This window comes from Microbacterium sp. 71-36 (genome assembly GCF_001898305.1).
In the GTDB taxonomy this organism is placed as follows: domain Bacteria; phylum Actinomycetota; class Actinomycetes; order Actinomycetales; family Microbacteriaceae; genus Microbacterium.
The window spans coordinates 170,328-396,863 of record NZ_MKTP01000001.1 but is presented as its reverse complement, the minus strand read 5'-3'; the positions used below and the strand labels follow the sequence as shown (position 1 = coordinate 396,863).

Genomic DNA, 226,536 nt, shown 5'->3' with positions numbered 1-226,536 from the left:
GGGAAGTCCCGGGAAGATCGCCCGCGACCTGCGGGCGCGCGTGGAGGAGCGGACGGGGCTGACCTGCAGCGTGGGGGTCGCCGCGACCAAGCACGTCGCGAAGATGGCGTCGACGATCTCCAAACCCGACGGTCTGCTGATCGTCGCCGAGGCGGACACCGACGCGTTCCTGCGGCCGCGCTCGGTCCGCGCGCTCTGGGGCGTCGGACCCAAAGCCGCCGAAGCGCTGGAGTCGCGCGGCATCCGTCTCATCTCCGACGTGCTCGACACGCCCCGGCCCGCGCTCGAACGGGTGCTCGGGCCGGCGATGGGTGAGCGGATCTGGCATCTCGCGCGCGGCATCGACGCCCGCGAGGTGCACACCGCCCGCACCGAGAAGAGCGTCGGCCACGAAGAGACGTTCCACACCGACATCTCCGACACCCAGACCCTGCACGTCGAGCTCCGACGGCTCGCCGACCGCGTCGGTGCCCGTCTGCGGAGCCAGGAGTTCGAGGCATCCACGATCTCCATCAAAGTCCGCTTCAGCGACTTCACGACGCTGAGTCGCTCGCGCACGCTCCCCGACCCCACGTCGGTCGGTCAGCGGATCGGGGATGCCGCGATCGAGCTGTTCGACGGGATCGACCGTCGTCAGGCGGTCCGGCTCGTCGGGGTGCGCGGCGAGAAGCTCCGCGCGACGTCCGCTGCCGCGACGCTGTGGGACGACGACGCCGAGTGGCGCCGCGTGGAGGGAGCACTCGACGGCGCGACCGCGCGGTTCGGACGCGGCGCGGTCACCCGAGGGTCGCTGCTCGGTCCCACGCGCGGCGGCGGCGCGCTGCCCACGAATCCGCGCCCGTCGTACGACCACTGACACGGCGACGCGCGGTGCGCAACGCCCCTGGGCGCGCCCACGGTCGGCGGGTACGGTGGGGTGCATGCCCAACATCGCATTGGAACTCGGCAAGCAGGCCACCAGCTTCGGCGTCACGTCCGCCTACGGGGAGCAGCAGGACGTCGACGGCGTGCGCATCGTCCCCGTGGCACTGACCTGGGCCGGATTCGGCGGCGGGTCGGACGAGCAGGGCAACGGCGGCGGCGGTGGCGGCGGGTACACCCTGCCGCTCGGTGCGTACATCCGCCGCGGCGACGATCTGCGGTTCGACCCGAACCTCGTGTCTCTGCTCGCCGTCGGCATCCCGTTCGTGTGGGTCGCCGGTCGCGCGCTCAGCCGTGTCATCCGCGCCCTCAAGAAGTAGCGCCGATCCCCTCGACGACGCTCTGACCACCGCGGTCGGGGCGGTTTCGTCGCGGGTGACGGCGGTCGGGGCGCCCAATCCGGTCGTGCTCATCGACGGACGCAGCGGCGCCGGCAAGAGTTCGCTCGCACGCCGGCTGGTCAGCGCCTGGCCGGGTCGAAGTCGTGTGCAGCTCGTCGCCCTGGACGACGTCTACCCGGGATGGGGCGGGCTGGCCGAGGGGGCCGAGTACGCCCGGGAGTCGATCCTTCTCCCGCACGCCAAGGGAACGATCGGTGTGTGGCAGCGATGGGACTGGGAGACGGGGGAGCGCGCGGAGGCGCACGCCGTCGATCCCTCGCTTCCCCTCGTCGTCGAAGGGGCGGGGATCCTCACCCCGGCGGCGGCGGCACTGGCCGACGTCCGGGTGTGGGTCGACGCCCCGGACGGCCCGCGCAAGGACCGGGCACTGAACCGCGACGGCGAGACCTACCGTCCGCACTGGGACCGCTGGGCCGCGCAGGAGGCCGCGCATCTGGCAGACCACGCGCCGCAGGCCCTGGCATCCGTCGTCGTGTTCCTCCCGTGACGCGCATGTGAACCGTCAGCGGCGCGGAGGATCCTCGAGGTTCCGGTCGAGCGCCGCGACCAGACCGTCCAGTCGGTAGCCGATCCAGTCGTAGATCCCGAAGCGCGCGTCGTCCGGGCGGTGGTCGTCGTCGTCCTGGATGCCGAGGCGTGTGGCCAGCACGAGTCGGACCGCGGACAGGGTCCTCATCCAGGCGCGCGCCTCGGTCTCTCCGAGGGCCACCGTGATCGTCGTGTCGGGGTCGCTCGCGGGATCGAGCTCGCCGCCGTCCATGCCCAGGGTGTCCAGGACCGTGCGGGCGTCCTGCGCACGCCGGTCGAGCATGTCGGCGCCGGTGAGCCGACGGAACTCGCGGCTCGCGGATTCGTCGTCGGGATACGCATCGGGGAGCAGCCGCAGCACCGCAGGGTCGTCCTCGCGTCCGGCGTCGACGATGAGGTCGCGGAACTGGCCGACGATCCCCGCCAGGTGGAGCGCCTCGAGGCCGCTGACCTCGAGGACGACGATGCGGTCGTTCATCGCGGCTCCTCTCTGACCGTGGCCCACAGGCCGTAGTCGTGCATGGCGTGCGCGTGCGCTTCCATGACCTCGCGAGGACCGCGGGCGACGACGGCGTGTCCGTCGTGGTGGACCGCCAGCATCAATCGGTGGGCGGTGGCGGCGTCGAACCCGAAGTACGTGCGGAACACGTGGACGACGTAGCTCATCAGGTTGACGGGGTCGTTCCAGACGACCGTCTGCCACGACGTCGGGGGAGCGACGTCGATCGCGGTGACCTCATCGAGGTCGGGGGCGGCGGTACCGGCCATCACGCCCACCCGAGTTCGTGGAGGCGCGCGTCATCGATTCCGTAGAAGTGGGCGATCTCGTGGACGAGCGTCGTGTGGATCTCGTCGCGGAGTTCGTCCTCGTCGGCGCACGCGGCGAGGTGCGGCTCGCGATAGACGATGATCCGGTCGGGCAGCTCGCCCACGCCGTAGCGCTCGCGCTCGGTCAGGGCCCAGCCGTCGTAGAGGCCGAGAAGGTCGAGCGATCCGTCCGCCGGGCGGTCCTCGACGACGAACACGACGTTGTCGAGCCCTTCGACCATGTCATCCGGGAGACGGTCCAGCTCGTCGACGACGAGAGCCTCGAACGCGTCACGGTCGAGGTCGAGCCGCGCGTGCTCCTCCACCTCGTCGTGCATGCTTCTCCCGTGTCTGCGGCCGCCTGAGGGGGATGCCACCCGCTCACCGGTTCGATTCTATGAGCCCTCGCGACACGCGGGCCGGAACGACGAAGGCCCGCCGGGGAGGCGGGCCTTCGTGTACTGGGGTGGCTAACGGGACTTGAACCCGCGACCCCCGCGACCACAACGCGGTGCTCTACCAACTGAGCTATAGCCACCATGTGCCCGCCGCAGCGGACAACTGAACGATTATGTCATACGTCCCGCGCGAACGACGAAACGACCGACGATGCGGCGCCCTTCGCCTCGTCGCTCGTGGGGCCCGGCTCCGGAACGAAGACCGCCTTGCGGTAGTACGCCAGCTCACGGATCGACTCGAGGATGTCGGCGAGCGCCCGGTGTCCGCCGTTCTTGGCGGGCGCGTTGAAGTAGGCGCGCGGGTACCAGCGCCGCGACAGCTCCTTGATGCTCGACACGTCCACGTTGCGGTAGTGCAGCCAGCGGTCGACCCGGGGCATGTACTTCGCGAGGAACATGCGGTCCGTGCCGATGGTGTTGCCCGCGAGGGGTGCCTTCCCCTCGAGCGGCGCGAAGCGCTGGATGTACTCGAGCGCCTGGAACTCGGCATCCGCGAGACTCACCCCGTTCGGGATCTCGTCCAGGAGACCCGAGGAGCGGTGCATCTCGGTGACGAACTCGCCCATGTTCTCCATCGCCGAAGCGTCGGGCTTGATCACGACCTGGAAGCCGGGGTCGAGGACGTTGAGCTCGAAATCGGTCACGACGATCGCGATCTCCACCAGCTCGTCGACCGCGAGGTCGAGTCCTGTCATCTCGCAGTCGATCCAGACGAGCCGGTCGTTCTCAGAGGCGCTTACCATCCCGTCATCCTACTGAGGGGGTGAGACGCGCAGTCGGTCCCCCAGACACGATTCGAACGTGTGACCGGCGGATTAGAAGGCCGCTGCTCTATCCACTGAGCTACTGGGGGTCGTCACCAGGATATCGGTGACCGCCCTCGGCGTGGTCGACCCCCTGGCGGGGGTGGGCGCGCGGGCGTACGCTCCGGCCAGACCGAACGAAAGGAGCACCATGTCCGATACGACGACACGACGTCTGTGGGTCGCTTACGGTCCGGGCGGTGTGGTCGGCACCATCCAGAAGGATGCCGAGGGCTACGCCGTGCACATGACCGGCCGGGACGAGCGACTGGGGATCTACCCGACCATGGAGATCGCCAAGAACGCGGTCCATTCGCACCTGAAGCCCGGGAGCGAGCGGCCCGAGTTCCGCGAGCACTGAGCTCGTCGCCGTGTCGCGGGGCGAGGATGCCGCCGCGACACGGCCGCGACTCACACCCGCGCGGGACGGCGCGGACGCGGCCGGGCCTCGGGAGCGGCCAACAGGGGCAGGGCGACGTGGACGAGGGGGCCGATCCCCAGCGCGAACACGACCGTCCCGATCCCGACCGTGCCGCCGAGCAGCCACCCCGCGACCAGAACCGTCCCCTCCACGCCGAGCCGAGCGGCCCAGATCGGCCAGCCGTACCTCGCGTGGATGCCCGTCATCAGGCCGTCGCGCGGCCCGGGGCCGAAATGCGCTCCGATGTACAGGCCGGATGCCGCGGCAACGGTGACGACCCCGGCCACGAGCATCAGTGCCTGCCAGATCAGCGCGTCGGGATGCGGCAGGAAGGTCAAGGACAGCTGGATGCTGGTCCCGACCAGGAGGATGTTGGCGACCGTTCCGATCCCGGGCCGCTGCCGGAGCGGAATCCACAGGAGCAGCACGCCGAGACCGACGATGTTGGTGATCCAACCGACTCCGAGCCCGGTCGCACGCGAGAGTCCCTCGGCGAACACCGTCCACGGATCGACGCCGAGGCCGGCGGCGATGGTGAGGGCGCAGCCGAAACCGTAGAGGGCGAGGCCGATCAGCAGGCGAAGGATTCGGGAAGTCACGAACAGATCCAATCACGCGATTGGGCCTTTCCAACCGATCCAATTCGTCTAATCTGGCTTCATGGACTCCCGCATCTCCGCGCGTGCCCTCGCCGAAGCGCTCGGTGGGTGGCGCGGCCGCGGCCCCGCGTACGAAGCGCTGGCCGACGGCATCCGCCTGCTCTGCCTCGACAACCGCATCGCCGCGCGCACAACGCTGCCGGCGGAGCGCGAGCTCGCCACGGCCCTGGGCTTGAGCCGCACCACCGTGGCCGCCACCTATCGGAGCCTGCGCGACAGCGGTCACATCGAGAGCCTGCGGGGGAGTGGAAGCGTCACCCTGCCGCTGCGACGCAACGACCCGGGCGCGGGCGAACGGCGCGACGGCGTCATCGACCTGCAGCAGGCCAGCCCCGCCGCCTGGCCCGGTCTGCCGGCGGTCATCACCGACGTGGCTCAGGATGCCACCGCACTCGTCGCCCGCACCGGCTACGACGTCGTCGGGGAGCCGGGGCTGCGCGAGGAGATCGCGCAGCACTACCGCGATCGTGGACTTGCGACCGACCCCGAGCAGATCCTCGTCACGACGGGGGCGCAGAGCGCGCTGCATCTCATCGCCTCGGTGCTGCTGTCGCGTGCCGACCGCGTCCTGATCGAGACGCCGACCTACCCGCACGGCGCGGACGCTTTCCGCGGCGCCGGCGCCCGCCTCGTCGGCGTTCCCGTCTCCCCGGACGACGGGTGGGATCTCGACCGGGCGGCGCAGACCTTCGCGCGGGTCCTGCCCGCGCTGGCGTACCTCATGCCCGAGTTCCAGAACCCGACCGGTCGGACCATGGGCGATGCGGAGGTGGCGGCGTTCGTCGACGGCGCGCAGCGCGCGGGGACCTACCTCGTACTCGACGAGACGACCGCGGGGCTGGACATCGACCGACCGACCGCACCCGTCGCGTTCCCCGATCTCGGTCGGATCCTGCGGGTCGGGTCGCTCGGCAAGACCGTGTGGGGCGGCTTGCGCGTCGGATGGGTCCGGGCGGAGTCGGACATCATCCGGCGCCTCGCGAGTGGACGCTCCGTACACGACCTGGGCACCCCCGAGTTCGAGCAGGCCGTGGCGGCGAAGGTGCTGCACCGCCTCGATGAGATCAGTGCGCAGCGCGCCGACCTGCTGCGCGACGGCCGCGACGCGCTCACCCGCGCCTTGACGGAGCACTTCCCCGAATGGGAGATCCCGACCGTGCACGGCGGTGTGTCGCTCTGGGTCGGTCTCGGAGAACCGGTCAGCACGCCGCTCGTGATGAGTGCGCGGGCGCGCGGGCTCCTCCTGTCGGCCGGCTCGCGATTCGCCGTCGAAGGGGGACACGACCGACGCTTGCGCATCCCCTTCACCGCCGCACCGCACACCCTCGAGCGGGCCGTCGGCATCTTGCGGACGGCGTGGGACGACGTCCGCGGGACGGCCGCGGGCGCGGCGCTCGACGATCTCGCGACCGTGGTCTGACACACGGCGCCTCATGCGCTGCGCCGCCGGGGTCGATGCGCCGCGGCGACGTCGCCTCAGCGCGCATAGCGCAGGCATTCGAGGGCGTCGGCAGACGACCAGAACTCGCCCAGTCGACGGAAGCGGCCCGTCGTCGTGTGAAAGCGCTCCGCCGCGTAGCGCCACCCCTCATCGGCGGCGATGGCACGTACGTGGCCCACGACGACGCCACGCGGGTCTGCGATGCGCCAGAGACCGGCGGCGACGTGAGTCGCCGCTCCCCATCCGGCCGGGCGCGGGGCCGGGGCCAGGTCGTTCCACAGTGCGGTGGTCATGACGCCACGGTAGGACGGGCCTCCGACATCGGCGGTGCGGTACTCCTCCCCATCAGACGGATCACCGGACTTGTCCACCGAACGGCTTTCGAGCCTCTCGGACGCCCCCTCCGCGCGGTCATCCTTTCCTTGGCTCCGGCGTCCGTCGGGCACGCGGATGCCGGAGCCCGAACCCAGAGAGGACACACCCATGAGCGACCACATCACCCTCGTCGGAAACATCGTCGGAGACCCTGAAGAGCGGGCCACCCGCGGCGGCGATCCGATCGCGGCCTTCCGCCTCGCCGTGAGCGAACGACGGTTCGACCGGGAACGCGGCCAGTGGGTCGACGGCCATACGAACTACTACGCGGTCTCCGTCTTCGGCGAGCTCGGGAGGAACGCACTGGCGTCGCTGCAGAAGGGAGAACGCGTCTTCGTGGCCGGTCGACTCCGCCTTCGCGAGTGGGAGACGGACGCGAAACGCGGGGTGAGCGCCGACGTCACGGCGGACGCCGTCGGACACGATCTGAGGTGGGGGGTGTCGGCGTTCCGACGATCCACGCGACGCGACGACACCGCCTCCGCCGGCGCGGGAGAACACGACGATGAACCGTCGTCGGGCGGTCAGGATGCGTGGGCCGTGCCGGGCGGGTCGCCGGCCGCTCTCGATTCGTCTCCCGCCGGCGAGCCGCCCCGCGTCGACTCGACGAGTCCGGCCCTGGTGGAGGTCGGTGACGCGACGCCGTTCTGATGGACAGGCGGGCCGCGGCGGGCCGGTACGTAGACTCGGGTGGGTGATCCGCCTGACCCCCCGACCGGCCGCCGTCGTCGCGGCGGCAGCCGTGCTCGTGCTCGCGGGGTGCACGCCGACGCCCCCCGCCGCCCCTTCCGGCCCGGCGACGACACCGACGGCGTCGTCGCCCGCCGTGGCTGCACCGGCGCCCGATGCGGCTCCGTCGCTGAGGCCCGAAGGCTCGGCGGCCGACAATCTGCCCCTGTTCGCCCAGATCGTGAGCACGGTATGGAACGGGCCGGAGCAGGTGTCGGGTCGCGCCTACGTCGATGCGCTCGTCACCGCCGGATTCGACAAGGCGGCGATGCAGCTGACGCCCGACAACACGACGATCGGCAACCCGGCCGAGAGCATCGAGTTCTCCGTCCGCTGGGGCGAGGAGTGCCTCGTCGGACAGGTGGGACCCTCGATCGGCGCCCCCGTCGCCACGGTGCTGCCGGGGCTGTCCACCGGTGGGTGCCTGATCGGCCAGACGCGCGCGATCGACTGGTAGCGGGTCCCGTCGCGGCGTCCGACGGCGGCGGCGCGGGCGGCGTTGATAGGCTGGAGGGGACTTCCGCGCACCCGGGTGCTCCGCCGAGATCGAGTCGGCGAACCGGGCGGGCGCGGCCCTCATCCCCGATCGAAGGTGGTACGTCCTCGATGGCTGAATACATCTACTCCATGGTCCGCGCGCGTAAGGCCGTGGGCGACAAGCTGATCCTCGACGACGTCACGATGTCGTTCCTGCCGGGTGCCAAGATCGGCATGGTCGGGCCGAACGGCGCGGGTAAGTCCACGATCCTGAAGATCATGGCCGGTCTCGACAATCCGTCCAACGGCGAAGCACGGCTCAGCCCCGGGTACACGGTCGGCATCCTGATGCAGGAGCCCGAGCTCGACGACACCAAGACCGTGCTGGAGAACATCCAGGACGGCGTCGCCATCAAGCCGAAGCTCGACCGCTTCAACGAGATCTCGGCGCTCATGGCCGACCCCGACGCCGACTTCGACGCGCTGCTGGCCGAGATGGGCACCCTCCAGGAAGAGATCGACGCCGCCGACGGCTGGGACCTCGACTCCCAGCTCGAGCAGGCCATGGACGCCCTGCGCACTCCGCCGGCCGACGCCAGTGTCGTCCCGCTCTCGGGTGGTGAGCGTCGCCGCGTCGCGCTCGCGAAGCTGCTGCTGCAGAAGCCCGACCTTCTGCTGCTCGACGAGCCCACCAACCACCTCGACGCCGAGAGCGTGCTGTGGCTCGAGCAGCACCTGAAGGCGTACAAGGGTGCCGTCATCGCCATCACCCACGACCGGTACTTCCTCGACAACGTCGCGGAGTGGATCGCCGAGGTGGACCGCGGGCACCTGTACCCGTACGAGGGCAACTACTCCACGTACCTCGACAAGAAGGCCCAGCGCCTCGACGTCCAGGGCAAGAAGGATGCCAAGCTCGCGAAGCGTCTGAAGGAAGAGCTCGAGTGGGTCCGCTCGAACGCCAAGGGACGTCAGGTCAAGTCCAAGGCACGCCTCGCCCGCTACGAAGAGATGGCCGCCGAGGCGGAGCGCACGCGGAAGCTCGACTTCGACGAGATCCAGATCCCCGCGGGCCCGCGTCTCGGCAGCATCGTGATCGACGCCAAGAAGCTCGAGAAGCGCTTCGGCGATCGCTCGCTCATCAGCAACCTGAGCTTCAACCTGCCGCCCAACGGCATCGTCGGTGTGATCGGACCCAACGGTGTCGGAAAGACGACGCTGTTCAAGACGATCGTCGGTCTGGAGCCGCTCGACGGCGGGACGCTGAAGATGGGTGAGACCGTCAAGATCAGCTACGTCGACCAGTCGCGCGCGAACATCGACCCCGAGAAGACGCTCTGGGAGGTCGTGTCGGACGGCCTCGACATCATCACGGTCGGGAAGACCGAGATCCCGTCGCGCGCGTACGTGTCGAAGTTCGGGTTCAAGGGACCCGACCAGCAGAAGAAGGCCGGGGTCCTCTCCGGCGGTGAGCGCAACCGTCTGAACCTCGCGCTGACGCTGAAGGAGGGGGGAAACCTCCTGCTCCTCGACGAGCCGACCAACGACCTCGACGTCGAGACGCTGAGCTCGCTCGAGAACGCTCTGCTCGAGTTCCCGGGTTGCGCCGTTGTCATCACCCACGACCGGTGGTTCCTGGACCGGATCGCGACGCACATCCTCGCCTACGAAGGCACGGAGGAGCACCCCGACCAGTGGCACTGGTTCGAGGGCAACTTCGAGGCGTACGAAGCGAACAAGATCGAACGTCTCGGGGCGGACGCCGCGAACCCGTCGCGCTCGACCTACCGCAAGCTCACGCGTGACTGACTCGACCACGCCCGCGGGTCCGGCTCCGGCCGGGCCCGCGCGGCTGCACGTCCCCATCCATCTCCGGTGGGGCGACCTCGACGCGCTCGGGCACGTCAACAACACCTCGATGCTCAAGCTCCTCGAGGAGGCACGTCTCCGTGCGTTCTGGCGTGGCGACGACGACGGCGAGGCGCTGCCCACCGCCGTCTTCGACATGTCCGTCCTCGAGAGCGGCGGCGAGCGGGCGACCCTCATCGCCCGCCAGGAGATCGAGTACCTCCGGCCCGTGCCGTACAGCCAGCGACCGCTGGACGTCCGTCTGTGGATCGGGGCGATGGGCGGCTCCAGCGCCGACATCTGCTTCGAGGTCTTCAGCCCGGCCGGTCAGCCCGAGCCCGTGCTGTACGCCCGCGCGACGGCCGTCGTCGTGCTCGTCGACACCGCGAGCGGCCGCCCCATCCGCTGGAGCGAGACGGAGCGCCACGCGTGGGCGCCGTACATCGGTGATCCGATCGAATACCGCCGTCGCGCCGCCGGACGCTGACGTGCCTCTGCTCGCCCGGCTCTGACACGCGCCCGGTCCTCGGGCGCCTTACTCGCTCGGGACCCGCACCATGACCTCCTGCGCCACACTGGCCAGGAGGCTCCCTTCGCGCGTGTAGATGCGGCCGGTCGACAGGCCGCGCCCCCCGCGGGCGTTGGGTGACTCCTGCACGTACAGGAGCCAGTCGTCGACCCGACCCGGGCGGTGCCACCACATCGCGTGGTCGAGACTCGCGACCCGCAACCCGCGTGTGCTCCACGGCACGCCGTGACCGCGCAGGATCGGCTCCTGGATGGTGAGGTCGCTCAGATACGCGAGCGCAGCGCGATGCACCGCCGGATCGTCGGGCAGCGCGCGCCGCGTGCGCATCCACACCGCCTGGCGGGGCACGTGGGGGCCCTCCACGGCGGTGTACACCGGCGACGGGACGTGCACGACCTCGACGGGGCTGTCCGCGATGGCGCGTCGGCTCAGGGGGTGGAGTGACTCGGCGTCGAGGGGCGGCAGATCCTCGGGTCGGGGGATGCCCTCCGGCATCGGCTCGGCGTGCTCGAGGCCCGGATCGTCGTCCTGGAACGACGCGATCATCGAGAAGATCGGAACGCCCGCCTGGAACGCCTGCGTCCGGCGGGTCGAGAAGGATCGACCGTCGTGGATGCGGTCCACCGAGAACGTGATGCCGTCGGCCGGGTCACCCGGCCGGAGGAAGTACCCGTGCATGGAATGGACGGTGCGCTCCGGGGGGAGGGTCCTCGACGCGGCCACGATCGACTGCGCGAGCACCTGGCCGCCGTAGACGCGCCCGAACGGCATGGGTTGCGAGACCCCGGTGAAGATGTCTTCCGTGGTCCGTGCGCCGGCGTCGCGGAGATCGAGCACCGCGAGCAGTGAGGCGACGGGGTCGATGGCGTCGGTCACGCTCACTCCCGTTCCGCCGCAGAAGTCTGCGTCGCTTGATAGTTTAGGGCGGGTGTCCGCGCGCCTGATGTTCCCCGACCCGCAGGCGGCAGCCGACCTGCTCACGTTCGCCTCCCGAGCCGTCCGGCTCGGTGACGGGACGGTTCGTCTCCGCGCCGACGGCGGAGTTTTGGTGACGACGGCCGCCCCCCTCGCCCCTCGCGGTCTCCTGGATGCCACGCCCACCGTTCTGGGCCTTCGCGTGTCGGCGATCGACCCGGAGCTCGAGTGCGACCTCGTCGTGGAGGCTGCCGCCCTTCTGCCGGCGCCCGACGATGCGCAGGCCGTCGTGCTCCCCGACACCGCGACCTCGCCCGCCTGGGCGGGGATCTCGCCACCGCGCGGCGGATGGGAGCAGAAGGATGCCATCGACGCCGCCGTTCTGGCATCCCGCGCGCAGTACGGTGTCGCCGCCGTGGCCGACGCACTTCCCGAGAACGCGGGCGAGGACGTCGTCCGCGTCGTCCGGGGCCAGGTGTGGGGGCAGCCCGACGAGGCGCTGGGAGGACTCCCGCTCGGCACGGCGTTCGCCGCCTTCGCGCTCGGATTCATCGCGGGCGGTGAGGAGGCGGTGGTCCGCACGAGCGGTTCCTGGACGCGGGTGACCCTCGCCCGCGGACACGTGCTCGTCCGCGGGCCGGTGCGCTCCGGCCTCACACCGGTGCGGTCCACCGGCGCTTAGTTCAGGCGGCTCATAGGCCCTTCGACTACCGTGAGGGTACGCAGGGGGAGTATTCCTCAGCGGCGCCCCCGTCATCACGGGCCCACGATTGGGCCCCGGGCGCGCCGGTTCTCCGGAACGGAAGAGACCTTGACGCCGCGGCTCCGTGCCGCCGTCGAAAGGTGCCTCCATGGCCAAGCTCTCCCGTCTTCTCGATCTCGCCACCCGCGCCGCCGGCAAGGCGGCTTCGTCCCGCTCGGCCTCGGGCTCATCGTCCGGGGGCCGCGACTGGCGCGATATGGTCCGCACGGCCGCAGACGCGGTGACCGGTGAGCGTCGCGACGCCCCCGCGCCGTCCTCGCCGCCTTCGCCCACCGCGGCGCCGGGCGCTCACTCCGCGCCGCCCGCCGCCGGCCCGACGGACCTGACCGCCGAGGATCGGGCTGCGATCGCCCGCTACGACTACCTCCTGCGCACGGCAGACCCCGATCAGGTGGAGCGTCTGCATCGCGAGTCGTTCGACCGGCTGACGCCGGCGCAGCGCGCCGAGGTGCGACGGCGGATGGATGCCGAGTTCGCACCGCACGACCGACCGCGCTCGGATGCGTCCGGCGATCTCGCCCGCGCGGCTGGGCGTGCGGAGGCCCGGCGTCCGGGACGGATGTCGGGCCTTCTCGCCCGTGCGGGCGCCGGAGGGCTGGTCGGGGCGGGCGTCGTGGGCGCCGGGGGGCTCCTCGCCGCGGTCGCGGGAGGGGCCGTCGTCAGCTCCGTGGCCGGCCCGCTGCTCGCCCAGGCCGCGCAGTCCGGCACCGACTTCACGGGGCTGGCTGCGGGCGTCGACCTGGAGGCGCTGGCATCCGGAGCGGACCTGACGTCGTTGGTCCCCGGCACAGAGGCGCTGAGCGACGCCGTCGGCGGCGTGCAGGACACGGTCGGCGAGCAGGTCAGCGGCTTCGGCGGCCGTCTCGGAGGGTTCGAGATCCCCGGGCTCGGAGACTTCTTCGGGCGCTGAGTCCGGCCCCGCGGGGCTCAGGCGATGTCGGACTCAGCGGGACCGGTCGCGCGGATCGGAAGGCCCGTGTGGGCGCGCCCATCGCCGCTCGGGCCGATCCCTCGCGGTTCGAAGGTGTTGACCATGGCGTGAGCCGCGCGCTCCAGGTAGTCCCACAGCGGCGCCTCCAGCGCCGGCGGCAGGGCGATCTCGTCGACGGCCGCGCGCATGTGCCGCAGCCAGCGGTCGCGGGCGTCCGGATCGACGTGGAACGGCATGTGCCGCATCCGCAGGCGCGGGTGTCCGCGCTTCTCGCCGTACGTCGTCGGTCCTCCCCAGTACTGGGCGAGGAACAGCGTCAACCGCTCCGCCGCGGGACCGAGATCTTCCTCAGGGTACATGGGCTTCAACACCTCGTCCTCGGCGACCCCGCGGTAGAACGCGTCGACGAGCCGACGGAACGTGTCCATCCCGCCGGCCTGATCGTAGAAGCTGATCGGTTCGCTCACGCGGGTGCTCCGTCGTCGTCGGCCCGCACGGCGGGGGGAGTCGGTCTGTCGGCGCCGGCGTCATCCGCGGAGGGCGACGTCTCTTCGGTCTTGGGCTTCTTCGGGCGTGCCTTCTCGGCCGCGATCTCGGCGGCCACGGCATCCGCGTCCAGCACGGTGTCGGACACGGCGAGCTTCTTCCGACGCGGTCGCCAGACCGGCCGCTCGGGGGCGGTCGCGACGGGAGTGGGCTTGGTCTTCGGGGGGTGCGCGCCGCGCACGCTCTGCGCCCCCTCGGCACCGGTGAGGACGATGGAGTTCAACTGCGGGAGGGTGACGCCGAGCGCATCGATCGCGCGCTTGAGACGCACGCGCAGCTCGCGGGCGACGTCGTCCTTCGCGCCCGAACGGGTCTTCATGACGAGTCGGATGACCAACGCGTCACCGCTGATCGACTCGAGGCCCCAGATCTCGGGCTGTTCGATGATGCGGGAACGCCATTTCGTCTCTTTCGCCAGCCCCTTGGCCGCGCCGAGCATCGCCTTCTCGACCTCGTCGATGTCGGCGTCGACGGGCACCGCGAGGTCGATGATGACCCGGGCCCACCCCTGCGACATGTTGCCGATGCGGGTGATCTCACCGTTGCGGACGTACCAGAGGGTGCCGTTCACATCGCGGACATGGGTGATGCGGACGCTGACGAACTCCACGATGCCCGTCGCAAGGCCGAGGTCGACGACGTCGCCGATCCCGATCTGGTCTTCCGCGACGATGAAGATCCCGTTCAGCACGTCCTTGACGATGTTCTGCGCGCCGAAGCCGAGTCCGGCTCCGACCGCCGCGGTGAGGAGAGTGAGGGATGCCAGGGCATTTGGAGCCACGATCCCGGCGATCCACACCAGGGCGACGATGACCAGCACGACGTTGACGATGTTCTGCAGGATCGTGCCGAGCGTCCGTGTGCGCTGGACGAGGCGGACGGCCGCGAGCGGCGAGCGGTCGAGCGCCTGCGTGTCGTCGACCCTTGCATTCTTCTTCGCGCCGTTGACGATCCGATCGACGACGCGGCGGATGATGACACGCAGTATCCACGCGGCGACGACGACACCCACGATGATCCCCAGGATCCGCAAGATGACGCCACCGAATCCGAGCAACTGCGCACCGATCCACGCCCACGTCGAGGGGTCGGCGAGCTGTTCGATGGTCGCGGGCGGCGAAGGTGTCGGGGACGGTTCAGGTGCAGAGGCGAGAACAGACATCGTGTTCATGCTAACGACGGATGCCTCGGTGCCGCCTGGGCATCGAGGCATCCGTCATATGTGCGCAGCTCAGGCGTCGCGCCGCTGGAGGAGGACGGTTCCCGCCCCCACGAGGACGACGACCCACCCGACGAGCGTGAGCGCGGGGACCAGGATGTCGCCGGTGGGAATGGCCGTCAGCTCGGTTCCGGCGGAGACCGGCAGATACTCCCGGAGGTCGGCGATCCACTGCAGCGACGGTCCGCCGAGCTGCAGCAGGCTGAAGGCGACCGGGGCGACGAACAGCACCCCGACGGTGGCGGCGATGGCGCCGGCTCCGTTGCGGATGAGGAGACCGAAGCCCATGCCGATGAGGGCGTACGCCACGATCGCGGCGACGCCGAGCAGGAGGGGGAAGGCCGCCTCGGTGGGGGTCTCCCACGCGATCGCGGTCGAGCTCAGCGGCGCCGTGACGGCGAGGGAGATCAACGAGGTGATCGCGGTCGCGGCTCCGACGACGAGCGTGATCGCGAGGCCCTTCGCGAGCGCGACCTGTGTGCGGCGCGGAGTGGCGGTGAGCGTCGAGCGGATCATCCCGGTCGCGTACTCGCCCGTGATGGCGATCGCCCCGAGGATCCCGGCGACGAGCATCGTGAACTGCGCCGAGATGAGGACGCCGAACACCGGTGATCCGCCGTCCGCGTTGGTCACGAAGAGGAAAGCGATGCCGATCGAGAGGACGGCGGCGATCGCGAGCGACCACCAGGTGGACCGCAGGGTCGTGAGCTTGAGCAGTTCGCTGTGCAGCGTCCGCAGGAAGGTGGGCGCCTGCGCGGCACCGGTGAACGTGGCGCGGCGAGGTGAAGCCAGCGAGGTCATGCGAGTTCCTTCGTCTTGTATTCGACGGCGTCGTCGGTGAGCGCCAGGTAGGCGTCTTCCAGCGAGCCACGGCGCGGGGTGAGTTCGTGCAGGGGGATGCCGTACCGGGCGGCGAGGTCGCCGATGTCGGTGGCGGAGGCGCCGGTGACGCTCACGGCGCCCGGCTCCACCGCGGTCGCCGACGCGCCCTCGGGACGCAGGACCTCGACGAGGCGCGAGAGCTCGGGCGAGCGCACGAGGACGGTCTCCGACGTCCAGGACCGCACGAGATCGGCGATCGGAGCGTCGGCGAGCACCTGTCCGCGGCCGAGGACGATCACGTGGTCGGCGGTCAGCGCCATCTCGCTCATGAGGTGGCTCGAGAGCAGAACGGTGCGTCCCTCGGCGGCGATGTGGCGGACGAACTCGCGCACCCACCGCACGCCCTCGGGGTCGAGCCCGTTCACCGGCTCGTCCAGGATCAGCGTGTGCGGGTCGCCGAGGAGCGCGGCGGCGATCCCGAGCCTCTGGCCCATGCCGAGCGAGAACCCGCCGGCCCGCTTGTCGGCGACGGATCCGATACCGGTGATCTCGATCACCTCGTCGACCCGGCGGCGCGGCAGACCATGCGTGGCGGCGAGGGCGCGGAGATGGTTCCGGGCCGAGCGGCCGGTGTGCACGGCTTTCGCGTCGAGGAGCACGCCGACCTCCGACAGCGGGGCGGACAGATGCGCGTAGGGAGCGCCGTTGACGGTGACGCTGCCCGACGTCGGGCGGTCGAGCCCGACGATCATGCGCATCGTGGTGGACTTGCCGGCCCCGTTGGGCCCGAGGAAGCCGGTCACGCGGCCCGGCGGGACGACGAACGAGACGTCCGACACGGCGGTGCGCGTGCCGTAACGCTTGGTGAGGTGGTCTGCGACGATCATGCTTCCACGCTAGGAAGCGGGTCCTCTCCCGCGCGTCCACCGGGGGAGTGATCCGCGTACATCGCAAGACGTACGCCCTCTCCCACCGGAGCGGGAGAGGGCGTACGTGGAGGGTCGGTGCGTTACTGCGCGTCGCGCTCCTGCACGGCCAGCGCGCGCTCGACGCCCGCGAGGTTCTCGCTCACGAGGCGACGGAGCGCGGGGGCCGCGTCCTTGTGCGCGGAGAGCCAGGCGCGGGTGGCATCCCGCAGCTGCGCGTTCGCGAGAGCGGCCGGGTAGAGCCCGACGATCAGGTACTGCGCGATCTGGTAACTCCGGCTCTCCCAGACGGGGAGCAGCATGTCGAAGTACGGCCCCACGAACTCCGCGAGCACGTCGACCGTCGCCGGGTGCGTGAACCCGAGCGCCGCGGAACGGACGATCGTGTTCGGCGCGTCGGCCCGGTCGATGAGCGAGCTCCACGCCTCCTGCTTCGCCTGGACGGTCGGCAGTGCGGCCTTGGCCTGGGCCGCGAACTCGCCGCCCTTCGCCGTGTTGTCGGCCTCGCGGGCCGCGTCGATGTCGGCCGAGGTCACCGCACCGCCGGCGGCGAGAGCGACCAGCAGCTGCCACGACAGGTCGGTGTCGATCTCGAGACCGTCGAGGACCGTTTCGCCGTCGCGCAGAGCCCGGACGGTCTCGACGTGCGCGGGGGTCGCCGCGGCCGAGGCGAACGCCGTGACGAACTGCAGCTGGCTGTCGCTGCCGGCCTCGGCGGCCTGGGCGAGCGTCCACAGCCCGTCCGCGACGCGCTCGCGCGCGGCCGCGCGGGTCGCCGGAGCGACGTAGCTGTTGGCCGCGAGCTGGAGCTGCGCCAGGGTCGTGCGGACCGTGGTCGACTCGGTCTCGGAACCGATGTTGCGGAGGACCAGGTCGATGTAGTTGGTCGCCGAGGCCTCGGCATCCCGGGTCTGGTCCCACGCAGCGCCCCAGACGAGCGAGCGCGCGAGCGGGTCGGAGATGTCCTTCAGGTGCGCGATCGCGGTCGCGAGCGAGCGCTCGTCGAGGCGGATCTTCGCGTAGGCGAGGTCGTCGTCGTTGAGGAGCACGAGGTCGGGACGACGGACGCCGCGCAGCTGCGGCACCTCGGTGCGGTCGCCGTCGACGTCGAGCTCGACGCGGTGGACGCGCTCCAGCGCTCCCTTGCCGTTGAGGGAGTAGAAGCCCACGGCGAGACGGTGCGGGCGGATCGTGGGGTAGTCCGACGGTGCGGTCTGCACGATCGCGAAGCGCGTCAGCGAGCCGTGGTCGTCCTGCTCGATGAGCGGCGACAGCGTGTTGACGCCGGCCGTCTCGAGCCACTTCTTCGCCCAGTCGCCCAGGTCGCGGCCGCTCGTGGTCTCGAGCTCGGCGAGCAGGTCGCCGACCTCGGTGTTCGACCACTGGTGCTTCTGGAAGTACGCCGCGACACCCGCGAAGAACTGCTCGATGCCGACCCAGGCGGCGAGCTGCTTGAGCACCGATCCGCCCTTGGCGTAGGTGATGCCGTCGAAGTTCACCTGCACGTCTTCGAGGTCGTTGATCTCGGCGACGACCGGGTGGGTCGAGGGGAGCTGGTCCTGGCGGTACGCCCAGGTCTTCTCCATCGCGTTGAACGTGGTCCAGGCGGCCGTCCACTCGGTGGCCTCGGCGGTGGCGATCGTCGAGGCCCATTCCGCGAACGACTCGTTGAGCCAGAGGTCGTTCCACCACTTCATGGTCACGAGGTCGCCGAACCACATGTGCGCGAGCTCGTGCAGGATCGTCACGACGCGACGCTCCTTCACGGCATCCGTGACCTTGCTGCGGAACACGTACGTCTCGGTGAACGTGACCGCGCCGGCGTTCTCCATGGCTCCCGCGTTGAACTCGGGGACGAAGAGCTGGTCGTACTTCGCGAACGGGTAGGGGAAGCCGAACTTCTCCTCGAAGTAGGCGAAGCCCTGGCGCGTCTTGTCGAAGACGTAGTCGGCATCCAGGTACTGCCACAGGCTCTTGCGGGCGTACACGCCGAGCGGGATGACGCGGCCGTCGGCGCTCGTGAGCTCGGAGAAGACCGACTCGTAGGGCCCGGCGATGAGAGCCGTGATGTACGACGAGATGCGGGGGGTCGCGGGGAAGCTCCACTCGGCCACTCCGTCGCCGACCTCGCGCGGCTCGGGGGTGGGGGAGTTGGAGACGACCTTCCACGCGGCGGGGGCGGTCACGGTGAAGGTGAACTCGGCCTTGAGGTCGGGCTGCTCGAACACCGTGAACACGCGGCGAGAATCCGGCACCTCGAACTGCGAGTAGAGGTACACCTCGCCGTCGACGGGGTCGACGAAGCGGTGGAGACCCTCACCGGTGTTGGTGTACTCGCAGTCGGCGTCGACGACGAGCTCGTTCGAGGCTTCGAGCTCGTCGAGTGCGATGCGCGAGTCGGCGAACACCGCGGCCGGGTCGAGGACGCGACCGTTGAGGGTCACGGAGTTCACCGTGCGCGCGATCAGGTCGATGAAGGTCGACGCGCCCTCGGTGGCGGCGAAGCGGACGGTCGTCACGGAACCGAAGACCTCGTCGCCGCGCGTGAGGTCGAGACGCACGTCGTACTGGTGCGTGTCGATGATCGCGCGGCGCTCCTGCGCTTCGATGCGGGTGAGGTTCTCTCCTGGCACTGGCGTTCTCCCGAGGATGTGGGTGGATCGTCGCGGATGGCACTGCTGGCGCCGACGACAACCGTATAAGCCTAGTGTCGAGATACCCCACGGCCGGGCTGATCCCGCAGGTGGGAGGATGTCCGGGTGAGCACGACCGACACGGACCCCACCCCCGAGACCGTCCTCTACGCGTCTCCCGCCGCGGCATCCGGACCCAAGTGGGTCGAGACGCCCGTGGCGTACGACGCGATCCTCCTCGCCGGCTTCGGCGGCCCCGAGGGGCAGGACGACGTCATCCCCTTCCTCCGCAACGTCACGCGCGGACGCGGCATCCCCGATGAGCGCCTCGAAGAGGTCGCACACCACTACCGCCACTTCGGCGGCGTGAGCCCCATCAATCAGCACAACCGTGAGCTGAAGGCGGCGCTGGAGGCCGAGATCGCCCGCCGCGGCCTGAACCTCCCGGTGTACTGGGGCAACCGCAACTGGGCGCCGTACCTCGAGGAGGCGGTCACCGAGGCTGCCGAGGCCGGCGACACGACGCTGCTGGCGATCGCGACGAGCGCGTACAGCTCGTTCTCGAGCTGCCGCCAGTACCGCGAGGACTACGCCCGCGTTCTCGAGGCCACCGGTCTCGGCGAGACGGTCACCATCGACAAGGTGCGTCAGTTCTTCGACCACCCCGGCTTCGTCTCGACCTTCGTCTCGGGCGTGAAGGATGCCGTGTCGGCGTACGTCGCGGACGGCATCGCGCCCGAGAAGATCCGGGTCCTGTTCTCCACCCACTCCATCCCCACCGCCGACGCGGAGCGCTCCGGCCCCCGCGACGTCGACTTCGGCGAGGGCGGCGCCTACGAGGCGCAGCACAAGGCCGTCGCCGCGTTCGTCATGGCCGAGGTCGCCGCGGCCGTCGCCGACGTCGAGTGGGAGCTGGTGTACCAGTCGCGCTCGGGCCCGCCCACGCAGCCGTGGCTCGAGCCCGACGTGAACGACGTCATCGCGGAGCTTCCGGGCCGCGGCGCGGAAGCCGTCGTCATCGTGCCGCTCGGGTTCGTCAGCGACCACATGGAGGTCCTGTGGGACCTCGACACCGAGGCGATGGAAGCGGCGGAGGAAGCCGGCATCCGGGCCGTCCGCACGCCCACCCCGGGCGTCGACCCCGCGTACGTCTCGGGACTCGTCGACCTCGTCGAGGAGCGCCTGAAGGGAACTCCGAAGGCTGATCGACCTCACCTCACCGACCTCGGTCCCTGGTACGACGTCTGCCGCCCCGGATGCTGTGAGAACGTCCGCGCGGGCTTCAAGCCCGTCGCCGCCGGCGTCCGTCCCTGACACCCTTCGACGCCGCTCGTCCCTCGCGGGGCGGGCGGCGTCGTCACGTCCGACCGCCGTGTCCGCGGCCCTCAATAGGATGAGCGCATGCGCATTCACATCGGCACCGATCACGCCGGTCTCGAGTTCTCCACCCAGTTGCAGCACCACCTCGCCTCCCAGGGGCACGAGGTCGTCGACCACGGTCCGATCGAGTACGACCCGCTCGACGACTACCCCGCCTTCTGCATCCGTGCCGCCCAGGCGGTCGTCCGCGACCAGGCCGACGGTGTCGAGACGCTCGGTGTGGTCTTCGGCGGCTCGGGCAACGGGGAGCAGATCGCCGCGAACAAGGTTCCGGGGATCCGAGCCGCACTCGTCTGGAGCATCGCCACGGCCGAACTCGCCCGAGAGCACAACGATGCCAACGTGATCGCGATCGGCGCGCGTCAGCACACGTTCGACGAAGCCGTGTCCTTCATCGACCGCTTCATCGCGACGCCGTTCTCGGGCGAGGAGCGTCACGCCCGGCGCATCGCGCAGCTCGCCGCGTACGAACAGGACGGCATCCTGCTGCCCGACCCGCGCGAAGCCGCACCACGCCCCGACGTGCTCGACGCGAGCGACTCGTTCGACCCCGAGGCAGGCTGATGCCCGAAGGGCATTCCGTCCATCGCATCGCCCGGCAGTTCGACCGCAACATCGTGGGGCGCACCGTCGCGGCATCCAGTCCCCAAGGCCGGTTCGCCGAGGGGGCGGCGGTCATCGACGGGCGCGAGGCCCTCGAGGTGCGCGCCGTCGGCAAGCAGATGTTCCTCCGGTTCGATCCCGACGTCTGGCTCCGGGTCCACCTCGGCATGTACGGCGCCTGGGACTTCGCCGGGGAGGTCGCGGTCGATGCGACCATCGCCTCCGCGAACGGTCGCATGGGGCACACGAATCAGCGGGGCACGGTCGTCGACGAGCAGATCATGGATGCCGCCGGCGAGAACTCCCTCACCTCGATCGGTGCTCCGCGGCGCGCTCGCGTCCGCATGTCGGAACAGACGACCGGGCTGGAGGAGCAGACCGAGTGGCCGCCGCCCGCGGTCGGTGCCGTGCGGCTCCGCCTTCTCACCGAGTCGACGTGCGCGGATCTCCGCGGACCCACGGCCTGTCAGCTGCAGACCCCCGACGAGGTCGCCGCGACCATCGCGAAGCTCGGTCCGGACCCCCTCGTGGACGACGTCGCCGAGGGCGAGGAGCGGTTCGTGTCCACGGTACGGCGAAAGCCCACCGCGATCGGACTGCTGCTGATGGATCAAGCGGTCGTCAGCGGCATCGGCAACGTCTACCGCGCCGAGATCCTGTTCCGCGCCCGGCAGAACCCCCACACACCCGGCCGTGACGTCCCCGAAGAGACGATCCGCGAGATGTGGCGCGACTGGGTGCGGCTGCTGGCGATCGGCGTCGAGACCGGGCAGATGATGACGATGGACGACCTCGATCCCGAGGCCTACCGTCGCGCGATGGCCCACCGCGACGACCGGCACTGGGTGTACCACCGCGCCGGTCTCCCGTGCCGCGTGTGCGGCACGACGGTGCTCGTCGAAGAAGCGGCGGGACGAAAGCTGTACTGGTGCCCGAGGTGCCAGGCGTGAGCGTTCTAGGCTGATCCGATGCGGCAGAACCCGAGCTTCGCGATGACCGACGTCGGAGAGATCCGGCGACTCATAGAGCACAATCCCTGGGTCACGCTCGTCTCCTCGACTCCCGGCGGTCTGGTCGCTTCGCACTACGCCGTGCTGCTCGACGACGACCGCGACGACCTCACGATCGTGGGGCACGTCGGCAAGCCCGACGACGCGATCCTCGGACTCGGCGACGGCGAGCTGCTCGTCGTCGTGCAGGGACCGCACGGGTACATCACGCCCCGGTGGTACGGCGACGGTCCCGCCGTCCCGACCTGGAACTTCGTCTCGGCGCACCTCAGTGGCATCCCGGAGATCCTCACGCCGGAGGAGAACCTGCGCGTGCTCGACCGGTTGGTGGAGCGGTTCGAGGGGGAGGACGGACGCGGGCTCCACCGCGCCCCCAACGACGCCGCGTTCGTCGATCGGCTCGCCGCGGGCACGGTCGGTTTCCGCCTGACCCCGACGCGCGTGGTCGGCAAGCGGAAGCTCAGCCAGAACCGTCCCGCCGAGGTCGTCGACACGATCATCGCGGGGCTGTCCGACGGCCCCTCCGCGAACCCGGCCCTGGCCGCCGAGATGCAGCGCGCCGCCGACGCGCGGCGCCGCGCATGATCGGCGAGAACGCCGACTTCGTCCGGGCCGTGCGCGTCGCAGGGCCCGGACGCGAGTTCCTGCCGACGCCCGACGAGCCCGTCGACCTCGTGCTCGCCGGTGGACGCATCCTCGACATCGCCCCCACGGGCAACCTGCGCCCGCGCGGGCACGTGGTGGACGGCGACGGCGGATGGCTGCTCCCGGGACTCTGGGATCATCACGTGCACGTCGTGCAGTGGGCGCTCACGGCCGACCGCGTCGCGCTCGGCGGCGTCGGATCGGCGCGCGAGGCAGCGACACTGATGTCGGGCATCGCGGCGAGCGACGACCGTCGCATCGGGGTCGGGTTCCGCGACGGCCTGTGGCCCGACGAGCCGACGCTCGCCCTGTTGGATGCCACGACCGGCGAAGTCCCGACCTACCTCGTGAACGCCGACGTGCACAGCGTGTGGATGAACTCCGCGGCGTTCCGGCGCGAGGGCTTCGAGCCGACGGCATCCGGCGTCCTCCGCGAAGAGGACGCGTTCGAGATCTCGCGTCGGCTGAACGCGGTCGACGCCGAGCGGGGCGATCGCGCCGTCGAACGGATGGCGCGCGCCGCCGCGGCGCGGGGACTCGTCGGACTCGTCGACCTCGACATGACGTGGAACGACGAACCGTGGCAGCGGCGCGTCGCCCGGGGCTTCGACGCGCTGCGGGTGTCGTACGGCACGTACCCGCAGGACCTGGACCGCGCGATCGCCGAGGGCCTCCGCACCGGCGACCCCGTGCGAGGAGCCACCACCGGCCTCGTGCGGGTGGGGCCGCTCAAGGCCATCACCGACGGCTCGCTGGGCACACGCACCGCCGCGTGCGCCCATCACTACCCGGGCGAGGTCGACAACCACGGGCTGCTGACCATCCCGCCCGACGAGCTCGTCGACCTCATGACGCGCGCGACCGCGGCGGGCCTGGAGTGCGCGATCCACGCGATCGGCGACGTCGCGAACGCGTACGCCCTCGACGCGTACGCGCGCACCGGTGCCGTCGGCACGATCGAGCACGCGCAGCTGGTCGCCCACGCCGACATCCCGCGCTTCGCGCGGCTGGGGGTGTCCGCGAGCGTGCAGCCCGAGCACGCACTCGACGATCGCGACATGACGGATGCCATCTGGGCCCAGCAGTCCGCCCAGCCCTACCCGCTGCGAGCCCTCGCCGACAGCGGCGCGAACCTCCTCTTCGGGTCCGACGCCCCGGTGGCGCCTCTCGACCCGTGGGCGGCGATCGCCTCCGCGGTGTTCCGCACGCGCGACGGTCGTGACGCGTGGCAGCCGCACCAGCGGGTCGACATCGACACCGCGATCGCGGCATCCACCGCCGGCGGCTCCACCTCTGCGTCGGAGATCGCCCCCGGCGCCCGCGCGGACCTGGTGATCGTCGAGGCGGATCCGCGCACCGCCGACGAGCGGGCCCTGCGCGCGATGTCCGTCCGCACGACGCTGCTCGCCGGCCGCGTCACGCACGCATCCTGACGCCTTCCACGGGAAAGGGGGCGACGCCGAAGCGCCGCCCCCTTTTCAGAATCCGAGACTCAGGCCGCGAGGTGCGCGAAGAGGAACCAGCGGTCCTTGTCCAGGCCGCGCTTGATCTCGATCGCGACGTCCTGGCTGGTGAGGTCGGTCTCGTCGAGACCGTCGATCGCGGTCTGGATGTCGACCAGGACGGCGTCGATGTCGGCGATCACGGCGTTGATGATGACGTCGGACTGCGCGAATCCCGCGGGGACCGCGGTCTGCGCGGCCTTGGCCGCGACGGTCGCGAGACGCGAGTCGACCGGCAGGCCGAGGGCGACGATGCGCTCCGCGGCGAGGTCGGCCCAGTCCTGCGCGTGCGCGACGACGGAGTCGAGCAGCTCGTGCACGCCGATGAAGTTGGCGCCGCGGACGTGCCAGTGGGCCTGCTTGCCGTTGACGACGAGGGCTTCGAGGCCGAGGACGATCGGCGAGAGGAACTGCGCGGTGCTGGAGGCCATGGTCGAGTCGACGGTGGTGGCGGCGGGCGTCTGAACGGTGCTCATGAGATCTCCTGGATGTTGTGCCGAAGTCGTTCTGACAGCAACGCTACTCACGCGGGAACATTCCGCAAGCAAGATGAGGCTCGGCTAAATCCCTGATAGATAGGCAATCCTCACCTCATCTCAGCCGGTATTCTCGCGACATGACGATCGCCTCCGACGCCTCCGTGCTCGCCCTTCCCGACGCCTCACCCGACGTGCACGAGACCGCATTCGTGGCATCCGGGGCCCGAGTGATCGGCGCGGTCACGCTGAGCGAGGGATCGAGCGTCTGGTACAACGCCGTCGTGCGCGGCGACAGTGCCGCGATCGCCCTGGGCCCGCGCAGCAACCTGCAGGACAACGTCTCGGTGCATGTCGACCGCGGCCGTCCCGTGACGATCGGCGCCGACGTGTCGGTGGGACACAACGCCGTCGTGCACGGCTGCACGATCGGCGACGGGTCCCTGATCGGCATGGGGAGCGTCGTCCTGTCGGGCGCCGAGATCGGCCCCGGATGCCTCGTGGCCGGGGGAGCGGTCGTGCTCGAGGGCACGGTGGTCCCGGAGGGATCGCTCGTCGCCGGGGTTCCCGCCAAGGTGCGACGCGCGTTGACGCCGGAGGAACGGGAAGGCATCCTGCGTAACGCGCAGACGTACCTCGCGCACGTCGAGCGGCACGTCTCCGCCACGCCCGCATCCTGACGCAGGCACCGGGCCGCCCGGCCGGCACCGGTCAGGATGCGGCGGGCACCTCGTCGAGATAGATCGGCTCGGTGCCGACCGAGATCCTCGACGTTCCCGGAGCGAGCGGTGCTCCCACCGCCTCACCGGTCAGCGATGAGACGGTCGTGCGATAGCCGGACCGCGCCGTGACCGAAACGGTGGCCGCACCGGTGGTGGTGTCCGCGTACGGTGCATCGCGCCAGAGGATGCGTCGTTGGGTTCCGGTGCCATCGACGAAGGTGTACATCCACACGTCGGAACCGAGCGATCGGCGGGAGCTGAACCGATAGCCCTCGAGCTGCCGCATCAGGTATCCCGCGGCGGCGGCACTCTGCTTCGGCTGGAAGGCCGCGACCGTGTCGGTCGGTTGGCGGTACAGCCCGAAGTTGTCTTCGGTCTCATCCGGCCGGCTGCCGTCGTCCACGCCGTCGTACCAGACCGTCTGCACCACGGCAGGGTTCGACCGCAGCCCGGCGAAGATCTTCACCAGCGCGGTCGCCGCCTGCTCTTCGGTCTGCACCCTCGCGATGTTGCCGCTGCGGGCCGTCGAGGTGGTGTTCGAAACACCGATCTCGCTCACGATGATCGGTTTGGACACGCCGCCGTTGCGTCTCTTCACCAGCGCGTCCAGGGCGGTGACGCCGGCGAGCGTGGTGTCGAGGTCCCGGGCGTACCCGTGGGTCGACAGCATGTCGCAGTACCGCAGTCCACCGGCGTCGATGAAATCGGTGAACCAGGGCAGGGGAGTGCCGGAGGTGTTCCCCGCGACGATCTTCACCTGCGGGTGGCGTGCCTTGACGCCCTTGTACACGGCTTTGACGAGCGTGGCATAGCAGTCACCGCTCTGACAGTCGCTCGTGTTGCGCTGCGGGCGATTGAACTCGTTCCACACCTCGACCTTGTCGATCTGCGGGTCCGCGTCGAGGACGGTGTTGATGTAGTCCACGTAGCCCTGACGCCCCTCGGGCGTGGTGGGGGGAGAAAGATTCTCCTTCATGTCGTCGGGGTACGCGACGGGGTTCCCGTACCCGGCGACGAACAGCATCTTCATCCCGTTGTCCTGGGTGACGGTGTGCAGATCCTCCGCGTGCGGCGGGATCGCCCGTTCGCCGCGCACGCGCTCGACGCTCATCCACGACGTCTCGTCACGAACCTCGCGGAACCCGAGACCTCGCAGCAACGAGGCGGTGGCGTCGACGGGCCACGTCCCGGCGGCGAAGGACGACTTGCCCCAATGGGTCGCGACGGAGAAGAACCGGTCGGTCGCGTCCGGGGCCGGGTTGACCAGGAAGTTCACGCTGAGGGTGTCGCGATCGTCGGCGAGATCGAGAGTGTAGAACCCGTCGGCGGGTACGGGGGGCTCGAGCGCGGCGTCAGGGCCGCCGGAGGCCTGGCCGGTTGCGATCTGCTCCCCGGAGCGGGAACGAAGCGTCCACGTGACGGCGCCGTGCGAGTTGCCGAGCACGATCCGGACATCGGATGCCGATGAGAACAGCAGAGACGGACTGGTCACCGACAGAGGCCCCGGGCCGGACCGCAGGACCAGCAGGACCGCGGTGGCCGAGATGGCCACCAGCGCGACCACGAGGATGATCACCACGGTTCGCCTCGCCCTCAATGATCGCGCCACGGAGCCCCTCTCGTCGGCGTCACGATAGCCCAGCGACATGACGGTCACATGTCCGTTCCCTACGGCGCAGGTCAGAACTGCGCGGAGGCGTCTCGACGCACGAGCCGCGGCACCACCTGCACGAGCACGACCATGCCGACCAACTCGACGAGCGTCTGCGTCACGATCGCGGCGGCGGCTAGAGAGAGCGGCTCCGGCAGGGCCAGCGCCAGCGGCAGCACGACGAGGGAGTTGCGCGTGGCCCCCGAGAACACCGTGGCGCGGGACGTCGCGGCGTCCTGGCGGAACACGCGGGCGACCAGGATGCCGAGCATGGGTGCGACGACGAGGAAGACGACGTAGAGGGGCACGACGGGGAGCAGCGCGCCCGCGTGCGCGCGGACCGTCTCGATCTGCGCGCCGACGATCACCGCGAGAGTGAGTGCGAGGAGCGGCACCATGGCGGCATCCATCGTCCGTTCGACGACCCGGGCCGCGCGGAACCGGCGAGCAGCCGTCTGCGTCACGGCCGCGAGACCCATCGGGAGGGCGATGAAGAGCAGGAACGCGACGACGAACGGTTCGATCTCGACCGTGTCGAGGATCGCCGGCCCCGCGAAGAGACCGAGATAGACGGGCAGCAGTGCGAGCTGCGCGAGCATGAGCACCGGGGACGCGGCCAGAAGGCGGGATGCCTCGCCGCCCGCCAGGCGGGTGAAGACCACCACGTAGTCGATGCAGGGCGTGAGAAGGACCAGCAGGACGCCCACGAGGAGGGCGCGATCGTGGGTGACGAAGCGCGACAGCCCGAACACCAGGACGGGCACCAGCAGGAAGTTCAGCACGAGAACCGCGCCGAGGAATCGAACGTCCTTCAGGGCGCGCCCGATCGTCGCGAACGGGACCGCCAGGAACGTCGCGAACAGCAGCACCATCAACGCGGGAGCGACCAGCGCCTCCAGGAACACCGAGCTCCGCGGCGCCAGGAGCCCGACCACGGCGCCCACCGTCATCGCCCCGATGCAGACCGGGATCTGCCGGCGGTTCACCCACGCGATCATCGGGACGAGCCTACGGTCACACGGAACACGGACATCGCTCGTCGGGGTGGGCGACCCCTGGCGTAGCGTGGAATGACACCCCGACGGCACGCGTCGTCGTGCGCGCCGGGGAGCACTCGCCCGTCGACCGAAGGATCATCCCCCCGTGATCATCGCCATCAGCACCGCCGTTCCCCTGCTCCTGGCGGGACTTCTCGTCCAATGGGCGGCCTACCGGGCCGCGCGAGGGACGTTGCCCCTGAACTTCCGGATCGGCATCCGGACGAGTGCCACCCTGCGCTCCGAGGACGCGTGGCGCACAGGTCACGCGGCGGCCGCCATACCGATCTCCGTCGGGGGCGTCGGGCTCATCGTCGCGGCCGCCGCGGCGCTGTTCCTCGGCGAACAGGCGATCGTCGCCGCGATGTTCGGCTGCGCGTGGATCGTCGTCTGGCTCATCGTCGCGTCGACCGTCGCGGGCAAGGCCGCCGCAACGGTCGGGGAAGATCCCGCGCGCAGCTGAACGAGAAGTGGAGGGGATGACGGGAATCGAACCCGCACCATCAGTTTGGAAGACTGAGGCTCTACCATTGAGCTACATCCCCGCGGCGGCGAACCGCAGCGTCGACCACTCTACTTCACGTCCGCCGGTGTCACCGACACCCGCGTCGCGGGAACAGGGGATTCGACCGCAACAGGACGATCGGTGAGCCGGCAGGCCTGTTCTCGGACGATCGCCTGTTCTCGCGTGTCGCCGCGCCCCCTCTCTCGCGTTCGTTCCCCGGGTCATGGCATCCGGACGACTCTCAGACCGGCCCCCGCACCTCGATCGACTAGACTTCCAGGGGTCGTTTCGTCGAACGCGTCCTGCGCGTCGCCCCGGGGCGTAGCTCAGCTTGGTAGAGCGCCCGCTTTGGGAGCGGGAGGCCGCAGGTTCAAATCCTGTCGCCCCGACGCAACGGCCCCACAGACCACAGGCCTAGCCGGCCCCCGCGTGCGCGCGGGCCACACGAGGAGAACACACCGCATGGTCAACAGCACCGTCGAGAAGCTCAGCCCGACCCGGGTCAAGCTCCACATCACGGTCTCGCCCGAAGAGCTCAAGCCGAGCATCGCGCACGCCTACGAGCACATCGCGCAGGACGTGCAGATCCCCGGCTTCCGCAAGGGCAAGGTGCCCGCGCCGATCATCGATCAGCGCATCGGCCGCGGCGCCGTCATCGAGCACGCCGTCAACGAGGGTCTCGACGGGTTCTACCGCCAGGCCGTCGAAGACCAGGAGCTCCGCGTCATCGGCCGTCCGAGCGCCGAGATCGTCGAGGTTCCCGACATCAAGGACTTCTCGGGCGATCTGATCGTCGACGTCGAGGTCGACGTCCGCCCCGAGTTCGACCTGCCCGCGTACGACAGCATCACGGTCACCGTCGACGCCGTCGAGACCGACGACGCGGCCGTGGACGCCGAGCTCGACCGCCTGCGCGCCCGCTTCGGCACGCTCGTGACGGTCGACCGTCCCGCCGCCAAGGGCGACTTCGTCGAGCTCGACCTCGTCGCCACGATCGACGGCAACGAGATCGACCGCGCCGAGGGCGTGTCCTACGAGGTCGGCTCCGGCGAGCTGCTCGAGGGCATCGACGAGGCGATCGACTCGCTCACCGCCGACGAGCAGACCACGTTCCGCTCGAAGCTGGTCGGTGGCGAGCACGCCGGCGAAGAGGCCGAGGTCTCCGTCACGATCACGGCCGTCAAGGAGCGCGAGCTGCCCGACGCCGACGACGACTTCGCCCAGATGGCATCCGAGTTCGACACGATCGCCGAGCTGCGCGAGTCGCTCGTGGAGCGCGTGTCGCAGCAGTCGGTGTTCACGCAGGGTGCCGCCGCGCGCGACAAGTTCGTCGAGGCTCTCATCGAGGCCGTCGAGATCCCCGTGCCGCCGCAGCTCATCGAGGACGAGGTGCACACGCACCTCGAGGGCGAGAACCGTCTCGAGGACGACGTGCACCGCGCTGAGGTCACCGAGGCGAGCGAGAAGCAGTTCCGCACCCAGATGATCCTCGACAAGATCGCCGAAGACGCCAACGTCCAGGTCTCGCAGGACGAGCTGACGCAGTACCTCATCCAGTCGGCCGCTCAGTACGGCATGGCTCCGCAGGACTTCGTCAACGCGCTGCAGCAGGGCAACCAGCTGCCCGCCATGGTCGGTGAGGTCGCCCGCAACAAGGCTCTCGCGATCGCGCTCGGCAAGGTCACCGTCGTCGACACCAACGGCAAGCCCGTCGATCTGACCGGCTTCGTCGCCGTCGAGGGCGAGGAGCCCACCGACGCCTCGGAAGAGGTCGTCGAAGAAGCGCAGGAGATCGCCGACGCCGCCGCAGACGCGGACGCCGTCGTCGAGGCCGAGGAGGCTGCCGCCGAGGAGGCGCCGAAGAAGGCGCCCGCCAAGAAGCGCGCTCCCGCGAAGAAGAAGGCCGCCGACAGCGAGTAAGACGCGTCCGGTTCGCGAACAGGGGGTGGATGCCATGGCATCCACCCCCTGTTCTCGTCACTGCCTCGGCGACTGAGTGTCCAAGACACGCCGATGCGATGAGCGCCGAACGGCGTGTCTTGGACACTGAACTGATCGCGGCCGACGCACACGCCGCACAGCACAAGACCGGGGAGGACACACATGGACGACTGGCAGGACCGCGTCGACGCGGTGTGGGACGACGAGACCCTGACCGACGAGCAGGTCGTCGAACGGATCGACGCGCTGGCCGGCGAGCGGCCCGAGGACGACGCCGTCGCCCTCTTCGAACGCGCCGGCGCCCGAGACTCCGCGGGGCTCGAAGCCGAGGCGGAGCTGCTCTACCGTCGCGCGCTCGACGGCGGTCTCGACGACGAGCGTCGCACCCGCGCGACGATCCAGCTGGCCAGCACGATCCGCAATCTCGGAAAGGTCGACGAAGCGCTGGCGATGCTCCGCGCGGAGTACGAGACCGAACCCCGAGGCCCGCTCCACGACGAAGCCGCAGCCTTCTACGCCCTCGCGCTGGTGTCGTCGGGAGAGGCCGCGCGGGCGGCATCCATCGCTCTCGAGACCCTCGCTCCGCACCTGTCGCGGTACACCCGGTCGGTGACCGGCTACGCCCGCGAGATCGCGGACGGACACGCCTGATCCGCCCGCGGCGAACACGGCGACCCGCCCCGAACCGCGCCGGTAGATTCGTTGCAGATCACCGGAAGAGGAGCACCAATGCCCGAACCCCTTATGGCAACGAGCGTCTTCGACAGGCTGCTGAAGGACCGCATCATCTGGCTCGGTTCGGAGGTGCGTGACGAGAACGCCAACGAGATCTGCGCCAAGATCCTGCTGCTCGCCGCAGAGGACTCGCAGAAGGACATCTACCTCTACATCAACTCGCCCGGCGGCTCGATCACGGCCGGCATGGCGATCTACGACACCATGCAGTTCGTGCCGAACGACATCGTCACCGTCGGCATCGGCATGGCCGCGTCGATGGGTCAGCTGCTGCTGACCAGCGGCACCAAGGGCAAGCGCTACATCACGCCCAACGCCCGCGTGCTGCTGCACCAGCCCCACGGCGGCTTCGGCGGTACCGCGAGCGACATCCAGACGCAGGCGCAGCTGATCCTGTCGATGAAGAAGCGCCTCGCCGAGATCACCGCCGCACAGACCGGCAAGAGCGTCGAGCAGATCAACGCCGACGGTGACCGCGACCGCTGGTTCACCGCCGACGAGGCCCTCGAGTACGGCTTCGTCGACCACATCCGCGAGCACGCGACCGACGTCGCCGGCGGCGGCGGGACCGCGGCCTGAGGCCGAGGGCGAGAGGAAAGGACACCGCAATGCACACTCCCACCTTCGGCGGCGGCGCCGCGCACATGCCGAGCAGCCGCTACATCCTGCCCCAGTTCGAGGAGCGGACGGCCTACGGCTACAAGCGCCAGGATCCGTACAACAAGCTCTTCGAGGACCGCGTCATCTTCCTGGGCGTCCAGGTCGACGACGCCTCGGCCGATGACGTGATGGCCCAGCTGCTCGTGCTCGAGTCCCAGGACCCCGACCGCGACATCATCATGTACATCAACTCGCCCGGCGGCTCGTTCACGGCCATGACCGCGATCTACGACACGATGCAGTACGTGTCGCCCCAGATCCAGACGGTCGTGCTCGGCCAGGCGGCCTCGGCGGCGTCGGTTCTCCTGGCGGCGGGTGCCCCCGGCAAGCGGCTCGCGCTCCCGAACGCCCGCATCCTGATCCACCAGCCCGCCGTGGGCGAGTCCGGTCACGGTCAGGCGTCGGACATCGAGATCCAGGCGGCTGAGATCCTGCGCATGCGCACGTGGCTCGAGGAGACCATGGCCCGTCACACCGGCCAGGACGTCGCGAAGGTCAACAAGGACATCGACCGCGACAAGATCCTGTCGGCACAGGAGGCGATGGACTACGGCATCGTCGACCAGGTGCTCACGACCCGTAAGCGCGTCCCGGCGGCACTGACCGCCTGATCGCTTCTCGACGATGCCCCGCCTGCCCTGCGCCGGCGGGGCATCGTCACGTCCGGGTGCCGCGGCCCGGGGGAGAGGCGCCGGTTCGGGGGAGACGGATGCCGGGGCCTCCGGGGAGGGGCGTGTGTCCGCCCGTGGCGATCACAGCGGCGGCACTCGCGCAAATGCCCTCGAATGTCGCGGGCAGCGGTTAGGCTCAAAGTCACTCGGGCGAGTGGCCGGGGATAGGGAGGCACGGGCATGGCACGCATCGGGGAGAGCGCCGATCTGTTCAAATGCTCCTTCTGCGGCAAGAGTCAGAAGCAGGTGCAGCAGCTGATCGCCGGTCCGGGCGTGTACATCTGCGACGAGTGCGTCGAGCTGTGCAACGAGATCATCGAAGAGCGCATGGCCGAGGCCTCCTCCGGCGAGGTCGCCGACTTCGACCTGCCGAAGCCCCGCGAGATCTTCGGGTTCCTCGAGGAGTACGTGGTCGGACAGGAGCCGGCGAAGCGCGCTCTCGCCGTCGCCGTCTACAACCACTACAAGCGAGTGCGTGCCCACGGCACCCTGCAGCCGGCCGAGGCGCGGGCCGAGGAGATCGACATCGCCAAGAGCAACATCCTGCTCCTGGGGCCGACCGGCTGCGGCAAGACCTACCTGGCCCAGACCCTCGCGAAGCGACTCAACGTCCCGTTCGCGGTCGCGGATGCCACGGCCCTCACCGAGGCCGGCTACGTCGGTGAAGACGTCGAGAACATCCTGCTGAAGCTTCTCCAGGCCGCCGACTTCGACGTCAAGCGTGCCGAGACCGGCATCATCTACATCGACGAGGTCGACAAGATCGCGCGCAAGGCCGAGAACCCGTCGATCACGCGCGACGTGTCGGGCGAGGGCGTGCAGCAGGCGCTGCTGAAGATCCTGGAGGGAACGGTCGCGTCCGTCCCACCCCAGGGCGGCCGGAAGCACCCGCACCAGGAGTTCATCCAGATCGACACGACGAACGTGCTGTTCATTGTGGCCGGCGCCTTTGCCGGGCTCGAAGAGATCATCTCCTCGCGCGTCGGCAAGCACGGCGTCGGCTTCGGCGCCCCGCTCCACCGCAAGGAGGACGCGCCCGACCTCTTCAGTGAGGTGCTGCCGGAAGACCTGCACAAGTTCGGCCTGATCCCCGAGTTCATCGGTCGCCTGCCCGTCGTGGCATCCGTGTCGCCGCTGGATCAGGACGCGCTGATGGAGATCCTCACGGCACCGCGCAACGCGCTGGTCAAGCAGTACCAGCGCATGTTCGAACTCGACGGTGTTCAGCTCGAGTTCGAGGAAGACGCGTTGCGTGCGATCGCCGATCTCGCCGTTGCGCGGAAGACCGGTGCGCGTGGTCTGCGGGCGATCCTCGAGGACGTGCTCGGCCCGGTGATGTTCGACATCCCCTCCGCCGAGGACGTGGCGAAGGTCGTGATCACTCGCGCCTCCGTCGAGGACGACTCCCCGGCGACCCTGGTGCTGGCGCAGAAGCGCAAGAGCGCCTGACACGCAAGGGCGACGGCGAACGGATGATGCGTCGCCGGCTCGCCGTCATCGTCGCTGTCGGGCTCGTGTCGTGCGGCATCGTCGCCGTCGCCGTCGTGTTCCTGCTCCGCAGCTCCACGGGTCTTATCGGCACGGTCGAACAGGCGATCGCCGACTCGGAGAACGGCGACGTCCTCGCCGCCCGTGCCGTGCGCGACACCGCGGACGATCTCACATCGTCGCTCGGTTACGTCCAGAGATCGGTGGATGCCGAGACCCGCGCCGCGACGATGTTCACGGCGTCGACGGGCGCCGTCACCGTGACACCCCTCGCGTGGGGTGGGGACGGTTCCGCCGACGAAGCGGCGATCGTCGATGTGCGGATCGACGCCGAGGTCGCCGCGGTGGAGAGCGCCCTGTGGGCGAAGGGCCACTCAGGGGGGTCTGCCGTCGGCTGCTACCGATTCACCATCCCGGTCGCCGCGTACGCGCGGTCGGAGCCCATCGACTGCCCCGCCGCGGCCGCTCCCGCCGAGCCTCCGGTCGCAACGACACCGGCCGCGCTGCCCGCCGACGCCGAGGAGCGCGTCCGTGCCGCCCTGGCGGCAGACGACGCCTCCGTCGACTCCGTCCGGGCGGCTTTCCCCGAGCCGTCCGTCACGGTCGAGGTGACCACGACGGACGCCGGTGAGACCGTGGCCGCGGTCGGAGTTCCGGCGTCGCGCGACTGCGTCGTGCTCGTGCGGCGCTCCGACGGAGTCATGGACCCGGTCGACTTCCGCCGCATCTCCCTGGAACCCGGCGAAGCCGGGTGCTCGACGACGCTCTACACGAACCCGCCGTTCTGACGCCGCCGCGGGTCAGCCGGTGAGAGCCCGCCGCTCCAGCAGGGGCTGGATCTCGGCATCCCGCCCACGGAAGTCGCGGTAGGCCGCGAGCGGGTCGCCCGCGCCGCCGACGCCGAGCAGACGCCGGCGGAACCGGTCGCCGTTCTCGCGCGTCAGACCGCCGTTCTCGCGGAACCACTCGACGGTGTCGGCGTCGAGCACCTCGCTCCAGATGTAGGAGTAGTACCCGGCGCTGTAGCCGCCCGAGAACACGTGCGCGAAGTACGTCGAGGCGTAGCGCGTCGGAACGGCGGGGTTGTCGAGGCCGATGTCGGCGAGGGCCGCCGCTTCGAACGGGGCGACGTCGATCTCCGACGACGCCTCTTCGACGCCGAGTCCGTGCCAGGCCTGATCGATCCAGGATGCCGCGAGGTACTCGCTCGTGGCGAAGCCCTGGTTGAAGGCCTCCGACGCGTGCAGCCGCTCGACGACGTCGGCGGGCAGCGGCTCGCCGGTCTCGTGGTGCCGCGCGTAGTTCGCGAGGATCTCGGGCCAGAAGATCCACATCTCGTTGACCTGGCTGGGGAACTCCACGAAGTCGCGGTACACCGCGGTGCCGGCGAAATGCGGATAGGTGACGGTGGCGAACAGACCGTGGAGCGCGTGGCCGAACTCGTGGAACAACGTGGTGACCTCGTCGAGAGTCAGCAGCGTCGGGGTGCCCGGCGCGGGCTTGTTGACGTTGAGGTTGTTGACCACGACGGGAGCGGTGCCGCGCACGCTCGACTGCGTGACGATCGAGTTCATCCACGCGCCGCCGCGCTTGGTGTCGCGCGTGTACAGGTCGAGCAGGAACAACCCGAGCTCACTGCCGTCGGCGTTGTGCACCTCGAACACGCGCACCTCGGGGTGGTAGCCCTGCAGGTCGTGGCGCTCGGAGATCCGGATGCCGTAGAGGTGTTCCGCGGCCGCGAAGACGCCGTCGCGCAGCACGCGCTCGGCTTCGAACCACGGGCGCAGCGCCGAACGATCGAGGTCGTACTTCTCCGCGCGCACCTTCTCGGTGTAGAACGCCCAGTCGTGCGCCTCGATCCGGATGCCGTCGTCGTCGGCGATCCGCTGCAGCGCCTCCTGCTCGGCCCGGGCGTTCCGTGCCGCGGGGGCGGCGAGCCGACGGAGCAGGTCGTGGACGGCGGCGGGGGTTCCGGCGGTCTGGTCGGCGAGGACGGCCGCGGCGTGCGAGGGATATCCGAGCAGCGCGCCGCGCTCCGCCCGCAGCCGGACGATCTCGCGGAGCGTCCCGCGGTTGTCGTGCGCGTTGCCGCGGGTGCCGCGGGCGCGCGAGGCCTCGAGCAGCCGGCGGCGGCTCTCGCGGTTCGTCAACGACGCCAGGTACGGGTGGCCCGTGTACAACGTCAGGGTCAGCACGTAGCGTCCGTCGAGCCCGCGCTCGGTCGCCGCCTGCGCGGCAGCCGACAGCTCTCCGTCGGAGAGTCCGTCGAGGTCGGCGGCATCGTCGAACACCACCGCGAGGTCGTTCGTGTCGGCGAGGAGGTTCTTCTCGAAGGTCGTCGTGAGCACCGAGAGCCGCAGGTTCAGGGCGGTCAGACGCTGCTTCTCGTCGGGTGCGAGTCCCGCTCCCGCGAGCGACATCTCACGGAACCGGCGCTCGACGAGGTAGCGGCTCTCGGCATCCAGATCGAGGTCGTCGAGGGCGTCGTGCACCGTGCTCACGCGCGCGAACAGCGCGGCGTCGAGCTGGATCGCGTCGCCGTGGGCCGACATGAGCGGCGCGAGCTCCTCTTCGATCGCCTGGATCTCGGGGGTGCCATCGGCCCCGGTGACCGTGTAGAACGTGCGGGCCACGCGGTCGAGCAGCTCGCCGCTGCGCTCCAGAGCGACGAGGGTGTTCTCGAACGTCGCGGGCTCGCTCTGCGCCGTGATCGCGTCGACCTCGGCGCGCTGCGCCGCGAAGGCCGCGTCGAACGCGGGTCGGTAGTGCTCCGGCCGGATGCTGCCGTAGGGCGGCAGGTCGTAGGGGAGCGAGGGCGGCGCGAGGAGGGGATTGGTCACGGCATCCGTCATCGTTCCAGCGTAGTCAGCACGGCGACGACCGGGTGCAAAGAATCATTTGCATAGCCGAGTTTGCAAAGGTATCTTTGCACTTATGGGTTCCGATTCTCGCCCCGAGGGGCGCATCCTCGACGCCGGCGCTCTGCGCGCCCTGGCGCACCCCCTCCGCGTCCGGCTCTACGACCTGCTGAGCCAATACGGACCGCAGACGGCGAGCGGGCTCGCGGGGTTGACCGGGGAGTCCACGGGCGCGACCAGCTACCACCTGCGAGCCCTCGCGCAGCACGACCTCATCCGCGAGGTGCAGGGACGCGGCACGGCGCGAGAACGCTGGTGGGAGCGACCCGCCGGGGCCGTCACCCTCGTCAACCCAGAGATGTCCACGACTCCGAGCGGACGGGCCGTGATGGAGGCCGTGCATTCGGAGACGTTGACCCTGCGACAGCAGCAACTCATGACGTTCGTGACGCACGGATGGGACGACGATCAGGAGTGGTTCGACAGGAGCCTGATCTCCACCGCGAGCGCGCGGCTGACCGTCGACCAGATGGCGGAACTCGCCGACCGGCTGCAGTCCGTCATCGCCGAGACCGTCGACCGCTACCGCGACCAGTCCGGCGACGACCTGCGCGTCGTGACGATGCGCGCCGATGTCTTCCCACTCCCCGCCGAAGGAGGCACCCGGTGACCGCCCTCGCCGCACCCCTCGCCACGCCGACCACGTCCGAACGGATCCTTCTCGCACTGTCGCGCGTGCTCGCCGACCATGCCCACGCGCGGATGCACGCACGAGCGACACGCGCCGACATCCGCTCTCAGAGGGATGCCGCCGTCGCCGCCGGGCAGCGGCTCGACTTTCAGGCCGAGGCCTACCTGCGCGCGCGCTGAAGGAAGCGAGAAGGGCCGGGGATGTGGCATCCCCGGCCCTTCTCCGCCGAATCAGGCGAACTCGTCCTCGTCGTCGTGGCGTACGACCACCTCACCCGAGGCGACCTGCTCGACGATGACACCGGTGTCGAGCTCGGCGATCGGACGACCCTCGAGGAACGTCAGCGTCCAGCGCGGGGCGGGAGCGCTGAGTCCATCGGGATTCAGTGCCGCCTCGACGGCCGCGATCTGCGTGTGCAGCACCGCGGGCACGGCAGCCGGCGGCTGCTCGCGGGCGGTCCAGCGGGTTCCGAGCTGCATCAGGCCTCCTGGGGTGCGAACACGATGTCGGTGACGGCGGTGGTGTCGGCCTCGACGAACGTGATCGTCTCGATGCGGCCGACCGCGCGCAGGTCGCCTTCGGCCAGACGCAGGGCCTCGACGTGCGGACCCGACACGGTGAGCGAGGTCACCGGCGTCTTCTGCGAAGCCTTGGCCTCGGTCTTGGCGCGACGGATGCCGATGAGCGCTTCGCCCACGGCCGTCAGCACCACCGGGTCGCCCTCGATGCCGAGCGGCTCGGGCCACGCGGCCGTGTGGACCGAGCCCTCCTCGAACCACGACCACACCTCCTCGGCGGCGAACGAGAGCACCGGGGCGAACAGGCGGGTCAGGGTCGACAGCGCGGTGCGCAGCGCGAGCGCAGCGGACGCCTGGCCGGCGTCGGAGCGGTCGTAGGCGCGTTCCTTCACCAGCTCGAGGTAGTCGTCGCAGAACGTCCAGAAGAACGACTCGGCGATCTCCAGCGCGCGGGCGTGGTCGTAGGCCTCGAGCGCCGCGGTCGCGTCGGCGACGACCTTGTCGAGGGTCGTCAGCATCGAGGCATCCAGTGCGTGCGTCACCTCGGCGCCCTCGGGCACCGGGAACGACAGGACGAACTTGGCCGCGTTCAGCAGCTTGATCGCGAGGCGTCGCCCGATCTTGATCTGCGTCGGGTTCTGCGGGTCGAAGGCCGCGTCGGTGCCCAGACGGCTGGATGCCGCCCAGTACCGCACCGCGTCGGATCCGTGCTGCTGCAGGATGTCCGCCGGCGTGACGACGTTGCCCTTCGACTTCGACATCTTCTTGCGGTCGGGGTCGACGATGAAGCCCGAGATCGCGGCATCCGTCCACGGCGCCCGGTCGTCTTCGAGGGCGCTGCGGAGCATCGTCGAGAACAGCCACGTGCGGATGATGTCCTGTCCCTGCGGGCGCAGGTCGAACGGGGCGACGAGGTTCCACAGCTCTTCGTCGCGCTTCCACCCGCCGGCGAGCTGCGGCGTCAGCGACGAGGTCGCCCACGTGTCGAGGATGTCCTGCTCGGCGTCAAATCCGCCGGGCACGCCGCGCTGCTCCTCGGTGTAGCCGACGGGGACGTCCGTGGTCGGATCGATCGGGAGCGCCGCGAGGTCGGGCGTCAGCACGCGCGAGTAGTCGCGCTCCCCGTTCTCATCGAGGCCGTACCAGACCGGGATCGGCACGCCGAAGAAGCGCTGGCGCGAGACCAGCCAGTCACCGGTGAGGCCGTTGGTCCAGTTCTCGTACCGCACGCGCATGAAGTCCGGATGCCACGACATCTCGCGCCCCAGGGCGACGAGACGCTCGCGCAGCTCCGCGTCGCGCGCGCCGTTGCGAATGTACCACTGACGCGTCGAGACGATCTCGAGCGGGCGGTCGCCCTTCTCGAAGAACTTCACCGGGTGCGTGAAGGGCTTCGGTGCGCCCTCCATCTCACCCGACTCCTGCAGCAGCTCGACGATGCGCTTCTTGGCGCTGAACACCGTCTTGCCCGCGAGCTCCGCGTACGCCGTCTTCGCGGCATCCGTCACGATGACGTCCGGTGCATCGGCGACGATGCGACCGTCCTTGCCGATGATCGTCCGGTTGGGGAGGTCGAGTTCGCGCCACCAGATGATGTCGGTCACGTCACCGAACGTGCAGATCATGGCGATGCCCGACCCCTTGTCCTGCTGCGCGAGCGGGTGGGGGAGCACCGGCACCTCGACGTCGAACAGGGGCGTGCGCACGGTCGTGCCGAAGAGCGCCTGGTAGCGCTCATCGTCGGGGTTGGCCACGAGCGCGACGCACGCGGCGAGCAGCTCGGGGCGCGTCGTCTCGATGAACACGTCACCGGAGCCGTCGGTCTTGTGGAACCCGAGGCGGTGGTAGGCGGCGGGCTGGTCGCGGTCCTCGAGCTCGGCCTGCGCGATGGCCGAGCGGAAGTCGACGTCCCACAGCGTCGGGGCCAGCGCCTGGTAGGCCTCGCCGCGTTCGATGTTGCGCAGGAACGCGAGCTGGCTCGTGCGCATCGCGGCATCCGAGATCGTGCGATACGTCTGACCCCAGTCGACGCTCAGGCCCAGCTCGCGCCACAGCGTCTCGAAGGCCTTCTCGTCCTCGACCGTGAGCGCCTCGCACAACTCGATGAAGTTGCGGCGGCTGATCGGCACTTGGTCGGCGGCCTTGCTGCTCTTGTTGTCGCCGCCCGAGAACGGGGGACTGAAGTCGGGGTCGTACGGCAGAGTCGGGTCGCAGCGCACGCCGTAGTAGTTCTGGACGCGACGCTCGGTGGGCAGGCCGTTGTCGTCCCAGCCGATCGGGTAGAAAACCGTCTTGCCGCGCATGCGCTCGAAGCGCACCTTCACGTCGGTGTGCGTGTAGCTGAAGACGTGCCCGATGTGGAGGCTTCCGGATGCCGTCGGCGGAGGAGTGTCGACCGAGAAGACACCGGCGCGGCCCACCTCGGCGGCGCGGACCCGGTCGAAGACGTACGTGCCGCGGTCGGTCCACGCGGCATCCCATTTCTGCTCGAGGCCCTCCAGGGCGGGCTTGTCCGGAATCAGCGACATGGGTACTCCTCGAGCGATATAGGCGGCACCGTGTGAGCGTGCCTGACTGTGGAATGTCGCTCGAGTCTACCGGGCCGCGCGCGCACGCCGGGGAGCGGCGCAGAGGCGTGGACGGGCGCGCGCTGCACAGACTCAGCGATCCGCAGCCGATAAGTCCGAGTAAGGCAGAACCGACGCAACCACCGCCGATCACTGACCTTGCGCAACGCGCCGGCCCCTCCTTCACAGCCGACCGTCTCTCCACAGGTCGCGGCAACGACGCCCACGGCGTGTGCGCGATCACCACGATCGTGGAATGGATGCCACCACAGCCCGAGCCGTCGCCGCGCACGTCACTGCGCTCGGCGGCGTCACACGTTCCACGCGCGTCATCGCGGACGGACACAGCCGGCATCAGATCGCGCAGGCGGTCGATATGGGGCTCGTGCGGCGCGGCTGGATCGCGGTGCCCGGCGCCGATCCCGACCTCGTCGCCGCGGCGCGGTACGGAGTGGTCGTGTCGTGCGTCACAGCAGCCGCGCGCCACGGCCTCTGGGTCGCGCACGCCTCGGAGACGCCGCACGCCGCATACCCGGGCCGCGGCCGGGTCGCCACGTCCGCCGCCGTGGTGCACTGGCAGCGCCCGATCGTCCCACGGCATCCCGATGCCCTGGATGACCCCATCGAGAACATCCTCATGACGGTGGCATCCTGTCTTCCCTTCGAGGAAGCACGCGCGGTCTGGGACTCTGCTCTCAACAAGCGCCTGGTCGACCTGTCCACCCTGAAACGGATGCCATGGACCGGCGCCGCGCGAACGCTGGTCGACCAGGCGACTCCCTGGGCCGATTCGGGACTCGAGACGATCTTCGTGGTGCGGCTCCGCTGGTTGAAGCTGACGATCCACGTGCAGGTGTGGATCGCGGAACACCGCGTGGATGTGCTGATCGGCGACAGGCTGGTCGTGCAGATCGACGGCGGCCACCACGTGGGCGCGCAGCGCACCACGGACATCCGGCACGACGCGGAGCTCTTACTCCTCGGCTACCACGTCATCCGTGTCGGCTACGAGCAGGTCATGCACCGGTGGCCCGAGGTGCAGGACCGCCTCCTGCACGCGGTCGCGCAGGGCCTGCACCGGGCGTGACAGTCAGCCCGGGTTCCCGCCCGCGCCCCCGCGATCGACGCAACCTCAGTGATCCGCGTGACCTCAGCCCGAAACCGGGGATGCCGACTGAGCCTGTGCAGATCCCTGAGCGAGCGCGACGCCCCGGCACCCCGCGCACAGCCTCAGTGATCCGCGCAATCTCATCGAACCGCGCCACCTCAGCCCGAAACCCGGGATGCCGACTGAGCCTGCGCAGATCCCTGAGCCGGCGCCGGCGTCCGAGCGCGCCAGGAACTCCTCAGTCCTGGACGTCGATGCCGAGGGCCCGCGCGAAGTCGGTCGCGGCCAGCTCCACCTGGCGGTGGGTCAGCGTGACGCCGCGGAGCGAGTCGGGTCGCCCGAATGAGACGGCGTCGAGGCCCCGCAGGTCGGTGTGCTCGGCGCGCAGTCCGTCCGCATCGACCTCGTCGGCACGGCATCCCTCGAACCGCACACGCGCGAGCTTCGCGAGCGGAAGGTCGAGCGTGCCGATCACGCAGTCGGCGACGAGGACGTCGCGCACCGTCGCGCCGCGCAGCGACAGGAAGTCGATCCGTACGCCGCGGAGCTCGACGCTGTCGAGGTCGGCGCCCGAGAGGTCCAGTGTGCCGACGCGTCCGCCGACGATCGCGACGTTGCGCCACCGCCCGTCACGAGCCAGCAGTTCCGTGGCCCGCAGCGTCGCGAACTCGACGTCGGTCAGGGTCGCGCCGGTCAGGACCAGGGAGTCGACGGATGCCTCCGCGATCGAGCACTCCGCGAGCGTCGAGTGCGCGGCATCCACCTGCCCCTCGAGCGAGACGATGCGGGCGGCGAACAGATCCGCCCGCGGTCCGAGCCCACCGACGTCATCGAACTCCCGAGGCAGGTCGGGCGCCGACACGCGGGGCGGCAACGGGCCGCGGGCGCGGATCACTCAGGCCTCGAGGGGTTCGGGGCGACGGCGCGACGCGGCCCACGCGGCCACCAGCGTCAGAACCGAGAGGATCGCGAGCACGACACCAGGATGCCACCATGCGAACGCCGTCTGCGTGCCGAGCGCCGTGGTCGCCAGCGGGACGAAGCCCGAGATGGTCGCGGCGATCGCGTATGTCAGCGACAGCGCGGAGTAGCGGAAGTGGTCGGGGAACAGGTCGCTCATGAGGCCACCGAGCGCCGCCCACGACATCGTCGGCAGGATCCCGCCGATGATCATGGTCGCGACGAGGATCGGGAACGTGGCGAACTGCAGCAGGAAGTACATCGGGAACGTGATGAGCAGCGTTCCCAGCGCACCCCAGGCGACCACCTTCGCGGAACCGATGCGGTTCGCCCAGGCCCCGAACAGGGGGATCGTGACCAACTGCAGGAGTGCGCCGATCGTCGTGGCCACGAGCAGGTCCTGGAAGCTGAAGCCGAGCTGCGCGACGCCGTAGTTGATCGTGTACGTGTTCATCAGCGAGTACGACCCGATGCCCAGCAGCGCGGCACCGATCGCGATCACGACGGCGACGGGGCGGGCGCGGAACATCGTCAGCACCGGCAGCCGGTCACGGCGACCGGAGGCGACCACGTCTTCGAACACGGGCGTCTCGTCGATCGACCATCGCAGGTACAGCGAGACCAGCAGCAGCGGCAGCGCGAGGAGGAACGGGATGCGCCAGCCCCACGCGGCGAGCTGGTCGGCCGGCAGCGCGACGGTCATGACGATGAACACCGCGGCGGAGAGGATCGAGCCGACGGGGGAGCCGAGCTGCGGGATCGCGGCGTAGAACGCGCGCTTCACGGGGCTCGAGTGCTCGGTCGCGAGCAGGATCGAGCCGCCCCACTCGCCGCCCAGCGACAGGCCCTGGGCGATGCGCAGCACCAGCAACAGCACGACGCCGAGCCATCCGGCCTGGGCGTACGTGGGAAGCGCGCCGATCAGGCCCGTGGCGACCCCCATGATCGCGACGGTCCACAGCAGCGTCGTGCGCCGGCCGAGCCGGTCGCCCATGTGGCCGAAGATGATCGCACCGATCGGCCGGACGACGAATGCCAGCGCGATCGTCGAGAACGACGCGAGGGTCCCGCCGACCTCACCGAGCGGAGCGAAGAACAGGGGTCCGACGAAGAAGGCGGCGAAGTACGCGTAGACGTAGAAGTCGAACGACTCGAGAGACGTGCCGATCATCGACGCCCAGGCGACGCGGCGCGTCGGGGCGGGAGAGGTCGGACGGACAGCGGGAGGGGCAGAGGTCACGGGAGTCGATCTTGGCACGAGTCCAGAAACTCCTAGGCATCCGCGGACATTCCCCGACCCGACCGCCGCGGTTCGGGGGACCGCGTAGAATGGCGGGATCAGCACCGATCCGGCCATCACCGGGGAGCTCTCGGAAGAACAGGGTCACCACCCCCAGTAGAACCGAGCGGGGCAGGCCCGTCACAGCCGCAGTGAGAGCGGCGCACACCCCGGTGGGCGCAATGCGGGGTGGTACCGCGGTCCGAACGGATCGTCCCCGCAGGTGGATCGCAACCTGCGGAGAGACATGACCTACCCACGCCCCTCATCCTTCGGCCCGGCCGCCGATGCCGCGGCATCCGTCGTGCCCAGCCCCCGGTTCCCGGACATCGAGCGCGACACGCTCGCGTTCTGGGACGCCGACGACACCTTCCGCGCGTCCATCGCGAACCGCGAGGGCGCCGAGGAGTGGGTCTTCTACGACGGCCCGCCGTTCGCCAACGGCCTGCCGCACTACGGGCACCTGCTGACCGGGTACGCGAAGGACCTGTTCCCGCGCTTCCAGACGATGCGCGGCAAGAAGGTCGACCGCGTCTTCGGATGGGACACGCACGGTCTCCCCGCGGAGCTCGAGGCGATGAAGCAGCTCGGCATCACCGAGAAGGACGAGATCGAGCGCATGGGCGTCGCCGTCTTCAACGGCAAGGCCCGCGAGTCGGTGCTCGAGTACACCCGCGACTGGCAGGACTACGTCACCCGCCAGGCGCGCTGGGTCGACTTCGAGCGCGGCTACAAGACCCTCGACACGTCGTACATGGAGAGCGTCCTGTGGGCGTTCAAAACCCTGCACGACAAGGGCCTCGCGTACGAGGGCTACCGCGTGCTGCCGTACTGCTGGCGCGACGAGACCCCGCTGTCGAGCCACGAGCTGCGCATGGACGACGACGTCTACAAGATGCGCCAGGACCCGTCGGTCACCGTGACCTTCCCGCTCGTGGGCGCGAAGGCCGAGGCGCTCGGGCTCACCGGCGTGCGGGCGCTCGCGTGGACGACCACGCCGTGGACCCTGCCGACGAACCTGGCCCTGGCGGTCGGTCCCGGCATCCGTTACGCCGTCGTCCCGGGCGGTCCGAACGGTGCCGCCGACGTGCACCGCGCGCCCGACGGCACTCCCGACGAGGCGAGCGAGGCGTGGGCGCACCGCTACCTGTTGGCCGAAGACCTGCTGCCGGGCTACGCGAAAGACCTCGGGTACGAGTCGGTGGATGCCGCCCGCGCGGCCGTCGTGCAGACGATCACGGGCGCCGAGCTCGGCGGGGTCTCGTACGACCGCCTGTTCGACTACTACGCCGATGCCGAGGTGTGGGGCACGCAGGACGCGTGGAAGATCCTCGTCGACGACTACGTCACCGTCAGCGACGGCACCGGCATCGTTCACCAGGCCCCGGCCTACGGTGAGGACGACATGCGCCTCGCGGATGCCGCGGGCCTGCCGACCATCATCTCGCTCGACGACGGCGGGCGGTTCCTGTCGGCCGTGACCGACGTCGCGGGGGAGCTGTGGATGGAGGCCAACCGCCCCCTGATCCGCTTGCTCACGCAGAGTGGGCGCCTGCTGCGCGAGGCGTCGTACGAGCACTCGTACCCGCACTGCTGGCGGTGCCGGAACCCCCTGATCTACAAGGCCGTGTCGAGCTGGTTCGTGCGGGTCACCGACTTCAAAGACCGCCTGCTGGAGAACAACCAGCAGATCACCTGGGTGCCCGAGAACGTCAAGGACGGCCAGTTCGGCAAGTGGCTCGAGGGCGCGCGCGACTGGTCGATCAGCCGCAACCGCTATTGGGGCTCACCGATCCCGGTGTGGAAGAGCGACGACCCGAACTTCCCGCGCGTCGACGTCTACGGCTCGCTCGCCGAGATGGAGGCCGACTTCGGCCGCCTGCCGCGCAACGCGGACGGCGAGGTGGACCTCCACCGTCCTTACATCGACGACCTGACGCGACCGAACCCCGACGACCCCACCGGCCGTTCCACGATGCGCCGCATCGAGGACGTGCTCGACGTGTGGTTCGACTCCGGCTCGATGCCGTTCGCGCAGGTGCACTATCCGTTCGAGAACCAGGAGTGGTTCGACGAGCACTCGCCGGCGGACTTCATCGTCGAGTACATCGGGCAGACCCGCGGGTGGTTCTACCTGATGCATGTGCTCTCGACCGCACTGTTCGACCGCCCGGCGTTCACCGGGGTCTCGTGCCACGGCATCGTGCTCGGCAACGACGGGCAGAAGATGTCGAAGTCGCTGCGCAACTACCCCGACGTCCGCGAGGTGTTCGACCGCGACGGCTCGGATGCCATGCGCTGGTTCCTGATGTCCAGCTCGGTGCTGCGCGGCGGCAACCTCGTCGTGACCGAGGAGGGCATCCGCTCGGGCGTCCGCGAGTTCCTGCTGCCGCTGTGGAATGCCTGGTACTTCTTCGCCACCTACGCGAACGCGTCGGGCGACGGGTACACCGCCGAGTGGCGCACCGACTCCACCGACGTGCTCGACCGCTACATCCTCGCCCTCACGGGTGACCTCGTGCGCGACGTCGCGGCCGACCTCGAGGGCCTCGACTCCACCACGGCGGCCGAGCGCCTGCGCGACTTCGCCGAGGTCCTGACCAACTGGTACATCCGCCGTTCCCGCGACCGGTTCTGGGTGGGCGTCACGGACGATCCGTCCAGCCGCGAGGCGTTCGACACGCTCTACACGGTGCTCGAGACGCTGACCCGTGTCGCCGCCCCGCTGCTGCCGCTCGTGACCGAGCGCGTCTGGCAGGGACTCACCGGCGGCCGCAGCGTCCACCTGGAGGACTGGCCGGATGCCACGGCGTTCCCGGCCGCGGCCGACATCCGCACCGCGATGGACACCGTCCGCGAAGTCTCCAGCGTCGCCAACGCCCTCCGCAAGAAGGAGGGCAAGCGCGTGCGCCTGCCGCTGCCGCGTCTGACGGTCGTGACCGCGGATGCCGCGGGGCTGGCGCAGTTCGACGACATCCTGCGCGACGAGCTGAACGTCAAGGCCGTCGAGCAGGTCGCCCTCCAGGACGACACCGCCGCGGAGTACGGCATCACGCACCGGCTGTCGGTGAACGCCCGCGCCGCGGGTCCGCGCCTGGGCAAGCAGGTGCAGCAGGCGATCAAGGCGGCCCGCGAGGGCGACTGGAGCGAGGTCGACGGCACGGTCGTGGCCGGGGGCATCCCGCTCGAACCCGCCGAGTACGACCTCGTCGTCGAGACCGCCGGACGGCCCGACGGCGAGGCGCTCGCGGTGCTGACGACGGGCGGCTTCGTGCTGCTCGACACCGTGACGACTCCCGAACTCGAGGCCGAGGGGCTGGCGCGCGACATGATCCGCGGCATCCAGGACACCCGCAAGGCCGCCGGCTTCGATGTGAGCGACCGCATCGCCCTGACGCTCACCTTCGACGATCCCGCGGACGCTGCGGCGGTGGCCCAGGCCTTCGACGTCGCCGGCGTGGCATCCGAGACCCTCGCAGAGAGCGTCGTGCTCGCGAGCCGGACCGAGCGGCTCATCGCGCGCGGCGATGCCCGCACGCCGGAGTTCGAGAACGTGATCGCGGCCAAGACGTACGCGAACGTCGGTGCCGTGACCGTCGCCGTCGCCCGGATCGGAGCACCCGCATGAGCGACCGTTCCCGCGCCGACGCCGTGTACAGCGCCCTGCTCGAACGGCAGGGCGAGCAGTGGGTGCAGCCGCGCGTCGAGCGCACGCGCCGCGTGCTCGAGCTGCTCGACGACCCGCAGCGCACCTACCGCGTGATCCACGTGACGGGGACGAACGGCAAGACGTCGACGAGCCGCATCATCGAGAGCCTGCTGCGGTCGCTCGGCCTGCGGACCGGGCTGTTCACGAGTCCGCACCTGGAGCGGTTCACCGAGCGCATCCTCATTGACGGCGAGCCCGTCGCGGATGCCGCGGTGGCCGACGCCTGGGACGAGATCCAGCCCTTCGTGCAGATCGTGGATGCCGAACTCGAAGCGTCCGGAGACGCGCCGCTGACGTTCTTCGAACTGCTCACCGTGCTCGCGTTCGTCGCGTGCGCGGACGCGCCCATCGACGTCCTCGTGCTCGAGGTCGGAATGGGCGGCGAGTGGGACTCGACGAACACCGCCGACGGCGACGTCGCGGTCTTCACCCCGATCGACATCGACCACACCGACCGCCTGGGGAACACGATCGCCGAGATCGCGACCGTCAAGGCCGGGATCATCAAGGAGGGTGCCGCGGTGGTCTCCGCCGCGCAGCCCGAGGAGGCGCGGCGCGCGATCCTCGCCCGCGCCGAGCGCATGCACGCGACCGTGGCGTTCGCGGGCGAGGGGTTCGCCCTCGAGGCGCAGACGCTCGCGGTCGGCGGGCAGCTGCTGACGGTGCGCGGCGTCGCCGGCACCTACTCCGAGCTCTACCTTCCGCTGTACGGAGCGCACCAGGGGGCGAACGCAGCCCTCGCCGTCGCCGCCGTCGAGTCGCTCATCGGGGGAGGAACGCAGCCGCTGAGCGCCGAGATCGTCGCGGACGGCCTCGGAGCCGTCACCTCGCCGGGACGCCTCCAGCTCCTCGGCACCGCACCGACGGTGCTCGTCGACGCCGCGCACAACCCGCACGGAGCGCGCGCGCTGGTCGCCGCGCTCGACGAGGCGTTCGACATCGACGAGTGGGGGGCGGTCGTCGGCATCCTCGCGGGGAAGGACACCGTCGGCATCGTTTCGACGCTCACCCCCGCCGTGGCGCGCGTCTTCGCGACCGCTCCCGACAGCGAACGCGCGGGGGATCCCGACGTCATCGCGGACGTGGCCGAGGCCGCGGACGTGCCCGTCACGGTGCACCCCACGCTCGAGGATGCGGCCGACGCCGCGCGGGCCTGGGCGTCCGAGTCCGATCGGCGCGCGGTCGTCATCGCCGGGTCGGTGGTGCTCGCGGGCGAGGCGATCCGCCTCGCCGAGCTCGAGGACTGGAAGGCCGGGTGGCAGGGGTGAGCCCGCGCGAGCGCCGCCCCCGCCGCGTCCGCGGGGCCCAGGAGTCCCTCGGGGCCGTCGTCCTCGGCTTCGAGTCGATCGTCGTCTTCCTGGGCGGGCTCGTGGTCTACGGTCTGAAGGCGCTCCCGTGGGGCATCGAGCCGTGGTGGGGCATCGTCGGCGGCGTCGTGATGGCCGCGGCGATGGTCGCGACCTCGGGGCTGCTCCGTCATCGGTGGGCGATCATCGTCGGCTGGGCTCTGCAGGTGATCCTGGCGCTCGGTGGCATCCTCGTTCCCGCCCTCGCCGTCGTCGCTCTCATTTTCGGCGGTATGTGGGCGTATGCGACGATCAAGGGAGCGGCCCTCGACCGCGCCAACGCGCGGAGGGCCGCCGACCCCGACCTCTCGAACGGAGAATGACCCATGGCCACCGAAGAGACCCTCGTCCTGGTCAAGCCCGATGGCGTCGCCCGCGGCCTGACCGGCGCGATCCTCGCCCGCATCGAGGCGAAGGGCTATGCCCTCGTCGACATCCGCCTCGTCGAACCCGACCGCGAGACCCTGGCGCGGCACTACGCCGAGCACGAGGGAAAGCCGTTCTACGAGCCGCTGCTGGAGTTCATGCTCTCCGGCCCGTCGGTGGCGATTCGCCTCGCCGGAAACCGCGTCATCGAGGGGTTCCGCTCCCTCGCCGGCACCACCGACCCGACGACCGCGGCCCCGGGCACGATCCGCGGCGATTTCGGCCGCGACTGGGGCCTCAAGGTCCAGCAGAACCTCGTCCACGGCAGCGACAGCCCCGAGTCCGCCGCACGCGAGCTCGCGATCTGGTTCGCCTGACCCGGATGCCACGACGGCCGCCGTCCCCGTGTGGGGCGGCGGCCGTTCTGGCGTCTCCGCCGGGGCCGCGCGGCGCCGACACCGCGATCCGCCCCGGCTCCGTGGCATCCGTCCGGAACGGACTGAGGATGTGAGGATCGCCGAGGTTGTGCGGGCGGCGTGTGGACGACGTCAGATCTGTCCGAGGACGTCGAGTCGCAGCTGTGCCAGCACGGCGACGACGACGTAGCCGCCGAACGCCATGAGCGGGACCCAGGCCATGAGCGACGCGGCGACGTTCCGCGTCTTCGCGCCGACGGGGAAGATGCCCTCGCGCAGCAGGTGCAACGTGACGGCGAAGAACGTGGGGATCACCACGGACCACGTCACCATGCACCAGGGGCACAGGGTGCCGAGCACGAAGATGCTCTGCGAGATCAGCCAGATGACGAAGGTCATCGCCCCGACGATGCCCAGCCAGAAGAGGATCCAGAACCAGCGGGCGAACCGTGCGCCGGCGAGGATGGCGAAGCCGACCACGATCGGAGCGATCCACGCGGCGAGACCGATGATCGGGTTCGGGAATCCGAAGACGCTGCCCTGCCAGGACTTCAGGTTCGCGGTGCACTGGACGAGCACGCTGAAGTCGCAGGATGCCGCTTGCCCGCCGTCCATGAGCTGACGGAACCGCTCCATCGTCAGCGAGAACGCCGCCCACCATCCGATCGCTCCCGCGATGATCAACCACACCGCGAGGACCGTGGGCCGGCGCGGGGCGACGCTTTCACTCATGCTCGCGATTCTTCCACCGTCCGGCGATGCAGCCGCTGTGGGATGCCTCGGCGTCGAGACGCCGTGTCGTCGGGAGGCGCCGTCGGCGGGAGGCCGTGTCGTCGGGAGGCGCCCCGTCCCTCCTCCTCGATAAACGCGATCGGCGGCGAGAAACGCGCCGCCGTCGCGTTTCTGAACGCGAATCGCGTTTATCGAGCACGAAGAGCCACGGTGCCTGTGAGCGAATCGGGCCGACCGTGCGATAATGGAGCTTCGATGAGCCGCGGCCGCGCCGCAGGCGAATCACCAGAAGACTTCGGGCGATGACCGCCCTTCGCAGCACGAGCCGCAGGCCTGCTGCAGACCGAGTGAGTTCGCGGCCCCGCCGGGTGCGGCGCCGCACGAGATTTCGCCGGGCGACGCGCGGTGTCGCCCGCCAGGGAGTACGCCCGACATGGCTGACGCAACCGAAGATCAGATCCCCACCGAGACCCCGGTGGACGACACCCCCGACACGACGCAGGTCGAGGACGCGGCAACGGACGCACCGTCGACCGACACCGATCCCGACGACGAGGCCGCGGTCGACAACGCCGAGTCCGCCGCGGAGAGCGACGCCGGTGAGCCCGCCGTCCTCTCGACGGATGCGGTGGATGCCGTCGACGCCGTCGCCGTGACCGCGACCGACGCCGTGGAACCCGAGGTCGACACGGCCCCCGCCGAGCCCGAAGCCCCCGCCGAGCCCGAAGCTCCCGCCGCGACCGAAGCCCCCGCCGCGGACGCTCCCGCCGAGCCCGAAGCCCCCGCCGAGCCCGAAGCCCCCGCCGAGCCCGAGCAGCCGGCCATCCCCACCGCGGTCTCGCTGGGTTTGCTCCCCGAGGTGTTCGTGTCGGCCGTCTCGACGCAGCTGCACTTCTACGCCCCCGAGCTCCCGCCTCTCCCCGTGCGCGACGAGGTCGATGACCGCGACGACGAGGCGCCCGCCGAGCGGACGTCCGCCAACGCGCGCCGCCGCAACCGGCGGCGCGGGGGAGCGGCAGCCGGCACCGACGACCAGGCCGAGGCTCCGGCCGCTCCCGTCCGCCAGCGCGCGGTCGAACTGATCACCGAGCCGCAGCGCATCAAGGGTTCGACGCGTCTCGAGGCCAAGAAGCAGCGTCGGCGCGACGGCCGTGAAGCCGGACGCCGCCGCCCGGTCGTGACCGAGGCCGAGTTCCTCGCCCGCCGCGAGGCCGTGGACCGTGTCATGGTCGTGCGTTCCAAGGGGGGTCGCATCCAGATCGGTGTCCTCGAGGACAACGTGCTCGTCGAGCACTACGTCGCCCGGAACCAGGATGCCTCGCTCATCGGCAACGTCTACCTCGGTCGCGTGCAGAACGTCCTGCCCAGCATGGAGGCGGCGTTCGTCGACATCGGTCGCGGCCGCAATGCCGTGCTGTATTCCGGCGAGGTCGACTGGGACGGCGTCGAGACCGGCAACCAGCCCCGCCGCATCGAGCTGGCGCTCAAGTCCGGCGACCGCGTGCTCGTGCAGGTCACGAAAGACCCGGTGGGCCACAAGGGCGCCCGCCTGACGAGCCAGATCTCGCTGCCCGGCCGCTACCTCGTGTACGTGCCGAACGGATCGATGAACGGCATCTCCCGGAAGCTCCCCGACACGGAGCGCGCGCGTCTGAAGAAGATCCTCAAGGAGGTGCTGCCCGAGTCGTCGGGCGTCATCGTCCGCACCGCTGCCGAGGGCGCCACCGAGGACCAGCTGACGCGCGACGTCCAGCGCCTCACCGCGCAGTGGGAGCACATCAGTACGCAGGTGAAGACGATCCAGGCCCCGGCGCTCCTGCACTCCGAGCCCGACCTGCTCGTCAAGATCGTTCGCGACGTCTTCAACGAGGACTTCACGCGCATGCTCATCCAGGGTGACGAGGCGCTGACGACGATCTCCAACTACCTGGCCGGAGTCGCCCCCGACCTGCTCGAGCGCGTCGAGAAGTACGAGGGCGATCAGGATCCGTTCGACGCATTCCGCATCACCGAGCAGATCGAGAAAGCGCTCGACCGCAAGGTCTGGCTGCCCTCGGGCGGCTCGCTCGTGATCGACCGCACCGAGGCGATGACCGTGGTCGACGTCAACACCGGCAAGTTCGTCGGGTCGGGCGGCAACCTCGAAGAGACGGTCACCAAGAACAACCTCGAGGCCGCGGAAGAGATCGTCCGCCAGCTGCGTCTGCGCGACATCGGCGGCATCATCGTCGTCGACTTCATCGACATGGTGCTCGAGTCCAACCGCGACCTCGTGCTGCGCCGCCTCATCGAGTGCCTGAGCCGCGACCGGACGAAGCACCAGGTCGCCGAGGTCACCTCCCTCGGTCTCGTGCAGATGACCCGTAAGAAGCTGGGCCTGGGTCTTCTCGAGACGTTCAGCGAGGCGTGCGAGGTCTGCGCCGGCCGCGGTGTCATCGTGCACCACGACCCCGTGGTGAAGCACCGCTCGACGCCCGCCGCGAACGGCAACGGCAACGGCAACGGCAACCGCCGCAGCGGAGGCCGCGGGGGCAACGGCTCCGCCGCGGCCGGCGGCGCGGGCGGCGGCAACGGCAACGGTGCGCAGGCGGCGCCGACCGGTGGCACGCACGTGATCACCGAAGGCGTGAAGTCGGCGCTCGCGCAGATTGCGGCATCCACGATCCACCCGACGGTCGATGACCCGGCGGTCGTCGAGGCCGCCGTGGTCGCGTCGGTCGAGGCGGTTCTGGATGCCAAGGCCGAGGCGCCCGCGCGCGAGAAGCGCCCGCGCAAGAAGCGTGAGCCGCGGGCCCCGCGCACCGAGAAGGACGCGCTGCTCGAGTCGGTGCTCGAGGCTCTGCCCGAGCCCAAGGCGCCCGGTCAGGGACGCTCTCGCCGCCGTGTGACCACCGCCGCGCTCACCGGCACTCCCGTGAACGCGCAGCCGACCACGGAGGCGTAGCCCCCGTCTGTCTCACGTGTGAGGGGTCGATATCCGTCGCTTCCGACCACGGTCGGGCGACCGATATCGACCCCTCACGCGGATCGGCTAGATACCGCGGCGCTCGCGGGCGGTGATGCGCAGGCCCGAGGCGCGCAGACGACGGACCAGCTCACGTCCGCCGACATGCTCGGCGCCGGCGGCGACGAGGGCGGCGTGCCGCTCGTCGGGCACGTCGTAGTGGTCGAGGTCGAAGGCTCGGCGGGGGATGCCGGCCGCCGCCGCGAAGGCGTGGAGCTCGTCGAGGTTCGCGTCGCTCACCAGGTGCGCCCAAAGCCTGCCGTGCGCCGGCCACTGCGCGTCGTCGATGAGAATGGCCACATCGCGATCCTACGGCCGACACGCGGTCCTGATGCTTTTGCCGGATGCCGCCAGGTGGGCTAAACTCGTCCTTTGGTGCGTCGTGTCCGCGCGATTGACGCGAGACCCCGTCGACTCCGGTCGGCCGGATCGCACCGAGACTCAGGGCTCGAAGCCCTCCCGACGTCATCAGACAACCGGAGCCGTGCGCTCCCGAACGAAACAGGTGTGAAGTGGTTTACGCAGTTGTGCGCGCCGGCGGCCGGCAGGAAAAGGTCGAGGTCGGCACGATCGTCGTGCTCGACCGCCAGGCGGCGAAGGTCGGCGAGAGCATCCAGCTGCCAGCCGTCCTGTTCGTCGACGGCGAGACGGTCACGACCGACGCCGACAAGCTCGCGAAGGTCTCGGTCACGGCCGAGGTCCTCGGTGAGGAGCGCGGTCCGAAGATCGTGATCCAGAAGTTCAAGAACAAGACCGGCTACAAGAAGCGCCAGGGCCACCGTCAGGACCTCACGCGCGTCAAGATCACCGGCATCAAGTAAGAGCCAGGAGACGCAGAGATGGCACACAAAAAGGGCGCAAGCTCCACCCGCAACGGTCGTGACTCCAACGCACAGCGCCTCGGCGTGAAGCGCTTCGGCGGCCAGGCCGTCCTCGCCGGCGAGATCCTCGTCCGCCAGCGCGGCACGCACTTCCACCCCGGCGCCAACGTCGGTCGCGGTGGCGACGACACGCTGTTCGCCCTCGCCGCCGGCTCCGTCGAGTTCGGTCAGAAGGGCGGCCGCAAGGTCGTCAACATCGTCGCAGCCGCCGCGGAGTAATTCCGCAGCGCACGGCGTTCCCGAGGGGGTGGGCACTGTGCCCGCCCCCTCGTCGTTTTTCCCGCCCCGGCTCCGCCGGCATCCCGGAAGGATCCCTCATGGTCACCTTCGTCGACCGCGTCACCCTGCACCTGCGTGCGGGCAAGGGCGGCAACGGCTGCGTGTCGGTGCGCCGCGAGAAGTTCAAGCCGCTGGCCGGTCCTGACGGCGGCAACGGGGGCAGCGGCGGTGACGTCGTGCTCGTCGCCGACCCGCAGGTCACGACCCTGCTGTCGTACCACCACTCGCCGCACCGGTCCGCCGGCAACGGCGGGTTCGGGATGGGCGACAACCGCTCCGGTGCCCTGGGCGAAGACCAGGAGCTGCCGGTTCCGCTCGGCACCGTCGTGAAGGACACCGACGGCAACGTGCTGGTGGACATGCTCACGCCCGGCATGCGCTTCGTCGCGGCCCCCGGCGGACTGGGCGGCCTCGGCAACGCGGCGCTGGCCTCGCCGAAGCGCAAGGCCCCCGGCTTCGCGCTGCTCGGCACTCCCGGTTGGGAGGGCGACGTCGTCCTCGAGCTGAAGACCGTCGCCGACGTGGCCCTGGTGGGCTTCCCGTCGGCCGGCAAGTCGAGCCTCATCGCCGCGGTGTCGGCCGCGCGTCCGAAGATCGCCGACTACCCCTTCACGACCCTTCACCCGAACCTCGGCGTCGTTCAGGCGGGGGACGCGCGCTACACGATCGCCGATGTCCCGGGACTGATCGAGGGCGCGAGCGAGGGCAGGGGCCTGGGGCTGGAGTTCCTCCGCCACGTCGAGCGCTGCACCGCGCTGGTCCACGTTCTGGACTGCGCCACCCTCGATCCCGGCCGCGACCCGCTGAGCGATCTCGACATCATCCTCGGCGAACTCGCCGCCTACCCGGTGCCCGAGGGCCAGCTTCCGTTGCTCGAGCGTCCGCAGATCGTCGTGCTGAACAAGATCGACGTGCCCGAGGCGCATGAGCTCGCCGACTTCGTCCGTCCCGACATCGAGGCCCGCGGGTTCCGCGTCTTCGAGATCTCGACGGTGAGCCGCGCAGGGCTGCGCGAGCTCACGTTCGCCCTCGGCGACATCGTCGAGCAGCACCGCCTCGCGACGATCGACGAAGCTCCCGCCGAACGTGTCGTCATCCGACCGAAGGGCGCCGAGAAGGACTTCACGATCAAGGTCGAGGGCGGAACGTACGGCCCCGTGTACCGGATCCTCGGCGACAAGCCCGTCAAGTGGGTGCAGCAGACCGACTTCCAGAACGAGGAGGCCGTGGGCTACCTGGCCGATCGCCTGGCGCGTCTGGGCGTCGAGGACGAGCTGTTCCGCGCCGGCGCGGTCGCGGGTGCGACGGTCGTCATCGGCCCCGGCGACGGCATCGTCTTCGACTGGGAGCCCACGCTGTCGTCGGCCGCCGAGCTGATGACGGCGCCGCGCGGCACCGACCCGCGTCTGCTGCAGAGCACGCGTCGCACGAACAACGAGCGTCGCGAGCGCTACCACGAGCGGATGGATGCCAAGGCCGAGGCCCGCGCCGAGCTCGAGGCCGAACGTCTCGCCGCGCGTGCCGCCGGGATCTCGCCCGACGGCGACTCGTCCGCGCTGACGTTCGACGACGAGGACGAGCGGTGACCGCGCGCACCCGCACCGACCTGCCGCGCGCGTCGCGCGTCGTCGTGAAGGTGGGGTCGTCGTCGATCAGCGGCGACGGCGCCTTCCGCATCGACCTGATCGTGGACGCGCTCGCGCGTGCCCGCGAGTCCGGCGTCGAGGTCGTGCTGGTGTCCTCGGGCGCGATCGCCACAGCGCTCCCGCTTCTGGACCTGCAGGGACGGCCGAACGACCTCGCGACCCAGCAGGCCGCCGCGGCCGTGGGCCAGAACGTGCTCATGTGGCGCTATCAGACCTCCCTCGACCGCTTCGGCCTGCTCGCGGGTCAGGTGCTGCTCACCGCGGGCGACCTCGAGAACGCCACGCACCGGTCGAACGCGCGCCGGGCGATGGAGAGGCTGCTGGGGCTCGGCATCCTGCCCATCGTCAACGAGAACGACACCGTCGCCACGCATGAGATCCGCTTCGGCGACAACGACCGTCTCGCGGCGCTCGTCGCCCAGCTCATCGGGGCCGACGCCCTCGTCCTGCTCAGCGACATCGAGTGCCTGTACACGGCCCCGCCCAGCGAGCCGGGGGCGCGTCCCATCACCGATGTGGAGTGGGGCGACGACCTGTCCGAGTACACGTTCGGCTCGGTCACGGTGAACGGCGTCGGCACCGGGGGAGCGGCGACCAAGGCGTCCGCCGCGAAGCTCGCCTCCGCCGCCGGCGTGGGCGTGCTGGTCACCAGCGCCGACCTCGTCGCCGAGGCCCTCTCCGGTGCTTCGGTCGGCACCTGGTTCGCCCCGCACCCCGACCCCGTCACCCTCGCCACCGGCCCCGTGGGCGCGGTGGCCGCGGCGATAGACTGACGCGATGACCCTCACCGCCGTTTCGGTCGACGAACGCCTGCGTTTCGCGAAAGACGCCGCGCGTCAGGTCGGGCTCCTCGATTCCGCGGCGAAGACCGCGATGCTGCGGGCGATCGCCGAGGCCATCGACACCCACTCCGAGGCCATCGTGGCGGCCAACGCGGACGACCTCGAGAACGGCCGCGCCGCCGACATCGGCGATGCCCTGCTCGACCGTCTCCGGCTCGACTCGGCGCGCGTGGCCGCCCTCGCCGCCGCCGTCCGCGACGTCGCCGAACTGCCCGATCCGGTCGGTCGCGTCCTCGACCGTCGCACTCTTCCCAACGGCCTCGCGCTCGAGAAGGTCGCGGTGCCGTTCGGGGTCGTCGGATCGATCTACGAAGCCCGCCCGAACGTGACGGTCGACATCGCGGCGCTGGCGCTGCGTTCCGGCAACGCCGTGGTGCTGCGCGGAGGCTCGGCCGCCCTGAATTCCAACGCCGCCCTCGTCGAGGTGATGCGCGGTGCGCTTTCGAGCCAGGGCGTCTCGCCCGAGGCGATCCAGACGGTCGACGACTTCGGCCGCGACGGCGCCCGCGCCCTGATGAATGCGCGGGGCCTGGTCGACGTCCTCGTGCCGCGTGGAAGCGCCGGACTCATCGAGACCGTCGTGACCGAGTCGACGGTGCCGGTGATCGAGACCGGCGCCGGTGTCGTGCACGTGTATCTGGATGCCACGGCCCGAGCCGACTGGGCGCGGGACATCGTCCTGAACGCGAAGACGCAGCGCCCCAGCGTCTGCAACGCCGTCGAGACCGTGCTCGTCCACCGGGATGCCGCCGATCGGCTGCTGCCCGACCTGCTGGGCTCCCTCGCCTCCGCCGGTGTCCGCGTGCACGGCGACGACGCGGTGGCGGGTTACGACCCCCGTGTCGTGGCGGCCACGGAAGACGATTGGGCCACCGAGTACCTGAGCCTCGACCTGGCCGTCCGCGTCGTGGACGATCTCGACACCGCGCTCAACCACATCCGCCGCTACTCGACGCACCACACCGAGTCGATCATCACCGACGACGACGCGTCGGCCGCACGGTTCCTGGCGGAGGTCGACTCCGCGGTGGTGCTCGTCAACGCGTCCACGCGGTTCACCGATGGCGGAGAGTTCGGCTTCGGTGCCGAGGTGGGGATCTCCACGCAGAAGCTGCACGCCCGCGGTCCGATGGGGCTGGCCGAACTCACCAGCACCAAGTGGCTCGGGCGCGGCGACGGCCAGGTCCGGGCCTGACCGCTAAAATGGATCTGCGCGCCGCGCAGAATTCTCGAACGGAGCACTGATGACTTTCGCCTCGCTGATCGCCCTCGCCGCCGAAGAGGGCGCCCACCACGGCGGCAACGCGCAGGCCGAGACGTGGTGGATCGGTGCGATCGCCCTCGCCGGTTTCCTCGCGCTGAGCCTGGTGACCCTGTCGTACCGCAACGTGTCGAACCGTCACGCGCACAAGGCCGAGGCGTACACCGCCAAGCACGGTACGCCCACCCCCGAGGCGCACGGCCACTGAGGCCCACCGTATGTCGGTGACGCGCGCCCCTCGCATCGGGGTCATGGGTGGGACGTTCGATCCCATCCATCACGGTCACCTGGTCGCGGCCAGCGAGGTCGCACAGTCGTTCGATCTCGACGAGGTCGTCTTCGTTCCCACGGGGCGCCCGTGGCAGAAAGCCGACGTCACCGAGAGCGAGCACCGCTACCTCATGACGGTCATCGCGACCGCCTCGAACCCCCAGTTCACGGTCAGCCGCGTGGACATCGATCGCGCGGGTCCCACTTACACGATCGACACCCTGCGCGACCTGAAGCGCGAGCGTCCGGGCGCCGATCTCTTCTTCATCACCGGTGCCGACGCGGTTGCGCAGATCCTGGGGTGGCGCAACCATCAAGAGCTGTGGGACCTCGCGCATTTCGTCGCGGTGTCACGTCCCGGCCACGTCCTGACGACCGAGGGCCTTCCCACCGAGGACGTCAGTCAGCTCGAGATCCCGGCACTGTCCATTTCGTCCACAGACTGCCGCGCCCGCGTGCGCCGAGGACACCCCGTGTGGTACCTCGTCCCCGACGGTGTCGTGCAGTACATCGCGAAGCATCACCTCTACCGGAGCCCTGCATGAGCACATCCGAGAACCCCGAGACCCCGCCGCTGACGCGGCGTCAGCTGCGCGAACTCCGCAACACCGGTGCCACGCCGATCATCACCCCGCAGCTCGACGCCGACGAAGCGGTCTCCGACGAGCCCGGCACGGCCCCGGATGCCACGGCATCGTCCGCAGCGACGCCCGCCGCGCCCGAGGTCCCCAGCGAAGCGCAGGAGAGCCCGACCGCTGAGCCGGAGTCTGCCGTCGCCGAACCCGACGAGTCCGGATCAGCCCACGAGCCGCCGGCCAAGAAGGGCGGCATGTTCGGCGGGCTGTTCGGCCGGAACAAGGCCGAGACGGCGACGGTCGACGAGGCTCCTGTGGTCGACGTGGAGCCCGCGCCGGCTCCGGTGCAGCCGATCGTTCCGGCATCGTTCCCGCCGGTCGACGGCCCCGATCTGGGCGTGACCGGCCTCACGCGTCGGCAGGCGCGCGCGCAGGAACGCATCCGCACCGCATCGGTGCCGATCATCGCGCCCGACCTGCAGCCCGGTGTCCCCGGCTCCCGTGACGAACCGTCCGAGATCCCCGCGCCGACCGAGGACGCGCCCGACGACAGCGCGGAACACGCGACCGTTCCCGCCGAACAGGCCGAGATCGAGAGCGCGCAGTCCACCGACGAGACAGACCAGGCCACGGACTCCGCGGATGAATCGTCTCCCGAGGACGTCCCGGCGATCTTCCGGCCCGCGGCGCCCGACGAGGAGCCTGCCGCCGATACGGCGATTCCGCTCTCGACGGTGAACCCCGCCCTCGGCTCCGACCTGCTCAGCGGGCAGACCCCCAAGATCTCGCTGCCGCCGTCATTCGATCAGCTCATCGCGCGCAGCGCCACCGCCACCGGTTCAGTGGCGACGCCGAACGCCCTGATCCTGTCGCAGACCCCCGCCGGTGTTCCGCTGGTCGGCCCGGTCACCTCGACGGGGGAAGTGCTGATCACCGGCACGTTCGAACTCCCCGAGGGCCTCGGCTCCGCCGGTCACGCCCCCGGAACCACCGATGGTCGCGATGTGGACGCGGTTCTCCTCGACGGAGAACTCCCGCCGGCGTCGTCGCCCACCCCCATTGCGGCCAGCGCCGCGATCAGCACCGTCAAGCAACCCGGTGAGATCATCCGCCCCCCGGCACCCGAGAAGGGCAGCAAGCTCGTCATCGGTCTCATCATCACCACCGGCGCTCTCGCCGTCGCGGTGGCCGTCGCGCTGGTCCTCGCCTTCACGACAGGAGTCTTCGGATGACAGCCAGCCCCAACGGGATCGAGATGGCGCGCATCGCCGCGATCGCCGCCGACTCGAAATCCGGTGAAGACCTCGTCGCTCTCGACGTCTCCGAGCCGCTGCCGCTCGTGGACATCTTCCTTCTGGTGACGGGTCGCAACGAGCGGAACGTCGCCGCCATCGCCGACGAGGTCGAGGAGAAGCTCCTCGAAGCGGGCCACAAGCGTCTGCGCCGGGAAGGTCGGCAGGAGTCGCGCTGGGTGCTGCTCGACTTCGGCGACCTGGTCGTGCACGTCTTCCACGAGCAGGAGCGCGTCTACTACGGGCTGGAGCGCCTGTGGAAGGACTGCCCCGTCGTTCCGTTGGAGATCCCCGCACCCGCCTCCGCGGACTGACACGAGACGCACCGCAGGGCCGCTCCGTTCGGAGCGGCCCTGCGGCGTTCCTGCAGCCTCAGACGAGCGCGCCGGTGAGTTCCTCGCGAAGGATCGCCGCCCCCGCACTCAGCGCGCTGAGCTTGGCCAGCGCGACATCACGCGGCAGCGGGGCCATGCCGCAGTTGGAGCTGGCGATGAGCTTGTCGGCATCCACGAAGTCCAGTGCGCGACGCAGCGTGTCGGCGACCTCTTCGGGGCGTTCGATCTCGTGCGAGGCCACGTCGATCGCGCCGAGCATGACCTTCTTGCCGCGGATCAATTCGATCACCTCGATCGGGATGCGGGAGTTGTGCGACTCGAGCGACACGATGTCGATGCTGGACTGCTGCAGCAGGGGGAAGGACTCCTCGTACTGTCGCCATTCGGGGCCGAGCGTGGCCTTCCAGTCGGTGTTCGCCTTGATGCCGTACCCGTAGCAGATGTGCACGGCGGTCTCGGCGCGCAGACCTTCGACGGCGCGCTCGAGCGTCGCCATGCCCCAGTCGCGCACATCGTCGAAGAACACGTTGAAGGCGGGTTCGTCGAACTGGATGACGTCGACCCCCGCCGCTTCGAGCTCCTTGGCCTCCTGGTTCAGGATGCCGGCGAACTCCCACGCGAGCTTCTCACGGCTCTTGTAGTACCGGTCGGAGAGCGTGTCGATCATCGTCATCGGGCCCGGCAGCGCCCATTTGATGCGCTGGTCGGTCTGTGCGCGGAGGAAGGCGGCGTCCCGCACGAAGACGGGCTCCGGACGTTCCACGGCACCCACGACGGTCGGGACACTGGCGTCGTACCGGTTGCGGATGCGCACGGTCTCGCGGTTCTCGAAGTCGACGCCGCTCAGATGCTCGATGAACGTGGTCACGAAGTGCTGGCGCGTCTGTTCGCCGTCGCTGACGATGTCAATGCCTCGCCGACGCTGCTCGTGCACGGCCACGCGCAGGGCATCCTGCCGGCCCTCGACGAGCGCATCGCCCTCGAGCGACCAGGGCGACCAGAGCTTCTCGGGCTCGGCGAGCCACGAAGGCTTGGGCAAGCTGCCGACGAGCGCGGTGGGAAGGAGTGCGTTCATGGGGGAGTGCTCCGGCGGGTCAGTGGACGAGGGCGGGGGAGAGGCCTGCCCAGCGGGCGAGAAGCTCGCCGTGGGGCTTCACGAAGTGCTCCTCCGTGTACTTCCCCTGGGTGACGGCGAGGCGCGAGCGCTCTTCGCGGTCGTAGTCGACCCGCGTGCGCGAGAAGTCCCCGCTCTCGAGGGTCGGACGGAACACGTGCGCGGCGGTGGCGTTGGCGTTGTAGATCTCGGGCCGGTAGATCTTCTGGAACGACTCCATCGTGCTGATCGTGCCGATGAGCTGCAGGTTCGAGTAGTCGTTGAGGAGGTCGCCGCGGAAGTAGAAGGCGAGCGGGGCAACGCTGCCGGCCGGCAGGAAGTACCGGACTTTCAGCCCCATCTTGCCGAAGTACTCGTCGGTGAGCGAGTAGTCGTCCTGCGCGTACTCGACGCCGAGGATCGGGTGGTGGTTGTCGGTGCGCTGGTAGGTCTTGCTGGTGGAGACGCTGATGCAGATCACCGGCGACACGGTGAACCGCTCCCGATACGCGGCGGATTCCAGGAAGTCCTGGAACAGCTTGCCGTGCAGCGCACCGAAGTCGTCGGGGACGGTGAACGACCCGGTGGCGGCGCTGGCCGCGGGCAGCAGCACGCTGAAGTCGAAGTCGCGCAGGTACGAGGAGAAGTTGTTGCCGACGATCCCGTGGTGCCGGGCACCGGTCGCGCGGTCCACGATCACGAGGTCAAGCACCTCGAGCAGCGGGAACACCTGGTCGTCGCCGGAGACCGCGAACTCGAGGTCGACCGAGACGATGTCGATCTCGAGCGTGTAGCGGTCGCCGTCCGGGTTGTCCCACCGCGCGAGGTCGTTGAACCGGCGGTCGATCATCGTGAGCGCACTGCGGAGGTTCTCGCGACGGTCGTCGCCGCGGGCCAGGTTGGCGAAGTTCGTCGTGGCTCGCGAGTTCTGCGACGGCGAGTAGTCCTCGTCGAATCGGGTGGTCGAGATCCGGTAGGTGAAGTCGGTGGACATCCCCGAAGCTCCTCTCGCTCGTGGGCTCTCGCCGCGCGGTCATCGGTGGCTCCATCGTGCTCGCTCCCGGTATCCATCGGGTAATCCGTGGCGACTATCCCCTCCTATAGTATTTACCTATGGCGCGTCGATCCAGCGGTGTCACGCTGCAACAGCTGCAGTCCTTCATCGAGGTCGCCGCGGAGGGTTCCATCTCCGCCGCGGCCGATCTGCTCTACGTGTCGCAGCCGACGATGTCGGCCGCGATGAAGGACCTCGAAGCGAGAGTGGGTCGGTCGCTGCTCGTCCGCTCCGCGCGCGGGATCACTCTGACCTCCGACGGCGTCGAGTTCCTCGGGTACGCGCGCCAGGTCGTGGAGCAGGTAGCGCTCCTCGAGCAGCGCTACCTCGACGGCCCGGCATCCCGGCGGCTGCTGGGAGTCTCTGCACAGCACTACTCCTTCGTCGTCGACGCGTTCGTGCGCATGGTCAAAGCCAGCGGGGCCGCGCGGTACGAGTTCTCGCTGCGGGAGACGCGCACGTGGGACATCATCGAGGACGTGCGGACGCTGCGCAGCGAACTCGGCATCCTGTACCGCAACGACTTCAACCGGGACGTCATCGACAAGCTGCTGCGCGATTCCGGGCTGTCGTTCCATCCGTTGTTCCTGGCCGACCCGCACATCTTCGTCTCGCGGAAGAACCCCCTAGCGGCGCGCGAGCGTGTGACGCTCGACGATCTCGCCGGCCTGCCACGACTCACGTTCGACCAGGGCAACAACAACTCGTTCTATTTCGCCGAGGAGATCCTCTCGACCCTGTCCAGCGAACAGGAGATCCGAGTGTCCGACCGCGCGACGATCTTCAACCTCATGATCGGTCTCGAGGGATACACGATCTCGACCGGCATCATCAGCGACGACCTCGACCCAGAGATCGTGGCCGTGCCGCTCGACGTGGACGAGCGCATCGAGATCGGGTGGATCGCGCACTCCGCGATCCCGCTCACCGAACAGGCGCAGCGCTACCTCGACGAAGTGCGGGCCGTGGTGCGGGAGTTCGACGTCGTGGTGTTGGGGTGACATCGCCGCGAACGACGAAAGCCCCCGCCGAAACGGAGGCTTTCTCTGGGTGGACCTGAGGGGACTCGAACCCCTGACCCCCTGCATGCCATGCAGGTGCGCTACCAGCTGCGCCACAGGCCCGTTTTCTGTTCTTGCCCCTCGCGAGGCAACTCCATGAGCTTACTACACGGATTCGGGGCGCAAGAAATCGGCTCCACCGGGCGTGTCGTCGCCGCCCGTGACCGCGGCGACGAGCGCCGTGCGCAGAGCCTGCGCACGCTCGCTCAGGATGCGTTGGCGGGCGACATAGCGCGCCTTGCCCTCAACCGTCTCGATCGCGACGGGGGAGTACCCCCAGTCGGTCAGGTCGTAGGGCGACGCCTCCATGTCGAGCGTGCGGATGTCGCGCGCGAGCTCGAACGCGTCGAGCAGGATCTCCCCGGGCACGAGCGGCCCGAGCTTCACCGCCCACTTGTAAACGTCCATGCCGGCGTGCAGGCACCCGGGCTGCTCGACGTCGATCTGACCCTCGCGCGCCAGCGGTGTGCGATTTCGCGGAACCGCGTCCGGCGTGAAGAACCGGAAGGCATCGAAGTGCGTGCACCTGAGGTCATGCGCCTCGACGACGGCGTCTGTCCCGTCGCGGCCGAGACGGAGCGGCACCGCGTGGCGCACCTCGTCGGCGCGATAGGCCATGGCCCACTCGTGCAGCCCGAAGCACCCGAACTGCGCCGGGCGGGCGGCGGTGGCGCGCAGCAGGTTCACCACGCCCCGGTACAGCGAGCCGCGGTCGCGGCGGAAGGTCTCGGCATCCACCTCGACGCCGTCGGCCGTCACCCGGTACCAGCGCCAGGACGCGCGTTCCTCGGCCTCGGCGAGCACGATGCCGGGACCGGGATGCCACCGACGCAGGATCGCCGGTTTGTACGAGTAGTACGTGAACAGGAAGTCCTCGACCGGATGCTTCTGACCGCGGGCCGCGCGGGCGCGGTGCGCCGCCGTGAGGGTTTCGGCGCGCCCGGCGTGCGCTTCCGCGCGCGCGGTCCACTCGGCGCGCGCGAGCACCGCCGTCTCGAGGAGCGTCGTCATTCGACCGGCTCGATGAGGTCGGGCCCGTCGTTGCGCACGTTCCCGACGGCCGATGACACGACGTGGTCGTCGAGCGTCTCGGCCACATCGGGGGCCGCGTCGATCGCGGCGTCGAGGATGTCGCCGACGTTCTCGGTCGTCGGGTCGAGCCACGCGTCGGCGAAGTCGGGATCCATGAACAGCGGCATCCGGTCGTGGATGGATCCGAGGCGTCCGATCGCGTCGCGGGTGAGGATCGTGCAGCTGAGCACCCAGCGCGAGGGGTCGTCATCGGCCTTGGCCGGGTCTTTCCACCACTCGTACAGCCCGGCGAAGAACAGAGGCGATCCGTCGGCGGGGTGGATGTAGTGGGGGGTCTTGCCCGCCTCCGTGGTCTTCCACTCGTAGTAGCCCGAGGCGGGGATGACCGCGCGGCGCTTGATCAGGGCGTTGCGGAACATCGGCTTGTCTTCGACCTCTTCGGACCGCGCGTTGAACGCCCGGGCGCCGATCTTCACGTCTTTCGCCCACCCCGGGACGAGACCCCAGCGGGCGACTTCGAGGCGTCGCACGGGCGGCTCGGTCTTCACCGAGTCGAGGACGATGGCCACGGACGCCGTCGGAGCGATGTTGTACGACGGCGGTGGCAGCTCATCGGTCTCGACGTCGACGCGCAGCACGCCCACGAGCTCGGATGCCACATTGGCCACGACGAATCGACCGCACATGCTTCGAGCGTACGCGGGGGTCCCGACATCCCGGGGGTCGAGGCCGGGGCGATCCGCGCGACCTCAGCGATCCGCACAACCTCCGCCCGGAACCCGTGGATGCCACTCACCCGGCGCGAATCACCGAGGATATGCCGCCGCGAGCCCCACGTCAGGCGTCGCGGGCGATCACGCCGACGTCTTCGAGACGTTCCAGCAGACCGGCGCCGTCGGACTCGCTGACCCACGGCACGTCCGCGGCGGAATGGTCGTCGACGACCGTGCGGCCACCGGCGAGCACCGCCTCGGCGGGCAGCAGGCGCCGGATCGCGACGGCGGCGACGCTCTCGGGGTGTTCGATCGCGAATCGCGTGTAGATCGAGTCGTCGTGCTGTCCGTCGTCGCCGACCAGGAGCCACTTCACGTTCGGGAACTCGGTGGCCAGTCGCCGGAGGTTGCCCTCCTTGTGATCGCGGCCGCTGCGGAACCACCGGTCGTGCGTCGGCCCCCAGTCGGTCAGCAGGAACGCGCCCGCGGGGAAGAGATGCCGGCGCATGAAGCGCGTGAGCGTCGGCGCGACGTTCCAGGCGCCGGTGGAGAGGTAGATGACGGGCGCGCCGGGGTGCTCGCGCGACAGCCGTTCGAGCATCACCGCCATGCCGGGGACGGGCTGGCGGGCGTGCTCGTCGACGACGAACGAGTTCCAGGCGGCGAGCAGCGGGCGGGGGAGCGCCGTGACCATGACGGTGTCGTCGACGTCGCTGACGACGCCGAAACGCACGTCCGAGCCGACGACGAACACTCGCGTCTCGGTCGGCTCGCTGCCCTCGACGGTCATCGTGACCGGCTGCCAGCCGGGCGGGAGCGAGGCGGGGAGCTTCGCGTCGATGACGCCGCCACGATCGGCGACGACCTCGTGCGCGACCCCCTCGATCGTCACCGTGACCTGGGCGTACCCGACCGGGACGGCCGCGAAGCTCCGCCACCCGCGCAGACTCGCGAAGTCGCCGGTGGAGGTCCGCTTCACCGGGGGAGTGATGAGGACGCGGCCGAGCACCCGAACCCATTCCTCGGTGCCGTAGCCGGGGAAGCCGGTCACCGACGGCCGCAGTCCGCGGGCGCGCGCGCGGCGTTCGCGCCAGGCGTGGAAGCGGTACTCCAGGCGGGCGAACCAGAGCACTTTGGCGCGAGGGGAGCGAGGCATCCTCCTCAGTCTTTCACGTCGTCGCCCGCCGGTTCGAGGGAGTCGTGCTCTTCGGCGAGGTGGCGGCGCTCGATGCGTTCGAGCACCTTCTTGCCGATGTAGACGAGCAGGAGGAAGACGACGATGATGCCGACGAACACGTATCCGGCGTAGTGGATCCGGTCCGAGAGTTCGTAGTAGGCGCCTGCGGCCGTCGCGGCGACGGTGATGTACAGGCTCGCCCAGACGATGCACGCCGGCGCCGTCCACGCCAGGAAGCGGCGGTAGCGGTAGCCGCTCATGCCGACGGTGAGCGGCACGAGCGAGTGGAGCACGGGGAGGAAGCGCGAGAGGAAGATGGCGGGACCCCCGCGGCGGCGCAGGTATCGGTCGGCCCGCTCCCAGTTGCGGTCGCCGAGCCTCTGTCCCAGGCGCGACGCGCGGATGCGCGGGCCGAAGTAGCGCCCCAGCCAGAAACCGAGGCTCTCGCCGGCGAGCGAGCCGATGACGACGGCCACCCCGAGCAGCACGCCCTCCCACGGCGACGCGATCGCGGTGCCGGCGACGATGACGATGGAGTCACCCGGGACGACGAGACCGACCAGCACGCTCGTCTCGAGCATCATCGCGATTCCGGCGACGAGCGTGCGCACCACGGGATCGACGTCCTGAACAACGCCGAGCAGCCACGTGAGGATCTCGTTCACCTCGCTCAGCCTAGGGCCGCCGGATCGCCCTAGCCTGGGAGCGTGCCGCGTTCTGTCTCCCCGGTCGTCCTCCCGCGCTGGCGCGACCCCGAGGACGTCTTCGCCGCGCTGTACGCGACCGCTCCGCACGCGTTCTGGCTCGACGCGGGTGCGGACTCGCCGTCGGGCTGGAGCTACCTCGGCACGGGCATCCCCGCCGACGCCGAAGCGCCTCTTTCGATGGATGCCGCGCACCCGGTCGCCCACGACGCCACCGGCCCCGCCTTCCGCGGCGGCTGGGTGGGCTGGGTCTCCTACGAGGGGGTTCCCACCTGGCTGCGCGTCGAGGAGATGCTCGCGTTCGACCACGCGGCACGCCGGGTCTGGGCGTTCTCCACCGCCGGTTCCGCCGAGGATCTCGCCCGGGCCGCCGACGCCGCCCCGACCGCTCCGACGGTCCCGGAGGCCGAGCCCCGGGGCGTGGCATCCGGGCGCCACACCCCCGAGGAGTACGCGGAGCTCATCGCCGCCTGCCGGGAACGCATCGCCGACGGCGACGCCTACCAGCTGTGTCTCACCACGCGCTTCCGGCTGGCCGGCGCGGTCGACGCCCTTCCGGCGTTCCGCCGCCTGCGGCGGCACGCGTCCTCCCACCACGCCGCTTTCCTGCGCCAGGGCGAGGTGACGCTGGTGAGCGCCTCACCCGAGCGGTTCCTCGACGTGCGCGGCGGGCGCGTCCACACCCACCCGATCAAGGGCACCCGCCCGCGGCATCCCGACCCGGAGCTCGACCGAGCGCTCGCGGAAGAACTTCGGACGGATGCCAAGGAGCGCGCCGAGAACGTCATGATCGTCGACCTCATGCGCAACGACCTGTCACGGGTGTGCGAGCCGTCGTCGGTCGGCGTCGACCGGTTGCTCGACGTCGAGACGTATCCGACCGTGCATCAGCTGGTCAGCGAGGTCTCGGGGACGCTCCGCCCCGGCACCGCGATCGGCGATCTCCTGACCGCGACGTTCCCGGCGGGGAGCATGACGGGTGCCCCCAAGGCGTCGGCGATGGGAATCCTCGCGGGGCTGGAGGGAGCGCCGCGCGGCGTCTACTCGGGCGCGTTCGGCTGGGTCGGCGATGACGGGTCGGCCGATCTCGCCATGGTCATCCGGAGCATCGTCGTCGAGCCGGATGCCACCTGGGTCGGCGCCGGAGGGGGCATCACGTGGCGGTCGGTCGCGGCATCCGAGGTCGCCGAGGTGGGCATCAAGGCCCGTGCTCCGCTCGCGGCCATCGGTGCGGTCGTCCCGGCCGGATGGTGAGCGCCCGCGCGCGCCGGAAGACGCTCCGCGGGGTCCGGTAGCCTGGACGTTGGCCCATGTGGTCTCCCGACTTTCACGATTGGTCTCACCCGTGTCACAGAACGTTCCTTCCGTGCCGTCCGTCGACGGAGGCTTCGACCCCCATGCGATCCAGGCGAAGTGGCAGCAGGCGTGGGCCGAGAAAGACCCGTTCCGCGCCGGCGGCGACACCGACACCCGCCCGCGCAAGTACGTCCTCGCGATGTTCCCGTACCCCTCGGGCGACCTGCACATGGGGCACGCCGAGAACTACCTCTACTCCGACATCGTCGCGCGATTCTGGCGCCACCGCGGCTACAACGTGCTCAACCCCATCGGGTGGGACTCGTTCGGGCTCCCCGCCGAGAACGCCGCGATCAAGCGCGGGGCCGACCCGGTGGAGTGGACCTACTCCAACATCGCCCAGCAGAAGGAGAGCCTGAAGGACTACGGCGTCTCGTTCGACTGGAGCCGCGTGCTGCACACCAGCGACCCCGAGTACTACCGCTGGAACCAGTGGCTGTTCCAGAAGCTGTACGAGAAGGGCCTCGCGTACCGCAAGGATGCCCTGGTCAACTGGGACCCGGTGGACCAGACGGTGCTCGCCAACGAGCAGGTGCTGCCCGACGGCACGAGCGAGCGCAGCGGCGCGGTCGTCGTCAAGAAGAAGCTGACCCAGTGGTTCCTGCGGATCACCGACTACGCCGACCGTCTGCTCGACGACCTGAACCAGCTCGAGGGCTTCTGGCCGCAGAAGGTCATCCAGATGCAGCGCAACTGGATCGGTCGCTCGGTCGGTGCCGACATCGAGTTCGAGATCGAAGGCCGCGCCGAGAAGATCACCGTCTTCTCCACGCGCCCCGACACCCTGCACGGCGCGACGTTCTTCGTCGTGGCGCCCGAGTCCGACCTCGCGGCCGAGCTCGCGGCATCCGCCGACATCGAGGTGCGACAGACCTTCCAGGCGTACCTCGAGCAGGTGCAGCGCGCGACCGACATCGAGCGGCAGGCCACCGACCGTCCGAAGACCGGCGTGTTCCTCGGCCACCACGCGATCAACCCGATCAACGGCGAGAAGCTGCCGATCTGGGCCGCCGACTACGTGCTGGCCGACTACGGCCACGGTGCGGTCATGGCCGTGCCCGCGCACGACCAGCGCGACCTCGACTTCGCCCGCGCGTTCGACCTGCCCGTGAAGGTCGTCGTCGACACGAACGCCCCGGTCACGGGTGCGATCCCCGTCATCGAGCTCGACGACGACGGGGTGCCGATCGACCCGCTCGGCGACGTCGACGACCTCGACCCCGTCAAGACCGGCGTCGCACTGACCGGTGACGGGCGCATGATCAACTCCGGCTCGCTCAACGGCCTGTCCAAGCGCAACGCGATCGCGCGCATGATCGAAGAGCTCGAGGCCAAGGGCGTCGGCCGCGCCGCGAAGACCTATCGCCTGCGCGACTGGCTCATCTCGCGCCAGCGGTACTGGGGCACCCCGATCCCGATGCTGCACGCTGAGGACGGCACCATCGTTCCCGTCCCCGAGGACGAGCTCCCCGTCGTGCTGCCGTCGGTCGAGGGCCTCGACCTCAAGCCCAAGGGCTCGTCGCCGCTCGGCGCCGCCACGGAGTGGGTCGAGGTCACCGACCCCGAGACCGGGCAGAAGATGCTGCGCGACCCCGACACGATGGACACGTTCGTCGACAGCTCGTGGTACTTCCTGCGCTTCCTCTCGCCGAACGACCCGAACGAGGCGTTCTCGCTGCCCGAGGCCCGCAAGTGGGGTCCGGTCGACTTCTACATCGGCGGCGTCGAGCACGCGATCCTGCACCTGCTCTACGCGCGCTTCATCACGAAGGCGCTGTTCGACATGGGCCTGGTGGAGTTCACCGAGCCGTTCTCGAGCCTGATCAACCAGGGCATGGTGATCCTCGACGGCGCCAAGATGTCCAAGAGCAAGGGCAACCTCGTGCTCTTCCAGGAGGAGCTCGACGCCCACGGCGCCGACGCTCTGCGCGTGGCGCTCGCCTTCGCCGGTCCGGTGGAGGACGACAAGGACTGGAACGACGTCTCCACCACGGGCGCGGCGAAGTTCCTCGCCCGTGCGCTCCGCATCGCGCACGACGTCGACAGCGAGACCGACGTCGTGTGGGCCGAGGGCGACGCGGCGCTCCGCCGCGTGACGCACCGCCTCCTGGCCGAGGCGCCGAACCTCATCGAGCAGACGAAGTTCAACGTCGTCGTCGCCCGCCTCATGGAGCTGGTGAACGCCACCCGCAAGGCCATCGACGGTGCCGCCGGCGCGAGCGACCCGGCCGTGCGCGAAGCCGCCGAGGTCATCGCCATGACCCTCGACCTCTTCGCCCCGCACACCGCGGAGGAGATGTGGCAGACGCTCGGCTACGACGGCTTCGTCGGGCTCCAGACCTGGCGTCAGGCCGATCCGACGCTGCTCGTGGAAGACACCGTGACCGCGGTCGTGCAGATCGACGGCAAGGTGCGCGGCACGCTCGAGGTCTCGGCCAAGATCGGCGCCGACGCGCTCGAGGCCGCCGCCCGCGCCGACGAGAAGGTGCGACGCGCCCTCGGCGACCGCGAGATCGTGCGCGCCGTCGTGCGCCCGCCCAAGGTGGTCAGCTTCTCGACGAAGTAAGCGGTTCCGGATGCCACGTCCCCGGTGCTCTGAAGAGCGCGGGGGCGTGGCATCCGTCGTTCACGGGCGGGCGAGGGCGTACTCGGTGCCGGAGCGCGTGCGCTCGATCAGCCCCTCGTCCACGAGGTAGCGACGGATCGCGGCGACGTCGTCGACGATGGCGGCAAGCCGTTCGTTGATCTCGCGTTCGGTCAGGCGTTCGTCGTCGACGAGGATCCGGGATGCCACGGCTGCCAGCACCTCGCGTCGATCACCGGCGCGGGACGGGTAGCCCGTCAGGCGGCCCTCGGTGAAGAACCGATCGACGCCGGTGGCACGCGCGGGCCGCGGGGCGGCGGCGAGGGCGTCGGCGAAGACGGTGGCCGACACGGCGTAGCCGTCGGGCGTCTCAGCGATCAGACCGGCCGAGGTGAGCGCGGTCGTGACCCGCCGGGCGCGCGCGGGCGCCAGGGCGGCGACGGCGGCGTCGAGCCGCTCGCCGAGCACGACGCGCGCGTAGACCTCGCGGGCCGCGTCGTCGGAGAGGGCGGCGAGGATCGCGCGCCAGGCGTTCTCGTTCATCCCTTCAGGCTAGGTGCGGGTCCTCCCCACCGCACCGATCGACCGAGTTGTTCACGGTTCGCGCCCGTGGGCCCCCGGACGGGACGGGCGACTTCGTAGCGTGCTGGTGTGACCACCGCCCCCGAACCCGAGGAGCCCGCGCCGCGGCTCGCTCCGCGTCGGCGTCTGGGTGTCGGCGCGGTGATCGTGCTCGTGCTGCTGGCGTTCGCCGTCACGGTGGGCATCGGGATCTTCCGCGGGGCCACGGGCGCAGAGACGGTCGCCTCCTCGTCCACGCCCGCTCCGACGGAGAGCGGCCCGCCCTCCGCAGGGGTGTACGTGCACGTGGCGGGGGCCGTTCGCGCGGCCGGCCTCTACCGACTCGAGGTGGGCGATCGGGTCGCGGATGCAGTCGCACGGGCGGGTGGATTCGCCGACGACGCCGCCCGCGACGGGGTGAACCTGGCACGCGCGGTCACCGACGGGGAGCAGATCGTGGTGCCCGTCGTGGGAGCGGAGCCGGCAGCTGCGGCAGCGACCGGAGCGGCGACATCGGGGCCGCTGGATCTCAACTCCGCGACGCGGGAGCAGCTCGATGCGCTGCCGCGGATCGGCCCGGCGCTCGCGGATCGCATCCTCGCCTGGCGTGACGAGAACGGCCGTTTCACGAGCGTGGACGACCTCGGATCGGTCCCGGGGATCGGCGACAAGATGCTCGCGACCCTGCGGGATCTGGTGCGGGTATGAGTGAGCGACGGGCCCTCCGGAAGCGGGCGTGGCGACCGCTCGCCGTGGCGACCGCCACATGGAGCGGTGCCGCCGTCACGACCGCGGCCCCGGCGGCGTGGATGGTGGCGGTCGGACTCGCGGTGACGTCCGCGGCCGTCGCCGTCGTCTTCGTCCGATTCCGGCGCCCGGCGCTGCTGGTCGTGACGATCGCACTGGCGTGCGCCGCGGCCTCGGGAGGAACAGTGGCCACGCTCGCGCCCACCCGACAGGCCGTCGCCGACCTCGAGATCGACGGGGGCCGCCATCTGCGCGTGACGGCGACTATCACGGGCCACGTGTCCGGCAGCGCCGACGGCGGGGCCTGGTTCGATGCGACGGTATCGACCGTGTCCGCGGGCGAGACGACCGTTCGTGGGGTGATCCCCGCCCGGATCGGGGTCGACGCCGAGGAACGGGAGCGCCTCTCCGTCGCGGGGCAGGGGAGTGAGATCGTGCTCTCGGGACGGGCGATCCCGGCGGATCCGGCCGAGCGGGCGGCCCTCGTGCTCCGCGCGAACGAGGTCGAGCGCGCCCCTCCGCCGCAGGGGGTGTGGGCGACGTTCGAGGGACTGCGCGACGGACTCGTCGCCTCCACCCGCGGACTGCCGCAGCCCGGCGCCGGACTCATCCCCGGACTGGCCGTCGGCGATACGTCGGGTCTCGACGCCGCCACCGAGACGGCCATGACCGAATCGTCGCTGTCGCACCTGACGGCGGTGTCGGGAGCGAACTGCGCCCTCGTGGTCGGGGCGGCCTTCGCGCTCCTGGCCGTGTGCGGGGCCCGGCGGTGGGTCCGGGTCACGGGCGCGCTCCTCGTCCTCGTCGGTTTCGTCGTGCTCGTCACTCCCGAACCGAGCGTCGTCCGCGCCGCCGCGATGAGTGCAATCGGCATCCTCGCCCTCGGGTTCGGTCGGCTCACGGTCGGGATCGCCGTGCTCGCCGCCGCGGTCACCGCACTCCTCATCGCCGACCCGTGGCTGTGCCGCTCTCTCGGTTTCGCGCTGTCGACGGCCGCCACCGCCGCCCTTCTCGTGCTCGCCCGCCCCCTGGCGGACGGCCTCGGACGATGGATGCCCCGTCCTCTCGCGCTCGCCCTCGCGGTGCCGACGTCCGCGCAGCTGGCGTGCGGTCCGCTCATCGTGCTGATCGACCCGCACGTGCCGCTGCTCGGCGTCGCGGCGAACCTGCTCGCCGACCCGGCGGCGGCACCCGCGACGATCGCCGGAGCGCTGGCCTGCGTCGCGCCGTTCCCGTGGCTGCGCGACGGGTTGACGGCGATCGCCTGGCTCCCGGCGGCATGGATCGCGGGCGTCGCGCACACGACCGCCTCCTCGACGGCGCAGAACCTCCCCTGGCCGGACGGTCTCCCGGGGGCGGCACTGCTCGCGGTCATCGGCGCCGCCTTCGCGGTGGCGCTCACCCGACCCCGGCGTGTGCCGCGGCTGACCGCCCTGGCCACGCTGGTCGTCGCGATCCTGGTCGGCGCGATCGCCGGGACGAGCACGATCCGCACCGTCGGTGGCGCGCTCACCGTGCCGACCGGATGGCAGGTGGCCATGTGCGACGTCGGACAGGGCGACGCCACGCTGTGGCGGTCCGGCGACGCCGTGGCCCTCGTCGACACCGGGCCCGAGCCCGAACCGCTCGCCGAGTGCCTCCGGACGTTCGGGATCGATCGTCTCGACCTGGTCGTGCTCACCCACTTCGACAAGGATCACGTCGGCGGATCGTCGGCGATCGTCGGGAAGGCGGACGTCGTCGTGCACGGCCCGGCCGGCGAAACCGCCGACCAGAGGCTGCTCGATCGATACTCGGCCGGTGGCGCCCGCCTGGTCGCCGCGGCGATCGGGATGACCGGACAGGTCGGGAGCACGCGCTGGCAGGCCCTCGGCCCCCTGCCGGGGATGGAGCCGGGCAATGACGCCAGCGTCGTGATCGAGGTCACGGGCGCGGGGTTCCCGCGCACGATGATGCTCGGCGACCTCGGGGAGGAGCCGCAGGCCGCCTTCCTCCGCCGAGTCGACGTTCCCCGCGTCGAGATCGTGAAGGTCTCTCATCACGGCAGCGCCGACCAGGATCCCGAGCTCTACGAACGTCTGCACGCCGACCTGGGTCTCATCGGCGTCGGCGCCGGCAACAGCTACGGGCACCCGACCGAACGACTGCTCGAGATGCTGCGACGGAACGGCACGGTCACGGCACGCACCGACACCGACGGCATCCTCGCGGCCTGGCACGACGAGGCCGGCAGGCTCACGCTGTGGCGGGAACGCCCGTCATGAACGCGAGGTCACCGGACCCGGGCATCCGTCACTCCGAGGGGAGCAACCCGCACGCGTCCATGGTCCACAGGAGAAAGGCCTGGTAGTCCGGATCGGTGGAAACGGCGGTGACGGCCTGCGACTGCAGGATCCGAGGGTCCGTCCCGATATCGGCGACGAGCGCGTCCGCGGGGAAGTCGGCGAGGATCGAGACCGTCTCCTCCGCCGCGGCGACGAACGTCTCGGCACCCGCAGCGACCTCCGGCGACGCCCCCTCGATCGGCAGAAGCGCCCGCGCGGCGTCCGCCTGCGCCTGGCGGGCGACGATGTCCTCGGCCACGGTTCCCTGCACCGCCGCGCTCGCCGCGGCGTTCGCCGCGCAGAACGTCTCGACGCGATCCGTCCCGGCGGGGGCGCTCGGGACCGGAGTCGGCTGCGGTGATGAGGGTGCGGCGGCAGAGGCCACGGGCGCACCCTCGTCCGAGCGGGGCGCGGCACACGCGGAGACGCTCAGACCGAGCGACAGAAGAAGTACGCACACACCGCCCACGGCGGAACGGCGGGCGAGGAGTCCCCTCGACCTTTGCGATGCGTGCATGAGAACTCGCCCTCCCCGTCGGCATCGAGACCCGAACAGCCTGGCACGGACGATCGCCCTGCCTCAAACCGGCGCCCACGTGCGGCGGCGGTCGCCGGCATCCGTGTCCGACCCGGTCGGTAGGCTGGGGGAGTGACCCCGGCACCCCGACGCTCCGCCCCCGCGAAGGCGAAGTCGGCCATCCCGCAGATCGGCTGGCGGACGCCACAACCCGCGCCGATCGTGCTGGTGTCGGGCCCCGAAGAGGTCTGTGCGGAGCGCGCGATCGCGGGGGTCCGCGAGTTCCTCAAGAGCGAAGACCCGAGCCTCGAGGTCACCGACGTCCGCGCCGACGACTACACCGCAGGAACCCTGCTCGCCGTCACCTCGCCCTCCCTGTTCGGCGAACCGCGCCTGGTGCGCGTCGGCGGCGTCGAGAAGTGCTCCGACACGTTCCTCACCGAGGCGCTCGCGTACCTCGAGCACCCGCAAGACGGTGCGACGGTCGTCCTGCGGCATACCGGCGCGAGCGTGCGCGGCAAGAAACTTCTGGATGCCATCCGCGCGGGCCAGGGGAGCGGCATCGAGATCGCGTGCCCCGCGATCAAGCGCGACTCCGACCGCTTCGACTTCGCGGTCGGCGAGTTCAAGGCGGCGCAGAAGAGAATCGCCCCCGTGGCCCTGCGGTCCCTGGTCTCGGCGTTCGCCGACGACCTCACCGAGCTCGCGGCCGCGTGCCAGCAGCTCATCGCCGACGTCCCCGGCGACATCGACGAGCGCACCGTCGAGCGCTACTACGGCGGCCGCGTCGAGACCTCCGCGTTCACGGTGGCCGACACGGCGATCGCCGGGCACTACGGCCAGGCCCTCCTCGCGCTGCGGCACGCCCTGGCATCCGGAGCCGACCCCGTGCCCCTCGTCGCCGCCGTCGCCATGAAGCTCCGCACCATGGCGCGAGTGGCCGGCAACCGCGAGTCGTCGTCCGCGCTGGCGCAGCGCCTCGGCATGAAGGACTGGCAAGTCGATCGCGCGCGCCGCGACCTCGTCGGCTGGAGCGCCTCGACGCTGGGCATGGCGATCCACGCCACCGCGCGCGCCGATGCCGAGGTCAAGGGCGCCTCCCGCGACGCGGTGTTCGCCCTTGAGCGCATGATCACGATCATCGCCACCCGCCAGCCCTACGGCCGCTGACCCGCTGCAGACCGTTCGCCGCGATCCTGCGCGGTGCTGCCGCGCGCGGAGAGCCCGGTCGCGGACATGACGCTCGGAGCGGGACTGCCGCGACGGGAGGAGATTCGGCCGGGGGAGGACGCGATCGAGCTCCCGCGTCCTCCGCTCGCCGAATCTCCTCCCCTCACCGCCCGCTCACCGCCCGCTCACCGCCCGCTCACCGCCCCGGCCGGCCGCCGACCCGGCCCGCGGCCTCGCCATCCCCCCGCAAACGACGAAGCCCGCCCCGCGCTGCGGGACGGGCTGTCGAAGAGAGGCGGCTCAGAGAGCGGCGACCTGCTTCGCGATGGCCGACTTGCGGTTCGCGGCCTGGTTCTGGTGGATGACACCCTTGCTCACGGCCTTGTCGAGCTTCTTGCCGGCGAGGACGAGCGCCTTCTCGGCGGCTTCCTTGTCACCGGCGAGGACGGCCTCGCGCGTGCGACGCACGTGCGTCTTCAGCTCGCTCTTGACGGCCTTGTTGCGCTCGCGCGCCTTCTCGTTGGTCTTGTTGCGCTTGATCTGCGACTTGATGTTCGCCACGTCGACGGTCTTTCGTTTGAGTGAGTGTTGGAAGTGCCGGGCGAGCGGTAGAGGGGCGCTGCACCGGCGGTCGTGGAGGTCGGGAAAAACCCCACACGCAAGCCAAGGACCGAGTCTATCAGGTCGTGGCTTCCACCGTGGTGAGCGCCACGTCGAGCAGCGCGTTGAACACGCGGGGCCGCATGGCCGTCACGAGATGCGTCGTGCGCGGCACCACGATCAGCTCCGCGTCGCGCGCGATCGAGGTGAACAGCTTCTCGTTCACCCGCAGCTGATCCCACTGGCCGTTGACGAACCACATCGGCACGTCGATCCGCCGCAGCGCCGCCAACAGGTCGAGCACCGACAACGACGCGAGCGCGGTGTCCTGCGCGTCGAAGGCGTAACCGCCCGCGCCGAAGTCCTCCCGCGTCTCGGGCGGGAGGGTGCGGTCGAGCACGATGTTGGTCAACCCCAGCCCCCGGTCCGGCAGACCGTCGAACCGCCGTGCGAGGAAGCGGTACGCGGCGAGGCCGACGCCGCGGGGAACGGAGGTGCAGGATGCGGCGATGAACGCCGCGACCGGCGGCGGATCCTCGCGACCGACGTACTCGATCGACAGCAGTCCGCCCATCGAGTGCCCCACGAGCAGCACGGGACCGCGGGTCGCGGCATCCCGAACCGCCCGATCGATCGTCGCGAACGCCTCATCCAGCGTGAAGTCCTCGCCGCGGCGGGTGCCGTGCCCGGGCAGATCCACCGCGGTGACCGGATTCCCCCGCTCCCGCAGGTGCGCGACCTGCGCCCGCCACATGGTCGCGGACGTGCGGATGCCGTGCACGAGAACGACCTGGACCGTCATGGCATCCACCCTACGAACGGCGCCTGTGCACCGGCTCGGGGACGGGGATGTCCGCTCCCGCCCGTAGAATCGACGGAACATGTCACCGCGCGCCCTGAAGCCCCTCGAGCCGTCCGCCACCCCGCCGGCGCAGATCCGCAACTTCTGCATCATCGCCCACATCGACCACGGCAAGTCGACGTTGGCCGACCGCATGCTGCAGATCACCGGCGTCGTCGCCGACCGCGACATGCGCGCGCAGTACCTCGACCGCATGGACATCGAGCGCGAGCGCGGCATCACCATCAAGTCGCAGGCCGTGCGCATGCCGTGGGCCGTCGACGGCGAGACGTTCGCCCTGAACATGATCGACACGCCCGGTCACGTCGACTTCACGTACGAGGTCAGTCGCTCGCTCGCCGCGTGCGAGGGCGCGATCCTCCTCGTCGACGCCGCGCAAGGCATCGAGGCCCAGACGCTCGCGAACCTCTACCTCGCGCTCGAGAACGATCTGACGATCATCCCGGTGCTGAACAAGATCGACCTTCCGGCCGCCGACCCCGAGAAGTACGCGGCCGAACTCGCCGGACTCATCGGCGGCAAGCCCGAAGACGTGCTCCGGGTGAGCGGCAAGACCGGCATGGGCGTCGAAGACCTGCTCGACCTCATCGTCGAGAAGATCCCGGCTCCGGTGGGGAAGGCCGACGCCCCCGCCCGCGCCATGATCTTCGACTCCGTGTACGACGCCTACCGCGGTGTCGTGACCTACGTCCGCATGGTCGACGGCGCGCTGTCGCCGCGCGAGCGCATCCAGATGATGTCGACCACCGCGACGCATGAGCTGCTCGAGATCGGCGTCTCCAGCCCCGAGCCCGTACCCACGAGGGGTCTCGGCGTCGGTGAGGTCGGCTACCTCATCACCGGCGTGAAGGACGTGCGGCAGTCGAAGGTCGGCGACACGATCACCAATCACCGCAAGCCCGCCACCGAGGCCCTCGCCGGGTACACCGACCCGAAGCCCATGGTCTTCTCGGGCATCTACCCGATCGACGGCAGCGACTACGCGGAGCTGCGCGAGGCCCTCGACAAGCTGAAGCTCTCGGATGCCTCGCTGCAGTACGAGCCCGAGACCTCGGTCGCGCTGGGCTTCGGCTTCCGCTGCGGGTTCCTGGGGCTCCTGCACCTCGAGATCATCACCGAGCGCCTCTCGCGCGAGTTCGGTCTCGACCTCATCACCACCGCCCCGTCGGTGACGTACGAGGTCACGACCGACACCGGCGAGGTCGTCTCGGTCACCAACCCGAGCGAATACCCCGACGGGCGCGTCGCCGAAGTGTCCGAGCCCATCGTGAAGGTCGGCATCCTGCTTCCGAAGGACTACGTAGGCACGGTCATGGAGCTCTGCCAGTCGCGCCGCGGCACCCTGCTCGGCATGGACTACCTCAGCGAAGACCGCGTCGAGCTCCGCTACAACATGCCGCTCGGCGAGATCGTCTTCGATTTCTTCGACCACCTGAAGTCCCGCACGCAGGGGTACGCGAGCCTCGACTACGAACCGGCCGGTCAGCAGACCGCCGACCTCGTGAAGGTCGACATCCTGCTGCAGGGCGAGAAGGTGGATGCCTTCAGCTCGATCGTCCACCGCGAGAAGGCGTACGGCTACGGCACGATGATGACCGAGCGCCTGCGCAAACTCATCCCGCGGCAGCAGTTCGAAGTGCCCATCCAGGCCGCCATCGGCGCCCGCATCATCGCGCGCGAGAACATCCGCGCGATCCGGAAAGACGTTCTGGCCAAGTGCTACGGCGGTGACATCACCCGCAAGCGCAAGCTGCTCGAGAAGCAGAAGGAAGGCAAGAAGCGCATGAAGATGGTGGGTCGCGTCGAGGTTCCCCAGGAGGCGTTCATCGCCGCCCTGTCCGGCGACGTCGAGACCAAGAAGTAGCGCTCACAACCGAGAGGGGTGGATATGCGCAGGCAGAACTTCACCGACGACACGGTCGACTATGCGGCGGTCGGCGCCACCCAGGCGCACGACCTCATGCAGTATCCGCCCGAGCACTCGGTGCCCGCGGAAGAGGCGTGGCGCATCGGCAGCGGCGAGGAGCGGTTCACCGCCGCCGGCGACCTGTTGCTGTCCTGGGCGCCGCTGCGGTCCGAGGAGCTGAGCATCAGCGACGTGCGCCCGGCCACCGACGGCGGCTACTCGGGTGTGGCTTTCGATGCCGACGGCGCTCCGGTCGCCCCCAGTCGCCTCGAATCCGAGCAGCGGTTCGCGGCCGACGGCACGCCCTTCGTCCGCCCCGGCACGAGCGTCCGCGTCCACGGCAAGGTCGACGGGCACCGGGCCGACGCCCATCTGCGCGTGATCTCGGTGTTCGAGGAGCCGCGACGGGTGGGATACATCCTCGGCACCGTCGGACACTCGATCGTCAGCGGCGAAGAGCTGTTCTCGGTCGAGTGGCGCGACAACGACGAGGTGTGGTTCGTGGTGCGGGCTTTCGACCGTCCCACGGCGCCGTCCTACCGCGTGTTCCTCGGTCTCGTCCGCCGTCGCCGTCGCGCACTGTTCCAGCGGTACCTGCGAGCGATCTCGCCGCTGTACACGTCCTGATGGGCGGACCGCTCCCGCTCGGCGATCCGGCCCCCGTCGACGGACACCTGCCCGACGACCTGTCCATCGATCCCGCCGCGGATTTCGGCGTCTACCTGCACGTGCCGTTCTGCCGTGTCCGGTGCGGCTACTGCGACTTCAACACCTACACCTCGAGCGAGCTGCGGGGGGCGCGGCAGGAGGACTTCGCCGACACGCTCACCGCCGAAGTGCGTCTGGCGGGCGCGGTGATGGATGCCACGGGCGCGCGGCGCGCGGCATCCACCGTGTTCTTCGGAGGCGGGACCCCCACCCTGCTGCCGCCGGGCGACCTCGCACGCATGCTCGGATCGGTCCGGGACGAGTTCGGTATCGCCGACGAAGCCGAGGTCACGGTCGAGGCGAATCCCGACACGGTCGACGACCGCGTCGCCGAGACGCTGGCGGCCGCCGGCGTGACGCGACTGTCGATCGGCATGCAGTCCGCGCAGCCGCACGTCCTGGCGGTGCTCGACCGCACGCACGACCCGCGCAACGTCGCGACCGCGGTGGCATCCGCCCGCCGCGCCGGGCTCGACGTCTCGCTCGATCTCATCTACGGTGCGCCGGGGGAGTCGCTCGACGACTGGCGCGCGTCTCTCGAGACGGCCGCGGGGCTGCGGCCCGATCACGTCTCCGCGTACGCGCTGATCGTCGAGGACGGCACGAAGCTCGCCCGGCAGATCCGTTCGGGCGCGGTGCAGATGCCGGACGACGACCTCCAGGCCGACATGTACGAGCTCGCCGACGACCTGCTCGCCGGCGCCGGCTACGACTGGTACGAGGTGTCGAACTGGGCGACCGACCCCGCCCATCGCTCGCGTCACAACCTCGCCTACTGGCGGGGAACGGACTGGTGGGGCTTCGGCCCCGGGGCGCACAGCCACGTCGCCGGGCTCCGCTGGTGGAACGTCAAGCATCCCGCGGCCTACGCCCAGCGGCTGGCGGCGGGGGAGTCCCCGGCGGCGGCACGCGAGCGGCCCGACGAGACCGCCCGGCGCCTGGAGTCCGTGCTGCTGCGCAGCCGCATCCGCGAGGGCCTGCCGGTGTCCGAGCTGCTCGGCGAGGGCCGGAAGGCCGTGGCATCCCTCATCGCCGACGGTCTCATCGAGGGCGCCGACGCCGTGCGCGGACGCATCGTCCTGACACGTCGTGGACGGCTGCTCGCCGACGCCGTCGTGCGGGCTCTCACCGCCTGAGCGCGCTTCCGACTCGGCGGCGGACAGGTGCTCTAGAATTGGCACTCAGGTGTCCGGAGTGCCAGAAGGAGGGAGCCGGCCATGGTGTCAGAACGCGGCCTGCAGGTGCTCCGCGCGATCGTCCAGGACTACGTCGACACGCGCGAGCCCGTCGGAAGCAAGGCGATCGTCGAACGGCACGCCTTCGGCGTGTCGGCGGCGACGATCCGCAACGACATGGCGCTGCTCGAGGACGAGGACCTCATCGTGGCGCCGCACACGTCGTCCGGCCGCGTGCCCACCGACAAGGGCTACCGCGTCTTCGTCGACCACCTCGCCGAGCTGCGACCGCTGTCGACGGCGCAGCGCAGCGCCATCACCTCTTTCCTCGATGAGGCGGGCGACCTCGACGATCTGCTCTCGCGCACCGTCCGGGCGCTGACGCAGCTGACCGGCCAGGTCGCGATCGTCCAGTACCCCTCGTTCGCCCGCGCCAACCTCTCGCACGTCGAGCTCGTCGCCCTCGGCGGCCCTCGGGTGCTCGTCATCCTCGTCACCGACACCGGACGTGTCTCACAGCGCATCGCGCTCGTGCCGATCGAGCCGACCGAGAGCGACATCGTGCAGTTGCGCGCTCGCGTGGGTGCGCTGCTGGTCGGCCGGAGTGTCGCCGACTGCGCGCAGGCGGTCGCCACGGCCGACGGTCCGCGCACTGGAAACGCTCTCGACGCGATCGCGGATGCGGTGCTGCGCGTCGTCGGGGAGGAACTCGAGGAGTTCCGCCAGGACCGTCTGGTCATGGCCGGCGCGGCGACCCTCGCGAAACGCGAATCCGACTTCCGGGGGAGCATCTACCCGCTCCTCGAAGCCATCGAGGAGCAGGTCACCCTGTTGCGGCTGATGACCGAGATGGTCGCCGACGAGCAGGGCCTCTCGGCGAGCATCGGACGGGAGAACGAACCGTTCGGCCTGGTGGAGGCATCCGTCCTCGCCAGTCGGTACGACGGATCCGCCGGCGGCGCGCGCGTGGGGCTCCTCGGTCCCACGCGGATGGACTACTCCTCCAACCTCGCGGCGGTCCGTGCCGTCGCGCACTACCTGACCCGGATGCTCGAAGACGACGAGACCGCTCGTTGACGGGCACCGCACCGAAACGGATCGACCCCGCATGAGCGGGCAGGAAGGCGACTGTGGCTGACCACTACGAGGTCCTCGGCGTCGAACGCGACGCGAGCCCCGAAGACATCAAGAAGGCGTACCGGCGCCTGGCCCGTCAACTGCACCCCGACGTCAACCCGGGCGCCGACGCGTCCGAGCGGTTCAAGCTCGTCACCCACGCCTACGACGTGCTGAGCGACCCCGAGCAGCGCCGCCGCTACGACATGGGCGGCGACCAGAACGCCTTCGGCGGCGGCGGAGCGGCCGGCTTCGGCGGCTTCAGCGACATCTTCGAGACGTTCTTCGGCGGAGCCCAGGGCGGCGGCGGCCGTGGTCCGCGCCCCCGGTCGCGCCGGGAGCGCGGCCAGGACGCCCTCGTCCGCGTCACTCTGCAGCTGGGCGACGTGGTCTTCGGCGTCCACCGCGACCTCGAGGTCGACACCGCCGTGCTCTGCGAGACCTGTCAGGGCGCGTGCACGCAACCGGGGACCAGCGAGGTGACCTGCGACATCTGCCACGGCTCGGGCCACGTGCAGCGCACGGTCCGCAGCCTCCTCGGCAACGTCGTGACCAGCCAGCCCTGCAGCGTCTGCCAGGGACACGGCACGACCATCCCGTACCCCTGCGGGACGTGCCAGGGCCAGGGCCGTGTGCGGGCGCGCCGCACGGTGTCGGTGGACATCCCCGCCGGTGTCGAGACGGGCCTGCGCCTGCAGCTCCCCGGCTCGGGCGAGGTCGGCCCCGCGGGCGGGCCCAACGGCGACCTGTACCTGGAGATCACGGTCGAGGCGCACGACGCGTTCAGCCGCGAGGGCGACGACCTGCTCGCCACCCTCGAGGTGTCGATGCCGGATGCCATCCTCGGCACCACCACGACGATCGAGTCGCTCGACGGCAGCGTCGACCTCGAGGTGCGGGCGGGCGTGCAGTCCGGCGATGTGCTCACGATCAAGGGCCGCGGCATCACGCCGCTGCGCGGCAGCCAGCGCGGCGACCTGAAAGTCGGCGTGCACGTCGTGACCCCGACCCGTCTGGACCACAAGGAGCGCGCCCTCATCGAGGAGTTCGCCAAGCGGACGAAGGCGCCGGCGCCTCGCCTGGCCGAGCACCAGCAGGGCCTGTTCTCGAAGTTCCGCGACCGCTTCCGGCACTGATCGTGGCGCTGCATTTCGTCACCGACGACGCGTCGGGCGCCGGTGTCGGCGACGTGGTCGTGCTGACCGGACCCGAGGCGCACCACGCCGCCGCGGTGCGCCGCGTCCGCGTCGACGAGCCGGTGACGCTGGGCGACGGCCGCGGGGTGTGGCTCGACGGTGTGGTCACGGCCGCGGCGCCGAAGCAGGTGGACGTTCGGGTCACCGGTCGCGCCGAGATCCCCGCACCGTCCCCCCGCATCGTGCTCGTCCAGGCGCTCGCGAAGGGCGACCGCGATGAGCTCGCGGTGCAGGCGGCGACCGAGCTGGGGGTCGACGTGATCGTGCCCTGGCAGGCCGCGCGGAGCGTGTCGCGATGGGATGCCAAGGCGGAGAAGGGTCTCGCCCGCTGGCGCACGATCGTCCGTGAGGCCGCGAAGCAGGCGCACCGCGCGTGGGTCCCCGAGGTCGAGGGTGTCGCGCGCCTGGCGGATCTGGTCGCGCGGGCGCGCACGGCGAACGTCTTCGTGCTGGAGCCGTCCGCGGTCGAGCGGCTGACCGCCGTGGCATCCGATCCGCTCGACGATCGCGACGTCGTGCTCGTGGTGGGACCCGAAGGAGGGATCGCGCCCGAGGAGCTCGACGCCCTGCGCACGGCCGGCGCGCGCCTGGTGCGCCTCGGCGACACGGTCCTGCGCACGTCGACCGCGGGCGCGGCGGCGATCTCCGTGCTCTCGGCGTCGACCGGCCGCTGGTAGCGGACGACCGCGCCCGGCCCTCTGTCGGACCCCGTCGATAGACTGGATGCCATGACCGAGCCGTCGATCTTCACGCGCATCCTCCAGGGCGAGATCCCCGCCGAGATCGTCGCCGAGACCGAGAACGTCTTCGCGATCCGCGACATCGCGCCGCAGGCGCCGGTTCACCTGCTCGTGATCCCCAAGACCGAGCAGTACCGCAACGTCGTCGAGCTGGCCGCCGGCGACCCCGACCTGCTGACCGAGATCGTGGGATTGGCGAACTCCGTCGCCGCAGAACACGCCGACGGCGACTTCCGGCTCGTCTTCAATACCGGCGCCGCTGCCGGCCAGACGGTCTTCCATGTACACGCCCACGTTCTCGCGGGCGGACTGAACGAAAAGAGCACGGGTGGCTGATTCCCCCGAAGAACCCGTCGTCGAGCGTCTGTACGCCGACGGCGTCGCCATGGTCCAACTCCTCGGCCCGCAGGACCGCCTGCTGCGCGTCGTCGAGAAGGAGCACCCCGAGGTCGACGTGCACGTGCGCGGCAACGAGATCACCCTTTCCGGGGGAGCCGCGGCGGTGACGGCCGCCAAGGGCCTGGTCGAAGAACTGCTCACCATGACCCGCCGCGGCCAGGGGCTCGACCCGTCCGACGTCTCGAGCTCGAGCCGTATGCTGCGCTCCGACGGCGGCCCGCGCCCGTCCGAGGTCCTCGGCGAGGCGATCCTGTCGTCCCGCGGCAAGGTCATCCGTCCCAAGACCCTGGGCCAGAAGGCCTACGTCGACGCGATCGAAGAGAACACCATCGTGTTCGGCATCGGACCCGCCGGTACCGGCAAGACCTATCTCGCGATGGCGAAGGCCGTCCAGGCCCTGCAGCGCAAAGAAGTCAGCCGCATCATCCTGACGCGCCCGGCCGTCGAAGCGGGGGAGCGTCTCGGGTTCCTCCCCGGGAGCCTGACCGACAAGATCGATCCCTATCTGCGGCCGCTCTACGACGCGCTCAACGAGATGATGGACCCCGACATCGTGCCGAAGCTCATGGCCACGGGCACCATCGAGGTCGCGCCGCTGGCCTACATGCGCGGGCGCACCCTGAACGATTCGTTCGTCGTCCTCGACGAGGCGCAGAACACCACGCCCGAGCAGATGAAGATGTTCCTCACCCGCCTCGGGTTCGGCACGCGCATGGTCGTCACCGGCGACATCACGCAGATCGACCTGCCGCAGGGGGCGTCGGGTCTCCGACTGGTCACGCGCGTGCTCGGCGACATCGACGACATCCACTTCTCCTACCTCACCAGCGCCGACGTCGTGCGCCACACGCTCGTGGGCCGTATCGTCGATGCGTACAGCGAATACGACGAGAAGCGTCTCGTGGCCCGTCGCGAACGTGACGAGGCATCCGAATTCGCCAACCGTGCCGAACGCCGCGGCGCGGCCCGTCCCGCGGGTCCGCGCGATCACCTCCCGAGACGAAACCGCTCTTCATGACGATCGAGATCAACAACGAATCCGGCCACGACGTCGACGAGCAGGTGCTGCTGCGTCTGATGGAGTACAACCTCGCCGAGCTCCACGTGAGCCCCGACGCCGATGTCGCCATCGTGCTCGTCGACGAGGGCGCGATGGAGTCGCTCCACGTGCAGTGGATGGACGAGCCCGGTCCGACCGACGTGCTGAGCTTCCCGATGGACGAGCTGCGCCCCGGAACCGAGGACGCCCCGACGCCGGCCGGTCTGCTGGGCGACATCGTGCTCTGCCCGGCGGTGGCCGAGACGCAGGCCGTCGCGGCGAAGCACTCCACGCAGGACGAGCTCATCCTCCTCACCACCCACGGCCTCCTGCACCTCCTCGGCTTCGACCACGCCGAACCCGACGAGGAGCGCGAGATGTTCGGCTTGCAGCGAGAGCTCATCACCGGTTTCCAGGCCGTCGAGCGCCGCCGCCGCGCATGACCGCAACCCTCCTCCTCGTCGCCGCCCTCCTCCTCGTCGCCTTCGGCGGCTTCATGGCGGCGTCCGAGGCGGCGCTGGGGGTGACCTCTCGCGCCGATCTGACCGAGCTCGGCGCCGGCGGTCGCAACGCGCGCTCTCTCCAGCGCATCGCCGACGACCCGAGCGCCCACGTCACGGCGGTGGTGTTCATCCGCGTGCTCGCCGAGACCACCGCGGCCGTCCTCGTCGCGGCCGCCTTCATGCTCCTGTTCGACAACATCTGGCTCGCGTTGATCGCGGCGGCCGTGCTGATGACCGGGATCTCCTTCGTCGCGGTGGGCGCGAGCCCCCGGGCGGTGGGGCGTCAGCATGCGACCGGTCTGCTGCGCGGCGGGGCCCCGATCATCCGCGGCATGCGCATCCTGCTGGGACCGCTGGCGCACGGGCTGGTCGCGGTCGGCGACCGGATCACCCCGGGTGTCGCGCGCTCGACCTCGTTCGCGTCCGAGGAGCAGCTCCTCAGCATCATCGACGAGGCCGCCGAGAACGAGCTCATCGAAGAGGACGACCGCGAGCTGATCCACTCGGTGTTCGACTTCACCGACCGATATGTGCGCGAGGTCATGGTGCCGCGCACCGACATGGTCACGGTGGATGCCGCGGCCACGACCCGTGAGGCCCTCGCGCTGTTCCTCGACAAGGGCGTGTCGCGGGTGCCCCTCGCCGACGACGAGGCCGACGACATCGTGGGCATGCTGTACCTCAAAGATCTGGTGCAGTTCGGGTTCCGTGACGAGGCGGGCTGGCGCGATGCGCCGATCCGCCGCATCGCGCGCCCGGCCGTGTTCGTCCCCGAGACCATGAAGGCCGAGACCCTTCTGCAGCAGATGAAGAAGGATGCCGTGCACGTGTGCCTCGCCGTCGACGAGTACGGCGGTGTCTCCGGGCTCGTGACGCTGGAAGACCTCATCGAGGAACTCGTGGGCGAGATCTCCGACGAGTACGACGCCCCGTCGACGGAGGTCGTGCCGTTGGACGACGGCCGCTATCGGGTGAGCGCGCGTCTGGGGCTCGACGAGGTCGGCGACCTGTTCGGTCTCGAGCTCGACGACGAGGACGTGGATTCCATCGGCGGACTGCTGGGCAAGGCGCTCGGGCGGATTCCGCAGCCCGGTGCCACCGCCGAGCACTCCGGCCTGGTGATGACCGGCGGCGCGTCCCGGGGACGCAATCGCGGCATCGCGACGGTGATCGTCGAGCGCGCCGAGGACGACGACGATGATGACGACGAGACGGCGCCCGCGGGCTCCGCTCGCGAGAGGAACGACAGATGAGCGACTCCCGATCCGGCTTCGTGACCTTCGTGGGTCGCCCCAACGTGGGCAAGTCGACCCTCACGAACGCGCTGGTGGGCGAGAAGGTCGCGATCACGAGCGACAAGCCGCAGACCACGCGTCGCGCGATCCGCGGCATCGTCAACCGCCCCGGCGGCCAGCTCGTGGTCGTGGACACTCCCGGCATCCATCGCCCGCGCACCCTCCTCGGGCAGCGCCTCAACGACCTCGTCGAGCAGGTGCTGGGCGACGTCGACGTCATCGCCTTCTGCGCGCCCGCCACCGAGAAGGTGGGCCCCGGCGACCGTCGCATCGCGGAATCGCTGTCCGGCTATCCGCGGGCGAAGAAGGTCGCCCTGGTGACGAAGACGGATGCCGCGACCCGCGAGCAGATCACCGAGCGCCTCATCGAGGTCGATGCGCTCCGCGAGGACTGGGCAGCGGTCATCCCGCTGTCCGCCGTGACGCGGGACCAGCTCGACGTGCTGAGCGACGAGCTGCTGGCGCTGATGCCCGTGGGGCCCGCGCTGTACCCGGACGACGTGGTCACCGACGAGTCGCTCGAGGACAGGATCGCCGAGATCATCCGCGAGGCGGCCCTCGACGGCGTGCGCGACGAGCTCCCGCACTCCATCGCGGTCACCATCGAGGATGTGGCGCCGCGCGAGGGCAGCGATCTCACCGACGTCTTCGCGAACATCGTTGTCGAGCGAGACAGCCAGAAGGCGATCATCATCGGTCACAAGGGATCCCGTCTGGCCGGTGTGGGCGCCCGCGCGCGCAAGGGCATCGAGCCTCTCGTGGGCACCCGGGTATACCTGTCCCTGCACGTGCGCGTGGCCAAGGAGTGGCAGCGCGACCCCAAGCAGCTCGGCCGCCTCGGGTTCTGACCCGGACGCCCGCGACGAGAGGACGACAATCATGGCGAAGCAGTGGCGGGCGCACGAGGCCGGTCCGGTCGAGAACTGGACGTTCGACGACGTCGACGTCCCGGCACCCGGACCGGGCGAGGTCACGATCCGCGTCCGCGCGGCCGGGATCAACCCCGCGGATGCCAAGCACGTCGCGTCCGAGCGACCCGGTGCCGAGTTCCCCGTCGCCATCGGGTACGAGCTGTCCGGTGAGATCGCGGCGATCGGCCCCGATGCGATCGGGGGATCGGGCCCGCTGCGGATCGGCGACGAGGTCGTGGCCTTCCGCGTCCAGGGCGCGTACGCGACGGAACTCACCGTCCCCGCGCGCGACGTGTTCGCCAAGCCCGCGACGCTCTCGCACGCCGAGGCCGCGAACCTGCTCCTCGCCGGCACGACCGCGGCCGAGATGATCCAGGTCACCCGCGCGACCGCGGGCGAGACCGTGCTGCTGCACGCCGCCTCGGGGGCCGTGGGCGTGAGCCTTCTGCAGCAGGCGCGGGTGCTCGGCATCCGGGTCATCGGCACGGTCGGTCCCGACGCCGAGGAGTCCGCGGAGCGCGTGCGCCGGTTCGGTGGCATCCCCGTCGCATACGGCGAGGGACTCCAGGCGCGGGTGGTCGAGGCTGCCGCGGGCGAACCCATCGCCGCCGCGTGGGACGCCGTCGGCACCGACGAGGCCATCGACGTGTCGCTCGCGCTCGTGGCCGAACGCGACCGCATCGTCACGATCGTCGCGCCGCAGCGCGCCGAGTCCGACGGCATCCTGTGGGTCGCCGGCGCCCGACCCGAGAACGCCCGGTTCCGTGACATCGCGCGCGCGCACGTCCTCGAGCTCGCGGCGTCCGGGGATCTCGAGGTTCCCGTCGCCCGCACCTTCGCGCTGGCCGACGCTCGGGAGGCCGTGCGGTTCGTGATGCAGGGACATCCGGGCGGCAGGGTCGCGCTGCTGCCGTGACCGGGTCGCCGTTCGTGCTACCGCCGGCGCCCGCGCGTCTCGAGGTCGTCCGCGAGCGTGTGCGGCTGAGACCGATCGTCGACACCGACGTGGATGCCATGGTCGCCTATCGCGGCGACCCCGACGTCTGTCGATTCCTCCCGTTCGATCCCCAGAGCGGCGAGGACATCCGTCAGCGCATCGGCCACCTGTTCGGCGGAACGACCCTGGCGGGCGAGAACGGGGGAGTGGTCCTCGCGATCGAGCGGCGCGATGATGCGGCCGTGATCGGCGACCTCGTGCTGTTCCATCTCGACGCGGGCTCCGGGACGGCGGAGGTCGGCTGGGTCGTGAGCCCCGCGGCCGCCGGCCGGGGGCTCGCCACCGAGGCCGTGCGCGCGCTGGTGGACACGGCCTTCACGGTCTACGGGCTGCGGCGGCTCGTCGCGCGCATCGACGCCGAGAACACCCGCTCGATCGCCCTTGCGGAACGCCTCGGCATGCGGCGCGAGGCGCACCTCGTCGAGAACGAATGGTTCAAGGGCTGCTGGAGCGACGAACTGGATTACGCGCTGCTGTCGCGCGAGTGGACGGTACGCGCGTGAGGAGCGCCGCGCGCGAGTGCTACGATCGCAGAATGCGCTTCGGTGGCCTGCTTCTTCTTAGCTGCCGCGACGAGTCCTCGTTCTAAGGGCCTTCCTCGTCGCGGAGCTCGTCGTCGGCCCCTTCAGACAGACAAGAGAAGCGACCCCCTCATGAAGAACACGCAGAAGCCCACGTCCGCTCCGGTCCACAAGTACCGCCCGTTCCACGAGCAGATCCGCGTCGACCTGCCCGACCGCACGTGGCCGAGCAAGCGCATCGAGACCGCACCCCGCTGGTGCGCCGTCGACCTGCGCGACGGAAACCAGGCCCTCATCGACCCGATGAGCCCCGAACGCAAGCGGGTCATGTTCGACCTGCTCGTGAAGATGGGCTACAAGGAGATCGAGGTCGGGTTCCCGAGCGCCAGCCAGACCGACTTCGACTTCGTCCGTCAGCTGATCGAGGAAGACCTCATCCCCGACGACGTCACGATCCAGGTGCTGACCCAGGCCCGTGAGCACCTGATCGCCCGCACGTACGAGTCCATCGCCGGAGCGAAGCAGGCCATCGTCCACCTGTACAACTCCACGTCGGTGCTGCAGCGCGAGGTCGTGTTCCGCACCGACCAGCAGGGCGTCGTCGACATCGCCCTTGAGGGTGCCCGTCTGTGCAAGAAGTACGAGGCGACGATCCCCGAGACGCAGGTCTTCTACGAGTACTCGCCCGAGAGCTACACGGGCACCGAGCTGGAATTCGCGCTGCGGATCTGCAACGAGGTGCTGGAGGTCTTCCAGCCGACGCCCGAGCGCAAGGTCATCCTGAACCTGCCCGCCACGGTCGAGATGGCCACGCCGAACGTCTACGCCGACTCCATCGAGTGGATGTCGCGGAACCTGAACCACCGCGAGAACGTCATCCTGTCGCTGCACCCGCACAATGACCGCGGCACCGCGGTCGCCGCGGCCGAACTCGGGTACATGGCCGGGGCCGACCGGATCGAGGGATGCCTCTTCGGCAACGGTGAGCGCACCGGCAACGTCGACCTCGTCGCTCTGGGCGTCAACCTGCTGACGCAGGGCATCGACCCGCAGATCGACTTCAGCGACATCGACCAGGTCAAGCGCACCGTCGAGTACTGCAACCAGCTGCCCGTCCCCGAGCGCAGCCCGTGGGCCGGCGACCTGGTCTTCACCGCGTTCAGCGGTTCGCATCAGGATGCCATCAAGAAGGGCTTCGAGGCGATGGAGGCCCGCGCGGCCGCCGAAGGCAAGAGCATCGACGACATCGAATGGGCTGTTCCGTACCTGCCCATCGATCCGAAGGATCTGGGGCGGTCCTACGAGGCCGTGATCCGCGTGAACTCGCAGTCCGGCAAGGGAGGCGTCGCCTACCTGCTGAAGGCCGACCACGCGCTCGACCTGCCGCGGAAGCTGCAGATCGAGTTCTCCGGTGTCGTCCAGGCCCGCACCGATGCCGAGGGCGGCGAGGTCTCCAGCGGCCAGATCTGGGACATCTTCACCGACGAGTACCTGCCCACGACCGAGGACGACCAGCGTTGGGGCCGCTTCGAGCTGCTGTCGACGCGCTCGTCGAGCGACATGTCGGGCGACGTCTCCCTCGAGGTGACGCTGCGCGACGGCGAGTCGACGCACCCGGCTTCGGCGGTCGGCAACGGCCCGGTCGCGGCGTTCCTCGAGATCGTGCGTGCGCAGGGCTTCGACGTCACGCTGTACGACTACGTGGAGCACGCGCTCAGCTCCGGCGGCGATGCGCAGGCGGCGGCGTACATCGAGCTGCAGGTCGACGACCAGCGCCTGTGGGGCGTCGGCATCGACAACGACATCTCGACGGCGTCGCTCAAGGCGATCGTCTCGGGCGTGAACCGCGCGATCCGCACGCGTCAGCGCTCCGGCGCCCTCGCCGGCGTCTGAGACCACGGCCGTGGCCTACGCCCACGGACACCACGAGAGCGTGCTGCGTTCCCACGCGGCACGGACCGTCGCCGATTCGGCGGCCTACCTGGTGTCCTCGCTGTTCGCCGGTGCCCGCGTCCTGGACGTGGGCGCCGGCCCCGGCACCATCACCGTCGACCTCGCCGACCGGGTCTTCCCGGGGCAGGTCGTCGGGATGGATGCCGCCCCCGATGTCGTCGAGGTCGCCCGCGCCGCGATCGGCGAGCGGACCAACGTCGAGTTCCGCGTCGGCGACGCGTACGCCCTCGACGCCCCTGACGCCTCGTTCGACATCGTCCACGCGCATCAGACCCTGCAGCACCTCGCTCGCCCGGTCGATGCGCTCCGGGAGTTCCGGCGAGTCGCCGGCCCGGACGGCCTGGTCGCGGCGCGCGACGTGGACTACGGCGGGGTGATCTGGCATCCACGGGTGCCCGCTCTGGACGAGTGGCTCGAGATCTACCACGGCGTGCATCGCGGATCGTCGGGGGAGCCCGACGCGGGCCGCGCGCTCAAGGCGTGGGCGCGCGAGGCGGGTTTCACCCGTATCGAGGCGAGTGCGAGCGTCTGGGTGTTCGACACGCCCGAGAAGCGGGAATGGTGGGGCGGCATGTGGGCCGATCGCGTGCTCGCGTCCGCGTTCGCCGGCCACGCCCGCCGTCTCGGTCTCGCCGACGATGCGACGCTCGAGCGCATCTCCGCCGCGTGGCGCGAGTGGGCCGCCCACCCCGACGGCTGGATCCTCCTCCCGCACGGCGAGATCCTCGCGCGCGCCTGACTCCCGCGTGAGGGGTCGATATCCGTCGCCGGGAATCCCCGGAAGCGACGGATCTCGACCCCTTACGCGTCCGCGTCGTCGACGCGGATGATCGGGATGCCGGTGGTCTCTACCGCCACCTTGCGGCGGTAGAGCTTGCGCTGCTCGGGGAGCGACAGGTCGAAGAGCACGGCGAGCACGCGGATGACGGTCGTCACGACGACGCCGATGACGGCCGCGACGGGGAGCGGCACGCCGAACGCCGCCGCCGTGGCGAGCACGGCGCACCCTCCTCCGGCCGCAACGGCGTACAGGGACCCGACGTGCATGATCGCGACGGGAAGTCCCATCAGCACGTCGCGCAGCACGCTGCCGCCCGCCGCCGCCACGACGCCGACGAACACCGCCGGGACCGCGGGGAGTCCGAGGGCGAGCGCCTTCGACGTGCCGAACGCGCCGAACAGACCGATGACCACCGCGTCGAGCAGGACGATCGCGCGGTTGAGGCGTTGGAAGATCCCCGACAGCAGCATCCCGACGAGCGAGGCGACCGTGGCGGTGAGGAGGTACCAGTTGTTCTGCAGCGTCGCCGGGGTGAGTCCCAGGAGCAGGTCGCGGATGAGACCACCGCCCATGCCGAGCAGGATGCCGATGATCGCGACGCCCAGGAGATCGAGGCGGCGCTGGCCCTGGAACCCGGAGGCGAAGAGCGCGCCCTGCACACCTCCGAGGGCGACGGCGGTGAGGTCGGCCCACAGCGGGATGATGAAGACGGGCGGGTTCACGGCATCCATTGTCCCGTCCCGCACGCGCGGGGACGCGCGCGGCGCACCGCCGACTCCCGGCGTGCCGGGCGGATAATGGACTGTGCCCACCTACCGCGACGAAGTCGTGGTCCTGCGTACCCACAAGCTGGGGGAGGCGGACCGCATCGTCACCCTCCTCAGTCGTCGTCACGGCAAGATCCGTGCCGTGGCGAAGGGCGTGCGCCGCACCTCTTCCCGTTTCGGTTCGCGGCTGGAACCGTTCATGGTGGCGGACGTGCAGCTGTACCAGGGCCGCAACCTCGACATCGTGCAGCAGGCCGAGTCGCTCGGCGCCTACGGGGCCGACATCGCGCAGCACTACGACCGGTACACCACGGCCAGCGCGATGGTCGAGACAGCGGATCGGCTGAACGAGGCCGAGGCCACGCCCCAGCAGTACCTCCTGCTGGTCGGGGGGCTCCGCTCCCTCGCTCGGGGCGACCACGCGGCCCGGAGCGTGCTGGACTCCTACCTCCTGCGCGCCATGGCGCTGTCGGGCTGGGCCCCGGGACTCGGGGAGTGCGCGCGCTGCGGCACGGTCGGGGAGCACGACTACTTCCTCGCCCAGCTCGGGGGCGTCGTGTGCTCGGCGTGCGCCCCCGCGGGCTCGCCACGGGTCGCGCGCGACACCGTCGACCTGCTGCGTGCGCTCATCGCGGGGGAGTGGGACGTCGTGGACGCGGCCCCGGATCGCACCACCGCCGCCGCCTCCGGACTCGTCGCCACCTACGCCCAGTTCCACCTGGAGCGCGGCATCCGTTCCCTCTCGCACCTGGAATCGAGTCGATGACCCCGAAGCCGTTCACGCACCGCAACGCCGAGCCCTACCGGCCGCTCGATTGGACCGGGGAGTATCCGCCGACCTTCCCGAAGGGATCGGTTCCGGCGCACATCGCGATCGTCATGGACGGCAACGGCCGCTGGGCGAACCGCCGGGGCCTTCCGCGGATCGAAGGGCATCGGGCGGGCGAGGCGACCATCCTCGACATCGTCGCGGGAGCGATCCAGGCCGGGGTGAAGCACCTGTCGCTGTACGCGTTCTCCACCGAGAACTGGACGCGGTCGCCCGACGAGGTCCGCTTCCTCATGGGATTCAACCGCGAGGTGCTGCAGCGCCGCCGCGACCAGCTGAACGAATGGAACGTGCGCGTGCGCTGGGCGGGGCGACGGCCGCGCCTGTGGGGTTCGGTCATCAACGAGCTGCAGGCCGCGGAGCGCCTCACCGCGGGCAACGACGGACTGACCCTGACGATGTGCGTCAACTACGGCGGTCGTCTGGAGATCGTGGATGCCATGCGGCGCATCGGCGAGGATGTCGCCGCCGGCAAGGTGAAGCCCTCGGCCATCACCGAGAAGATGATCGCGAAGAACCTGTACCTGCCCGATATGCCCGACGTCGATCTGTTCGTCCGCTCGAGCGGGGAGCAGCGGACGTCGAACTTCCTCCTGTGGGAATCCGCCTACGCCGAGATGGTGTTCCTCGACACGCTCTGGCCGGACTTCCGTCGCGCCCACCTGTGGGACGCGATCAGCCGCTACGTCTCCCGGGATCGGCGCTTCGGCGGGGCCGTGGACGCCCCGAGCGCGACGTGAATGCCGTTTTCGGAATAAGCCCCTCACCCGAAAGGTTGCACACGACATGACGGATGCCATCAAGATCGACGTGTGGAGCGACATCGCCTGCCCCTGGTGCTACATCGGGAAGCGCAATCTCGAGAACGGCCTCGCGGCCACCGCCGGTGACGACGACGCACCGGTCGTCGAGATCGAGTACCACTCGTTCGAGCTCTCACCCGACACCCCCGTCGACTTCGTCGGCGGCGAGGTGGACTACCTGTCCCAGCACAAGGGCATCTCGCCGGCTCAGGCACGGGAGATGCTCGACCGCGTCACCGGCGTGGCCGCGGAGGCGGGCCTCGAGTACCGCTTCGACATCCTGCAGCACACGAACACGGTGAAGGCGCACGAGCTGCTCCACTTCGCCAAGGAGCAGGGGCGACAGCTCGAGCTCTCCGAGCGCCTCATGGCGGCGTACTTCCTCGAGGGCAAGCACGTCGGCCGCGACGACGACCTCGTGGAGCTGGCGGTGGAGATCGGCCTGGATGCCGAGCGGGCACGGGAGGCGCTGGCTTCGGGCCGCTTCCGCGACGCGGTGCGGGCCGACCAGGCGCAGGCCCAGGCGTACGGCATCAGCGGCGTCCCGTTCTTCGTCATCGACGGCAAGTACGGCGTCAGCGGGGCCCAGCCGGTCGAGGCCTTCACGCAGATCGCCCGCCAGGTGTGGGGCGAGCGTCGTGCGGCCGCGAACCAGCCGGAGACCGCGCAAGCGTGACCCCTCCTCCCCAGGCCATCCCGCGCCCTCCGCGGCACCGCGGGGGTGCGGGGTCTGGGAGAATGGAACGATGACCACGGCATTGGCCCCGGCGCGGACGCTCCGCATCGGCCCCCTCGAACTCGACGCCCCGGTCGTGCTCGCGCCCATGGCCGGAATCACCAACACGGCGTTCCGGCGACTGTGCCGCGAGTACGGCGCCGGGCTGTACGTCAGCGAGATGATCACGACGCGCGCGCTCGTCGAGCGCAACGACACCACGATGCGTCTCATCCGGCACCACGAGTCCGAGACGCCGCGCTCGATCCAGCTGTACGGCGTCGATCCCGCGACCGTCGAAGCGGCGGTGCGCCTGATCGTCGAGGAAGACCACGCCGATCACATCGATTTGAACTTCGGGTGCCCCGTGCCGAAGGTCACGCGACGCGGCGGCGGCGCGGCTCTTCCCTGGAAGACCACCCTCTTCCGCGAGATCGTCGAGCGGGCCGTGCGAGCGGCCGGCGACCTTCCCCTCACGATCAAGATGCGCAAAGGCATCGACACCGACCACCTCACGTATCTCGAGGCGGGCCGCATCGCCGAGGGCGCGGGCGTCGCGTCCATCGCGCTGCACGCGCGCACGGCATCCGAGTTCTACTCAGGGCACGCCGACTGGAGCGCGATCACGAAGCTCAAAGAGACGGTGACGAGCGTCCCGGTGCTCGGCAACGGCGACATCTGGTCGGCCGCCGACGCCGTCCGGATGATGGACGAGACCGGCTGCGACGGCGTCGTCGTCGGTCGCGGCTGCCTCGGGCGCCCCTGGCTGTTCGGCGATCTCGCCCGCGCGCTCGGCCGCCCGGGCGCCGCCGCCGGCGAGCCCGTCGACGCGACCCTCGGGTTCGTGGCGCAGGCGTTCCGGCGTCACGCGGAGCTGCTGGTCGAGTTCTTCGAAGACGAGGGGCGCGGATGCCGTGACATCCGCAAGCACGTCGCCTGGTACTTCAAGGGCTACCCGGTCGGCGGTGAGCTGCGTGCCAGCCTCGCGACCGCGTCGACCCTGGAAGAGATCGACGAACTGCTGGCGACGATGGATCTCGAGGCCCCGTATCCCGGCGAGGCGGCCGAGGGCCAGCGCGGTCGCGCCGGTACTCCCAAGCGTCCCGCTCTGCCCGACGGCTGGCTCGACTCGCGCGAGATCGGCGATGACGCCGGGCGCGCCCTCGCCGACGCGGAACTGCACCACAGTGGCGGGTGAGGCGGCGGTGAGCGTCGCACGCCCGTCGGGGTACGGCGACGTCGACGCCGCCCGGTTCCACGAAGAGCAGCACCGCTCGCAGCGCGACGATTTCGCCCGCGACCGCGCCCGCGTGCTGCACTCGGCGGCACTCCGCCGTCTCGCGGCGAAGACCCAGGTGCTGAGTCCCGCGAGCCCCGCGGACTTCGCGCGCAATCGCCTGACGCACTCGCTCGAGGTCGCGCAGGTGGGCCGCGAACTGGCGACCGCACTCGAGCTCTCACCCGACGTCGTCGACACCGCGTGTCTGAGCCACGACCTCGGTCACCCTCCGTTCGGCCACAACGGTGAGCGTGCGCTGAACGAGTGGGCGGAGGACATCGGGGGCTTCGAAGGCAACGCGCAGACGCTGCGCATCCTGACGCGTCTCGAGCCGAAGGTGATCGGCCCCGAGGGTCACTCGTTCGGTCTGAACCTCACCCGGGCGAGCCTGGATGCCACGTGCAAATACCCGTGGACGGCCGATGCCCCCCTTCCTGACCCGGGAGGGCGGCTGAAGTTCGGGGTCTACCCCGACGACGAGCCGGTGTTCCACTGGATGCGCGACGGCGCCCCCGGCCGGGTGCGCTGCATCGAGGCCGAGGTCATGGACCTCTCCGACGACATCGCCTACTCGGTGCACGACTTCGAGGACGCCGTCGTCAACCGCTACATCGACCCCGCCGCCCTGGCGTCCCCGGCCGGCCACGAGTCCCTTCTCACGGCGATCCAGACCTGGGTGGGGTACGACTTCTCGCGCGACGAACTGGCCGACGCGCTGTACCGCCTGATGCGCCTGCCCGAGTGGATCGGATCCTTCGACGGCTCGCGCCCGGCCCTCGCGCGGTTGAAGAACCTCACCTCCGATCTGATCGGTCGCTTCGCGCGGGCGGCCACCACGGCCACCCGTGACGCCTACCCGGCGAGCGATCTCACGCGCTACCGCGCGCACGTCGTCGTCCCGCGCGTCGTCGAGGCCGAGATGGCGGTCCTCAAGGGCATCATCGGCGCCACGGTCGTCTCGATCGACGGCCGCAAGGCGCTGTACCGCGAGCAGCGACGCGTGCTCAAGCGTCTGGCATCCGCCCTGTGGGAGAACCCGGGGTCGCTCGACACACTGCACCTGCCCGACTTCGAGAGCGCTCCGGACGACACCGCGCGGCGCCGCGTCGTCGTCGACCAGGTGGCGAGCCTCACCGATCAGCTCGCGATCGCCTGGCACGGCCGGCTCGTGGGCGAGGTGGATGCCGCCGAGCTCGGTGTCTGGGCACCGGGCGCCCGACCGCCGCGGGGAGCGGATGCCTGATGGCGGGGCGTATCCGGCAGGCCGATATCGACGAGGTCAAGGCGCGGGTCAACATCGCCGACGTCGTCGGTGAGCGCGTCGCGCTGAAGCCCGCCGGCGTCGGGTCGATGAAGGGCCTGTGCCCCTTCCATGACGAGCGCAGCCCCAGCTTCCACGTGCGCCCGCAGGTCGGGTACTACCACTGCTTCGGGTGCGGCGAGTCGGGCGACGTGTACTCGTTCCTGCGCGCGATGGACCATGTCTCGTTCACCGAGGCCGTCGAGCGCATGGCCGCTCGGGTCGGCTACACGCTCCACTACGAAGACGGCGGAGCCGCCCCCGAGACGACGGGGCGTTCGCGTCTGTACGCGGCCAACGCCGCGGCCGCGGAGTATTTCCGGGCACAGCTGATGTCGCCCGAGGCCGACACCGCCCGCCGGTTCCTCGGCGATCGCGGGTTCGACGCGGGGGCGGCCGCGCACTTCGGCGTCGGCTACGCGCCGAAGGGGTGGTCCTCGCTCATGGACCACCTGCTCGGGCAGAAGTTCTCGCGCGACGAGCTCGTGCAGGCGGGCCTGGTCTCCCAGGGGCAGCGCGGGGTCTACGACCGGTTCCGCGGTCGGGTCGTCTGGCCGATCCGCGACGTCACCGGGCAGGTCATCGGGTTCGGCGCCCGCAAGCTGTACGACGACGACCAGGGACCCAAGTACCTCAACACGCCCGAGACGCCGATCTACAAGAAGGCGCAGGTGCTGTACGGGCTCGACCTGGCCAAGCGCGACATCTCGCGCGAGCACCGGGTCGTCGTGGTCGAGGGGTACACCGACGTCATGGCCTGCCACCTCGCGGGGATCACCACCGCGATCGCGTCGTGCGGCACCGCCTTCGGCAGCGACCACATCACGGTCCTCCGGCGCGTGATGGGCGACGACAACGCCTCCGGCGAGGTCGTGTTCACCTTCGACCCGGATGCCGCCGGCCAGAAGGCGGCGCTGCGCGCCTTCGCCGACGAGAAGCGGTTCGCCGCGCAGACCTACGTCGCCGTCGCACCCGAGGGCCTCGATCCGTGCGACCTGCGCCTGCAGCGCGGCGACGGCGCGGTACGCGCGCTCATGGACACCAAGGCACCGATGTTCGAGTTCGTCATCGACCAGCGTCTCAAGGACTACGACCTCTCCAGCGTCGAAGGGCGCGCGGGTGCGCTGCGGGCCGCGGCACCGATCGTGGCGGACATCCGCGACCCCGCGCTGCGGCCCGGCTACGTGCGTGTCCTCGCCCGACGCCTCGGACTCGACATCCCCGAGGTGCAGAGCGCCGTCGAGCGTGCCGCACGCGGCGCCGACCGGGCCGAGAGACGAGAGACGACGCGCGGGGGAGCGACGGAGGCTCCGGCGCCGGTCGCGGTGTCGGTGACGATGGCGCAGCTTCCGAACACCCGCGACGTCGCTCTCGAGCGCGGTGCGATGATGGCGTTCCTGCAGTACGGGCACCGGATCGAACCCGACCTGTTCCTCCGCGCCCTCCAGACGCCGTTCGGCCACCCCGCCCTCGAGGCGGTGCGAAGCACACTGGCATCCACGGATCTGTCCCAGCCCGGCTGGGCCGTGGCCGCCGTCGAAGCGGTGCGCGAACCCTTCCGCACCCTCGCGGCCGAACTGCTCACGGCGGAGTTCCCGGCGCGGAACGAAGAAGGTGCCGTGGCCTCGGCGAACGACCTCGCGCGCGGCCTCCTCGTCCGTGAGCTGCAACGGGAGAAAGACGAACTGCTGCGCGGTATCCAGCGCGTCCCCGCCGACTCCGAGGAGGGCCGGCGGCTGCGGCTGCGGCTGCGCGAACTGGATGCCGATCGTCAGCGGTTGACGGCTTCCTGACGCGTCGCGGTGGCGTCGGCACGATCCGTCAGGGAGGATGTCCACATGCCCCGGACCCTGGACACCGCCGTCGCCATCCGAGCCGACGACCTCTCGCTCGCCCGCCACGGCGTGCGCGTCATCGACGGGGTCGCGTTCACACTGCCGGCGGCGCGGAGTCTGGTGGTGATGGGGCCCACCGGATCCGGAAAGACGTCTCTCGTGTCGCTGCTGGCCGGGCGCCCGGGCGAGGGTCTCAGCGTCGTCGGGGGAGACGCGCGCATCCACGGCATCTCGGCGCGGCATCCGGGACGCGCTGTGCGCGAATGGACGTTCCACACCGGGTATCTGCCCCAGGGCGCGGGGGCGAACCTGCCCGCGCGGCTGACGGTGCACGAGGTCATCTCGGAACCGATCACGGCGCGCGACCGCCGGGTGAACACGCGTGCCCTGGCGGTGCGCGTGGCGACGCTGCTCGACGAGATGGAGCTGCCGCTGGGGACGGCGCCGAAGTATCCGTACGAGCTGAGCGCCGGAATGCGCCAGCGGGTCGCGCTCGCGCGTGCCCTCGTTCTGGAGCCGCGGCTGTTCGTCGCCGACGACCTGTACGCGAACCTCGACGTCGAGGTCCGTCGCGCCGCACGCACGGCGATCACACGTCGACGTGACGAGCGCGGGATGGCCTCGCTCGTGGTGACGAACGACGCCGATGCCCCTCGTGACCTGGATGCCGACGTGCTCGTGCTGCGCGGCGGCCACGTCGTGGCCTACGGGCACGGTGCCGAGGGGCTCCAGTGGACCCCGGACGGCGCGCCCGACCGACGGATTTCGGCCGGCTGATTTTTCCGCTGCGCCGGGGTGCTGTTAGTATCGTCTGGTTGCCCACCGCCAGGCGGGCATGATCCTCGGTAGCTCAATTGGCAGAGCAATCGGCTGTTAACCGATAGGTTCTTGGTTCGAGTCCAAGCCGGGGAGCGAGAGATCCGCGTCCATCTAAACGCGCCTCTCACCTAGGCCCGGGCTTCCACCCCGGGCCTTACCTTTTGCCCGGGTCTTCCTCGACGACGAGCGGCCCCGACGACATCTCCGCCTGACAGGCTGGGGCCATGGCATCCCACTCCGATCCGCGTTCCTACGACCTCGACGCGCTTCGCACCCGCGGCCTCCCCGAGCGGGGCGGGAAGATCGACGACAGCATTCCGCAGCTCGCGGACGCCGATCCTGAACTGCACGCGATCGCGATCGCCCTGCCCGACGGCGAGCTGCGGTCGAGCGCGCAGGGGCGCGTGTCCTTCACCCTCCAGTCCGCGGTGAAGCCCTTCCTGTTCGCGCTGGCGCTGCTCGACACCGACGGGGGAGCGCTCGATCGTGTGGGGATCGAGCCCACCGGAGAGGCCTTCGACGCGGTCAAGCTCGAGAGCGGCACGGGGCGCCCGCCGAACCCCATGGTCAACGCCGGTGCGCTGCTGACGGCCTCGCTCGTCTCGGGCGACGACCCCGCTTCACGTGCCGGTCGCATCGCGCGGGGCCTCGCCGCCTTCGCGGCCCGCGAACTCGAGGTCGACGAGGACGTCGCCCACAACGAGCACCTGCTCGGCGACCGCAACCACGCCCTCGCACACCTGATGCGCGCCGAGGGCACCCTGACGGTGAGCGCGGACGACGCGGTCCAGGTGTATGCGCGGGCGTGCGCGACACTCGTGGATGCCGAGACCCTGGCTCTCATGGGCGCGACGCTCGCGCTCGGCGGCGTCAACCCGCGGACCGGGCAGCGCGTCGTGCCCGCGACCGTGGCCCGCGACGTCGTTTCGGTCATGGCGACCTGCGGGGTGTACGACGGCTCCGGGCGCTGGATGCGAGCGGTGGGTGTTCCGGCGAAGTCGAGCGTCTCCGGCGCCATCGTGCTGTCCGCGCCGGGCCGCCTGGGAGCCGCCGTCGTGAGCCCGCCGCTCGACGAGCAGGGTACGAGCGTGCGGGGTCGGGTCGCCGCGCAAGCCCTCTCCGACGACCTGGACCTGCACAGCTTCACCCTGCGCTGAGCGCGGTGCCGACCATCGAGGGGTCTGGCGGCTCCGCTCCCACGACGCGACGAACCGCGCCGTGGGAGCGGTTCCAGTAAGCTCGCTCCGGCCGCATCCGGCGGCCCGAGAGGATGCCGCCGCCCGATGCCCACCGCCCCGACCCGCACGCGTCTCGACCTCCAGGGGCTGCGCGCGGTGGCCGTCCTCGGCGTCGTGGCGAGCCACCTCACCGGCTGGCCGTCGGGCGGATTCGCCGGCGTCGACGTGTTCTTCGTGATCTCGGGATTCCTCGTCACGGCCATCCTGCTCCGCGATCTCGCAGCCTCGGGCACGATCGACCTCCGGGCGTTCTTCGCGCGCCGCATCCGGCGTCTGCTCCCCTCCGCGCTCCTGGTGCTCGGCACGGTTGTGGGGCTCGGCTTCGTCGTCTTCCATCGCGCCCGCGCCGAGCAGACCCTGGGCGACGCGCTCTCCGCCCTCGGCCTGGTGTCGAACTGGCGCTTCGGGCTGGAGGGGCGCGACTACTTCTCCTCCACAGACGTCTCGCCGCTGCAGCACTTCTGGTCGCTGTCGATCGAAGAGCAGTTCTCGCTGGCCTGGCCGCTGCTTCTCCTCGCGGTCGTAGCGTTCCTCCCCGCGGCCGTCCGGCGGGGCCCCGCGGCGCACCGGGCGGCCGGCCTGACCGCCGCCGTCCTCGTCGCGGCCTCCGCGGTCGCCGCGGTGCAGCTCACCGCGAGCGATCCGACAGGAGCGTACTTCTCGACGTTCGCCCGAGCGGGGGAGCTCGGCGTCGGTGCCGTGCTCGCGGCCCTCGCGCCCGTCCTCCGCCGGATGCCCGCACCGCTCCGAGGCGTCCTCGCCTGGGCCGGCCTGGCGATCGTCGCCGCATCCTTCGTCGTCATCGAGCCGGCGTCCCCGTTCCCCGCCCCCGGGGCGGCCGCGCCCGTGGCCGGGGCGGCACTCGTCATCGCCGGCGGCATCGGGGGCGACCCGCGCCACCGTCACCTCTTCCCCCTGACGAACCCGGTGAGCGTCGCCGTCGGCGACGTCTCGTACTCGCTGTACCTCTGGCACCTTCCGGTGATCGTGTTCGCCGAGGTCCTCCTGCCGGCGGGGCCCTCCTGGATGCCGATCGTTCTCCTGATCACCGCGGTGCTCACGGTCGCGACGTACCTCGGTGTCGAGCAGCCGCTCCACCGCTCTCCGTGGCTCGTCCGGCGCCCCGCGACGGCGGAGGTACCGCCGGGCGCGCCCGAGCCGGCCGCGGTCGTGCCGACGCCTGTCGTGCGACCTGCGGCGTCGGCCTCCCGCCCCGCGGGATGGGTGCCGGGGCAGCGCTACTACCCCGGTTCGCGGCCTCGGGTCGCGGAACCGGAGGCGCTGCGCGCAGCGGACGCGCGGCTCGCGGAGCAACCGCCGATCGCGGAGGTACCGCCGACGGCTCCGGTACCACCCGCCGCGCCCGGACCGGTACCGCGATCCGACCCCGCCGCCGCCGCGCAACCGCCGCTCACCTGGGCCGCGTGGCGTGAGCGCTTCTCCGCTCGTATGGGCCTCGCCGCAGCCGTGCTGACGATCGGCGCGGGGGCGACGGTCCTCGCGGTCTTCGTCAGCTACGGCGCCCCGGTCGTCCAGCTTCCCGGACTCGTGGCCGCCCCCGCCGCCGACCCCGCGGAGGTCGCCGAGGCCCTGCCGACCCTGCAGGCCCAGCTCGCCGCGGCCGTCAGCGCGGATGCGTGGCCCGACCTTCATCCGGGGCTCGACGAGGTCATCCGCGCGTCGTCGTCCGACAACCGCGCGCACGACTGCTTCACCCCCGACGCGGTTCCCGACCCCGCCCGCTGCACGTTCGGCGACGCCTCGGCATCCCGTCATCTGTATCTCGTCGGCGACTCCAGCGCGATGGCGTACGCACCGGCGATCGCGAAGCTCGCGGAGCAGAGCGGGGGAGCGTGGCGCGCGACGACCGTCGGAATGTACGGATGCCGCTTCACCGACGTCATGATCGAGAGCCGCGACCCCGCGGTCAACGCCGGGTGCGAGACGCGAAAGGCGCAGGTGCGGGCGATGATCGCCGCGCAGCCGGCCGACCTCCTGATCGTCTCGAATGCCTTCACGCTCGGCACGGCGGTCGGCGGCGCGTCGCTCGACCCCGCCCAGCTGGCGACCTCGACGTTCGCGGAGGTCGGTACGTGGGCACCGTCCGGACGCACGATCTTCCTCTCCCCGCCGCCGCACGGTGCCGATCTCGACCGCTGCTACTCACCGGTGACCGGACCGTCGGCGTGCCTCGCCGCCGTGGACGACGTGTGGACGCAGATGGAGTCCGCAACCGAGGCGGAGGCCGCGGCCACGGGCAACACCGCGATCAGCGCCCTGCCCTTCACCTGCTGGCAGAACGTGTGCCCCGCCTTCGCGGGAGAGACCCCCGTGCGGTACGACCAGACCCACCTGACCCCGGCGTACGCCGAGCGGCTGGCGCCGATCCTGCAGCAGGAACTCCAGTCGCGCGGACTGTACTGATTCGCCTCAGGCGTCGATGTCGTCGACGCCCGGCATCCAGGACGCGCCCGGCTTTCCCCACTTGCGCTTCTTGGCGATCTTCGCGACGATCCGGCTGTCCTCCTCGTCGAGGCGATCGACGTAGAGCACGCCGTCGAGGTGGTCGAACTCGTGCTGCAGGATGCGAGCACGCCAGCCGGACACCTCGATGCGCACGGGCTCGCCCTCGAGATCGACGCCCGTCAGCAGCGCCGCCTCGGAACGACGGAGCGGGAACCGCTCGCCGGGGAACGAGAGGCATCCCTCGGACTCTTCGTCCGGATCGGGGTAGCCCGGCTCGAGCGGGCGGATCCACAGCTCGGGGTTGATGACCACCCCGCGCCACGGTCGACCCTCGTCGTCTTCGTACGTGTACGTGAAGATCCGCAGGCCCACGCCGACCTGGGGGGCGGCGAGACCGACGCCGGGGGCGGCATCCATCGTCTCGAACATGTCGGCGACCAGCGTGCGGATCTCGTCGGTGATCTCGTCGACGCGGGCAGCGGGGGCGTGCAGGACGGGATCGCCCATGATGCGGATAGGGAGAACGGCCACGTCACCAGCCTATGCGGCGATGCGGCGGCTATCGTCGGAGGGTGATTCCGCTCGATGTCTCCCTCACCGACGGTATCGATCAGCTCGTCGGCGTCTTCCGCGATCCCCGCATTCTGCTCGGTATCCCGCTGGCGCTGCTGGGCGCGGTGTTCATGTCGTTCGGCGCGCAGTACCAGCATCGCGGCGTGCAGAAGGTCGAGCGCCTGTCGGGCAAGACGACCGGCGGACTCTCCCGATCGCAGGTCACGTCGCTCCTGACCCGCCCGTCGTGGGTCGCCGGCACCGTGATGCTCGGGCTCGCGATCGTCTGTCAGCTCGCCGCCCTGTCGGTCGCTCCGCTGATCCTCGTGCAGCCGCTCGGGGCGATCGCCCTGGTCATCACCACGGTCCTGAACGCGCGGGTCACGCATCACAAGCCGACGCGGCAGTCCCTCATCGCGATCGCCGCATGCGTGGGCGGCATCTTCATCTTCGTCACTATCGCGGCGTTCTTCGCGACCGAGCACGTCGTCACCTCGCGCGAGTTGCTGATCATCCTCGGCATCCTGGCCGTCGTGGTCGTCGTGTTCGGGGTGTTCTGGTTCCTCGTGCGACGCCGCGCGCAGGCGCTGTTCTACATCATGGCCGCGGGCGTCATCTACGGTTTCGTCGCGACGCTCGCGAAGGTCATCATCAGCCGCATCCAGGCCGGGAACTTCGAGTGGCTGACGCTGCTGTGCGTCGTGGCGCTGCTCGCGGCGGTCGGCGTGGGGGCGTACTTCGTGCAGACCGCCTACTCGGTGGGCCCGCCCGACCTCGTGATCGCGGGCCTCACGGTGATCGACCCGATCGTCGCCGTGCTGATCGGGCTCTCCGTGCTCGGCGAGGCCTCGACGGCTCCCGCCTGGGCACTGATCGGCTTCGTCATCGCCGGCGCGATCGCCACGTGGGGCGTCATCCAGCTCACCCGCCACCACCCGCAGGTGACGGCCGACGGCAAGCCGAAGAAGCCCCGCGTGCACTGACGGCGACGGTGCGCCGCCCGAGCCCCTCCCGTCCGCGAGGTACAACGCGTCCACTTCACGTGATGTGGTCGAGACCACGCGTGGTTGCGCGCTACGACGCGTGCAGTCGACCAGATCGCGTGAAGTGGGGGCTTCGAGGAAGCACGGCGGATGCCGGTAGGCTCGAGAACCGCGAGGGGCGGTGGCCAAGCTGGTCAAGGCAGCGGGCTCATAACCCGACGATCGTGGGTTCAAGTCCCACCCGCCCTACCAAACTCGTGTCGAGGAGTTCCTCGTGCGCATCGGTGGTGACACCGGCTTTACGGCCGGAATCGATCGCGTCGCGGTTCATCCAGGTGCGTGGACACGACTCGCTGATCCCGAGATCATGAGCGGTCCTCCCGACATGAGGCGTCCTGTTCGATCACGACCGCATCTGTCCCCACGGCTTTCTTCGCATCGCGGGATTCGGGGTGCGTGGCGGCGTCGAGCCCGTCGTCAGTGCTGACCTACCTCCATCATTTCTCACCCGTCCTTTCGCGTGTAGTAGGCGGTGAGCCAATAATGGCTTCCCTCCGGGACGTCGATCTGCAGGGTCGTCGGCAGCGAGGGGTCATCGAGCGGTACCGCGGCGATCGATGTGCCCGCCGTGCCGCAGGCGGCGCCGACGGTGTTCGGGTGCGCTTGTTCTACCAACACCGAGTAGGTCTCTGTGCCCGTACAGGTCAGAAGAACCACGACTTCGACGGGGGCGCTGAGATCGGTGGCCGGGAGCGTGACGGTCTCGTCCTCGTCCCCGAAGAAGTTGCCAGCCGGCACCGCACGGGGATACTGCGTCACGACCTTCTCGCCTTGGCCGGCGAAGCGTTCTTCGTCCGTTGTGCCGGCGGCGGGGGTCGTCGAGGTCACGGTGGGGGATGTCGGAGCGGGGCGCGGCGCTTGTGGTGAGCACGCCGCCACTGCCATCACCAGCGGCACGGCTCCGACAATGGTCAGCCTTCGGTATGTGTTCATCTCGCCCTCCCGCTTCATCCTCGTCTCGGTCGTCGGCCATGATCGTGCACGTGCTGCGAAATGGGAAGTACGGCATTTTGCGGTGTTTCTCAGGGAGGAAGGAATCAACGCGTGACCTGCGATTGATTCGCCCGACTGGATGGCGGTTGCAACGGCACCGCCTTGAAATATCGGGCCTGCACGGCTATCGCGCTCGGCTCCGGGGCGATCGGGGGAAGCCGATCGCCGGCACACGATGATGATGGTGTGGCGAGTACTCACCCCTCGACGGGCGGGATACACCCCTCGGGCCGTGGCGCGCGAGCAGCGAGGCTGCTCATGACCACTGGACTGTGAGGTGGCTTCCCGCGCATCGCCTACCGGCCGAGGAGAAGACGCGGCACGATGACCGAGGATCGGCACCGGTTCGAGGCGACGGCGGAGCGATCTGCCCGCCTGCTCTCACGGAATGGCTGAGGCAACGGGCCGACGGCGGCGTCCGCCGGCTGGCAGGATCGTGGACATGGCCCCACCCCGGACGCGACGCATCGCCCTGCCGGCCGTCGCCACGATGGCGGCGCTCGTCCTGGCCGGCTGCGCCGACGATCAGTTCGAGAGCACGCCGTCCGACACGGTGTACTGCGTCGACGAACAGAACACGATCGTCGACGAGTCGCTCTGCGACGACACGAGCACGGGGCACGGCGGCGGCGGCTCGGCCCTGGCGTGGTTCCTGATCGGCCGGTACTCGGGCGGTCTCCCGGTCGGTTCGCGTCTCGATCCGGCGATGTCGACGTCCCGATTCGCCGCGAGCGACGGGGCGGCCCGCGCGGCAGCGGGGCTCGCATCGAGCGGGCGCGTGTCGAACGGGATCTCGGCATCCACGGGCAAACCGGCCGGATTCGGCAGCGGGACCGGGGGATCGGGCGGCAAGCCCGGCGGCTTCGGCGGCGACGGCGACGGCGCCCACGGCACGGGCGGCTGAGCATGCAGCGTCGTCTGATCCCGGCCCGACCCGACTACCTCACGCGAGTGCACGAGGCGGGTCTCGTCTACACGCACGAGGACCCGCAGTCCGATCATCCCGAGCTCTACCGCTACTGGCGGGATGACGCGTACTACGAGATGACCGCCGACGACGTCGGCGCCTTGGAAGAGGCATCCATGAGCATCTTCCGGATGCTGCAGGATGCCGGGGACTGGCTGTTGTCGCCACAGGGGGCGTGGCATCTCCAGAGGTTCCAGATCCCGACGGTCGCGATGCGCGCCGTCGTCGACAGTTGGAACGAGGAGCCGGCGTGCGGATCCATCTTCGGACGTTACGACTTCCGCTTCGGAGGTGTCACCCACCCCGATCCGAGCCTGCGCACCCCGAAGCTGTACGAGTTCAACGCCGACACGCCCACCTCGCTGGTGGAGTCGCTCGTGCAGTGGGACTGGTTCGAAGACAACCGGCCGCGGTTCGCGCTCGAGCCGGGCGGCCGGACGGTCTCGCAGTGGACCGACATGTACGAGGACCTCATCGCCGCATGGAGGCGGAACCTGGCGTTGATCTCGGCGAAGATCGGCCACGAACCCGCGGTGTACTTCGCGTGCAGCGAGGTCGACTCCTCGCACGAGGACGAGATGAACACGCTCGTTCTCCGCGACACCTGCCGGCTCGCCGGCTACCGCGTGGAGACGATCTACATCGAGAACCTCTGGCTCGGGGACGACGGCCGCTTCTACGCCGGGCAGGGGGGAGAGCACATCGACGTGATCTTCAAGCTCTACCCGTGGGAGCACCTCGCGCGCGAGCAGAACGCCGACGCGATCTTCGCCGACCTGCTCCACTCCGGTCTCGACCGGAACCCGTACGCCGGCGGGACGATCTGGATCGAGCCGCCCTACAAGATGCTGTGGAGCAACAAGGCGATCCTCCCCGTCCTCTGGCACCTGTTCGGGAAGTCCGAGGAGGGTCGGAAGTACCTTCTCCCCGCCTGGTTCGACGGCGACGAGCCGTTCTCGGTGAACCGCACCGGATACGCGCGAAAGCCGATCCTGGCTCGCGAGGGCGCCGACATCACCCTGAGCCACCCGACCGGCGTGCAGATCCGCGGTGAGGAACAGGGATACGGCGCCGAAGGTTTCATCGTGCAGGAACTCGCGGAACCGCCGCGGTTCCGGCGACGAGAGGAGGGCGTCGACGTGAGCACCGTTGTCGGCGTATGGATGATCGACGGCGAACCGTCCGGCATGGCCGTGCGCGAGAGCCGGGGGCCGATCACCGACAATTTCGCGAACTTCCTCCCGCACACCGTCGTCGGCGGCCCGCGATGACCTTCCTCTTCCCGTACGACGACGACAACGACAGCGCACAGCCGATCTGCCCCTCGTGCGGCATCACGATGCACCCGCTGCTGGACGAGGGTCTGGATGCCGACGAGTGCCGGGAATGCGGCTTCCGGCTGGCGTGGTCGCGATCCAGCGGACAGGACGACGACCGCTGGGACGGGTGAAACGGACGGACGACGGGGCCGCGCTCCCTCGGGAGAGCGCGACCCCGTCGCTCCGGGATGCGGTTCAGGCCGTCGCGATGGCGGCACGCAGCTCGGCCGCCGCCGAGGCCACATCGTCGGCGCTGTAGATCGCGCTGCCGGCGACGGCGACGCGAGCGCCGGAATCCTGCACGGCGCCGATGGTGCGGACGTCGATGCCGCCGGCGACCGAGAAGGCGACGCCGGAGGCCTCGCCGTCGCGCAGCAGGGTCTCGAACGTGAAGCCGTCCTCCGCCTGCTCGTCGAGGCCCGCGTGCATCTCGACGAACTCGGCGCCGAGGGCGGTGACCTCCTGGGCACGGGCGGCCTTGTCGGGGACGCCGATGAGGTCGACCACGATGCCCTTGCCGTGCGCCTTGGCCGCCTTGACGGCCCCGGCGATCGTGCTGTCGCCGGCGACGCCCAGAACCGTCACCAGGTCGGCACCGGCCCGGAACGCCATGTCGGCCTCGAGCTCACCGGCATCCATCGTCTTGAGGTCGGCGAAGACGATCTTGTCCGGGTGGGCTTCTTTGATCGCGGTGATGGCCGAGAGCCCGGCGCTCTTGATGAGCGGGGTGCCGAGTTCGAGGACGTCGACGTAGGGCGCGGCCTTGCCGGCGAGGTCGAGCGCGTGCTCGGTGGTGAGGGTGTCGATCGCGAACTGGAGTTGCATGAGGTGTCCTTTCGGGTGGATGCCGGGAATCCGGCGGGGATCATTCGAGATTGGCGTGGCGGGGCCACAGGTCGTCGGCCGACTGACCGCTGCGCTGCCACATGGTGTGGAATAGCGCGTCGCCGACGAGGCCGACGGACTGCTCGAACAGGCTGCCCGCGTACTGCGCGGACGCCGTGCCCGATCGATCGGTCTTCGTCGCCGCCGGGATCACCAGGGTGGTGTCGGCGATCTCGGACAGGGGAGAGTCGTCGGTGGTCGAGAGCGCCAGCACGCGCGCGCCGACGTCCGCGGCGGCGCGGGACGCCTGCACGATCCCGCCGGTGGTGCCCGAGCCGCTCGCGACGAGCAGGACGTCGCCGCGGGCGATCGCCGGGGTCGTGACCTCGCCGACGACGTGGACGGTCAGCCCGAGGTGCATGAGTCGCATGGCGGTCGAGCGCAGCGCGAGCCCCGACCGCCCGGCGCCGTGGACGAAGACGCGGTCCGCCTCCGTCAGCAGTGCGACGGCCCGCTCCCACGGGGCACCGTCCGTCCGGCGCAACGCGTCGAGGACGTTGTCGAGCTCGCGGGCGATCGTGTCGAGGGCGTCCGCGACGGAGAGGTGAGGCATGCGTCGATCGTGCGTGGCACCGAGCGTCCGCGCCGCTGCCCGGCCAGGCAGCACTCCCACCCGATCGGGTGGGGCCATCCGATCGGGTGGGACGGGTAGGTTCGAGGGATGGCGACCGAGGCGCAGACTCCCGCGAGCCGCTCGGCGGCATCCGAGCACGCGCGCACCGTGGCGGAGCAGGCCGACCGTCACGCGCTGACGCTCGAATCGATCCTCGCCGCGCTCCGATCCACCCGACTCTCGGATGCCGCAGCCCGCGCGGAAGCGGTCGAGATCGCGTCCGCGGCACTCATCGAGCTGCGCACCGCGACGGACCGTCAGCGCAGCACGCTCCTCGAACCGGTGACGGGTGCGTTCTCCCGGCTGCGGGCGGATCTGCGGCCCCTCGTGCGTTTCGGCGATCTCGACGTGCAGTTCGTCGAGCCTCCCACGACCGGCCGCGCGCTCCCCGGGGACGTCGCGCACAGCGCGCGGGCCATCGTCCGCACCGCCGTCCTCGCCCTCGTCGACGACGGCGGGGCCCGGCGGGTGCGCATCCAGTGGGACTGCGACGGACGCAACCTCCTCATGCAGCTCCGGGATGACGGCGCAGGCACGCTCGACGCGCACGACGACGCCCTGCGGCCCATCGCGGAGCGCGTGGTGGCGCTCGAGGGCGTGCTCGCGGTCAACTCCACCGCGGGGTGGGGAACGACCCTGGACATCTCGCTGCCCCTCGACCCGTCGCCGCGGGCGCTCGAGGCCCCGACGGACTCGGAACTGACCGAGCGCGAGCAGGACGTGCTCCGGCTCGTGGTGACCGGGATCGGCAACCGCGAGATCGCGGAAGGCCTGGGAATCAGCGCGAACACCGTGAAGTATCACGTCGCGAATCTGCTGCGGAAACTCGGCGCCCGCACGCGCGCGGAGCTCGCTGCAGCGGGCGCGCGCGGGTGAGGCGGACGCGTCCGACCGAAGACGGCGGTGCCATGTCGGAGGTCGTCGCTAGCGTCGTCGCGTGGCGGAGCGAGTCGAAGCGTGGTGGTCCCGGCGGCAGTGGTCGAAGGGCGCCGACGTGCCCTACGCGGTCGGGGCCTACCGTGAGGCGTGGGCGGCGTTCCCCGCGCTGATCCGGCAGTACCACCCCGACCTCAACGCAGGCATCGCCCTGAGCCAGGTCCCGCCCGCCGCGGACGTGCTGCTGCTGTGGCAGTGCGACTCCGGCCACCGATTCGCCGCGACTCCGACGGAGCAGCGACTGCGCCCCGGGCGCGAACGGCGACGCAGCTCCTGGTGTCCGGAGTGCAGTGAGCTCGCCGCCCCGGCCCGCGTCGTGGCGCTGCCGATGCGCGAGTCCGTCGATGCGCCGTCGCCACCCCGGCCCGGCGTGCTGCGCGCGCGCAAGCCCCAGAAGACCCCGCCGCTGTGCGAGAAGACGCCCGACCTCACGCCCGGCGAGGGGTTCGTGTCGGTGTGCGCGCCGCGACCGGCGTCCGCGGTGGAGGACCGCCTGCGCGCCGACCTGTTCGCGAGGCTGGCGCTCACCGAAGGACTGAACGCCGTCCGCGTCGCCCGACCGTTCTTCCAGCACCTCGAAGTGTGGCCCGACCTCGTGCTCCCCGAGCTGCGCATCGCGATCGAGTACGACTCGATCGGCCGCCACGGGCTCGAGCACGTCGGTCGCCGCGAGCACGCCGACCGGCGGAAGGATCGCGCACTCCGCAGCGTGGGGTGGGAGGTCGTCCGCCTGCGGACCGGAAAGCTCGAGCCCCTCGGGCCGCACGATCTGCAGCTTCCGTCCTGGAACCGTGCGGCGCTCGACCGCCTGGTCGAGACGCTCCGCGGCATCCGGGGTCCGCTGCTGGTCGACGCGTACGTGCGATGACCGGGGCGCTTCCGTGCACCGGGGCGCGGGATGTCCGCCCCGGTGCACGAAACGCTCCCCGCACCCACCACGACCCGTCGCGCGGTCCGAACCGCCGCGGTGACGCGCGGTTCAGGCCGCTCCCACCCCCGGCAGGATCTGCTTCAGCAGGTCGTCGAGCGTCACGACGCCGAGGAGCCGCTCCCCGTCCACGACCGTGGCCAGCTGCACGCGGCCCCGGCGCATGCGCGCGAGCGCGTCGTAGGCCGAGGCATCCGGCGCGAGCACGAGGGGCTCGCGTGCGATGTCGACCGCCGGCGTCGAGGGCGCGACCTCGAGGGTGTCCCGCACGTGCGCGACCCGCGCGGACGCTCCGGCTCCGACGAGGATCCGGAGATGCGTGGATGCCGCGGCCGCGGCCTGCACGTCGGCCGCGGTCGCATCGGCCGGCACCGCGGTGGGCGTCCGGTCGGTGCGGACGATGTCGCCGACGGTCAGGGTACCCAGCTCGATCGCCTGCGCGATCGGGCCGGAATACTGCTCGTCCAGGGTGCCCGCGCGCCGCGAGTGCGCGACGAGTTCGCGGATCGTGTCCGCATCCTGACCGCCCGCCGCGGCCTTGTCCACCGGCTCGACGCCGGACGCGCGGACGAGGCGGTTCGCGATGCGGTTGATCCACAGCAGGAATGGGCGCAGCGGCCAGGTCAGCGCGCGGGCGAGGATGCCGGTCGCCTTCGCCGCGGTCTCCGGGTGCGCGATCGCCCACGACTTCGGCGCCATCTCGCCGATGACGAGGTGGAGGAAGGTGACGACGATGAGCGCCAGCATGAATGCGATGACGTCGGCGAGCACGTAGGGGAGGCCCCACTGCTCGAACACCGGCGCCAGGGCGTAGTCGATTGCGGGCTTCGTGATGGCGCCGAGGAGGAAGGTGCAGGCGGTGATGCCGAGCTGCGCGAACGCGAGCATGACGGTGAGCTCGTTGACGCCGCGGAGGGCTGCGCGCGCAGACGCGCTCGTGGCCGCCTCCTCTTCCAGGCGGTGGCGGCGCGCGGCGAGGAGCGCGAACTCCACGATGACGAAGAACGCGCTGGCGACGATGAGCGCCGCGGTGATCAGGGTGACGACCCACCAGCTCATCGGGCCACCTCCTCGTCGGCGGATTCCGCCGGCACGGCGGACTCGGCGTCCCGGTCGACCTCGTGGAGCCGCACGACGAGCTGCGAGGGCACGTGCCGGTCGACCTCGGTGACCTCGATGTCGAGCCAGCGGTCCAGATGCAGCCCCTGCACCACTTCACCCGCGCGTTCGGGCAGGTCGACGCGGACGATCGTTCCGATGGCCGGCAGATCGCCGTGCGCCTCGATCACGAGCCCCGCGGCCGTCTCGACGTCGCCGTCGGCGAGATCGTGGCCGATGAGGCGTTCCAGTTCGTCCAGGTGCAGGTCGCCCGGGACCGTCCACGCGTCGTCGCCGACCGCGGCGACCTCGTCGATCTCGAGGTCGTGCTCGTCGGAGAGTTCGCCGATGACCTCCTCGGTGAGATCTTCGATCGTGAGGATGCCGTCGAAGTTGCCGTACTCGTCGACGACGCACGCGAGCTCGTTGCGGCTGCGCCGCATCCGGTCGAGGGCGACGGGGAGCAGCATCGACGTCGGGATGACGACCGCCGGTCGCATGACCGACGACACCGGGTCGGCGGCATCCGGCTTGACCCGGAGGAGATCGATGAGCTCGACCACCCCCACCGGGGAGTCCTCGTCGCCGATCACCGGGTAGCGGGTGTGGCCGGTGGCCATCAGCGACCGCACCTCTCCGACGGTCGCCTGCGGGCGGACCGAGTCGACCTGCGAACGCGGGATCATGGCGTGCTCGACGTCGCGCTGGGGGAAGTCGAGGATGCGGTCGATGATCATCGAGAGGTCGTCGGGCAGGTCGCCGCTCGCGCGCGACTCCTCGACGATCGCCTCGAGGTCGCGCGCGGTCGCGCTCTCGTCGACGTCCTCGAGCGGCTCGATCCGCACCAGGCGCAGGAGCGCGTTCGCGGCGACGTCGAACACGGTGATCAGCCAGCCGAACGCCAGCAGGTAGATGCGCGTGGGCACGGCGAGGGCGCGGGCCAGCGGCTCGGGGTTCGCGATGGCGAGGTTCTTCGGGTAGAGCTCGCCGAAGATCATGGTGACGACCGTGGCGAGCAGCAGCGCGCCGACCGTGCCGATCGCGACCGAGACGCCGGGGTCGATGCCCACACCGCCCAGCAGTGTTCCGATCGAGGCGCCGATGAGCGGCTCCGCCACGTAGCCGATCAGCAGTCCGGTGACGGTGATGCCGAGTTGCGCGCCCGACAGCATGAACGACGTCCGCTGCGTGATGGCGAGCACCCGCTTCGCCTGCACGTCGCCCTTCTCGGCGCGCGCGGCCAGTCGGGATCGGTCGACGGACATGTACGCGAACTCCTGCGCCACGAAGAACCCGCAGGCCGCGATGATCGCGAGCGTCACGATCACACCCAGAAGCAGTGTCAGAACCGCCGTCAGCATCGAATCTCACCCCCTCTCGAATCGAGAGGGCTCGAATATCGGCCCTCCTGGTCGGGGGAGGTGCGGGGATGGCTCACGGGGGATTCGCTCTCGTGGGTCGTCGATTCGGTGACGAGAACGATATCGGCGTTCGCTTTGAAATCGCTGTGGCGTCCGAGACGGCCGCGGGGGTGGCACAATGGTTATCCCCGCATTGCCTCGCTTCCCGGCGTGGTCCCGCCCTTGCTCTACCGGTACGCTTCGGCGCGCCAGAAAAGGACCAGCCGTGGGACGCCTCATCTACCGCGACCGTGCGACGTTCGATATCGACGACCGTCTGCTCGCGCATCTGCGCATCGTCATCATGAACAAGCTCCGCCGCAACGAGGGCTTCATGCTCCAGGTGCCGGTGAACGAGGGGGTGCGGCAGGCGAGCCTCTGGATCCACGCCTCGAACGCGCTTGTCCTGCAGTTCTACGGCGGCCGGGAGCCGGCCATCGACCGTGAACTCGTCGACCAGATGATGCACGACGCCAGCGGTGCCGACGGCCTCACGCTCACGGGCGCGGGGATCGCGGCGCCTCAGGCCGCGCCCGCACGTCCCGCGCGCTGAACCGGACGGGTCGTCGACCACGGGAGCCGGAGCACGAACACCGCGCCGGCGTCCGTGGGGAGGCATTCCACGTCACCGCCGTGCACGCGGGCGGTCCCGCGGGCGATGGGAAGCCCCAGCCCGACGCCCCCGGTCGCCGTGCGGGCGTCCTCGAGGCGAACGAGCCGGTCGAAGATCCGCTCGCGGTCCTCCGCGGGCACACCCGGCCCGTCGTCCCGCACCCGCACCTCGACCTCGTCATCCGAGAGTCGGATGCCGAGCTCCACGCGGCCGCGGCCGTCGGTGACGCGCGCCGCGTTCTCCACGAGGTTCGACAGCACCTGGGCGATCCTGTCGCGGTCGATCGCGACGCGCACGGCGGCGTCCGGGATCCGCGTCCGCACGGCCATCGCGGGATGCACGAGGCGGGCCCGCTCGGCCTCGGCCGTGACGACGTCGCGGAGGTCGGTCTCGGTGAGCGCGAGCTCGAGGCCGCGGTCCACCCGCGCCATGAGGAGCAGATCATCCACGAGCCGGGAGGCGCGGGTCGCTTCCCGGACCACGTGCGCGGCGAGTGTCTCCCGCTCGGGTCCCTCGAGATCGGCGCGCACGAGCGTGTCGGCGGCGGCCCGGATGCCGGCGACCGGCGTCCGCAGTTCGTGAGCGGCATCCGAGAGGAAGGCGCGAAGCCGCTCCTCCGCGGCGCGTGCCGCGACTTCGGCGCCCACGACGTCATCCAGCATGTCGTCGAGGGCGCGCGCGACGCGCCCGATCTCGGTCTCGGGATGCGTCGGGCGCAACCGGCGGTCGCGTTCGCCACCGCCGATCGCGCGGGCGACATCGGACACGTCGTCGAGGGGCCGGAGCGTCGCACGGACGACGAGGATCACCGCCCCCGCGGCGAGCACCAGAACACCCACCGATGCGATGGCCATGATCCAGCGGACCTGGGCGAGGGTCTCGCCCACGCCGGCGGCCGAGGCGGTCAACGTCAGGATGGATCCGTCGCTGAGCGTCGATCGCAGCGTGACGAGATCCGCGTCGCCCGTGAGTTCCGAGGCCGTGACGGTCACCGCTCCCGGCGACGACGTCGGCGGAGCCTCGCCGCCGCGCGGACCGCCCCCGGGGGGTCCCGGCGGAGCCGTCCGCAGCTGATCCGGGCTGGGACCGGCCACGACGGAGTCGCCGCCGGCACCGTCGATGCGCACCGCGAGCCCCTGCGCCGACAGCCGGTCGGCGAGGTCGGTGTCGTCCACGATCCCGACGAGCGATGCGGTCGCGCCGGCCCGGTCCCGCAACCGATCCTCGATCTGTCCGCGCAGGCGCGCCCCGAGCGCGATGTCGACGATCACCGCGAGCACCACGAGGAGGAGTGCGACGAGCGCCAGGACCGAGACGATCGTGCGGCGGCGGAGGGATCCCGAACGCAACGGACGCGGCGTGCTCACGACCGCTCACTCAGGCGGTAGCCGAGTCCGCGCACGGTGTGGACCAGGCGCGGGCCGTGGGTCTCCATCTTCCGTCGCAGCGCGCTCACGTGCACCTCGACCAGGTTCACGTCGTAGTCCTCGTAGCCCCACACCTGGGTGAGGATCTGAGCCTTCGACAGGGTGCGGCCGCGGCTGTCGACGAGCAGCCGCAGCAGACGGAACTCCGTCGCGGTGAGGTCGAGCAGCGTTCCCGCCCGGTGTGCGGTGGCCGCATCGGCATCCACGACCAGGTCGGCCACCGACACCGTCTGGGGGAGCCGCCCGCGCCGCCGCAGGACCGCGCCCGTGCGGGCCACCAGCTCGGCCATCGTGAACGGTTTGACGACGTAATCGTCCGCGCCCTCGGCGAAGCCGCGCAGGCGATCGTCGACCTCGTCGCGCGCCGTGAGCATGATCACCGCGGTGTCTCCCGCCGCGCGCACGACGGGGAGCAGCCGGATGCCGCTGGGCCCGGGCATCATCCAGTCCAGCACCACGAGGTCGGGGCGGAAGCGGTCCAGGCGCTCGGTCAGGTCCGTGCCGTCCGACGCTCCCTCCGCGATGAATCCGTCGGCGCGCAGAGCGAGGACGACGGCCAGACGAATGGTCTCGTCGTCGTCGAGGACGAGCACGCGCGCGGGAGCGGACATCCGGCCGAGCGTACGGGCGGACACTGGGCGCCGCTTATGCGAGCGCTAGGTGTTCGCCGGCGCGTCGGCGACTTCAGGTCGGCTTCAGTTCCGGTTCGAAGGCTGGTCATCGACGCCGACGAGATGCGCCGGCCCGAGAGGAAGATCATGTCCGAGGACGACAACCCCACCCAGCCGCTCCCGCGCCACGACGAGCCGGCCTCCGCGCCGCAGCGTCGCGGATGGGTCCGGCCCGCCGTGATCGCCGCCGCGGTGGTCGCAGCCGTCGGGCTGACCGGGGGAACGGCGGCCCTCGCCGCCCAGTCGGGAACACCGACGGCGACGACGGCGGCGGCCACGCACGACGCGCCGAGCGCCGACGGAGGGGCGGCCGCACCGACCGGTGCCCCCACGGGTGCGCCCACCAGCGCGCCCACCCCGCCCGCCGACGGCACCGCGCCCACCCCGCCCGCCGACGGCACGGCACCGGCCGCCCCGGAGGGCGGACCGCAGCCGGGGGAGTGCGGTCCGGGAGGGGCTCCGGGGCGTCCCGGAGGCCCCGGAGCAGAGGGACGCACCCCGCCCGCTCCGCCCGCCGACGGCACAGCACCGGCGGCACCGACCCCACCGAGCGACGGCACCGCGCCCACCCCGCCCACGCCCGACGGAGGGGCGACGCCCGAGGCCACGCCGCCCGCGGTCAAGGGCAGCTGATCGCCCGATTCCGCCGCGCCGCGCGGGCCGCGTCCAGCACGCGGTCAGCGCGGTGCGGCACGATCGAGGCATGGCGAAGCAGCGGACGGGAGCGCGCCGACGCCCGACCCCGTCCCGGCCGAAGCGCCCCGCGCCCCGGCGCCCGCGCCGCACCGCGGCCCGTGCGCGCGAGCTTCGGAGACGGCGCCTGGTCTTCGGCATCCTCGCCGCCGTCGTCATCGGCCTCATCGTGGCGGCCGTGGTGCCGCTCGTGCACCTCGTCGCGGCGTGGAACGCCGAGACCCGCAAGGCATCCATCGATCTCGCCGGGTTCGATCCCGGATTCCTGGTCGACGACGCCGACTTCTACGACGGGAACGCCATGGATGCCGACGAGATCCAGCGGTTCCTCGACGACCAGATCGGTGACTGCGCGAGCGACTCCTGCCTCACCGTCCTGCGCGCCGAGCTCCCCGCCCGCGACGCGATCGTGTCGCAGGACACCGATGAGACGGTCTGCGCGGCCTACGACGGCGGCGACCTCACGGCCGCGCAGATCATCGATCGCATCCAGCGCGCGTGCGGCATCTCGGCGAAGGTGCTGCTGGTCACACTTCAGAAGGAGCAGAGTCTGATCTCCGGCCGGATCGCCCGTGCCCCTTCGGCCGAGGCGCTCGGCGCAGCGATGGGGGCCCGCTGCCCCGACGATGCCGCGTGCGACCCGGGGCAGACCGGCTTCGCCGCCCAGGTGGCGCAGGGCGCGACCGACCTCAAGGCCTACCGGGCTTCGGACTTCATGCGGCAGCCCGGCACGCACTACATCGCGTACTCGCCCGACCCCGCGTGCGGCGGGACCGACATCGAGATCCGCAATCACGCCACCGCGGCCCTGTACAACTACACGCCGTACCAGCCGAACCCGGCCGCGATCGCCGCCCGCTGGGACACGGGCGACGCCTGCTCGACCTACGGCAACCGCAACTTCGCTCTGTACTGGAAGCTCTGGTTCGGGTGAGGAATCACAGTGTTGTGATTTCGTTATGAAGCGGCGATAATGACCGAGACAACCGAACAGCCGCCACCGCTCTCGCGCAGGTCGTAGGGGAAGACGTACCTGACGAAGGAGAGACCATGGCGACCACGTCTTCGCGCGGAGTGATCCTCATCCACTCGGCGCCACGCGCGTTGTGCCCCCACCTGGAGTGGGCGGCAGGGCGCGCCCTCGGCCGTGCGGTCAACTTCGATTGGTCCGACCAGCCGGTGCTCACCGGCAGCCGCCGCGCCGAGTTCTACTGGGAGGGTCCGGTCGGTACCGGCGCCGCCCTCGCGAGCGCCATCCGCGGCTGGGAGCACCTGCGCTTCGAGGTGAGCGAGGATCCCACCCCCCGCAGCGACGGCGGGCGCTGGATGCACACGCCGGGGCTCGGCATCCACTACGCCCAGACGGATTCCGCCGGGAACGTCGTCATCGGCGAGGACCGCGTGCGCTACGCGATGGACGTCGCCGCCGGAGACCCGTTCGAACTGCAGCGCGAGCTCGACGTCGCCCTGGGCTCCGCCTGGGACGAGGAGCTCGAGCCCTTCCGCCACGCCGGCGACGACCAGCACATCGTCTGGTTGCACAAGGTCGGCTGAGAGATGTCGGGTGGGGGAGGCGCCACTACCGGAGGCCGGTGACCGTCTCCCGGTACCGGGACCGCGTATCCCCGACCCGATGAACACCGAACGCCCCCGTCATCCCCGCAGCAGTCGGGGGATGACGGGGGCGTTCGGCCGTGATCAGACGGAGGCGATCGCGACGACGGCGTTGTGACCGCCGAAGCCGAACGAGTTGCTGATGGCCAGCTGGTCGCCGGAACCGAGCTCGACCGGCGAGCCCGAGATCGCGAAGGGCACCTCGGGGTCCTGCTCGGTGAGGTTGATGGTCGGAGGCGCGACGCGGTTCTGCAGCGCCAACACCGTGAAGATCGCCTCGAGCGCACCGGTGCCGCCGAGGAGGTGACCCGTGGATGCCTTGGTGGCCGAGACCGGGATCTCGTCGACGCGGGCGCCGAACACCGCGCGCAGCGCCTGGTACTCGTTCGGGTCGCCGACGGGGGTCGACGTGGCGTGGGCGTTGATGTGGGTGACGTCGTCGGGCGACGCCCCCGCCATCTCCAGCGCCATGCGCACGGCGCGCGCAGCGCCGCGACCCTCGGGGTCGTTGGCGGTGATGTGGTACGAGTCGGCGGTGACGCCGCCGCCCACGATCGAGGCGTAGATTTTGGCGCCGCGGGCCTTCGCGTGCTCCTCGGTCTCGAGGATCAGGACGCCGGCGCCTTCGCCCATGACGAAACCGTCGCGGTCGATGCTGCCGGGACGCGACGCGGTCTCGGGGGAGTCGTTGCGCTTGGACAGCGCCTGCATCGACGCGAACGACGCGATGGTGATCGGGTGGATCGCCGACTCGGTGCCGCCGGCGATCACGACGTCGGCCAGGCCGTCGCGGATGTGCTGCACCGCGTTGACGATCGACTCGGTGCTCGAGGCGCACGCCGACGCCACGGTGCGCGCGAAGGCCCTGGCGTTGAAGTGCAGCGACAGGTTGCCGGCCGCGGCGTTGGGCATGAGCATCGGCACCGTCATCGGCATGACGCGACGGGGACCCTTCTCGCGCAGGGTGTCCCAGGCGTCCAGGAGCGTCCACACGCCGCCGATGCCGGTGGCGAAGTCGACGCCGAGGCGGTCGGGGTCGACGTCGGGGCTGCCGGCGTCTTCCCACGCCTCCTTCGCCGCGACCATCGCGAGCTGCGACGAGGGATCGAGGCGCTTGGCGACAGGACGTTCGAGGACGGTCTCGGGCCGCACGAGCGCCTCAGCGGCGAACGTGACGGGCAGGTTGTACTGCTCGACCCATTCGTGCTCGAGGGTGCGCGCGCCGGATGCACCGGACAGCAGCGCGTTCCAGCTCTCGGGCGCCGTCCCGCCGATGGGCGAGGTGGCACCGATACCGGTGACGACGATGCGGGATGTGCTCATGGTGTGATCCTTGGTGCGGCCGGAAAGGTCGTGACCGGTGGGGGCCGGAGCCCCCACCGGGAGGGTCAGGACTGGTTCGACGTGATGAACGTGACGGCGTCACCGACGGTCTTGAGGTTCTTGACCTCGTCGTCGGGGATCGTGACGCCGAACTTCTCCTCGGCGTTGACGACGATCGTCATCATCGAGATCGAGTCGATGTCGAGGTCGTCCGTGAAGGACTTCTCCAGCGCCACCTCGTCGGCCGAGATGCCGGTCTCGTCGGTGATGAGCTCGGCCAGGCCGGCGAGAACCTCGTCGTTGGTGAATGCCATGATTTCTCCTGTTGTTGAGGGCGGACCCGGGGAGTCGTCCCGAGCCCCGAACAGTCTAGAGTTCGACGACGCTGCGTCAGGGAAGGACGACGACCTGCGCGCCGAAGACCAGACCGGCACCGAAGCCGATCTGCAGAGCGAGGCCGCCGCTGAGCTCGGGGTGCTCCTCGAGCAGACGGTGGGTGGCCAGCGGGATCGAGGCGGCCGAGGTGTTCCCGGTGGTCTCGATGTCGCGGCCGATCACGACGGTCTCGGGCAGCCCCAGCTGCTTCGCGAACTCGTCGATGATGCGCATGTTCGCCTGGTGGGGCACGAACGCCGCCAGGTCGGACGGCTGGATGCCGGCGGCCTCGATGGCCTGTCGTGCGACCTTGACCATCTCCCAGACGGCCCAGCGGAAGACGGTGGGGCCCTCCTGGCGCAGGGTGGGCCAGGGCGCGGTGCCGTCACGGAACTCGGTCAGCGTCGCGTTCATGCCCACGGCGTCGGCCTTCGAACCGTCGGAACCCCAGATCGTGGGGCCGATGCCGGGGGTGTCGCTCGGCCCGACCACGACGGCGCCGGCGCCGTCGCCGAGCAGGAACGAGATGCTGCGGTCGGTGGGGTCGACGATGTCGCTCAGCTTCTCGGCGCCGACGACGACGACGTGCTTCGCGAGGCCACCGCGGATGAGGGCGTCGGCCTGACCCACGCCGTACGCGAAGCCCGCGCACGCGGCGTTGACGTCGTACGCGGCAGCGGGGTTCGCGCCGATGCGGTCGGCGACGATCGCCGAGGCGGAGGGCGTCTGCTTGGGGTTGCTGATCGTGGCGACGATCACGGCGTCGATCTCGGCCGGATCGACGCCCGAGCGCTCCACGGCCTCGCGGGCGGCCTCGGAGGCCAGGTCGATGGCATCCGTCTCCTTGTTGGCGCGCACGCGCGTCACGATGCCGGTGCGCTGGCGGATCCACTCGTCGCTCGAGTCGATCGGACCGACGAGGTCGTCGTTGGGGACGAAGTTCTCACCGCGGGCGGCGCCATACGCGTAGATGCGCGTGTGGGCCGGGCCCTGGAGCTGGCGGAGGGTGGGGGTGCTCATGCCTGCTCTCCCTTCAGGAGTGCGACGGCCGCGTCGAGGTCGTCCGGGGTCTTGACTGCGACGGTGGGGGTGCCGCGCAGCGCGCGCTTGGCCAGGCCCGTGAGGGCACCGGCGGGCGCGAGTTCGATGATGCCGGTCACGCCGTGGTCGGCGAAGGACGCCATGCTGCGGTCCCACCGCACGGGGGAGGCGACCTGCGAGACGACCAGGTCGACGGCCCGGCGGCCGTCCTCGACGACCGAGCCGTCCGAGTTGGTCCAGAGGGTCGTCGTGGGAGCGGATGCCGCGACGTCGGCGGCGGCGGCGCGGAGCGTGTCCACGGCGGGCTCCATGAAGCGCGTGTGGAAGGCTCCGGCGACCTGAAGCGGGATGACGCGCGCGCCGCGAGGAGCCTCGGCCGCCAGCGCGGCGAGGGCCGACCGCTCTCCGGCGGCGACGATCTGTCCGGCGCCGTTGTAGTTGGCGGGGGTCAGGTCGAGCTCGGCGAGGCGATCCAGCACGGTCTGCTCGTCACCGCCCACGACGGCGCTCATGCCCGTCTCGACGGTGGTCGCGGCCTCCGCCATCGCGCGACCGCGGATGCCGACGAGGCGCAGGGCGTCCGCCTCGGACAGAACACCGGATGCCGCCAGCGCGGCGAACTCGCCGACCGAGTGGCCCGCCACACCGGCGGCACCCTGCCCGGCGCGGTCGCGGAGCACGCTCCACGACAGCAGGCTCGCGGCGACGATGAGCGGCTGGGCGACACTGGTGTCACGGATCCGGTCGGCATCCCATTCGGTGCCGGCGGCGAGGAGGTCGACGCCGGCGTGCTCGGAGGCCTCGGCGAGACGCTCACGCGTCCCCTCGATCTCGAGCCACGGCGACAGGAACCCGGGGGTCTGAGACCCCTGTCCGGGGAAGACGGCGATGATCACCGTCCCATCCTGCCAAGGATCCGGCGGTGGCTTCTGGAGATATCGGCACAAGAAATCGGCGTGTCTTTGTGCGCGCCGTGCATCAACGGGCCGCGGAGGGGCGCCGAGCCGCAGATCCGCGTCGTCGTGTGGCCTCTGTTCCCATCGACCCGAGGATGAGCGCGGTCTGCAGGATCAGTGCCTCGCGCGGACCCGTGGCATCCCACCCGATCACCTCGGACACGCGCTTCAAGCGGTAGCGGACCGTGTTGGGGTGCACGTACAACTCCCGGGCCGTGGCCTCGAGCGACCGGCCGTTGTCGAGATAGCTCCACAGCGTCGCGACGAGATCGGCGCTGTGCGCGTGCAGCGGGCGGTACACCCGGTCGACGAGGGTCTGCTTGGCGACGGCGTCTCCGGCCAGCGCGCGCTCGGGCAGCAGGTCATCGGCCTCGACGGGGCGCGGGGCATGCCGCCAGGCGCGCGCCACCGCGAACCCCGCGAGGGCCGCGCGCGCACTCTGCCCCGCGTCGACCAGGGCCGCGACGGCCGGCCCGAGGACGAGATGCCCCGAACCGAAACTCGGCTCGAGCCGCTTCGCGATCTCGGTGAACGGCAGCTCGGTGGTGTCCTCGCGTCCGCGGACCGGAAGATCGGCGCGGCCCACGACGAGCACGAGCCGCGACCCCTGCACCCCGATGAGCACGTCGACGCCGAGCTTGCGGGAGGTGCGCCGGACGTGGTCGACGTCGAGCTGCGGGGGAGTCGTTCCCACCAGCACCGCGACCTCGCCGTGACCGTGCCAGCCGAGCGCGGCGATGCGGCTGGGGAGCTCGTCGTCGGCTTCGCCGGTGAGGATAGAGTCGACGACCAGCGCTTCGAGCCGCGCATCCCACAGGCCGCGGGCCTCGGCGGCGCGCGCGTACACGTCGGCCGCCGCGAAGGCGACCTCGCGCGAGTACGACAGCATCGCCTCGCGGACGCGTTCACTGCGGCCGGCGACCCGCTCCTCCATCACCTCGACGGTGACGCGGACGAGCTGCAGCGTCTGAGTCAGGCTGACGCTGCGGAGCAGCTCCCGCGGGGCCGCGGCGAAGATGTCGGCGGCGATCGCCGGAGTGGATGCCGGTTCCTCGAACCACTGCAGGAACGAGGTGATGCCCGCCTGTGCCACTAGCCCCACCGCTGAGCGGCGGGCCGGTGGCATCTCGGCGTACCAGGGCAGCGTCTCTTCGAGGCGCTGGATCGTCGCGGTCGCGAGATCACCCGAGATCCGACGCAACCACGCCAGCGTCTCGGCTTTCTCCTCGGCGGCCCGGGAGAGGGCGGCCTGCCCGCTCCCTCCCGAACCGTCGACGGCCGCGCGATCGGTCACGCGATCAGGCCTCGCCGCCGGCGTTCCCGCTCGTGCCGGCGTTCACGTCGTGGAGACGGTACTTCTCGATCGCCTGGGCGATGACCGAACGGTCGACCTTGCCCTCGTCCGCGAGTCCCTGCAGGGCGCGGACGGCGAGCGACGGACCGTCGATCTTGAAGAAGCGACGCGCTGCGGCACGGGTGTCGGAGAACCCGAACCCGTCGGCGCCGAGCGTGAGGTAGCGCTGCGGCACCCACTGACGGATCTGGTCCTGGACGGCGTGCATCCAGTCGCTGACCGCGACCACGGGGCCCTCGGCATCCCGGAGCTTCTCGGTCAGGTAGGCCGTGCGGGGCTCCGCCTCGGGGTGGAGGAAGTTGTGCTCGTCCGCCGCGAGACCGTCACGACGCAGTTCGCTCCACGACGTCACCGACCACACGTCCGCGACGACGCCCCAGTCGTCCTTCAACAGACGCTGGGCCTCGAACGCCCACGGCACACCGACGCCCGAAGCGAGCAGCTGCGTGCGGGGACCGTCGCCCTCGCCCACCGAGACCCGGTGGATGCCGCGGACGATGCCGTCCACGTCGACGTCCTCGGGCTCGGCCGGCTGCACGAGCGGCTCGTTGTACACGGTCATGTAGTACATGACGTTCGGGTCGGGGTGCTGGCCGCCGTACATGCGCTCGATGCCCGACCGGACGATGTGCGCGATCTCGTAGCCGTAGGCGGGGTCGTACGACACCGTCGCGGGGTTCGTGGATGCCAGCAGCTGCGAGTGGCCGTCGGCGTGCTGCAGACCCTCACCCGTCAGGGTCGTGCGACCCGCGGTCGCGCCGATGATGAAACCGCGCGCCATCTGGTCGCCCGCCGCCCACTGGGCGTCGCCCGTGCGCTGGAAGCCGAACATCGAGTAGAAGACGTAGACCGGGATCAGCGGTTCGCCGTGCGTGGCGTACGACGTCCCCGCCGCGGTGAACGCCGCGAGGGCGCCCGCCTCGTTGATGCCGACGTGGATGATCTGCCCCTGCGGGCTCTCCTTGTACGCCAGCAGCAGCTCACGGTCGACCGACGTGTAGTGCTGGCCCTTGGGGTTGTAGATCTTCGCCGTCGGGAAGTAGGCATCCATACCGAAGGTGCGGGCCTCGTCGGGGATGATCGGCACGATGCGGTGACCGAAGTCCTTGACCCGCAACAGGTCCTTCAGCAGACGCACGAACGCCATCGTCGTGGCGATCTCCTGCGTGCCCGACCCCTTCTTGGGCAGCGCGTACGCCTGGTCGCCGGGCAGCTCGAGACCGACGTGGGTCGTGCGGCGCTCGGGCAGGAACCCGCCGAGCGAACGGCGACGCTCGAGCATGTACTCGATCGTCTCGTCCTTCTCTCCGGGGTTGTAGTACGGCGGCTGGTAGGGGTTCTCCTCCAGCTGCGCGTCGGTCACCGGGATGTCCATCGCGTCGCGGAAGGCCTTGAGGTCGTCCAGCGTCAGCTTCTTCATCTGGTGCGTGGCGTTACGGCCCTCGAAGTGGGGGCCGAGGCCGTAGCCCTTGATGGTCTTGGCGAGGATGACCGTCGGCTGGCCCTTGTGCTCCTTGGCCGCCTTGAACGCCGCGAACACCTTGCGGTAGTCGTGGCCACCGCGCTTGAGGCCCCAGACCTGCTCGTCGGTGTAGTCCTTGACCAGCTCGAGCGCGCGGGGGTCGCGGCCGAAGAAGTGCTCGCGGACGTACGCGCCGTTCTCGGCCTTGTACGTCTGGTAGTCGCCGTCGGGCGTGGAGTTCATGAGGTTCAGCAGCGCACCCTCGGTGTCGCGGGCGAGCAGGTCATCCCACTCGCGGCCCCAGACGACCTTGATGACGTTCCAGCCGGCGCCGCGGAAGAAGCTCTCGAGCTCCTGGATGATCTTGCCGTTACCGCGCACGGGGCCGTCGAGACGCTGCAGGTTGCAGTTGACGATGAACGTCAGGTTGTCGAGACCTTCGTTCGCGGCGACCTGGAGCTGACCGCGGCTCTCGACCTCGTCCATCTCGCCGTCACCGAGGTACGCCCAGACGTGGGAGTCGGACACGTCCTTGATGCCGCGGTTGCTGAGGTACTTGTTCGACATCGCCTGGTAGATCGCGTTGATCGGACCGAGACCCATCGAGACCGTCGGGAACTGCCAGAAATCCGGCATGAGACGGGGGTGGGGGTACGACGGGATGCCGTTGGGCGCGGCCGACTTCTCCTGGCGGAAGCCGTCGAGCTGCGCCTCCGTGAGGCGGCCCTCGAGGAAGGCGCGGGCGTACGCACCGGGCGAGGCGTGACCCTGGATGAAGATCTGGTCGCCGCCGGAGGGGTCGTCGAGGCCGCGGAAGAAGTGGTTGAAGCCGACCTCGTACAGCGCGGCCGAGGACGCGTAGGTCGAGATGTGGCCGCCGACACCGATGCCGGGGCGCTGCGCACGGTGGACGGTGACCGCCGCGTTCCAGCGGATCCACTTGCGGTAGCGACGCTCGAGCTCTTCGTCACCGGGGAATTCCGGCTCGTTCTTCTGCGCGATCGTGTTGATGTAGTCAGTGGTCGGAACCATGGGCACGTTGAGGTGCAGTTCCTTCGAGCCCTTGAGGAGGCTCAGCATGATCTCGCGCGCACGACCGGGGCCCTTGGCCTGGACGAGCTGGCGCAGGGATTCCTGCCACTCGCCGGTCTCTTCCGGGTCGCTGTCCTGCGGCCCCTGCGAATACGGATCCTGATCGTGAACAGTCACGGAAGACCTTTCGTCGTCTGGCAGGTCATGCCAGAGAATCGCCATACGTGTGCGGCAACCCTTGTCTGCTCCGCACAATTCACCGTCGTCCAGCCTAGTCAGTTCGCGCCCTGCCGGATGTCCACGGACGCCGTGGTCGGAGGGATGCCTCGGCGTCGAGACATCGGACGGTCCAGAGGTCGGGTGAAGGCGCGGGCCAAATCCGCGGGAGGATGACTCGCCGCCGCGGCGGGTGAGAATGCACACATGCTCTTGTTCCCGCGGGTCAGCGCGATTCACCTGGCGTCGCGCACGGGCAGGGGAGGGGCGGACGCCTCACCGCGCGACTCCTAGCGTGACGCCCGTGAGCCGTCCCTCCCTCTCCCTCGATCGCCGCCGATTCCTCGCCACCGCCGGATCCGGAGCAGCCCTCGCCGCCGCCGGCGTCGTCGCCGCCCCTCGGGAGGAGGCTGCGCTCGCGACGACTCCCACGGGTCCCATCGACGTCGTGACCGTCGAGGGCGCCATCCCCGGCATCCCGTACCGCACGCGCACCGCGATCCTGGACGTGGCCGAGTACGCGCGGCGAGCGCAGATCAACAGCGACGCGTTCACGAACGCCTGGAAGCGCGCGCTGCAGCAGCTGGCGGAAGTGCCGGCGCCGGCCGACTCGCCGGCATCGGGGAACAGCGTGAACTGGCGGCCGAACGCCGGCGTCGTGCTCCGCGTGCCCCCGGGGTTCTACGCCATCGACCAGTGGTCGATGGCGACCCGGACCGCCGACCTCGGGCTGCCGGGCTCCGAGCCGGACGGACAGCAGTACGGCGAATGGTCGGTGCGCATCACCGTCGAGGCGGACGGGGTCGTGCTGGTGGCGAAGGATCACCCGGGCACGGTCGCCGGGAGCCCCGTGGTCTACCTCGGCAACCCCGATTCGCCCGGTGGAAGCAAGGACCTCCTCAAACGGGTCGTGATCCGCGGACTCACCGTCCAGAGCGACGGACACTCGCTCCAGGCCGACTACGTCCCGGATCGTGTCGGGATCGTGGTGCACCAGAGCCAGGAGATCCGGCTCGAACGGGTATCGGTCTTCGGGTTCGCTCGCGAGGGGATCCGCTTCGAAGGAGTCATGGACTCCACGATCGACGCCGCCGTCATCGGATGGTGCGGACGACCGTCGCGCCTGGCGTCCCCGCCCGACCCGCTTCCGTACGGCCTGTCCATCGTGAGCAACCGCAACGCGAACGGCGACATCGTCGAGAACTCCAACGCCCTGCGCGTGATCGACAGTCACGTGGAGTTCTGCGAGCAGGAGCTGTTCCTGGACCGCGGCACCCGGCACGTCGACTTCCTCGGATGCAAGTTCGAGCACGGATGGGGGACGACATCCGACCAGCCGCCGGTGTCGATCGGCTTCCCTCCCCATCCCGACTCCACCCTCGAACGCGTGCTCGAGATCGGTTTCACCTCGTGCATGTTCGTCCAGAACACCTACGCCCACGCGGGGAACCACCCCAGCCACATCGTCGTCGGCGAGGTCTCCTACGTGGGCGGCCGGGCGTCGGCGGCCAAGACGGCGGTCACCTTCCTCGGATGCCACTTCTCGGTGCCGGACGGGATCGGCGAGCGCTGGTTCACCGGCGGTGACACCACGTTCATCGGGTGCGATTTCGGCGGATGCGGGAACGCGGACGGCGAACCCGCCTGCTTCGACCTGGGCAACGATGTGACGTTCGACGACTGCCGGTTCTCCGCGGTGGCCGAACTCCACGACGGCGTCACCGGCTCGCTGCAGCACGGCAACGCGGGTAGCGCGGTGCCGGGATCCCGGAACGACCTCTTCCGGTTCCGTGGCGGGGCCTCACGGGTCGTGAACCCGGTCATCTACTTCCCCCCGCCGCTGGACGGCGTGCGCACGTCTCCGGGATCGGTGGCGACGCTCGCGCGCGACGTGGGCGACGCGAACCGCGTGGCGGGGTGGCATCCGGCCTGGTACGGCCTGCCGGGCGACGGGAGTGGCCGACCCGGCCCGGTCGCCGCGGTGCGCTACGAAGATCCCGACCGCATGCAGCTGGGGACGTCGCTCACCTGGGAGGCGCTGAGCGGGACGTCGACGCCGATCCTCGAACCCGACGACGACGGCCGGGTGTCGGTGTGCGGCCGGGAGCAGGTGCGCGTGCAGGGCGGCCGCACATACACGGGATTCACCGATGCGCATGCCGGGCAGGTGATCCGCGTCGTCGCGGATGGCGAGCCGATCACGTTCGTCGGTGGTTCGCTCGTCCTGAAGGGCACCCAGACGCTCCGCGCGGGAACCTCCGACATGACGTCGTTCGTCTTCTACACGTTCGGTTCGGGATCCGCGTGGTTCCAGATCTGATCGTGCGCGACCGATCGCGCCGCGCGACGGCGACCGTCGGCGGCCGGCTCGATCCCCGGTCGAACAGTCTGAACGCCCTCCGCCTCGCACTCGCCCTGCTCGTCCTCGTGGCCCATGCCGGGGAGTTGGGCGGCTACGGGCTGCAGACGAAGCCCCTCGGGCCCTGGGCCGTCGCCGGTTTCTTCTGCATCTCTGGCTACCTCATCGCCGCGAGCAGAGCGCGAGCTCGCAGCGTCGGCGACTTCTTCGCGCGAAGGGTCGTGCGGATCTACCCCGCCTTCCTCGTGGTGCTGGTGGTCGTCGGGTTCGGGTTCGCCCCGCTCGCGTCCTCGTTTCTGAACGCCGGCCCGTGGTCACCGGGGGGCGGCGCGCAGTACGTCCTGCGCAACGCCGGGCTGTGGATGGCGCAGCCCGCGATCCCGGGCATGCTCGAGGACGTTCCGTACCCGGGGGTCTGGAACGGCTCGTTGTGGACCCTCGCGTTCGAGTTCGCGTGCTACGTCGTCACCGGACTCGTCGGATGCCTCGCCGCTCGCTGGGAAACCCGGGTGACGATCGTCCTCTGGGTGGGCGCGATGACCGTGTCCCTCCTCGCGGGCGTCGGTCTCATCGCCGTCGCGGGGACGCTCGCCACCCTCGCGACACTGCTCGGCTTCTACCTCGCGGGGACGGTGCTGTTCCTCGGACGCGATCACGTGCCGCTGCATCCGATACTGCTCGTCGCCGCGGGAGCGATCGTGGCCGCGGTCGCCGCGACCGGGGTGCCGACGGTGCTCGCAGGTCCCGCGATGGCGTATGCCATGCTCGCGCTCGGCATCCTGCTGCCGCTGCCCCGAGTCGGCGCGCGCAACGACATCTCCTACGGGATCTACATCTACGCGTTCCCCGTCCAGCAGGGGCTCGCCCTCGCCCTGGCCGATCGGGGGGTTCCGATCGTGGTGCCGCTCGTCCTCGCCATTGCCCTGACCGTCCCGCTCGCGTGGGCGAGCTGGCTGGTCGTCGAGCGACCCGCGATGCGGGCGCACCGTCGATGGTCGTCGCGTCGCGGAACGGCAGGTTTAGCCTGAGCGCGTGACGTCGAGCGAGTACGCGGGGTTCCGCACGCGGCCGGAGCACCGCTGGCCGGTGCTGATCTGCCTGGCCCTGGGCACGGTGTTGTACGCCGTGCTCCCCAGCGACGTGTCCGGCGAACTCCGCTATGTCGTCGTGGGCGCGAGCCTGCTGTGCACGATCGCAATGCTCATCGCCCACCCCACCCGCTTCGACCGGGATTCGCGCATCGGTCGCGCCTTCGCGCTCGGCTTCGTGACGATCCTGCTGGCGGCGAACCAGGTCGCGTTCGTCCTCCTCGTCCACCAGCTCCTCGCGGGGCAGGGCAGCGGCGCGGTCACCCTGCTCGGGGCCGCCCAGGTGTGGGCCATCAACGTCATCGGCTACGGCGCTGTGTACTGGGAGATGGATCGCGGCGGTCCGGTCGCCCGCCGTCGCGACCCGCGGGACCAGCTGCAGCCGGCGGACTTCCAGTTCCCCCAGGACTCCGACGGGGATGCCGTGAGCGAAGTGAAGCGTCGGTCGTCGAACACCGCCGACTGGGCTCCCGGGTATATCGACTATCTCTACTTCTCGGCATCCAACGCGATGGCGTTCAGCCCCACCGACGTGATGCCCCTCAGCGTCCGGGCGAAGCTGTTCATGATGGTGCAGGCGATCTCGGGATTCGTGCTGCTGGCGCTCGTGATCGCGCGCAGCGTGAACATCTTGGGCTGAGGCTCAGCTCGGGTGACGTGATCTCCCGGACGGAATCACCCCGCCTCCGCGGCTCGCGCCCCGCACGCCGGGGACATGCTCACATGCGATGGTTCCGCCGTGTCGATCTCCTCGTTCCCCCGCACCGACCACTCGTCCTTCGTTCCACACATCCAGGGTCTTCGGGCCATCGCGGTGCTGGGCGTCGTGGCGTTCCACCTCTGGCCGTCCGCGCTGCCCGGCGGCTTCGTCGGGGTCGACGTGTTCTTCGTCATCTCCGGCTTCCTCATCACCGGGCATCTCCGACGCGAGATCCTCGCCACGGGCACGGTGCGTTTGGCGGCATTCTGGGCTCGACGCGTCCGCCGTCTGCTCCCGGCAGCGCTGGTGGTGCTGGGCTTCTGCGCCGTGGTGATCTCCGTCCCGTCGCTGGCGCTGCTGTCGGCGCTCCCCGCACGGGTGAAGGAGATCGTGGCCGCGACGTCGTACGTGGCGAACTGGCAACTGGTCGCCACCTCCGCCAATTACTTCGGCGACTCCAACAGTCCGACGTTCGCCCGACACTATTGGTCGCTGTCCGCCGAGGAGCAGTTCTACCTGGTGTGGCCGCTGGCGCTCCTGGCGGGCGTGGCGATCGCTCGTCGTCTGCACAGACGGCGCACCGCGGGAACCATCGGTGTGGTTCTGCTGATCTCGCTCGTGAGCTTCGGCGCGAGCGTGTGGTTCACCGAGGTCAGTCCCGCGGCGGCCTACTTCGCCACGTTCACGCGGGTCTGGGAGTTCGGGGCGGGGGCGCTGCTCGCGCTCCTTCCTCTGCTGCGCGCGCGGAGCGCGTCGGCCCGAATGGTCTGCGGCTGGCTCGGGCTCGCCGGTCTGACCATGTCCTTCGCGTCGATGAGCGACGCCGTGCACTTCCCGGGTTACGCCGCGCTCCTGCCCGTCGCAGCGACCGTGCTGATCCTCGCCGTCGTCCCCGGCGGTGCGTGGTGGCTCCCGACTCGGCTGATCTCGCTCCCGCCCTTCGGCTTCGTCGGGAAGATCTCCTACAGCCTCTACCTCTGGCACTGGCCTCTGATCCTCGTGGTCCCGGCGCTGCCGTGGTGGACCGGGGGCATCACGCAGACCGCGGCACTTCTCGTCGTCACCGTCTTCCTGTCGTGGCTGACGCAGCGGTTCGTCGAAGATCCGCTGCGTTCCTGGCCCTGGCTCGTCGGCGCCCGCCCCCGCCGAACGTTCGCCGTCGGTGGCGCGGCGATGGCCGCCGTTGTGGTGCTGACCGTCGGGCTCGGTGCGGTGAATCTCCCGCACTTCCTCAGCGCCAGGTCGGCACTCGCTGACCTCCAAGCGAACCCGACGATGTGCTCCACGCCACGGAACGAACCCGCCGAGGCCTGCGACGTGCTCTCCGCCGGCGGCTTCGCCCCGGCACCGAGCATCGCGGGCATGGACTCGCCGGAGTCGTCGGAGTGTCTCGCGCAATTCGACGAGTCAGAACCGCTCACGTGCTCTTTCGGGACGGACGACCCCGCGGCCCCGGTCGTGCTCTTGATCGGAGACAGCCACGCGTTCCAGTACATCGACGTCCTCGCCGACATCGCCGTCCGCGAAGGCTGGCACCTGACGACGATGCTCAAGGGTGGATGTCCCTGGAGCACGACGGAACTGGCTTCGAAGGTTCCCTTCGCACGCGTGTGCGACCAGTGGCGCGAGAACGTCTCCGGGTGGTTGCTTACCCAGACGCCCACGGTGATCGTCACCTCGGCGTATTCCGGCACGCAGTACGCCGTCGACGGATACGGATCACGAACGGACGCGGCCGTGGCGGGATTCGCGGGTGCGTGGAGCAGTCCTTCGGTTGCCGCGGTTCCGATTCTCGCGGTGACGGACAACCCCGCCTTTCCGACCGATCCGAATCTCTGCTTGCTGAACCGCACCGCCAACGACTGCGATGTGCCACGCGGCCAAGCGGTCCCCGCGCCCGATCCCCTGAGCCGGGCAGCGGAGGCACAGCCGAACGTCCACGTCCTCGACAGCACCGACCTCTTCTGCGATGACACGGTGTGCAGCCCGGTGGTCGGCGATCGGAATGCCTACCGCGATCCCAACCACCTGACCGCGAGCTTCGCGGCGTCGCTGGGCTCGCGCCTGACCGTCGCGATCCAGCAGGCGCTCACCGCTCCTGCCACAGACCGATGATGATCGCCGCCGGCCATCGGCGGCCCCACGCGAAGGGCCGCGCGAACACCCGAAACCGGGGTTCAGCTTGCTCGCGGCGGGTCGGTCGCGCCTCGCGTCGCGAGCGCGACAACGTGCTGGCGGAGGCTGAGACCCGAAAGCTTCGCGCTACGGTGAGACGCCGTCACGAGTCGGCGCCCGACGTCTGGTCGCCGGCACCGATCCCGTGCTCCGCCTCGAACTCGCGGAGTGCGCGGCGATATCGTCGCACCTCGGTGATGCCCCCAACGATCGCGCAGGCCCAGATCAGCAGGGAGACCACCGAGAAGGGGGTCATCGTGCCGCTCAGGACGAGTGCACCGCCCAGGATGAACATGCCCGCACTGACGTAGACGATCCACAGTGCCCGCACGCGGATGCGGTCGATCGCCAGCCGCTGTTGGATCAGGGATGCCATGACAGCACCCTGTCAGCTGTGGACCCGAGCACAAGCCCTGGCGAGGACGGGCGAAAGTCCGTCGCGATCAGCGGTCGCCCTCGCCACGTGGTCGGCAGAACAGCACCAGACCGACCACCGAGGCCACGATCGCGCCGACCGCGTGCCCCGGGAAGGTGGAGCGAGGCTCCCGGCGGTGAAGTGGAGTGGGCCCTGCCGGGATCGAACCGACGACATCCACGGTGTAAACGTGGCGCTCTACCAGCTGAGCTAAAGGCCCTGGAGGTCTCGAGTCTAGCCCGAGACGATCGGCGTGCTCAGGCGCGGGCGCGCGAGACCGACGCCGCGAGAGCGTCGAACACGGCGGCCGTCGGCTCGGCGCGCAGCGGATGGATGCCGTCGACCGGCGCCCCGAGGTGCAACCAGCCGCGCGACGGCGAGATCGCGTCGTAGAGCTCCACGCCCTCGCTGCGGACGAGCACCTCGGTCCACGGTTCGACGGTGGGGTCGTCGGACGCCACGTGCGCGGCGAGGTCGGCGGCCGTGATCTCCTCACCCTCCTCGCTCACGGGCCAGCCGGGAGTGAGACCCAGCCACGCCGAGACGAAGGTCGGCACGTGGTCCGGGTCGAGGACGACCGCGTGGCGCGCCGCGCCGTCCGTCGCCGGCACCTCGGTGTGAGAAGGATCGTGCAGGACGAGCACGCCGCGCGGACCTGCGTAGGCGACCAGCAGCGCGGCCCGATCGCCCCGCCGCGTCTGCGCGGTCATCACGTGCCGGTTCGCGGCGAGCGCCGTGCCCGCAGCACCGCCTTCGCGGGTCAGCCGCCCGTCGGCCTCGACCCACCCGGCATCCTGAAGCTCCTGAGCCTCCGCGGTGCCGCGATCGGCGCGTGCGAGGATGCCGTAGGCCGCGCCCACACGCGTCTTCGTCGCCCCGGAGAGCAGCGCCTGCAGTGCCGCGGTGGACGCACGCGGGGCCGCGGAGAGGAACGTGGGGGCGGGGATGCCGTCGAGCGACTCGATGGCGTGGCCCTCCCGGGCGGTGAGCGCCGCGTCGAGGGGCGCGTCACCGGGTGCGGAAGCCGCCGCAGCCACCGCCTCCGGGTCGGCGGTCAGCGCGAGGTGCGCGGCGACGCCGTCGAACACGGGCGCGTACGCCGTCCACTGGGAGGGGGAGCAGCTGGCCGACAGGTGGACGTGGTGCGTGCCGGTCGCCCACACCCACTTCGAGACGACGACGTCCTGCCCGTTCTCCGCGCGGTACACGAAGACGATGCGCCGTCCCCGCGCCGCGGAGCCGTCCGCGGTCGGGTGCCACAGATCGACGGCGATCACGTAGGCCCCGGGGTGCTGGGCCCGGGCAGCGTGGAACGCCGCGGTCGAGGCATCCGTCAGCGGGGCCGTGCTGGCGACGGACGTGAGCACGAGATTGGGGACGAAACCCTCGGGGCGATCGACCGGCGTGAGGACCACGTCGGCGCCGTCGAAGTCGGACGTCTCGACCCAGTTGGGGTACGTGACGTTCGCGTGGAGCGTCTCCGCGATCAGGATCGCGGGTTCGGCGGGCGCCCGACCGGTGAAGAACTTCATGCGCGTCCGTTCGATCGGATGTCGTCGCCCCGCAGGACGCGGAACCACGCGGGAAGAAGGAACCTCGGCAGCCAGAAGAGCCCGACGGCTCCGACGACCAGCAGAACGGCCGCCACTCCGATCAGGACGAAGAAGGCCGGACGCGACGCGGACTCGACCAGCAGAGCCACGGCCCCGACGAGGAGGGCCAGGCCGATCCACAGCCACGCGAACCCGATGGTCGCGCCGAACCCGCGGCGGACGCGGATCCAGCCCTTCCAGGCTCCGGTGTAGGCGACGACCCCTCCGGCGAGGAAGAGGATCCCGACGAGCAGCCCGGCGGTCACAGGACGTTCCCTGCCGGCTGCTCGGCCGTGCCCAGTGGCCCCGGCGCCATGATGGTCGTGTTCTCGCCGCGCACGTCGTCCATGATGTCCTGCGACACCTTCTGTCCGCCCCACCCTCCGGCGACACCGCCGATCACACCGCCCACGATGCCCCCGATGACCGTTCCCGGGCCGGGGAAGATCGACCCGATGGCGGCACCCGCCGCCGCGCCACCCCACGCACCACCGGCACCGGCGACCACCGACGAGGTGCCGACGACGGCGGTGTCCGTCCAGGCCTCCTGCTGACGCTGATCTTCGCTCCAGTCGGGATGCCGGGTGAGGGTGTCGTTGTAGCTCTCGCCGTAGACGCTCCAGTACGTCAGGCCCGCACCGACCACCGACAGCGCCTTGCCTGCGTGTCCGGCCCAGGCCGGGGGCGTCCCCACCTCGTTCGGCGCGAACTGCGGCACGCCCGACCATCCGGGGAGGCGGGTCGAGGGGAGAGGAGTGTCGGGGAGCAGGTTGCTCTCCAGCATCCAGGCCCCCGAAGGCCGCTGCACCCAGATCTGTCCGTCGATCTTCGAGCGCGGCCAGGTGGGGTTGATGTCACCGGCCGTCAAGCGGATCTCGTCCGGGAGGACCGCACCGGGCCCCGGGACCATCAGCGTTCCGCGATAGCGCTGGAGGAGCTCGGACGCGAGACCCTGGACGGCCGAACCGCTGTTCCCGGTGACGATGTCGAGACCGCCGTTCAGCGCCCAGCTGAGGGACGTGCGCAGGCCACGGAGCGCGCTCGCGCATTCCGCGTCGGCGGCGGCCGCGTCGGCGTCGAACCGGAAGCGGTCGCCGGCGACGCTTCCCGCGCTCGGGGCGTCGGGGTCGCGGTCTTCGGCATCCAGGGTCGCCTGCTGCTTCACCGTCGCGAGGTCGGCCACGATCGCAGCCCGTCGGGTCTCGAGACCCACCAGCGCCTGGGCGTACGTGCGCAGCGCCGACACGGCCGTGGAGAGCGCCGTGGTCAGTTCCTCCGCGGCGGGGGAGAGCGGGGCCAGCGCGCCGTACGCGGTCTGCGCCTCGGGCGCCTCGTACACGGCGCTGAGCCCACCCCAGGTGGCCGTGATGTCGGAGACCGCATCGTCCAGGCCGTCGAGGGCCGCCGCGAGGGTGTCCGCCGCACCGGAGACGGCGGCGGAGCTCGGAATGGTGGCCGGTGTCCCGCCCAGTCCGCTCACGGCTCCAGTCCGCTCATCGTCGACTGCGTCTGCGCGGCCATCTCGTAGTCGGTCTGCTCGTACAGCGAGATGACGCTTTCGGTCGTCTCGGTGACCGTGCTGACCATTCGGCGCATGCCGGCGAGTCTGATCAGGAAGGGGTCCGCGGCGACCTCGCCGAGAGCTGTGGCGGTCTCGCCGTCACCGACCGCGGCCTGCGCGGACTCGAACGCTCCGGCGGTCGTGGCGACGATCGAGTCGATCGCGGCGGCCCGCTCGTCGGCGGTGCGGCAGATACCGCGCGCCTGAGGGGGATCGATGCTCCAGGTCATCGGATCGCATCCATTCATCGGTGGGGGGGGTTCCGTGGCCTCCAGGCTAACGGAGGTCCCGGCGTGTCGGACGGCCGGGGTAGCGTGGAGTCCGTGAACGCCGACCCCGCCGACCAGCGCAAACTGCTCGATCTCGCCGACCTCGATGCGCGGATCCTGCGCGACGAGCACGTCAAGGGCAACCCGCCGCAGGCTGCGAAGGTGCGTGAGCTCATCGCGCAGCGCTCGACGCTCTCGCAAGAGCTCGGCGATCGCGCGAACGCCCGCGACGACCTGAAGGCCGAATTGGCGCGGGTCGAATCCGACTTGGCCGTCGTCGACGCGCGCGTCAAGCGCGACGCCGAGCGTCTGGCCGCCGCCACCAACGCCAAGCAGGCGCAGGGCTTCGAGGCGGAGCTGGCCTCACTGGCGCGCCGCAAGAGCGATCTCGAAGACGCCGAGATCGCCCTCATGGAACAGCTCGAGGCCGCCGACGCCGCGGTCGCCGAACAAGAGGCCCTCATCGCCGAGACCAACGCGCAGGGTGCCGAGCTGAGCGCCGAGGCCAAGCGTGTGGTGTCCGAGGCCACCGACCGCCTCGAGGCCGCACGTCGCGATCGCGACGCCGTCGCCGGAGCCGTCCCCGCCGATCTCCTCGCCCTGTACGAGCATCTCGCCGCCCGCGGCACGGGGGCCGGACTCCTGCGCGCGGGCGCGTGCGAAGCCTGCCGCATGGTCCTGCCGCCGAGCGATCTCGCCGAGGTGCGCCGCGCGCAGACCGACGAGGTCGTGTTCTGCCCCGAGTGCGGCGCGATCCTCGTCCGCACCGAAGAATCGCGGTGACCGGTCCTGGCGTCCTCCTCGACTGAGGTCGTCGTCGGGCGCACGGCATCCGGAGCCGTCGGGCTGAGCGAGCTGGATGCCGCCGGCTCCGTCGTCCGCACCGTCACGGTCGCACGCGACGGTCTGCCCGCCGCGATCCGGGACCGCGAGGCGGTCGGCGACGTGCGATGGGTGTGGAGCGACACCGCCACCTGGTACGGCCCGGTACTGGCATCCGGGGTCCGCGTGGCCCGCGCCTGGGACCTCCGGCTGGTGCACGCCGTCCTCCGCGACGCCGAGGCCGTCGTCGACGATGGCGGCCTTCGCGCGCATCGGGAGTGGGATGCCGCCGCCCCGACCTCCGACGACACCGACACGCTCTTCTCGCTCGGCGCCGCCCGCAGCGGCCCGCCCGACGACATCGAGTCGGCCGCCGCCGAGTACCGCCGTCAGCGCGCTGCGATCGCCGCCGCGACCACACCGGGGGCGCTGCGCCTGCTCGCCGCCGCGGAATCGGCGGGGGCGCTGATCGCCGCGGAGCTGCAGGCCGCCGGGCTCCCGTGGAGCGTCGAGGCGCACGAGCGCCTGCTCGCGGAACAACTCGGCACGCGAGTGGGCGGCGGGCTGCCGACGAACATCGAGCGGGCCGCGGCCGCCGTCCGTGACGCGCTCGGGGATCCGTCCGTCTCCCTCGACTCGCAGCCGCGACTCCTGCGGGCACTGCACCGCGCCGGGCTCCTCGTGCAATCGACGAATCGGTGGGAGCTCGCCGAGCACGACCACCCCGTCGTCGCCCCGCTGATCGCGTACAAGAAGCTCATGCGCCTCTACACCGCGAACGGCTGGGCGTGGATGGCCGAGTGGGTGCGCGACGCCCGCTTCCGGCCCGTCTACGTGCCCGCGGGCGTGGTGACGGGGCGCTGGGCGTCGTCGGGCGGGGGAGCGCTGCAGATCCCACGGCAGCTGCGCACCGCCGTCCGCGCAGACCCGGGCTGGACCCTCGTCACCGCCGACGTCGCGCAGCTCGAACCGCGGGTGCTCGCCGCGATGGCCCGCGACACGGCGTTGGCCGAGGCGGCATCCGGTCGTGACCTGTACGCCGGGATCGTGGATGCCGGAGCAGTCGGTAGCCGCGCCGACGCCAAGATCGCGATGCTCGGCGCCATGTACGGGGCGACGAGCGGCGAGAGCGGACGCCTCGTGCCGCGGCTGCGGCGCACGTTCCCGCGCGCGATGGCGCTCGTCGACGACGCCGCGCGCGTCGGCGAGGAGGGTGGCCGCGTCCACACCTGGCTCGGCCGCACGTCACCGCCCGCCGGCGACCTGTGGCGGGCCGTGCAGTCGCAGGCGAGCGACGCCGAGGCATCCGGGGTCGACGAGACCCGCGCGCGCCGCGCCGCCCGCGACCGCGGCCGCTTCACGCGCAACTTCGTCGTGCAGGGGACCGCCGCCGAGTGGGCCCTCGCGTGGCTCGCCGACCTGCGCACCCGCCTGTCCGCCCTCGAACCCGTGGATGCCATCCGCGCGGCCCCCGCGTCCGGCCCGGCGTTCGCGCGGGTGCCGCACCTGGCGTTTTACCTGCACGACGAGATCGTCGTGCACACCCCGGTCGAGCACGCGGACGCCGTGGCCGACGCGGTGCGGGAGTCCGCGGCATCCGCGGGCCGGCTGCTGTTCGGGACGTTCCCGATCGACTTCCCCCTCGACCTGCGCATCGGCGAGACGGCCGAGAAGGGCTGACGCGCCCGCGTAGACTCGACGATGCGAATGGGTCGGCTGGACGGTCGCGTCACGGGTTCACCCGTGCCGAGGAACGTCCGGGCTCCACAGGGCAGGACGGTGGGTAACGCCCACCCGGAGCAATCCGCGAGACAGTGCCACAGAGAGCAGACCGCCCGCGCTCCACGGCGCGGGTAAGGGTGAAAGGGTGGTGTAAGAGACCACCGGGGTCGTGGTGACACGACCCGCGAGGTAAACCTCGTCCGGAGCAAGGCCAGACAGGGGATGACGACGCGGCTCGCCGAGTCCCCGGGTAGGCCGCTGGAGCGGCACGGCAACGTGTCGCCGAGAGAGATGACCGTCCACGGGGCTCACGCCCCCGGACAGAACCCGGCGTACAGGCCGGCCCATTCGCGCTCCGTCGGACGCCGTCGCCCCTCACGGTGCGGGTCTGTTCACGTGTTCGTCATGTGAACCCTGGTAGCTTTCCGAGAAGCGGCTATGCGAATGCCGAGTTCTGCCATGGGGGGCACGCACCGAATGAGCACTTTCCGTCGACGTCTGATCTCGGCCGCGATCACGCTGGGCCTCGTGGCCGGGTCGGTACTGGTTCCCGCCGCCGCGAATGCAGCATCGTCCTCTCCTGTGGCGGACGGGCCGATCTACATCCGATTCGAATGCGGCGCCTCGGCGACGATGGTCCTGTCGTTCTCGCTCAAGGACGGCTCGGGCGGCTCGGGCTCGGGCGACGCCCAGCTCTACGCCCACCACTTCCAGGAGCGTCAGCAGGAAGCCTCGAGCGTCAAGACATTCCACTACCCGGGGGAATACACGTGGGAGGTCCCGCTGACCTACTTCGACGACGTGATCTGGCAGCTGGGAGTCACCGGCGGTGCCGCGTTCACCGATGCGTACTTCGCTCTGCTGCCGGAGGACTGCTGGAGCCCCTTCCAGGACGTCCCCTACAACGCGAGCTTCTACAAGGAGATCCGGTGGATGGCCGAGACCGGCATCTCCACCGGCTACCCGCTGCCGCCCAGCACGGGGGAGAACGACCCGTACAGCCCCTATCTTCCGCGCCAGGAGTACCGCCCCTTCGGCTCGGTGACCCGCGACGCCATGGCGGCGTTCCTCTACCGGTTCGCGGGGTCGCCGGAGGTTTCCGTCGACGGCCCCTCGCCGTTCGTGGACGTTCCCAAGAGCCACCCGTTCTACAAGCAGATCCTGTGGCTCAAGAATTCGGGGGTGAGTACCGGATGGCCGTCGGGAAACGGGCGCGAGTACCGGCCCGCCAGCCCGATCACCCGGGCCGCGATGGCGGCGTTCCTCGAGCGCATGCTCGGTGACGCGCTCCCGCCGGAGAGCACGCCTGCCACTTCGCCCTTCACCGACGTCGCCACGGATGGGCCGTTCTACGATGCGATCAGCTGGCTCTCGCAGAAGGGCATCTCCACGGGCTGGCCCGCGGCCGGCGGCAAGAAGGAATTCCGCCCCTACGAGAACATCACCCGCGACGCCATGGCCGCGTTCCTCTACCGCACCGCCGGCCTGTTCCAGAACCAGTCCCGCCGATCGGTCTCCGGCGGCGCAGAATTCACGGCGCCCATCGCATCGCTCCCCCTGGGAGCCGACATCGCCGGGCTCTCGGAAGCCGCTGAGGTACGGCCCGGCCGCTGAGATCCGGCACGGGCGAGCTCGATCGCTGCCCGCGGGGGAGTCCTACTTCACCGCGGGCAGCGCCTCGGGCACCGGCACCGCCAGCGACGCCGCGCCGATGATGCCCGCGTTGTTGCGGTGCTTCGCCGGGACGATCGGCGCGTGCAGCTTCAGCAGCGGCAGGAACTCCTCGGAGTGCTTCGACACCCCGCCGCCGACCACGATGAGGTCGGGGCTGAAGAGGAACTCGACGTAGTCGTAGTACCACTGCAGACGCTTCGCCCACTTCTCCCACGACAGCTCGTCGCGCTCCATCGCGGAGTAGGCGGCGTAGCCCTCCGCATCCTTCTTGTGCTCGGCGCGCTGAAGGTGACCCAGCTCGCTGTTCGGGATGAGGACGCCGTCGTAGATCATGGCGGACCCGATGCCGGTGCCGAGGGTGGTGAGGATCACGAGGCCGTTCACGCCCTTCGCGGCGCCGTAGCGCACCTCGGCGATGCCCGCCACGTCGGCGTCGTTGGCGAAGTGGATGTCACGGGACAGGCCGTGCTCGAAGAACTTCTCGGCCTCGAAGCCGATCCACGACGAGGCCACGTTCGCGGCGGACAGCGTCCGACCGTTCTTCACGATCGCGGGGAACGCCACGCCGAGCGGCAGGTCGTCCGGCGCCTCCAGCGTCTGGAGCACCTCCTTGACCGCTGCCAGCACGTCCGCGGGCTCGGCGCCCTTCGGAGTGGAGACCTTCACCCGGTCGCTGATGAGCTCACCGGCATCCAGGTCGACGATTCCCGCCTTGATCCCGGTTCCGCCGATGTCCACTCCGACCGCACGCGACGCATTCGTTGCCATACCCTCCAGCCTATCCAGGCTGACGGCCCGGATCAGTAGGATCGGGAGAGCGCCCGCCAGACGTCCGCTGCGGAGCGAGACCCACGCAAGGAGCGATCGTGAGCGACGAGAATCAGAAGTACTGGTACAACCTCGAGACCGGTCAGGTCGAGCAGGGCTACGAGTCGCCGGCGATCGACCGCGCGGGTCCCTTCGACACCGCCGAGGAAGCCGCGCGCGCCCCCCAGCTGATGAAGGAACGCTCGAAGCAGTGGGCCGAAGACGACGCCCGCGACTCCGACTGGGGCTCCGGCTCCGGCCGCTGATCCCTCCCACCGAGAACGAGGAGAACGATGGACAAGCAGCGCGATTTCGTCCTGCGGACGATCGAGGAACGCGGCGTGAAGTTCGTGCGCCTGTGGTTCACCGACGTCGTCGGAACCCTGAAGTCGGTGGCGATCGCGCCGGCCGAGGTCGAGGGCGCCTTCAGCGAGGGCCTGGGCTTCGACGGCTCGGCCATCGAGGGGCTCACCCGCTCGTACGAGTCCGACCTGCTCGCCCACCCCGACCCGACGACGTTCCAGATCCTGCCGTGGCGCGGCGAGATCGACCCGACGGCACGCATGTTCTGCGACATCACCACGCCCGACGGTCAGCCCGCGGTGGCCGACCCGCGGCACGTCCTCAAGCGCACGCTCGCGAAAGCGGCCGATGCCGGGTTCACGTTCTACACGCACCCCGAGATCGAGTTCTACCTGCTGAAGTCGTCGCAGCTCGGTCCCGACGGGCGACCCGAGCCCGTCGACTCGGCCGGCTACTTCGACAACGTGCCCGGCGGCACTGCGCACGACTTCCGTCGCCGATCGGTGCGCATGCTGGAGGACCTCGGGATCTCCGTCGAGTTCAGCCACCACGAGGGCGGTCCCGGTCAGAACGAGATCGATCTGCGCTACGCCGACGCCCTCACCACGGCCGACAACATCATGACGTTCCGCACGGTCGTCAAGGAGGTCGCGATCGAGCAGGGCGTGTACGCCACGTTCATGCCGAAGCCCCTCAGCGGCCAGCCCGGTAGCGGCATGCACACGCACATGTCGCTGTTCGAGGGCGACATGAACGCCTTCTACGAAGAGGGCGGCCAGTACCAGCTGTCGAAGGTCGGACGCCAGTTCATCGCGGGGCTCCTGCGTCACGCCAACGAGATCTCGGCCGTCACGAACCAGTTCGTCAACTCGTACAAGCGGCTGTGGGGTGGCGACGAGGCGCCCAGCTTCATCTGCTGGGGCCACAACAACCGCTCCGCCCTGGTGCGCGTGCCCCTGTACAAGCCGAACAAGGGCCAGTCCACGCGGGTCGAGTACCGCGCCCTCGACTCGGCGGCGAACCCGTACCTGTCGTACGCGCTGATGCTCGCGGCGGGTCTGAAGGGCATCGAAGAGGGCTACGAGCTGCCGCCCGAGGCCGAAGACAACGTCTGGTCACTCACCGACGCCGAGCGCCGCGCCCTGGGCTACGCGCCGCTGCCGGCGAGCCTCGACCACGCCCTCGAGTACCTCGAAGAATCCGAGCTGGTCGCCGAGACGCTGGGGGAGCAGGTCTTCAAGTACGTGCTGCTGAACAAGCGTCGCGAATGGCAGCAGTACCGCGCACAGGTCACGCCCTTCGAGCTGCAGAGCAACCTCGAGGCGCTCTGACCGGGCTGTGATGATCTCGGGCGATCGATCGACGGCGCTCACCGCCCTGGCCCGCACCGGCTTCTCGCGTCTCGCGGAAGCCGATGCGGGTCTGGGCGAGCTCGGGCAGCTGACCGGTGCCGGACGGGCGGATGCCATGGCGCTCGCGCAGCGCGTGGCCGACCCCGACCGTGCCCTCTCGGCGCTCCTGCAGATCGCGCGACGCGATCCGGGCGCGATCCGCTCCGCCGCGGCGGATGCGGGCACCTGGCGCGCCCTGTGGGACATCGTGGGCGCCTCGGACGGGTTCGCGGAGTTCTACCTGCGACACCCCGACGAGATCGCTCATCTCGCCGGTGCGGGACTGACGGTCCCGGACGAGCACCTGATGCGCACCGAGCTGCTGGCATCCGTCGGTGACGTCGAGGGTTTCGCCGCCGACGCGACGGATGCCGCGTGGGTCGCGCTGCGCGTCCGCTATCGGCGTCTGCTCGCACGGATCGCCGCCTACGATCTCGGCCAGGATGACTCGGCGGCGGCGATCGACGTCGTCTCCGCATCGCTCGCGGATCTCGCGGGCGCCGCCCTGGAGGCGTCTCTCAGCGTCGCCCGGTCGCGCGTCGCGGGCACCGGCCCGGCCGCGTTCCCGCGCGCCCAGGTCGCGGCGACCCGATTCGCGATCATCGCGATGGGGAAGACCGGCGCGCGCGAGCTGAACTATGTCAGCGACGTCGACGTGATCTTCGTCGGCGGCACGTCCGACGAAGACGTCGTCTCCGAGGCTCGCGCGATCGACATCGGGACCCGGCTCGCGGTGCAGACGATGCGCGGCATCTCCGGCCCGGAGATCGAGCCCCCGCTGTGGGAGGTCGACCCGAACCTCCGCCCCGAGGGCAAGCAGGGGGCGCTCGTCCGCAGCCTCGGCGCCCACGAGCAGTACTACGCGCGATGGGCGAAGAGCTGGGAGTTCCAGGCGCTACTCAAGGCGCGGGCGATCGCCGGCGACGCCGCTCTCGGCGCGGAGTACATCGCCGCCGTGCAGCCCCTGGTGTGGCAGAGCGCCGCCCGCGAGAACTTCGTCGAGGGCGTGCAGCGCATGCGCGAGCGGGTCACCGATCACATCCCGGCGAGCGAAGTGAACCGTCAGGTGAAGCTCGGTCCGGGTGGCATCCGGGATGTCGAGTTCACCGTGCAGCTGCTGCAGCTCGTCCACGGGCTCACCGACGAACGCATCCGTCAGCGCGGGACGTTGGAGGCTCTCGACGCGCTCGTCGCCGAGGGGTACATCGGTCGCAGCGAAGCGGAGGCCTTCGGCCGCGACTACCGTCTGCTGCGTCTCATCGAGCATCGGCTGCAGCTCCGCGGCCTGCGTCGCACAGCCCTGCTCCCCGAGAAGGACGACGATCTCCGCGTCCTCGCGCGCGCCACCCGACTCGCGGACTCCGCCGCGGGCGTGCAGACCGCGTGGGAGAGCATCAAGCGCGAGGTGCGCGACATCCACGTCCGGCTGTTCTACCGGCCGCTGCTGTCGGCCGTGGCGGCGCTGCCCGAGGGCGAGCGGACCCTCTCCACAGAGCAGGCACGCGACCGTCTCGCCGCCATCGGCTTCCGCGACCCGGCGGGTGCGCTGCGCCACATCGCTGCGCTCACCAGCGGCCTGAGTCGCAAGGCGACGATCCAGCGGCACCTGATGCCGATCATGATCCGATGGTTCGCCGACGGCGTCGACCCCGACTACGGCCTTCTGGTCTTCCGCCGCATCAGCGAGCGCCTGGGCAACACCCCGTGGTTCCTGCGGATGCTGCGCGACTCGGCCGGCGCCGCAGAGAGCCTCACCCGCGTGCTGTCGGGGTCGCGCTACATCGGCGAGCTGATGGAGTGGATCCCCGAGTCGGTCGCGTGGCTCGATGACGACGCGCTCCTGCGTCCCCGCTCGGGAGCGGCCCTCCAGGAGGAGGCGCGGGCCATTCAGACCCGTTGGGACGACATCGACGGCGCCATGCGCTCGGTGCGCGCGCTCCGACGACGCGAGATGCTGCGCGTGGCGATGGCGGCGGTCCTCGAGGTCGTCTCGCTCGAGGAGCTCTCGGACGCCCTGACGACGATCACCGAGGTGACGATCCAGGCGACGCTGCGCGCGGTCCGGCGCGAGGTCGTCCCGCCCGAGGACGACGCCCTCGACTTCTCCGTCATCGCGATGGGACGCTTCGGCGGTCGCGAGATCGGCTTCGGCTCGGATGCCGACGTGATGTACGTCTATCGGGCGAACGGCATCGACCCGCAGCGCGCGAGCACACTCGCGTTGAAGCTCGTCGCGGGCCTCCGCGAACACTCGGAGGACCACCGCCTCCCGCTCGACCTCGACGCGGAGCTGCGACCCGAGGGGCGCAGCGGTCCGCTGGCGCGCTCGCTCGACGCCTACGCCGAGTACTACCGGCGGTGGTCGTTGTCGTGGGAGGCGCAGGCCCTGCTGCGCGCCCGCGGGGTCGCCGGCAGCGTCAAGCTCATCGCCGACTTCCTGGCCCTCGCCGACGACGTGCGCTACCCGGCGAACGCCGACCCGAACGGATTGCGGGAGATCCGCCGCATCAAGGCGCGGGTCGAGAACGAGCGCCTGCCGCAGGGAGCCGATCCCGCCCGGCACCTCAAGCTCGGTCCCGGCTCGATCAGCGACGTCGAGTGGCTCGTGCAGATCCTCCAGCTCCAGCACGCGCGGGCGGTTCCGGCGATGCGGACGACGTCGACCCTGGGCGCGCTGCAGGCGGCCGTGGAGGCGGGGCTCATCGCTTCGGACGCCGCGGAGAAGCTCGCGGCATCCTGGCACCTCGCCAGCCGCCTGCGCTCGGCCAACACCCTGTTGTCGGGGCAGACGAGCGACGTGCTGCCCGCCGACCGTGCGCGTCTGGACGGCATCGGGCGGATCCTCGAGTACCCGCCCCACTCGGCCACCCAGGTCGAAGAGGACTATCTCGGTGCCACGCGGCGGGCCCGCCGCGTGTTCGAGAAGCTCTTCTACGGGTGATCGACCTCAGGATGCCAGGAGTCGCTCGCGCACCTCGCGGCGCAGCACCTTCCCGATGAGCGAACGGGGCAGGTCGTCGACGACGACCACCCGCCGCGGGACCTTGTACGACGCCAGTCGCGACTTGCAGTAGTCGCGGATCGCCTCCGGTTCGATCTCGACGCCATCGCGCACGACGATCGCGGCCGCCACGTCTTCGCCTCCGCGGGGCTTCGGGAGAGCGACAACGGCCGCACCCTCGATGTCGGGGTGCGACACCAGCACGTCCTCGACCTCGCTGGGCGAGACGTTGAAGCCGCCGGTGATGATGATCTCCTTCAACCGGTCGACGATCGTGACGAAGCCGTCGGCGGACACCGAGGCGATGTCGCCCGTGCGCAGCCACCCGCCGTCGAGAAGCGTCGCCGCCGTGTCGGTCGGCCGGTTCCAGTAGCCCTCGAACACCTGCGGGCCGCGTAGCAGCAGCTCACCGGACTCACCGAGAGGAAGGTCCTTCTCGGGGTCGTCGGGATCGACCACCCGGATGTCGGTACTCGGGAACGGCACTCCCACGGTGCCGGGGCGCCGCGACGGTCCGATCGGGTTGCCGAGCGCGACGGGCGACGACTCGGTCATGCCGTAGCCCTCCACCAGCAACCCGCCGGTCGCCGTCTCCCAACGGTCGACGGTCGCCACCGGCAGGCTCATCGCCCCCGAGATCGCGAAGCGGACCGTCGAGAGGTCGAGCGTGCCGCGGGAGGCGGCGCGCGCGAGCTGGTCGTAGATGGGCGGAACCGCCGGGAGGAACGTCGGCGGGCTCTTCTTGACCGCGGATGCCACGAGGTCGAGGTCGTACTTGGGGAACAGCACGAGCTTCGCACCAATGCTCATCGCGAACGTCAGGCAGAGGGTGAGCCCGTACGCGTGGAAGAGCGGGAGGACGCCGTAGAACGTCTCCTCGCCGTCGTGGAGGCCCGGTACCCACGCGCGGCCCTGCATCGCGTTCGCGCGAAGGTTCCGGTGCGTCAGGATCGCGCCCTTCGGCGTCCCCGTCGTTCCGCTGGTGTACTGCAGCAGCGCGATGTCGTCGAGGAGCGGCCCCTCGTGCTTGCGGGAGAGCTTTCCGTGGGTGAGGAGCTTCTCCCACGCGATCGGTCGCTTCGACGAGGGCTCGGCCGTCAGCTGCGCGCGGGACTCACGGGCCTTCTTCACCGGCAGCCGCAGCGCCATGCGCGTGCCGAAGGGCATCGCCCGGGTGATGTCCACCGCGACGATGTGCTGGAGCGCGAGATCCGAGGGGAAGTCGGCGACGAGGTCGGCCACCTTGTCCCAGACGATCGCGAAGGTCGCGCCGTGATCCTCGAACTGGTGCCGCAGCTCGCGCGCGGTGTACAGCGGGTTGTGCTCGATCACGATCGCCCCGAGTCGCAGCGCCGCGTAGAACGCGACCACGTGCTGCGGGCAGTTCGGCAGCACGAGCGCGACACGGTCGCCCGCTTTGAGACCCAGGCGGCGTAGGCCCTCGGCCGCGCGGGCGATCTGGTCGCCCAGCTCGCGGTAGGTCGTCTGCGCACCGAAGAACTCCAGCGCGACGCCCTTGCCGTATCGGTGGACGGAGTCCGCGATCATCTCGGGCAGCGTCTGCGAGGGCTCGTCGATGTCGTGCGGCACGCCCTCGGCGTACGAGCTCAGCCACGGACGCGACGCGTAAGGGGAGGTCATGGCATCCATCCTTCCCGACGCCACCGACACGCGAGCAGCGCGACGCCTGTGCGGATGCCGAGAAGCCGGGACCTTCCGTGCGCCGAGGGAGCGGCCTAGCCTGTCGGCATGTGTCGCAACATCGTGCCCCTCCACAACTTCGAGCCGCCGGCGTCCGACGACGAGTGCCACGACGCGGCTCTGCAGTTCGTGCGGAAGACCACGGGGACGACGAAGCCCTCCCGCGCGAACCAGGAGGTGTTCGACCGCGCGGTCGACGAGATTGCCAGGGCCACGCGCCGGCTGCTCGACGACCTCGTCACCGCCGCGCCGCCGAAGACGCGCGAGGTCGAGGCGGCGAAGCGGCAGGCGCGGTCGGCCGATCGTTACGAGGCGATCCGCGTGTTCCAGGAGCAGAAGCGCGCCGCGCGCTCGGCATCCTGATCCGGATCATCCCTCCGCGAAGCGCTCGAACAGGGGAGTGGCATCCGGGCTCTCCAGATCCGGGATGCCATCGTCTTGCGGCACCGCGGTGAGCGGACCCCGCAACTCATCCAGCAGCGCGCCGGCATCACCCGGCTCGCACGTCGAGGTCGCACGGAGCTCCAGCACGTCGATCGTGCCCTCGGCGGGATTCGCCGGAATCATGTCGACATCCAGACGCGACCGTGGCCAGAGGCGGTCCTCCGCCGTCCGGACCGGCCATGTTCCGGACGAAACGACGAAGCCCGCCCCCGCGAAACGGCGGGGACGGGCTTCGTCGTGCATGATCGGGCGATCAGACCCCGAAGTACAGCTCGTACTCGAAGGGGTGCGGGCGCTGAGCGATCGGCTGGATCTCGTTCTCGATCTTGTACTCGATCCAGGTCTCGATGAGCTCCTCCGTGAAGACGCCACCGGCGAGCAGGAACTCGTGGTCGGCGCGGAGGGCCTCGAGCGAGTCGAGCAGCGAGTTCGGAACCTGCGGGATGTTCTTGGCCTCTTCGGCGGGGAGCTCGTAGAGGTCCTTGTCGACGGGCTCGTGCGGCTCGATGCGGTTCTTGATGCCGTCGATGCCGGCCATCAGCTGCGCGGCGAACGCGAGGTACGGGTTGCCCGACGCGTCGGGCGCACGGAACTCGATGCGCTTGGCCTTGGGGTTCGTGCCCGTGATCGGGATACGGATGGCCGCGGAGCGGTTACCGGCCGAGTACACCAGGTTGACCGGAGCCTCGAAGCCCTTCACCAGGCGGTGGTAGCTGTTGAGGGTCGGGTTGGTGAAGGCGAGCACGGCGGGGGCGTGAGCCAGGATGCCGCCGATGTACCAGCGCGCCAGGTCGGAGAGCCCGCCGTAGCCGGTCTCGTCGTAGAACAGCGGCTTGCCGTCGTTCCACAGCGACTGGTGGGTGTGCATACCCGAACCGTTGTCGCCGAAGAGGGGCTTGGGCATGAAGGTCGCGACCTTGCCCCACTCGAGAGCCGTGTTCTTGACGATGTACTTGAACTTCAGGATGTCGTCGGCCGCGTGCACCATGGTGTCGAAGCGGTAGTTGATCTCGGCCTGACCACCGGTGCCCACCTCGTGGTGAGCGCGCTCGAGGATGAGGCCGGCGTCGATCAGCTTGAGGCTGATGTCGTCGCGGAGGTCGGCCTGCTTGTCGACGGGGGAGACGGGGAAGTAGCCGCCCTTGTAGGGCGTCTTGTTGGCGAGGTTGCCGCCCTCTTCCACGCGACCGGTGTTCCAGGCGCCTTCCTCGGAATCGACCGAGTAGAAGCTCGCGTTCTGCTTCACTTCGTAACGGACGTCGTCGAAGATGTAGAACTCGGCCTCGGGCGCGAAGAATGCGGTGTCGGCGATGCCGGTGGAGGCGAGGTACTTCTCGGCCTTCTTGGCGACCTGACGCGGGTCCTTCGAGTAGATCTCGCCGTTGCGCGGGTTGTAGATGTCGAAGACCATGATGAGCGTCTTCGCCTCGCGGAACGGGTCGAGGTACGCCGTCGTCACGTCGGGGATGAGCTGCATGTCCGACTCGTGGATGTTCGCGAACCCGCGGATCGACGAGCCATCGAACAGCTGTCCGACGGTGAAGAACTCCTCGTCGACGGTCGACGCGGGAATGTTGAAGTGCTGCTGCACGCCAGGAAGATCCGTGAAACGGATGTCGAGGAACTTGACGTCCTCGTCCTGGATGAACTTCAGCACCTCGGACGAATCTTTGAACATGAAGACTCCAGAGGTAGAACATTCGGGATCGGCCGGCCTCGGCCAGCCTCCTTGACCCTATCCAGAACCGGTGTCTCGGTCATATCTCACATGTTTCGGGCGTGTTACGGAGCCCCGATTACGCTGGATGCCGTGACCGTCCCCGTCGAGAACGAATATCCGGGCCAGCGACTCGGCCTCCCCCGCGAGGGACGCGGGTCCATCGGCCGACCGGGGCGGCGCATCGCCGCACTTCTGGTCGACGTCGCCTGCGCCGGCCTGATCGGCTACGCGTTCTTCTCGACGCCGGATCCCGCCACCGGCGTGCCGTTCGCGAATCCGCTCGCGACGAACCTCATCTTCTTCCTCGTCCAGATCGTGTTCATCCCGCTGATCGGCGGGAGCCCAGGGCACCGACTGCTGGGGATGCGTCTCGAACTGGCATCCGGGGGATGGGTGGGCGTCTGGCGCCCCATCGTCCGCACGCTGCTGCTCGGCGTGATCATCCCCGCGGTGGTGTGGGACGCCGATCAGCGCGGCCTCCACGACAAGGCGGTCGGAACGGTCCTCGTCCGCAGCTGACGGACGAAGAACGGCCCCGCCGGAGCGGGGCCGTTCTCACGTGATCAGCGGGGACGCGGGGCGCGCATCTTCGTCGGGTCGACACCCTTCGGGATCGGCAGCGACGACAGCCCTTGCGACACCGACGACACGCGCTTGATGACCGCCGCCTGCGTCGTACGGTCGACCTTCTTCGGCAGCGCCTTGATCGCGGAGGCGAGGTTCTTGATCTCAACCTCGCCCTCGCCGTGTCCGACGTACAGGACCGTCACGGGGACACCGGCGGCGACTCGCTGGACGCGCGCGCGTTCCTCGTTGACGAGGCGGGACAGGCGCGTCTGGGAGCCCTCACCGACCAGGACCACGCCGCCGCGACCGATCGCGCGGTAGACGGCCTCCTGCGTACGGGGGTTCACCCCGATGGGCGTCTCGGAGGCCTGCCAGTTGCGTCCGAGCGACGACGAGAGCACGTGACCGGTGGCACCGGGCATGCCGTCCATGCGGCGGTACATCGCCCGCGTCGACAGGCGGGTCATCGTGATCATCCCGACCAGTACGCCGGCCAGCAGACCCGTGACGCCCCACAGGATGACGCTCCACACCGCCACCGGCGGAATGAGGAAACCGATGAGCACGCCGAGGCCGATGCCCGCGAGGACGATGCCGGCCAGCGCGAACGGCAGCCAGCGGTACTCCTTCTGCGTGAAGGTGTACAGGGTGCGAAGCTGGGAGAAGAATCCCGGACGCTTCTCGGGGGTGGAGGTGCGAGCGGCCATGCCGACGATTCTATCTTCGACGTCGGCACCCCTCCTCCCCTTCGCTCGGGATCACGGCTCCATCCCCGGAACGCGTAGGGCGACCCATCGGCCGGGACCGATCCACGACAGCCTCGAGGCATGCACCCGATGCCTCTCCCGCAGACGATCGACACCGTCTCCGGCTACCTCCGCCGCAGAGGCCGTAGCTCCCATGTCCTGACCGCCGGCGAAGCAGCCACACTCGCGATCGCGGTCGTGCGCGGGTGCGCCGCCGCTCCGTCCCGGGCGGCGCCGGGGGAGTGGCGCCTCACCGCCGAGGGGCAGCCCATGCTCGTCGCCCACCCGGGCGGAGAGGACGTGCTGTCCGTCACCGTCGCCATCCTGGACGAGGTGGCGTCCCTCGTGAGCGTCGATGTCAGGCCCGGCTTCGCACGCCTGCGCGACGGAGTTCTGACGGAACCGCCGCCGACGTGGACCCTCCTCGAGAAGCGCCTGCTCGCCGTCGTGGAGCCGCAGCCACTCGTGCTGGGCCCGCTGGCCCCGGTCGCATCGACCGTGCTGCAGGCGGTGCACGACGTCGAGGATGCCGCATCCTCGACTGTCCTCACACGCCTCCGTGACGTCGTACGGCGCATCCGACCGCCCGTGCTGTGGACGGGGGCCGGCCTCGCCGGCGTACTCGCGATCGTGGCGGTGTCACTGCTCACGGGAGCCGAGGCGACCGAGGCGAGCGGGCAGCACACGGCCGTCGTCGTCGACGCGACGACCCCGTCCGCGAGCCCCTGGCGCGGCGCGACCGTGGCCCCGCCCACCGACGAGACGACGACCGAGACGGATCGGTCGCCCACGGGAAAACCCCGGACAGCGTCGGGAAACGGGGGCGATGCGGCGTCATCGGGTGACGCCGGTCCGCTCACGGAAACCACGTCGCCCGATACCGATGACGTGCGGTCGGCGGCGGCCGACGTCCTCCGTTCCCTCGCGGCCTGCGCTGACGAGGACTGCGTACGTCGGCTGTGGGAATCCACGGACGCGACACGCGATCCGGTGCCCCTGGATCCTGCGATCGCCGAGCTCGAGCTGGTTGACGACTACGGCGGGCTGGCCGTGATCCGCCTGACGGCCGGCGATCGCACCCAGTACATCGCACTCGTCCGGCAGGAAGACCGATGGCTGGTCCGCTCCGTCAGAGACGTCGCGGACCAGCCATCGTGAGCCGGTCAGGCCGGGGATCAGATTCCGAGGTCGCCTTCGAACTGTGCGGCCTCGAGACGGGCCTTGACGGCACCGAGGAAGCGGGCGGCGTCCGCACCGTCGATGATGCGGTGGTCGTACGAGAGCGCCAGGTAGACGTACGAACGCACCGAGATCGCGTCCTTGCCGTCGACCGAGACGACACCGGGCTTCTTCACGACCGCGCCGAGGCCGAGGATGGCCGACTGCGGGAGGAAGACGATCGGAGTGTCGAACAGTGCGCCGCGCGAACCCGTGTTGGTCAGCGTGAACGTGCCCCCGGCGAGCTCGTCGGGCTTCAGCTTGTTGTCGCGCGTGCGCGCGGCCAGGTCGGCGATCTCACGGGCCAGCTGCGCGATGTTCTTCTCACCGGCATCCTTGACGACCGGAGTGAGGAGCCCGCGCTCGGTGTCGACCGCGATCGAGACGTTCTCGTGGGCCGGGTAGACGATCTCGTCGCCCTCGACCGTGGAGTTGATGATCGGGTAGGTCTTCAGCGCCTCGACGGCGGAGAGCGCGAAGAAGGGCAGGAACGACAGCTTGTCACCCGTCTTCTGCTGGAACTCGCCCTTCACGCGGTCGCGGAGGGCCGCGACCTTGGTGACGTCGACCTCGACGACGGTCGTCAGCTGAGCCGTCGCCTGCATCGATGCGACAGCACGCTCCGCGATGACCTTGCGCAGACGCGTCATCTTCTGCGTGGTACCCCGCAGCGGCGAAACCTCGACCGGCGCGGCAGGTGCGGCAGCCACCGGCGCGGCGCTCGCCGCGGGAGCGGACTTCGCAGCCTCAGCGGCCTTGAGGACGTCTTCCTTGCGGATACGCCCACCGACGCCGCTCCCCGAAACGGTGGCGAGGTCGACGCCCTGCTGCTGGGCCAGACGGCGCACCAGCGGGGTGACGTAGGTGATCTCGTCGCCGCCGGCCGCGGGAGCCGTAGGCGCCGCGGACTGGGCTGCGGACGGAGCGGGCGCGGCGGGCTGCGCCGCGGGGGCGGGCTGCTCGACCGGCTTCTCGGCCGCGGGGGCGGCGGGTGCGGGCTGCTCGGGCGCCTTTTCCTCAGCGGGGGCTTCCGGAGCGGCGGCGGGCGCCTCGGGGGCTGCGGCCGGGGCCGCGCCGCTGCCGATGCGGGCGAGAGCGGAACCGACGGCGACCGTCTCGTCCTCCTGGACGAGGATCTCCTGCAGGGTGCCGGCGACCGGCGACGGGATCTCGGTGTCGACCTTGTCGGTCGAGATCTCGAGGAGGGGTTCGTCGACCGCGACGTCGTCGCCGACGGCCTTGAGCCAGCGCGTGATCGTGCCTTCGGTCACGCTCTCGCCGAGTTCGGGGAGCTTGACCTCGGTCGCGTCGGACGAGGCGGCGGGCTGCGCGGCGGGGGCCGGCTCCTCAGCGGGCGCGGATTCGGCCGGAGCCGGCTCCTCGGCGGCCGGGGCCGGAGTCTCCTCGGCGGGGGCGGCCTCGGGAGCGTCGTCCGAGGACGACGCACCGGAGCCGTCACCGATCTTCGCCAGGACGGCGCCGACCTCGACGGTCTCGTCCTCCTGCACGAGGATCTCCTCGATGACGCCGGAGACGGGCGAGGGGATCTCGGTGTCGACCTTGTCGGTCGAGATCTCCAACAGGCCTTCGTCCTCCTGGACGGTGTCACCGACCTGCTTGAGCCAGCGGGTGACCGTTCCCTCGGTCACGCTCTCGCCGAGAGCGGGGAGGACGACGGAAGTGCTCATGGATATGTCTCCTTCGTACCGGATGCGGTATCTAGCTTAGTGACGGCTGAGGGTCAGAGTGCGTGCAGCGGCTTGCCTGCCAGGGCGAGGAACGCCTCGCCCAACGCTTCGCTCTGTGTGGGGTGGGCGTGGACGAACGGCGCGATGTCCTCCGGGTGGGCTTCCCACCCGACGGCGAGCTGCGCCTCGGTGATGAGCTCGCCGACCCGGTCGCCGACGAGGTGGGCTCCGACGACGGGACCGTCGACGCGGCGGACGATCTTCACGATCCCCGAGGTCCCGATGATCTCGCTGCGACCGTTGCCGGCCAGGTTGTACTCGTACGCGCGGACGCCGTCGGCGCCGAAGCGCTCCTGGGCCTGCGCTTCGGTCAATCCGACGGAGGCGACCTCGGGATGCGAGTACGCGACGCGCGGCACATCGACGTCCGGCACCAGCACCGGAGAAAGACCCGCGATCTCCTCGGCCACGAAGATGCCCTGCTGGAACCCGCGATGAGCGAGCTGAAGACCGGGCACGATGTCGCCGACGGCCCAGACGTGCGCGGCCGTGGTGCGCAGACGCTCGTCGGTCTGCACGAAGCCGCGATCGAGGCGGACGCCGGCCTCCTCGAAGCCCAGGCCCGCCGTGGACGGGCCCCGACCGACGGCCACGAGCACATAGTCGGCTTCGAGTTCGGTGCCGTCATCGAGGCTCACCGTCACCGACGATTCGGTCTGCGTGAGGGACGAGAAGCGGCGGCCGAGCTGGAATCCGATCCCGCGCTTGCGGAACGCGCGTTCGAGCGCCTTGCTCGACGAGACGTCCTCGGCCGGCAGCAGATGGGGCAGAGCCTCGACGATCGTGACCTCGACGCCGAACGAACGCCACACGCTGGCGAACTCCACGCCGATGACGCCACCGCCGAGGACGACCACGCGCTCGGGGACGACATCCAGATCGAGCGCCTGCTCGCTGGTGAGGACGCGTCCCCCGATGTCGAGCCCGGGGAGCGTTCGACTGTACGACCCCGTCGCGAGGATCACGTCGGACCCGCGGTAGACGTCGTCTCCGACCCGCACAGCCGCGCCGCTCTCGAGCGAACCCTCGCCACGGACCACCCGGATGCCGCGGGCCGAGATCAGGCCCTCGAGGCCCTTGAACTTCTTCGCGACGATCCCCTCGCGGTAGGCCCGGACGCCGGCGGGGTCGATGCCGTCGAACGACGCCACGACGCCGATGTCGGCCGCGCCGCGAGCCGCATCGGCGACCTCGGCCGCATGCAGCAACGCCTTCGTGGGGATGCAGCCTCGATGCAGACAGGTCCCGCCGAGCTTGTCCTTCTCGACGAGCACGACGTCCTTGCCCAACTCGGCGAGACGCAGCGCGGCGGCGTATCCACCGCTGCCACCGCCGAGGACGACGACGTCGGCCACGAACTCGGTCACCGGACGCTCCCCGCCGAGATCAGCTCGATGAGCGAGCGCACGGTCGCACCGGTCACGCCCTTGTCGGTGAACCCGAAGGGCGCGGACTTGTTCATGCCGACGCCGGCGATGTCCAGGTGCACCCAGGGGATGCGCGGGGCGTCCGCTTCCTCGGACACGCGTCCGACGAAGTGCCGCAGGAAGAGCCCGGCGAAGAGCGAACCGCCCGCGGGGTCGCCGATCTTGGCGTTCTGCAGATCGGCGATGGGGGAGTCAAGCTCGTCCACCATGTGTGCGGGGAGCGGCAGCTGCCAGGCGAGTTCGGACACCCGCTCCGCGGCGGCGAGATACTCGGCCACCGCCTCGTCGTCGCCCATCACGCCGGTGTGGCGGTTGCCGAGGGCGACCGTGATGGCACCGGTGAGGGTCGCCACGTCGACGATGAGATCGGGGTTCTCCCGGCTTGCGGCGACGAGACCGTCCGCCAGCACCAGGCGTCCCTCGGCATCCGTGTTGAGCACCTCGACAGTGGTTCCGTCGAGCATGCGCAGCACATCGCCCGGGCGCGTCGCGCGCCCCGAAGGCATGTTGTCGGCGATGCACAGCCAGGCGCTCACACGCACCGGCAGCGCCATCTCGGCGGCGGCCCGCAGCACGGCGAGCACGGTGGCGGCACCGCACATGTCGTACTTCATCCCGACCATGGATGCCGCGGGCTTCAGCGACAGCCCACCGGTGTCGAATGTGATGCCCTTGCCCACGAGGGCGACGAAGCGGTCGGCGTCGGCCGGGGAGTACTCGAGGTGGACGAGACGCGGCGGGCGATCGGAGCCCTGGCCGACACCCAGGATGCCGCCGTAGCCGCCCTCCGTGAGCGCGTGCTCGTCCAGCACGGTCACCGTGACGGGCAGACCGTCCACGGCGGCGACCGCGGCATCCGCGAAGTCGGCCGGGCCGAGCCACTCCGCGGGCGTCGTGACGAGGTCCTTCACCAGGGCGACAGCCCCCGCGACCGCGGCGACCGCGGACTGCTCGGCGTCCGTGGGCCGCGTGGTCGTGTGGACGGTCACGCGCGACGCGCGGGCCCTCGGCGCCTCGCTTTTGTACCCGGCGAAGCGGTATCCGCCCAGCGCCGCGCCTTCGGCGAGCGGAGCCCACGACGCCTCCACCAGCGACTGCACCGCCACGTGCTCGAAACCGGTCAGCTGACGCAGGCCCGTCCCCACGGCGTCGCGGAGAGCGGCGACGTCGGGCGCGGCCCCGGCGCCGACGACGGCCACCGGCAGGGACACGCCGGGCACGTGCACGCGCTGGAAGGAGCCGGCCCCACCGGTGAACCCCACCGCGGTCAGCGAACTCGTGAGACCGTCCCATCCATCCGGGTCCGGAGCCGAGCTGTCGGACTTCGCGACCACCAGGAGGATCGCATCGGCGCCGGAGTCGAGGACGGGGACATCGGAGTACGTCACGGAGGGGAATGGCATAGCTTCCATCCTAGGTTCGCGGGTGTTCGCTAGCAGCGGGACGCACCGCCGCCGCCGTGTCGGACGCGGCTCGTAGAGTGGAGACATGCCGCATCACGCACCGCTGTACGACCGCGCCCCCGCCGCGCCGCCGGTGCCGTCCGGGCTTCCGCTGGTCATCGCGCTCACCGGCTTCACCGACGCGGGAGGTGCGGTGACCCGTCTGGTCGAGTACTTCCGCGACGACCTCGAACCCCACCCCGTCGTCGTCTTCGACAACGACACGTTGCTCGACTACCGGGCCCGTCGTCCGCTCATCACGTTCGTCGAAGACCATCTCACCGACTACCGCCCGCCGCGGCTCGAGCTCTCGCTCGCACACGACTCTCTCGGGCATCCGTTTCTCCTGCTCGCCGGCTACGAGCCGGACTTCCTCTGGGAGGCGTTCGCCGAGAGCGTGCTCGAGCTCAGCGCCGGTCTGCAGGTGTCGTCGATCACGTGGGTGCACGCCATCCCGATGCCGGTTCCGCACACGCGCCCGATCGGCACCACCGTCAGCGGTACCCGCAGCGATCTCGCCGAGGCGCACTCGGTATGGCGTCCGCACACGCACATCCCCTCGACCGTCGGCCACCTGCTCGAGTACCGGTTCGCCGAGGCCGGTGCGAAGGTCGCCGGCTTCGCCCTGCTCGTCCCGCACTATCTCGGCGACACCGAATACCCGGCCGCGGCCCTGGCCGGTCTCGACAGCCTGACGGTCGCGACGGGACTCGTCTTCTCCGGCGAGGTGCTGCGCGAGGAGAACCGCGAGTTCCTCGGCAAGGTCGCCGAGCAGGTCGAGGGCAGCGACGAGCTCACGCGCATGCTGCAGGGCCTCGAAGAGCGGTACGACTCCTACATGGCCGGCTCGACGCAGGCGACCCCCATCATCCACACCGGCGACCTGCCGAGCGCCGACGAACTCGCGGCCGAACTCGAGCGGTTCCTCGCCAACCGTCCCGGCGACGACGATCGCCGCGGCCGCCTGGGCTGACTCGCGCGGAACCCGGGGGAGTGCGCGCCCGGTTCTCCCGAGGCAGATCCGCTTCCCCCGCGTGGGATCGCTCCCGCGGCACAGGGAATACCGAGGCGCCGTGCGCGGTTCCCTACGCATAGATCCCCGGTGCACGTCAAGTCCCGCGCCGGGAATGTGAGACAATGAAGAACCTGACCCGTTGTCGGCCGAACCTGGAGCCCGCTCCACAGGATCGGACTTGACAAGGGTCTTACTAGTGTCCGAGAACGACCGGCGGCCGTGCAACATGCGTTCCCGGTGAAAGGCGAAACGTGGCAGGCACGAACACCAAGACCCGCTCCGGCAGTGAGAAGGACACCGACCTCGACGCTGCCGAGGAGACCGTGACCGCGTCGAAGAAGACCGCGGCCAAGAAGGCCCCCGCCAAGGCGAAGGCGACGCCCGCCAAGGCGAAGTCGAAGGCCAAGTCCGACGACGACCTCGACGAGGACGACATCGAGGAAGAGATCGACGACGAGATCGAAGTCGCCGACGACTCCGACGATGACGACACCGACGGCGACGAGACGGCCAAGCCCGCCGCGAAGAAGTCGGACGACGACGGCGACGACGACGACGAGACCCCGGCGGCGCCCGCCGAGGCCCTGCCGACCGGCGCGATCGTCATCTCGTCGAGCGACGAGGACGACGTCCCTGTCTACTCGGCGCAGATCACCGGTGCGACGGCCGACCCCGTCAAGGACTACCTGAAGCAGATCGGTAAGGTCCCGCTGCTGAACGCGGCCGAAGAGGTCGAGCTCGCGATGCGCATCGAGGCGGGCCTGTTCGCCGAAGAGAAGCTGTCGAACATGTCGGCGGCGGAGAAGACCAGCCAGCTGGGTCTCGACCTCCAGTGGGTCGCTCGCGACGGTCAGCGCGCCAAGAGCCACCTGCTCGGCGCCAACCTCCGCCTGGTCGTGTCCCTCGCCAAGCGCTACACCGGTCGCGGCATGCAGTTCCTCGACCTCATCCAGGAGGGCAACCTGGGTCTGATCCGTGCGGTCGAGAAGTTCGACTACACGAAGGGCTTCAAGTTCTCGACCTACGCCACCTGGTGGATCCGTCAGGCGATCACGCGCGCCATGGCCGACCAGGCCCGCACCATCCGCATCCCGGTGCACATGGTCGAGGTCATCAACAAGCTCGCGCGCGTCCAGCGCCAGATGCTGCAGGATCTCGGACGCGAACCCACGCCCGAAGAGCTGAGCCGCGAGCTCGACATGACCCCCGAGAAGGTCATCGAGGTGCAGAAGTACGGCCGTGAGCCGATCTCGCTGCACACGCCGCTCGGTGAAGACGGCGACAGCGAGTTCGGCGACCTCATCGAGGACACCGAGGCGGTCGTCCCGGCCGACGCGGTGGGCTTCACGATGCTGCAGCGCCAGCTCGAGTCGCTTCTGGACTCCCTGAGCGAGCGTGAAGCGGGTGTCATCCGCATGCGCTTCGGTCTCGGCGACGGTCAGCCCAAGACGCTCGACCAGATCGGCGACACGTTCGGCGTCACGCGTGAGCGCATCCGCCAGATCGAGTCGAAGACCATGGCCAAGCTCCGGCACCCCAGCCGGTCGCAGTCGCTGCGGGACTACCTCGAATGAGCGGCGAGGCCAACGCCGGCAAGGCGCTCACCCGCACCGTCGAGGGCACCTCGTACGCCCGCATCCCGATCCGCACGCGGGTCGTCATGCCGGGCGACGACCTCGACGCATTCATCCTCGAGTACGCGAAGGATGCCGTGCAGCCGGGCGACCTGCTGTTCGTCACCGAGAAGATCGTGGCGATCACGCAGGGCCGCTCCTTCAAGCTCGACAGCATCGAGCCGCGCAAGCTCGCGCTCTTCCTGTCGAAGTACGTCACCCGCACGCCCTATGGCATCGGGCTCGGCATGCCCGAGACGATGGAGATGGCTCTGCGCGAGTGCGGCACACCCCGCATCCTGTTCGCGGCGGCCGTCTCGGCCGTGACCAAGGCGTTCGGGCGCAAGGGCGACTTCTACCGCATCGCCGGCGACAAGGCCCGAGCGATCGACGGCCCCACCAAGGGCACGATCCCGCCGTACAACCAGGCGGTCGTGCTGGGGCCGGAGCGTCCGCGCGAGGTCGCGACGCGGCTGAAGGCTCTGCTGGGCATCGAACTCGACGTCGCCGTCGTGGACATCAACGACCTGGGGGGCAACATCCTCGGTTCGACGATGGACAAGGCCGGCGAGAAGCGTCTCGTGGCGATCCTCAAGGACAACCCGCTCGGCCAGGGACACGAGTCCACGCCGCTGGGTATCGTCCGCGCCGCGGCCTGACGCGTCCTCGATGAACCTCGCACGGGCGAGCAGCCTGATCGCCGCGGGCACCCTGGTGTCGCGCATGACGGGGCTGGTGCGCACCATCGTCCTGGTCGCCGCGATCAGTTCGGTGGGCGCGTCGGCCGATGCGTTCTACGTCGCCAACCAGCTGCCGAACACGGTGCTGACGCTGATCTCGACCGGACTGTTGACGGGTGTGATCGTGCCACGCGTGGTGGCGGTGAGCGCACAGGCCGACGGCGGCCGGATCTTCCTCCCCAAGCTGATCACAGCCGGAGCCGCGATCCTGCTGCTGACCACCGCGGTCGCGATCGCGATCGCCCCGGCGCTGGTCGCCGTGATGGCGAGCGGCTACGACGGCGCGACGCGCGAGCTGACGATCGCGTTCGCCTACTGGTGCCTGCCGCAGATCTTCTTCTACGGCATGTTCGCCCTGATCGGTGAGAGTCTGAACGCCCGCCGCATGTTCACGCCGTACGCGTGGGCCCCGGTGGTCAACAACATCGTCTCCATCGCGGGCTTCGGGCTGTTCATCCTGCTCTTCGGCTTCCATCGCACCGATGTGGGGTGGTGGACGCCGTCGTCGATCGCGCTGGTCGGCGGCACGGCGACGCTCGGCATCGTCGCGCAGACGGTCGTCCTCGCCGTCGCCTGGCGTCGGTCCGGCATCCCCCTCCGTCCCGACTTCCGCTGGCGCGGAGTGGGCTTCGGCAGCATGGGGAGCCTCGCCACGTGGACCTTCGGCATGGTCGTCGTGACGCTCCTCGCCGGCCTCGTCCAGGTGAACGTCATGAGCGCGGCGTCGGGGGAGAACGCCTCCGTCGCCGTGTGGGGCAACGCCTGGCTGATCTACATGGTCCCGTACTCGCTGATCGTGCTGTCCATCGGGACGCCGTACTTCACGCGGATCGCCGAACACGCCGCGGCCGGTCGCGGGGAGGACGTCCGCGCGGACATCAGCGCGGCGATCCGCATCCTCGGGCTGTTCGTCGTGATCTCCGCCGGTGCCCTGATCGCCGCGGCCGCGCCGGCCTCACGGATCTTCACCAGCAGCGCCGCCGACGCCCTCCTGGCCGCGCCCGTACTCATCGCGTTCCTCGTCGGTCTCGTGCCGATGGCCGTGCTGTTCATCATCCAGCGGACGTTCTACGCCTACGGCGACACGCGCACGCCGTTCTTCTTCACCCTCGCGCAGGGCGCCCTGGTCGTCGTCCTGACCCTGGTGGCGGTCACGGTCCCGAAGGAGTTCCTCACCGCGACGGTCGCCTCCGTGCAGACGCTCTGCGGCATCCTGGAACTCCTGCTCGCGATCTGGCTCCTGCGCCGGAAGATCGGCCCCCTCGGCATCCGGAAAGCCGTCTCCTCGCTCGCGGTGTTCGTCGGCGCCGCGATCCCGGCCGCCCTCGCCGGATGGGGGATCTACCTCTGGTCCGGCGCCGAGCAGGGGTGGATGCTCGCCAACCTGCTCTTCGGTGCCGCCGGGACGGCGCTCATCTGCTCCGTGGCGGGCGCGATCTACCTCGGGATCCTCGCCGCGTTGCGGACGCCGGAACTCACGTCCGCGATCTCACTCGTGCGCGCGCGCTTCGGTCGTCGCTGACGCGCGAAGAGCGCGTTCGCGGGGAGTCCGCGCAGTCTCAGCGGCGACGTTCGAGGATGCCGGGCCCGATGGCGTCGCGGTAGCGGTGCAGGAGCCCGGTGCGGATGCCGGACACGCTCGGCTTCATCTGGAACACGCTGGAGTTGTGGTTCGCCTCGATGAGTGCGGGCCCCTCCGGCGTGATCGCGACGTCCCAGCCCACGTAGGGCACGGTGGGCAGGCGGCGGGAGGCCTCCTCGACCATCGCGACCGCCTCGGCGAACAGCGGTACCTGGAATCCGGCGATCTCGACATCGGTGACGGGATGCCGGGTGAAGACGTTGGAGTTCTTGTCGACCCCCGCCCACTGGGCGGTGCCGTGGTCGTCGACCATCGTGAACATCCCGCCGCCGGCGAAGTTGTCGATGACGCCGCCGTTTCCGATGCGCAGCACGGAGGCGATGAGGTGGAAGCTGCCGTCCTGCCGCCGGTAGGTGATCAGGCGGAGCGTGTTGACGCTGCCCGGGTACAGGCGGGCGAGATCCTCGTGCTGGGCGAGGATCTCCTCGACCAACGTACGGTTCTCGGCCACGAGCGTCGCTCGCCAGGTGGCGACGTCGGTGATCTCGTCGGCGGTGAACGTCGTGATGCCGCGTCCGCCCTCGCCGAGCGCGGGCTTGACCAGCACACGCGGATGCCGCGCGAGGAAGTCCACCAGCTCCTGGTCGGTCGCCGTGGCGGCGTCGACCCATTCGCGGCCGATCATGTCGGCGAAGTCGCGGTAGAAGCGCGGCTTGTCGCCCAGCAGCTCGGCCGAGTCGGGACCGTTGAGCGTGTTGTTGAGTCGGATGGCCTTGGGGTGCGTCATCCACGTCCGTCGCTCGCGACCGTTGAGGAGCCGGATGTCCCAGACCGCGTAGTCGCGGAATCCCATCTCGTAGCGCACCGATGACCAGAGCATGTCGGCGATGATGACGGGCAGGGGCGCGCGGGAGACCTTCTTGACCTGACCGGCGAACTCCGTGACATTCCCCAGACTCAGGCGTCGAGCTCGCTGCAGCAGGTACCGGACGCGCAGAGACCTCTGTGACACCTCGACACGCTAACACAGCGCCACCGAGCGTCCGCGGCGCGGGCGCGCGGAGGTCGGCCTCGTATGATGGGTACTTCGGAAGCGCTGCGACGGACGTTCGTCCGGGCGGCGACTGACCTCCGGACGAGAAAGCGATCAGCCTGCCGATGGACATCTCCCCGAAGGCGCGCGCCGCCTACTTCTTCAAGCGCGTCGCCGCATTCCGCCCCTCCCGCGTCTGGACGTTCGCGCGTCAGATCGGTCAGGAGCAGGGCAAGTTCGCTCCGTTCGTGCTCGTCGACATGCTGTGGTGGGCGGCGTTCCACGACACCGCCTACATCGATTACTACGAGGCCGACTTCGCGCTGCTGAACCGTCGCGAGCGCAAGACGTTCATGACCTCCCTCATCCAGCACCACCTCGCCACCGCGGTGAACGACCGCGAGGTCGCGAAGACGCTCGAGAACAAGCTCAACTTCAACCGCGCGTTCGAGGACTTCCTCGGGCGCGAATGGATGCAGCTCGACACCACCGACACCGCCGCGCTGAAGGACTTCGCCGGGCGCCACCCGGTGATCATCGCGAAGGTTCCGGTGAGCCGCGAGGGCAAGGGCGTGTTCCGCTACGACACCGCCGAGGTGACGGACTGGGATGCGTTCCGCGCCGAGCTGCTGGGGAAGGGTCAGATCCTGATCGAGCAGCCGATCGTGCAGCACCCCTATCTCGCGTCCTACTGCGCGGGGACCGTCAACACGACACGCATCACGACCTACTTCGACGGCGAGACCGTCCACCCGATGGTGATGGTGCAGAAGTTCGGGCGCGGCGCGGTGAGCGACCAGTTCACCTGGGGCGGCTTCTTCACGATGCTCGACGACGACGGCCACTCGGTCGGCCCCGGCCACACGGGCAAGCACAAGAGCCGCTACGACGTGCACCCCGAATCGCAGCAGTCGATCGTGGACTTCCAGGTTCCGCTCTGGGACCAGGCGCTGGCGCTGGTCGGCGAGGCCGCGCGCCGGATCCCCGAAGTGCCGTACGTCGGCTGGGATGTCGCCGTCGGGCCGGAGGGGCCGGTCCTGATCGAGGGCAACTGGATCCCCGGGCTCTACGAGACGCGGGTGAGCACGACCGGTATCCGCGAGGGCTCGCGGCCGCGCCACGAGCGGCTGATGGGCGACGCGCTCCGCCGTCGATGACCTCCGACGCCGCGATCTTCACCGCACCCGACGCCGCCGGGGGAGTCTCCCCGGTCGCGCGGGTGTCGGAGCGGAACCTCCGCGCGAATGCGCGGCTCGCCTCGACCGGCCGTGCCGACGATGTGCTCGCCGCCGACGCCTGGGGACACGGCGCCGACTGGGTGGCATCCGTCCTGGCCTCCCTCGGGACCGACCCCGCAGGACTCGACGCGGCCACCCTGTTCGGCCTCCCGGGGGGCGACCCCCGCTCCCGACCCGTGCTGTCCCTGCACGGGCGCGTGCTGGGCACGAAGGCGTTGCTCACGGGAGAGGGCGTCTCCTACGGCTACACGCACCGCGCCGCGCGCGACACGACGGTGGCGCTCGTGACCGGCGGGTACGCGCAGGGTGTCGTGCGCTCACTGGGGAACGCGGCCGACGTCGCCATCGACGGCCGCCGTCACCGCATCATCGGCCGCGTCGCCATGGACGTCTGCGTCGTCGACGTCGACGACGCACGCCCCGTCCGCGGCAGCGGCGTCGTGTTCTTCGGCGATCCCGCCGCCGGTCACCCGGCCCTGGGGGAATGGACGGATGCCACCGGCTGGAACGCCGGAGAGATCGTCGCCGCCGTCGGCGCCCGGGCCGTGCGGACGGTGGTCGCGTGAGCGCCGAATACCGGGTCGATCTCGACGCCTTCGCCCGCAACCTCGCGCGCGTGCGCGAGGCGGTCGCCCCCGCCCGGCACATGCTCGTGGTCAAGGACGACGCCTATGCCCACGGCCTCGAGGCGATCGTGCGGCGCGCGATGACCGAGGGGGTGGAGTGGATCGGGGCGTTCGACGTCGAGACCGGGCGGGCGGTGCGCGCCGTCGCGGGGCCGAACGTGCGCATCTTCGTCTGGCTGCTCGGCGGCGCCGAGGACCTCGCCGCCGGAATCGAGGCGGACCTCGACCTCGGAATCGGCGATCACGCGCTGCTCGACGACCTCGCAGAACTGGCGGCCGCCCCGTCCCCGGCCCGCGTACACCTCAAGATCGACACGGGCCTCCATCGCAACGGCATCCGTCCCGAAGACTGGGAGCGGGCGCTCGCGGCCCTGTCGAGGCTCGTCGACGCGGGGAAGGCCTCGTTCGAAGGTCTGTGGTCGCACATCGCGGAGGCGTCGGATGCCGACGACGACGACGCCCGCGAGATCTTCCTCGCCGCGCGGGCGACCGCCGTCGGCGCGGGCCTCACGCCGCAGTTCTCCCACCTCGCCGCCAGCGCGGCCGGCTTCGCACGGGAGGCGTTCCGCGAAGACCTCGTGCGGGTCGGAGCGTTCTCGTACGGCATCCGCCCCGCCGGTGGCCCGACCGAACGGGATCTCGGGATCGAGCCGATCTCGACGCTGGTCGCTTCGGTGACCTCGGTCGACGGCGACGCGGTGCGTCTCGACCTCGGCAGTCTTCACGGACTCCCCTCGGTGCTGGAGGGACGTTTCTCGGTCGAGACGCCCGCCGGTCCGCGGGGCGTCCGTGCGATCGAACCGGCGTCCACGCTCGTCGACGCGTGGGCCGATGCGACCCCCGGCGACACCGTGATCGTGTGGGGGCGCGGGGGAGCGGTGTCGGCGACGGACCTCGCCGAACTCATCGACACGATCGGCGAGGAGATCGCACTCCGGGTCTCACCGCTCGTTCCCCGCCGGTATACGTCGAACGGGCCCCGCGCCGCTCGGTGAAAAGCGGTCGGGGCCCGTTCGGATGTCGGGGGTCAGTCGGCGGCGTGCAGACGAGCGGTCTCGTCGTGCCACGACGTGGCGATGCTGCGGAGCTTCTCTTCGTACTTGCGTCCGTGATGGGCGCAGAAGAGCAGCTCGCTGCCGTTGACCTCGGCGGCGATGTAGGCCTGCGCTCCGCAGGAGTCGCAGCGATCAGCCGCCGTCAGACGGTGGTCGAGGACGACGGACGCGTCGGGTGCGGTCGTAGTGGTCATCTCGGGTGCCCTCCTCGGTGGTCGTTGGGCGAGTCTGTCAATAGAACCACGAGGATGTTTCCCCTATGCCGCACGCGCGTGACATTTCGCTGTGCGCGTACGCCGACCCCACCCGGCCGTGTGTCTGCAAGTCGATGTCCGAGGCCCCGATTACGCTGGGAGATCGTGACGTCCGAGTATTCCGCCCATCATCTCCAGGTCCTCGAAGGACTCGAAGCGGTGCGCAAGCGCCCGGGCATGTACATCGGGTCCACCGACTCCCGCGGGCTCATGCACTGCCTGTGGGAGATCATCGACAACTCCGTCGACGAGGCCCTCGCCGGTCACGGTTCGCGCATCGACATCGTGCTCCACCGCGACGGCAGTGTCGAGGTGCGGGACCGAGCCCGCGGCATCCCGGTCGACGTCGAGCCGCGCACCGGCCTCACCGGCGTCGAGGTCGTCTTCACGAAGCTCCACGCGGGCGGCAAGTTCGGCGGGGGGTCGTACGCCGCGTCCGGTGGCCTGCACGGCGTGGGCGCCTCGGTGGTCAACGCCCTGTCCGAGCGTCTCGACGTCGAGGTCGACCGCGGCGGCAAGACGTACGCGATGTCGTTCCATCGCGGTGAGCCCGGAGTCTTCGCGGGCGAAGGACCCGATTCGCCCTTCGCGCCCTACGACGCCAGCAGCGAGCTGCGGATCGTGGGGAAGGCCGCGCGCGGCGTCACCGGTACGCGCATCCGGTATTGGGCCGACCGCCAGATCTTCACGAAGGATGCCGCGTTCGGGTTCGACGAGCTCGTGCAGCGCGCGCGGCAGACGGCGTTCCTCGTGCCGGGTCTCGAGATCGTCATCACCGACGAACGTGGCGACGAGCCGGTCGAGACGAGCTACCGCTTCGACGGCGGCATCTCCGAGTTCGCCGACTTCCTGGCCCCCGACTCCGCCATCACCGACACGTGGCGGCTGACCGGCACCGGTTCGTTCACCGAGACGGTGCCCGTCCTCCAGCCCGGCGGTTCGATGGTGCCGACCGAGGTGCAGCGCGAGTGCGAGGTCGACATCGCGGTGCGCTGGGGGACCGGGTACGACACCACCACCCGATCGTTCGTGAATATCATCGCGACACCCAAGGGCGGCACGCACCAGCAGGGCTTCGAGCAGGGTCTCATGAAGATCCTCCGCAGTCAGGTCGAGCAGAACGCGCGCAAGCTCAAGGTGGGCAACGACAAGATCGAGAAGGACGACATCCTCGCCGGTCTCACGGCGGTGCTGACCGTCCGTCTTCCCGAACCGCAGTTCGAGGGTCAGACGAAGGAAGTCCTCGGAACACCGGCCGTGCGCCAGATCGTGACGCAGGTCGTCGCGAAAGAACTGACGGAGCGGTTCACGTCGCCCAAGCGCGACGACAAGGCGCAGACCGCACTCCTGCTCGAGAAGGTCGTCTCCGAGATGAAGGCGCGCATCTCCGCGCGCACGCACAAAGAGACCCAGCGCCGCAAGAACGCACTCGAGTCCTCGTCGCTGCCGTCGAAGCTCGTCGATTGCCGCTCCAACGACGTCGCCGATTCCGAACTGTTCATCGTCGAGGGCAACTCGGCGCTGGGCACGGCCCGCGACGCCCGCAACAGCGCGTACCAGGCGCTGCTCCCGATCCGCGGCAAGATCCTGAACACGCAGAAGGCGTCGATCAGCGACATGCTGTCCAATGCCGAGTGCGCCTCCATCATCCAGGTCATCGGCGCCGGTTCCGGGCGCTCGTTCGACCTCGACGCGGCCCGCTACGGCAAGATCATCCTGATGAGCGACGCCGACGTCGACGGTGCGCACATCCGCACGCTGCTCCTGACGCTGTTCTTCCGCTACATGCGCCCCCTCGTCGAAGCCGGACGCGTGTTCGCCGCGGTCCCGCCGCTGCACCGCGTGATCGTGATGAACCCCGGCTCGAAGCCGAACGAGACGATCTACACCTACAGCGAGCAGGAGCTGCACGCTCTGCTCGCCAAGCTCAAGAAGTCGAACAAGCGCTGGCAGGAACCCATCCAGCGCTACAAGGGCCTGGGCGAGATGGATGCCGACCAGCTCGCGACGACCACCATGGACCGCGCGGGGCGCACCCTGCGACGCGTGCAGGTGCGCGACATCGAAGAGGCCGCCAAGATCTTCGACCTCCTCATGGGCAGCGACGTCGCGCCGCGCCGCGAGTTCATCGTGGATTCGAGCGACCGTCTGGCTCGCGAGCGCATCGACGTCTGACCGGCACCGCGGAGCCTCTGCCGGCATCCGACCAGACATCGCCCCGTTGCGGCCGAACCGTCGTGCGGACTTCACCGCCGACACGCCGCCCACGATGGCCGCCGTCCGGCGCGTCGCCGCCGGACTCCGCACGAAGGTACGGCGGCGCCGCACCCCGCGGCACGACGGCACCCCGGCCGCGCCGCGGAAGCCTCAGCGGATCGCGGTGCCGACCGCGCCGATGACCGCGTCGAGCGGCTGACCCGAGGCGTCGCGCTTGGCGCCGGGCTCGGGAAGCGAGCGGACGGCCCCATCCCCGCCCACGGCGCGCGGGTCGGATCCGACCCAGGCGAGCGTCAGGGCATCCTCGCCGCGCAGCAGGCGCTGCGCGCGCACACCGCCCGTGGCACGACCCTTGGCCGGGAACTCCGAGAACGCCGAGACCTTCGCGGAGCCGGCATCCGTTCCCGGAAGAGCGGACGTGGAGCCCGCGACCGTGACGACGACGGCGTCGAACGCCGACCCGCCGACGACGGCGAACGCGATCACGTGCGCGCCGTCGGACAGCCGGATGCCGGCCATGCCGCCGGCCGAACGACCCTGCGGTCGCACCGACGAGGCGTCGAAGCGCAGCAGTTGCGCGTCGTCGGCGACGAACACCAGCTCGGCGGCATCCGAGGCGGGTGCCGCCCCGACCACGCGGTCGCCGTCGCGGAGGGCGATGATCTCGATCTCGGGCTTGGTGCCGAGTTCGCTCGCGGCCACGCGCTTCACGATGCCCTGGGCCGTGCCGAGCGCGATGGGCGCGCCGTCGGTCAACGGCACGAGCGCCACCACCTGCTCGCCCTTGGCCAGGGTGAGGTACTGCTCGACCTTCGTCCCCGCCGCGAGCTGCACCGCGTTGCCCGGCACGGAGGGGAGGTCGACGGGGGAGAAGCGGACGAGACGTCCGGCGGAGGTCACCGCGCCGATGTCACCGCGGGTCGTGGTGTCCACCGAGGAGCGGATCGCGTCGTGCTTCGCGCGCCGCGTCGGCGGCACGACGCCGCCGCCCGGGGCGTCGACGGTGAGCTCGGCGCGGACCATGCGCCCGGTCGCCGAGAGGAACACGCGGCAGGGGGCGTCGGCGATCTGGAGGTCGGCGGCCGCGGCGGCCTTGGCCGAGCGCGGCTGCACCGGCCCTCCGTTCAGCAGCATCGTGCGGCGCGGGGTGCCGTACGCCTCGGCTGCGGCCTCGAGCTCGCTCGCGACCTGGGCGCGCAGAAGGATGTCGCTGCCGAGGAGCTCGACCAGCTGGTCGATCTCCGCCTGCAGCTGATCGCGCTCGGCCTCGAGCTCGATGCGGGAGAACTTCGTGAGGCGCCGCAGACGCAGCTCGAGGATGTACTCGGCCTGCGGGTGCGACAGGTCGAAGACCTCCTGCAGGCGGGTGCGGGCCTGCTCACCGTCGTCGGACGTGCGGATGACCTGGATGACCTCGTCGATGTCGAGGATCGCGATCAGCAGGCCCTCGACGAGGTGGAGGCGCTCGCGCTTGCGCGCCAGACGGTACTCGCTGCGGCGGGTGACGACGCGGATGCGGTGGTCGAGGTAGACCCGCAGCATGTCGCGCAGGCCCAGCGTCTGGGGCTGCCCGTCGACGAGTGCGACGTTGTTGATGCCGAAGGAGTCCTCGAGCGGGGTCAATCGGTACAGGTGCTCGAGCACGGCCTGCGCGTCGAAGCCGGTCTTGATGCCGATGACGAGACGGAGCCCGTTCTGACGGTCGCTGAGGTCGGTGACGTCGGCGATGCCCGCGAGCTTCTTCGCCTGCACGGCATCCTTGATCTTCTCGATCACCCGCTCGGGGCCGACGAGATACGGGAGCTCGGTGATCACGATGCCCGTGCGTCGCGGCCCCAGGGACTCGATCGAGGCCTTCGCGCGCGTACGGAACAGTCCGCGGCCGTTCGTGTAGGCGTCCTTGATGCCGTCGAGCCCGACGATGATGCCCCCCGAGGGCAGGTCGGGGCCGGGGACGAACTCCATCAGCTCATCGACCGTGGCCTCGGGGTTGTTCAGCAGGTGGGTCGCGGCACCGACCACCTCGATGAGGTTGTGCGGCGCCATGTTCGTCGCCATGCCGACGGCGATACCCGTGGCGCCGTTCACGAGCAGGTTCGGGAACGCGGCGGGCAGCACGTCCGGCTGCTGGAACTGTCCGTCGTAGTTCGGGACGAAGTCGACCACGTCTTCGTCGAGGTTCTCGGTGAGCGCGAGAGCCGGCGGCGCGAGACGCGCCTCGGTGTAGCGGGACGCGGCCGGACCGTCGTCGAGCGATCCGAAGTTGCCGTGCCCGTCGACGAGTGGGACACGCAGCGAGAAGTGCTGCGCCAACCGCACGAGCGCGTCGTAGATCGCGGTGTCCCCGTGCGGGTGGAGCTTTCCCATCACCTCGCCGACCACGCGGGCGCTCTTCACGTGTCCACGGTCGGGGCGCAGGCCCATCTCGGCCATCTGGTACAGGATGCGACGCTGGACGGGCTTGAGCCCGTCGCGGGCGTCGGGGAGGGCACGCGAGTAGATGACCGAGTAGGCGTACTCGAGGAACGACCCCTGCATCTCGGCCGAGACATCGACGTCTTCGATGCGCTCGGGGGCGGGGGAAGCGGCGGTGGAACGGGAATCGGGCATAGGTGCGGCCTCGGGTCGGGCGGGCGTCGATCTCGACGGGGGCGGAATGTCGTGTGGAAGACTGGCCCCGATGTCCCTCAGCCTACCGGCGGCCCCGCCGCGCGCCCGGAGCCTCACCGGAGTGGTGAACGAGGCGATCGCCGCGCTCGACGGGCGATCCGAGTGGTTCGCACCGGCCCGCAGCGCCGTGGTGTTCGTCATCGACGGGCTCGGCTCGCACAATCTCGCCGAGCGTCGCGGTCACGCACGATTCCTGGGTTCGGCCGGCTCGCGGCGCGATGTCGCACGGACGGTGTTCCCGTCCACGACGGCGGCCGCGCTCACGAGCCTCCTGACCGGAACCGAGCCGGGAGAGCACGGGATCGTCGGCTACAGCACCCGGGTCCCGGGCGCGCCCTCCGCCACGAACCAGCTCCACGGCTGGGAGACCGAGGGGCTCGACCCGCGGACATGGCAGCGCAGCCGTCCGCTGTTCGAGGTCGAGGCCGAACGCGGGCGGCCCGTGTTCGTCGTCTCCCGCCCCGACTACACCGGCACCGGGTTCACGGCGGCGACGCTCCGGGGCGCCGAGTTCGTGTCATCCGCCGACGTGCGCGAACGCGCCGCCATCGCCGCCGATCTCACCTCCCGGCATCCGGGAGCCCTCGTGTACCTCTACACGCCCGACCTGGACAGCGCCGGCCACCGGGACGGCTGGGAGTCGGACCGCTGGACCGACGCCCTCGAACGCGTCGACGCCGCCGCCCGTGACCTCGCCGGGGCCGTTCACCCCGACACCGGCGTGCTGGTGACCGCGGATCACGGGATGGTCGACGTCCCCGCGCGCAAGCACGTGCTGCTCGGTCACGGCGACCCGCTCGTGGAGGGCGTCGACGTCGTCGGCGGCGAGCCCCGCATGCTGCACCTGTACGCCGCGCCGGGCGAAGCGGATGCCGTGGCCTCGCGCTGGCGCGTACGCGAGCAGGCGCGGGCGTGGGTGATGACACGCGACGAGGCGATCGCGGCCGGGCTGTTCGGTCCGGTCGCCCCGGAGGTGCGCGAGCGCATCGGCGACGTGCTCGTCGCGGCTCGCGGACGGTTCGCGTACTACGACGATCGCGAGCGCGACAAGCGCCCGCAGCGCATGGTCGGCCAGCACGGGTCGCTCACCGACGAGGAGCGCACCGTGCCGCTCCTGCGGCTCGGCGCTTTCGCCTGACCACGTCAGCTCTCGTCGGAGCGGGCCCCGAACACGATCTCGTCCCACGACGGCATCGACGGGCGGCCCTTCGCGCGTCGTCCTGAGTCGGTGGATGCCGAGGGAGCGGCGGTGCGCTCGGGTTCGGCGTCCTCCTCGGCCTCGTCGGCGCGGTAGCCGGGCTCCAGTGCGTCGAAGAGCGCGACGGGCGCGCTGGGCGTCCGCGGTTCGGGCTCGCGCGCCTCTGCGGCACCGGGCAGCGGCTCACGCTGACCGCGGCGGCGGCGGAGCGCCTCGAGGAGGTCGGCCGTCTCCGACGACGTGACGGGGGCATCGGGCGCGCGCTTGATCGCCGCCGCCTGGACGGCCGCGGCGACGGGGCCGGTGGCTTCGACGCCCGGCTCGTCCTCGATGTCGAGGCGTCGAGGACCGAACGCCCCGCTGTCGAAGCGCGAGTCGTCCTTCGCGAGCGGGGTGTCGAGGGCGCGCAGCCGGGGGATCAGCCCCTCCGGGAGCGAGCCCTGGCGCGACAGCTGGATGGCATCCGAGTTCTGCGGGGAGAGGGTGCTGCGTCGCGGGTCGAACCCCCAACGGGCATCGTGGTCGATCCCGTTCGCGGTGAACTCGAGCTTGACCATCCAGCCGGAGGAGTCCTTCCAACTCGTCCAGCGCTCCGACGACGCTCCCGCCTCGGCGAGCTTCGCCCGCACGGCGGTCCCGAAGGTCACCGGACCGTCGTGTTCGAGTGCGCCGCCGAGCAGGACGGGCACCGCGAGGGCCTGTGCCACGACGTGCTCGCGCTCGGCGAGGACGGGGCCTTCGAAGCGCTCCACGTCTTCGACGCGGGCGCCGAGCAGGGTCGCGACCTCGCGCGCGGAGAGTCCCGCACGGATGTGCGCCTGGATGTCGCGCGGGCTCGGGCGGGGCGCGCGCTCGTCGTCGTGCTCGCGCCCACGGCGCGCGCGGCGCGCCTCAGCGCGCAGCACCTCGTCGAGCGGCAGGGCGAAACGTTCACCCGTTTCGGTCGCGACGACGAGGACGTCATCCTCGGTTCCGATGACTTTGAGCTGTTCCATGCGAAACACCCCTCCGATCTGCGGTCGAGCCCCATGCTGACACGCTCCCGGGGCCGTAGCCGGGAATATCGCGGGCGCGCCGCGAGTTTGACGCGTCGCACGGCCCTTCACCCCCGAGATCCGCATTTGCTTATCGGGTTCGGGTCATGCAAACTATGGCCGCCCGTTCGGGCGATGCACCACGAAAAACCGGAAGTAGAGACCTTCACGCATGGCCACCGATTACGACGCACCGCGCAAGACCGAGGACGACAGCGAGTCGATCGAGGCCCTCAAGGAGCGCGTGCCCGACAAGACGTCGGGGTCGATCGACAACGAGGATGCCGACAACCCCTCGGGCTTCGAGCTGCCCGGGGCCGACCTGTCGGACATCGACCTCGACGTCGTCGTTCTTCCCCCCCAGGAGGACGAGTTCACCTGTATGAACTGCTTCCTGGTGAAGCACCGTTCCCAGATCGCCGAGGAGAGCGGCTCCGGCTTCATCTGCCTGGAGTGCGCAGCCTGACCTGAGCGCGCTGGATCGCCGCGATGAGGCGGTCCGGCGTCCGGGTGGAGATCACCCACATCGGAGTCGGATCATCGGGATCGGTCACGGGTACCGTGACGATCCCGTCGATCCCTCCCCGGATGACATGCCAGGCCCGCCGGTCGAGACCACTCCCGCGGGCCGTTCGCGCCTCCTCCGCCATCACGCCGGCCGGCGCCCCGAGGCACTCGACCGGGATATGGGCCCGGCCCGCCCGCAGTTCCCCGTCGCGCACCTCGACCACGGGGGAGAGCGCGACGAGCGCCGCCACGATCCCGACCGACACGGCCAGGCCCACGACGAGGGCCACGGTGGTGTCGATCGGCGAGAAGACCAGGGCCGCCATCGGGCCGCAGACCGCCGCGGCGACCAGGGCCCACAGCGACGGACTCAGGCGTTCGCGGTACTCGATTCCGGTGCGGATGCCGCACCCCCTCTTCTGCATTACCCTCGTGGGGTGACCGAAACGGTGGACGTCCTCATTGTCGCATCCGAGCCTCCGGTCTTCGCCCATCCCGGCGACGCCGGGGCCGACCTCGTCGCCGCCGAGGCCGTCCGACTCGAACCCGGCCGACGTGCCCTCGTCGCGACCGGAGTGCGGATCGCGTTGCCGGAGGGCTACGCCGCCTTCGTCGTCCCGCGCAGCGGTCTCGCCGCGAAGCACGGGATCACGATCGTCAATTCGCCCGGCACGATCGACGCGGGCTACCGCGGCGAGATCAAAGTGGCGCTGCTGAACACCGACCTCGACGAGGCGTACGAGATCTCGGTCGGAGACCGGATCGCGCAGCTGATCGTCATGCCCGTCCCACCCGTGCGCTTCATTCCCGTCGACGACCTCCCGGCCAGCGTGCGCGGAGAGGGCGGCTTCGGATCCAGCGGCTACCAGACACCCTCAGGGAGCACCCGATGACCGACGACTCCGACCCGCAGATCGAAGCCGCCCCGCCCGCCAAGAGCGGACCGGTGGACCGCGAGACCGTCGGGCCCTTCGACGAGTCGGAGGCCAACGCGGTCCGCCCGTACATCGACCTCGGCGGCATCAAGATCCTCCCGCGCGAGGGCCTGAACCTTCGGCTCGAGGTCGAGGAGCAGACCAAGCGCATCGTCGCGGTGGGTCTGGACTACGTCGAGTCGACGCTGCAGGTGCAGCCCTTCGCGGCACCCCGCTCGAGCGGCCTGTGGGAAGAGACCCGCGAGCAGATCCGTCAGCAGGTCAAGCAGCAGGGTGGTCGCGTGGAGGAGCGCGAGGGACCGCTCGGTCCCGAACTGCTCGCCGAGGTGCCGGTCGTCGCCGGACCCGACGGTGCCACCAAGCGCCTCGCTCGCTTCGTCGGCGTCGACGGCCCGCGCTGGTTCCTGCGCGGCGTCATCGGCGGCGCGGCGACGTCAGACGTCGAGGCGGCCGCGGCCGTGGAAGACCTGTTCCGCTCGATCGTCGTCGTGCGCGGCACCTCACCCATGCCGCCGCGCGATCTGATCCCGCTGCGGATGCCGACCACCCCCGGCACGGCATGACCGAGCCCGCGCGCCCCGACGACGGCGACCGCGTCCCGCTGGAGCCGCCCTCGGCGGCGGACAGTGTGTCGGCCGCGCTCGGGAGCGCCGCGCGTCGGGCCGGACTCGACCCCGCGAAGCACGCGTCGACCGGCGCCGCCGTCTGGGCGGCCATGGGTGGATGGCGCGGCATCCTGGAGTCGGTGCTGCCGTCGCTGGCGTTCGTGGTCCTGTTCACCGTCACGATCGATCCCGAGACGCGCCAGGGGAACCTGCCGTTGAGTCTGGGCGTCTCCGTCGGCTTGGCGCTGGTGTTCACGATCGCCCGGCTGATGGCCAAGTCGCCGCCGAGCGCGGCGATCGGGGGGTTGGTCGCGACCGCCGCCGCCGCTCTGTTGACGCTGTTCACCGGCCGCGGGCAGGACAACTTCGTCTTCGGCTTCTTCACCAACGGCGCGTACGGCGCCGCCTTCCTCGTCTCGGTGCTCGTCGGGTGGCCGCTCATCGGCCTGATCGCCGGCTATCTGCTCGGCGAGGGCACGTCGTGGCGGACCGACAAGCGCCGTCGACGCGTCTACACCTGGCTCTCGCTGGGCTGGGCGGCACTGTTCGTCGCGCGCCTGATCGTGCAGCTCCCGCTGTACTTCGCGGGAGACGTGACGGCCCTCGGCACGCTGAAGATCGTCATGGGCCTGCCGCTGTTCGCTCCCATGGTGGCCGTGACGTGGCTCGCCGTGCGCGCGCTCTCGCCTCGCCGCGAGTCCTGATACATTTATCTTGATATCAAGATAAATCTCCCTCCCTCGCGGTTAGGTCGGCCTTCCTGGCATCCTCTCCACCGCGAAGGGAAGATGGGAGAGGGCGGGCCGACGCCTGCGCATACGCCGACGAAGGAGACGATCGTGTCCACGGTTGACAGCTTCGGTGCCAAGAGCACCCTGACGGTCGGCAGCACCGACTACGAGATCTTCCGCATCGACACCGTCGCCGGATTCGAGAAGCTCCCGTTCAGCCTCAAGGTGCTGCTCGAGAACCTGCTCCGCACCGAAGACGGGGCGAACGTCACGGCGGACCAGATCCGCGCCCTCGGATCCTGGAACCCGGATGCCGAGCCCGACACCGAGATCCAGTTCACGCCCGCACGCGTCGTGATGCAGGACTTCACCGGCGTCCCCTGCATCGTCGACCTCGCCACCATGCGCGAGGCCGTGACGGCCCTCGGCGGCGACCCCAGCCGCATCAACCCGCTCTCGCCGGCCGAGATGGTCATCGACCACTCCGTCATCGCCGACCTCTTCGGCAGCGAGAACGCCCTCGAGCGCAACGTCGAGATCGAGTACGAGCGCAACGGCGAGCGTTACCAGTTCCTCCGCTGGGGCCAGACCGCGTTCGACGACTTCAAGGTCGTGCCCCCGGGCACCGGCATCGTCCACCAGGTGAACATCGAGCACCTGGCCAAGGTCGTCTACGACCGCACGGTCGACGGCGTGCTGCGCGCCTACCCCGACACCTGCGTCGGCACCGACTCGCACACCACGATGGTCAACGGCCTGGGCGTGCTCGGCTGGGGCGTCGGCGGAATCGAGGCCGAGGCCGCGATGCTCGGCCAGCCCGTCTCGATGCTCATCCCGCGCGTGGTGGGCTTCAAGCTCAGCGGCGAGATCCCCGCCGGCGTCACCGCGACCGACGTCGTCCTCACGATCACCGACATGCTGCGCAAGCACGGCGTCGTGGGCAAGTTCGTCGAGTTCTACGGCGAGGGCGTGGCCTCCGTGCCGCTCGCCAACCGCGCCACGATCGGCAACATGAGCCCCGAGTTCGGCTCGACCGCGGCGATGTTCCCCATCGACGACGTCACGCTCGACTACCTGCGCCTGACCGGCCGCGACGAGCAGACCGTCGCGCTCGTCGAGGCGTACGCCAAGGAGCAGAAGCTCTGGCACGACCCGGCCCGCGAGCTCGTCTTCAGCGAGTACATGGAGCTCGACCTGTCGACCGTGGTCCCCTCGATCGCCGGACCGAAGCGTCCGCAGGACCGCATTCTGCTGTCCGAGGCGAAGAACCAGTTCGAGAAGGACATCCTCAACTACGCCACGGCCACGACGTCGGACTCGATCGTCGACCTCGAGAGCGACCAGTCGTTCCCGGCGTCCGACCCCGGTCCCGTCCCCGGCGACGAGCACACCCACACCGGTGAGGTGCTCATCTCCTCGGGCCACCCGGCCAACGCCTCCAAGCCCGTCAAGGTCACGACCCCCGACGGCCAGTCGTACCTCCTCGACAACGGCGCGGTGACCCTCGCGGCGATCACCTCGTGCACGAACACGTCGAACCCCTCGGTCATGATCGCGGCGGGCCTGCTCGCCAAGAACGCCGTCGACAAGGGCCTCAAGCGCAAGCCGTGGGTCAAGACGACGCTCGGCCCCGGCTCGAAGGTCGTCACCGACTACTACGAGAAGTCGGGCCTCGACAAGGCGCTCGAGGGCCTCGACTTCTACACCGTCGGCTACGGCTGCACGATCTGCATCGGCAACTCCGGCCCCCTCATCGAGGAGGTCTCCGCGGCGATCAACGAGAACGACCTCGCCGTGACGGCCGTCCTCTCGGGTAACCGCAACTTCGAGGGCCGCATCAGCCCCGACGTGAAGATGAACTACCTGGCATCCCCGCCGCTGGTGGTCGCCTACGCGCTGGCCGGGTCGATGAACTTCGACTTCGAGACCGACGCCCTCGGCAAGGACCAGAACGGCGACGACGTCTTCCTGAAGGACATCTGGCCCGCGCCCGACCAGGTGCAGACGATCATCGACGCGTCGATCTCGCGCGAGCAGTTCATCCAGCAGTACGCCACCGTCTTCGAGGGCGACGAGCGCTGGAAGAACCTGCCCACCCCGACCGGCCCGATCTTCGAGTGGGATGCCGATTCGACCTACGTCCGCAAGGCGCCCTACTTCGACGGCATGTCGATGGAGCCCTCGCCGGTCACCGACATCAGCGGTGCGCGCGTCATGGCCGCCCTCGGCGACTCGGTCACGACCGACCACATCAGCCCGGCCGGCAACATCAAGGCGGGCACCCCCGCCGCGCAGTACCTGACCGAGCACGGCGTCGCGCAGAAGGACTTCAACTCCTACGGCTCGCGTCGCGGCAACCACGAGGTGATGATCCGCGGCACGTTCGCGAACATCCGTCTGAAGAACGAGCTCACCGCGGCCGTCAACGACGGCAAGGTCGTCGAGGGCGGGTACACCCGCGACTTCACGCAGCCCGGCGGCCCGCAGTCGTACATCTTCGACGCGAGCCAGAACTACCAGGCGCAGGGCACCCCGCTCGTGATCTTCGGCGGCAAGGAGTACGGCTCCGGCTCGTCGCGCGACTGGGCGGCCAAGGGCACGAACCTGCTCGGCGTGAAGGCCGTGATCACCGAGAGCTTCGAGCGCATCCACCGCTCGAACCTCATCGGCATGGGCGTCGTCCCGCTGCAGTTCCCGGCCGGCGAGAGCTGGAAGTCGCTGGGTCTGGACGGCACCGAGATCGTCTCGATCGAGGGTCTCGAACAGCTCAACGAGGGCGTGACGCCGAAGACGGTGAAGGTCACGGCCGAGCCGAGCGAGTTCTCGCCCGAGGGCAAGCAGACCGTGACGTTCGACGCCGTGGTCCGCATCGACACCCCCGGTGAGGCCGACTACTACCGCAACGGCGGCATCCTGCAGTACGTGCTGCGTTCGCTCGTCTGATCCCGCCTCGACCGCGCCCCGGGGAGCTTCGGCCCCCGGGGCGCTGTCGCGTTTTCCGACACCATGGATCGCTCGCTGGCAAGCCATTGTCGGGCCCGCTCGAGGTGCCGAGACTAGAATCGACAGACGCGCAGGCCACTGCGCGCACCGCACGAGAGGAGTCGTATGGCTCTCCTACCCGGCATCCACGGTCCCCGTGATCTCGACGCACTGACACCCGACGAACTGCGGCAGCTCGCGGCCGAGATCCGCTCGTTCCTCGTCGAGAACGTCGCCCGCACCGGCGGCCACCTCGGTCCGAACCTCGGCGTCGTCGAGCTGACGATCGCCCTGCACAAGGTCTTCGACTCACCCGAAGACCCGATCATCTTCGACACCGGGCACCAGTCGTACGTCCACAAGATCCTCACCGGGCGCCAGGATTTCGCGCAGCTGCGCTCACGCGGGGGCCTCGCCGGATACCCGCAGCGCTCCGAGAGCGAGCACGACATCGTCGAGTCCTCTCACGCGTCGAGCTCGCTGAGCTGGGCCGACGGCGTCTCTCGGGCGTTCTCGCGCACCGGCCGCAAGGACCGGCACGTCATCGCCGTCGTGGGCGACGGCGCCCTCACCGGCGGCATGACGTGGGAGGCGCTGAACAACATCAGCGACGACAACGACCGGAACCTCGTCATCGTCGTGAACGACAACGGTCGCTCCTACGCGCCCACGATCGGCGGCATGGCGCGCTACCTGAACCGCGTGCGCACGAACGAGGCCTACCGGCATCTCCACCGCAGTTCCGACACGCTGTTCCGGCGGCTCGGTCCCGCGGCGCGCGCCGTCTACCGGGGCGTCCGGGGCGGCACCCACGGCTTCCTCTCCCGCTTCACCAACAACGAGGCGCTGTACAGCAATCTCGACATCAAGTACCTGGGGCCGATCGACGGACACGACTTCGAGTCGCTCATCGAGACGCTCGAGCTCGCGAAGTCGTACGGCGCCCCGGTCATCGTGCACGCGATCACCGACAAGGGCAGCGGATACGCCCCCGCCCTCAGCGACACCGCCGACCAGTTCCATGCCGTCGGCAAGATCGACCCGATCACGGGCGAGGCCCTCGGCTCGGGCGGCGGTCCGCAGTGGACCGACGTGTTCGCCGAGGAACTCACCGCGGTGGGCGCGGAACGCGACGACGTCATCGCGATGACCGCGGCGATGCTGCGGCCCACGGGCCTGCAGTCCTTCGCGGAACGCTTCCCCGAGCGCGTCTACGACGTCGGTATCGCCGAGCAGCACGCGGTCGCCTCGGCCGCGGGCCTGGCCTTCGGCGGCCTGCACCCGGTCGTCGCGATCTACGCGACCTTCATGAACCGCGCGTTCGACCAGGTCATGATGGATGTGGCCCTGCACAAGGCCGGCGTCACGTTCGTGCTCGACCGCGCCGGTGTGACCGGCCCCGACGGTCCGAGCCACCACGGCATCTGGGATCTGGCGATGCTGCAGCTGGTCCCCGGCATCCGGATCGCCGCTCCGCGCGATGCGACGCGGCTCCGCGAGGAGTTCCGTGAGGCGGTTGCCGTCGGCGACGCCCCGACGGTGGTGCGCTACCCGAAGGGCGGTGTCCCGGCCGACCTCGACGCGATCGAGCGCCTGCCCGACGGCGTCGACGTCCTCGCCCGCGGCACGTCCGATGACGTGCTCCTGGTGGGCATCGGCCCGATGGTCCACCTCGCGATGGAGGTCGCCGAACGCCTGCGCGCGCAGGGCATCGGAGCGACGGTCGTCGACCCGCGCTGGGCGATCCCCGTGCAGCCGTCGATCGTCGACCTCGCCCGCGAGCACCGTCTGGTGATCACGATCGAGGACGGCATCCGCGTCGGCGGCGTCGGCACCCGTGTGCGCCAGGTCCTGCGTGAGGCCGGGGTCGACACGGCGGTCGACGAGCTCGGCATCCCGGACGAGTTCATCGATCACGCCACGCGCGAGCAGATCCTCGAGGATGCCGGGCTCACGGCATCCAAGATCGCCCACGACGTCGTGGCCCAGGTGCTCGGGACGCGCATTCCGATGGCGCGTCAGACGCCCACCGGCTCGATCCCGACGCTGGACGAGTGGGAGAAGTCCCGCCCCTAAGTGGTGACGGAACGGCTCGGCGTTCGAGAACAGGAGATCGTGCGGGAACAGACCGCGGCGTCCCCGCGTCGACCTGTTCTCGACGGATCTCCTGTTCTCGTGCGCGTACAGAACGACGGCGGCGCCGCCCCCTCGGGGACGGCGCCGCTGTCGTGCGGGCGGCTCTCAGCCGCCGATACCGCGGATCGGCGGGTGGTGGAACGTGTCGCCGAAGGCGCGCTCCGACGCCCCCTCGCGGTCGAGGTAGGGCGAGGCTCCGCCGTCGATGAACGGCCATCCGGCGCCGAGGATGAGGCACAGGTCGATGTCCTGCACCTCGGGGACCACGCCCTCCTCGAGCATGATCTTGATCTCCTGCGCGAGACCGTCCTGCACGCGGGCGAGGATCGTCTCGGGTGCGACCGGAGTCGTGCCGGTGACGAGCACCTTCTGCGCGGCCTTGGTCCAGCCGGTGACGCGGCCGCCCTTGTCCTTCTCGACGACCTCGGGGAGTGCCGCGAGCTCGTGGAAGTTCTCGGATGCGAAGAAGCGGTCGGGGAAGGCGTGCGCCATCGTGTCCTGCACGTGGGCGGCGACCTTCCAACCGACGAGGTCGATGAGCTGGAACGGCCCCATCGGCAGGCCGAGCGGCGCGAACGCCTTCTCGACGACCGTGATCGGCGTTCCCTCGTACACCGCGCGCGCGGCCTCGCCCATGACCTTGGCGAGCAGGCGGTTGACGACGAACCCGGGCGCGTCGGCGGTCAGCACCGCGTTCTTCCCCAGGCCCTTGGCCACGACGAACGCCGTCGACAGCGCGGCGTCGGAGGTGGCATCCGTTCTCACGACCTCGATGAGCGGCATGACCGCAACGGGGTTGAAGAAGTGGAAACCGACGAGACGCTCGGGATTCTGCAGCACCGACCCGATCTCGGCGACCGAGAGCGACGAGGTGTTGGTGGCGAGGATCGTGTCTTCGGCGACGATCTTCTCGATCGCGGAGAACACCTCCTGCTTGACACCGACCTCTTCGAAGACGGCCTCGATGACGAAGTCGCAGTCGGCGAACTCACCGCGGTCGGTCGTCCCGTGCACGAGCGCGCGCAGCTGGTTGGCGGTGTCGGCGTCGAGCCGGCCCTTCGCCTCGAGCTTCCCGATCTCCTCGCGGATGGATGCCACGCCCTTGTCGACGCGTCCCTGGTCGAGGTCGGTGATGATCACGGGCACGCGCAGCTTCCGCACGAACAGCAGGGCGAACTGCGAGGCCATGAGGCCTGCGCCGATGACGCCGACCTTCGTGACCTTCTTCGCCAGCGCCTTGTCGGGCGCCCCGACGGGCCGCTTCGCGCGCTTCTGCACGAGATCGAAGGCGTACATGGATGCCGCGAACTGGTCGCCCGCGATGAGGTCGGCGAGAGCCTCGTCCTCGCGCGCGAAGCCCTCCGCCTTCGTGCCGCTCCTGGCCTTGTCGAGGAGATCCAGTGCGACGTAGGGGGAGCGCGGGACGGTGCCGATCTTGGACTCGAGCATGTTGCGCGCGACCTTGATCGCGATCGGCCACTTGGTGAGGCGCTCGATCTTGCCCGGCTCGTTCTTCCGCTCGACGCGGACGCGACCGGTCAGCACGCCGTCGGCCCACCGCAGCGAGTCCTCGAGGTAGCTGGCCGCGGGGAAGATGGCATCCATGATCCCGAGGTCGAAGGCCTGCTGGGGTTTGAGCATGCGGTTCTGCTTGAGGGGGTTCGACACCACCACCTCGAGCGCGTTCTCGATGCCGATGAGGTTCGGCAGCAGGTACGCGCCACCCCACCCGGGGATGATGCCGAGGAACACCTCGGGCAGGGCGATCGCGGCCGCGGAGGCGTCCACGGTGCGGTACGTCGAGTTCAGCGCGATCTCGAGACCGCCGCCCAGGGCGAGGCCGTTGACGAACGCGAACGACGGGACGCCGAGCTCGGACAGCGAGCCGAGCACCTGGTGCCCGCGCTGGGCGATCAGACGCGCGATGTCCTTCGACGGCAGGTTCGCCACCTCGGAGAGGTCGGCGCCGGCGGCCAGGATGTACTGCTTGCCGGTGATCGCGACGGCGTGGATCTCGCCGGCGGCCGCCCGCTGCTTCAGCGTCTCGAGCGTCCGGCCGAGCTCCGCGAGGGTCGCCGGGCCCAGGGTGTTCGGCCGGGTGTGGTCGCGGCCGTTGTCGAGCGTGATCAGCGCGACGACGTTGCCCGAGGGCAGCCGTACGTCGCGGACGGGGGAGTGCGTCACGACCTCGTCGGCGCTGAGTCCGTCGAGGGGCGAGAAGTCGATGGAGGCGTAGTCGGTCACTTGCGCTTCTTCTTTCCGTCGAAGAACGGGTTCTCCCAGATCACGGAGCCGCCCTGGCCGAGACCGACGCACATGGCCGTGAGGCCGTAACGCACGTCGGGACGCTCGGCGAAGTGCGCCGCGAGCTGGATCATGAGACGGACACCGGATGCCGCGAGCGGGTGGCCCAGGGCGATGGCGCCGCCCCACGGGTTGACGCGCGGGTCGTCGTCGGCGATGCCGAAATGGTCGAGCAGCGAGATGACCTGGATCGCGAAGGCCTCGTTGAGTTCGAACAGACCGATGTCGTCGATCGTCAGACCGGCCTTCTTCAGCGCCTTCTCGGTCGAGGGGATCGGACCGATGCCCATGATCTCGGGCTGGACGCCCGCGAACGCGAAGGAGACCATCCGCATCTTGGGCGCGAGGCCGAACTCCTTCACGGCGCCGGAGCCCGCGAGCAGGCTGATCGTCGCGCCGTCGGTGAGCGGCGACGACGTACCGGCGGTGACGCGGCCGTGCGGTCGGAAGGGGGTCTTGAGGGATGCCAGGCCCTCGAGAGTGGTCTCGGGGCGGCGCCCCTCGTCCTCGGTGGCGAGGCCCCAGGCGCCCTCGGCATCCTTCACCGCGACCGGGACGAGGTCGGGCTGGAACTTGCCGGTCTCGTACGCGGCCTGCGCCTTGTGCTGGCTGGCCATGCCGAAGCGGTCCGCGCGCTCCTTGGTGAGGTGCGGGAACCGGTCGTGGATGCGCTCGGCCGTCACGCCCATGTTGAGCGCGCCCGGGTCGACGAGCTTCTCGGCGACGAACCGCGCGTTCGGGTCGGCGTTGGCGCCGATGGGGTGGCGCCCCATGTGCTCGACACCGCCCGCGAGGGCGACGTCGTACATACCGACGCCGATCGACGCGCCCATCGTGGTGACGCTCGTCATGGCGCCGGCGCACATGCGCTCGATCGCCAGGCCCGGCACGGTCATCGGCAGGCCGGCGAGGATCGCCGCCGTGCGTCCGAGCGTGAGGCCCTGGTCACCGGTCTGCGACGTCGCGGCGATCGCCACGTCGTCGATCCGGTCCTTCGGCACGTCGCCGTTGCGTTCCATCAGCCCGATGATCGCTTTGACCACCAGGTCGTCCGCGCGGGTGTTCCAGTACATGCCCTTCTCGCCGGCGCGCCCGAAAGGGGTCCGCATACCGTCGACGAAGAAGACGTCCGACATCTCGGCCACTCTGCCTCCAAAAGTTGGGATGCAGCCAGCCTAGGAAACGCGTCGCAGCGCGAAGAATCGGTTGTCCGAACCTACGAAGTCGGCTCCGCGGCGTCCGGATCGGCGTTGAGGGAAGCTACAAAGCTATCGGCGATCACCTGTGCAGTCTGCTCAATCTGCCACGGGCGGGCGCCGAGGTCGGCGAGAGCGGCCGAGACCGCCTCGACCGACAGCTCGGCCGGGGGAGTCCACGCCACGCGACGCAGCGTCTCGGGGGTGAGCAGGTTCTCCGTCGGCATCCGGAGTTCCTCCGCGCGGGCCTCGACCGCGGGACGCGCGGCCTTCAGGCGGCGGTCCGCCTCGGGGTTGCGGTCGACCCACGCGCGGGGCGGAGGGAGCGTGTCGCTCGGCACGCGGTCCGGCGGCAGATCTGTGGCCTCGCGCCCCGCGACGATCGCGTTCCACCAGCGGTCGAGCTGCGTCCGGCTGGCCCGTCCGTTGAACTCCTTCACACCCGCGAGGGCCTGCTTGCTCTGCGGGTCGGCGAGGACGGCGGCGACCAGGGCCCGGTCGGGCACGAGGCGGCCGGGGGCCACGTCCTGCTCGCGGGCGTAGTCCTCGCGTGCCTGCCACAGAGAACGGGCCACGGCGAGGGAGCGGCGGCCGCGGACGGTGTGGAGGCCACTGAGGCGACGCCACGGGTCGTCGCGCGGCGGCTTCGGCTCGCGCTCGAGCACGGCCTGGAACTCCTGGCGGGCGAACTCGGTCTTGTCCTGCTCGTCGAGCTCTTGCGCGAGCTTGTCCCGCACATCGACGAGGTGCTCGACATCGAGGGCCGCGTACTCCAGCCAAGACGCCGGCAGCGGCCTCGTCGACCAGTCCGCCGCGGAGTGGGCCTTGGCGAGGGTGATCCCCAGCGTCTCCTCGACGACGGCGCCGAGGCCGACGCGTTCATGCCCCAGCAGCCGCGAGCCCAGCTCGGTGTCGAAGATCACGGGAGGTTCGAGACCGCGCTCGCGCAGCGACGGAAGATCCTGGCTCGCCGCGTGGAAGACCCACTCGACGTCGCCGATCGCCTCCTGCAGGGGGGAGAAGTCCTCGATGGTGGAGGGATCGAACAGGAAGACCCCGGCCTCGCGGCGGAACACCTGGATCAGGTAGGCGCGCTGCGAGTAGCGGAACCCCGAGGCGCGCTCGACGTCGACCGCGACGGGACCGACCCCGGATGACAGAGACTGCGACGCCGCGGCGAGACCCGCGGCATCCTCGATGACGATGTACTCAACCACGCGGGGGCCTCCGGGCTCCGAGAACCGCAACGCCCTCCGACCCCGGGGGGAGTCCGGCGAGCATGCAGACAAGCTCCGCCCACGCCTCGAGGTGGGGACGGAAGGGACCGCGCGGCGACCATGACGCGCGAAGTTCGATCTGCGACCCCTCACCCTGCGACGCGAGCGCACCGAAGCCGGTCGACAGCGTCTTGGTCGCCGTCCCCGACTCGGAATGGCGTTCGGCACCGCGCGAATCGAGGGCGTCGATCAGCCACGACCAGGCGACCTCCGCCAGCAGGGGATCGATTCCGATCTCCGGCTCGAGCGGCGCCTGCGCGAAGCACACCACGCGCCACGCACCGCCCCACGACTCGGGCTCCTCCGGGTCGTGCAGAAGGATGAAGCGCCCCGTGCCGAACAGCGAATCCGTCGCGTGCGCGTCGGGTCGCACATCACCGGCGAGCGCCAGCGACTGCGGTGCAAGACCCGAGGGCGACGGGATCTCGCGCACCACGAAGTCATCGCGGAACGAGGTCGCGCGCAACTCGTCGGCCGCCCGGGCGAAAGGAGTCGCCGCCTCGGGTGAGCGGGGGTCAGTCACGGCCACAGACTAGAGTGAGGCCTCGATGAACGCTCCCAGGCGCGCCGCGAGGCGCCGGGCCCCGCATCCCGCGGCCGCACCGGTGCGGGTGGCCCTCACCGGTCTGACCGCCGCTCTCGGACTCAGCGCCGCAGCGCTCGGCGCCGTCTCGCTGCGGATGGCCCGCACCGTGGTCACCCCCGCGGGCCGCGTCCCCGACGTCCGGATCGTCTCCCTCGATCCGGCCGCGCAGACCATCACCCTCGAGCGCACCGACGACACCTCGCTTCCGGGGCGCTACGGGCTGTTCACGACGGGCACCTCCGACTACCTGCGCCTGGGGTCGGTCGTGAAGGAGGACGGCGCGGCCGTGACGCGGAAGCTCCTCACGCACGTCCCGGCGGACTCTCGGCTCGCGCCCGCGGCGGCCTTCAGCGGCTGGTACTACGACAAGCCCGAGGATCTGCAGATCCCGTACCGCAACGCGCTGATCGGAACCCCGGTGGGCCCGTGCCCGGCGTGGGAGTTCCCGGCGGCGATCGACAGCGACGTGTGGGTGATCCAGGTGCACGGCCGCGGGACGACGCGCTCCGAGGCGCTGCGCGCCGTGCCGGTCTTCCACGAACTCGGCATCACGAGCCTGCTCGTGTCGTACCGCAACGACGGCGAGGCGCCCCGCAGCCGCACGGGCACCTACGCCCTCGGTGCGACCGAGTGGCGTGACGTGGACGCCGCGATCGGCTACGCCCGCCGTCAGGGAGCCCGCCGCATCCTGCTCATGGGGTGGTCCATGGGGGGCGCGATCGCGCTGCAGACCGAGTTCTCCTCCCCCCACCGCGATGTGATCGCGGGTCTCATCCTGGAGTCGCCCGTCGCCGACTGGCGCACGGTGCTGCGGTACCAGAGCCGGCTCCTCCGCCTGCCCGCGATCGTTCTGACGTTCGCGCAGCAGATCCTCGGCTCCGACTGGGGCGCGGTGCTCACCCGCAGCGGGTCCGCGATTCCGCTCGACAGCCTCGACGCCGTCGCGCGCGCCGGTGAACTCCGGCATCCCGTGCTCGTCCTCCACAGCGACGACGACGGTTTCGTGCCGAGCGACGCCTCTCACGCTCTCGCCGACGCGCGACCGGATCTCGTCACGATGGAGACGTTCGGCGCGGCGCGCCACACCAAACTGTGGAACTACGACGAGACCCGGTGGACCCGGGTGATCCAGGACTGGGTGCGCGCGCGGGGCCTCGCCACCGAAGAGTGACGCGTCAGAGACCGCTCTTGGCGCGCACCTGACGCTTCGCGCGCATGAGCATGCCGGTCATTCCGGCGATCCGCAGCGGGCTGACGGCACGGGTGAGTCCGATGCTCTGCGGGAAGTCGTCCGGGACCGCCAGCACCTCCGCGGCCGAGAGTCCGGTGAGACCCTGCGCCAGGATGCTCGCGAAGCCGCGCGTCGTGGGCGCCTCGGCGGGTGCCGTCGCGTGCATCGCCACGCGGCCCGCGTCGTCGACGTCGACCACGATGTACACGGGCGACTGGCACTCGGCGACCCGCTCGCACATCTCCGGGTGATCGGCGTACTCCGCCGGGACGTCCGGCAGCTCATGGGAGAACTCCAGGAGCAGCTGCAGACGGTCGGGCTCGTCGAGCTCGAGGAACTCGTCGCGGATCTCGGCGAGGCGGGCGGGGAGGGTGTTCTCGGACATCACCGTCAGTCTCCCACGCCCGCGACGCGCGGGATCAGCGGGCGGGAACCTCGCCCGGCTCGGACCCGGAGACGATCGGCACGCGCACCGCGCTACCCCACTCGGTCCACGATCCGTCATAGTTGCGGACGTCCTCGAAGCCCAGGAGGTGCTTCAGCACGAACCACGTGTGGCTGGACCGCTCACCGATGCGGCAGTACGCCACGATCTTGTCGCCGTCTTTCAGACCTGCGCCGTCGCGGTAGATGGCATCCAGTTCTTCGCGCGACTTGAAACCGCCGTCCTCGGCCACGGCCTTCGCCCACGGAACGCTCTGCGCACTCGGGATGTGACCGGCGCGGAGCGCGCCCTCCTCGGGGTAGGCGGGGGCGGAGGTGCGCTCGCCCGAGTACTCCTCGGGGGAGCGCACATCGATCAGCGGGTTGCCGAGGTGGGCGAGGACGTCGTCCTTGTAGGCGCGGATCACGGCGTCGTCACGCTCGACGATCGGGTATTCGACGGGCTCGCGCGTGGTCGGCTCGGTGGTGAGCGGGCGACCCTCGGCGATCCACTTGTCGCGGCCGCCGTCGAGCAGGCGCACGTCCTCGTGTCCGAACAGGGAGAACACCCACAGGGCGTACGCGGCCCACCAGTTGTTCTTGTCTCCGTAGATGACGACGGTGTCGTCGCGCGCGATGCCCTTCCGGCTCAGGAGCTTCGCGAACCCCTCGCCGTCGAGGTAGTCGCGCACGACCGGATCGTTGAGCTCGGTGTGCCAGTCGACCTTCACCGCGCCCGGGATGTGCCCCGTCTCGTAGAGGAGCACGTCCTCGTCGGATTCCACCACCACGAGGCCGGGCTGACCGAGGCGTTCCTGCAGCCAGTCGCCGGTCACGAGACGGCCGGGCTCTGCGTACTCGGCGAACTTGGGGGAGGTGGTGTCGAACTCGACGGTCACGATGTCTCCTCGGTCGGGGTGGGGGAGCGGGCGGCGTAGGGTGGACACCGCACCTTCGACCCTAGGACCGCCGTGTCGAAGCGGGCACCCTCCCGTAAGACTGCGACACAGGACGGCCATGACCTCAACGCCCGCGACGACCGGTGTCGTGCACCTCATCGATCGCGAGCCGGCCATCTCGGGCGCCGAGATGGTGAGTGCGCTCGTGCCGCCGCCGCAGTTCGACGGTGCGACGTTCGACTCGTATCGAGCGGACGCCGCCTACCCCTCGCAGCAGGAGGCGAAGGAGCTGCTGCAGGCTTTCGCGACCGGCCACAGCGCACCCGTGAAGAAGAGCGGCTTCTTCCGCCGCGCCGAGAAGACGCCGCCGGTCAAGCCCGGGGTGTATCTCGACGGCGGATTCGGTGTCGGGAAGACCCACCTGCTCGCGTCGATCTACCACGCGATGCCCGCCCGTCGGAAGTACTTCGGCTCCTTCATCGAGTACACGGCGCTCGTCGGCGTCCTCGGCTACGCGAAGGCGGTGGAGCTGTTCCGCGGCTCCGATCTGCTGTGCATCGACGAGTTCGAGCTCGACGACCCGGGCGACACGATGGTGATGACCCGGCTGCTCGGCGAGCTCGTGGCATCCGGGACCCGTCTCGCGGCGACGTCGAACACCCCGCCCAACGCCCTCGGCGAGGGACGTTTCGCCGCGCAGGACTTCCTCCGCGAGATCCAGTCGATGGCCGACAGCTTCCGCACGATCCGCATCGACGGCACCGACTTCCGTCAGCGCGCGATCGACGGCGAGGCCCGGGTCCTCACGGACACCGAGTACGCCGAGGCGATCCGGGATGCCGCCGCGCGCGGTGTCGCGACCGACGACGAGTTCGCGGGTGTCGTGGCGCACCTCGCCCGCGTGCACCCGTCCCGCTTCATCCGTCTGATCGACGGCGTCGACACGATCGGGCTGCGCGACGTCCAGGTGCTGCACGACCAGTCCGCGGCGCTGCGACTGGTCGCATTCGTCGACCGCGCCTATGACGCGCAGATCCCGATCCGCGCCACCGGCGTTCCCCTGAACACGGTGTTCGCCGACGAGATGCTCGCGGGCGGCTACCGCAAGAAGTACCTGCGTGCCGTGTCACGTCTGGTCGCGTTGACGCACTCCTGACCGACCGTTTCATCGCTGCTTCGCGGCACCGCGAAACGTGATGTTTACACGACCCCGGCGGCTGTAACGCGTTCGAAACACGATTCCCACGCCGATGGAAACCGGGGCTGGGAACACTGAGGGGACCCGACGCTACACCTGCGTCCCTGCAGAGAGGTTCTCTTCGAGATGGATCAAGGCAACACCGCATTCATCCTGATAGCAGCGGCACTCGTGCTGCTCATGACGCCAGGACTCGCGTTCTTCTACGGCGGACTCGTCAAGGCCAAGAGCGTCATCAGCATGATGATGATGAGCTTCGGCGCCATGGGACTCATCGGAGTCCTGTGGGTGCTCTACGGCTACGCGATCGCATTCCCGGCCACGGACGTCGGCGTGACCAACGTCCCGTGGGCCATCGACTTCAATGAGCTCGGCCTTTCGGGCGTGCTCGAGACGCCCGAGGGCGCCGCCTACCCGCCGCTCGCCTTCGTCGCCTTCCAGGCCACGTTCGCGATCATCACCGTCGCACTCGTCTCGGGCGCCATCGCCGACCGCGCCAAGTTCGGCTCGTGGATGGTCTTCGCATTCCTGTGGTCCACGATCGTCTACTTCCCGGTCGCCAGCTGGGTCTTCAACTTCGGTCTCGCCGAGGACGGCTCGTTCTCGTACGGCGGCTGGATCACCAAGGGCATGCAGGACGTCTTCGGTGTCGGCGCGATCGACTTCGCCGGTGGTACCGCCGTTCACATCAACGCCGGTGCCGCAGCGCTCGCTCTCGCGCTCGTCCTCGGCAAGCGCGTCGGCTTCCAGAAGGGCGCTCACGCCCCGCACAACCCGCCCTTCGTGCTCCTCGGTGCCGGCCTGCTGTGGTTCGGCTGGTTCGGCTTCAACGCCGGTTCGGAGCTCGCCGCGGACGGCACCGCCGCCCTCGCCTTCGTCAACACGATCGCTGCGCCCGCTGCGGCCCTGCTCAGCTGGCTGATCGTCGAGAAGATCAAGGACGGCAAGCCGACGTCCGTCGGCGCCGCCTCCGGTGCCGTCGCGGGTCTCGTCGCGATCACCCCGGCCTGCGCCGCTCTGACGCCGTTCTGGGCGATCGTGCTCGGCCTCCTCGCCGGTGCCGTCTGCGCCCTGGCCATCGAGCTGAAGTTCAAGCTCGGCTTCGACGACTCGCTCGACGTGGTCGGCGTGCACCTGGTCGGCGGTCTCCTCGGAACCCTGTACCTGGGCATCTTCGCCAACACCACCGGCCTCATCTACAGCGGCTCGTTCAACCAGCTTCTCGTGCAGGCCATCGCGGCCTTCGCGGTCCTGATCTACTCGTTCGTGCTCGCCTACGTCATCGGCTTCGCGATCGAGAAGACGATCGGCTTCCGCGTGAAGAACGAGGACGAGATCGCCGGTATCGACACCGTCGTGCACGGTGAAGAGGGATACGTCCTCACCGACGCCCGCTGATACGCACTCCCCGGGACGGGGCGTCACGGATTCGTCCGTGACGCCCCGTCCTTCTCTGCGTCCGGGTGCCACGGGGCGCTGTCTAGGGTTGTGCGTATGGGAACCGCCGCGCGCCTCGTGTCCGCCCTCCTGCGAGCCTTCCGGCCCTCGAGCCGCGCCCTGGCGCCCACGGCGCCGCCGAGGAGCCGCAGCACGGCCTCAGCGCCCCTCACGCCCGGTCAGGGCAGCGGAGAGTCCGCGACCGTCGAGATCGCCCCACCGCGCAGGCTGACCCTCTCGTACGCACCCCAGCGCGACGGCGCCCCCGACGGCGGCGAGATCGTCTGGACCTGGGTCCCGTACGAGGAACGCGACGGACGCGGCAAGGACCGTCCGGTGCTGATCATCGGGCGAGCGGATGCCACCCGCTCCTACGCCGTGCGCCTGACGAGCAAGCCGCACGCCGGCGACGCCGACTACCTGGCGCTCGGCACGGGGGAGTGGGACCCGCAGCGACGCCCGTCGTGGGTCGACATCGAGCAGCTCTATCTCGTGCACGACGCCGGCATGCGCCGCGAAGCCGCGACCCTGGACCGACGCCGCTTCGACGCCGTGGCATCCGCTCTGCGAGCCCGCTACGGGTGGACGCAGGGCTGAGGGGCGCGCGTCGCCGGGTGCGCGTTCCGCGAGACTGCATCCGCCTGACAAACCCACTGCACGTTGCGGGGGACTTGTCGGGGAGGTGCAGTCTCGGGGGTCAGACGCCGGCGGAAAGCCGCTGGAGCAGCATGTCCGCGGCGAACGAGAGGTTCGACACCTGCCACGCGACGATCACCGCCGCGATCGCACCGAACCAGACGGTGTCCCGGAGAGGACGACGGCGGAGGATCCGGTGGATGACGAGACCCACGGCCGTGATCATCGCCACCACCGCTCCCGCGACCTGAGCGAAAGCCATGCGGACGTAGTCGTGCGCATCCGGCGACGTCCAGCTGGTGAAGGCGACGGTGATGGCCATCGGCACGATGAGGACGCCGACGACGAGGACGACCGCCGAGGACAACCCGCGCAGTCGAGAGCCGGGCAGGGGACGGGCGGCGGTCTGCTGCATGGGCAGAGCCTAGGGGAGCGGATGCCGTCAGCCCAGGCAACGCCGGGAAACGACGAAGCCCCCGGCGAACCGGGGGCTGTGTGGTGGGCGATGCCGGACTCGAACCGACGACCTCTTCCGTGTGAAGGAAGCGCGCTACCAACTGCGCCAATCGCCCATCGTCCCGAACGGGACTCGACTACCTTACCCGATCCGCGCGGCCCGATCGGACCACCCGGGCGGACACGCGCGGGCCGCGTCCGGTTTTGCGGACGCCCGGGAATCGGGTAATGTCTTACGAGTGCTCGGGGCAAGCCCCGGGAACGAAATGCGGATGTAGCGCAGTTGGTAGCGCACAACCTTGCCAAGGTTGGGGTCGCGAGTTCGAGTCTCGTCATCCGCTCGAGTGTGAAGATCGCCGTCAGGTTCATGGCGGAAGATCACGACACGTGGGTCGAACCACACACGGTGGCGTGGCCGAGCGGCTAGGCACCGGCCTGCAAAGCCGTTTACACGGGTTCGAATCCCGTCGCCACCTCGCCTACAACTGAACAGCCTTCACAGGCGCGATTGGCGCAGCGGTAGCGCGCTTCCCTGACACGGAAGAGGTCACTGGTTCGATCCCAGTATCGCGCACCACCTGAAACCCCCGGCTCGCCGGGGGTTTTCGTGTTTCCAGCGACGGCCACGGCCGCGGGTCGGGGTGGCCGCCGGTCATCCGCCCCGTCCGCGCTCACCGCACTGCGGCCGAACGCCTCGTCCTCCTACTCGTCGCCGCTCGTGCGCTGCCGGATGCGCCGCGTCGACGGGCGCACCGGATCGTCCCCGTCGCGGGCCGGCTCGGCATCCACCGTCTCGTCCAGACGCTCGCGCAGCTTGGCGGACTGCTCGGCGGGCGATACCGGGATGCGGGAGTGCCCGGAGCCGTCGGCGTCGACTCGCCGCAAGTACCAGCTGAGGGGCAGCTCTCGGGTTCCGAACCAGCCGCGTCGGGAGCGGACGATCGTGAATCCTTGATCCCGCAACGACGACGCGTGCTCGTGCGTCAGTGCGGTCGGTGGAACACGCACCCATCCGCGGCGGAAATCGTAAGCGTGGGTCGCGATGTGGTGGCGAGACATGCGGACCTCCTCACCTCGAAGAATCGCATGCCGGTCGCAAGGGGCTCATGCACGACGTGTTCCATTCGTGTGAACAATGCTCAACGTTTCATATGAACGCAGCGATGATTCGCGCGACGCAAGCCGGGACCCCGAGGAATCCGATCGCAGTAGCGTGAACGCATGACCGTCCCCGACACCTCCTGGCGAGAGATCGCGTCCTCCCCGTTCGTCTCGCTCGCCACTTTCCGCCGCGACGGCACCGCGGTCGCCACCCCCGTATGGATCGCCCGCGACGGCGACGAACTCGTCGTGACGACCGAACGGAAGACCGGGAAGGTCAAGCGCCTGCGCAACGACCATCGCGTGACACTGCGTCCGTGCTCGCGGATGGGGAAGATCGAACCGGATGCCATCACCGTGCACGCCCGGGCACGGATCGGCGGCCCGAGCGCGGACGATCGTCGGGCGGAGGTCGCGCTGCGCCGCAAGTACGGGTGGCAGTTCCGCGCCATCATCGGGTTCGAGGCGTTCCTGCGCCGCGTGCAGCGTCGGCCCGGCGATCGGGTCATCCTGCGGATCTCCCGCGCCGACTGATCTCCGCGCCGAGAAGCGCATAGACGTAAACCGCCCGCACCGCAACCGGGTTTGCGTTTCCCGGTGATTCACGAGAGGTTGCACGCAAGAGCGGTGGCATCCCCCTCCATCCGCGTTCGTCATTTCTCGCCAGGAATGCGCGGCCACCGGGGTGCTTCCCGGGAGGCTTCCATGGGCAAATTCATCTACGACGGCAACATCAAAGTGGATTTCGAGGACCGCCTCCTCGCGCATCTGCAGGCGGTGATCATGGCGAAGGTGCGGCGGGGGGAGAGCTTCCCGTTCACGTGGAAGGACGACATCAGCATCGGCGGCGGCCGGACCACGGTGTACATCCACCCGAACGTGTCGATGGTGTTCAAGTACCACGGCAGCCGCAACCCGCAGCTCAGCAGCAAGTGGCTGCACGCTCTGACCTACAACGCCAACTCGGGACGTGGCCTCTACGTCATCCCCGAGCCGGACGACACCGCCGTGCGCGAACAGCCGCCCCGCGAGGAGATGGTGTTCCGCGAGGTGCCCAACGATCAGTCCCCGTTGGCCGCCCGGTCGTGAGGCGCTGAAGAGCTGAGGCTCACAGCGCCAACGGCAGCACGGCGAGCACCAGGATCAGCGGGGCGATCACCGCACCCAGCAGGATGAACCGACTCCACCGCACCTCGATGCCGGCCGCGACGAGGCGGTCGTGCCACAGCAGCGTCGCCAGAGACGCCCACGGTGTCACGATGGGTCCGGCGTTGACCCCGATGAGCAGAGCCGCGAGGCGCGCCGGAGAGCCGGCGACCGACTCCATCGCGAGGTAGGCCGGGAGATTGTTGATTCCGTTCGCTGCCAGGGCACCGGCACCCGCGACCTGCCACAGCGACACCAGGTCGTCGCCGGAGCCGGCCAGCACCGACGTCACACGGCCGATGCCCACGGCTTCCAGAGCGCCGACGGCGAGGAACAGCCCGCCCGCGAACACCAGTAACGACCACGGCACCAGACGGATGCCGAGAGCGCGCGGCGCGCGCAGGGCGAACGCGATCACGAGCACGACGGCGGCCGCGAGGGCCGGCATCCACGGATCCAACCCGATCACGAGCAGCGGCAGCAACGCCACCGTGACGACGGCGGACACGCGCAGCAGCACGGGATCCGCGACGGCGGGGGAGGCGGCATCCGGGTAGGTCCTCGGCAGTTTCCGCAGGAACACCGCCGTCAGCACCGCCACGGACACCGCGATGGCGATCAGAGCGGACGGCCCCAGCAACGCGAGGAACGCCACCGGGTCGTGTCCGCCGAGCGCGTCGGATGCCAACAGGTTCGTGAGGTTCGACACGGGCAGCACGAGCGAGGCGGTGTTCGCCAGCACCACCGTCACGAACGCGAACGGCAGCGGATCGAGCCTGCGGGCGACCGCCATAGCCACGACGACGGGGGTCAGCAGCACCGCGGTCGTGTCGAGCGACAGGAACGCCGTGGCGACCGTCGCGAGTGCCACGACCAGGACCCACAGCCAGACCGTGCGTCCCCGTGCGATCCGGGCGAGGCGGGCGGCGACCACATCGAACAGTCCGGCCTTGGATGCCAGCTCCGCCACGATCGTGACGGCCACCACGAACAACAGGATGGGCCAGACGCGGTCGGCGACGGCGAGGGCCTGATCGGCGGGGAAGATACCGACGAGGAGCGCGATGATGCCGAGGATCCACAGCACGCCGCCGATGATGGCCAGAGTCACCGCTCCACTATGCGGCACTCCACGTGCCGTCGAGGCCACGCCCGGCGGGTAGCCTGGAATCGACCCATCCAGGAGACCGCCTTGACTGATGCCGCCCTGCCGTCGGAGCAGAACCTTCCCGCCGACGGCTTCGCCCTCTTCCCCGACCGTTCGGTCGTCGCCCTGCGCGTGAACGGTGAGCTGAAAGACCTCGCGACGACCGTGCACCCGCACGACGAGATCGAACCGGTCATGATCGACAGCCCCGAGGGTCTGTCGATCCTGCGGCACTCGACCGCGCACGTGCTGGCGCAGGCCGTGCAGCGCGTCAAGCCGCAGGCGAACCTCGGCATCGGACCGCCCGTCACCGACGGCTTCTACTACGACTTCCAGGTCGACGAGCCCTTCACCCCCGATGACCTGAAGGTCATCAAGAAGGAGATGGAGCGGATCGTCCGCGAGAACCAGCGCTTCGTGCGCCGCGTGGTCACCGACGACGAGGCCCGCGCCGAGCTCGCCGACGAGCCGTTCAAGCTCGAACTCATCGGCCTCAAGGGCGGGTCCGCCGAGGCCGCCGAGGGCGCGTCCGTCGAGGTCGGCGCCGGTGAGCTGACGATCTACGACAACGTCACCCGCGACGGCGAGACCGCATGGAAAGACCTCTGCCGCGGACCTCACGTCCCCGGTACCCGCCTCATCGGCAACGGCTGGGACCTGACGCGCATCGCCGGCGCCTACTGGCGCGGGAGCGAGAAGAACCCGCAGCTGCAGCGCATCTACGGCACCGCGTGGGCGACCAAAGACGACCTGCGCGCCTACCAGCACCGGCTGGAGGAGGCCGCGAAGCGCGACCACCGCAAGCTCGGCAAGGAGCTCGATCTCTTCTCGTTCCCCGACGAGATCGGCCCGGGCCTGAGCGTCTTCCACCCCAAGGGTGGAATCATCCGGTACGAGATCGAGCGCTACATGCGCGAGCGACTGCTCGCCAGCGGCTACCAGGTCGTGAACACGCCGCACATCACCAAGGGCGATCTGTTCATCACGAGCGGTCACCTGCAGTGGTACGCGGACGGCATGTACCCCCCGATGGTGCTCGACGAGGTCGTGGATGCCGACGGGCACGTGTCGCGCGAGGGCCAGGAGTACTACCTGAAGCCCATGAACTGCCCGTTCCACAACCTGATCTTCCGCTCGCGCGGGCGCAGCTACCGCGAGCTGCCCCTGCGCCTCAGCGAGTTCGGGTCGGTCTACCGCTACGAGAAGAGCGGCACGCTCGCGGGCCTGACCCGCGTGCGCGGCATGACCCAGGACGACACGCACATCTACGTCACCGCCGACCAGGTCAAGGGCGAGCTGACCCACAGCCTCGACTTCGTGCTGCAGACGCTCCGCGACTACGGCCTCCACGACTTCTACCTCGAGCTGTCGACGAAGGAGGAGGGGAACCCCAAGTTCATCGGCGACGACACGTTGTGGACCGAGGCGACGGAGACCCTCCGCGAAGTCGCCGAGGCCTCGGGCCTCGAGCTCGTGCCCGACCCGGGCGGGGCTGCGTTCTACGGCCCGAAGATCTCGGTGCAGGCGCGCGATGCGATCGGCCGGACGTGGCAGATGTCGACCATCCAGCTCGACTTCAACCAGCCCGAGCGCTTCGAGCTCGAGTACACCGGCCCCGACGGCGAGAAGCACCGCCCGGTGATGATCCACCGCGCGCTCTTCGGTTCGGTGGAGCGCTTCTTCGCGATCCTGCTCGAGCACTACGCCGGCGCGTTCCCGGTGTGGCTCTCGCCCGTGCAGGTCGTGGCCGTGCCCGTCGCCGCAGAGTACGGCGAGTACCTCGACGGCATCGTCGCGGAGCTCCGCGCGAAGGGCGTGCGCGCCGAGGTCGACCACAGCGACGACCGCATGCAGAAGAAGATCCGCACGCACACCACCCAGAAGGTGCCGCTGCAGCTCATCGCCGGCGAGGCCGACCGTGCCGGGGGCACCGTGTCGTTCCGTTTCCGCGACGGCACGCAGCTCAACGGCATCCCGGTCGACGAAGCCGTCGCGCGCATCACCGGCGCGATCGCGACCCGTGCGCTCGTCGACACCGCCGAGGATCTGGCGTGACGACAGAACAGGATGCCTCCGTCGGCGGCGATGTGGAGATCATCGCCGCCGCGGAGCTCCCGGGGGTGCCGGACGAGTTCCAGCGCCTGTGGACCCCGCACCGCATGGCCTACATCCAGGCCGGGCGCGAGCCCATGGAGCAGAACTGCCCGTTCTGCGCTGCGCCGGGGAAGTCCGACGAGGACGGCTTGATCGTCGCGCGGGGGAAGACCGCCTACGTACTGCTGAACCTGTTCCCGTACAACTCCGGGCACCTCCTGGTGTGCCCGTACCGCCACATCGCGACCTACGACCAGGCGACCGACGAAGAGGTCGCCGAGATCGGCGCGCTGACCCAGCGGGGGATGCGCGTGCTGCGCGCGGTGTCACGCTGCGACGGATTCAACCTCGGCATGAACCAGGGCGCGATCGCCGGCGCCGGCGTCGACGCGCACCTGCACCAGCACATCGTTCCGCGGTGGGCATCGGATGCCAACTTCTTCCCGATCATCGCGAAGACGAAGGCGCTGCCGCAGCTGTTGGGCGACGTGCGTCGCACGGTGGCCGAGGCCTGGAACGCCTGACGCCGCGCCTCACTTGCCCCATATCGTCGGCAGCATCGAGCTCCACCGACGATATGGGGCGAACGAAGCGCTCGCGCGGCCGGGCCTCCGCGTGCCTCAGCGCACCTGGCGGACGGTGAACTGCAGACGCGGGTGCGCGTACGCCTCCTGCGACTCGATGAGCAGCAGTTCGCGCGACCCCGCCGCGTAGGTGTTCGACAGCAGGTCGAAGACGCTGGACGCCGTGCGCGCGAGGGCGTCGGCGGCATCCCCGGTTCGGCGGTAGTGCGCGGTGAAGAGGGCGGCGGTGACGTCGCCCGAGCCGTTGGCCTTCATCGGGATGAGGGGCGTCTGCACGATCCACGCGCCGGCGTCGTCGACGACCATCATCTCGATGGTGTCGGGCTCGCGGTCGGGTCGCTCGACACTCGTCACGAACACCGTGCGCGGACCACGCGCGCGCACGAGGTCGGCGGACTCCAGCGTGGACTCGATGCTCCCGGGCTCGGTGCCCGTGAGGAATCCGAGCTCGAACTGGTTCGGCGTGAGGATGTCGGCCACCGGCACCACGCGCTCGCGCAGGAGCTCGGGGATGGCCGGCGCCACGAAACACCCCGACTTGGCGTTGCCCATGACCGGGTCGCAGGCGTAGACGGCATCCGGATTCGCCTTCTTCACCCGCGCGACGGCGTCGATGATGACGTCGGCGATGCCCTCGCCGCCCTGGTAGCCGGACAGGATCACGTCGATCTCGCCGAAGACGCCGCGCTCCTCGATGCCCGTGATGACGTCGGCGACGTCGGCCGGGGAGATGAGCGGACCCCGCCAGGCGCCGTAACCGGTGTGGTTCGAGAAGTTGACCGTGTACACCGGCAGCACCTCGACGCCGATGCGCTGCAGCGGGAACACGGCGGCGGAGTTCCCGACGTGACCGAAGGCGACGGCGGACTGGATCGAGAGGACCTTCATGCCTCGATCCTCCCACCTCGGACGGACGGTCGGAGCGCGGCCACGGCCGTGGCGAGGTCGTCGGCGAGCGCGGTCGCCTCGGCGTCGTCGAGCTGGTGGACGGTGAGCCGCAGGTAGTCGCCGGCCGCGTCGGGGGAGAGGAAGAAATGGTCCCCGTCGCGCACGAGCCAGCCGCGACGCATCAGGTCTTCCCGCACGCGGGCCGCCGCGACCGGCAGCGGAACCCACAGGTTGAGTCCGTCGCCGACGGCGACCGGCAGCCCGCGCGCCGCGAGCCCGGCGGCGAAGGCGGCGTTGCGCTCGGCGTAGTGCACGGCGGCGCGCTCGATGTCGGCGCGCACGTCGGGGTCGGTCACCAGGGACAGTGTCAGGCGCTGCAGGATGTGGCTCACCCACGTCGTGCCCGGCGTGAGACGCAGCGCCAGCCGTTCGGCGGTCTCCTCATCGGATGCCACGACCGCGAGGCACATGTCGGGCCCGAGGAACTTCGACACCGACCGGATCCGGGCCCAGCGCTGCTGCGCACGTCCGATGATCGACTGCAGGGGGGCGCGGGAGAGCAGCGAGAAGTGGTCGTCCTCGATCACGAGGACGTACGGGTGGTCGGCGAGGACCGCGCGCAACTGCGCGGCGCGCTCCGTCGTGAGGCTCGCCCCGGTGGGGTTGTGGGCGCGCGGCGTGCAGATGACCGCGCGCACTCCGTCGGCGAGCGCGGCCCGCAGCCCCTCGACCGTCATGCCCTCGGCATCCACCGCCACCGGCACCGCCCGGTACCCGTCCTGGCGCACCGTGTGCAGCGCCGAGAGGAAGCAGGGATCCTCCAGGGCCACCGCGTCATCGCGCTGCAGCGCCTGCGCGAGCAGCCGCTCGATGGCGTCGCTCGCCCCGCTGGTGACGGTGATGCGCGGGGCGGGGTCGGGGAGTTCGTCGGCCATCCATTCGCGCGCCCAGGCTTCGAGCCCGGGATCGACGACCGGTTCCCCGTACAGCACGGGTCGACCCGAGCGGGCCAGGGCGGCGGCGGGATCGGGGATCAGCGCGGGGTCGGGGTTTCCCGTGCCGACGTCGCGGAGCACGGTTCCGGCCGCGTACCCCTCCTGCGCGACCGGGGCGTGACCGGCTACGCGGGTGCCGCCGCGGCCCCGGGCGATGACGAGCCCGGCCTGCGCGAGAAGTCGATAGGCCGCGACGACGGTGTTGCGGTTGACGCCGAGGTCGACCGCGAGGGTGCGGACCGGGGGGAGCGCGTCGCCCGGCTGGAGCTGTCCGCGCTCGATGCGTTCGCGGAGCCCTGCGGCGATCTCGGATGCCGAGCGCCCGGTGATGTCGACGTCCATGCGCCCCCTCTCGCTTCCTCCAGCCTATGTCCTGCGTCGTGCTACGGTTTGGCCTAAGCCAAACGAAGCGCCCCGAAGCGCGAAGGGAATCGACAATGACCGAGACCGGAACCTCCCGCGTCAAGCGCGGACTCGCCGAGATGCTCAAGGGCGGCGTCATCATGGACGTCGTCACCGCCGAGCAGGCCCGCATCGCCGAGGACGCGGGCGCCGTCGCCGTCATGGCGCTCGAGCGCGTCCCCGCCGACATCCGCGCACAGGGCGGCGTGGCGCGCATGAGCGACCCCGACCTGATCGACGACATCATCGCGAGCGTCTCGATCCCCGTGATGGCCAAGGCCCGCATCGGACACTTCGTCGAGGCGCAGATCCTCCAGGAGCTCGGGGTCGACTACATCGACGAGTCCGAGGTGCTCTCGCCCGCCGACTACGTGAACCACATCGACAAGTGGAACTTCGACGTTCCGTTCGTCTGCGGCGCCACGAACCTCGGTGAGGCGCTGCGCCGGATCACCGAGGGGGCGGCGATGATCCGCTCGAAGGGTGAGGCCGGCACCGGCGACGTCTCCGAGGCGACCAAGCACATCCGCACCATCACGGGCGAGATCAACACCCTGCGGGCGAAGACCAAGGACGAGCTGTACGTCGCCGCCAAGGAGCTCCAGGCGCCCTACGAGCTCGTCGCCGAGATCGCCGAGACCGGAAAGCTGCCCGTCGTGCTCTTCACCGCCGGGGGCGTGGCCACCCCCGCCGACGCCGCCATGATGATGCAGCTCGGCGCCGACGGCGTCTTCGTCGGCTCGGGCATCTTCAAGTCGGGCAACCCCGCCCAGCGCGCCGCCGCGATCGTGAAGGCCACCACCTTCCACGACGACCCGAAGATCGTCGCCGAGGCCTCGCGCGGTCTCGGCGAGGCGATGGTGGGCATCAACGTCGCCGACCTCCCCGCGCCGCACCGCCTGGCCGAGCGTGGCTGGTAACAGCCCCCGCGTCGGCGTCCTCGCCCTCCAGGGCGATGTCCGCGAGCACCTCCGCGTGCTCGCGGACCTGGGCGCCGAGGCCCGGCCGGTCCGACGCGCGTCCGAGCTCGCCGAGGTCGACGGGCTCGTGCTGCCGGGCGGCGAATCGAGCGTGATCGACAAGCTGGCGCGCGCCTTCGGTCTCTTCGACCCGATCCGGGCGGCCGTCGCCGACGGCTTGCCCGTGCTCGGCACGTGCGCGGGCCTGATCCTCCTCGCCGATCGCATCGACGGAGCGATCGAGGGCCAGCGCACCTTCGGCGGTCTCGACGTCCGCGTGCAGCGCAACGCCTTCGGATCGCAGACGCAGTCGTTCGAGACCGACCTCGCCGTCCCCGTCCTGGGCGATCCACCCGTGCACGCCGTGTTCATCCGCGCACCCGTCGTGACGGAGACCGGACCCGATGCCACCCCCCTCGCGGCTCTGCCCGACGGCCGTGTCGTCGCGGTGGAGCAGGGTGCGCTCCTCGGCCTCGCGTTCCACCCCGAATCCACCGGCGAGACGCGCTTCCACGCGCGGTTCCTCGATCGCGTCCACAGTCGCACCGGGGGACGGGCGCCCGCGCTCTAGACTGGAACCCATGTCCGGACACTCCAAATGGGCCACGACCAAGCACAAGAAGGCGGTCGTCGACGCCCGCCGCGCCAAGTCGTGGGCCAAGCTCATCAAGAACATCGAGGTCGCCGCCAAGCTCGGTGGAGCGGACCTCCAGGGCAACCCGACCCTCTTCGACGCGGTCCTGAAGGCCAAGAAGACCTCGGTCCCGAAAGACAACATCGACCGCGCGATCAAGCGCGGGGCGGGCATCGGCGGCGAAGCGGTCGAGTACCTCTCGATCATGTACGAGGGCTACGGCCCCAACGGCGTGGCGTTCCTCATCGAGTGTCTGACCGACAACAAGAACCGCGCCGCGGCCGAGGTGCGCACCGCGCTGAGCCGGAACGGCGGCACGCTCGCCGATCCCGGCAGCGTCGCCTACAACTTCAGCCGCAAGGGCGTCATCGTGGTGCCCTCCGAGGGCACCACCGAGGACGACGTCATGCTCGCCGCCCTCGAGGCCGGCGCCGAGGAGATCGAGCCGCACGGTGAGGGCTTCGGCATCATCACCGAGGCGAGCGACCTGGTCGCCGTCCGCTCCGCGCTGCAGGAGGCCGGCATCGAGTACGACTCCGCCGACGTGGAGTTCGTGCCCTCGCTGAAGATCGAGGTCGACGCGGACACCGCCCGCAAGGTCTTCCGCCTCATCGACGCGCTCGAAGACAGCGACGACGTGCAGAACGTCTACACCAACTTCGACCTCACCGCCGAGGTGCAGGCCGAACTCGAGAACGACGAGTAAGGGCGCGCCCTGCCCCACTCCACGACCCCTGCGCCTAGCGTGGGGGTCGTGTCTCGTTCTCTGCGCGTTCTCGGAATCGACCCCGGGCTGACGCGCTGCGGCATCGGGGTGGTCGACGTCTCGCCCGACCGCACGGCATCCCTCGTCCACGTCGGGGTGGCCCGGTCGGCCGTCACCGACCCGATCGAGAAGCGCCTCGCGGCGATCGCGGCGGGGATCCGCGCGGTCCTGGAGGCGCACGACCCGCACGTCGTCGCCGTCGAGCGGGGGTTCGCGCAGAACAACCGCCACTCGGTGATGGGCACCGCCCAGGCCAGCGGCATCGCACTGCTGCTCGCCGCCGAGCACGGCATCCCCGCGGCCACGCACACGCCCAGCGAGGTGAAGGCCGCCATCACCGGCTACGGCTCCGCCGACAAGCTGCAGGTGCAGACGATGGTCGCGCGGGTGCTCCGGCTCGACGCGCTGCCGCAGCCCGCCGACGCCGCCGACGCCCTCGCGATCGCCCTGTGTCACGCCTGGCGCGGGGGAGCGGCGACAGCGGCGACCGGGGGCGCGCTGACGCCCGCGCAGAAGGCGTGGCGGGATGCCGAGAAGCGTCAGTCGCCCACGGGCATGCGTGTCGCTCGAACAAAGGTCCGAACCGGCGCGTAGGCTCGTCGCATGATCTCTTCGCTGCAGGGTGTCGCCGCGCACATCGGCGACGACGCGCTCGTCGTGGTCGTCGGGGGAGTGGGGCTCTCGGTGGCCGTGACCCCGCAGGTCGCACGGACGACGCACGTCGGCGACCAGGTCCACCTGCACACGCACCTCGTCGTGCGCGAAGACGCCCTGTCGCTGTTCGGCTTCGAGTCGCGCGAAGAGCTCGTGGTGTTCACGCAGCTCATCGGTGTCACCGGCGTCGGCCCGAAGTCCGCGATGGGAGTGCTGTCGTCGCTGACGGTGCCGCAGATCGCGCAGGCGGTCGCCGATGACGACGACGCCCCCTTCAAACGCGTGTCGGGCATCGGGCCGAAGACCGCGAAGCTCATCGTCGTGCAGCTGGCCGGCAAGCTCGCCGTGCCCGCGGCGCAGGCTCCGGCCGCGGTCGCGCCGCACGGGCAGGTGCCGCTGCAGGTGACGCAGGCCCTCATCGGGCTCGGCTGGAGCGAGCGCGTCGCGGCCGAGGCCGTGGCATCCGTCGCCGAGAACGCCGCCGACGCCGACCGCGCGTCCGTGCAGTCGCTGCTCCGGCTCACGCTCGCGCTGCTGGGGCCCGCGCGGAAGGAGCCCGTCGGTGGCTGACGTCGTGCGCGACGCCGGCTCGCCCGACGACGAGACCGAACTCGCGATCGAGGGTGCGCTGCGCCCGACATCCCTCAGCGAGTTCGTCGGTCAGCAGAAGGTCCGCGGACAGCTGCAGCTCCTCCTCGATGCGGCCCGGATCCAGCAGCGCTCGCCCGACCACATCCTGTTGTCCGGTCCGCCCGGCCTCGGCAAGACGACGCTCGCGATGATCGTCGCGCACGAGAGCGGCCGTCCCCTGCGCCTCTCCAGCGGTCCGGCGATCCAGCATGCGGGCGACCTCGCGGCGCTGCTGTCGTCGTTGACGCCGGGAGAAGTGCTCTTCATCGACGAGATCCACCGCATGGCGCGCTCCGCCGAAGAGATGCTCTACCTCGCCATGGAAGACTTCCGCATCGACATCATGGTCGGGAAGGGCGCCGGCGCCACGAGCATCCCCCTCGACCTCGCCCCCTTCACCCTGGTCGGCGCGACCACGCGCGCCGGGCTCCTCCCCAACCCGTTGCGCGACCGCTTCGGGTTCACCGCCCACCTCGAGTACTACGAGCCCGAAGAACTCGAGCAGGTCGTCTCGCGCTCGGCATCCATGCTCGATGTCGGACTCCCCGGCACCGCCCGCACCGAGATCGCCCGCCGGTCGCGCGGCACGCCGAGAATCGCCAATCGCCTCCTCCGCCGCGTGCGCGACTACCTCGTCGTGCACGGCCCCTCGACGGGGACGGATGCCGGCGATGCCGACGTCCGCACGGTCGACGCCGCCCTCGACCTGTACGACGTGGATGCCATCGGCCTCGACCGGCTCGATCGCGCCGTGCTCGACGCCCTCGTCCGACGCTTCCGCGGCGGTCCCGTCGGCCTGAGCACGCTCGCGGTCGCCGTGGGCGAAGAACCCGAGACGATCGAGTCGGTCGTCGAGCCGTATCTCGTACGGATCGGGTTCATGGGACGCACACCGCGCGGCCGCGTCGCCACGCCCGAGGCCTACGATCACCTCGGCGCTCCCCACCCCGACGGCCTGCTCCGGTTCAGTCAAGGGGGATGACCTATACTCGGCGAGGGATTCCCCGCCCCCACAGGCAGTGCCGCCCGGCGCGCCTGAATCGAAAGGTGCACCGCCTCCATGGATTTCGCGAGCTTCTTCGCCAACTACGGCCTGATCATTCTTCTGATCGGCCTGCTGGTCTTCATGTTCTACAGCTCGCGTCGCCGCATGCAGAAGCAGAAGCTCGAGCAGGAAGAGAAGGCGCGCCAGACGGTTCCGGGATCCGAGGTGCTGCTGCAGGGCGGCCTCTACGGCACCATCGTCGAGTACGACGGTGAAGACCTCGACAAGCCCGCGCAGGTGGAGATCGCCCCGGGTGTCGTCATCAAGGTCCACAGCCAGGCGGTCCTCCGTGTCGTGAACCCCGCCGAGGGCTTCGTGACCGAGGACGAGCTGATCGAGGCCGAGGAGTCGCAGGCCGAGTACGTCGCGGGCGTCGCCGACGGCGACATCACCTCGCTCAGCGACGACCACCGCGCCCGTGAGGCCCAGGCCGAGCGCGACGACAAGGATCGTCCGCAGGCCTGACGCCCCTCCCCACCTTTTCCGTTCACCGCCGCACAGAAAGCCGACTCCGTGGCGCCCTCGACTCCCGTCCGCCATGCCTGGCGCGTGCTGACCGGACTGCTCGCCATCACCGGCGTGCTGTTCGGCATCAACGCGCTCGGCGTGTACGCGTTCCAGGCCAGCTCCTGGACCCCCGACCTCGCCCTCGACCTCCAGGGCGGCACGCAGATCATCCTGGCCGCGCAGACGACCGACGGGGCGAACCCCGACGCCGACCAGCTGGCTCAGGCCGTGACGATCATCCGTCAGCGTGTCGACGCCTCGGGTGTCGGCGAAGCCGACGTGGCCACCGAAGGCGGCCGCAACATCGTCGTGCAGATCCCGGGCCAGGCGGATGACGCGACGCGTCAGCGCATCCAGAGTTCGGCGCAGCTGCAGTTGCGGGCGGTGCTGTTCACGGGCTCGCCGGCGACCTCCTTCGTCGGACAGGACGGCCAGAACACGCCGTACCCGACGCCCGACCCGTCGCTCCCGGCCACGCCCACCGCATCGCCGACCAACGGCAGCGACACGTCGTGGATCACCCCCGCTCTGCAGGCGCAGTTCCTCGCGTACGACTGCGCGAACCCGGCGAACAACCCGGCGCAGGCTCCCGCGGATCAGCCGCTCATCACCTGCAGCGACGACGGCTCCGTGAAGTACATCCTCGGCCCCGTCGAACTCGACGGCACCGACATCAGCAACGCCACGAACGGCCAGGAGCAGAACACCGGCCAGTGGGCCGTGAACCTCGTCTTCAACGACAAGGGCACCGACACCTTCGGCAAGATCAGCCAGCGCCTGTACGGTGCGCAGCCGCCGCTGAACCAGTTCGCGTTCGTGCTGGACGGCTCGGTGCTCTCCGCACCGTCGATGAACGGCATCATCGTCGACGGACGCCCGAGCATCACGGGCAGCTTCACCCAGGAGTCGTCGAAGGCCCTCGCCGACCAGCTCAAGTACGGCGCCCTGCCGCTGAGCTTCACCGTCGTCAGCTCGGACACGGTGTCCGCGACCCTCGGTTCGCAGCAGCTGCAGGTCGGCTTCATCGCCGGTCTCATCGGCCTGGGGCTCGTCGCGATCTACTCGCTGATCGTGTACCGAGCGCTCGGGACCGTGATCATCGCGTCGCTCGGCGTGATGGCGGTGCTGACGTACGTGACGCTCTGCATCCTGGCGTGGAGGATGGGCTTCCGACTGTCACTCGCCGGCGTCGCGGGTCTGATCGTCACGATCGGGTTCACCGCGGACTCGTTCATCGTCTACTTCGAACGCATCCGTGACGAGTTGCGCGACGGCAAGTCGATCACGGCCGCCGTCGAAGACGGATGGTCGCGCGCCAAGCGCACGATCTACATCTCGAAGTCGATCAACATCCTCGCCGCCGTCGTGCTCTACATCCTCGCGGATGCCACGGTGAAGGGCTTCGCGTTCACGCTCGGCCTCACGACCGCGATCGACATCCTCATCTTCATCCTCTTCACCCACCCGGTGATGCAGCTGCTGGCGCGCACGCGATTCTTCGGCTCCGGCCACCCGCTCTCGGGCATGGACCCCGAGGCCCTCGGCGCCGTCTACCGGGGTCGCGCGCAGTTCCGCGCCCCCGCTCCCGCCGTCTCCGGCCGGGCGAACCGCTCGCGCGGGGAGGCCCAGCGCCGCCAGACCATCGCGGAACGCAAGCGCGCAGAGCTCGCGGCCGCACAGGGCAATAGCCGCTCCACGAAGGAGGGAGACGACTGATGCGCTCCATGTCGCAGCTCGGCAACGACCTCTACTCCGGGAAGACGTCCTTCCCGTTCGTGCAGCGTCGTCGCCTGTGGTTCATCATCGCCGCGGTGCTCGTGATCGGCGCGGCCCTCGTCCCGCTGTTCCGCCCGATCCAGTTCTCGATCGAATTCACCGGCGGGTCGCAGTTCACCGTCTCGAACCCCACGTCGTTCGACCAGTCCATCGCGACCGACGCCGTGGCATCCGTCGTCCCCGGCACCACGACGCGCGTGACCACGATCAGCGGTCAGGCCGTGCGCGTGCAGACCGACCAGCTCGACGACGCCCAGACCCAGGCGGTCTCGGAGGCGCTCGCCCAGGGGTACGGCGTTCCGACGAGCGAGATCACGAACTCGTTCATCGGCCCGACCTGGGGCGCCGACGTCACCCGCCAGTCGCTGTGGGGTCTGTCGATCTTCCTCGCGCTGACCTTCGTCATCCTCGCGCTGTACTTCCGCACGTGGAAGATGTCGGTCGCCGCGATCATCGGTCTGGTCGACGTGCTCGTCATCACCGTCGGCATCTACGCCGTGTTCGGTTTCGAGATCTCGCCCGCCGCCGTCATCGGGTTCCTCACGATCCTGTCGTACGCCCTGTACGACACCACGGTCGTGTTCGACAAGGTGCGGGAGAACACCCGGCAGGACGGCGAGATCTCGGGGCGCACGTTCGCCGAGTCGGTGAACCTCGCTGCCAACCAGACGCTCATCCGCTCGATCAACACCACCGTGGTGGCGATCCTGCCGGTCGGTGCGATCCTCTTCATCGGCGTGCCGCTCGGCGCCCGCACGCTGAGCGACATCTCGCTGTCGATCTTCGTCGGCACGATCGTCGCGGCCTACTCCACGCTGTTCGTGGCGGTCCCGCTGTACGCGCTCCTGCGCGAGCGCGAGGCCCCGATCAAGCAGCGGGACAGCCGGGTCGTGTCCGCGCGCGAGAAGGCCGGTGTCCCCGCCTGACGGCGGGCACCGGCCCCGCGCGGCGTAGGATGGGAAGACTGATCGCAGCGCCCGGGGGAGGGGATCGATGACCGAGACCACGTCCCCCGCGCCACCGCCGTCGTCGTTGCGACGACTGGTTCCGCGCATCTTCTCGCGCGCCGCGCGGCGCGACGATGTCGACAAGCTGCTGCGCACGGTCCGCACGCATCACCCCAAGGGCGACCTCGGCATCATCGAGCGCGCCTACGCCGTGGCCGACAAGGCCCACGAGGGACAGAAGCGCCAGAGCGGTGAGCCGTACATCACGCACCCGCTCGCGGTCGCGCAGATCCTGGCCGAACTCGGCCTCGGCCCCAAGGCGATCGCGGCGGCGCTGCTGCACGACACCGTCGAAGACACCGGGTACCCGCTCGACGAGCTCGCCGCCGACTTCGGCGACGAGGTCGCGATGCTCGTCGACGGCGTGACCAAGCTCGACAAGGTCAAGTACGGCGAGAGCGCGCAGGCCGAGACCGTCCGCAAGATGATCGTGGCGATGTCCCGCGACATCCGCGTCCTGCTCATCAAGCTCGCCGACCGCCTGCACAACGCCCGCACCTGGGGTTTCGTGCCGCCGCACAAGGCGGCGAAGAAGGCCACCGAGACGCTCGAGATCTACGCGCCGCTGGCCCACCGACTCGGCATCCAGGCGATCAAGAGCGAGCTCGAAGACCTGTCCTTCGCCGTGCTGCACCCCAAGCTCTACGCGGAGATCGAAAGCCTCGTCCGCCAGCGCACGCCGCAGCGCGAACAGTACGTCCAGACGGTGATCGAGAACATCGACGCCGACCTCCGCGAGCTCCGCGTCCGCGGCCGCGTCATGGGACGCCCCAAACAGCTGTACTCCGTGTACCAGAAGATGGTCGTGCGGGGCCGCGAGTTCGACGACATCTACGACCTCATCGGCATCCGGATCCTCGTCGGCACGGTGCGCGACTGCTACGCCGTGCTGGGCGCGATCCACGCGCGGTGGACCCCGCTGCCCGGGCGGTTCAAGGACTACATCGCGACCCCGAAGTTCAACCTGTACCAGTCGCTGCACACGACGGTCATCGGTCCCAGCGGCCGGACCGTCGAGATCCAGATCCGCACGCACGAGATGCACCAGCAGGCGGAGTTCGGCGTCGCCGCGCACTGGAAGTACAAAGAGCGCATGGCCGGCGGGAAGACGGATGCCAAGGCCTCCGACACCGACATGGCCTGGATCGCCCGCATCTCCGACTGGCAGGCCGAGACCGCCGACCCGGGGGAGTTCCTCGACTCGCTGCGCTTCGAGATCGGCGCGAAAGAGGTCTACGTCTTCACGCCGAAGGGCCGTGTGATCGGTCTGCCGACGGGCGCGACCCCGGTCGACTTCGCCTACGCGGTGCACACCGAGATCGGTCACCGCACGATGGGCGCCAAGGTCAACGGGCGGCTCGTCCCGCTCGAGACCGAGCTGCAGTCCGGCGACGTCGTCGAGGTGTTCACGTCGAAGAACCCCGATGCGGGACCGAGCCAGGACTGGCTGGGCTTCGTCAAGAGCACCCGGGCCCGCAACAAGATCCGCGGCTGGTTCACGAAGGAGCGCCGCGAAGAGGCCATCGAGCAGGGCAAGGACTCCATCGCCCGCGCGATGCGCCGCCAGAACCTGCCGTTGCAGCGCCTGATGAACCAGGACTCCTTCACCGAGGTCGCCCGCGGGTTCCACTACGAGGACGTCTCCGCGCTGTACGCCGCGGTCGGCGAAGGCCACGTCTCGACGCAGTCGGTCATCGAGAAGGTCACGGCGCTCGTCAGCGCCGACGACACCTCCACCGGCCCCATCGATCTGCCGCAGGTCGGCCGCAGCCGCGCGCCGCGCGGGGGCGACTCGGGCGTGCTCGTCCGCGGTGCCCCCGACATCCTGGTCAAGCTCGCGAAGTGCTGCACCCCGGTGCCGGGCGACGAGATCGTCGGGTTCGTCACGCGGGGCAGCGGAGTGTCGGTGCACCGCGCCGACTGCACGAACGTGAAGTCGCTGCGGGAAGACCCCGAGCGGTTGATCGAGGTCGAGTGGGCGCCGACGACCAAGAGCGTCTTCCTCGTGCAGATCCAGGTCGAGGCGCTCGATCGATCAGGGCTGCTGAGCGACGTCACCCGCGTGCTGAGCGAACACCACGTCAACATCCTGTCGGCCACCGTGTCGACGACGAACGACCGCCTGGCCCTCAGCAAGTTCGTATTCGAGATGGGCGACACCGTGCACCTCGACCGCGTGCTCAACGCCGTGCGACGCATCGACGCGGTGTACGACGTCTATCGCGTCACCTCGTCCTGACGTCCGCGCGGATCACCGCAGCGCCGTCGTCGCGAGCACCTCGTCGGCGCGGCGCCCATAGGGGAACCGCGGATGCCGGGACAGCCACGCGCGCGCGGACGCGGCGAGGGCGGGGTCGGACGCACCCCAGGCGCGCGCCGCGGCGAGATCGTCGGCATCCGCGGAACGGGCGAGATCCACGAGGGTACGCTCGGGGCTCGCGACCCGGACGCCGGCGATCACCAGGACGTCGGCGGGGGCGATCCGTACGTCGTGCGTGACGACGCCCGCCGCACGTGGGGCACGCGCACGCTCGGCGGACGCTCGCTGAAGGTGGTGCCGCGACGGCTCGAGCTCGACGGCGCCGTGGACCCACGCCGCACTCACCCGTACCGCCGCCCATCTCTCACCGATCAGGGGCGCGAGGCTCCGGGCCCGCATCCACGAGGTCTCCACGGCATCGGCGGGCATGAACCCCTCACCGATCGGCGTGAGCAGACCGTCCAGGCAGGCCGCGGTCAGCTCCGCCAGCGACAACCGTTCACCGGGGAAGTACAGAAAGGGAGAGACCATCCCGCCAGTGTGCCGGGATGGTCTCTTCCTGTGCGTCGCCGGGACGCCGAGCTGTGGAGAACGCTCAGCCGCCGAGCGCGCGCAGCCACGTGCGACGCGCCTCGAGGGCTTCGGAGGCCTGGGCCGCAGCGCGCTTGTCGCCCTTGGCCTGGGCGGCCGCGAGTTCGGCCTCGAGCTTTTCGATCGCGTCGGTCAGCTGCCGCGTCATGTCGTTGGCGCGGGCCTTCTGCTCGGGGTCGTTCCGCTTCCACTCGGCGTCTTCGCGGGTGCGCACGCTCTGCTCGATCTTGCGGAGCTCGTCGTCGAGGACGCGCTCCTTGTCGCGGGGGAAGATCCGCCCGATCTCGTCCCACTGCCGCTGGATCGCGGTGAGCTTCTGGCGAGCCGTCGCGAGGTTCTTCTCGTCGACGATCGGTGCGGCCTCCTCGAGGAGAGCGCGCTTCTGCTCGATCTTCTCCTTGGATGCCTCGGCGTCGGCGGTCTCGCGCTCGATGCGTGCGCCGTACAGCGCGTCGCCCGCGGCCTTGAACCGGGCCCAGAGCGCGTCGTCGACCTTGCGGCCGGCACGGCCGGAGGCCTTCCACTCGTCGAGCAGGTCGCGATAGGCCGGGATGCCGTCCTCACCGCGGGGAGCGAGGGCCTCGGCGCGCTCGACCAGGCGCGTCTTGGCGTCACGCGCGACCTTGTGGGTCTCGTCGAGCGCGGAGAAGAACTCGCGACGGTGGCGGTCGACGGTCGCGCGCGCGTCGCGGAAGCGGCGCCACAGCTGCTGGGCGGTCGACTTCGGCAGGCGGGGACCGTTCTGCTGGTGGGCCTGCCACCGGTCGAACAGGTCCGACATGTCGGCGGTCATCTGCTTCCACTGCACCGACTGCGGATCGCGGGCGGCGAGGGCCTCGGCATGCTCGACGATCTCGGTGCGCTCGCGCACGGCGTCCTCGACGGCTTCCTTGGCCGCCGCCGCTTCGGTCTCGGTCGCCTCGGCCAGCTCGGCGGTCAGGGCGTCGAGACGTTCGAGGAGGGCGGCGAGGTCGCCGACAGCGGCGGCACCGTCGACCTTGGCCCGCACCGTCGCGGCGGTCGAGCGCAGGTCGGAGGCGGATGCGCCGCCGCGGCGGTGACGCACCTCGAGCAGGGTCACCTCGCCGGCCAGGTCGGCGAACTTGCGCGTGAAGTAGGCCAGGGCTTCGTCGGGCGTGCCGTCGGGATACTGCCCCACGATCCGCCATTCGCTGCCTTCGCGCACGGAGACGGTGCCGTCCTCATCGACGCGGCCCCACGGTTCGACCGGGGCCGCGACGCGCGCACCGGGGCGCGGACCGGGCCGAGGGCCGGGTGCGGGGGTGGCCCGGGGCGCGGCGGGCGCCTCAGCGGCGGGAGCCTCCTCAGCGGCGGCATCCTCAGCGGGAGTCTCCTCGGCGGGCGCCTCCTCAGCGGGGGCCTCCTCGGCGGGGGCGTCGGCGTCGGCGGAGGACTCGGTCGGCTCGTCCGCGGCGACCGGAGCGGCCTCCGCGTCGATCGTGGTCTCGTCCGCGGCGGGCGCGGTGGGCTCTTTGACCACGGCGTCGTCGTCGGCGACGGCGGGGGTGGTGTCGGGGGAGTCGGAGGAGGGAACGGAAGTCACGGGAAGCACCTCATCGCGGCAGGGCCGCCTGGGGGAGAAGGACGCTTCGAGCCTAGTACGACGGATGCCGTCGTCACAGGTTCACGGCGTGGACGAGACCTCGGGGTCGGGCAGAACCGGGCCGCTGGGCACCGGGCTCGGCGTGTCGACGACGGTCGGCTCCGGTGCGGGAGCGCCGGGGCCGGCGACGAAGTAGACGGTCTGCAGACCGATCGCGGCGCCGATCACCACGACGCCGACGACGAGCGCGAGAACGTTGTCGCGCGTGCGCCGTCGCCCTTCGCGGCGGTGGAGCTCCTGGCGGGCCTGATACGCCCGCGTGCGCTCGCGCTGCTCGCGGCTCTGCCGGTCCTTGCCACCCGTCGCCACATCGACCTCTCTTCACCGCCTGCGGAACGCCCCGATCCTACGCACCTCGCCGATGACGTCACAAAGACGCCCGATCCGGTGTCGGCGGTCGCGATTAGCCTGGATCCGTGACCAGTGCTTCCGCCCTCTTCCAGGGTCAGACCCCGCTCGCCGTGCGCATGCGCCCGACGAGCCTCGACGAGGTCGCCGGCCAAGGTCATCTCCTCCGTCCCGGCTCACCGCTGGTCACCCTCGCCGGCGCCGACTCCTCGGCATCCGGATCCGCCGTCTCGGTCATCCTGTGGGGGCCGCCCGGCACGGGCAAGACGACGCTCGCACAGGCGATCGCGCGGTCGTCGGGTCGTCGCTTCGTCGAACTCTCGGCGATCACCGCCGGGGTGAAAGACGTGCGCGAGGTCATGCAGGAGGCCCTCACCCAGCGCGATCTCTACGGACAGTCGACGATCCTGTTCCTCGACGAGATCCACCGCTTCACGAAGGCGCAGCAAGACGCGCTGCTCCCGGGCGTCGAGAACGGATGGGTGGTGCTGATCGCCGCGACCACCGAGAACCCGTCGTTCTCCGTCATCTCGCCGCTGCTGTCGCGTTCGTTGCTGCTCACCCTCCGACCGCTGGGCGACGACGATCTCGGTGCTCTCGTCGACCGGGCCGTGACGGATCCCCGCGGCCTCGACGATCGTGTGGTGCTGAGCGACGACGCCCGCTCGTCGCTCGTGCGACTGGCCTCCGGAGACGCGCGCCGCGCGCTCACCGCCCTCGAAGCCGCGGCATCCGTGGCCGCCGACCACGCCACGTCCGACGCAGCCGACGAAGACGACGACGAAGACGACACGGATGCCGACGACCCGCGTCCCGTCATCACCGGCGACCACATCTCCCAGGCCGTCGATCGCGCCCTGCTGCGCTACGACCGGCAGGGCGACGAGCACTACGACGTCATCAGCGCGTTCATCAAATCGATCCGCGGATCCGACGCCGACGCGGCGATCCATTACCTCGCGCGCATGATCGAAGCCGGCGAAGACCCCCGGTTCATCGCCCGCCGGCTGGTCATCTCCGCCGCGGAAGACATCGGTCTCGCCGACCCGCAGGCGCTGCAGATCGCGGTCGCCGCCGCCGACGCCGTCGCCTTCATCGGAATGCCGGAAGGGCGCATCCCGCTCGCCGAAGCCACGGTCTACCTCGCCACGACGGCGAAGTCGAACGCCGCCTACACCGCGATCAACGCCGCGATCGCCGATGTGCGCGCCGGCGGGTTCGGTCGCGTCCCCGTGCACCTGCGCGACGCGCACTACGCCGGGGCCAAGCGGCTCGGGCACGGCAAGGGCTACAAGTACGCGCACGACAGCGACATCGGCATCGTCGCGCAGCAGTACCTCCCCGACGAACTCCGCGGGAAGCGCTACTACCAGCCGACCTCGCACGGCGCCGAGCGCGACGTCTCCGCCCGACTCGAGAAGATCCGCCGCATCCTCGACGGCGGGTGAGATCCGCCGCCGTCGACGCGGCGGGCCTGGCCTGGACCGCGTTCGTCGCGACCACGGTCTGATAGCCTTAGTCGGTTCGAAACCGAGTTTTCGGGCATCCCCTCTCTTCTTCACCGACCTTCCGGCATGCCCCGGCGTGCAGTCCGGACAGGGCGAAGAGAGCGTGATACGTCCGTGAGCCGCGAAACGCGCGGCCACGTCATCGGAAGGAGTACTTCGTGGCAACGAAGTCCCAGGACCGCCGCAAGGTCCGTCTGTCGCGCGCCCTCGGCGTCGCGCTCACCCCCAAGGCCGCCCGCTACCTCGAGAAGCGTCCCTACGCTCCCGGCGAGCACGGCCGCACCAAGCGCAAGGCCGACAGCGACTACGCCGTGCGTCTCCGCGAGAAGCAGCGTCTGCGCGAGCAGTACGGCATCCGCGAGAAGCAGCTGCGCATCGCGTTCAACGAGGCCCGTCGCACCGATGGCCTGACCGGTGAGAACCTGGTCGAGCTCCTCGAGATGCGTCTGGACGCCCTCGTCGTCCGTGCCGGCTTCGCCCGCACCACCGCCCAGGCCCGCCAGCTCGTCGTGCACCGCCACATCCTGGTCGACGGCCAGCTCGTGGACCGCCCGTCGTTCCGCGTGAAGCCGGGTCAGCAGATCCACGTCAAGCCGAAGAGCGAGGGCCTCGAGCCCTTCCAGGTCGCCGCCGCCGGTGGGCACGCCGAGGTGCTGCCCCCCGTTCCCGGTTACCTCGAGGTCGACCTGGCCACGCTGCAGGCGAAGCTCGTGCGTCGCCCCAAGCGCGCCGAGGTGCCCGTCACGTGTGACGTTCAGCTCGTCGTCGAGTACTACGCCGCTCGCTGAGTCTCCGACTCACGAGCCGAAGGGCGCCGGGTTCTCCCGGCGCCCTTCGCCGTTTGCGGTCGCGCTCCCGCGCGGCCTGGCGTCGGTCCCCTTCGCTCTCCCGCGCGGCCAACGAAAGCGTCGGTTCATTTGCCTCAGATCGTCGATGCGCCGTCGAGCCAACGACCACCTGCGGCAATCGAACGGGGAGGCGTCGGTTCGGGAGCCCCGGACCGCCCGGCGTGGGAGGGCGGCACGCCGGCAGGGAACGGATGCCGAGTCCTGCGGCATCCCGTCGGGCGCGCGCTCTCGCGACCCTGTCGCCTACGATGAAGGGATGCCGCGCCCGCGGCGCTCGCTCGAGGAAGAAGTGGTGAACGTGAGAAGCCTCGTCTGGTTCGTATTGGGCATCGCCGGAGGCTTCGTCGCCGCGCACCTGGTCAACAAGGACCCCCGCGGTCAGGAGCTGCTGGCGCAGGTCGACGCGCGCATCGGAGAGTTCGCCGACCGGATGAGCGACGCGTACCACGAGCAGGAGACGCGCCTCTCCGACATCCTCGACGACGCCAAGAGCGTGGCGGCCTCCGCCGTCGAGGCGACCGCCGACGCCGCCGGCTCCGTCGCCGACGCGGCGAAGAAGGCCGCCCCCACCGACTGACCTCCCGGCATCCCGCCCCGCTCGCCGGGGCGGATCCGCACGCCCACGGAAAGACCCCACATGAAAACCGCCGAGATCGCTCAGCGCTTCCTCGACTACTTCGAGAAGAAGAACCACACCATCGTGCCGTCGGCCTCGCTCGTCACCGACGATCCGGCCCTCCTCTTCACCGTGGCCGGCATGGTGCCGTTCATCCCCTACCTGAGCGGTGTCGTGCCGCCGCCCTATCCCCGCGCGGCGGACGTGCAGAAATGCATCCGCACCAACGACATCGAAGAGGTGGGCAAGACGCCCCGTCACGGCACCTTCTTCCAGATGCTGGGCAACTGGTCGTTCGGCGACTACTTCAAGGAAGACGCGATCCGCTACGCGTGGGAGCTGCTCACGTCGTCCGAGGCCGAGGGCGGCCTCGGCTTCGATCCGAAGGACCTGTGGGTCACCGTCTACGAAGAGGACGACGAGGCGCACGACCTCTGGCGCACGCTGACCGACCTGCCCGAGGAGCGCATCCAGCGGCTCGGCAAGGACACGAACTACTGGTCGACCGGCCTCCCCGGCCCCGCCGGTCCCTGCTCGGAGATCTTCTTCGACCGCGGTCCCGAGTACGGCGTCGACGGGGGACCGGCGACCGACGACGACCGCTACGTCGAGATCTGGAACCTCGTGTTCATGCAGTACGAGATCACGAACGTGCGATCGAAGTACGACTTCGACATCGTCGGCGAGCTGCCGGCGAAGAACATCGACACCGGCATGGGCCTGGAGCGCATCGCGTTCATCAAGCAGGGCGTCGACAACATGTACGAGACCGACCAGGTGCGTCCGGTGCTCGACCTGGCGGCGAAGCTCGCGGGCAAGGCGTACGGCGCCGAGTCGCACGAGGACGACGTGCGCCTGCGCATCGTCGCCGACCACGTGCGGTCGTCGCTGATGCTGCTCGCCGACGGCGTCACCCCCTCCAACGAGGGCCGCGGCTACATCCTCCGCCGCATCATGCGCCGTGCCATCCGCTCGATGCGCCTCCTGGGCGTCGAGGGGCCGACGTTCCCCGAGCTGTTCGCCGCGTCGCGCGACGCGATGAAGGGGTCGTACCCGGAGGTCGAGTCCGACTACGCCCGTCTCTCCGCGTACGCCATCGCCGAGGAGCAGACCTTCCTCCGCACTCTCGCGGCGGGATCGGCGATCCTCGACCAGTCCGTGGCGGATGCCAAGAACGGCGGCGCCACGACGCTGTCCGGCTCCGAGGCGTTCCTGCTGCACGACACGTACGGCTTCCCGATCGACCTGACGTTGGAGATCGCCGAGGAGGCGGGGCTCGCGGTCGACCGCGGCGCCTTCGACACCCTCATGCAGGAGCAGCGTGCCCGCGCGAAGGCCGACGCCCGCTCCCGCAAGGGCGCGATCGCCGACCAGAGCGTGTATCGCGAGTTCCGCGCGCTCGGTGAGACGGTGTTCACCGGGTACACCGATCTCGAGACCGAGTCGAAGGTGCTCGGCATCCTCGTCGACGGGCGCAGCGTCGACCGCGCCTCCGCGGGCCAGATCGCCGAGGTCGTCCTCGCCGAGACGGCGCTGTACGCCGAGTCCGGCGGCCAGGTCGCCGACAAGGGCGTCATCGTCGGACCCGGGTACGAACTCGAGGTGCTGGACGTGCAGCGTCCGGTGCCGGGGCTCATCAGCCACACCGTCGAGGTGACCAGCGGCGAGGTGTCGGTCGACGCCCCCGCGACGACGGTGGTCGATGCCCTCAACCGCCACTCGGCGCAGCAGGCGCACTCCGCCACGCACCTCGTGCACGCCGCGATCCGCGACACCCTCGGCAAGACCGCGACGCAGACCGGATCGCTCAACCGCGCCGGCTACATGCGCTTCGACTTCAGCTGGGGCGCGGCGCTCTCGCCCGAGACGCGCACCGAGATCGAGGACATCGCCAACAACGCCGTCCGCGACAACCTCGAGGTCACGACGCGCGTGCTCTCGCTCGACGAGGCGAAGGCCTCGGGCGCGATGGCGCTGTTCGGCGAGAAGTACGGCGACACGGTGCGCATGGTCGACATCGGCGGTCCCTGGTCGCGCGAGCTGTGCGGCGGCACGCACGTCGCACGCAGCGCCGAGATCGGCCTGGTGAACCTCGTCGGCGAGTCGTCGGTGGGGGCGTCGAACCGCCGCGTCGAGGCGCTGGTGGGCCTGGACGCCTTCCGCGATCTCGCTGCCGAGCGGGCGATCGTCTCGCAGCTGACGTCGTCGCTCAAGACCCCCCGCGAACAGCTCACGACCCGCATCGCGGAACTCGCCGCGAGCCTGAAGGCCGCCGAGAAGAAGATCGCCGCGTTCGAAGCGCGGGCGCTCTCCGACCGGCTGCCGCAGCTCGTCGAGTCCGCGACCTCGGTCGGCACCGTCCGCGTCGTCGCGCAGTCGCTCGGCGAAGGGGCGTCCGCGGACGATGTGCGCACGCTCGCACTCCAGGTGCGCGATCGGCTCGGCTCCGACGCGGGCGTCGTCGCCCTCGGCTCGGTCGCCGGTGGCCGCGCCACCGTGGTCGTCGTCACCAACGACGCGGCTCGCGAACGTGGCCTCGCCGCCGGCGCCCTGGCCAAGAACGCGGCGGGCGTGCTCGGCGGTGGCGGCGGCGGTCGTCCCGATGTCGCCCAGGGCGGTGGCACGGATGCCGCGGCACTGCCGCAGGCGCTCGAGGGCATCGTCGCGGACGTGCGGGCGATCACGGCGTGACGGAGTTCCGGCGCGGCATCCGGCTCGGCATCGACGTGGGCCGCGCGCGCGTCGGCGTCGCACGCTCGGACCCGGACGGCCTCCTCGCGGTGCCCGTGGAGACGGTACCGCGCAAGGGGGAGCCCGTGCGCCGGATCGTCGCCCTCGCCGCGGAGTACGAGGCGTTCGAGGTGCTCGTCGGGCTGCCGCTCAACCTGCGGGGCGACGACACTCCGTCGACGACGGACGCCCGCCGCTTCGCCGGGGAACTCGCGGCGGCGCTGTCGATCCCGGTGCGGCTCGTGGACGAGCGGCTCAGCACCGTGTCGGCCCACGGCGTGCTCCGCCAGGCAGGACGCTCCCAGCGGGATTCTCGTAGCATTGTGGACCAGGTCGCCGCTGTGGTTCTGCTGCAGCAGGCGCTCGACGTGGAGCGACAGTCCGGTGAGCCGGCCGGACCCGCCGTAGCACCGGGACAGGAGCCCGCCTGACATGCCCGAAAACGACCCGACCGACCCTTTCGCCGAGCTGTACGGCCGTCTACCCGACCCTCGTTCGGGGGCGACCGGCGCCACAGGGCGCGACAGCGAGGGCGCCGACGCCCCGGCCTCGGACGGCCACGCTCCGTCGTCCCGCCGCGCGGCGCGCGAGGCTCGCCGGGCGCAGACCGGCCCCACGCCGGCTGCCACGCCCGCGGACGGCGGCTCGATCGCCGCCCGCGCCGCCGGGTCGCCTGCCGCGGCGGCGCCCGAGCCGCGCCCTGCCGTCGACCCCCGATCCGCGGGGGAGCCGCGCCTTCCCGACACGGCCCGCGCCACCGAACCGCGTTCCGCCGAGGACGCCCGTCCCGCCGGCCCGCGGCGCACTCCGCAGGCCGATCCCGAACCGACCCGCGAGCCCGTGCTCGTCGGCGCCGGAGTCGCGGCCGCCGGGGCTTCAGAGGCCACTCGGCCCGTGGCATCCGGGTCGCTGGACGACCTGTTCTCGGGTCGGGCGCACACCGACGAGGTGCGCGGCGCCGCCCGGCCGCCGAAGCGACGTCGCCGCGTGGGCGGCTGGATCGCCCTGGCGGTGGTGCTCGTCATCCTGGGTGGGCTCGTCGGCGGCGGGGTCGTGGTGTGGAACACCTACGGCGACCGCGTCCGCGAGTTCCTCGGCACCGGTGAGCCCGCGGACTACGCCGAGGGCATGGCCACCGGCGAAGCGCGTGTCACGATCGCGTCCGGCGACACCGGCGAGTCCGTGTCGCCGAAGTTGTTCGAGGCCGGGATCACGAAGCAGTCCGATTCGCTCTACAAGTACATGGTGAAGAACGCGGTGGCGTTCACGTTCCAGCCGGGGGTGTACAAGCTGCAGCAGCAGATGTCTTCCGCGGCCGTGCTCGCGGCACTGGGCGATCCCGCGAACCGTCTGAACCTCACCGTTCAGCTCCGCGAGGGGCTGACACTCGAACAGTCGCTCGATGCGATGTCCGAGCAGTTGGGCATGCCGCGGGCGGACTTCGAGGCGGCGACCGCCGACCCGTCGCAGTACGGCGTGCCGGCCTCGACGCTCGAAGGGTGGATCTTCCCCGCGACCTACGACTTCGATGAGGGGGTCACGGCGACCGAGATCATCCAGAGGATGGTGCAGCGCACGGTCCAGTCTCTGGATCAGGCCGGGGTTCCCGAGGCCGATCGGGAGCGCATCCTGATCATCGCGTCGATCATCGAGCGCGAGGCGCGCAACTCCGATGACTTCTACAAGGTCTCGCGGGTGATCGAGAACCGTCTCCAGCCCGACAACGACGAGACCCACGGTCTGCTGCAGATGGACTCGACGGCGCAGTACGGAGTCGGCGAGATCGGTGCGGGGAGCTCGTCGTCGTCGGAGAACGCCCTGACGAGCGACAACCCCTGGAACACCTATGTGCGCCCGGGGCTCCCGGTCGGTCCGATCTCCAACCCGGGCGATCTCGCGATCGACGCCGCCATGCACCCCGTCGACGGCAGTTGGTACTACTTCACCACGGTGAATCTGGCGACGGGCGAGACGGTGTTCTCCACCACCTACGCCGACCAGCTGAAGGCCGTGGACCAGTTCCAGCAGTGGTGCCGCGCGAATCCCGACGGCGGATGCTGAGTCCCGTCCGGCTCGCGGTGTGGGGCGACCCGATCGACCATTCGCGGTCGCCGGCGCTGCACGCGGCGGCGTACCGCGCGTTGGATCTGCCCTGGGAGTACGGGCGGGAGCGGGTGACCGAGGCCGGCTTCGTCGGGGCCGTCGACGCTCTCGACGCCACCTGGCGCGGCCTCTCGCTGACGATGCCGCTGAAGAACGTGGCGGCGGAGAACGCGGTGTCCCTCGATGATGCGGCACGTCGGACGGGTGCGGTGAACACGTACCTGCTGACCGACGACGGGCCGCGCGGCTTCAACACCGACGTCGGGGGACTGGCCCGTGCCCTCCGCGAGGCCGGGGTGACGCGACCCCGCAACGCCCGGATCCTCGGGGCCGGCGCGACCGCCACCTCGGCGGTGCTGTCGCTGGCCGAGCTGGGCGCCGAGCGCGTCGAGGTGGTGGCCCGGCGTCCGGAAGCCGCCGCCGCTCTGCGCGCGTTGGGGCGCTCCGTCGGCGTCGACGTCGTGTCGGCCGCCTTCGACGCGCCCGGCACGCCGGACGCCGTCGCCGTCACCATCGGGGCGCTCCCCGGGGGAGTGGATGCCGGTCCCGGCATCCGTCCGTTCGCCGAGAACGGCGGTCTCCTCGTCGACGTCGTCTACGGAACCTGGCCGACCCCGCTCGCCGAACAGTGGCGTGCGGCGGGGAACACGGCGATCAACGGCCTGCCCATGCTGCTGCACCAGGCGCTGCTCCAGGTGCGGGTCTTCGTCGGCGGCGACCCCGCGGTGCCGCTCGAGCGCGAAGACGACGTGCTCGCCGCGATGCGCGCCGCGGTCATGGGAGGATAGGGGCATGCTTCGCGTGCTCACGGCCGGGGAATCCCACGGTCCCGAACTGGTCGCCCTCATGGAGGGGATGCCGGCCGGCGTCCCGATCTCTCCCGCGCAGATCCGCGCGGACCTGGCTCGTCGCAAGCTCGGCTACGGCCGCGGCTCGCGCATGAAGTTCGAGGAGGACGAGCTCACGCTGTCGACGGGCATCGTGCACGGCTTCACGATCGGCAGCCCCATCGCGCTGCGCATCGGTAACACCGAGTGGCCCAAGTGGGTCGAGGTGATGAGCCCCGAGCCGGTCGAGCTGTCCGACCGTTCTCGCGGTCGCGGCGCGGCGCTCACGCGCCCCCGCCCGGGCCACGCCGACCTCGTCGGCATGCAGAAGTACGGCTTCGATGAAGCACGTCCGATCCTCGAGCGCGCCTCCGCGCGCGAGACCGCGGCGCGCGTGGCTCTCGGCGCCGTCGCCCGCGCGTTCCTCGGGGAGCTCGGCGTCCGACTCGTCAGCCACACGCTCTCGATCGGCCCGGTGCGCGTGCCCGAGGGCTCCGCGCTGCCGACGCCCGACGACGTCGAGCTGCTCGACGCCGATCCGCTGCGCTGCTTCGACCCCGCGACCTCCGC

General features: G+C 70.3%; 214 protein-coding genes, 12 tRNA genes and 1 other RNA gene (2 of these 227 running past the window's edge). 142 read left to right on the top strand and 85 right to left on the bottom strand.

What is annotated here, in order from left to right; genetic code table 11:
* The 3 genes from BGO45_RS01935 to BGO45_RS01925 all read left to right on the top strand — a co-directional run.
* On the top strand, positions 1-856 hold the 3' portion of the coding sequence (locus BGO45_RS01935) for a DNA polymerase IV (RefSeq protein WP_292690406.1). Its footprint begins 401 nt before the window's first position; the window shows 856 of its 1,257 coding nt (coding positions 402-1,257); its start codon lies beyond the left edge, outside the window; the stop codon is at positions 854-856.
* Between the two features lie 64 nt (positions 857-920).
* Complete coding sequence (locus tag BGO45_RS01930; RefSeq protein ID WP_076490301.1) at positions 921-1,241, top strand: hypothetical protein; 321 nt, start codon at positions 921-923, stop codon at positions 1,239-1,241.
* Positions 1,216-1,809 (top strand): hypothetical protein, encoded by a 594-nt coding sequence (locus BGO45_RS01925; protein WP_292690403.1) that lies wholly within the window; start codon positions 1,216-1,218, stop codon positions 1,807-1,809. Before BGO45_RS01930 ends, BGO45_RS01925 begins: the two co-directional genes overlap by 26 nt.
* Positions 1,810-1,824: 15 nt before the next feature.
* Here BGO45_RS01925 and BGO45_RS01920 read toward each other — a convergent pair whose 3' ends face one another.
* From BGO45_RS01920 to BGO45_RS01895, 6 genes are all read right to left on the bottom strand, one after another.
* Positions 1,825-2,328, bottom strand: a complete 504-nt coding sequence (locus tag BGO45_RS01920; protein WP_292690401.1) for a DUF2017 family protein — start codon at positions 2,326-2,328, stop codon at positions 1,825-1,827.
* Positions 2,325-2,618, bottom strand: a complete 294-nt coding sequence (gene clpS / locus BGO45_RS01915) for an ATP-dependent Clp protease adapter ClpS (RefSeq protein ID WP_292690399.1) — start codon at positions 2,616-2,618, stop codon at positions 2,325-2,327. Before clpS ends, BGO45_RS01920 begins: the two co-directional genes overlap by 4 nt.
* Positions 2,618-2,995: a metallopeptidase family protein gene (locus tag BGO45_RS01910; RefSeq protein ID WP_292690398.1), complete on the bottom strand. Its 378-nt coding sequence runs from the start codon at positions 2,993-2,995 to the stop codon at positions 2,618-2,620. The genes clpS and BGO45_RS01910 overlap by 1 nt, the downstream gene beginning before the upstream one ends.
* Positions 2,996-3,119: 124 nt before the next feature.
* A tRNA-His gene (locus BGO45_RS01905) sits at positions 3,120-3,195 on the bottom strand.
* Positions 3,196-3,231: 36 nt separating this feature from the next.
* Positions 3,232-3,858, bottom strand: coding sequence for an oligoribonuclease (gene orn / locus BGO45_RS01900; RefSeq protein ID WP_076490305.1), 627 nt, complete (start codon positions 3,856-3,858; stop codon positions 3,232-3,234).
* A gap of 37 nt (positions 3,859-3,895) precedes the next feature.
* Positions 3,896-3,968, bottom strand: a tRNA-Arg gene (locus BGO45_RS01895).
* Positions 3,969-4,069: 101 nt separating this feature from the next.
* On the opposite strand from BGO45_RS01895, the gene BGO45_RS01890 reads away from it, so the two are divergent.
* The gene (locus BGO45_RS01890) at positions 4,070-4,279 is read left to right on the top strand and encodes a methyltransferase (protein ID WP_076490306.1); all 210 of its coding nucleotides are present in this window, start codon (positions 4,070-4,072) and stop codon (positions 4,277-4,279) included.
* Between the two features lie 50 nt (positions 4,280-4,329).
* On the opposite strand, the gene BGO45_RS01885 is transcribed toward BGO45_RS01890, so the two are convergent.
* Positions 4,330-4,938, bottom strand: coding sequence for a hypothetical protein (locus tag BGO45_RS01885; RefSeq protein ID WP_292690394.1), 609 nt, complete (start codon positions 4,936-4,938; stop codon positions 4,330-4,332).
* 61 nt (positions 4,939-4,999) lie between these two features.
* Between BGO45_RS01885 and BGO45_RS01880 the strand changes: the two genes are divergently transcribed.
* Positions 5,000-6,418, top strand: coding sequence for a PLP-dependent aminotransferase family protein (locus BGO45_RS01880; RefSeq protein ID WP_292690392.1), 1,419 nt, complete (start codon positions 5,000-5,002; stop codon positions 6,416-6,418).
* Between the two features lie 56 nt (positions 6,419-6,474).
* On the opposite strand, the gene BGO45_RS01875 is transcribed toward BGO45_RS01880, so the two are convergent.
* The gene (locus BGO45_RS01875) at positions 6,475-6,732 is read right to left on the bottom strand and encodes a hypothetical protein (RefSeq protein ID WP_292690389.1); all 258 of its coding nucleotides are present in this window, start codon (positions 6,730-6,732) and stop codon (positions 6,475-6,477) included.
* Between the two features lie 190 nt (positions 6,733-6,922).
* Between BGO45_RS01875 and BGO45_RS01870 the strand changes: the two genes are divergently transcribed.
* The 4 genes from BGO45_RS01870 (at position 6,923) to BGO45_RS01855 (ending at position 10,355) form a co-directional block, all read left to right on the top strand.
* On the top strand, positions 6,923-7,465 hold the full coding sequence (locus BGO45_RS01870; RefSeq protein WP_292690387.1) for a single-stranded DNA-binding protein: 543 nt from the start codon (positions 6,923-6,925) through the stop codon (positions 7,463-7,465).
* Between the two features lie 43 nt (positions 7,466-7,508).
* The gene (locus BGO45_RS01865; protein WP_292690385.1) at positions 7,509-8,000 is read left to right on the top strand and encodes a hypothetical protein; all 492 of its coding nucleotides are present in this window, start codon (positions 7,509-7,511) and stop codon (positions 7,998-8,000) included.
* Positions 8,001-8,149: 149 nt separating this feature from the next.
* Entirely contained in the window at positions 8,150-9,829 is a 1,680-nt protein-coding gene (gene ettA / locus BGO45_RS01860) for an energy-dependent translational throttle protein EttA (protein ID WP_292690383.1), read from the top strand.
* Positions 9,822-10,355, top strand: a complete 534-nt coding sequence (locus BGO45_RS01855; RefSeq protein WP_292690381.1) for a thioesterase family protein — start codon at positions 9,822-9,824, stop codon at positions 10,353-10,355. The genes ettA and BGO45_RS01855 overlap by 8 nt, the downstream gene beginning before the upstream one ends.
* Positions 10,356-10,403: 48 nt before the next feature.
* Here BGO45_RS01855 and BGO45_RS01850 read toward each other — a convergent pair whose 3' ends face one another.
* Positions 10,404-11,273 carry an acyl-CoA thioesterase II gene (locus tag BGO45_RS01850; protein ID WP_292690378.1) on the bottom strand — a complete coding sequence of 290 codons (870 nt, stop codon included), beginning with the start codon at positions 11,271-11,273 and terminating at the stop codon, positions 10,404-10,406.
* 52 nt (positions 11,274-11,325) lie between these two features.
* On the opposite strand from BGO45_RS01850, the gene BGO45_RS01845 reads away from it, so the two are divergent.
* On the top strand, positions 11,326-11,994 hold the full coding sequence (locus BGO45_RS01845; RefSeq protein WP_076490311.1) for a hypothetical protein: 669 nt from the start codon (positions 11,326-11,328) through the stop codon (positions 11,992-11,994).
* Positions 11,995-12,163: 169 nt separating this feature from the next.
* Positions 12,164-12,985, top strand: coding sequence for a cation-transporting ATPase (locus tag BGO45_RS01840; protein ID WP_292690374.1), 822 nt, complete (start codon positions 12,164-12,166; stop codon positions 12,983-12,985).
* A 17-nt stretch (positions 12,986-13,002) separates the two neighbouring features.
* On the opposite strand, the gene BGO45_RS01835 is transcribed toward BGO45_RS01840, so the two are convergent.
* The 5 genes from BGO45_RS01835 to pepN all read right to left on the bottom strand — a co-directional run bounded on the left by BGO45_RS01835 (position 13,003) and on the right by pepN (position 19,152).
* Positions 13,003-13,473, bottom strand: coding sequence for a globin (locus BGO45_RS01835; RefSeq protein WP_292690371.1), 471 nt, complete (start codon positions 13,471-13,473; stop codon positions 13,003-13,005).
* The gene (locus BGO45_RS01830) at positions 13,470-14,714 is read right to left on the bottom strand and encodes a mechanosensitive ion channel domain-containing protein (RefSeq protein WP_292690369.1); all 1,245 of its coding nucleotides are present in this window, start codon (positions 14,712-14,714) and stop codon (positions 13,470-13,472) included. Before BGO45_RS01830 ends, BGO45_RS01835 begins: the two co-directional genes overlap by 4 nt.
* Positions 14,715-14,783: 69 nt before the next feature.
* Complete coding sequence (locus BGO45_RS01825; protein WP_292690368.1) at positions 14,784-15,572, bottom strand: ABC transporter permease subunit; 789 nt, start codon at positions 15,570-15,572, stop codon at positions 14,784-14,786.
* On the bottom strand, positions 15,569-16,480 hold the full coding sequence (locus tag BGO45_RS01820; protein ID WP_292690367.1) for an ABC transporter ATP-binding protein: 912 nt from the start codon (positions 16,478-16,480) through the stop codon (positions 15,569-15,571). Before BGO45_RS01820 ends, BGO45_RS01825 begins: the two co-directional genes overlap by 4 nt.
* A 122-nt stretch (positions 16,481-16,602) precedes the next feature.
* Positions 16,603-19,152 (bottom strand): aminopeptidase N, encoded by a 2,550-nt coding sequence (pepN, locus tag BGO45_RS01815; RefSeq protein WP_292690364.1) that lies wholly within the window; start codon positions 19,150-19,152, stop codon positions 16,603-16,605.
* Between the two features lie 126 nt (positions 19,153-19,278).
* Here pepN and BGO45_RS01810 point away from each other — a divergent pair, with 126 nt between their 5' ends.
* The 5 genes from BGO45_RS01810 (at position 19,279) to BGO45_RS01790 (ending at position 24,223) form a co-directional block, all read left to right on the top strand.
* Positions 19,279-20,466 carry a ferrochelatase gene (locus BGO45_RS01810; protein WP_292690362.1) on the top strand — a complete coding sequence of 396 codons (1,188 nt, stop codon included), beginning with the start codon at positions 19,279-19,281 and terminating at the stop codon, positions 20,464-20,466.
* 87 nt (positions 20,467-20,553) lie between these two features.
* Positions 20,554-21,096 carry a ribose-5-phosphate isomerase gene (locus tag BGO45_RS01805; RefSeq protein WP_292690360.1) on the top strand — a complete coding sequence of 181 codons (543 nt, stop codon included), beginning with the start codon at positions 20,554-20,556 and terminating at the stop codon, positions 21,094-21,096.
* Entirely contained in the window at positions 21,096-22,085 is a 990-nt protein-coding gene (locus BGO45_RS01800; RefSeq protein WP_292690358.1) for a DNA-formamidopyrimidine glycosylase family protein, read from the top strand. The genes BGO45_RS01805 and BGO45_RS01800 overlap by 1 nt, the downstream gene beginning before the upstream one ends.
* Before the next feature lie 18 nt (positions 22,086-22,103).
* Positions 22,104-22,730 (top strand): FMN-binding negative transcriptional regulator, encoded by a 627-nt coding sequence (locus BGO45_RS01795; RefSeq protein WP_292690356.1) that lies wholly within the window; start codon positions 22,104-22,106, stop codon positions 22,728-22,730.
* Positions 22,727-24,223 carry an amidohydrolase gene (locus BGO45_RS01790; protein ID WP_292690353.1) on the top strand — a complete coding sequence of 499 codons (1,497 nt, stop codon included), beginning with the start codon at positions 22,727-22,729 and terminating at the stop codon, positions 24,221-24,223. Before BGO45_RS01795 ends, BGO45_RS01790 begins: the two co-directional genes overlap by 4 nt.
* Before the next feature lie 59 nt (positions 24,224-24,282).
* Here BGO45_RS01790 and BGO45_RS01785 read toward each other — a convergent pair whose 3' ends face one another.
* Positions 24,283-24,768, bottom strand: coding sequence for a DNA starvation/stationary phase protection protein (locus tag BGO45_RS01785; protein ID WP_292690351.1), 486 nt, complete (start codon positions 24,766-24,768; stop codon positions 24,283-24,285).
* Between the two features lie 140 nt (positions 24,769-24,908).
* On the opposite strand from BGO45_RS01785, the gene BGO45_RS01780 reads away from it, so the two are divergent.
* Positions 24,909-25,448: a gamma carbonic anhydrase family protein gene (locus BGO45_RS01780; protein WP_292690350.1), complete on the top strand. Its 540-nt coding sequence runs from the start codon at positions 24,909-24,911 to the stop codon at positions 25,446-25,448.
* 31 nt (positions 25,449-25,479) lie between these two features.
* On the opposite strand, the gene BGO45_RS01775 is transcribed toward BGO45_RS01780, so the two are convergent.
* Together BGO45_RS01775 and BGO45_RS01770 are read right to left on the bottom strand one after the other, a co-directional pair.
* Entirely contained in the window at positions 25,480-27,069 is a 1,590-nt protein-coding gene (locus BGO45_RS01775) for a glycosyl hydrolase (protein WP_292690348.1), read from the bottom strand.
* Positions 27,070-27,170: 101 nt separating this feature from the next.
* Positions 27,171-28,139 carry an arsenic resistance protein gene (locus BGO45_RS01770; protein WP_292690347.1) on the bottom strand — a complete coding sequence of 323 codons (969 nt, stop codon included), beginning with the start codon at positions 28,137-28,139 and terminating at the stop codon, positions 27,171-27,173.
* Positions 28,140-28,284: 145 nt separating this feature from the next.
* On the opposite strand from BGO45_RS01770, the gene BGO45_RS01765 reads away from it, so the two are divergent.
* Entirely contained in the window at positions 28,285-28,641 is a 357-nt protein-coding gene (locus tag BGO45_RS01765) for an SdpI family protein (protein ID WP_292690345.1), read from the top strand.
* Positions 28,642-28,649: 8 nt separating this feature from the next.
* On the opposite strand, the gene BGO45_RS01760 is transcribed toward BGO45_RS01765, so the two are convergent.
* A tRNA-Gly gene (locus BGO45_RS01760) sits at positions 28,650-28,723 on the bottom strand.
* Positions 28,724-28,998: 275 nt separating this feature from the next.
* Between BGO45_RS01760 and BGO45_RS01755 the strand changes: the two genes are divergently transcribed.
* The 7 genes from BGO45_RS01755 (at position 28,999) to BGO45_RS01725 (ending at position 34,966) form a co-directional block, all read left to right on the top strand.
* A tRNA-Pro gene (locus BGO45_RS01755) sits at positions 28,999-29,072 on the top strand.
* A 73-nt stretch (positions 29,073-29,145) separates the two neighbouring features.
* A complete protein-coding gene (tig, locus tag BGO45_RS01750) occupies positions 29,146-30,603 on the top strand; it encodes a trigger factor (RefSeq protein WP_292690344.1) in 1,458 nt (485 codons plus the stop codon).
* 183 nt (positions 30,604-30,786) lie between these two features.
* Positions 30,787-31,275, top strand: a complete 489-nt coding sequence (locus BGO45_RS01745) for a tetratricopeptide repeat protein (protein WP_292690342.1) — start codon at positions 30,787-30,789, stop codon at positions 31,273-31,275.
* 78 nt (positions 31,276-31,353) lie between these two features.
* Positions 31,354-31,938 carry an ATP-dependent Clp protease proteolytic subunit gene (locus BGO45_RS01740; protein ID WP_076490328.1) on the top strand — a complete coding sequence of 195 codons (585 nt, stop codon included), beginning with the start codon at positions 31,354-31,356 and terminating at the stop codon, positions 31,936-31,938.
* A 29-nt stretch (positions 31,939-31,967) separates the two neighbouring features.
* Positions 31,968-32,630 carry an ATP-dependent Clp protease proteolytic subunit gene (locus BGO45_RS01735; protein WP_076490329.1) on the top strand — a complete coding sequence of 221 codons (663 nt, stop codon included), beginning with the start codon at positions 31,968-31,970 and terminating at the stop codon, positions 32,628-32,630.
* Positions 32,631-32,870: 240 nt separating this feature from the next.
* Positions 32,871-34,139 (top strand): ATP-dependent Clp protease ATP-binding subunit ClpX, encoded by a 1,269-nt coding sequence (gene clpX, locus BGO45_RS01730; protein WP_292690338.1) that lies wholly within the window; start codon positions 32,871-32,873, stop codon positions 34,137-34,139.
* Between the two features lie 23 nt (positions 34,140-34,162).
* The gene (locus tag BGO45_RS01725) at positions 34,163-34,966 is read left to right on the top strand and encodes a hypothetical protein (protein ID WP_292690337.1); all 804 of its coding nucleotides are present in this window, start codon (positions 34,163-34,165) and stop codon (positions 34,964-34,966) included.
* 12 nt (positions 34,967-34,978) lie between these two features.
* Here the strand turns inward: BGO45_RS01725 and BGO45_RS01720 are convergent, their stop codons facing one another.
* On the bottom strand, positions 34,979-37,030 hold the full coding sequence (locus tag BGO45_RS01720; protein WP_292690334.1) for a M3 family metallopeptidase: 2,052 nt from the start codon (positions 37,028-37,030) through the stop codon (positions 34,979-34,981).
* An 82-nt stretch (positions 37,031-37,112) separates the two neighbouring features.
* Here BGO45_RS01720 and BGO45_RS01715 point away from each other — a divergent pair, with 82 nt between their 5' ends.
* Both BGO45_RS01715 and BGO45_RS01710 read left to right on the top strand, forming a co-directional pair.
* Positions 37,113-37,706: a helix-turn-helix domain-containing protein gene (locus BGO45_RS01715; protein WP_292690331.1), complete on the top strand. Its 594-nt coding sequence runs from the start codon at positions 37,113-37,115 to the stop codon at positions 37,704-37,706.
* Entirely contained in the window at positions 37,703-37,906 is a 204-nt protein-coding gene (locus BGO45_RS01710) for a hypothetical protein (protein WP_292690329.1), read from the top strand. The genes BGO45_RS01715 and BGO45_RS01710 overlap by 4 nt, the downstream gene beginning before the upstream one ends.
* Positions 37,907-37,957: 51 nt before the next feature.
* Here the strand turns inward: BGO45_RS01710 and BGO45_RS01705 are convergent, their stop codons facing one another.
* A complete protein-coding gene (locus BGO45_RS01705; protein ID WP_292690327.1) occupies positions 37,958-38,206 on the bottom strand; it encodes a hypothetical protein in 249 nt (82 codons plus the stop codon).
* Positions 38,206-40,773 (bottom strand): valine--tRNA ligase, encoded by a 2,568-nt coding sequence (gene valS, locus BGO45_RS01700; protein ID WP_292690324.1) that lies wholly within the window; start codon positions 40,771-40,773, stop codon positions 38,206-38,208. Before valS ends, BGO45_RS01705 begins: the two co-directional genes overlap by 1 nt.
* A gap of 295 nt (positions 40,774-41,068) precedes the next feature.
* Between valS and BGO45_RS01695 the strand changes: the two genes are divergently transcribed.
* Entirely contained in the window at positions 41,069-41,899 is an 831-nt protein-coding gene (locus BGO45_RS01695) for an endonuclease domain-containing protein (protein WP_292690322.1), read from the top strand.
* Between the two features lie 259 nt (positions 41,900-42,158).
* Here the strand turns inward: BGO45_RS01695 and BGO45_RS01690 are convergent, their stop codons facing one another.
* Both BGO45_RS01690 and BGO45_RS01685 read right to left on the bottom strand, forming a co-directional pair.
* On the bottom strand, positions 42,159-42,782 hold the full coding sequence (locus BGO45_RS01690; protein WP_292690320.1) for a hypothetical protein: 624 nt from the start codon (positions 42,780-42,782) through the stop codon (positions 42,159-42,161).
* 33 nt (positions 42,783-42,815) lie between these two features.
* A complete protein-coding gene (locus BGO45_RS01685) occupies positions 42,816-44,120 on the bottom strand; it encodes an MFS transporter (protein ID WP_292690318.1) in 1,305 nt (434 codons plus the stop codon).
* Positions 44,121-44,406: 286 nt separating this feature from the next.
* Between BGO45_RS01685 and ileS the strand changes: the two genes are divergently transcribed.
* From ileS to ndk, 4 genes are read left to right on the top strand one after another with little or no spacing between them, the layout of a single operon-like run.
* Positions 44,407-47,787, top strand: a complete 3,381-nt coding sequence (gene ileS / locus BGO45_RS01680) for an isoleucine--tRNA ligase (protein ID WP_292690315.1) — start codon at positions 44,407-44,409, stop codon at positions 47,785-47,787.
* Entirely contained in the window at positions 47,784-49,136 is a 1,353-nt protein-coding gene (locus BGO45_RS01675) for a folylpolyglutamate synthase/dihydrofolate synthase family protein (RefSeq protein ID WP_292690313.1), read from the top strand. The genes ileS and BGO45_RS01675 overlap by 4 nt, the downstream gene beginning before the upstream one ends.
* On the top strand, positions 49,124-49,537 hold the full coding sequence (locus BGO45_RS01670) for a DUF4233 domain-containing protein (RefSeq protein ID WP_292690311.1): 414 nt from the start codon (positions 49,124-49,126) through the stop codon (positions 49,535-49,537). Before BGO45_RS01675 ends, BGO45_RS01670 begins: the two co-directional genes overlap by 13 nt.
* Before the next feature lie 3 nt (positions 49,538-49,540).
* On the top strand, positions 49,541-49,957 hold the full coding sequence (gene ndk, locus BGO45_RS01665; protein ID WP_063257668.1) for a nucleoside-diphosphate kinase: 417 nt from the start codon (positions 49,541-49,543) through the stop codon (positions 49,955-49,957).
* 171 nt (positions 49,958-50,128) lie between these two features.
* Here ndk and BGO45_RS01660 read toward each other — a convergent pair whose 3' ends face one another.
* Positions 50,129-50,728 carry a vitamin K epoxide reductase family protein gene (locus BGO45_RS01660; RefSeq protein ID WP_076490341.1) on the bottom strand — a complete coding sequence of 200 codons (600 nt, stop codon included), beginning with the start codon at positions 50,726-50,728 and terminating at the stop codon, positions 50,129-50,131.
* A gap of 433 nt (positions 50,729-51,161) precedes the next feature.
* On the opposite strand from BGO45_RS01660, the gene BGO45_RS01655 reads away from it, so the two are divergent.
* Entirely contained in the window at positions 51,162-53,672 is a 2,511-nt protein-coding gene (locus BGO45_RS01655) for an Rne/Rng family ribonuclease (RefSeq protein ID WP_292690306.1), read from the top strand.
* A gap of 87 nt (positions 53,673-53,759) precedes the next feature.
* Here the strand turns inward: BGO45_RS01655 and BGO45_RS01650 are convergent, their stop codons facing one another.
* Positions 53,760-54,032, bottom strand: a complete 273-nt coding sequence (locus BGO45_RS01650; protein WP_292690304.1) for a DUF4031 domain-containing protein — start codon at positions 54,030-54,032, stop codon at positions 53,760-53,762.
* Positions 54,033-54,244: 212 nt separating this feature from the next.
* On the opposite strand from BGO45_RS01650, the gene rplU reads away from it, so the two are divergent.
* From rplU to rsfS, 9 genes are all read left to right on the top strand, one after another.
* Positions 54,245-54,553, top strand: coding sequence for a 50S ribosomal protein L21 (rplU, locus tag BGO45_RS01645; protein ID WP_022878253.1), 309 nt, complete (start codon positions 54,245-54,247; stop codon positions 54,551-54,553).
* 18 nt (positions 54,554-54,571) lie between these two features.
* Positions 54,572-54,832 (top strand): 50S ribosomal protein L27, encoded by a 261-nt coding sequence (gene rpmA / locus BGO45_RS01640; RefSeq protein WP_076490345.1) that lies wholly within the window; start codon positions 54,572-54,574, stop codon positions 54,830-54,832.
* 98 nt (positions 54,833-54,930) lie between these two features.
* Positions 54,931-56,478, top strand: a complete 1,548-nt coding sequence (gene obgE, locus BGO45_RS01635) for a GTPase ObgE (RefSeq protein WP_292690300.1) — start codon at positions 54,931-54,933, stop codon at positions 56,476-56,478.
* The gene (gene proB, locus BGO45_RS01630) at positions 56,475-57,311 is read left to right on the top strand and encodes a glutamate 5-kinase (protein ID WP_292690298.1); all 837 of its coding nucleotides are present in this window, start codon (positions 56,475-56,477) and stop codon (positions 57,309-57,311) included. Before obgE ends, proB begins: the two co-directional genes overlap by 4 nt.
* Positions 57,312-57,315: 4 nt before the next feature.
* Positions 57,316-58,575 (top strand): glutamate-5-semialdehyde dehydrogenase, encoded by a 1,260-nt coding sequence (locus BGO45_RS01625; RefSeq protein WP_292690296.1) that lies wholly within the window; start codon positions 57,316-57,318, stop codon positions 58,573-58,575.
* A gap of 49 nt (positions 58,576-58,624) precedes the next feature.
* A complete protein-coding gene (locus tag BGO45_RS01620) occupies positions 58,625-58,849 on the top strand; it encodes a hypothetical protein (RefSeq protein ID WP_076490349.1) in 225 nt (74 codons plus the stop codon).
* A 10-nt stretch (positions 58,850-58,859) separates the two neighbouring features.
* Positions 58,860-59,456, top strand: a complete 597-nt coding sequence (gene nadD, locus BGO45_RS01615) for a nicotinate-nucleotide adenylyltransferase (protein WP_076490350.1) — start codon at positions 58,860-58,862, stop codon at positions 59,454-59,456.
* Positions 59,453-60,718: a hypothetical protein gene (locus BGO45_RS01610; RefSeq protein ID WP_292690293.1), complete on the top strand. Its 1,266-nt coding sequence runs from the start codon at positions 59,453-59,455 to the stop codon at positions 60,716-60,718. The genes nadD and BGO45_RS01610 overlap by 4 nt, the downstream gene beginning before the upstream one ends.
* Positions 60,715-61,092, top strand: coding sequence for a ribosome silencing factor (rsfS, locus tag BGO45_RS01605; RefSeq protein WP_292690291.1), 378 nt, complete (start codon positions 60,715-60,717; stop codon positions 61,090-61,092). The genes BGO45_RS01610 and rsfS overlap by 4 nt, the downstream gene beginning before the upstream one ends.
* 58 nt (positions 61,093-61,150) lie before the next feature.
* On the opposite strand, the gene BGO45_RS01600 is transcribed toward rsfS, so the two are convergent.
* Complete coding sequence (locus tag BGO45_RS01600) at positions 61,151-62,188, bottom strand: methionine synthase (protein ID WP_076490352.1); 1,038 nt, start codon at positions 62,186-62,188, stop codon at positions 61,151-61,153.
* Between the two features lie 19 nt (positions 62,189-62,207).
* A complete protein-coding gene (locus BGO45_RS01595; RefSeq protein ID WP_292690289.1) occupies positions 62,208-63,200 on the bottom strand; it encodes a putative oxygenase MesX in 993 nt (330 codons plus the stop codon).
* A gap of 119 nt (positions 63,201-63,319) precedes the next feature.
* On the opposite strand from BGO45_RS01595, the gene BGO45_RS01590 reads away from it, so the two are divergent.
* The gene (locus BGO45_RS01590) at positions 63,320-64,261 is read left to right on the top strand and encodes a LysR family transcriptional regulator (RefSeq protein WP_292690288.1); all 942 of its coding nucleotides are present in this window, start codon (positions 63,320-63,322) and stop codon (positions 64,259-64,261) included.
* Between the two features lie 50 nt (positions 64,262-64,311).
* On the opposite strand, the gene BGO45_RS01585 is transcribed toward BGO45_RS01590, so the two are convergent.
* The 5 genes from BGO45_RS01585 to BGO45_RS01565 all read right to left on the bottom strand — a co-directional run bounded on the left by BGO45_RS01585 (position 64,312) and on the right by BGO45_RS01565 (position 67,908).
* Positions 64,312-64,384: transfer RNA gene (locus BGO45_RS01585), tRNA-Ala, on the bottom strand.
* A gap of 42 nt (positions 64,385-64,426) precedes the next feature.
* Positions 64,427-65,332, bottom strand: coding sequence for a 3-methyladenine DNA glycosylase (locus BGO45_RS01580; protein WP_292690286.1), 906 nt, complete (start codon positions 65,330-65,332; stop codon positions 64,427-64,429).
* Positions 65,329-66,039: an SOS response-associated peptidase gene (locus BGO45_RS01575; RefSeq protein ID WP_292690284.1), complete on the bottom strand. Its 711-nt coding sequence runs from the start codon at positions 66,037-66,039 to the stop codon at positions 65,329-65,331. The genes BGO45_RS01580 and BGO45_RS01575 overlap by 4 nt, the downstream gene beginning before the upstream one ends.
* Before the next feature lie 151 nt (positions 66,040-66,190).
* Entirely contained in the window at positions 66,191-67,222 is a 1,032-nt protein-coding gene (locus BGO45_RS01570; protein WP_292690283.1) for an App1 family protein, read from the bottom strand.
* 5 nt (positions 67,223-67,227) lie between these two features.
* A complete protein-coding gene (locus BGO45_RS01565; RefSeq protein ID WP_292690281.1) occupies positions 67,228-67,908 on the bottom strand; it encodes a DedA family protein in 681 nt (226 codons plus the stop codon).
* 42 nt (positions 67,909-67,950) lie between these two features.
* Between BGO45_RS01565 and pabB the strand changes: the two genes are divergently transcribed.
* Positions 67,951-69,201, top strand: a complete 1,251-nt coding sequence (gene pabB / locus BGO45_RS01560; protein WP_292690279.1) for an aminodeoxychorismate synthase component I — start codon at positions 67,951-67,953, stop codon at positions 69,199-69,201.
* Positions 69,202-69,313: 112 nt separating this feature from the next.
* Positions 69,314-71,869: a leucine--tRNA ligase gene (gene leuS, locus BGO45_RS01555; protein ID WP_292690277.1), complete on the top strand. Its 2,556-nt coding sequence runs from the start codon at positions 69,314-69,316 to the stop codon at positions 71,867-71,869.
* A 60-nt stretch (positions 71,870-71,929) separates the two neighbouring features.
* Here the strand turns inward: leuS and BGO45_RS01550 are convergent, their stop codons facing one another.
* Positions 71,930-72,430: a DUF2087 domain-containing protein gene (locus tag BGO45_RS01550; protein ID WP_292690275.1), complete on the bottom strand. Its 501-nt coding sequence runs from the start codon at positions 72,428-72,430 to the stop codon at positions 71,930-71,932.
* A gap of 108 nt (positions 72,431-72,538) precedes the next feature.
* Between BGO45_RS01550 and BGO45_RS01545 the strand changes: the two genes are divergently transcribed.
* Both BGO45_RS01545 and BGO45_RS01540 read left to right on the top strand, forming a co-directional pair.
* The gene (locus BGO45_RS01545; RefSeq protein ID WP_292690273.1) at positions 72,539-73,156 is read left to right on the top strand and encodes a ComEA family DNA-binding protein; all 618 of its coding nucleotides are present in this window, start codon (positions 72,539-72,541) and stop codon (positions 73,154-73,156) included.
* Complete coding sequence (locus BGO45_RS01540; protein WP_292690271.1) at positions 73,153-75,459, top strand: ComEC/Rec2 family competence protein; 2,307 nt, start codon at positions 73,153-73,155, stop codon at positions 75,457-75,459. The genes BGO45_RS01545 and BGO45_RS01540 overlap by 4 nt, the downstream gene beginning before the upstream one ends.
* A gap of 28 nt (positions 75,460-75,487) precedes the next feature.
* Here the strand turns inward: BGO45_RS01540 and BGO45_RS01535 are convergent, their stop codons facing one another.
* The gene (locus BGO45_RS01535) at positions 75,488-75,904 is read right to left on the bottom strand and encodes a hypothetical protein (protein WP_292690269.1); all 417 of its coding nucleotides are present in this window, start codon (positions 75,902-75,904) and stop codon (positions 75,488-75,490) included.
* A gap of 264 nt (positions 75,905-76,168) precedes the next feature.
* Here BGO45_RS01535 and holA point away from each other — a divergent pair, with 264 nt between their 5' ends.
* Positions 76,169-77,206 carry a DNA polymerase III subunit delta gene (holA, locus tag BGO45_RS01530; RefSeq protein WP_292690267.1) on the top strand — a complete coding sequence of 346 codons (1,038 nt, stop codon included), beginning with the start codon at positions 76,169-76,171 and terminating at the stop codon, positions 77,204-77,206.
* A 300-nt stretch (positions 77,207-77,506) separates the two neighbouring features.
* Here the strand turns inward: holA and rpsT are convergent, their stop codons facing one another.
* On the bottom strand, positions 77,507-77,767 hold the full coding sequence (rpsT, locus tag BGO45_RS01525) for a 30S ribosomal protein S20 (protein WP_076490365.1): 261 nt from the start codon (positions 77,765-77,767) through the stop codon (positions 77,507-77,509).
* Positions 77,768-77,885: 118 nt separating this feature from the next.
* Positions 77,886-78,608, bottom strand: coding sequence for an alpha/beta hydrolase (locus tag BGO45_RS01520; protein WP_292690264.1), 723 nt, complete (start codon positions 78,606-78,608; stop codon positions 77,886-77,888).
* Positions 78,609-78,687: 79 nt separating this feature from the next.
* Between BGO45_RS01520 and lepA the strand changes: the two genes are divergently transcribed.
* The 15 genes from lepA (at position 78,688) to BGO45_RS01445 (ending at position 93,866) form a co-directional block, all read left to right on the top strand.
* On the top strand, positions 78,688-80,532 hold the full coding sequence (lepA, locus tag BGO45_RS01515; RefSeq protein WP_292690262.1) for a translation elongation factor 4: 1,845 nt from the start codon (positions 78,688-78,690) through the stop codon (positions 80,530-80,532).
* Between the two features lie 24 nt (positions 80,533-80,556).
* The gene (locus tag BGO45_RS01510) at positions 80,557-81,201 is read left to right on the top strand and encodes a DUF1990 family protein (protein WP_292690259.1); all 645 of its coding nucleotides are present in this window, start codon (positions 80,557-80,559) and stop codon (positions 81,199-81,201) included.
* Positions 81,201-82,418: a radical SAM family heme chaperone HemW gene (hemW, locus tag BGO45_RS01505; protein WP_292690257.1), complete on the top strand. Its 1,218-nt coding sequence runs from the start codon at positions 81,201-81,203 to the stop codon at positions 82,416-82,418. The genes BGO45_RS01510 and hemW overlap by 1 nt, the downstream gene beginning before the upstream one ends.
* Positions 82,419-82,499: 81 nt before the next feature.
* Positions 82,500-83,534, top strand: a complete 1,035-nt coding sequence (hrcA, locus tag BGO45_RS01500) for a heat-inducible transcriptional repressor HrcA (protein WP_292690255.1) — start codon at positions 82,500-82,502, stop codon at positions 83,532-83,534.
* 53 nt (positions 83,535-83,587) lie between these two features.
* Complete coding sequence (gene dnaJ / locus BGO45_RS01495) at positions 83,588-84,709, top strand: molecular chaperone DnaJ (RefSeq protein WP_292690253.1); 1,122 nt, start codon at positions 83,588-83,590, stop codon at positions 84,707-84,709.
* A 2-nt stretch (positions 84,710-84,711) separates the two neighbouring features.
* Entirely contained in the window at positions 84,712-85,446 is a 735-nt protein-coding gene (locus BGO45_RS01490; protein ID WP_292690251.1) for a 16S rRNA (uracil(1498)-N(3))-methyltransferase, read from the top strand.
* 51 nt (positions 85,447-85,497) lie between these two features.
* Positions 85,498-85,845 (top strand): HIT domain-containing protein, encoded by a 348-nt coding sequence (locus BGO45_RS01485; protein WP_292690248.1) that lies wholly within the window; start codon positions 85,498-85,500, stop codon positions 85,843-85,845.
* Between the two features lie 49 nt (positions 85,846-85,894).
* Positions 85,895-86,926 carry a PhoH family protein gene (locus tag BGO45_RS01480; protein ID WP_292692812.1) on the top strand — a complete coding sequence of 344 codons (1,032 nt, stop codon included), beginning with the start codon at positions 85,895-85,897 and terminating at the stop codon, positions 86,924-86,926.
* The gene (gene ybeY / locus BGO45_RS01475) at positions 86,923-87,390 is read left to right on the top strand and encodes an rRNA maturation RNase YbeY (protein ID WP_076490375.1); all 468 of its coding nucleotides are present in this window, start codon (positions 86,923-86,925) and stop codon (positions 87,388-87,390) included. The genes BGO45_RS01480 and ybeY overlap by 4 nt, the downstream gene beginning before the upstream one ends.
* Positions 87,387-88,703: a hemolysin family protein gene (locus tag BGO45_RS01470; RefSeq protein WP_292690246.1), complete on the top strand. Its 1,317-nt coding sequence runs from the start codon at positions 87,387-87,389 to the stop codon at positions 88,701-88,703. Before ybeY ends, BGO45_RS01470 begins: the two co-directional genes overlap by 4 nt.
* Positions 88,700-89,593 carry a GTPase Era gene (gene era / locus BGO45_RS01465; RefSeq protein WP_292690244.1) on the top strand — a complete coding sequence of 298 codons (894 nt, stop codon included), beginning with the start codon at positions 88,700-88,702 and terminating at the stop codon, positions 89,591-89,593. The genes BGO45_RS01470 and era overlap by 4 nt, the downstream gene beginning before the upstream one ends.
* 31 nt (positions 89,594-89,624) lie before the next feature.
* Positions 89,625-90,572: an NADP-dependent oxidoreductase gene (locus BGO45_RS01460; RefSeq protein WP_292690243.1), complete on the top strand. Its 948-nt coding sequence runs from the start codon at positions 89,625-89,627 to the stop codon at positions 90,570-90,572.
* Positions 90,569-91,156: a GNAT family protein gene (locus tag BGO45_RS01455; RefSeq protein WP_292690241.1), complete on the top strand. Its 588-nt coding sequence runs from the start codon at positions 90,569-90,571 to the stop codon at positions 91,154-91,156. Before BGO45_RS01460 ends, BGO45_RS01455 begins: the two co-directional genes overlap by 4 nt.
* Positions 91,157-91,306: 150 nt before the next feature.
* Entirely contained in the window at positions 91,307-93,067 is a 1,761-nt protein-coding gene (gene leuA / locus BGO45_RS01450) for a 2-isopropylmalate synthase (RefSeq protein WP_292690239.1), read from the top strand.
* Between the two features lie 10 nt (positions 93,068-93,077).
* The gene (locus BGO45_RS01445; protein WP_292690236.1) at positions 93,078-93,866 is read left to right on the top strand and encodes a methyltransferase domain-containing protein; all 789 of its coding nucleotides are present in this window, start codon (positions 93,078-93,080) and stop codon (positions 93,864-93,866) included.
* A gap of 62 nt (positions 93,867-93,928) precedes the next feature.
* On the opposite strand, the gene BGO45_RS01440 is transcribed toward BGO45_RS01445, so the two are convergent.
* The gene (locus BGO45_RS01440; protein ID WP_292690235.1) at positions 93,929-94,630 is read right to left on the bottom strand and encodes a TRIC cation channel family protein; all 702 of its coding nucleotides are present in this window, start codon (positions 94,628-94,630) and stop codon (positions 93,929-93,931) included.
* A gap of 82 nt (positions 94,631-94,712) precedes the next feature.
* On the opposite strand from BGO45_RS01440, the gene recO reads away from it, so the two are divergent.
* The 10 genes from recO (at position 94,713) to BGO45_RS01390 (ending at position 105,917) form a co-directional block, all read left to right on the top strand.
* Positions 94,713-95,441, top strand: a complete 729-nt coding sequence (recO, locus tag BGO45_RS01435; RefSeq protein WP_292690234.1) for a DNA repair protein RecO — start codon at positions 94,713-94,715, stop codon at positions 95,439-95,441.
* Positions 95,438-96,244, top strand: a complete 807-nt coding sequence (locus BGO45_RS01430) for an isoprenyl transferase (RefSeq protein ID WP_292690233.1) — start codon at positions 95,438-95,440, stop codon at positions 96,242-96,244. Before recO ends, BGO45_RS01430 begins: the two co-directional genes overlap by 4 nt.
* A gap of 46 nt (positions 96,245-96,290) precedes the next feature.
* Positions 96,291-96,983 (top strand): DsbA family oxidoreductase, encoded by a 693-nt coding sequence (locus BGO45_RS01425; RefSeq protein ID WP_292690232.1) that lies wholly within the window; start codon positions 96,291-96,293, stop codon positions 96,981-96,983.
* Between the two features lie 70 nt (positions 96,984-97,053).
* Positions 97,054-98,220: a tRNA dihydrouridine synthase DusB gene (gene dusB / locus BGO45_RS01420; RefSeq protein ID WP_292690230.1), complete on the top strand. Its 1,167-nt coding sequence runs from the start codon at positions 97,054-97,056 to the stop codon at positions 98,218-98,220.
* Positions 98,210-99,544 (top strand): deoxyguanosinetriphosphate triphosphohydrolase, encoded by a 1,335-nt coding sequence (locus tag BGO45_RS01415; RefSeq protein ID WP_292690228.1) that lies wholly within the window; start codon positions 98,210-98,212, stop codon positions 99,542-99,544. The genes dusB and BGO45_RS01415 overlap by 11 nt, the downstream gene beginning before the upstream one ends.
* Positions 99,544-101,394 (top strand): DNA primase, encoded by a 1,851-nt coding sequence (gene dnaG / locus BGO45_RS01410; protein WP_292690226.1) that lies wholly within the window; start codon positions 99,544-99,546, stop codon positions 101,392-101,394. The genes BGO45_RS01415 and dnaG overlap by 1 nt, the downstream gene beginning before the upstream one ends.
* A 45-nt stretch (positions 101,395-101,439) precedes the next feature.
* On the top strand, positions 101,440-102,213 hold the full coding sequence (locus tag BGO45_RS01405) for an ATP-binding cassette domain-containing protein (RefSeq protein WP_292690224.1): 774 nt from the start codon (positions 101,440-101,442) through the stop codon (positions 102,211-102,213).
* Between the two features lie 62 nt (positions 102,214-102,275).
* Positions 102,276-102,348 (top strand) — tRNA-Asn (locus BGO45_RS01400).
* 131 nt (positions 102,349-102,479) lie between these two features.
* On the top strand, positions 102,480-103,412 hold the full coding sequence (glsA, locus tag BGO45_RS01395) for a glutaminase A (RefSeq protein ID WP_292690222.1): 933 nt from the start codon (positions 102,480-102,482) through the stop codon (positions 103,410-103,412).
* A gap of 126 nt (positions 103,413-103,538) precedes the next feature.
* Positions 103,539-105,917: an acyltransferase family protein gene (locus BGO45_RS01390; RefSeq protein WP_292690221.1), complete on the top strand. Its 2,379-nt coding sequence runs from the start codon at positions 103,539-103,541 to the stop codon at positions 105,915-105,917.
* A gap of 6 nt (positions 105,918-105,923) precedes the next feature.
* Here the strand turns inward: BGO45_RS01390 and def are convergent, their stop codons facing one another.
* The gene (gene def / locus BGO45_RS01385) at positions 105,924-106,490 is read right to left on the bottom strand and encodes a peptide deformylase (protein ID WP_292690219.1); all 567 of its coding nucleotides are present in this window, start codon (positions 106,488-106,490) and stop codon (positions 105,924-105,926) included.
* Between the two features lie 41 nt (positions 106,491-106,531).
* On the opposite strand from def, the gene BGO45_RS01380 reads away from it, so the two are divergent.
* Together BGO45_RS01380 and BGO45_RS01375 are read left to right on the top strand one after the other, a co-directional pair.
* On the top strand, positions 106,532-107,494 hold the full coding sequence (locus tag BGO45_RS01380; RefSeq protein WP_292690217.1) for a DMT family transporter: 963 nt from the start codon (positions 106,532-106,534) through the stop codon (positions 107,492-107,494).
* Between the two features lie 175 nt (positions 107,495-107,669).
* Positions 107,670-107,746: transfer RNA gene (locus BGO45_RS01375), tRNA-Ile, on the top strand.
* A gap of 252 nt (positions 107,747-107,998) precedes the next feature.
* On the opposite strand, the gene BGO45_RS01370 is transcribed toward BGO45_RS01375, so the two are convergent.
* Entirely contained in the window at positions 107,999-108,382 is a 384-nt protein-coding gene (locus BGO45_RS01370) for a hypothetical protein (protein ID WP_292690215.1), read from the bottom strand.
* 607 nt (positions 108,383-108,989) lie between these two features.
* Here BGO45_RS01370 and BGO45_RS01365 point away from each other — a divergent pair.
* Genes BGO45_RS01365 through BGO45_RS01355 form a run of 3 tightly spaced genes read left to right on the top strand, consistent with a single transcriptional unit; the run spans position 108,990 to position 110,964 of the window.
* Complete coding sequence (locus tag BGO45_RS01365; RefSeq protein WP_292690213.1) at positions 108,990-109,451, top strand: hypothetical protein; 462 nt, start codon at positions 108,990-108,992, stop codon at positions 109,449-109,451.
* A gap of 2 nt (positions 109,452-109,453) precedes the next feature.
* Positions 109,454-110,785, top strand: coding sequence for a glutathionylspermidine synthase family protein (locus BGO45_RS01360; RefSeq protein ID WP_292690211.1), 1,332 nt, complete (start codon positions 109,454-109,456; stop codon positions 110,783-110,785).
* Positions 110,782-110,964: a zf-TFIIB domain-containing protein gene (locus BGO45_RS01355; protein ID WP_292690209.1), complete on the top strand. Its 183-nt coding sequence runs from the start codon at positions 110,782-110,784 to the stop codon at positions 110,962-110,964. Before BGO45_RS01360 ends, BGO45_RS01355 begins: the two co-directional genes overlap by 4 nt.
* A 64-nt stretch (positions 110,965-111,028) precedes the next feature.
* Here BGO45_RS01355 and hxlA read toward each other — a convergent pair whose 3' ends face one another.
* Together hxlA and hxlB are read right to left on the bottom strand one after the other, a co-directional pair.
* Positions 111,029-111,658: a 3-hexulose-6-phosphate synthase gene (gene hxlA / locus BGO45_RS01350; protein WP_292690207.1), complete on the bottom strand. Its 630-nt coding sequence runs from the start codon at positions 111,656-111,658 to the stop codon at positions 111,029-111,031.
* A 40-nt stretch (positions 111,659-111,698) separates the two neighbouring features.
* Positions 111,699-112,271, bottom strand: coding sequence for a 6-phospho-3-hexuloisomerase (hxlB, locus tag BGO45_RS01345; RefSeq protein WP_292690205.1), 573 nt, complete (start codon positions 112,269-112,271; stop codon positions 111,699-111,701).
* Positions 112,272-112,379: 108 nt separating this feature from the next.
* Between hxlB and BGO45_RS01340 the strand changes: the two genes are divergently transcribed.
* Together BGO45_RS01340 and BGO45_RS01335 are read left to right on the top strand one after the other, a co-directional pair.
* Positions 112,380-113,207: a LuxR C-terminal-related transcriptional regulator gene (locus BGO45_RS01340; protein WP_292690203.1), complete on the top strand. Its 828-nt coding sequence runs from the start codon at positions 112,380-112,382 to the stop codon at positions 113,205-113,207.
* Positions 113,208-113,268: 61 nt separating this feature from the next.
* On the top strand, positions 113,269-114,135 hold the full coding sequence (locus BGO45_RS01335) for a zinc-ribbon domain-containing protein (RefSeq protein ID WP_292690201.1): 867 nt from the start codon (positions 113,269-113,271) through the stop codon (positions 114,133-114,135).
* 111 nt (positions 114,136-114,246) lie between these two features.
* On the opposite strand, the gene BGO45_RS01330 is transcribed toward BGO45_RS01335, so the two are convergent.
* Both BGO45_RS01330 and BGO45_RS01325 read right to left on the bottom strand, forming a co-directional pair.
* Positions 114,247-115,254: a CNNM domain-containing protein gene (locus tag BGO45_RS01330; RefSeq protein ID WP_292690199.1), complete on the bottom strand. Its 1,008-nt coding sequence runs from the start codon at positions 115,252-115,254 to the stop codon at positions 114,247-114,249.
* Positions 115,251-116,654 carry a hemolysin family protein gene (locus BGO45_RS01325; protein WP_292690197.1) on the bottom strand — a complete coding sequence of 468 codons (1,404 nt, stop codon included), beginning with the start codon at positions 116,652-116,654 and terminating at the stop codon, positions 115,251-115,253. Before BGO45_RS01325 ends, BGO45_RS01330 begins: the two co-directional genes overlap by 4 nt.
* Before the next feature lie 265 nt (positions 116,655-116,919).
* On the opposite strand from BGO45_RS01325, the gene BGO45_RS01320 reads away from it, so the two are divergent.
* A complete protein-coding gene (locus BGO45_RS01320; protein WP_076490399.1) occupies positions 116,920-117,246 on the top strand; it encodes a hypothetical protein in 327 nt (108 codons plus the stop codon).
* On the opposite strand, the gene BGO45_RS01315 is transcribed toward BGO45_RS01320, so the two are convergent.
* Both BGO45_RS01315 and BGO45_RS01310 read right to left on the bottom strand, forming a co-directional pair.
* On the bottom strand, positions 117,216-118,673 hold the full coding sequence (locus tag BGO45_RS01315) for a HAMP domain-containing sensor histidine kinase (protein WP_292690195.1): 1,458 nt from the start codon (positions 118,671-118,673) through the stop codon (positions 117,216-117,218). The genes BGO45_RS01320 and BGO45_RS01315 overlap by 31 nt on opposite strands.
* Positions 118,670-119,344, bottom strand: coding sequence for a response regulator transcription factor (locus BGO45_RS01310; RefSeq protein WP_292690193.1), 675 nt, complete (start codon positions 119,342-119,344; stop codon positions 118,670-118,672). Before BGO45_RS01310 ends, BGO45_RS01315 begins: the two co-directional genes overlap by 4 nt.
* Positions 119,345-119,491: 147 nt before the next feature.
* Between BGO45_RS01310 and BGO45_RS01305 the strand changes: the two genes are divergently transcribed.
* The 3 genes from BGO45_RS01305 (at position 119,492) to BGO45_RS01295 (ending at position 121,651) form a co-directional block, all read left to right on the top strand.
* A complete protein-coding gene (locus tag BGO45_RS01305; protein WP_292690191.1) occupies positions 119,492-120,037 on the top strand; it encodes a hypothetical protein in 546 nt (181 codons plus the stop codon).
* A 70-nt stretch (positions 120,038-120,107) separates the two neighbouring features.
* Positions 120,108-121,031: a hypothetical protein gene (locus BGO45_RS01300; RefSeq protein WP_292690189.1), complete on the top strand. Its 924-nt coding sequence runs from the start codon at positions 120,108-120,110 to the stop codon at positions 121,029-121,031.
* A 116-nt stretch (positions 121,032-121,147) separates the two neighbouring features.
* The gene (locus BGO45_RS01295) at positions 121,148-121,651 is read left to right on the top strand and encodes a DUF3145 domain-containing protein (RefSeq protein ID WP_076490402.1); all 504 of its coding nucleotides are present in this window, start codon (positions 121,148-121,150) and stop codon (positions 121,649-121,651) included.
* A 144-nt stretch (positions 121,652-121,795) separates the two neighbouring features.
* Here the strand turns inward: BGO45_RS01295 and BGO45_RS01290 are convergent, their stop codons facing one another.
* The 6 genes from BGO45_RS01290 to aceE all read right to left on the bottom strand — a co-directional run bounded on the left by BGO45_RS01290 (position 121,796) and on the right by aceE (position 129,431).
* Positions 121,796-123,034 carry a beta-ketoacyl synthase gene (locus BGO45_RS01290; RefSeq protein ID WP_292690186.1) on the bottom strand — a complete coding sequence of 413 codons (1,239 nt, stop codon included), beginning with the start codon at positions 123,032-123,034 and terminating at the stop codon, positions 121,796-121,798.
* Between the two features lie 65 nt (positions 123,035-123,099).
* Positions 123,100-123,348, bottom strand: a complete 249-nt coding sequence (locus BGO45_RS01285; RefSeq protein ID WP_022880558.1) for an acyl carrier protein — start codon at positions 123,346-123,348, stop codon at positions 123,100-123,102.
* A gap of 76 nt (positions 123,349-123,424) precedes the next feature.
* Entirely contained in the window at positions 123,425-124,429 is a 1,005-nt protein-coding gene (locus BGO45_RS01280) for a beta-ketoacyl-ACP synthase III (protein WP_292690172.1), read from the bottom strand.
* Positions 124,426-125,346 (bottom strand): ACP S-malonyltransferase, encoded by a 921-nt coding sequence (locus BGO45_RS01275; protein ID WP_292690170.1) that lies wholly within the window; start codon positions 125,344-125,346, stop codon positions 124,426-124,428. Before BGO45_RS01275 ends, BGO45_RS01280 begins: the two co-directional genes overlap by 4 nt.
* 82 nt (positions 125,347-125,428) lie before the next feature.
* Positions 125,429-126,616, bottom strand: a complete 1,188-nt coding sequence (locus BGO45_RS01270; RefSeq protein WP_292692809.1) for a PucR family transcriptional regulator — start codon at positions 126,614-126,616, stop codon at positions 125,429-125,431.
* A gap of 88 nt (positions 126,617-126,704) precedes the next feature.
* Positions 126,705-129,431, bottom strand: coding sequence for a pyruvate dehydrogenase (acetyl-transferring), homodimeric type (aceE, locus tag BGO45_RS01265; RefSeq protein ID WP_292690167.1), 2,727 nt, complete (start codon positions 129,429-129,431; stop codon positions 126,705-126,707).
* A 343-nt stretch (positions 129,432-129,774) separates the two neighbouring features.
* Between aceE and BGO45_RS01260 the strand changes: the two genes are divergently transcribed.
* The 4 genes from BGO45_RS01260 to BGO45_RS01245 all read left to right on the top strand — a co-directional run bounded on the left by BGO45_RS01260 (position 129,775) and on the right by BGO45_RS01245 (position 135,732).
* Positions 129,775-131,790 (top strand): hypothetical protein, encoded by a 2,016-nt coding sequence (locus BGO45_RS01260; RefSeq protein WP_292690165.1) that lies wholly within the window; start codon positions 129,775-129,777, stop codon positions 131,788-131,790.
* Positions 131,775-132,857 carry an acyltransferase gene (locus BGO45_RS01255; protein WP_292690164.1) on the top strand — a complete coding sequence of 361 codons (1,083 nt, stop codon included), beginning with the start codon at positions 131,775-131,777 and terminating at the stop codon, positions 132,855-132,857. The genes BGO45_RS01260 and BGO45_RS01255 overlap by 16 nt, the downstream gene beginning before the upstream one ends.
* Positions 132,858-132,861: 4 nt before the next feature.
* A complete protein-coding gene (locus tag BGO45_RS01250) occupies positions 132,862-133,557 on the top strand; it encodes a hypothetical protein (RefSeq protein WP_292690162.1) in 696 nt (231 codons plus the stop codon).
* Positions 133,558-133,656: 99 nt separating this feature from the next.
* Entirely contained in the window at positions 133,657-135,732 is a 2,076-nt protein-coding gene (locus BGO45_RS01245; protein ID WP_292690160.1) for an acyltransferase family protein, read from the top strand.
* 163 nt (positions 135,733-135,895) lie between these two features.
* Here BGO45_RS01245 and BGO45_RS01240 read toward each other — a convergent pair whose 3' ends face one another.
* From BGO45_RS01240 to BGO45_RS01215, 6 genes are all read right to left on the bottom strand, one after another.
* Positions 135,896-136,168 carry a hypothetical protein gene (locus BGO45_RS01240; RefSeq protein ID WP_292690159.1) on the bottom strand — a complete coding sequence of 91 codons (273 nt, stop codon included), beginning with the start codon at positions 136,166-136,168 and terminating at the stop codon, positions 135,896-135,898.
* Positions 136,169-136,354: 186 nt separating this feature from the next.
* Positions 136,355-136,427, bottom strand: a tRNA-Val gene (locus tag BGO45_RS01235).
* Between the two features lie 37 nt (positions 136,428-136,464).
* The gene (locus tag BGO45_RS01230; protein WP_292690158.1) at positions 136,465-137,739 is read right to left on the bottom strand and encodes a hypothetical protein; all 1,275 of its coding nucleotides are present in this window, start codon (positions 137,737-137,739) and stop codon (positions 136,465-136,467) included.
* Positions 137,736-138,065 (bottom strand): hypothetical protein, encoded by a 330-nt coding sequence (locus BGO45_RS01225; RefSeq protein ID WP_292690156.1) that lies wholly within the window; start codon positions 138,063-138,065, stop codon positions 137,736-137,738. The genes BGO45_RS01230 and BGO45_RS01225 overlap by 4 nt, the downstream gene beginning before the upstream one ends.
* Positions 138,062-139,279, bottom strand: coding sequence for a hypothetical protein (locus BGO45_RS01220; RefSeq protein WP_292690154.1), 1,218 nt, complete (start codon positions 139,277-139,279; stop codon positions 138,062-138,064). The genes BGO45_RS01225 and BGO45_RS01220 overlap by 4 nt, the downstream gene beginning before the upstream one ends.
* Positions 139,276-139,590: a DUF6507 family protein gene (locus tag BGO45_RS01215; protein ID WP_076490414.1), complete on the bottom strand. Its 315-nt coding sequence runs from the start codon at positions 139,588-139,590 to the stop codon at positions 139,276-139,278. The genes BGO45_RS01220 and BGO45_RS01215 overlap by 4 nt, the downstream gene beginning before the upstream one ends.
* Before the next feature lie 93 nt (positions 139,591-139,683).
* Between BGO45_RS01215 and BGO45_RS01210 the strand changes: the two genes are divergently transcribed.
* From BGO45_RS01210 to BGO45_RS01195, 4 genes are all read left to right on the top strand, one after another.
* Entirely contained in the window at positions 139,684-140,412 is a 729-nt protein-coding gene (locus BGO45_RS01210; RefSeq protein ID WP_292690151.1) for a C4-type zinc ribbon domain-containing protein, read from the top strand.
* A gap of 63 nt (positions 140,413-140,475) precedes the next feature.
* On the top strand, positions 140,476-142,131 hold the full coding sequence (locus tag BGO45_RS01205) for a bifunctional 3'-5' exonuclease/DNA polymerase (RefSeq protein ID WP_292692806.1): 1,656 nt from the start codon (positions 140,476-140,478) through the stop codon (positions 142,129-142,131).
* Positions 142,132-142,159: 28 nt separating this feature from the next.
* An RNA gene (gene rnpB / locus BGO45_RS01200) (RNase P RNA component class A) lies at positions 142,160-142,524 on the top strand.
* A gap of 126 nt (positions 142,525-142,650) precedes the next feature.
* On the top strand, positions 142,651-143,787 hold the full coding sequence (locus BGO45_RS01195; RefSeq protein ID WP_292690149.1) for an S-layer homology domain-containing protein: 1,137 nt from the start codon (positions 142,651-142,653) through the stop codon (positions 143,785-143,787).
* A 42-nt stretch (positions 143,788-143,829) separates the two neighbouring features.
* On the opposite strand, the gene ppgK is transcribed toward BGO45_RS01195, so the two are convergent.
* Positions 143,830-144,615 carry a polyphosphate--glucose phosphotransferase gene (gene ppgK / locus BGO45_RS01190; protein WP_292690147.1) on the bottom strand — a complete coding sequence of 262 codons (786 nt, stop codon included), beginning with the start codon at positions 144,613-144,615 and terminating at the stop codon, positions 143,830-143,832.
* A 98-nt stretch (positions 144,616-144,713) separates the two neighbouring features.
* Between ppgK and BGO45_RS01185 the strand changes: the two genes are divergently transcribed.
* The 3 genes from BGO45_RS01185 to BGO45_RS01175 are packed head-to-tail and all read left to right on the top strand — an operon-like array spanning position 144,714 to position 149,289.
* Complete coding sequence (locus tag BGO45_RS01185) at positions 144,714-144,920, top strand: SPOR domain-containing protein (RefSeq protein WP_292690145.1); 207 nt, start codon at positions 144,714-144,716, stop codon at positions 144,918-144,920.
* A gap of 27 nt (positions 144,921-144,947) precedes the next feature.
* A complete protein-coding gene (gene glnA, locus BGO45_RS01180; protein WP_076490419.1) occupies positions 144,948-146,288 on the top strand; it encodes a type I glutamate--ammonia ligase in 1,341 nt (446 codons plus the stop codon).
* A 10-nt stretch (positions 146,289-146,298) separates the two neighbouring features.
* Positions 146,299-149,289 (top strand): bifunctional [glutamine synthetase] adenylyltransferase/[glutamine synthetase]-adenylyl-L-tyrosine phosphorylase, encoded by a 2,991-nt coding sequence (locus tag BGO45_RS01175; protein ID WP_292690142.1) that lies wholly within the window; start codon positions 146,299-146,301, stop codon positions 149,287-149,289.
* A 6-nt stretch (positions 149,290-149,295) separates the two neighbouring features.
* Here BGO45_RS01175 and BGO45_RS01170 read toward each other — a convergent pair whose 3' ends face one another.
* Positions 149,296-150,990 carry a long-chain-fatty-acid--CoA ligase gene (locus BGO45_RS01170; RefSeq protein WP_292690140.1) on the bottom strand — a complete coding sequence of 565 codons (1,695 nt, stop codon included), beginning with the start codon at positions 150,988-150,990 and terminating at the stop codon, positions 149,296-149,298.
* A gap of 108 nt (positions 150,991-151,098) precedes the next feature.
* Between BGO45_RS01170 and BGO45_RS01165 the strand changes: the two genes are divergently transcribed.
* Complete coding sequence (locus BGO45_RS01165) at positions 151,099-151,413, top strand: DUF2277 domain-containing protein (RefSeq protein WP_292690138.1); 315 nt, start codon at positions 151,099-151,101, stop codon at positions 151,411-151,413.
* A 6-nt stretch (positions 151,414-151,419) separates the two neighbouring features.
* On the opposite strand, the gene BGO45_RS01160 is transcribed toward BGO45_RS01165, so the two are convergent.
* Positions 151,420-151,617 (bottom strand): hypothetical protein, encoded by a 198-nt coding sequence (locus BGO45_RS01160; protein WP_292690136.1) that lies wholly within the window; start codon positions 151,615-151,617, stop codon positions 151,420-151,422.
* A 130-nt stretch (positions 151,618-151,747) separates the two neighbouring features.
* Complete coding sequence (gene glnA / locus BGO45_RS01155) at positions 151,748-153,172, bottom strand: type I glutamate--ammonia ligase (RefSeq protein WP_076490424.1); 1,425 nt, start codon at positions 153,170-153,172, stop codon at positions 151,748-151,750.
* Positions 153,173-153,304: 132 nt separating this feature from the next.
* On the opposite strand from glnA (BGO45_RS01155), the gene BGO45_RS01150 reads away from it, so the two are divergent.
* Positions 153,305-153,733 carry an RDD family protein gene (locus BGO45_RS01150; RefSeq protein ID WP_292690133.1) on the top strand — a complete coding sequence of 143 codons (429 nt, stop codon included), beginning with the start codon at positions 153,305-153,307 and terminating at the stop codon, positions 153,731-153,733.
* Positions 153,734-153,777: 44 nt separating this feature from the next.
* On the opposite strand, the gene BGO45_RS01145 is transcribed toward BGO45_RS01150, so the two are convergent.
* Complete coding sequence (locus BGO45_RS01145) at positions 153,778-154,488, bottom strand: DUF4191 domain-containing protein (RefSeq protein WP_292690131.1); 711 nt, start codon at positions 154,486-154,488, stop codon at positions 153,778-153,780.
* Positions 154,489-154,608: 120 nt separating this feature from the next.
* Between BGO45_RS01145 and BGO45_RS01140 the strand changes: the two genes are divergently transcribed.
* On the top strand, positions 154,609-155,685 hold the full coding sequence (locus BGO45_RS01140) for a hypothetical protein (protein ID WP_292690130.1): 1,077 nt from the start codon (positions 154,609-154,611) through the stop codon (positions 155,683-155,685).
* 17 nt (positions 155,686-155,702) lie between these two features.
* Here BGO45_RS01140 and sucB read toward each other — a convergent pair whose 3' ends face one another.
* From sucB to BGO45_RS01125, 3 genes are read right to left on the bottom strand one after another with little or no spacing between them, the layout of a single operon-like run.
* The gene (sucB, locus tag BGO45_RS01135) at positions 155,703-157,433 is read right to left on the bottom strand and encodes a 2-oxoglutarate dehydrogenase, E2 component, dihydrolipoamide succinyltransferase (protein WP_292690128.1); all 1,731 of its coding nucleotides are present in this window, start codon (positions 157,431-157,433) and stop codon (positions 155,703-155,705) included.
* Positions 157,434-157,486: 53 nt separating this feature from the next.
* Positions 157,487-158,860 (bottom strand): dihydrolipoyl dehydrogenase, encoded by a 1,374-nt coding sequence (gene lpdA, locus BGO45_RS01130; protein ID WP_292690126.1) that lies wholly within the window; start codon positions 158,858-158,860, stop codon positions 157,487-157,489.
* Complete coding sequence (locus tag BGO45_RS01125; RefSeq protein WP_292690125.1) at positions 158,857-160,323, bottom strand: leucyl aminopeptidase; 1,467 nt, start codon at positions 160,321-160,323, stop codon at positions 158,857-158,859. Before BGO45_RS01125 ends, lpdA begins: the two co-directional genes overlap by 4 nt.
* Before the next feature lie 85 nt (positions 160,324-160,408).
* Between BGO45_RS01125 and BGO45_RS01120 the strand changes: the two genes are divergently transcribed.
* From BGO45_RS01120 to murJ, 4 genes are all read left to right on the top strand, one after another.
* A complete protein-coding gene (locus BGO45_RS01120; protein WP_292690123.1) occupies positions 160,409-161,335 on the top strand; it encodes a proteasome assembly chaperone family protein in 927 nt (308 codons plus the stop codon).
* 293 nt (positions 161,336-161,628) lie between these two features.
* On the top strand, positions 161,629-162,951 hold the full coding sequence (locus tag BGO45_RS01115; protein ID WP_292690121.1) for an RNA polymerase sigma factor: 1,323 nt from the start codon (positions 161,629-161,631) through the stop codon (positions 162,949-162,951).
* Positions 162,948-163,649: a coenzyme F420-0:L-glutamate ligase gene (locus BGO45_RS01110; protein WP_292690119.1), complete on the top strand. Its 702-nt coding sequence runs from the start codon at positions 162,948-162,950 to the stop codon at positions 163,647-163,649. The genes BGO45_RS01115 and BGO45_RS01110 overlap by 4 nt, the downstream gene beginning before the upstream one ends.
* 10 nt (positions 163,650-163,659) lie before the next feature.
* Complete coding sequence (gene murJ, locus BGO45_RS01105) at positions 163,660-165,252, top strand: murein biosynthesis integral membrane protein MurJ (protein WP_292690117.1); 1,593 nt, start codon at positions 163,660-163,662, stop codon at positions 165,250-165,252.
* A 37-nt stretch (positions 165,253-165,289) separates the two neighbouring features.
* Here murJ and BGO45_RS01100 read toward each other — a convergent pair whose 3' ends face one another.
* Positions 165,290-166,324: a sugar-transfer associated ATP-grasp domain-containing protein gene (locus tag BGO45_RS01100; RefSeq protein WP_292690115.1), complete on the bottom strand. Its 1,035-nt coding sequence runs from the start codon at positions 166,322-166,324 to the stop codon at positions 165,290-165,292.
* Positions 166,325-166,470: 146 nt separating this feature from the next.
* Here BGO45_RS01100 and BGO45_RS01095 point away from each other — a divergent pair, with 146 nt between their 5' ends.
* Genes BGO45_RS01095 through BGO45_RS01085 form a run of 3 tightly spaced genes read left to right on the top strand, consistent with a single transcriptional unit; the run spans position 166,471 to position 169,204 of the window.
* A complete protein-coding gene (locus tag BGO45_RS01095; protein ID WP_292690113.1) occupies positions 166,471-167,502 on the top strand; it encodes a sugar-transfer associated ATP-grasp domain-containing protein in 1,032 nt (343 codons plus the stop codon).
* Complete coding sequence (locus BGO45_RS01090; RefSeq protein ID WP_292690111.1) at positions 167,499-168,149, top strand: alanine racemase C-terminal domain-containing protein; 651 nt, start codon at positions 167,499-167,501, stop codon at positions 168,147-168,149. The genes BGO45_RS01095 and BGO45_RS01090 overlap by 4 nt, the downstream gene beginning before the upstream one ends.
* Entirely contained in the window at positions 168,146-169,204 is a 1,059-nt protein-coding gene (locus BGO45_RS01085) for an alanine racemase (protein WP_292690107.1), read from the top strand. The genes BGO45_RS01090 and BGO45_RS01085 overlap by 4 nt, the downstream gene beginning before the upstream one ends.
* A gap of 32 nt (positions 169,205-169,236) precedes the next feature.
* Here the strand turns inward: BGO45_RS01085 and BGO45_RS01080 are convergent, their stop codons facing one another.
* Positions 169,237-169,458 (bottom strand): hypothetical protein, encoded by a 222-nt coding sequence (locus BGO45_RS01080; RefSeq protein ID WP_076490439.1) that lies wholly within the window; start codon positions 169,456-169,458, stop codon positions 169,237-169,239.
* A gap of 162 nt (positions 169,459-169,620) precedes the next feature.
* Here BGO45_RS01080 and BGO45_RS01075 point away from each other — a divergent pair, with 162 nt between their 5' ends.
* Complete coding sequence (locus tag BGO45_RS01075; protein ID WP_292692803.1) at positions 169,621-171,693, top strand: DNA topoisomerase IV subunit B; 2,073 nt, start codon at positions 169,621-169,623, stop codon at positions 171,691-171,693.
* A 192-nt stretch (positions 171,694-171,885) separates the two neighbouring features.
* Here the strand turns inward: BGO45_RS01075 and BGO45_RS01070 are convergent, their stop codons facing one another.
* A complete protein-coding gene (locus BGO45_RS01070) occupies positions 171,886-174,345 on the bottom strand; it encodes a DNA topoisomerase IV subunit A (RefSeq protein ID WP_292690105.1) in 2,460 nt (819 codons plus the stop codon).
* A 70-nt stretch (positions 174,346-174,415) separates the two neighbouring features.
* Here BGO45_RS01070 and BGO45_RS01065 point away from each other — a divergent pair, with 70 nt between their 5' ends.
* Positions 174,416-175,543 (top strand): alkaline phosphatase family protein, encoded by a 1,128-nt coding sequence (locus BGO45_RS01065; protein ID WP_292690103.1) that lies wholly within the window; start codon positions 174,416-174,418, stop codon positions 175,541-175,543.
* Between the two features lie 5 nt (positions 175,544-175,548).
* Here the strand turns inward: BGO45_RS01065 and sepH are convergent, their stop codons facing one another.
* Positions 175,549-176,598: a septation protein SepH gene (gene sepH, locus BGO45_RS01060; RefSeq protein ID WP_292690101.1), complete on the bottom strand. Its 1,050-nt coding sequence runs from the start codon at positions 176,596-176,598 to the stop codon at positions 175,549-175,551.
* Between the two features lie 211 nt (positions 176,599-176,809).
* Here sepH and BGO45_RS01055 point away from each other — a divergent pair, with 211 nt between their 5' ends.
* On the top strand, positions 176,810-177,103 hold the full coding sequence (locus tag BGO45_RS01055; RefSeq protein ID WP_076490444.1) for a DUF4193 domain-containing protein: 294 nt from the start codon (positions 176,810-176,812) through the stop codon (positions 177,101-177,103).
* Here BGO45_RS01055 and BGO45_RS01050 read toward each other — a convergent pair.
* A complete protein-coding gene (locus tag BGO45_RS01050; protein WP_292690099.1) occupies positions 177,078-177,569 on the bottom strand; it encodes a DUF3093 domain-containing protein in 492 nt (163 codons plus the stop codon). The genes BGO45_RS01055 and BGO45_RS01050 overlap by 26 nt on opposite strands.
* 12 nt (positions 177,570-177,581) lie before the next feature.
* Here BGO45_RS01050 and dut point away from each other — a divergent pair, with 12 nt between their 5' ends.
* From dut to dxs, 5 genes are all read left to right on the top strand, one after another.
* Positions 177,582-178,037: a dUTP diphosphatase gene (dut, locus tag BGO45_RS01045; protein WP_076490446.1), complete on the top strand. Its 456-nt coding sequence runs from the start codon at positions 177,582-177,584 to the stop codon at positions 178,035-178,037.
* A complete protein-coding gene (locus BGO45_RS01040; RefSeq protein WP_292690096.1) occupies positions 178,034-178,642 on the top strand; it encodes a DUF3710 domain-containing protein in 609 nt (202 codons plus the stop codon). Before dut ends, BGO45_RS01040 begins: the two co-directional genes overlap by 4 nt.
* The gene (locus BGO45_RS01035; protein ID WP_292690094.1) at positions 178,639-179,388 is read left to right on the top strand and encodes a DUF3159 domain-containing protein; all 750 of its coding nucleotides are present in this window, start codon (positions 178,639-178,641) and stop codon (positions 179,386-179,388) included. The genes BGO45_RS01040 and BGO45_RS01035 overlap by 4 nt, the downstream gene beginning before the upstream one ends.
* A 135-nt stretch (positions 179,389-179,523) precedes the next feature.
* Positions 179,524-182,358: an aconitate hydratase gene (locus BGO45_RS01030; protein ID WP_292690092.1), complete on the top strand. Its 2,835-nt coding sequence runs from the start codon at positions 179,524-179,526 to the stop codon at positions 182,356-182,358.
* A gap of 165 nt (positions 182,359-182,523) precedes the next feature.
* Positions 182,524-184,473 carry a 1-deoxy-D-xylulose-5-phosphate synthase gene (gene dxs / locus BGO45_RS01025; RefSeq protein WP_292689256.1) on the top strand — a complete coding sequence of 650 codons (1,950 nt, stop codon included), beginning with the start codon at positions 182,524-182,526 and terminating at the stop codon, positions 184,471-184,473.
* Positions 184,474-184,638: 165 nt separating this feature from the next.
* On the opposite strand, the gene BGO45_RS01020 is transcribed toward dxs, so the two are convergent.
* The 4 genes from BGO45_RS01020 to BGO45_RS01005 all read right to left on the bottom strand — a co-directional run bounded on the left by BGO45_RS01020 (position 184,639) and on the right by BGO45_RS01005 (position 189,839).
* Positions 184,639-186,777 carry a 3-hydroxyacyl-CoA dehydrogenase NAD-binding domain-containing protein gene (locus BGO45_RS01020; protein ID WP_292689258.1) on the bottom strand — a complete coding sequence of 713 codons (2,139 nt, stop codon included), beginning with the start codon at positions 186,775-186,777 and terminating at the stop codon, positions 184,639-184,641.
* Complete coding sequence (locus BGO45_RS01015; protein ID WP_292690091.1) at positions 186,774-187,982, bottom strand: thiolase family protein; 1,209 nt, start codon at positions 187,980-187,982, stop codon at positions 186,774-186,776. The genes BGO45_RS01020 and BGO45_RS01015 overlap by 4 nt, the downstream gene beginning before the upstream one ends.
* A 71-nt stretch (positions 187,983-188,053) precedes the next feature.
* On the bottom strand, positions 188,054-189,250 hold the full coding sequence (locus BGO45_RS01010; protein ID WP_292690089.1) for an HRDC domain-containing protein: 1,197 nt from the start codon (positions 189,248-189,250) through the stop codon (positions 188,054-188,056).
* The gene (locus BGO45_RS01005; RefSeq protein WP_292690088.1) at positions 189,243-189,839 is read right to left on the bottom strand and encodes a DUF3000 domain-containing protein; all 597 of its coding nucleotides are present in this window, start codon (positions 189,837-189,839) and stop codon (positions 189,243-189,245) included. Before BGO45_RS01005 ends, BGO45_RS01010 begins: the two co-directional genes overlap by 8 nt.
* A gap of 19 nt (positions 189,840-189,858) precedes the next feature.
* Between BGO45_RS01005 and BGO45_RS01000 the strand changes: the two genes are divergently transcribed.
* Positions 189,859-191,067: an alpha/beta fold hydrolase gene (locus BGO45_RS01000; protein ID WP_292690086.1), complete on the top strand. Its 1,209-nt coding sequence runs from the start codon at positions 189,859-189,861 to the stop codon at positions 191,065-191,067.
* 4 nt (positions 191,068-191,071) lie between these two features.
* Here BGO45_RS01000 and BGO45_RS00995 read toward each other — a convergent pair whose 3' ends face one another.
* Both BGO45_RS00995 and BGO45_RS00990 read right to left on the bottom strand, forming a co-directional pair.
* Positions 191,072-191,512 carry a SufE family protein gene (locus BGO45_RS00995; protein ID WP_292690084.1) on the bottom strand — a complete coding sequence of 147 codons (441 nt, stop codon included), beginning with the start codon at positions 191,510-191,512 and terminating at the stop codon, positions 191,072-191,074.
* Positions 191,513-191,546: 34 nt separating this feature from the next.
* Complete coding sequence (locus BGO45_RS00990) at positions 191,547-192,449, bottom strand: sulfurtransferase (protein ID WP_292690082.1); 903 nt, start codon at positions 192,447-192,449, stop codon at positions 191,547-191,549.
* Between the two features lie 118 nt (positions 192,450-192,567).
* Here BGO45_RS00990 and zapE point away from each other — a divergent pair, with 118 nt between their 5' ends.
* The 3 genes from zapE (at position 192,568) to BGO45_RS00975 (ending at position 195,681) form a co-directional block, all read left to right on the top strand.
* Positions 192,568-193,605: a cell division protein ZapE gene (gene zapE, locus BGO45_RS00985; RefSeq protein ID WP_292690080.1), complete on the top strand. Its 1,038-nt coding sequence runs from the start codon at positions 192,568-192,570 to the stop codon at positions 193,603-193,605.
* Between the two features lie 168 nt (positions 193,606-193,773).
* Positions 193,774-195,045 carry an ammonium transporter gene (locus tag BGO45_RS00980; RefSeq protein ID WP_292690078.1) on the top strand — a complete coding sequence of 424 codons (1,272 nt, stop codon included), beginning with the start codon at positions 193,774-193,776 and terminating at the stop codon, positions 195,043-195,045.
* 96 nt (positions 195,046-195,141) lie between these two features.
* Positions 195,142-195,681 carry a type II toxin-antitoxin system PemK/MazF family toxin gene (locus tag BGO45_RS00975; RefSeq protein ID WP_292690076.1) on the top strand — a complete coding sequence of 180 codons (540 nt, stop codon included), beginning with the start codon at positions 195,142-195,144 and terminating at the stop codon, positions 195,679-195,681.
* A gap of 100 nt (positions 195,682-195,781) precedes the next feature.
* On the opposite strand, the gene BGO45_RS00970 is transcribed toward BGO45_RS00975, so the two are convergent.
* Together BGO45_RS00970 and BGO45_RS00965 are read right to left on the bottom strand one after the other, a co-directional pair.
* Positions 195,782-196,135: a hypothetical protein gene (locus BGO45_RS00970; RefSeq protein ID WP_292690075.1), complete on the bottom strand. Its 354-nt coding sequence runs from the start codon at positions 196,133-196,135 to the stop codon at positions 195,782-195,784.
* Between the two features lie 81 nt (positions 196,136-196,216).
* Positions 196,217-196,292: transfer RNA gene (locus tag BGO45_RS00965), tRNA-Val, on the bottom strand.
* Between the two features lie 152 nt (positions 196,293-196,444).
* On the opposite strand from BGO45_RS00965, the gene BGO45_RS00960 reads away from it, so the two are divergent.
* From BGO45_RS00960 to BGO45_RS00950, 3 genes are all read left to right on the top strand, one after another.
* Positions 196,445-196,517, top strand: a tRNA-Gly gene (locus tag BGO45_RS00960).
* 64 nt (positions 196,518-196,581) lie between these two features.
* Positions 196,582-196,652 (top strand) — tRNA-Cys (locus BGO45_RS00955).
* A 26-nt stretch (positions 196,653-196,678) separates the two neighbouring features.
* A tRNA-Val gene (locus tag BGO45_RS00950) sits at positions 196,679-196,753 on the top strand.
* A gap of 125 nt (positions 196,754-196,878) precedes the next feature.
* Here the strand turns inward: BGO45_RS00950 and BGO45_RS00945 are convergent.
* A complete protein-coding gene (locus BGO45_RS00945) occupies positions 196,879-197,235 on the bottom strand; it encodes a hypothetical protein (RefSeq protein ID WP_292690073.1) in 357 nt (118 codons plus the stop codon).
* A 162-nt stretch (positions 197,236-197,397) separates the two neighbouring features.
* Here BGO45_RS00945 and BGO45_RS00940 point away from each other — a divergent pair, with 162 nt between their 5' ends.
* Together BGO45_RS00940 and BGO45_RS00935 are read left to right on the top strand one after the other, a co-directional pair.
* Positions 197,398-197,811: a PPOX class F420-dependent oxidoreductase gene (locus BGO45_RS00940; RefSeq protein WP_292690071.1), complete on the top strand. Its 414-nt coding sequence runs from the start codon at positions 197,398-197,400 to the stop codon at positions 197,809-197,811.
* A 171-nt stretch (positions 197,812-197,982) separates the two neighbouring features.
* The gene (locus tag BGO45_RS00935) at positions 197,983-198,366 is read left to right on the top strand and encodes an ATP-dependent DNA ligase (RefSeq protein WP_292690069.1); all 384 of its coding nucleotides are present in this window, start codon (positions 197,983-197,985) and stop codon (positions 198,364-198,366) included.
* A 19-nt stretch (positions 198,367-198,385) separates the two neighbouring features.
* Here BGO45_RS00935 and BGO45_RS00930 read toward each other — a convergent pair whose 3' ends face one another.
* Positions 198,386-199,534 (bottom strand): SLC13 family permease, encoded by a 1,149-nt coding sequence (locus tag BGO45_RS00930; protein WP_292690067.1) that lies wholly within the window; start codon positions 199,532-199,534, stop codon positions 198,386-198,388.
* Positions 199,535-199,615: 81 nt separating this feature from the next.
* Between BGO45_RS00930 and thrS the strand changes: the two genes are divergently transcribed.
* Both thrS and BGO45_RS00920 read left to right on the top strand, forming a co-directional pair.
* Complete coding sequence (gene thrS, locus BGO45_RS00925; RefSeq protein WP_292690065.1) at positions 199,616-201,625, top strand: threonine--tRNA ligase; 2,010 nt, start codon at positions 199,616-199,618, stop codon at positions 201,623-201,625.
* Between the two features lie 32 nt (positions 201,626-201,657).
* Entirely contained in the window at positions 201,658-202,188 is a 531-nt protein-coding gene (locus BGO45_RS00920; protein ID WP_292692801.1) for an HIT domain-containing protein, read from the top strand.
* A 96-nt stretch (positions 202,189-202,284) separates the two neighbouring features.
* On the opposite strand, the gene pdxY is transcribed toward BGO45_RS00920, so the two are convergent.
* Together pdxY and BGO45_RS00910 are read right to left on the bottom strand one after the other, a co-directional pair.
* Positions 202,285-203,136: a pyridoxal kinase PdxY gene (gene pdxY, locus BGO45_RS00915; RefSeq protein WP_292690064.1), complete on the bottom strand. Its 852-nt coding sequence runs from the start codon at positions 203,134-203,136 to the stop codon at positions 202,285-202,287.
* Positions 203,133-204,473, bottom strand: a complete 1,341-nt coding sequence (locus BGO45_RS00910) for an aminotransferase class I/II-fold pyridoxal phosphate-dependent enzyme (protein WP_292690062.1) — start codon at positions 204,471-204,473, stop codon at positions 203,133-203,135. The genes pdxY and BGO45_RS00910 overlap by 4 nt, the downstream gene beginning before the upstream one ends.
* 95 nt (positions 204,474-204,568) lie before the next feature.
* Here BGO45_RS00910 and pdxS point away from each other — a divergent pair, with 95 nt between their 5' ends.
* The 10 genes from pdxS to BGO45_RS00860 all read left to right on the top strand — a co-directional run bounded on the left by pdxS (position 204,569) and on the right by BGO45_RS00860 (position 214,750).
* Entirely contained in the window at positions 204,569-205,453 is an 885-nt protein-coding gene (gene pdxS, locus BGO45_RS00905; RefSeq protein ID WP_292690060.1) for a pyridoxal 5'-phosphate synthase lyase subunit PdxS, read from the top strand.
* The gene (pdxT, locus tag BGO45_RS00900; protein ID WP_292690058.1) at positions 205,443-206,063 is read left to right on the top strand and encodes a pyridoxal 5'-phosphate synthase glutaminase subunit PdxT; all 621 of its coding nucleotides are present in this window, start codon (positions 205,443-205,445) and stop codon (positions 206,061-206,063) included. Before pdxS ends, pdxT begins: the two co-directional genes overlap by 11 nt.
* Before the next feature lie 10 nt (positions 206,064-206,073).
* The gene (locus tag BGO45_RS00895; protein ID WP_292690056.1) at positions 206,074-206,832 is read left to right on the top strand and encodes a YebC/PmpR family DNA-binding transcriptional regulator; all 759 of its coding nucleotides are present in this window, start codon (positions 206,074-206,076) and stop codon (positions 206,830-206,832) included.
* A gap of 48 nt (positions 206,833-206,880) precedes the next feature.
* Positions 206,881-207,486 carry a crossover junction endodeoxyribonuclease RuvC gene (gene ruvC / locus BGO45_RS00890; protein ID WP_292690054.1) on the top strand — a complete coding sequence of 202 codons (606 nt, stop codon included), beginning with the start codon at positions 206,881-206,883 and terminating at the stop codon, positions 207,484-207,486.
* A gap of 9 nt (positions 207,487-207,495) precedes the next feature.
* Positions 207,496-208,116 (top strand): Holliday junction branch migration protein RuvA, encoded by a 621-nt coding sequence (ruvA, locus tag BGO45_RS00885; RefSeq protein WP_292690052.1) that lies wholly within the window; start codon positions 207,496-207,498, stop codon positions 208,114-208,116.
* On the top strand, positions 208,109-209,158 hold the full coding sequence (gene ruvB, locus BGO45_RS00880; protein WP_076490480.1) for a Holliday junction branch migration DNA helicase RuvB: 1,050 nt from the start codon (positions 208,109-208,111) through the stop codon (positions 209,156-209,158). Before ruvA ends, ruvB begins: the two co-directional genes overlap by 8 nt.
* A 78-nt stretch (positions 209,159-209,236) precedes the next feature.
* Positions 209,237-209,686, top strand: coding sequence for a preprotein translocase subunit YajC (yajC, locus tag BGO45_RS00875; RefSeq protein WP_076490481.1), 450 nt, complete (start codon positions 209,237-209,239; stop codon positions 209,684-209,686).
* Between the two features lie 48 nt (positions 209,687-209,734).
* Positions 209,735-211,444, top strand: a complete 1,710-nt coding sequence (gene secD / locus BGO45_RS00870; RefSeq protein WP_076490482.1) for a protein translocase subunit SecD — start codon at positions 209,735-209,737, stop codon at positions 211,442-211,444.
* A complete protein-coding gene (gene secF, locus BGO45_RS00865; protein ID WP_292690043.1) occupies positions 211,444-212,430 on the top strand; it encodes a protein translocase subunit SecF in 987 nt (328 codons plus the stop codon). Before secD ends, secF begins: the two co-directional genes overlap by 1 nt.
* A gap of 67 nt (positions 212,431-212,497) precedes the next feature.
* On the top strand, positions 212,498-214,750 hold the full coding sequence (locus BGO45_RS00860) for a bifunctional (p)ppGpp synthetase/guanosine-3',5'-bis(diphosphate) 3'-pyrophosphohydrolase (RefSeq protein WP_292690041.1): 2,253 nt from the start codon (positions 212,498-212,500) through the stop codon (positions 214,748-214,750).
* A gap of 12 nt (positions 214,751-214,762) precedes the next feature.
* On the opposite strand, the gene BGO45_RS00855 is transcribed toward BGO45_RS00860, so the two are convergent.
* The 3 genes from BGO45_RS00855 to BGO45_RS00845 all read right to left on the bottom strand — a co-directional run bounded on the left by BGO45_RS00855 (position 214,763) and on the right by BGO45_RS00845 (position 217,295).
* Positions 214,763-215,302, bottom strand: a complete 540-nt coding sequence (locus tag BGO45_RS00855) for a type IV toxin-antitoxin system AbiEi family antitoxin (RefSeq protein WP_292690039.1) — start codon at positions 215,300-215,302, stop codon at positions 214,763-214,765.
* Between the two features lie 64 nt (positions 215,303-215,366).
* On the bottom strand, positions 215,367-216,926 hold the full coding sequence (locus tag BGO45_RS00850; RefSeq protein ID WP_366515029.1) for a DUF349 domain-containing protein: 1,560 nt from the start codon (positions 216,924-216,926) through the stop codon (positions 215,367-215,369).
* Between the two features lie 81 nt (positions 216,927-217,007).
* On the bottom strand, positions 217,008-217,295 hold the full coding sequence (locus tag BGO45_RS00845) for a dioxygenase (RefSeq protein WP_292690037.1): 288 nt from the start codon (positions 217,293-217,295) through the stop codon (positions 217,008-217,010).
* A 107-nt stretch (positions 217,296-217,402) separates the two neighbouring features.
* Here BGO45_RS00845 and BGO45_RS00840 point away from each other — a divergent pair, with 107 nt between their 5' ends.
* From BGO45_RS00840 to aroC, 8 genes are all read left to right on the top strand, one after another.
* A complete protein-coding gene (locus BGO45_RS00840; protein ID WP_292690036.1) occupies positions 217,403-218,782 on the top strand; it encodes a replication-associated recombination protein A in 1,380 nt (459 codons plus the stop codon).
* A 218-nt stretch (positions 218,783-219,000) separates the two neighbouring features.
* Positions 219,001-219,630 carry a 30S ribosomal protein S4 gene (gene rpsD / locus BGO45_RS00835; protein ID WP_076490487.1) on the top strand — a complete coding sequence of 210 codons (630 nt, stop codon included), beginning with the start codon at positions 219,001-219,003 and terminating at the stop codon, positions 219,628-219,630.
* A 352-nt stretch (positions 219,631-219,982) separates the two neighbouring features.
* Complete coding sequence (locus BGO45_RS00830; RefSeq protein ID WP_292690034.1) at positions 219,983-220,267, top strand: ATPase; 285 nt, start codon at positions 219,983-219,985, stop codon at positions 220,265-220,267.
* A gap of 60 nt (positions 220,268-220,327) precedes the next feature.
* The gene (gene alaS, locus BGO45_RS00825; RefSeq protein ID WP_292690032.1) at positions 220,328-222,997 is read left to right on the top strand and encodes an alanine--tRNA ligase; all 2,670 of its coding nucleotides are present in this window, start codon (positions 220,328-220,330) and stop codon (positions 222,995-222,997) included.
* The gene (ruvX, locus tag BGO45_RS00820; RefSeq protein WP_292690030.1) at positions 222,994-223,467 is read left to right on the top strand and encodes a Holliday junction resolvase RuvX; all 474 of its coding nucleotides are present in this window, start codon (positions 222,994-222,996) and stop codon (positions 223,465-223,467) included. The genes alaS and ruvX overlap by 4 nt, the downstream gene beginning before the upstream one ends.
* 1 nt (position 223,468) lies before the next feature.
* Entirely contained in the window at positions 223,469-225,097 is a 1,629-nt protein-coding gene (gene mltG, locus BGO45_RS00815) for an endolytic transglycosylase MltG (RefSeq protein WP_292690027.1), read from the top strand.
* Positions 225,091-225,927, top strand: coding sequence for a shikimate dehydrogenase (locus tag BGO45_RS00810; protein WP_292690025.1), 837 nt, complete (start codon positions 225,091-225,093; stop codon positions 225,925-225,927). Before mltG ends, BGO45_RS00810 begins: the two co-directional genes overlap by 7 nt.
* Positions 225,928-225,931: 4 nt before the next feature.
* On the top strand, positions 225,932-226,536 hold the beginning of the coding sequence (gene aroC, locus BGO45_RS00805) for a chorismate synthase (protein ID WP_292690023.1). It continues 622 nt past the right edge of the window; only the first 605 of its 1,227 coding nucleotides appear in the window; the start codon lies at positions 225,932-225,934; the stop codon falls past the right edge of the window.

What these genes read in the sequence shown, in the direction of transcription:
- BGO45_RS01070 (WP_292690105.1), bottom strand. Translation starts at nt 174,345, where the DNA reads ATGCCCGATTCCCGTTCCACCGCCGCTTCCCCCGCCCCCGAGCGCATC.
- BGO45_RS01145 (WP_292690131.1), bottom strand. Translation starts at nt 154,488, where the DNA reads ATGGCCGCTCGCACCTCCACCCCCGAGAAGCGTCCGGGATTCTTCTCC.
- BGO45_RS01920 (WP_292690401.1), bottom strand. Translation starts at nt 2,328, where the DNA reads ATGAACGACCGCATCGTCGTCCTCGAGGTCAGCGGCCTCGAGGCGCTC.
- lepA (WP_292690262.1), top strand. Translation starts at nt 78,688, where the DNA reads ATGTCACCGCGCGCCCTGAAGCCCCTCGAGCCGTCCGCCACCCCGCCG.
- mltG (WP_292690027.1), top strand. Translation starts at nt 223,469, where the DNA reads ATGCCCGAAAACGACCCGACCGACCCTTTCGCCGAGCTGTACGGCCGT.
- BGO45_RS01595 (WP_292690289.1), bottom strand. Translation starts at nt 63,200, where the DNA reads ATGTCCACCGACTTCACCTACCGGATCTCGACCACCCGATTCGACGAG.
- BGO45_RS01470 (WP_292690246.1), top strand. Translation starts at nt 87,387, where the DNA reads ATGACCGCAACCCTCCTCCTCGTCGCCGCCCTCCTCCTCGTCGCCTTC.
- BGO45_RS01675 (WP_292690313.1), top strand. Translation starts at nt 47,784, where the DNA reads ATGAGCGACCGTTCCCGCGCCGACGCCGTGTACAGCGCCCTGCTCGAA.
- yajC (WP_076490481.1), top strand. Translation starts at nt 209,237, where the DNA reads ATGGATTTCGCGAGCTTCTTCGCCAACTACGGCCTGATCATTCTTCTG.
- BGO45_RS01165 (WP_292690138.1), top strand. Translation starts at nt 151,099, where the DNA reads ATGTGTCGCAACATCGTGCCCCTCCACAACTTCGAGCCGCCGGCGTCC.
- hemW (WP_292690257.1), top strand. Translation starts at nt 81,201, where the DNA reads ATGGGCGGACCGCTCCCGCTCGGCGATCCGGCCCCCGTCGACGGACAC.
- ybeY (WP_076490375.1), top strand. Translation starts at nt 86,923, where the DNA reads ATGACGATCGAGATCAACAACGAATCCGGCCACGACGTCGACGAGCAG.
- BGO45_RS01290 (WP_292690186.1), bottom strand. Translation starts at nt 123,034, where the DNA reads ATGAGCACATCCCGCATCGTCGTCACCGGTATCGGTGCCACCTCGCCC.
- BGO45_RS01785 (WP_292690351.1), bottom strand. Translation starts at nt 24,768, where the DNA reads ATGAGCACCGTTCAGACGCCCGCCGCCACCACCGTCGACTCGACCATG.
- BGO45_RS01195 (WP_292690149.1), top strand. Translation starts at nt 142,651, where the DNA reads ATGAGCACTTTCCGTCGACGTCTGATCTCGGCCGCGATCACGCTGGGC.
- BGO45_RS01725 (WP_292690337.1), top strand. Translation starts at nt 34,163, where the DNA reads ATGATGCGTCGCCGGCTCGCCGTCATCGTCGCTGTCGGGCTCGTGTCG.
- BGO45_RS01735 (WP_076490329.1), top strand. Translation starts at nt 31,968, where the DNA reads ATGCACACTCCCACCTTCGGCGGCGGCGCCGCGCACATGCCGAGCAGC.
- BGO45_RS01480 (WP_292692812.1), top strand. Translation starts at nt 85,895, where the DNA reads ATGGTCCAACTCCTCGGCCCGCAGGACCGCCTGCTGCGCGTCGTCGAG.
- BGO45_RS01625 (WP_292690296.1), top strand. Translation starts at nt 57,316, where the DNA reads ATGACCCTCACCGCCGTTTCGGTCGACGAACGCCTGCGTTTCGCGAAA.
- BGO45_RS01705 (WP_292690327.1), bottom strand. Translation starts at nt 38,206, where the DNA reads ATGCAGCTCGGAACCCGCTGGACCGCCCGCGAGCAGCCGCCGGCTGCC.
- era (WP_292690244.1), top strand. Translation starts at nt 88,700, where the DNA reads ATGAGCGACTCCCGATCCGGCTTCGTGACCTTCGTGGGTCGCCCCAAC.
- BGO45_RS01575 (WP_292690284.1), bottom strand. Translation starts at nt 66,039, where the DNA reads ATGTGCGGTCGATTCGTCGTGGCCAATGTGGCATCCGAGCTCGTGGGC.
- hxlA (WP_292690207.1), bottom strand. Translation starts at nt 111,658, where the DNA reads ATGCAACTCCAGTTCGCGATCGACACCCTCACCACCGAGCACGCGCTC.
- BGO45_RS00895 (WP_292690056.1), top strand. Translation starts at nt 206,074, where the DNA reads ATGTCCGGACACTCCAAATGGGCCACGACCAAGCACAAGAAGGCGGTC.
- glnA (WP_076490419.1), top strand. Translation starts at nt 144,948, where the DNA reads ATGGACAAGCAGCGCGATTTCGTCCTGCGGACGATCGAGGAACGCGGC.
- BGO45_RS01745 (WP_292690342.1), top strand. Translation starts at nt 30,787, where the DNA reads ATGGACGACTGGCAGGACCGCGTCGACGCGGTGTGGGACGACGAGACC.
- BGO45_RS01770 (WP_292690347.1), bottom strand. Translation starts at nt 28,139, where the DNA reads ATGATCGCGTGGGTGAACCGCCGGCAGATCCCGGTCTGCATCGGGGCG.
- BGO45_RS01050 (WP_292690099.1), bottom strand. Translation starts at nt 177,569, where the DNA reads ATGCAGAAGAGGGGGTGCGGCATCCGCACCGGAATCGAGTACCGCGAA.
- leuA (WP_292690239.1), top strand. Translation starts at nt 91,307, where the DNA reads ATGAAGAACACGCAGAAGCCCACGTCCGCTCCGGTCCACAAGTACCGC.
- BGO45_RS01460 (WP_292690243.1), top strand. Translation starts at nt 89,625, where the DNA reads ATGGCGAAGCAGTGGCGGGCGCACGAGGCCGGTCCGGTCGAGAACTGG.
- sucB (WP_292690128.1), bottom strand. Translation starts at nt 157,433, where the DNA reads ATGAGCACTTCCGTCGTCCTCCCCGCTCTCGGCGAGAGCGTGACCGAG.
- BGO45_RS01170 (WP_292690140.1), bottom strand. Translation starts at nt 150,990, where the DNA reads ATGACCTCCCCTTACGCGTCGCGTCCGTGGCTGAGCTCGTACGCCGAG.
- pdxS (WP_292690060.1), top strand. Translation starts at nt 204,569, where the DNA reads ATGACCGAGACCGGAACCTCCCGCGTCAAGCGCGGACTCGCCGAGATG.
- obgE (WP_292690300.1), top strand. Translation starts at nt 54,931, where the DNA reads ATGGTCACCTTCGTCGACCGCGTCACCCTGCACCTGCGTGCGGGCAAG.
- valS (WP_292690324.1), bottom strand. Translation starts at nt 40,773, where the DNA reads ATGTCGCTGATTCCGGACAAGCCCGCCCTGGAGGGCCTCGAGCAGAAA.
- BGO45_RS00860 (WP_292690041.1), top strand. Translation starts at nt 212,498, where the DNA reads ATGACCGAGACCACGTCCCCCGCGCCACCGCCGTCGTCGTTGCGACGA.
- nadD (WP_076490350.1), top strand. Translation starts at nt 58,860, where the DNA reads ATGTCGGTGACGCGCGCCCCTCGCATCGGGGTCATGGGTGGGACGTTC.
- BGO45_RS01405 (WP_292690224.1), top strand. Translation starts at nt 101,440, where the DNA reads ATGCCCCGGACCCTGGACACCGCCGTCGCCATCCGAGCCGACGACCTC.
- BGO45_RS01120 (WP_292690123.1), top strand. Translation starts at nt 160,409, where the DNA reads ATGCCGCATCACGCACCGCTGTACGACCGCGCCCCCGCCGCGCCGCCG.
- rsfS (WP_292690291.1), top strand. Translation starts at nt 60,715, where the DNA reads ATGACAGCCAGCCCCAACGGGATCGAGATGGCGCGCATCGCCGCGATC.
- alaS (WP_292690032.1), top strand. Translation starts at nt 220,328, where the DNA reads ATGAAAACCGCCGAGATCGCTCAGCGCTTCCTCGACTACTTCGAGAAG.
- BGO45_RS01125 (WP_292690125.1), bottom strand. Translation starts at nt 160,323, where the DNA reads ATGCCATTCCCCTCCGTGACGTACTCCGATGTCCCCGTCCTCGACTCC.
- BGO45_RS01110 (WP_292690119.1), top strand. Translation starts at nt 162,948, where the DNA reads ATGAGCGGCGAGGCCAACGCCGGCAAGGCGCTCACCCGCACCGTCGAG.
- BGO45_RS01510 (WP_292690259.1), top strand. Translation starts at nt 80,557, where the DNA reads ATGCGCAGGCAGAACTTCACCGACGACACGGTCGACTATGCGGCGGTC.
- BGO45_RS01715 (WP_292690331.1), top strand. Translation starts at nt 37,113, where the DNA reads ATGGGTTCCGATTCTCGCCCCGAGGGGCGCATCCTCGACGCCGGCGCT.
- zapE (WP_292690080.1), top strand. Translation starts at nt 192,568, where the DNA reads ATGACCTCAACGCCCGCGACGACCGGTGTCGTGCACCTCATCGATCGC.
- pdxY (WP_292690064.1), bottom strand. Translation starts at nt 203,136, where the DNA reads ATGAAGGTCCTCTCGATCCAGTCCGCCGTCGCCTTCGGTCACGTCGGG.
- BGO45_RS01820 (WP_292690367.1), bottom strand. Translation starts at nt 16,480, where the DNA reads ATGATCGTCGCAGACCACCTCACCAAGCGTTACGGCACGCGCACCGCC.
- ruvA (WP_292690052.1), top strand. Translation starts at nt 207,496, where the DNA reads ATGATCTCTTCGCTGCAGGGTGTCGCCGCGCACATCGGCGACGACGCG.
- BGO45_RS01280 (WP_292690172.1), bottom strand. Translation starts at nt 124,429, where the DNA reads ATGAGCACCCCCACCCTCCGCCAGCTCCAGGGCCCGGCCCACACGCGC.
- BGO45_RS01285 (WP_022880558.1), bottom strand. Translation starts at nt 123,348, where the DNA reads ATGGCATTCACCAACGACGAGGTTCTCGCCGGCCTGGCCGAGCTCATC.
- dxs (WP_292689256.1), top strand. Translation starts at nt 182,524, where the DNA reads ATGGCTCTCCTACCCGGCATCCACGGTCCCCGTGATCTCGACGCACTG.
- BGO45_RS01550 (WP_292690275.1), bottom strand. Translation starts at nt 72,430, where the DNA reads ATGAACGAGAACGCCTGGCGCGCGATCCTCGCCGCCCTCTCCGACGAC.
- BGO45_RS00855 (WP_292690039.1), bottom strand. Translation starts at nt 215,302, where the DNA reads ATGGTCTCTCCCTTTCTGTACTTCCCCGGTGAACGGTTGTCGCTGGCG.
- BGO45_RS00970 (WP_292690075.1), bottom strand. Translation starts at nt 196,135, where the DNA reads ATGCAGCAGACCGCCGCCCGTCCCCTGCCCGGCTCTCGACTGCGCGGG.
- clpX (WP_292690338.1), top strand. Translation starts at nt 32,871, where the DNA reads ATGGCACGCATCGGGGAGAGCGCCGATCTGTTCAAATGCTCCTTCTGC.
- BGO45_RS01230 (WP_292690158.1), bottom strand. Translation starts at nt 137,739, where the DNA reads ATGAAGTTCTTCACCGGTCGGGCGCCCGCCGAACCCGCGATCCTGATC.
- BGO45_RS01215 (WP_076490414.1), bottom strand. Translation starts at nt 139,590, where the DNA reads ATGACCTGGAGCATCGATCCCCCTCAGGCGCGCGGTATCTGCCGCACC.
- BGO45_RS01660 (WP_076490341.1), bottom strand. Translation starts at nt 50,728, where the DNA reads ATGAGTGAAAGCGTCGCCCCGCGCCGGCCCACGGTCCTCGCGGTGTGG.
- BGO45_RS01295 (WP_076490402.1), top strand. Translation starts at nt 121,148, where the DNA reads ATGGCGACCACGTCTTCGCGCGGAGTGATCCTCATCCACTCGGCGCCA.
- hrcA (WP_292690255.1), top strand. Translation starts at nt 82,500, where the DNA reads ATGGTGTCAGAACGCGGCCTGCAGGTGCTCCGCGCGATCGTCCAGGAC.
- BGO45_RS01095 (WP_292690113.1), top strand. Translation starts at nt 166,471, where the DNA reads ATGGACATCTCCCCGAAGGCGCGCGCCGCCTACTTCTTCAAGCGCGTC.
- dusB (WP_292690230.1), top strand. Translation starts at nt 97,054, where the DNA reads ATGACCACGGCATTGGCCCCGGCGCGGACGCTCCGCATCGGCCCCCTC.
- BGO45_RS00810 (WP_292690025.1), top strand. Translation starts at nt 225,091, where the DNA reads ATGCTGAGTCCCGTCCGGCTCGCGGTGTGGGGCGACCCGATCGACCAT.
- BGO45_RS01360 (WP_292690211.1), top strand. Translation starts at nt 109,454, where the DNA reads ATGCAGCGTCGTCTGATCCCGGCCCGACCCGACTACCTCACGCGAGTG.
- BGO45_RS00935 (WP_292690069.1), top strand. Translation starts at nt 197,983, where the DNA reads ATGGGCAAATTCATCTACGACGGCAACATCAAAGTGGATTTCGAGGAC.
- BGO45_RS01840 (WP_292690374.1), top strand. Translation starts at nt 12,164, where the DNA reads ATGGCCAAGCTCTCCCGTCTTCTCGATCTCGCCACCCGCGCCGCCGGC.
- BGO45_RS01830 (WP_292690369.1), bottom strand. Translation starts at nt 14,714, where the DNA reads ATGTCTGTTCTCGCCTCTGCACCTGAACCGTCCCCGACACCTTCGCCG.
- BGO45_RS01580 (WP_292690286.1), bottom strand. Translation starts at nt 65,332, where the DNA reads ATGACGACGCTCCTCGAGACGGCGGTGCTCGCGCGCGCCGAGTGGACC.
- hxlB (WP_292690205.1), bottom strand. Translation starts at nt 112,271, where the DNA reads ATGCCTCACCTCTCCGTCGCGGACGCCCTCGACACGATCGCCCGCGAG.
- BGO45_RS01330 (WP_292690199.1), bottom strand. Translation starts at nt 115,254, where the DNA reads ATGAGCTGGTGGGTCGTCACCCTGATCACCGCGGCGCTCATCGTCGCC.
- BGO45_RS01065 (WP_292690103.1), top strand. Translation starts at nt 174,416, where the DNA reads ATGTCCCTCAGCCTACCGGCGGCCCCGCCGCGCGCCCGGAGCCTCACC.
- BGO45_RS01875 (WP_292690389.1), bottom strand. Translation starts at nt 6,732, where the DNA reads ATGACCACCGCACTGTGGAACGACCTGGCCCCGGCCCCGCGCCCGGCC.
- BGO45_RS01355 (WP_292690209.1), top strand. Translation starts at nt 110,782, where the DNA reads ATGACCTTCCTCTTCCCGTACGACGACGACAACGACAGCGCACAGCCG.
- BGO45_RS01040 (WP_292690096.1), top strand. Translation starts at nt 178,034, where the DNA reads ATGACCGACGACTCCGACCCGCAGATCGAAGCCGCCCCGCCCGCCAAG.
- BGO45_RS01340 (WP_292690203.1), top strand. Translation starts at nt 112,380, where the DNA reads ATGGCGACCGAGGCGCAGACTCCCGCGAGCCGCTCGGCGGCATCCGAG.
- BGO45_RS01080 (WP_076490439.1), bottom strand. Translation starts at nt 169,458, where the DNA reads ATGACCACTACGACCGCACCCGACGCGTCCGTCGTCCTCGACCACCGT.
- BGO45_RS01620 (WP_076490349.1), top strand. Translation starts at nt 58,625, where the DNA reads ATGACTTTCGCCTCGCTGATCGCCCTCGCCGCCGAAGAGGGCGCCCAC.
- BGO45_RS01325 (WP_292690197.1), bottom strand. Translation starts at nt 116,654, where the DNA reads ATGCTGACGGCGGTTCTGACACTGCTTCTGGGTGTGATCGTGACGCTC.
- BGO45_RS01430 (WP_292690233.1), top strand. Translation starts at nt 95,438, where the DNA reads ATGACCCCGAAGCCGTTCACGCACCGCAACGCCGAGCCCTACCGGCCG.
- sepH (WP_292690101.1), bottom strand. Translation starts at nt 176,598, where the DNA reads ATGGAACAGCTCAAAGTCATCGGAACCGAGGATGACGTCCTCGTCGTC.
- BGO45_RS01780 (WP_292690350.1), top strand. Translation starts at nt 24,909, where the DNA reads ATGACGATCGCCTCCGACGCCTCCGTGCTCGCCCTTCCCGACGCCTCA.
- BGO45_RS01140 (WP_292690130.1), top strand. Translation starts at nt 154,609, where the DNA reads ATGCACCCGATGCCTCTCCCGCAGACGATCGACACCGTCTCCGGCTAC.
- BGO45_RS01175 (WP_292690142.1), top strand. Translation starts at nt 146,299, where the DNA reads ATGATCTCGGGCGATCGATCGACGGCGCTCACCGCCCTGGCCCGCACC.
- ettA (WP_292690383.1), top strand. Translation starts at nt 8,150, where the DNA reads ATGGCTGAATACATCTACTCCATGGTCCGCGCGCGTAAGGCCGTGGGC.
- ileS (WP_292690315.1), top strand. Translation starts at nt 44,407, where the DNA reads ATGACCTACCCACGCCCCTCATCCTTCGGCCCGGCCGCCGATGCCGCG.
- BGO45_RS01600 (WP_076490352.1), bottom strand. Translation starts at nt 62,188, where the DNA reads ATGAACGCACTCCTTCCCACCGCGCTCGTCGGCAGCTTGCCCAAGCCT.
- BGO45_RS01930 (WP_076490301.1), top strand. Translation starts at nt 921, where the DNA reads ATGCCCAACATCGCATTGGAACTCGGCAAGCAGGCCACCAGCTTCGGC.
- BGO45_RS01590 (WP_292690288.1), top strand. Translation starts at nt 63,320, where the DNA reads ATGGCGCGTCGATCCAGCGGTGTCACGCTGCAACAGCTGCAGTCCTTC.
- BGO45_RS01055 (WP_076490444.1), top strand. Translation starts at nt 176,810, where the DNA reads ATGGCCACCGATTACGACGCACCGCGCAAGACCGAGGACGACAGCGAG.
- secF (WP_292690043.1), top strand. Translation starts at nt 211,444, where the DNA reads ATGCGCTCCATGTCGCAGCTCGGCAACGACCTCTACTCCGGGAAGACG.
- BGO45_RS01720 (WP_292690334.1), bottom strand. Translation starts at nt 37,030, where the DNA reads ATGACGGATGCCGTGACCAATCCCCTCCTCGCGCCGCCCTCGCTCCCC.
- ndk (WP_063257668.1), top strand. Translation starts at nt 49,541, where the DNA reads ATGGCCACCGAAGAGACCCTCGTCCTGGTCAAGCCCGATGGCGTCGCC.
- BGO45_RS00975 (WP_292690076.1), top strand. Translation starts at nt 195,142, where the DNA reads ATGGGAACCGCCGCGCGCCTCGTGTCCGCCCTCCTGCGAGCCTTCCGG.
- BGO45_RS00910 (WP_292690062.1), bottom strand. Translation starts at nt 204,473, where the DNA reads ATGGACGTCGACATCACCGGGCGCTCGGCATCCGAGATCGCCGCAGGG.
- orn (WP_076490305.1), bottom strand. Translation starts at nt 3,858, where the DNA reads ATGGTAAGCGCCTCTGAGAACGACCGGCTCGTCTGGATCGACTGCGAG.
- BGO45_RS00940 (WP_292690071.1), top strand. Translation starts at nt 197,398, where the DNA reads ATGACCGTCCCCGACACCTCCTGGCGAGAGATCGCGTCCTCCCCGTTC.
- BGO45_RS01540 (WP_292690271.1), top strand. Translation starts at nt 73,153, where the DNA reads ATGAGTGAGCGACGGGCCCTCCGGAAGCGGGCGTGGCGACCGCTCGCC.
- BGO45_RS01790 (WP_292690353.1), top strand. Translation starts at nt 22,727, where the DNA reads ATGATCGGCGAGAACGCCGACTTCGTCCGGGCCGTGCGCGTCGCAGGG.
- BGO45_RS01310 (WP_292690193.1), bottom strand. Translation starts at nt 119,344, where the DNA reads ATGTCCGCTCCCGCGCGCGTGCTCGTCCTCGACGACGACGAGACCATT.
- BGO45_RS01000 (WP_292690086.1), top strand. Translation starts at nt 189,859, where the DNA reads ATGAACGCTCCCAGGCGCGCCGCGAGGCGCCGGGCCCCGCATCCCGCG.
- BGO45_RS01570 (WP_292690283.1), bottom strand. Translation starts at nt 67,222, where the DNA reads ATGCCTCGCTCCCCTCGCGCCAAAGTGCTCTGGTTCGCCCGCCTGGAG.
- BGO45_RS01035 (WP_292690094.1), top strand. Translation starts at nt 178,639, where the DNA reads ATGACCGAGCCCGCGCGCCCCGACGACGGCGACCGCGTCCCGCTGGAG.
- BGO45_RS01365 (WP_292690213.1), top strand. Translation starts at nt 108,990, where the DNA reads ATGGCCCCACCCCGGACGCGACGCATCGCCCTGCCGGCCGTCGCCACG.
- BGO45_RS01520 (WP_292690264.1), bottom strand. Translation starts at nt 78,608, where the DNA reads ATGACGGTCCAGGTCGTTCTCGTGCACGGCATCCGCACGTCCGCGACC.
- BGO45_RS00945 (WP_292690073.1), bottom strand. Translation starts at nt 197,235, where the DNA reads ATGTCTCGCCACCACATCGCGACCCACGCTTACGATTTCCGCCGCGGA.
- BGO45_RS01160 (WP_292690136.1), bottom strand. Translation starts at nt 151,617, where the DNA reads ATGATTCCGGCGAATCCCGCCGAGGGCACGATCGACGTGCTGGAGCTC.
- glnA (WP_076490424.1), bottom strand. Translation starts at nt 153,172, where the DNA reads ATGTTCAAAGATTCGTCCGAGGTGCTGAAGTTCATCCAGGACGAGGAC.
- dnaG (WP_292690226.1), top strand. Translation starts at nt 99,544, where the DNA reads ATGGCGGGGCGTATCCGGCAGGCCGATATCGACGAGGTCAAGGCGCGG.
- BGO45_RS01090 (WP_292690111.1), top strand. Translation starts at nt 167,499, where the DNA reads ATGACCTCCGACGCCGCGATCTTCACCGCACCCGACGCCGCCGGGGGA.
- rpmA (WP_076490345.1), top strand. Translation starts at nt 54,572, where the DNA reads ATGGCACACAAAAAGGGCGCAAGCTCCACCCGCAACGGTCGTGACTCC.
- BGO45_RS01805 (WP_292690360.1), top strand. Translation starts at nt 20,554, where the DNA reads ATGCGCATTCACATCGGCACCGATCACGCCGGTCTCGAGTTCTCCACC.
- BGO45_RS01655 (WP_292690306.1), top strand. Translation starts at nt 51,162, where the DNA reads ATGGCTGACGCAACCGAAGATCAGATCCCCACCGAGACCCCGGTGGAC.
- BGO45_RS01890 (WP_076490306.1), top strand. Translation starts at nt 4,070, where the DNA reads ATGTCCGATACGACGACACGACGTCTGTGGGTCGCTTACGGTCCGGGC.
- glsA (WP_292690222.1), top strand. Translation starts at nt 102,480, where the DNA reads ATGGCATCCCACTCCGATCCGCGTTCCTACGACCTCGACGCGCTTCGC.
- BGO45_RS01305 (WP_292690191.1), top strand. Translation starts at nt 119,492, where the DNA reads ATGTCCGAGGACGACAACCCCACCCAGCCGCTCCCGCGCCACGACGAG.
- BGO45_RS01390 (WP_292690221.1), top strand. Translation starts at nt 103,539, where the DNA reads ATGCCCACCGCCCCGACCCGCACGCGTCTCGACCTCCAGGGGCTGCGC.
- BGO45_RS01240 (WP_292690159.1), bottom strand. Translation starts at nt 136,168, where the DNA reads ATGGCATCCCTGATCCAACAGCGGCTGGCGATCGACCGCATCCGCGTG.
- BGO45_RS01695 (WP_292690322.1), top strand. Translation starts at nt 41,069, where the DNA reads ATGGATGCCACCACAGCCCGAGCCGTCGCCGCGCACGTCACTGCGCTC.
- clpS (WP_292690399.1), bottom strand. Translation starts at nt 2,618, where the DNA reads ATGGCCGGTACCGCCGCCCCCGACCTCGATGAGGTCACCGCGATCGAC.
- BGO45_RS00995 (WP_292690084.1), bottom strand. Translation starts at nt 191,512, where the DNA reads ATGTCCGAGAACACCCTCCCCGCCCGCCTCGCCGAGATCCGCGACGAG.
- tig (WP_292690344.1), top strand. Translation starts at nt 29,146, where the DNA reads ATGGTCAACAGCACCGTCGAGAAGCTCAGCCCGACCCGGGTCAAGCTC.
- BGO45_RS01880 (WP_292690392.1), top strand. Translation starts at nt 5,000, where the DNA reads ATGGACTCCCGCATCTCCGCGCGTGCCCTCGCCGAAGCGCTCGGTGGG.
- BGO45_RS01425 (WP_292690232.1), top strand. Translation starts at nt 96,291, where the DNA reads ATGACGGATGCCATCAAGATCGACGTGTGGAGCGACATCGCCTGCCCC.
- BGO45_RS01870 (WP_292690387.1), top strand. Translation starts at nt 6,923, where the DNA reads ATGAGCGACCACATCACCCTCGTCGGAAACATCGTCGGAGACCCTGAA.
- BGO45_RS01910 (WP_292690398.1), bottom strand. Translation starts at nt 2,995, where the DNA reads ATGCACGACGAGGTGGAGGAGCACGCGCGGCTCGACCTCGACCGTGAC.
- murJ (WP_292690117.1), top strand. Translation starts at nt 163,660, where the DNA reads ATGAACCTCGCACGGGCGAGCAGCCTGATCGCCGCGGGCACCCTGGTG.
- BGO45_RS01300 (WP_292690189.1), top strand. Translation starts at nt 120,108, where the DNA reads ATGGCGAAGCAGCGGACGGGAGCGCGCCGACGCCCGACCCCGTCCCGG.
- BGO45_RS01740 (WP_076490328.1), top strand. Translation starts at nt 31,354, where the DNA reads ATGCCCGAACCCCTTATGGCAACGAGCGTCTTCGACAGGCTGCTGAAG.
- BGO45_RS01610 (WP_292690293.1), top strand. Translation starts at nt 59,453, where the DNA reads ATGAGCACATCCGAGAACCCCGAGACCCCGCCGCTGACGCGGCGTCAG.
- BGO45_RS01800 (WP_292690358.1), top strand. Translation starts at nt 21,096, where the DNA reads ATGCCCGAAGGGCATTCCGTCCATCGCATCGCCCGGCAGTTCGACCGC.
- BGO45_RS01825 (WP_292690368.1), bottom strand. Translation starts at nt 15,572, where the DNA reads ATGACCTCGCTGGCTTCACCTCGCCGCGCCACGTTCACCGGTGCCGCG.
- ppgK (WP_292690147.1), bottom strand. Translation starts at nt 144,615, where the DNA reads ATGGCAACGAATGCGTCGCGTGCGGTCGGAGTGGACATCGGCGGAACC.
- BGO45_RS01795 (WP_292690356.1), top strand. Translation starts at nt 22,104, where the DNA reads ATGCGGCAGAACCCGAGCTTCGCGATGACCGACGTCGGAGAGATCCGG.
- BGO45_RS00980 (WP_292690078.1), top strand. Translation starts at nt 193,774, where the DNA reads ATGGATCAAGGCAACACCGCATTCATCCTGATAGCAGCGGCACTCGTG.
- BGO45_RS01485 (WP_292690248.1), top strand. Translation starts at nt 85,498, where the DNA reads ATGACCGAGCCGTCGATCTTCACGCGCATCCTCCAGGGCGAGATCCCC.